Below are 185915 nucleotides of genomic sequence, written 5' to 3'. Positions count from 1 at the left end.
GCCCCGTGTACTCGCGCCAGTGCGTGGCGAGCAGTTCGTCGTCGATGAGGGTGTTCTTGCCGGCGCGCACGCCGAGCACACCCATCAGCAGGGCGATGACCACCAGGGCCACGAGGATTCCCGTCCAGTCGCCGGTGTGCCCGTGCACCAGGCCGATCACGAACGGGCCGATGCCGGCGATGAAGTAACCCATCGGCTGCACGAACCCGGACAGCCTGGCGGTGACCAGAGAGGACCGGCTGCGCGCCGTGATCAGCGCGATCGCCGTCGGGAAGCAGAACCCGCCCAGACCCAGCAGCCCGGCCCACAGCAGCGGCGCGGCCGTCGGCGCGAGCAGCACGCCCAGGTACCCGCCGGCGGAGAGCAGGGCGAACACCAGCGGGAACGGTGCGAGGCTACGGGCCCGGTCGATGACGGTGGGCATCACGATGCCACCGAGGATGTTGAAGGCGCCGATCATCGCCAGCGCCACACTGCCCACGTCACGCGACACCCCGGAGTCCACGTAGATCTGCGGCAGCCAACCCATCTGCAGGTAGGCGTTCATCGCCTGTACGCCGAAGAACAGGGTGAGGAACACCGCCGTCGGCGACCGCCACAGCGAGGTGCGCGTCAGGCGCTCGACCTCCTCCTCCGTCGGCTGCGGCAGCGCCGAGGGGATCGTGTCGGACGGCGCGGACGCCGCGTCCGGTGCGTCCTGCTTCTTCGTCGCGCCGGGGAAGTCCGAGCCGGTGCGCAGGGCGACGACCACCCACACCAGCACCTGCGCCATGCACAGGAAAGCCCACACGAACAGCGCCCAACGCCAGGCGTCGTCCCCGTCGAACCACAGCGCCGACAGCGGCCCCACCGCGCCGGACACCCCGAGCAGGGCACTGTAGACGGTCATCAACGCCACCGTGCGGCGTCCGCCGTAGTTCTTCGCCCACGCCGGGATCAGCACGTTGCCCAGCGCGATGCCCGCCACGACCAGGCCGGTCAGGGTGATGAACACGGCCATGGAGCCGACCCACGGGCGTGCCACCAGGCCGACCAGGGAGACGACCATGCCGACGAGGATGGTGCGGCTCAGGCCCATGCGTCGGGCCAACGGGACGGCGCACAGGCCCATCACGCCGAAGAGCACCCCGGGCAGGGCGGTGATCAGCCCGGCGTACGAGCTGGAGGTGCCGTAGGCGTCGAGCACGTCGGAGAGCACCGGGCCGAGCGAGGCGATGCCGGCACGCAGGTTCACCGCGGCGACGGCCACGGCGACGAACGCCAGCACCACCGGGATCACCGGCCCGCCGGGCAGCCTGCCGCGCCTCTGCGTCCGGTCACCACCCTGCCTGTCGTCCGCCACCGTCGAAAACCTCCTGCTCAAGAACTGCGCGCTGATACCCGACGAACCATAAGCGCCCGTCAGAACCCCTGCAAACCTACTCCCCACCCGCCGCGCGCAGGACACCGGGCACGTGTAGACGCACCTGCCCTGCCTTCTACCGTGCCGCGTCGTCCCCGGTCAAGGGTTCGCCACGCATCGTGGCGAAGGGTGTCGGACCCCGCGGGCGGCACCCTACGGTTCCGGGGCATGACAAGCACACACGACACCAACAGCACCCCATCCATCGCGATCATCGGCGCGGGCCTCGCCGGCGTCAACGCCGCCCTGGCCTTCCACCGCGAGGGCTGGGCGGTGGACCTCTACAGCAACCGCACCCGCTCCGAGCTGCGCGACGAGGTGCCGGCCACCGGTACCGCGATCCTCTTCGGCGCTTCGCGCACCCCCGACCGCACCATCACGACCGACCGCTACGCCGGTACCGCCGGCGATCCCGCCACCGATGCCGCCGCCCACTTCAGCGCGAGTTCCGTCGGCATCGCCGGGGCGCCGCCCGAGGCGTCCTTCACCGCCGGGTTCACCTACGAGGCGCAGTCGGTAGACCCCCGCCTGCGCGCCGACGACCGGCTCGGCGAATTCCTCGCCGAGGCGAACGAACGCAGCCGCTTCATCGTCGAGGACGTCACCGCCGACTCGTTGGACGCCGTGGCCGCCGACCACGACCTCACGTTCGTGGCCACGGGCAAGGCCGGGCTCGCCGATATCTTCGACACCGACGCCGACCGCACCCCCTACGACTCCGCCCAGCGCTACCTGCTCACCGTCGCCGCCCTGGGCCTGCCGGCCGACCACGTCTTCGCCGGACGCGGCAGCACGGTGCCCGGCGGTCTGCTCTCGCTGCACGAGGAGGGCGAGGTGTTCGTGGGCCCGCAACTGCACAAGGACGGGGAACCAGACACCTGGGTCATCCTCGCCTGGGCGCGCCCCGGCACCGCCACCGAGGAGGCGTTCCGCTCGGCGGTGGACGCGGACACGGCCCTGGACGTCCTGCAGGACCTGCACCACCGCGTGTTCCCGGACGTCGCCGACGACCTCGACTCCCTGCGTCCGCTGGACTCCGACCCGCACTCCTGGCTGAAGGGCGCGGTGACCCCGCGGGTGCGTCGCCCCACCGCCCACACGTCCGGCGGCCACCTGGTGGCGACCCTCGGCGACACCTCCGTGGCCGTGGACCCCATCGCCGGGCAGGGCGCGCAGCTGGGCACCTACCAGGTCGCCGCCCTGCGCGACGGGCTGCGCGAGGCGCTCAACAGAAACGAGGCCTGGGACGAGGCCCTGCTCACCGACCTCTTCGAGGCGCACTGGGACAACCACGCCGCGGCCGGTGTGGCGGTGACCTCGCTGTTCCTCGGAGACCCGGAGTACGCCGAGGTCGCCCAGGAGTTCTTCACCTCCTCCCCCGGCGACCCGGCGGCGGCGAGCGCCCTGTTCAGCCTCTTCTCCGACCCGTCGCCGGCGCTGCGCCTGCGCACCGCCGGTGACGTGCGCGAGCTCGTGGCGTCCTTCCGCGAGGTGGCGGCATGAGCGGCGGGCGCATCCGGTTCAACGCCTTCGACATGAGCTGCGTGGTGCACCAGTCGCCGGGGCTGTGGCGGCACCCGGACGACGAGTCGCACCGCTACACCGACCTGAGCTACTGGACCGACCTGGCCCGCACGCTGGAGGACGGCCTGTTCGACGGCGTCTTCCTCGCCGACGTGCTCGGCGTGTACGACCTCTACGGGGCGTCGCCGGACGCGGCGCTGCGCGCCGGCGCGCAGGTGCCCGTCACCGACCCGCTGCCGCTCGTCGCCGCGATGGCGACGGTGACGACGCACCTCGGCTTCGGGCTGACCACCGGCACCGCCTTCGAGCACCCCGTGCCCTTCGCCCGTCGGGCCAGCACCCTCGACCACCTCACCAACGGACGCCTGGGCTGGAACGTGGTGACCGGCTACCTGCCCTCGGCGGCGCAGAACACCCAGTCGCACGGCCAGCTCGACACCTTCGAGCACGACGCCCGCTACGACCACGCCGACGAGTACCTGGAGGTGCTCTACACGCTCTGGGAGGGTTCCTGGGAGGACGACGCGGTGCGCGCCGACCCGCTGACCGGTGTCTACACCGACCCTGCCAAGGTGCACCCGATCAACCACCACGGTGAGCACTACACCGTGCCGGGCGTGCACGTCTCCGCGCCGTCGCCGCAGCGCACGCCGGTGGTCTTCCAGGCCGGGGCGTCCGACCGCGGCAGCACCTTCGCCGCCACCCAAGCCGAGGCCGTGTTCGTCGCCGCGCCGACGAAGGAGACGCTCGCCGCGGTGGTCGACAACCTCACCGCCAAGCTTCAGGCCGCCGGACGCTCCCGGCAGGACGTGGTCATCTACGCGCTGCTCACGGTGATCACCGACGAGACCGACGAGCTGGCGCAGGCCAAAGCCACCGAGTACCGCAACTACGTGGACCCGGAGGGGTCCCTGGTGCTGATGTCCGGGTGGATGGGCGTGGACTTCGCCGAGGTGGGGTTGGACGCACCACTGACCGACCTGGGCCCGGCGGCCTCCTCGAACGCGATCCAGTCCGCGGTCGCCGCATTCCAGCAGGCCAGCGGGAGCAGTACCGGGAGCGGTACCGGCGGCTGGACGGTGCGCGACCTCGCGGAGTTCGGCGGCATCGCCGGGCTCGGTCCCGTCGTCGTGGGATCCGGGGAGAGCGTCGCCGACGAGCTGGAGGACTGGGTCACCGCCACCGGGGTGGACGGTTTCAACCTCGCCTACGCCGTCACCCCGGGCACCTTCCGCGACGTCATCGAGCACGTGGTTCCCGTCCTGCAGGACCGCGGACGCTACCCGCGCGAGCACCCCACCACCCCGACCACCCTGCGCGACACCCTCTTCCGCCGCGGCGACCGCGTCCCCGACAACCACCCCGCCCACGCCGCACGAACCAGCCACCTCCCCCGCACCGAAGGAGTCCGATCATGACCATCTCCCCTGTCTCCCCCACCGCCCCGAGCAGTTCCCCGAGCAGTTCGGCACCCAGCGACGAGCAGCTCGCCGAGGTCTTCCGTCCGGCCTTCGAGCGCATCGCCGAGGGCGCCGCCGACCGCGACGCCCGGCGCGAACTGCCCACCGAGGGCATCCGTCTGCTGCGCGACTCCGGCTTCGGGACGCTGCGTGTGCCCGTCGACCGCGGCGGCTTCGGCGCCTCACTGCCCCAGACGTTCTCCCTGCTCATCGACCTCGCCGCCGCCGACCCCAACCTCACCCAGGCGCTGCGGGTGCACTTCTTTTCCGTGGAGGGGTTCCTCGCCGCGCTGGGCGGCCCTGATGCGTCTGCCGCCTCCGCCGCCGAGAAGAACCTCAGCGACGTGGTGGACGGTGTCCTGTTCGGCAACGCGATCTCCGAGCGCGGCGTCGGTGCCGCCGAGCGTTACCAGACCAGGCTGACCAGGCAGGACGGCACCGGCGACTACCTGCTCAACGGCACGAAGTACTACAGCACCGGCAGCCTGTTCGCCGACCGGATCGTGGTCGCCGCCGACCTGGACGGTGAGCGGTTCACCGCCACGGTGCCCGTCACCGCCGCCGGGGTGCACCAGATCGACGACTGGGACGGCTTCGGTCAACGCCTGACCGGCTCGGGCACCACCATCTTCGACAACGTCACCGTGGACCCCGACGACGTCGCGCCGCGCGGCTACGGCACCGGTGGCAGGACGCCCGACACGTCCTACCTGCAGCTGTTCCACCTCGCCGCGCTGGCGGGCATCGCCCGGCGCGCCGCCGACGACGCCCGCGACCGCGTCCTGGCCCGCGACCGCACCTACACCCACGCACCGGCCGACGTCCCGCGTGAGGATCCGCTGGTGCAGGCGGTGCTGGGCCGGGTGGACGCCGCGGCGTTCACCGCCCGCGCCACCACCCTGGCCGTCGCCGAGGCGGTGGCGGTGGCCTTCAACGGCCCCGACGCGCAGATCGACGCCGCCGAACGCGCCGCCGCCCGGGCGCAGGTGTCGTTGATCCCGCTGGTGCTGGACGCGGTGACCGAGATCTTCGAGACCGGCGGGGCGTCCCTGGCGTCCGACACGTTGAACCTCGACAGGCACTGGCGCAACGCGCGCACCCTGGCCGTGCACAACCCGGCGGTGTACAAGCAGCAGGCCCTCGGACGCTACGCCCTGACCGGCGACGGCACCACGCTGCCCTACGCCTGGAGCGCCGGGGTGCGCGGTGTGAACCACGGCGGATAGTCCAGACCGGCCGCGCTGCGGACCTCGGCGGGAACCCCTGCAGAGACGAACCCCGCGCGCCGTGCCGGTTTCGGCCTTCCCGTGCCACGAGCACGGCGAATCCGGCACGCGGCGCGGGGTCGTCACGCCACAGACCTTCCATTCACCCCTTTGGCGAATCATGGCCCCGAGAACAGACCACATGGTCTACTCGGGGTCGTCGCACGTTGAGACCATCCCCCACACACCATCCCCCGTCAGGAGAACCACCGTGACGTCCTCGCTCAGCACCCACACCGCCACCCACACCGCAGCGGCCGACCCCACCGCGCTGCGCAGTGCGTGGGCGTCGATCCCCACACCCATCACCACCGTCGCCGCCGTCGTAGACGGCCACCCCGTCGGCCTGATCGTCGGCTCCTACGTGGGGCTCTCGCTGGACCCCGCACTCGTGGCGGTCAGCGTGCAGAAGAGCTCCCGGACCTGGCCGCTGCTGCGCAACGCCGAGCACCTCGGCATCTCCGTGCTCACCCGCGCCCACCAGGCCCATGTCCGCCAGCTCGCCGGCCCCGTCGAGAAGCGTTTCGACAGCGTCGGCTGGAGCACCGACCGCGACGCCGTGCTCGTCGACGACGCCGTCGTCCACCTCACCGGCCACATCGTCAACGAGTACGACACCGGCGACCACGTCACCGCCGTGCTGCAGATCGACCGCGTCAGCGAGGAGGCCCCCTCCGAGGTACCGCTGGTGTTCCACGGCTCCCAGGTCACCGTCGTCGGCGAACTCTGAGCAACCCGAGATAAGGAGACGCACCCATGTCCACCGCCACCACTCCTGCACCCCAGGACCTCCAGTTCGCCTACTGGACACCGAACGTCTCCGGCGGCCTGGTGGTCTCCGAGGTCGAGCAACGCACCGACTGGGGCATCGACTACAACCGCACCCTCGCGCGCACCGCCGAGCAGGTCGGCTTCGACTACGCCCTCACCCAGGTCCGCTACCTCGGCTCCTACGGCGCGGAGTCCCAGCACGAGTCCGTCAGTTTCTCCCTGGCACTGCTCGAGGCCACCGAACGGCTCAAGGTCATCGCCGCGGTCCACCCCGGCTTCTGGCAGCCCGCGGTGCTGGCCAACCTCGCCACCACCGCCAGCGAGATCCACGGCGGACGCTTCGCGCTCAACGTCGTCTCCGGCTGGCTGAAGGACGAGTTCCAGAAGTTCGGCGAACCCTGGCTGGAGCACGATGAACGCTACCGCCGCTCCGCGGAGTTCCTGCAGGTCCTGCGTGCGATCTTCACCGAGTCCCCGGCGGACTTCCAGGGCGACTTCTACCGCCTGCACGACTACGCCATCAGCCCACGGCCGCAGGTCGCCCCCGAACTGTTCCAGGGCGGCAACTCCACCGCCGCGCAGGCCAACGGCGGACGCCACGCCGACTGGTACTTCATCAACGGCGCCCCCGTCGACGAACTCGCCGCCCAGATCGACAAGGTCCGCCACCACGCCGAGGCCGCCGGCCGCGAGACGAAGATCGGCGTCAACGCCTTCGTCATCCTGGAGGACACCGAGAAGCAGGCGCACGACAAGCTGCGTCACATCGTCGACAACGCCAGCCGTCCCGCCGTGGAGGGCTTCCGCCAGTCGGTGAAGCAGGCCGGCCAGTCCACCGCCGACGGCCAGGGCATGTGGGCCAACTCCACCGTGGAGGACCTGGTGCAGTACAACGACGGTTTCCGCACCGGCCTGATCGGCACCCACGAGCAGATCGAGGAACGCATCGACGGGCTGCGCCGCATCGGCGTGGACCTCGTACTCACCGGTTACCTGCACTTCCAGGAGGAGGTCGAGCGTTTCGGCACCGAGATCATCCAGCCGTTGCGTGCCGCCCACCCCGCAGATGTCCCCGCGTAGCAGCGGGACGCGTCAGCCGCAGCAGCCGCGTCAGGCGCTCGTTGCCGACGCGGTCGAGCGGCTGCGGGCGTCCGGCCTGCTCGCCGCCACGGTGCCCGCCCGCCTGGGCGGGCCCGAGCTGCCGGCCTCGGTGATCGCCGAGGTCCTGCGCATCCTCGCCTCCGGCGACGGCTCGCTCGGGCAGATCCCGCAGAGCCACGTCGTCTTCACCCGCTGGCTGTTCACCGGCACCCACCCGCACGCCGAACGCCGCTGGGCCGACCTCCTGCTCGACGGTACGCTGGTCGCCAACGCCCAGGCCGAACGCGCACCCACCGTCCTGCAGGACGGACGCCTCACCGGGGAGAAGATCTTCTGCACCGGCTCCGCCTACGCCGACGTGCTCGCCGTCACCGCCCGACGTCCCGGCGAGGACCACCAGTCCCTGGTCGTCTTCCTGCCCGCCGACACGGCCGGCATCCGCGTCCTCGACGACTGGGGCGAGCACTCACCGCTCGGCCAGGAGTTCACCGCCTCGGGCACCGTGGTCCTCGACAATGTCGCCGTCCCGCCGGAGGCCGTGCGTGCCTTCGACACGGCATCGGGCCCGCCCGCCTACGGTGCCTTCGCCCAGCTGCTGCACACCGCCATCGACGTCGGCATCTCCGGTGCCGCGCTGGACGCCGCCCTCGCGCTCAGCCGCGACGGCGCTGCTGGCGCGTCCGGCCCCGACCCCGTGACCGCCCACCTGGCCGGCGACCTCGTCGCCGCCCAGTTCGCCGCCGAAGCCGTCCTGGAGAAGGCCGGACGCGCCGTCGACGACGCCTGGGCGCAGGGCGCCGCGGGCGATGTGTCCGCCGCCGCGTCGCTCGCGGTCGCCGCGGCGAAGACGACGACCGGACGGCTCACCGTCGACCTGGCGTCCCGCCTCTTCGAACTCACCGGCACCCGCGGGGTGACCGGCCCCGGTGTGGGCGACGGCGGGGACCTGGCGCGGCACTGGCGCGACCTACGCACCCACACCCTGCACGAACGACGCCGCGACAAACTCGTCGTCCTCGGCCGTGCCGCGCTCACCGGCGAGGACCCCACACCCGGGCCCCGGCTGTGAGCGGGGGCGACCGGTAACCTGCGGGGCATGACTTTCAGCGTCCCGCCGGTACCGCCCTCCGCCGTCTACTGGACGACGCTCGACACCGACGGGGGCGGTGGGGGTTCCGAAGGCATTGAGGACGCCGACCTGCGCTTCCTCGTCGCCGGGCTGATGGACACCCACGGGGCGCTGCGCGCGGTCGTGGCGCCGGACGGGACGTGCACCGTACCCGAACAGGCCTCCTTCGCCCCGGGCGACGTGATCGCCGAGGAGCGCACGGGCCCCGGCGCGCTCGCCGCGTCCCTCGACCCGGCGTCCGGGCAGGTGTGGCGGGTCAGTCTGCTCTCGCCGGCGCGGCTGCTGCTGTGCGTGTACCGCGGGATCGTGGACGCGGAGTCCTGGGCCACCCTCGTCGCCGACGCCCGGTCCCTGCTGGGAGGTCACGCGGTCGCCCCGGCGGGCGACTGGGGTCCGCAGGCGCAGATGGACCCGCCTGCACCGTTCGACGGGGGCGGGCCGTCGACGTACAAGACCTTCGACGTCAGCGACGCCGACGCCCTGCTCGAACTGCTCCCCGCCCAACTCGGGGTGAGCCACGACGAGATCATGCTCGCCGCGGTCCTGCTGGCCCGCGCGTCCGCCGGGATGCCGGACGCCCCGGTGGCGCTGCGTGCCCGCGGGCGGACCTCGCCGTTGACGCCCGGCGTGGGTCGTACCGTCGGACGCCTTGACCGCCAGTACGGGGTCGCCGCGCCGCCCGGGCTGGACGGTGCATCACTGCTCACCGGCGGCCCGGCCGTGCTGGCCACGCTGACGCACGTGCGCGACGCGCTGCGCGGCGGCGCAACGACCGATGCAGCGTCCGGCGCTGTACCGGCGGCGACGGTGGAGGTCAGCGCGGCGAAGGTGTCGGTGTCCGGGCCGGTGCGTCCGGTCGACGGGGTGCCGCACGTGATCCTGGGGACCCAGCGTCTGGCGCGGGTGACGGTGGTCGACGAACATGGCGGTGCCGGTGGCGAACTCATCTGGCCGCACCTGGAGCAGGCGCTGATCAGCCTGTCCGCCCTGGCACGGCTCATCGAGGCCGGGGTCACGGAAACCGCGACACCCGTTCCGGCGACCTCGATCAACCTCTTCGGCCGGGGGTCGCTCACCGCCGACCGCACCGTGGACCTGTCCCGGCTGCCCGAGGTCAACGGTTTCGAGGTGGTCAAACGGCTGCAGTCCACCCACCCCGGCGGCACCACGCTGGTGCGTCTGCCCGGGGTCACCGACCCGAAGGCCACGGGCGGACGCTCCGGGCGGGTCGGTAGCGGCGTGACCGGCCGGCTGATCACCGGCTGACCAGCCACCAGCGGGCGTGCCTACGCCAGGTCGCCGTCCTGAGGGTCGCCGAGCAGGCGGGACCGCGGGTCCACGCCGGCACCCGGCCAGAAGAACAGGCGCACCCGACGGTCCGCACGCTGCTGCCACTGCCCGGCGTCCACCCCGCCGCCCCGGCTCATCACCCGGTGCACCCGGTGGTTGGAGACGTCCGGCTCGGCCATCACCAGCCGGCACTCCGGGTCGGACTGCAGCAGCCGGTCGGCGAACGCCCCGACGAAGGGGCCGAAGATGCCCTTGCCCGTCAACGTCGCCTCGCCGACGGCCACGTGGAAGCCCAGGTCGTGGGGTTCGGAGGCGTAGGCCATGCCGATCTCGTCGCGGCGCGGCCGGTAGATCTCCATGTAGCCGACGTCCGTCGGACCGTCCGGCCCCTCGTAGGACAGGATCAGGGGGACGGCGTAGGTGGTGGAGAGCTTCGCTGTCCAGTCCGCCGCCCACTGCTGCGCCGGCCAGGCCTGGTCCCAGGTCTCCACGAGGTGGGGGCGGTTCATCCACTCAGAGACCATCTGCGCGTCCGTGTCCGGGTCCGCCACGCGCAGGGTGATGCCGTCGGTGCCCGATCCGGCGCCTCCGGTGCGGTACTCGACCGGGATCTGCGGTGCGGAGTCCAGGTACTCGCTGTCGGGGAGGTCGGTGCGCAGCCGGTGCAGCACGCTGAGGTCCGTTCCTGTGTCTCGATCATCGGTGAGGTTCTTCTCGGTCACAGTTCCTGCCTTCTCCTGCTGGTCATGCCGCAGATATGATACTTAGGGATTCCTACCCTTTGATAAGGGCTGCCGTGACAGAGTAGCGTGCCACAGGAACAGTCTGACATCCATCGTCGCCCAACGACAGGAGCACCCCTCACAGTGTCGAACCCTTCACTCGTCATCCTCGGCGCCGGGCCCAAGGCGGTCGCCGTCCAGGCCAAGGCTCACGCCCTGCGAAGCCTCGGCCTGCCGGCACCGACGATCACCGTCGTCGACCACCAGGGGGTGGGTGGCAACTGGCGCGCCGGCGGCGGATGGACGGACGGACGCCACCAGCTTGGCACGTCCCCCACCAAGGACGTCGGATTCCCCTACCGCACCCGCATCGCAGGGCAGGGTCCAGGAAATGGCACAGGACAGGAGGCGAACCGCGCGGTCGACCGCGCACTGCTCGACGTCAGCTGGACGAGTTTCCTGGTCGCCACCGACCGTTACGCCTGGTGGGTCGACCACGGCCACCCCAACCCCCGGCACTACCTGTGGGCCGACTACCTGCGCTGGGTCGCCGCACGATCCCACATGACGCTGGTCAACGGCCAGGTCACCCGCCTGGGCCTGCGGGACGGCTCGGGCAGCTCGGGCTGGTCACTGTCGGTCGACCGGATCGACGGCACGACCTCACGACTGGAGGCCGACGCCCTGATGCTCACCGGCCCGGGACGTTCCGACCGACGCATCGCCCCGCTGCCCACGGTGTACTCCGTGGCAGGGTTCTGGCAGGCGGTGTCGTCGGCCCAGCTGCCCCCGGCCTCCCGGGTGGCGGTGATCGGCGGCGGGGAGACCGCGGCCAGCGTCGTGGAGGAACTCATCGGCCACGACGTGGTCGACATCGCCGTCATCTCCCCCACGCCCACGATCTTCACCCGCGCCGAGGGCTCCTTCGAGAACGAGCTCTACACCGACCCGCGCCTGTGGTCGAGCCTGGACGAGTCCGACCGCGCCGACGTGATCAACCGGTGCGACCGCGGCGTGTTCTCCGCCCAGGTGCAGGAGAAGCTCATGGCCGAGGACCGGGTCAACCACGTCCGCGGGCGCGTCACCGGCGTGTACGGCAGGGACGGCGGGGGCGGCGGGGGCGGCGGGGGCGGCGGCAACGGGATGGCCGAGGTGCAGATCGGTGACCGTACCGAGCTCGTCGACCTCGTCGTCGACGCCCGCGGCAACTCGCCGTTGTGGTTCACCCGCATGATGAACGACCAGGTCGTCGCCCGGCTCATCGGTGCCTGCGGCGGGGCGGTCACCCCGTCCGGCGTGATGGACCGCATCGGCGCCGACCTCTCCCTGACCGGTATGGACCCCACCCTGTTCCTGCCCACGGTCTCCGGCTGGCACCAGGGCCCCGGCCTGGCCAACCTGAGCTGCCTCGGCGAACTCTCCGACCGTGTCCTGGCCGGCCTCGGCGCCGGCTGCGCCCCGGACCCGGAGTCCCTGCGACACGCCCCCTCCCGTCCCGAAAGGACCACTCTGTGACCGCACCCGACACCGTGCGCCCGTACACCGGCCGTGACGGCGACCTGCGCTTCGGCCCCGCCGCCCCCATCGAACCGTCCACCCTGGACGCGCTGCTGCACGACACGCTCACCACCGGTGGCGACGCCACCGCCGTGATCGGCGACGGCGGGACGCTGACCTACGCCGAGCTGGACCGCAGGTCCAGCGCCGTGGCCCGCCACCTGCGCGCCAACGGCATCGGCACCGGCGACCGGGTCGTGGTGCTCGCCCACCGCTGCGGGTGGCTGCCCGTCGTCGCCGCCGGCGTGATCCGCGCCGGCGCGGTCTACGTCCCCGTCGACGCGTCCTACCCGCACGAACGCGTCGCCTTCATCCTCGAGGACTGCGCCCCCGCCGCCGCCTTCGCCCTCGGCGGGGCGTCGCTGCCCCGGCAGGACGGCACGCAGGACGTGGCGCTGCCGGGCGGGACCGTCACCGACGACTCCGCTCTGGGACGACGGTTCCTCAGCGACGCCACTGATGCCGCGGACGCCGCTGCGTCCGGCGCGTCCTTCGACCCCTCCGAGCAGTCGCGTCCGGTGACCCCCACCGACCACTGCTACCTGATCTACACCTCCGGAACGACCGGCACACCCAAGGGCGCGTTGAACACGCACATCGGCGTGGCCGCGCACTTCCAGTGGATGGGGCGGGTCATGGGCGCAGGTGCCGGCTACGGCGCCGGGACCCCGATCCGGATGCTGCAGAAGGCGCCCGTCGGCTTCGACGTCGGCGTGGCCGAGCTGCTCGGCCCGCTGGCCACCGGCGGCACCGTGGCCGTGCCCGGTCCCGAGTGGTGGCCCGGTGACGTGGACACGATGGTGCAGATGATCTCCGTGCACGAGGTCACCGTGCTGTCGATGGTGCCGTCGCTGATGCGGGTGCTGCTCGACGTCCTCGACGACTTCGGCACCCCCCTGTCGTCGCTGTCGAACATCCGTCACCTGCTGCTCGGCGGCGAGGCGGTACCGGCCGACGTGGTGCGGCGCGCCCGCGACGGCATCGGCTGCCGCGTGCACGGGCTCTACGGTCCCACCGAGGCGGCGATGGACGTGACGTGGGTGGAGTACACCGACGAGCTCGTGGCCGCCGCGGACTTCGACGACCGTGCCAGCCTGCTGGGCCTGCCCGAGGACAACGTGGGCGTCTACGTCATCGACGAGGACGGTGTCGAGGTCGACCCGTCCGGGAACGGTGGGGCCAACGGGAACGGAGAAAACAGCTGGTCGCGTCCCGGAGAGCTGTGCATCTCCGGGCCGCAGGTCGGTGGCGGCTACTTCGGACGCGCCGAGCTGAGCTCGCAGGTCTTCGTGGAGTCGCTGGAGCCGCAGGTCGACGGCGGGCGGATGTACCGCACCGGCGACGTGGTCTCCTGGACCGAGGTCGACGGCAGCCGCATGCTGCAGTTCCTGGGGCGCATCGGCGACCAGGTGAAGATCCGCGGCAACCGTGTGGAGCTCGGCGAGGTCGAGTCGCGTCTGCGTGAGCTCGACGGGGTGCGCCAGGCCGGTGCCGTGGCCGTGAACCGGGCCGGGGCGGACACCCTGCTGGCCTTCGTCGTGCTCGACGGTTCGGATGCCGAGGCAGGCGCTGACCTGTCGGCGCAGCTGGCGCAGCACGTGCCCGAGTACATGGTGCCCACCCGGATCACCGTGCTCGACGCCCTGCCGGTCAGCCCCAACGGCAAGCTGGACCGCACGGCACTGCGCGGGCTCGCCGACCGGCGCTAGAGCTGGTCTAGCGCTGCTCTAGACCTGGTCGGTGAGCAGCTCGCGCCAGGCGTCCACCGAGCTGTCCTCGGCGAGGTCGGCGAAGTCGGCCTCGAACCCCTCCCTGCGCAGGAAGGTCACGATCTCCACCAGACGCACCGAGTCCAGCCCCTGGTCCATGAGCTCCTCGTCGGTGTCGATCTGGGACACCTCGATGTTCAGCAACTCCGCCACGCGGGCGAGCAGCCGGCCCATCGTCGCCTCGACCCTGTCGTCGACCTTGCCGTCAGCACCGTCAGCCATCCTGCACCTCTTGATTCCTTGTAGTTCGGTGTCACCTGTCCGGTGACGCGCAGACTGTACCACCACCCCACGAAGTGAAGTAAGCCTCTCCAACTTCTGACCCTGAAAGGACCACCGGTGCCCCACCCGTCGTCCCCCGGCTCCACCGCCGGCCTCCTCCCGCTCACGGCCGCGCAGCACGGGATCTGGAACGCCCAGCAGCTCGACCCCACCTCCCCCTACTACGTGGTCGGCGAGGTGCTGGAGCTGAGACCAGAAGCTGATGCCGGACGCATCGACACCGGCCTGCTCGCCGAGGCCGTCCGGCTCACCGTCGACGAGGCGGAGACCCTGCGGCTGCGTTTCACCGACACCGACGACGGTCCCCGCCAGTACGTCGACGACACCGCCGCGGTGCTGCCCGAGATCCTGGACCTCTCCGGCGCGCCGGATCCCCGGCTCACCGCCACCGCGGTGATCGACGCGGAGAAGACCGCCTGCGGGGAGCGCTGGCGCACCATGACCGACGGTCCGCTGTTCCGCTACCTCATCCTCGACCTCGGGGAGAACGGCACAGGCGTCAACGAGGTGTGGTGCATACAGCTGTACCACCACATCATCGTCGACGGGTACAGTGCGGCCCTGCTGACCAGGCGCACCGCCGCCCACTACACCGCACTGAGTGGTGGATGTGCCGCACGTCGCACCAGGTTCGCCCCCATCGCCGAGGTCGTCGCCGCCGACACCGACTACCGTGCCGGCGAGGACTACCGCGCCGACCGCGACTTCTGGGCCGACACCATGACCCCCACCCCGGCCACCGCCGGACGCGAGGACCTCGTCCACGGTGCAGGCACCGCCAGCATCACCACCACCCTGCGTCTGCCCGCCGGCGAGGTCGAGGCGTTGAAGGCCCGCGCCGAGGACCTCGGACTGGCCTGGTCCGACCTGGTCACCGCCGCCTACGCCGCCTGGCTGCGCAAACTCGGCCACACCTCCCCTGCTCCCGACGGCCCCGACGGCTCCTGTGAGGCGCTCATCGCGATGCCGCTGATGGCGCGCACCTCCGGACCGCTGCGCCGGACCCCGGCGATGCTGGTCAACATGCTCCCGCTGCGCCTGCCGGTCGACCCGACCGGAAGTGTCACCGACCTGGCCGCCACCGTGCGCGACACCCTGGACGCCCTGCGCACCCACCAGCGCTACCCCGGCAGCGAGCTCTCCCGCGACCTCGGCAGCCCGGCGGTGCTGCACGGGGTGGGGCTGAACCTGAAGACCTTCGACTTCACCCTCGACTTCCACGGCACCACCGGTGTGCTGCGCAACGTCGCCGGCGGCCCTCCGGAGGACCTCGTGCTCGTGGTCACCCCGGCCGCCGACGGCGGCGTCGACCTCGCCTTCGAGACCGACCCTGCGAGCGTGGACGCAGACACCGCACGCCAGCGCCTGCAGGACGTCCGGGCGTTGCTCACCGCCGAGGGTCCCCTGCAGGACGTCCGGCTGCGCAGCCGGGAGTTCACCGACGCCGCCGCACGGCGGCGCGCGGGCGATCCGCTGCCGGACGCCCGGGACGTCCTGCCTCTCGACGATCTCGTCGACGCCCTGGCGTCCGGCGCAGGACGCCTCGTCGACGCGCACACCGCCCTCGACGCCGCGTCCCTCCACACCCGTATCACCGAGCTCGCCGCCGAGATCAGCCAGCTCACCGGGGATAACGGGGAGTTCGGGGTGGTCGCCGTGGACCTGCCCAAGGGCGTGGACCTGGCCGTCGCCCTGCTGGCGGTGTGGCGGGCCCACCGGGCCGTGGTCGTGCTCGACCGGGAGCACCCGCAGGCCCGGCGCAAGGCGATCCTCGCCGACTCCGGTGCCGTCGCCGTCATCGACGGGTCCGGCGTCCGCACTGCTGGCTGTGCGTCCGGCGACGTCACACCCGACCTGGCGTACCTGCTCTACACCTCGGGAACGACCGGGACGCCGAAGGGCGTGCAGGTCACCCGCACCGCCGTGGAGGCCCTGCTGGCCGGGCACCGCACCGGTCTCTACCCCGACGCCTGGTCGCGTGCGCGCTCGGCGCAGCCCGCACGGGAACTGCACATCGCCCACACCGCGTCGTTCTCCTTCGACGCCGCGATCGACCAGCTGTCCTGGATCTTCACCGGCGCGACCGTGCACCTCTACCCCACCGACGTCGTCGGTGACCCCGCGTCAATGCGCACCGCCCTGGCCGACGACGGCATCGACGTGCTCGACGCCACGCCCTCACTCGCCGGCGCCCTCATCGACTCCGGCGCATTGGACGACGCCGAGGTCTCCACGGTCATCCTCGGTGGCGAGGCCGTCCCGCAGTCGCTGTGGGACCGACTCGCCACCCCGGCGCGCACCCGCGACTTCCAGGCGTGGAACGTCTACGGCCCCACCGAGACCACCGTGGACGCACTGGCCGCCCGCGTCACCGACGGCCCGGTGACCATCGGACGCCCCGTGCCCGGCATGACCGCGCAGATCCTCGACACCGACGGGGAGATCGTCCCCGACCACGAGACCGGCGAACTCTTCCTCGCCGGCCCGCAGGTGGCCCTGGGCTACCGGGGCCTGCAGGAGCAGAGCGCCGCCGCCTTCGACACGGTGGACGGTCAGCGCCGCTACCGCGCCGGCGACCTGGTGCGGTGGGTGCCGGACGCCGGCGGTGCACACCACTTCCTCGGCCGCGTCGACAACCAGCTGGAGATCCGCGGCCACCGTGTGGAACCCGGCGAGGTCGAGGCCGCCCTCCTGGCGCTGCCGCAGGTCACCGGCGCCGCCGTGGGCACGTTCGGGCAGCCCGGTGCGCTCAAGCTCATCGCGCACGTCACCACCGAGGGCACGACATCACCCTCCCAGGTCCGCGCGGACATGGCGGCCACCGTCCCCGGTCACCTGGTGCCCACCCGGGTACTGGTGCACGACCGGCTGCCGCTGACCGTCGGCGGCAAGGTCGACCGGCGTGCCCTTCAGGACGCCACCGGCGCCGAACAGGCCGGGAACGCCGGGGAGGACGGACCGGCATCGGCGCGTCCTGCCCGCACCGACGCCGAGCGCCTCCTCGCCGAGGTCGTCGCCGAGACCCTCGGCACCCCCGACACCGGTGCAGACACCACCGTCGACCTCGACCGGGACTTCATCAGCCTCGGCGGGGACAGCATCGGCGCGCTCACCGTCGCCGGACGGCTGCGCCAACGCGGCCTGGTGGTCCAGGCGAAGGACCTTCTCACCGGAGTCGAGCTGGCCGACGTCGCCGCCGGGGCCGGACGGGTCGCCGCGGTCACCGGCGCCGCCGGCGCCGCCGGCGCCGCCGGCGCCGCCCGGGAGGAATCGGCCCGTGGCGTCCGGCAGGAGTCGTCGAACGACGACACCGTGGCGGACACCGCGGTGCGCTACGACACCGGGGCCGTGCCCACCACCGTGGTCAACGGCACCCGTCCGATCCTGTTCGGCCACCTCGATGTCGCTCACCTACCGGCCGTGGACCTACCGACCGCAACCCTGCACGACCGACTCGTCGACGCGGTGACCACGATGATGACCACCCACGGTGCGCTGCGCGTCGTGCTCGACACCTCGACCGCCGGTGCGCCTCGCTTCGTGGTGCCCCGCGTGCCTCTGGTGCCCGCCGACACGATCATCGCCCCGGCGGGACTCGGCAGTGAGCAACTCGCCGGCTCGGTCTCACCGACCTCCGGGATCGTCTGGCGGATCGCCCCACCCGCCGCCGACTCGACCATGCTGCGCGTCGCCGTCGACGCCGCGGTGGCAGACCCGGCGTCCGTCGGTGTCCTGCTGGACGACCTCGCCGCCGCACTGTCCGGTCGCGCGCTCCCCGCGCCGACGGGTTCCTGGCGGGCCACGGGGCTTGCTGCCACAGCCGTGACAGTCACCCCGGTGACCACGCACCGCACCACCCTGGCAGACGCCCCGGGGGTCTTCGACCGGCTCGCCGGGCTGTACCGGACCCGGCGGGAGGACGTGGCGGTCGCCGCGGCGCTCCTGGCCACCGGCGGGCCCGTCGACGTGCTGAGCCGCGCCGCCGACGCCTCCGACTCCTCCCGGGTGATCGGGTCACTGAGCACCGTGCGCCGCGTCCCCGCCCTTCCTGCCCTGCCCGGCCACGAGCGGGCAGCACAGCAGGCGACGCCGCGGGCGGCACTGCTGCACGCCAAGGAACACCGTGGTCACACGGCATCAACGGACCCGGCCGCCATCACCGTGACCTGCGGTGACACCCGCATGGCCCCGGTCGGGCACAGTGCGCACGCACCGCTGCTGATCGTCGGCGACACCGACACGGTGCTCGCCGGCGACGACGCACTGGCGCACCGGGCGTCCCGCGCCTTCACCGACCTGGCCGTCCACGCCCGCACGAGCGACGGCGGTGCGTCCCGGGGCGACGTCACCCTCGCCCGGCACGGCGGAGTCAGCCAGGACACGATCGACACCTGGGAGCAGGACCACGGCCCGTTGGCCGACGTCAGGCCCCTCTCCGCACTGCAGGAGGGGCTGCTCTACCACGCCGTGAGCGGCGGCGACGGCTACGTGCTCGCCGCCGGTGTGGACCTGCGCGGCACGGTCGACCCAGACCGTCTGCACCGCGCGTTTACCGGCGTGCTGCACCGTCACGACCAGCTGCGCGCCCGGTTCGACACCACCACGCACCACAGCCCGGTGCAGCTCGTCCCGCGTGCGGCCGAGCTGCCGTGGCGCACCGTCGACCTGCGCGGATTCTCCCGCGAGGACGCGCTGCACGCCGCCGACGAGCTGCTGCGCTCCACCGCGCACCGCCGCGTGGACACCGCCCGCGGGCCGCTGGTCACCGCGACGCTGGTCCTGCTGCCGGACGGTGACAACGGCACAGACAGAGATGCCCCCACCGCGCGCCTGGTGCTGGGAAACCACCACCTGCTCACCGACGGGTGGTCGACCCCGGTGATGCTGCGCGACCTGCTGGCGATCTACCACGACGAGCCGCTGCCGCACGCCGCGTCCTACGCCACCTACCTCGACTGGCTCGCCGAGCAGGATCCGCGCGACGCCGACGACGCCTGGCGCGCCCACCTCGACGGCCTCGACCGCGGCACCCTGGTGCGGGAGCTGGCGCCCGGGACCAACGCCGAGGCTCCCCGCGAAAAGGTGCGGGAGATCACCGGAGCGTCCGACGCACTCACCGATGGCCTCACCGCCGCGGCCCGACGGGCCGGCGTGACCCCCAATACACTGCTGCAGGCCGCGTGGGCACTCACCCTGGCTGGGCTGTCCGGACGCGAGGACGTGGTCTTCGGCACCACCGTGTCGGGTCGTCCGACCGAGCTCGAGGGAGTGGAGCACACGGTCGGGTTGTTCATCAACACCCTGCCGGCGCGCGTCGCGCTGCGCCGGACGGACCGGCTGGCCGAGCTGCTCACCGCCGTCGGCCACGGCCAGGCGGGGATGACCGACCACGCCTCGACCCCGTTGGTGCACGTCGAGCAGCTCGCCGGGGCGGGCCCGCTCTTCGACACGCTGGTGGTCTACGACAACTTCCCGTCGCTGCAGGACGCATCGGGCGCTTCGGACGCGCAGGACCGGGTGACGGTCGCCGCGGTGCACGCCGACGGGATGACGGACTTCCCGTTGTCGCTGGTGGTGCCGCCCGGCGACGTCCCGCGGGTGGTGCTGGCGCACCGCCCCGACCTGATCGACGAGGCCTTCGTCGAGCAGGCGGCGGGGACGCTGCGGTCGGTGCTCGAGGTGCTGACCGACGGCGCGGAGCACACCGTCGGCGACGTCCTCGACACTCTGCCCGCCGCCTGGGTCGCCCGTACCACGGGCGAGGCACCGGAGGCTGCGGTCGAGGTGTCCTCGGCCTCTACCAGTGAGAAGGACAGCGACGGAAGCGGCTCTGCGGACTCTGCCGACTCTGCCGACTCTGCCGTTGCTGCGACGGCGGCCGCGTTGATGGCCGACCTGCTCGGGGTGGACACCGTGGACGTCCACGACAACTTCTTCGACATCGGCGGGCACTCCCTGCTGGCCATGCGGTTGCTCGGGCGCCTGCGCCGCGACGGCACCGGCGGGCTCGCCACAGTGACGATCCAGGACATCGTGGAGACCGGGTCGCCGGCCGCCCTCGCCGCGCGCCTCGCCGGGACGTCCGACGCCGACACCGAGGTCGAGACCGACACCGGCCGCAGCGTCCTGCCCCTGAGCGCGGGTTCTGGAACGCCGCTGTTCTGCGTCCACCCCGCCGGCGGTCTGGCACTTCCCTTCCGGGGCCTGACCACGCGGCTCACCGGCGAAAATGCTTCAGACGGTACAGACGTTCCGGTAACGGGGCTGCAGCTGCCCGACCCCCACCCCGACGTCGACGACGTGCAGGCACTCGCCGCCGGCTACGTCGACACCGTGCAGTCGGTCCAGACCCACGGGCCCTACCGTCTGCTGGGCTACTCCTTCGGAGGGCTCGTCGCCCAGTCGATGGTCGCCGAGCTCCTGCGCCGCGGCGGGGAGGTCAGCTACCTCGGCATCCTCGACGCCTACCCGGCCGGAACGGCACCCGCCATGCCCGACATTCCCGCGACGTCCGGCTACAGCGACGACCAACTGCGGGCGCTGACCGGTACCGGGACCGACGCGACAACCGGCACGGACACACTGCTGGACAACCTCACCTACTGTGACCGGCTGATGCGTTCTGCCACACCGGTGGACCTCAGCGCCTTCACCGGGCGGGCGCAGGTCGTCGTCGCCACCCGCGCCGACGAGCGACTGACGGAGCACGATCATCCCGACGTCGTCTGGAACCCCGCGCCGGCCTGGCGCGACGCACTGCCCCACGAGCCGGACGTCCTGCCCCTGGACACGACCCACGCCGGACTCGTCACGGAGGACGGGTGGGACGCCATCGCCCCCGCCGTCGCCGCCGCACTCACCGCCGAGAAGGAGACACTGGCATGAACGAGACACTCGCCAACGGATTCACCGCCGACGCCGCGGAGTACTACCGCGAACTCGGCGTCTGGACCGGCGACGCCCACTGGGACCTCTTCCGTCGCACCGTGGAGGCGCGGCCGGACGCCACCGCCGCCGTCGACGCGACACGCTCACTGACATGGTCCGAACTGGACGACGGCGTGGCCCGCGCCGCCAGCGTGCTCGCCGACGCCGGCGTGGGCCCCGGCGACGGGGTGGTCGTCCAGCTGCCGAACAGCGTCGTCTACCTGGAGACCGTCTTCGCGCTGTGGCGCCTCGGCGCAGTCCCCGTCTTCGCCCTACCGGCCCACGGGTCCTCCGAGGTCCGCCACTTCGCCACCCACGCCCCCGCCGGGCACTACGTGGGCACCTCGCGTCCCAACAGGCACCTCTCCCGCGTGCAGGACGACCTGGCCCGCCCGCTCGACGACGGACGCACCGTCGCCACCGTGCTCGTCGACGAGCGCGCCGCGGACCCCTGGGCCACTGCGGGGAACGCTTCAGGCGCCGTGGGGGACGCCGCCGACGCCGCGCCGATCACCCTCGCCAGCGCGCCGCTTACGCCGGCATCCCCGGAGTCGCTGGCGTTCCTGCAGCTCTCCGGCGGTACGACCGGCGTACCCAAGCAGATCCCGCGTACCCACGACGACTACCTCTACTCGGTCCGTGCCTCCATCGACGTCTGCGACCTGAGCGGCGACGACGTCCTGCTCGTCGCGCTGCCGGCATCCCACAACTTCACCATGAGCTCCCCGGGGATCCTCGGGGCCGTGCAGGTCGGAGCCACCATCGTCTTCGCCGACGGCCCCCTGCCCACCGAGGTCCTGCCCTTGATCGAACGTCACCGCGTGACCCACCTCGCACTCGTGCCCCCGGCGCTGATCAGCCTGCTCAACTACCCCGACCGCGACGACCAGGACATCTCCAGTGTGCGCACCGTGTGGGTCGGCGGTGCGAAACTCTCCGAGGCCGCCGCCAGGCGGGTTCGCCCCGAACTCGGCTGGAACCTCCAGCAGGTCTTCGGCATGGCCGAGGGCCTGGTCAACTACACCCCGCTGGACGCCGGCATCGAGGAGATCGTGGCGACCCAGGGACGTCCGATCAGCCCGTACGACGAGATCCTCGTCGTCGACGACGAGGACCGGGAGGTGCCCGCCGGCACGCCCGGCAACCTGCTGACCCGTGGGCCGTACACGATCCGCCAGTACCACCGTGCCCCCGAGGTCAACGCCCGTTCCTTCACAGAGGAGGGCTACTACCGCACCGGCGACGTCGTGGTCTTCGTCGACGGCACACTGACCGTGGTCGGACGGGCCAAAGACCAGATCAACCGCGGTGGCGAGAAGATCGCCCCGGAGGCCGTCGAGAACGTGCTGCTCACCCACCCGGGCGTGCACGACGTCTCGGTCGTGGGTGTGCCGGACGAGGTGCTCGGCGAGAAGATCCGGGCCCTGGTGATCCCCCGCTCGGAGGCCACGGAGCCTCTGAAGGCCGGTGCACTCAAGAGGTACGTACGCGAGCAGGGCCTGGCGAGCTTCGCGGTGCCCGACGTCATCGACGTCGTCGACGAGTTCCCCGTCACCGGCGTCGGCAAGGTGAGCAAGAAAGCCCAGCAAGCCGGGTAACGCCCGGCGGGCTGGAACAGAACCCCGCGTCGCGTGCCGGATCCAGTCCTCGCTCGGCACGAGAAGACCGAATCCTGCACGCCACGCGGGGTCGGGATACACCAAACGCACCAGACCCCGCACGCACGAAACCCCCGCCACCCGGAGTGATCCGGGGTACGGGGGTTTAACGCGTCAAGAAGAGTGTGATCCCTGGGAAGGGACTACTTGGCCTTCTCGATGATCTCCAGGAGACGGAAGTGCTTGTCCTTGGACAGCGGCCGGGTCTCCTCGATGCGGACGAGGTCGCCGATACCGGCGGTCTCGTTCTCGTCGTGCGCCTTCACCTTGGAGTTCGCGCGCATGATCTTGCCGTAGAGGGCGTGCTTCTTACGGTCCTCGAGCTCGACCACGATGGTCTTGCTCATCTTGTCGGACACGACGTATCCGGAGCGGACCTTGCGTGCGCCCTTGGTGTTCTCGTTGCTCACAGTAGCCTCGCTCATTATGCGTCCTCACCACCGGGGACGGTGGACAGTCCGAGCTCGCGCTCGCGCAGGACGGTGTAGATCCGGGCGATGTCGCGCTTCACGGTGCCCAGTCGACGGTTGTTGGACAGCTGACCGGTGGCGGACTGGAAGCGCAGGTTGAACAGCTCTTCCTTCGCCTCCGTGAGACGGGTGGTCAGTTCTTCGTTGTTGAGCTCGCGGAATTCGTGAGCCGGGGTTCCGGTAGCCATCAGAACTGATCCTCCTTCTTCACGATGCGCACCTTGCAGGGCAGCTTGTTGCCGGCACGACGGAGCGCCTCGAGGGCGACCTCCTCGTTGGGGTAGTCCATCTCGAAGAGAATGCGGCCGGGCTTGACGTTTGCCACCCACTTCTCCACGGGGCCCTTACCGGAACCCATACGCACGCCGAGCGGCTTCTGGGTCAGGGGGCGGTCCGGGAAGATGTTGATCCACACCTTGCCACCACGCTTGACGTGGCGGTTGATGGCGATACGGGCAGCTTCGATCTGACGGTTGGTGATGTAGGTCGGCTCCAGGGCCTGCAGGCCGTATTCGCCGAACGTCACCCGGTTACCGCCCTTGGACACACCGGAACGGTGCGGACGGTGCTGGCGACGGTACTTCGTGCGCTTGGGGATAAGCACGGGTTAACCCTCCTGCTTCTGCTCTGCGCGCTGGCGCCGGGCACCACCGCGGCGCGGACGCTCGCGGTTGTTGCGGCGCGGACGCTCGTCGCGTGCGTTCTGCAGGGACTCCCGGCGACCGCCGACGACGTCACCCTTGTAGATCCACACCTTGACGCCGATGCGTCCGAAGGTGGTGTGGGCCTCGTAGGTGCCGTAGTCGATCTCGGCGCGCAGGGTGTGCAGCGGAACGCGACCTTCGTGGTAACGCTCGGTGCGGCCCATCTCGGCGCCGCCGAGACGACCCGAGCACACGACCTTGATTCCCTTGACCTCGGGCTGACGCATCGCGGACTGGATGGCCTTGCGCATCGCGCGGCGGAATGCCACGCGGTTGCTCAGCTGCTCGGCGATGGACTGTGCCACCAGCTGAGCGTTCGCGTCGATGTTCTTGACCTCGAGGATGTTGAGCTGCACCTGCTTGCCGGTGAGCTTCTCCAGCTGACCGCGGATGCGGTCGGCCTCGGAGCCGCGGCGGCCGATGACGATACCCGGACGAGCGGTGTGGATGTCCACACGGACCCGGTCGCGGGTGCGCTCGATGACGACGTCGGCGATGCCGGCGCGGTCGAGGCCCTTCGACAGGAACTCGCGGATCTTGATGTCCTCGGCGAGGTAGTCAGCGTACTGCTTGTCGGCGTACCAGCGGGAGCGCCACTCGGAAGTGATACCCAGCCGGAGGCCGTGGGGTTGGATCTTCTGGCCCACTACTGAGCACTTCCCTTCTGGCTCTCGACAACCACGGTGATGTGGCTGGTGCGCTTGCGGATCTGGAAGGCCCGACCCTGGGCGCGCGGCTGGAACCGCTTGAGCGTCGGACCCTCGTCGGCGAAAGCCTCGGAGACGACGAGCGTACGGGGATCCAGGCCGAAGTTGTTCTCGGCGTTGGCCGCGGCGGAGGCGACGACCTTGGCGATCGGCTCGGAAGCCGACTGCGGCGCGAAGCGCAGCAGTGCCAGGGCGTCCTCCACGGACTTGCCGCGGATGGTGTCGATGACGCGGCGTGCCTTCATCGGGGTGACCCGGACGAACTTGGCCGTTGCGCGTGCGTTGTTGACAGCGGTGTCAGACATGTCTATCGCCGACCCTTCTTGTCATCCTTGATGTGACCCTTGAAGGTCTTGGTCGGGGCGAACTCGCCCAGCTTGTGACCGACCATCGAATCATCGATGAACACCGGGACGTGCTTCCGACCGTCGTGGACGGCGAAAGTGTGACCGATGAAATCGGGAAGGATGGTTGACCGGCGGGACCAGGTCTTGATGACCTTCTTGGTGCCGGCGTCGTTCTGAACGTCCACCTTCGCGAGGAGGTGTTCGTCGACGAACGGGCCCTTCTTGAGGCTGCGTGGCATTCTCAACTACCTCCTTTAGCGCTTCTTGTTCTTGTTGCTGCGGCGACGGCGGACGATCAGCTTGTCGCTCGGACGATTGGGCTTGCGGGTACGGCCCTCAGGCTGGCCCCACGGGGAGACCGGGTGGCGACCACCGGAGGTCTTACCCTCACCACCACCGTGCGGGTGGTCGACCGGGTTCATCACGACACCACGGACGGTCGGGCGGACGCCCTTCCAGCGCATACGGCCGGCCTTGCCCCACCGGATGTTGATCTGGTCGACGTTGCCGACCTGACCGACGGTGGCGCGGCAACGGATGTCGACGCGGCGGATCTCGGAGGACGGCATACGCAGGATGGCGTACTTGCCCTCCTTACCCAGCAGCTGCACCGAGGCACCGGCGGAGCGGGCCATCTTGGCACCGCCACCGGGCTTGAGCTCCACGGCGTGGATGGTCGTACCGGTGGGGATGTTGCGCAGGGGCAGGTTGTTGCCGGCCTTGATGTCGGCCGTCGAACCGGACTCGATCACGGTGCCCTGCGTCAGACCGCGGGGAGCGATGATGTACCGCTTCTCGCCGTCGGCGTAGTTCAGCAGCGCGATGTTCGCGGTGCGGTTCGGGTCGTACTCGATGTGCGCGACCTTGGCGGTGATGCCGTCCTTGTCATTGCGACGGAAGTCGATGACACGGTAGCGACGCTTGTGGCCGCCACCCTTGTGACGGGTGGTGATGTGGCCGTGGACGTTGCGGCCGCCGGTCTTCGACAGCGGGCGCAGCAGAGACTTCTCCGGGGTCGAACGAGTGATCTCGTCGAATTCGGAAACGGAGCTCTGGCGGCGACCCGGCGTAGTCGGCTTGTACTTGCGAATAGCCATACTTCTGCTCTCTCTTTACCTGTCGGTGTGCACGGCCGCTACGCGGTCGCACCACCGAAGATGTCGATGGGATCGCTGCCGGCGACCAGGGTCACCATGGCGCGCTTGGTGGCCTTGCGCTGACCGTAACCGGTGCGGGAGCGCTTCCGCTTGCCCGCGCGGTTCAGGGTGTTGACGCTGGCGACCTTCACACCGAAGATCTGCTCGACGGCAATCTTGATCTGGGTCTTGTTGGAGTCCGGGTTCACCAGGAACGTGTAGACGTTCTGCTCCATGAGTCCGTAGGACTTCTCGGAGACGACGGGTGCGACGATGATGTCCCGGGGGTCGGCGATGGTGCTCACTTTGCCTCCTCCTTGGCGGCGGCCTTGGCGGTGTCAGCCACGGCGATGAAGCCGTTGAGCGCCTCGACGGAGAACACGATGTCGTCTGCGTTCAGCACGTCGTAGGTGTTGAGCTGATCGAAGGCCAGGGTGTGGACGTTCGGCAGGTTGTTGGCCGACTTCCACGCCGTGACGTCCTCGCGGCCGAGGACGACCAGGACGGACTTCCGGTCGGTGAGACGCTCGATGAACGTCCGCGCGGCCTTGGTCGACGGGGTCTGGCCAGCGACGAGCTCGTCCACCAGGTGGATGCGCTCGTTGCGGACACGGTCGGTGAGGGCACCGCGCAGGGCGGCGGCCTTCATCTTCTTGGGGGTCCGCTGGTCGTAGTCACGCGGCTGCGGGCCGTGGACCGTGCCACCACCGGTGTAATGCGGGGCGCGGATCGAACCCTGACGGGCGCGACCGGTTCCCTTCTGGCGGAAGGGCTTACGACCACCGCCGCGGACCTCGCCGCGGGTCTTGGTGGCGTGGGTGCCCTGGCGCTTCGCGGCCAGCTGGGCCACGACGACCTGGTGCATCAGCGGAACGGACGGCTCCACGTCGAAGATGGACGCGGGCAGCTCGACCGAGCCGTTGGTGGCACCGTCGGCGGTCTGGACGTTGAGAGTCAGGTTGCTCATGCGTGTGCACCGCCCTTCACTGCGGTCTTGACGGTCACGATGCCGCCGTTAACTCCGGGGATGGCACCCTTGATGAGGAGCAGGTTGGACTCGACGTCCAGCTTTGCAACCTTCAGGTTCTGCAGGGTGACGCGCTCGTTGCCCATGCGGCCTGCCATCCGGGTGCCCTTGAAGACACGGCCCGGGGTGGCGCAGGCGCCGATGCCACCGACGCGGCGGTGAGCGGCCTGGTTACCGTGGGAGGCGCCCTGACCGGCGAAGCCGTGACGCTTCATGGCGCCGGCGTAGCCCTTGCCCTTGGAGGTGCCGGTGACGTCAACGAACGTGACGTCGCCGAACAGTTCTGCGGTGATGTCCTGGCCGACCTCGTAGGAGGACGCGTCGTCGACGCGAATCTCCGTGGAGTGGCGGCGCGGGGTCACACCGGCCTTCTTGAAGTGACCGGCCTGCGGCTTGTTGACCTTACGCGGGTCAATGTCGCCGTAGGCGATCTGGACGGCGTCGTAGCCGTCGATGTCCTTGGTGCGCACCTGGGTGACGACGCACGGCCCAGCCTCGACGACGGTGACCGGAACGACCCGGTTGTCCTCGTCGAAGATCTGGGTCATGCCGAGCTTCTTGCCCAGGATGCCCTTGATCTCGTTTTCACTCATAATTCAGTCTCCGCTGCCTCAGTTCAGACTCAAGTCCAGGTTCTCTGACGAGATCACTGGATGTTGACGTCGACGCTCGCCGGCAGATCGATGCGCATCAGGGCGTCAACGGTCTTCGGCGTCGGGTCGAGAATGTCGATCAGGCGCTTGTGGGTGCGCATCTCGAAGTGCTCGCGCGAGTCCTTGTACTTGTGCGGCGAGCGGATGACGCAGTACACGTTCTTCTCAGTGGGCAGAGGCACAGGGCCGACCACACGAGCACCGGTACGGGTGACCGTCTCGACAATCTTCTTTGCAGAAGCGTCGATTGCCTCGTGATCGTAGGCCTTGAGCCTGATGCGGATCTTCTGTCCCGCCACGCTAGTCCTCTTCCTCGTGTCCCCCTCGCCCGGAGCCCGGGTCCGAGGGAACTTCTTTTCAATGTCAACGCTGTCCGGCCGTGGGCCTGGCACAGACGCCAGTCATGATTTCGGTTGGTCTCACGGTTTCCCTGAGTGCCGTCGTGGAAAGACGATGGCAAACACGGTGACCGTCCGGCCCGCCACGGGGGTGTGCACCCCGGTGGCCGCCGAAATCTATGTGAGGAAGAGCCCCTCCAACGTGGTGGCCGGGATCTTCACTTACTGCCGCTGTTTATTTGCCATGCCCCACCTCCGGCCCCCGCGGTCGGGCGTGTCGGCCCGGTCCACCTGGGTTACCGCACGACAGTCCGACCCCGTCCGGGCAATGCCCAGGCGAAGGTGATCCGTCGATGATGGTTCATGCTCACTTCACCATCTGCGCCGTCTCACGTCTCGGGCTCCCCCACCACCGGTTCCGATCCGGCCTGATGACGAGGTGTAAAGCGAAGACGCTCAGACGCAATGTCAAAGCAACGTCCGCTATTTAACCACGGCGCGGCGCTTCCTTCAAATCCGGTCTTCCCGCAGGCCCCGGTGCCCGCCGGGTGCGTTCGGGAGGGGTCGCTACAACATCTTCCTCCGCCCCGCCGTCACACCCGGGAAAAATGAGTATTCTGGGCGCCAGTACCGACACCGACGTCGGCACGCCCCGTGAGAGACACCATCCAGACTCATCCAGAACAGTGAGGCCACCCATGAGTGAGAACGACTCCCAGAAGAACTCCGGAAGCAGCTCGGTCCCGGCGGTGCAGGACGGCGAGAACACCGACTCGGACCTGTTCACCGAGCACGGCCGCACCTCCGTGGCCGACGTCGTCGTATCGAAGATCGCGGGCATGGCGGCCCGTGAGGTCTCCGGCGTCCACGGCCTCGGCGGTGGCGCCTCGCGCACCATCGGTGCCATCCGCGAGCGCATCCCGGGTGGCCGCGTCAACGTCCAGCAGGGTATCTCGGTGGAGGTCGGCGACCGCCAGGCCGCCGTCGACATCGCCATCGTCGCCGAGTACGGCGTCGCGATCCACGAACTGGCCGAGGCGATCCGCCGCAACATCATCCTCTCCGTCGAGGAGATGACCGGCCTGCAGGTCACCGAGGTCAACGTCGTCGTGCACGACGTCCACCTGCCCGAGGACAACGAGGACGAGGACGTCGAGCCCGAGCAGGCCCCGCGGGTCCAGTAGTCCCCACCGTCCACCGACACCGGAGATCTTGGAGCAACCATGAGTAGTCCCGGAGCATCCGGACCTTCCCCGGACTTCCGCAAGGATCCGGAGTACGTGCGTCTGCGTCGCCAGGTCATCCGCGAGCACCACCCCGACCGCGGTGGTACCGACGACCAGCTCATCGCCGCGCTCCGCGACCTCGACGCCCAGTGGGAACGCCGCAGTTCGCTGCGCCGGAGCGTCGAGAGCGTCAAGCTCCCCGATTTCATTCCCGACGACGTCGCGCGCCAGGCGACCGACTTCGCCGAGCGGACGTCCGACGAGGTGCTGCGGCGCGCGGAGGATCTTCGCGCCCGCAGCTCCGTCATCGCCCACTCGCCGAAGACCCGACGCATGATGCGTGCCGCCGGGAAGTTCGTCAGGGACGCCGACCGGACCGTGCGGTCCCGGCTTCCCACCAGTTTCCCCGGTTCCCGGAGGTTCACCGAGACCGGCCCAGACGACAAGTCCGACAGAGAATGAGGTCATCATGAAGTACGCGACAATCATCGGGGTACTGCTGGGATTCCTGCTGGCCGTCGGTGCCCTGTGGCACGGCGTGGTCGGGTTCCTGGTGGTGCTCGTCCTGTGCGGGGTCGGCGGCCTCGTCGGCGCCCACCTGGAGGGCCTGATCGACCTCCGCCGCGCCTTCAACACCAGTGGCCGGGGACGGGGCTGATCCCCCGTGTCCACCCAGACAACACAGTCGGGGCCCACGGCCCCCGAGGGTGAGGTGCCGGACGCGGCGACCGCGGTCGACCTTCCGCGCAGTGCCGCCTACCGCGAACAGCGCACCCACACGTCCATCGAGCTGAAGGTGCTGGAGAAGATCGCGACACGGGCGGCACTGTCCGTGCCCGGCGTGCTGCGCCACTCCTCCGGGATCGGCCAGCTCACCGGCCGGCGTCTGCCCCGGGTCTCCGTCCAGATGGACCCCGGCGGACGCGCGGCGGTCGTCGACGTCCAGATCGCCACCGCCTGGCCCGCGCCCACCGTGGCCGTGGCACAGGTGACCCGCGAGACCGTCGGTGAATGGGTCGAACACACCACCGGTGTGCCCGTGCTGGCGGTCAACGTGGACGTCACGGCGGTCGTGCCAGGTTCCGGCGATGAGGAGTCCGGTGACAGCTCCGGTGACAGCTCCAGGGCCTCCGGGGTCACCCTCGACGAGTTGGTGCGCGCACCGCGCACGCCCGAACTCACCCGCGTGACCACGGACCGACTGGACGTCACCTCCCCCACCGTCGAGCGCGCGGTGACCGACGTCCTGTCCCCCACCGCACTGGAGGAGGTGACGGTCGAGCATCCGACGGCACCGGAGTCAGTGAGCATCACCCAGGTCATCCTGAACCTGCCGCCGGTACCGCGGCACGTCTCCGCCCCGCCCCGGACCCCGGTGCGTCGTCCGACCACTCCCGCCCCGGTACAGCTCACCCCCGTCCATCTCCCGCCGCCGCCGGAGGTCGCCCATCCGGTCACCCCGCCCGTCGAACCGGTGCGCCACCCGCGCGCACCGTTCGACGCCACCCGTCCGCGTCCCCTGGAACCGGTACTCGTGGACCACGCCGACGTCGTCGTGCCCCCGCGGGCGCAGGGACTTCCTCTGCTGCGGGACGTCCCCACACCGGCGGGGCCGCGGCTGCGCGACATCCCGACCCCACGCGGCCTGGCCACCCGGGCGGTGCCGACGCCCCAGGGACTGGAGGTGACCGTCTTTCCCACCGTGCGGCGCCGTCGCACGGTCCCCGTCACGGTCGACACCTCCCGCCGCTGGCGGCCGGCCGGCGCGGAAGACACCTCAACACCCGACAGGAGGAGCCCGCGGTGACGACGACACACAACGCACCCCAGCACCCCGAGCACTACCGTCCGGAACCCTCCGGCCGGTTCGCCGTCGACCTCACCACGCTGGACGACGAGACCCGGGACGGCGGGAAGAAGAACGGCAAGGACGCGTCGCGTCCTGCGCCGCCTGAGCCCAAGGCCGCGCCGCATGCGCGCGGCTGGACCGTCCTGCTCGGGCTCGTCCTGCTCGGCGTCACCGCCGTCATCGTCCGTGACATCCTCATCGTCACCGACACCGTCGGCGGGACGCAGCTCCTGCCGCCCGTGTTCGACTGGTTCGCCACCGTCCAGCAGGAGACGTGGATGCTGTGGGCCGGCATCGGCTGCGCCGTCGTCGCGCTCATCTTCCTCATCGTCACGCTGCGCCCCCGCAGCCGGACGCACCTCGCGTTCGACGACGACACCGCACTGTTCGCCCGCCCCGTCGACGTGGCCCGGTTGTCCACCGCCGCCGCACGTCGGGTGCCCGGGGTGCTCACCGCCCGGAGCGTGGCGACGCGCAAGAAGATCTCCGTGACCGTGGAAACCGCGGTCACCCCGGACTCCGCCGGAGCCATCCGGGACACCGTGGCCGCCCAGGTCAACGAGCTCGCCGGGCACCTGACGTCGACCCCGACGGTCGACGTGAGCGTCTCCGCAGGAGGTGAAGGCAAGTGAACCGTGGCAGAGCAACCTTCGACCGGCTCGTGACCTTCCTGCTGTTCCTCCTGTTCGGAGGGCTCGCCTTCTGGGCAGTCGGAGTGCACTTCGAGTTCGGCCCCGCCGAGCGCATCGGCGAGGCCGTGGACCGCGACTTCTGGTCCGGGCTGACCGGGCAGGACAACTACACCGCCATCCTCATCGTCGCCGCCGTGGTCACCGGACTGGTGGGACTGTTCCTCATCGGCATCAACATCGAACGGCGACGCCTCGGCCGGGGCGCCTCACCGACGTCCGCGGCGACCGGCACGATCCGCACGTCCCCCGGGGACCTCGCGTCCGCCGTCGCCCAGTCCTTCGAGAAGCGCGACGACGTACGTTCGACGTCCTACCGTGCGACCACCGACCGCGGTACCGACATCATCGAGATCCGGTTGCGGATCCCGGCAGAGGCCGACGTAGCCGAGCTCGGTGCCGACTGCGCCCGCGCGGCCCGGGACATCACCACCGCACTCCCGGGCCAGGAGATCCTCCCCCGATTCCTGCTGCAGGTCGAGCAGCCCGCCCGGCCCCGGTAGGAGTTCGCGAGGCGGCACAGGCGGCGTGCCGGACACGCTGGACCGCAGGTCAGGGGAATATCAATCCCTTGACAGTGAGGTTAGCCTACTGATAGTGCTCCCCGGGCAAGCGAACCCTTATACGTGGTCCGCTCCACGCCGACTACGAGGAGGAAGAACGGGGTTCCCGGCTGTCCCGGGACCGCTCACGCACCAATGACACACACCCTGGACACCTCGCAGGCTCCACCCTCCGATGACAGCGACGACGGCCACAAGGACACCGTAGCGGCCTCCACGACCACCGGACTGTACGCGAAACGGGCCATCGGCCTGGTCGTCCTGCTCGTCGTCCTCTTCCTGGCCTTCATCGCCAGCCTCGCCCACGGCGCCAACCCCATCCCCTACGCGGAGGTCTGGGACGCGATCTGGAACCGCGGGGAGAACGAGGCGTCCTACATCGTGTGGGACCAGCGCTTCCCACGGACGGTGATCGGCATCCTCACCGGTGCCGCCTTCGCCCTGTCCGGTGCACTGATCCAGGCACTCACCCGTAACCCCCTGGCGGACGCCGGCATCCTCGGCGTCAACGCCGGCGCGGGACTGGCCGTCACCGTGGGCGTGGGCATCTTCGGCATCGCAGGCATCACCCAGTACATCTGGTTCGCCTTCCTCGGCGCCGCGGCCACCACCGTGCTGGTCTACGTCATCGGCGTGGCCGGCGGCTCCCGCGGGGCGAACCCGGCGACGCTCGTCCTCGCCGGTGTCGCACTGGCCGCCGTGTTCGGAGGTGTGACCAGCTTCCTGCAGCTCATCGACCCCGACACCTTCGAGGCCATCCGCAACTGGAACCTCGGTTCCGTGGCCCGGACCTCCATCGTCGACGCGCAGGCCGTGATCCCCTTCCTCCTGCTCGGATTCGTGCTGGCGGTCCTGGTGTCCACCGACCTGAACTCCATCGCCCTGGGCGACGACCTCGCCGCATCCCTGGGCACCAAGGTCGTGCGCGCCCGGATCGTGACGATCCTGGCCGTCACCGTGCTCGCCGGCGGGGCGACCGCGCTGACCGGCGGCATCGGCTTCGTGGGGCTGATGGTGCCCCACGTGGTGCGCTGGATCGTCGGTCCGGACCAGCGTTGGATCTTCTTCTACTGCCTGCTCGGCGGACCGATCATGGTCATGCTGGCCGACACCCTGGGCCGTGTCATCGCCCGTCCCGGTGAAATCGAGGTGGGCATCCTCACCGCCGTCATCGGTGCCCCGGTGCTCATCGCCCTGGTCCGTCGGAAGAATGCGAGCGGCCTGTGAAGACTCCTGACAGCACGATCGACTTCGGCTACGCCACCCGCACCGTCCGGACCCCGTTCACCCACCACCGATTCCACATCCGCTCGGGCGTGGTCGCCTGCCTCTTCATCGGCTCGGCCGCACTGCTCGCCCTGGTGGCCATCGGCATCGGCCAGTACCCGCTCAACCCGCTGGAGGTGTTCAACGCCATCATCGGCAACGGCGAACGCTTCCACCGGATCGTGGTCGTGGAGTGGCGCATGCCCGTGGCGATCTCCGCGGTGTTCTTCGGCGCCCTGCTCGGCATCGGTGGCGCGGTGTTCGAGTCCATGACCCGCAACCCGCTGGGCTCCCCGGACATCATCGGCTTCGACGCCGGCTCCTTCACCGCCGTGACCCTGACCATGCTGGTCATCGGTTCCACCGCCTACTGGAACATCGCCTTCGCCGCGATCATCGGCGGCGTGCTGACCGCCTTCGTGGTCTTCCTGCTGGCCCGCAAGAACAAGTCGGTGCAGAGCTTCCGCCTGATCATCGTGGGCATCGGCGTCTCCGCCACCCTCGGCTCGCTCAACGCCTACCTGATCACCCGCGCCGACGTGGAGGACGCCATGATGGTCGGCTTCTGGTCCGCCGGGTCGATCAACCGGGTCACCTGGCAGTCGCTGCTGCCCGTCCTGGCCATCGGCATCCTGGTCATCGTCCTGATCGCCCTGCTGGCCCCGGCGCTCAAGCAGATGGAACTCGGCGACGACGCCGCCACCACCCAGGGCGTGAACGTGGAACGTACCCGCCTGGCCCTGATGATCACCGGTGTGGCCACGACCGCGCTGGTCACCGCCGCCGCCGGGCCCATCGGCTTCATCGCCCTGGTCGCCCCGCAGCTCGCCCGGCGCATCGCCGGCACCCCGGGGGTCACCGTGCTCGGTGCCGCCGCGGTGGGTGCCGCCCTGCTCACCTTCGCCCACTTCCTCTCGCTGGTGATATCCCAGTTCTACCGTTCGATCCCCGTCGGTCTGCTGACCGTGAGCGTGGGCGGCGTGTACATGATCTGGCTGCTCGTCCGCGAGGCCCGCAAGCAGTACGGCGCACCGAAACAGACCAACTAACGGGAACATGGAATGACTGACTCAACGCACGGCCCCTCGACCCGCCTGAAGGCCGTCGACGCCACCATCGGTTACGACCAGCGGATCATCTCCACCGACCTCTCGGTGGATATCCCGCACGAGTCGTTCACCGCCATCATCGGTCCCAACGGCTGCGGCAAGTCCACCCTGCTGCGCGCACTCGCCCGCGTCCTGACCCCGGCGAAGGGCGAGGTCCTGCTGGACGACAAGAAGATCTCGTCCTACGGGGCGAAGGACGTCGCCCGCCAGCTCGGACTGCTCCCGCAGACCTCCCTGGCACCCGAGGGCATCCGCGTCGCCGACCTCGTCGCCCCCGGGCGCGCCCCCTACCAGTCGCTGTTCCACCAGTGGTCGCGTGAGGACGAGCAGGCGGTGAAGGAGGCCCTGGAGGCCACCCGCACCGACGTGCTGTCAGGCCGTCTCGTCTCCGAACTCTCCGGCGGTCAGCGCCAGCGCGTGTGGGTGGCGATGCTGCTGGCCCAGCAGACCCCGATCATGCTGCTCGACGAGCCGACGACATTCCTGGACATCGCCCACCAGTACGAGCTGATGGAGCTGCTGCGCACCTTCCACGACGACGGCAAGACCGTGGTCACCGTGCTGCACGACCTCAACCAGGCCTGCCGTTACGCCGGGCACCTCATCGTGATGCGCGACGGGCGGATCGTGACGACCGGCGCCCCGCAGGACGTGATGACCCCCGAGCTCGTCGAGGAGGTCTTCGGACTGCGCGCCCTGGTGGTCCCCGACCCGGTCACCGGGACGCCGAACATCGTGCCCCTGGACCCGCGGGCGGAGAAGAACGTGGTCTCCGCGGTGAACCCGGAACACGAGAACGCTACCGCCGGGGGTCGCTGACCACCTCCCAGTCCTCGACCTCCCCCGCCACGACCCGCAACAGCGGGTGGGCGGGGATCTCGTCGTCCGGGAGGCTCGCGTCCGGCAGGTTGTCCAGCCACTCCGGCGCACGCTCGGTCACCTTACGACGCAGGTGCTCGAGCTCGTAGGCGAGCTGCCCGCCGGTGACGGGGACCGGTGTGAGGTCGTCCGGCGTCGCCGTGCCGTGGATCCGGGTGCCGTCGAAGCGGTAGCCCCGTGCCGTGGCCTCCTCGCGCAGGGCCCACAGGTAGGCGGCGATAGCCTCGGTCGGGGCGTCCTGCGCGCGGAACCTCCTGAGCTGCGGGTGCGCGGTGTAACCCCGCGTCCCGCCTTCCAGCACCTTCTGCGCCAGCAACGCCTCGCGCCAGCAGGCCACGAGTGCGGCACGGTCGAGGATCGAGGGGTCAAGGCTCCACAGTCGCATGGACGGCCAGCATACCCCTCCCGGGTCAGTTGGCGGAGGAGTCCTCGACGGCGTCCTCGAGGTTGTCGAGGACGTCGAAGGCGTCGGTGAATCCGGCGATGGTCCCCTTGCCGAGCGGGTGGACCTCCCCCTGCCGGGAGGCCTCGAGGTCACGGAAGGCGGTCGACTCCATCAGTGTGTCGAGGGAGTCGGTCGTCGAGCCGTCGAACCCCGTCGCGTAGAAGACGAGGTCCGCGTCGCCGAGCACCGAGCTGAGGTTCTCCGCCGACATCTCCTGCTCCCAACCGTCGGCGTCGCGGGTGGCGTCGTCGATGCCGTCGGCGAACCGGGCACCCGCCGGCGTGATGATCTCGCCGGCCATGCTGCCGGAGCCCATCGCGGTGATCTCCTGGTCGTCGTAGGAGGCGAAGAAGGCCACCCGCCGGTCGGCCAGCTCATCACCGTAGGCATCGGCGACGTCCTCCTGACGGGCTCGCAGATCCTCCTCGAGCTCCTCGTAGCGGTCGGTGCGGTTGACCGCGTCGGCGATCTGCGCCACCCGGCCGGACCAGTCCGCCCGCTCGGGCCCGGCGTGCGTGTAGATGTAGGACGGAGCGAGTTCCCGCAGCTTCTCCACGATCTCCTCGTCCACCATGTTCGGCACGAGGATCAGGTCAGGCTCCAGCGCCGCGACGGCCTCGAGGTCCGCCTGGCCGTCCCGGCCGATGTCCGGAACGTCCTTCATCCGCTCGAACTGCTCCTCGGTCAGCAGGGACCTGGTGGCCGTGCCGTTCTGGCCGGCGGGTTCGGTCCCCAGGTCCAGGAGTGCCTGCACGGCGGCGAAGTGCAGGGTGACGATGGTCTGCGGGTCCGCCGGGACCTCCACCTCGTTGCCCTCGGAATCCGTCACCGTGCGCACGTCCCCGTCGGCCACGTCGGTGACCGAGTCGGAGTTGGAGCCGTCCTCCCCGTCGGTGCTGCATGCGGGCACCGCGAGGAGCAGGGCCGCGGCGAGGACGCCGGACGCCGCGCGTCGGCGGGCGTGGCGGTTGGGAACGGTGGCTGAGGGGTGCGGGAAGGACGTCATGAGGGGATCATGACACATTCCGACCCCTTAGGCCAGGCTTTCCTATTGTCTAGACACTGACGGCGCGACGCTGCTGGTTCTGCAGGACGCGCGCGAAGGTGGCGAACTTCGTCGCCGTCTCCCGGTGTTCCTCCTCCGGCACGGAACCGGCGACGATGCCGGCCCCGGCGAAGAGCTGCGCCCGGGGGCCGTCGACGACGCCGCCGCGCAACGACAACGCCCACTCGGCGTTGCCGTTGGCGTCCACCCAGCCGACCAGACCGGAGTACATACCGCGGTCGAAGTCCTCCAGCTCCCCGATGAGCTCACGGGCGGTCGCCGTGGGCCAGCCGCAGACGGCGGGTGTGGGGTGCAGGTCGTAGAGCATCTTCATCACCGACGCCGGCGAACCGACCCCCGGCAACCGGCCGGTGATCCGACTGCCCAGGTGCAGGATCACCGGGGTGGACACCACACTCGGCGCCTCCGGCACCACCACGTTGTTCGCGTGACGGTGGAACACCTCCCCCACCTGGTTGACCACGTGGCCGTGCTCGGCGCGGTCCTTCGGCGAGGTCAGGAGGTTGCGGGTCAGGTCCCGGTCACGCTCCGGGTGCTGACGGTCCCGCGGCACCGAACCCGCCAGCGGGAAACTCGTGACCGCACCGCGCCGGCTGCGCAGGACGAGCTCCGGGCTCGCCCCCACCAGCGAACCCTGCGACTCACCGAGGGCGGCTCGGTAGATGTAGGCGTGCGGGTTCGCCGCACCGAGGTCGGCGACGAGCCGGTCGAGGTCGAAGTCCTGCTCCGCCTCCAGCGACGCCGTCCGGGCGAGGACGACCTTCTTGAGCTCCTCGGCCTCGATCCGCTCCACGGCGCTGGCCACCGCGCGACGGTAGCCGGGCGAATCCGGCAGCGACAGGGGTTCTGCGGCGGCGTTCGCCGCCGTCGCAGCGTCCTGCGCCGCGTCCTGGGCCGTCTCCTGGGCCGTGTCACCGACGGAACCCTCCCGCCAGGTGACCTCCTCGGGCACGTAGAGGACCGCGGGACGTCCGGTGTCGAAGGGGATGCACCCGACGACCGGCCCCTCGTTGCCCAGGTGCACGAGCAGGGACTCGACGGCGTCGGCGACACTGTCGCCGTCCCACACCGACGGGTCCACGACCTGCTTCACGCCCCGGGCCGACAGCCGGTACTCCGGCGTGGAGAAGTCGAACAACATGTCATCGGTACGCGGGTCAACGCTGGCTGGCACCACCATCGACGACCACCTCCTGGAGGGTCATGTGACGGGAACCGTCACCGGTGAGAAAGACGACGACCGAGGCGATGTCCGACGGATCGGCGATTCGCCCCAGCGGAATGCCCGACTTGAACAACTCGGGCTGACCGGCGACCAACGACTCCTCCGAGCCGAGACCGTCGATCATCGACGTGCGGGTGGTGCCCGGGCAGACAACGTTACACCGCACGCCACGGGGCCCCAGCTCAAGGCCGAAGGACCTCGTCACGCTGCTGGCCGCCGCCTTGGACGCCGCATAGGCGACCATCCTGGAGCGCGGCACCGAGCCGGCGTTGGACCCGATGGTGACGATCGAGCCGCCGCCGCGCTCCGCCATCCGCGGGCCCAGCGTGCGGCACAGGGCGAAGACGCCGAAGGCGTTGACGGCGAACTGGCGGTCCCAGTCCTCGTCGCTGGTCTCCTCACCCGGTCCGCCGGCGATCACGCCGGCACCGTTGACGAGGGCGTCCACCGGGCCGACCGAGGACCACACGTCCTCGACGATCGTCGCGACCTGGTCGGAGTCCGAGACGTCCAACCCCACCTGGTGGAGGACGCCCGGCAGTTGCGTCCGCACACGGATGACACCCGCGTCGTGGGACACGTCGGCCGCGGAAACCGTGTGACCGGCCTCCAGAAGTCGGGTCACGACGGCGTTACCGATACCGCCCGCCGCGCCCGTGACAAAGACATGGGACAACTCAACCACGCGCCCCGACCGCAGCCGCCGGACGTGCGAACTGGGTGAGCCCGTCGACGACCGACGCCGTGTCCGTGACGAGGCCGCACCGCGACGCGGCGAAGTCCAGGGTGTGCCGGTGGTCCTCCGGGGTGAAGTCCGCCATCGCGTCGGCGACCAGGAAAGGCTTGACGTCTCGCATGAACGCGGAGGTCGCCGTTGTCAGGCAACCGATGTGGGCGTACACGCCGACGATGATGAGCTGGTCGCGGCCGTCGCCGGCGAGCATGTCCTCGAAGTCCGAGCGGGAGAAGGCGTCGTAGCGCCACTTGGTGAGCACCGTGTCCGCCTCACGCGGGGCGAGGTCGCCCACGATCGCCTGGCGGCCGTCGTCGGTGAGGCCGGGGCCCCAGAAGTCACCGAGGAGCCCGCGGTCGGAGGGGTCCTGGTTCGGCGGCTGAGCGGTGTAGAACACCGGGACACCGGCGGCGTCCGCGGCCTCGCGGAGCCGACGGATGTTGTCGATGACGGTGGCGACCATCGGCGAGTCCTCGCCGAACGCGTCGATGAAATACTCCTGCATGTCATGGATCAGCAGAGCTGCGTGAGGGGCATCAAGCTGCCAGTCCGCGCGATTCCGCGGCAGGGAATCGGCGGCGGGCAACGGGTAAGGTGCAATCGCGGGTAGCACGACGTCCTCCTAAAAGGGTGTGAGGGTATACCGCCATAAGCGACGGCGGCAACAGCATACCCTACCCTTGCTTCACGTATACCAGACCTATCTATGTCATTTGCCACATGCGCGCAGTATTGACACAACTGTCCCGCCACGGACACCGGGACGACATCTGCGCAGCGTATCAGCGGACAATGGCGTTCACCGCTGGCTTGGGGGGTTGCGGGTTGCCAGGATATTGGCAGCGGGCCGTGGGGCGGGGAGGTCCTGCGGGGCGCGGTGGGGCCGTGCGGAATAACCACCCTTCCAGGCAGCCAATCGGCCCGTTTCCCTGTTTGGAAGGGTGATCGCACTGCATGGCCACTCCCCTACGCCTGACGGGGGAACGCGGAGGAGGACCGGGCATGCAAAAAGGACTGCCCCCTCCCGTGCGAACACGGGTGGGGGCAGTCCTCAGTGCCGTCCATCGCGCCGGAGCGCGGGGACGGACCCTGTCAGGTCAGATCAAACTACTTGTTGATCTTGGTGACACGGCCGGCGCCGACGGTGCGGCCACCCTCACGGATGGCGAACCGCAGGCCCTCGTCCATGGCGACCGGCTGGATCAGGGTGACGCTCATGTCGACGTTGTCGCCGGGCATGACCATCTCGGTGCCCTCCGGCAGCTTCACGACGCCGGTGACGTCGGTGGTGCGGAAGTAGAACTGCGGGCGGTAGTTGTCGAAGAACGGGGTGTGGCGGCCGCCCTCATCCTTGGACAGGATGTAGACGGAGCCCTCGAACTCGGTGTGCGGGGTGTAGGCACCGGGCTTGGCGATGACCTGACCGCGCTCGACGTCCTCGCGCTTCAGACCGCGGAGCAGCAGGGCGGCGTTGTCGCCGGCCTCAGCCGAATCCAGCAGCTTGTTGAACATCTCGATGGAAGTCACCGTGGTCTTGGTGGACTTCTCGCGGATGCCGATGATCTCGATCTCGTCGTTCAGGTTCAGCTCGCCACGCTCGACACGACCGGTAACCACGGTGCCGCGGCCGGTGATCGTGAAGATGTCCTCGACGGGCATCAAGAACGGCTTGTCGGTCTCGCGCTCCGGATCCGGGATGGAGTCGTCGCAGGCCTGCATGAGGTCGACGATCGCCTGGGTCCACTTCGGGTCGCCCTCGAGCGCCTTCAGAGCGGAGATCTGGACGATCGGGGCCTCTTCGTCGTAGTCCTGCTCGCCCAGGAGCTCACGGACCTCCATCTCGACGAGCTCGATGAGGTCCTCATCGTCAACCATGTCGCACTTGTTCAGCGCAACGAGGATGTAGGGAACGCCAACCTGGCGAGCCAGCAGAACGTGCTCGCGGGTCTGCGGCATCGGGCCGTCAGTGGCGGCGACGACGAGGATCGCACCGTCCATCTGAGCAGCACCGGTGATCATGTTCTTGATGTAGTCGGCGTGACCCGGCGCATCCACGTGTGCGTAGTGGCGCTTCTCGGTCTGGTACTCCACGTGGGAGATGTTGATCGTGATGCCACGCTCACGCTCCTCCGGCGCCTTGTCGATGGCGTCGAATGCGAAGGCCTGGTTGAGCTCCGGGTAGGTGTCAGCCAGAACCTTCGTGATAGCGGCAGTCGTCGTGGTCTTGCCGTGGTCGACGTGACCGATGGTGCCGATGTTAACGTGCGGCTTAGTACGCTCGAACTTAGCCTTCGCCACTGTGGTGTCCTCCTGGACTCTTCGGTGACTACGACTCTCGCAGCCACGGGGATTATGTACTCCGGTACCGGGTCCACTGCTGGTGCAGCAGCCGGAACACCGGGTCTTTCATTGTGCCGATTACAGCATCGTACAGCGCGTTGGCGGCCGTGACATCCCCGCACCGGAACGGCGGGATTGAAAGGGCTTCCTGCCTACACGCAGGTGCTGGGTAACGGCCAGCACTCTGCATCCTACTGCAACCTGCGCCGCAGCGAAAACCGCGTGGTGACGGCAGGTTACGAGGATACCGGGTGCTGACCCCTACCCTCCCCCGAGGATGGCCGGTGTCACCAGCCGGAGGCTGGGCCGCCGTCCGCGGGGAGGACGAGGTCGCGTCCTTCGGCCGGGGCCGAGGGAGGCGGCGGAGAACTAGGCGTTGCCCGTGCGCTCCGCGATGATCTCGGTCGCCACGGAGGAGGGAACCTCACCGTAGGAGTCGAAGATCATGGTGTAGTTCGCACGACCCTGGGTCTTGGACCGCAGGTCGCCGACGTAGCCGAACATCTCGGACAGCGGGACCTTGCCCTTGACGACCTTGGCGCCGGAGCGGTCCTCCATGGCCGAGACCTGGCCACGACGGGAGTTGATGTCGCCGATGACCTCACCCATGAACTCCTCAGGGGTGGTGACCTCGACAGCCATCAGGGGCTCGAGCAGGACCGGCTTCGCCTTGGCGACGCCTTCCTTCAGGGCCTGGGAACCGGCGATCTTGAACGCCATCTCCGAGGAGTCGACGTCGTGGTACTGACCGTCGATCAGGGTGGCCTTGATGTCGACCAGCGGGAAGCCCGCCAGGTAGCCGTACTGCATGGCGTCCTGGATGCCGGCGTCCACCGAGGGGATGTACTCACGGGGGATGCGGCCACCGGTGACGGCGTTGACGAACTTGTAGTTCGCGTCCTCGCCCTCCTCCAGCTCCTCGGGATCCGGGTTGTACGGCTCGAGGGCGATGATCACCTTAGCGAACTGACCGGAACCACCGGTCTGCTTCTTGTGGGTGAACTCGATCTTCTCGACGGGCTTGCGGATGGTCTCGCGGTACGCGACCTGCGGGGCACCCACGTTGGCCTCGACCTTGAACTCGCGCTTCATGCGGTCGACGAAGACGTCGAGGTGCAGCTCGCCCATACCACCGATGATGGTCTGGCCGGTCTCGTCGTCGAGGTTGACGGTGAAGGTCGGGTCCTCTTCGGTCAGGCGCTGGATGGCGACACCCAGCTTCTCCTGGTCCGACTTGGTCTTCGGCTCGATGGAGACCTTGATGACCGGGTCCGGGAAGTCCATGGACTCCAGGAGGATCGGGTCGTTGATGTCGCAGAGCGTGTCACCGGTGGTGGTCTCCTTGAGACCGATCATCGCGTAGATGTTACCGGCGTGGGCCTTGTCGACCGGGTTCTCCTTGTTGGCGTGCATCTGGAAGAGCTTGCCAACGCGCTCCTTCTTACCGGTGACGGCGTTGAGGACCTGCTGGCCCGGCTCGACGTTGCCCGAGTAGACGCGCACGAAGGTGAGCTTGCCGAAGAACGGGTGAGCGGCGATCTTGAAGGCGAGAGCGGAGAAGGGCTCGTCGTCGTTGGGCTTGCGGGACATCTCGACGTCGTCGTGGCCCGGCTTGTGGCCCTGGATGTTCTCGACGTCCAGCGGGGACGGGAGGTAGTCGATGACCGCGTCCAGCACCGGCTGGATGCCCTTGTTGTGGTACGCGGTACCACAGAGCACGGGGTAGATCTCGGAGTTGATCGTCAGCTTGCGGATGGCAGCCTTGATCTCCTCGAGGGAGAGCTCCTCGCCCGCGAAGTACTTCTCCATGAGTGCCTCGTCGGACTCGGCGACGGACTCGAGGAGCTTCTCGCGGTACTCGGCGGCCTTGTCGGCGAGATCGGCGGGGATCTCCTCGTAGGTCGGCTCAGCGCCGACCTCGACGCGGCCGCGCCAGGTGATGGCCTTCATGGTCAGCAGGTCGACGACGCCGTCGAAGTCGTCCTCGACGCCGATCGGGAGCTGCATGACCAACGGCTTCGCACCGAGGCGGTCGATGATGGTCTGAACGGTGAAGTCGAAGTCCGCGCCCAGCTTGTCCATCTTGTTGACGAAGCAGATGCGGGGGACGTCGTACTTGTCGGCCTGACGCCAGACCTGCTCCGACTGGGGCTCGACGCCCTCCTTGCCGTCGAAGACGGCGACGGCGCCGTCGAGGACGCGCAGGGAGCGCTCGACCTCGACGGTGAAGTCGACGTGGCCGGGCGTGTCGATGATGTTGACCTGGTTCTCATCCCAAAAACAGGTGACGGCGGCGGAGGTGATCGTGATGCCACGCTCCTTCTCCTGCTCCATCCAGTCAGTGGTGGAGGCACCGTCGTGCGTCTCGCCAACCTTGCGGTTGATGCCGGTGTAGTAGAGGATGCGCTCGGTCGTCGTGGTCTTACCAGCATCGATGTGCGCCATGATGCCGATGTTGCGGACCTTCTTCAGGTCCTTCTGCACTTCTTGTGCCACAGTCTATTCCCTCGGTGTTGTTGGAATGTCGTAGATGATTGTGCCATCGACCGGGCGACCACGCAGGTTCCACGCCGGCCGGGAGGAGTCACCCGGGGGTGACTCCTCTCAGATCACCAGCGGTAGTGGGCGAAGGCGCGGTTGGCCTCGGCCATCTTGTGGGTGTCCTCGCGACGCTTGACCGAGGCGCCGAGACCGTTGGACGCATCCAGGATCTCGTTGGCGAGACGCTCGGTCATCGTGTTCTCGCGGCGCTGACGGGTGAAGGTGACGAGCCAGCGCAGGGCCAGGGTGGTGGAGCGACCGGGACGGACCTCGACCGGGACCTGGTAGGTGGCGCCACCGACGCGACGGGAGCGGACCTCGAGGGCCGGCTTCACGTTGTCGAGGGCCTTCATCAGCGTGAGGACCGGGTCGGTACCGGTCTTGTCGCGGCAGGCCTCGAGGGCACCGTAGACGATGCGCTCGGCGGTGGACTTCTTGCCGTCCAGCAGAACCTTGTTCACGAGCTGGGAGACGATGACGTCGTCGTAGACCGGATCCTTGACGACGGGACGTGCGGGTGCGGGACCTTTACGCGGCATTCTACTTCTCCTTCTTGGCGCCGTAGCGGGAACGGGCCTGCTTGCGGTCCTTGACACCCTGGGTATCGAGGGAGCCGCGGACGATCTTGTAGCGGACACCCGGGAGGTCCTTCACACGACCACCACGGACGAGCACCATGGAGTGCTCCTGGAGGTTGTGGCCCTCACCGGGGATGTAGGCGGAGACCTCGATGCCGGAGGTCAGTCGCACACGGGCGACCTTACGAAGAGCCGAGTTCGGCTTCTTCGGGGTGGTGGTGTACACGCGGGTGCACACGCCACGACGCTGGGGCGAGCCCTTCAGCGCAGCCGTGGCAGTCTTGACAGACTTGTCGTGGCGGCCCTTTCGGACCAGCTGCTGGATAGTAGGCATAAACCGACTTTCTGCTTGTTCGTGTCCTGCCGTGCCCCGGGCTCTCCCGGTGCTGATGCCGGTGGACGCTCGTGGTCGGACGAGACCTTCTTCGAGATCATTTCCCTGCTGTGTCAGTCGCGTCTTTGTTTTGAACGTGCCGAAACCCCTCAGCCGCTCTCGCTGGCCTACGGGGTAGAAGTTCATATCCGACCGGAAGAACCGGCAGACGCGTCCTGATAACTGGGACTGTGGCCTGACACTACCCGACACGCCACATACCACCAAATCCCCGCCCCCGCCGCACCCGGGCCCCCGCCGAGATCCGTACTATACAGCCGTACCAGACATCGTTCCCGGCCACAGGCCCGCGAGCGCCTCCCCGCCGCTTCAATTCATCGCCCCTGGACGCGCACTGGTACGTACGTATCAGGTATGGACCCCGCGACCGCCCCTCCCCCACGAACGACGAAGACCCGGCCCCCTTTGAAAGGGGACCGGGCTTTGCTCTGCTTCGCGGGTGGGCCGGCGGCGTTAGGCCACCGGGCACCTGCTAGTTCAGGTCGATGTCGTCCAGCGGGACGGCAGCGCCGGTGAACTCACCGTAGGAGTCGTCACCGTAGAAACCGTCACCGAATGTGGACGGCAGCTGGTAGGCGGCCGCGCGGGCCTCCTCGGTCGGCTCCACCGCGATGTTGCGGTACTTGGAGATACCGGTACCGGCCGGGATCAGCTTACCGATGATCACGTTCTCCTTGAGGCCGATGAGCTTGTCCGAACGCTTGTTGATCGCAGCGTCCGTCAGCACACGGGTCGTCTCCTGGAAGGAGGCGGCCGACAGCCAGGAGTCGGTGGCCAGCGAGGCCTTGGTGATACCCATGATCTCGGCACGCACCTCCACCGGACGTCCACCGGTCTGCACCGCAGCCTTGGAGGCGGACACGGCGTCGGCGTGGTCGACGAGAGAACCGGGCAGGTACTCGGTCGAGCCGGAGTCGATGACCGTCACGCGGCGCAGCATCTGACGCACGATGATCTCGATGTGCTTGTCGTGGATGGCCACACCCTGGTCACGGTAGACCTTCTGGACCTCGTTGATCAGGTGCTGCTGGACGCCACGGCGACCCATCACGCGGAGCACCTCGTGCGGGTCAGCGGAACCCTTGAGCAGCTGCTGACCGCGGGAGACCGAGTCGCCCTGCTTGATCTGGCGCTCGAAGTCGCCGACCTTGATGACGGCCAGACCCTGACGCTTGGACAGCTTCTCGTACACGACCTCGTCCGAGCCGTCGGCCGGGATGATGGTCAGGGTGTAGAAGTTGTCGTCGTCCTCGATCCGCACCTTGCCGTCGACCGAGGCGATGGGCGCCTTGGCCTTCGGGACGCGGGCCTCGAACAGCTCCTGGACACGGGGCAGACCGCCGGTGATGTCTCCACCGACACCACCCTGGTGGAACGTACGCATGGTCAGCTGGGTACCCGGCTCACCGATGGACTGCGCGGCGACGATACCCACGGCCTCACCGATGTCAACCTTCTTACCGGTTGCCATGGAACGTCCGTAGCAGGTCGCGCAGACACCGGTGGCGGTGTCACAGGTCATCACGGAGCGGACCTTAAGGGTAGCGACACCGGCGTCGACGAGCTGCTGGATCTCCGGGTCGCCCAGGTCCTGGCCGGCCGGGATGACGACGTTGCCCTCGGGGTCCACGGCGTCGGCGGCGAGGAAACGGCCGGTGGCCGCGGTCTCGACGAACTCCGCACGACGGAACTTCCCGGTCGGGTTGCCCTCGGCGTCCGGCACAGCCTCCGCCAGCGGGATGGTGACGCCCTTGGACGTGGTGCAGTCGTCCTCGCGGACGATGACGTCCTGCGCGACATCCACCAGACGACGGGTCAGGTAACCCGAGTCGGCGGTACGCAGCGCGGTATCGGCCAGGCCCTTACGCGAACCGTGGGAGTTGTTGAAGTACTCCAGCACCGACAGGCCCTCACGGAAGGAGGTCTTGATCGGACGCGTGATGTAGTCACCACGCGAGTTCGTGACCATGCCCTTCATACCGGCCAGCGTCCAGATCTGACGCATGTTGCCGGCCGCGCCGGACTTCACGATCATCGGGATCGGGTTGTCGTCCGGGTAGAGCTGCTCGACGGACTCACCGACGAAGTCGGTGGCTTCCTTCCACAGGTCGACTAGGGAGTTGTACCGCTCCGTCGCGTTGATCTTGCCGCGAGCCATCTTCTTCTCGATGACGCGGGCACGCTCCTCGTAACGGTCGAGGATCTCCTTCTTGTTCGGCAGTACCAGCACGTCGTGCATGGTGATGGTCACGCCGGAACGGGTCGCCCAGTAGAAACCGGCGTCCTTGAGCTTGTCCACGGTCTGGGCGACCGTGATCATCGGGTACTTCGCGGCGAGGTCGTTGATGACCGCGGCCTGCGGCTTCTTGGCCATGACGTCGTCGACGAAGGGGTAGTTCCACGGCAGCAGGTCGTTGAAGAGCACGCGGCCGAGGGTGGTGTGGGCGAGCCACACCTCCCCCTTCTGCCAACCGTCGGGGAAACGCTCGGCCTCGACATCCGCCGGCGGACGCAGGTGGTCGATGCGGACCTTGATCGGGGCCTGCAGACCCAGGACGCCACGGTCGCGGGCCATGATGGCCTCGGCGAGGGTGGAGTACACGCCCCGCTCGGGACCGTTCTCGTCGGCCGGGGTGTAGGCACCCTGGCCGCCGATCTCGTCCACGGACTTCTGCAGCGTCAGGAAGTACAGGCCGGTGACCATGTCCAGACGCGGCATGGCCAGGGGCTTACCGGACGCCGGGGACAGGATGTTGTTCGAGGCGAGCATCAGGATGCGGGCCTCGGCCTGGGCCTCGTCGGACAGCGGCAGGTGCACAGCCATCTGGTCGCCGTCGAAGTCGGCGTTGAAGGCCTCACAGGCCAGCGGGTGCAGCTGGATGGCCTTACCCTCGACGAGCACCGGCTCGAAGGCCTGGATACCCAGGCGGTGCAGGGTGGGCGCACGGTTCAGCATCACCGGGTGCTCGGCGATGGCGTCCTCGAGCACGTCCCACACCTCGGGACGCTGACGCTCGACCATCCGCTTGGCGGACTTGATGTTCTGCGCGTAGGACTTCTCGACCAGGCGCTTCATCACGAACGGCTTGAAGAGCTCCAGGGCCATCTGCTTGGGCAGACCACACTGGTGCAGCTTCAGCTGCGGACCGACGATGATCACCGAACGACCGGAGTAGTCGACACGCTTACCGAGCAGGTTCTGACGGAAGCGGCCCTGCTTGCCCTTGAGCAGGTCGGACAGCGACTTCAGCGGACGGTTGCCGGGGCCCGTGACCGGGCGGCCGCGGCGGCCGTTGTCGAAGAGCGCGTCGACGGACTCCTGCAGCATGCGCTTCTCGTTGTTCACGATGATCTCGGGTGCACCGAGGTCCAGCATGCGCTTCAGGCGGTTGTTGCGGTTGATCACACGACGGTAGAGGTCGTTGAGGTCGGAGGTCGCGAAGCGGCCACCGTCGAGCTGCACCATCGGGCGCAGCTCCGGCGGGATCACCGGGACAGCGTCCAGGACCATGCCGGCCGGGTCGTTGCCGGAACGCAGGAACGCGGCGACGACCTTCAGGCGCTTGAGGGCGCGCAGCTTCTTCTGGCCCTTGCCGTCGCGGATGATCTCGCGCAGCTTCTCGGCCTCGGCCTCGAGGTCGAAGGAGCGGATGAGGGTCTGGATGGACTCCGCGCCCATGCCGCCGGTGAAGTAGTCCTCGTAGCGGTCGACGAGCTCGGTGTAGATGCCCTCGTCCACGATCATCTGCTTCGGGGCGAGCTTGACGAAGGTGTTCCAGATCTCGTCGAGACGCTCGACCTCGCGCTCGGCGCGCTCACGGATGTGGCGCATCTCGCGCTCGGCGGAGGTCTGGACCTTGCGCTTGGCGTCGGCCTTGGCACCGGCGGCCTCGAGCTCGGCCAGGTCGGCCTCGAGCTTCTCGGAACGCTCGGCCAGATCGGCGTCGCGCTCGTTCTCGACCTCCTTCTTCTCCACCAGCATCTCGGCCTCGAGGGTGGTCTGGTCGTTGTGGCGACCTTCCTCATCCACGGAGGTGATGATGTTGGCCGCGAAGTAGATGATCTTCTCGAGATCCTTCGGAGCCAGGTCCAGCAGGTAGCCCAGACGGGAGGGCACACCCTTGAAGTACCAGATGTGCGTGACCGGGGCGGCGAGCTCGACGTGGCCCATGCGCTCACGGCGCACCTTGGACTTCGTCACCTCGACACCACAGCGCTCACAGATGATGCCCTTGTAACGGACTCGCTTGTACTTGCCGCAGGCACACTCCCAGTCACGGGTGGGCCCGAAGATCCGCTCGCAGAACAGACCGTCCTTCTCGGGCTTCAGGGTGCGGTAGTTGATGGTCTCCGGCTTCTTGACCTCGCCGTGGGACCAACGACGAATGTCGTCGGCGGTCGCGAGACCGATACGCAGTTCGTCAAAGAAGTTGACGTCCAGCACGTGGACTCCCTTTCCCCTCCGTCTTCATACGGAGGGCGGTAGTACGGGTGGTGCAGTGAAAAAAGGTCGTTGTCTGGTGGTGGGGGCTAGCCCACGTCGCTGTCGGCGTCCGGACGCTCGTCGCGGGACAGGTTGATGCCCAGGGCGGCGTTGGCGTGGTCGAGCTCGTCGTCGTCCGTGGAGCTGAGCTCCATCGGGGAACCGTCGGCCGCGAGCACCTCGACGTTGAGGCACAGCGACTGCAGCTCCTTGAGCAGAACCTTGAAGGACTCCGGGATACCCGGGTCCGGGATGTTCTCGCCCTTGACGATGGCCTCGTACACCTTCACACGGCCCACGACGTCGTCCGACTTGATGGTGAGCAGCTCCTGCAGGGTGTAGGCCGCGCCGTACGCCTGCATGGCCCACACCTCCATCTCACCGAAGCGCTGGCCACCGAACTGCGCCTTACCACCGAGCGGCTGCTGGGTGATCATGGAGTACGGACCGGTGGAACGCGCGTGGATCTTCTCGTCCACGAGGTGGTGCAGCTTGAGCATGTACATGTAGCCCACGGAGACCGGGTACGGGAACGGCTCGCCGGAGCGACCGTCGATGAGCTCGGCCTTGCCGTCGCCGTCCGTGAGGCGGATGCCGTCACGGTTCGGACGCACCGACTTCATCAGGCCGGAGAGCTCCTCGTTGGAGGCACCGTCGAACACCGGGGTGGCGGTCAACGAGTCGGCCGGCACGTCGTAGAGATCCTCCGGGAGGGTCTCCAGCATGGCCTTGACGGTCTCGTCCTCGGAGTCGATGTCGACCGCCCAGCCGTTCTTGGCTAGCCAGCCGAGGTGGGTCTCCAGGACCTGACCGATGTTCATACGACGGGGAACACCGTGGGTGTTCAGCATGATGTCGACCGGGGTGCCGTCCGGCAGGAACGGCATGTCCTCGGCGGGCAGGATCTTACCGACGACACCCTTGTTGCCGTGGCGGCCGGCGAGCTTGTCGCCGTCCTGGATCTTGCGCTTCTGCGCCACGTACACGCGGACCATCTCGTTGACACCGGGCGACAGGTCGTCGTCGTCCTCGCGGGAGAAGACGCGCACGCCGATGACCTTGCCGGTCTCGCCGTGGGGCACCTTCATGGAGGTGTCGCGGACCTCGCGGGCCTTCTCACCGAAGATGGCGCGCAGCAGGCGCTCCTCCGGGGTCAGCTCGGTCTCGCCTTTGGGCGTGACCTTACCGACGAGGATGTCGCCGTCGCGGACGTCCGCACCGATGCGCACGATGCCGCGCTCGTCCAGGTCGGCGAGCACGTCCTCACCCACGTTGGGGATGTCGCGGGTGATCTCCTCCGGCCCGAGCTTGGTGTCGCGGGCGTCGATCTCGTGCTCCTCGATGTGGATCGAGGTGAGGATGTCCTGCTCAACCATGCGCTGGTTGAGGATGATGGCGTCCTCGTAGTTGTGACCCTCCCACGGCATGATGGCGACCAGCAGGTTGCGGCCCAGCGCCATCTCACCGTTGTCGGTGCCGGGGCCGTCGGCGATGGCCTGGCCGGCCTCGACGCGGTCGCCCTGGCTGACCAGCGGCTTCTGGTTGTAGCAGGTGCCCTGGTTGGTGCGCTCGAACTTGCGCAGCATGTAGGTGTCGCGCACGCCGTCGTCGTCCATGATGGTGACGTAGTCGGCGGAGACGAACTCCACGGCGCCGGCCTTCGGGGAGACGATGACGTCGCCGGCGTCGTAGGCGGCGCGCTGCTCCATACCGGTACCCACGAAGGGGGCCTCGGCACGCAGGAGCGGCACGGCCTGACGCTGCATGTTCGCACCCATGAGGGCACGGTTGGCGTCGTCGTGCTCCAGGAACGGAATCATGGCGGTGGCCACGGAGACCATCTGACGCGGCGAGACGTCCATGTAGTCGACCTTGTCGACCGGGACGACCTCGACGTCGCCGCCACGCAGACGGACCTCGATCTGCTCCTCGGTGAACTGCTTGTCCGCGTTGTACGGGGTGTTCGCCTGGGCGATGATGTGGCGGTCCTCCTCATCGGCGGTGAGGTAGTCGACCACGTCCGTGATCTGACCGTTCTCGACACGACGGTAAGGAGTCTCGATGAAGCCGAAGGGGTTCACGCGGGCGTAGGACGCCAGGGAACCGATCAGACCGATGTTCGGACCCTCAGGGGTCTCGATCGGGCACATGCGGCCGTAGTGGGACGGGTGCACGTCTCGCACCTCGAGGCCGGCGCGCTCACGCGACAGACCACCGGGGCCCAGGGCGGACAGACGACGCTTGTTCGTCAGACCCGACAGGGAGTTGTTCTGGTCCATGAACTGCGACATCTGGGAGGTGCCGAAGAACTCGCGGATCGCGGCGGAGACCGGACGCACGTTGATCAGCGAGGTCGGGGTGATCGACTCCGCGTCCTGCGTGGTCATGCGCTCGCGCACGACGCGCTCCATGCGGGACAGGCCCACGCGGATCTGGTTCTGGATCAGCTCGCCGACGGTACGCACACGACGGTTGCCGAAGTGGTCGATGTCGTCGGTGCCCAGCGGGATCTCCACGGAGTCCGGGGAGGTCATGTCGCGCTCGCCGGAGTGCAGACGCACCAGGTACTCGATGGTGGTCAGGATGTCCTGCTCGGTGAGGGTCATGGGACCCTCGCCGCCGGTGCCCAGGCCCAGCTTGCGGTTGACCTTGTAGCGGCCCACCTTCGCCAGGTCGTAGCGACGGGAGTTGAAGAAGCTGTTCTCCAGCAGTGCCTGCGCGGAGTCGCGCGTGGGCGACTCACCGGGACGCTGCTTGCGGTAGATCTCCAGCAGGGCCTCGTCGGTGTTTGCGACGCCGTCCTTCTCGAGGGTGGACATCATGATCTCGGAGAAACCGAAACGCTCGGTGATCTCCTCGGCGCTGAGACCCAGGGCCTTCAGCAGCACGGTGACCGGCTGACGACGCTTGCGGTCGATGCGCACACCGATGGTGTCGCGCTTGTCGACGTCGAACTCCAGCCATGCACCACGCGAGGGGATGACCTTCACGGAGTGCAGCGGACGCTCGGTACCGGGATCGATGGACTCGTCGAAGTACACGCCCGGGGAGCGGACGAGCTGCGAGACCACGACACGCTCGGTGCCGTTGATGATGAAGGTGCCCTTGTCCGTCATCATCGGGAAATCGCCGATGAAGACGGTCTGGCTCTTGATCTCACCGGAGGTGGCGTTGGTGAACTCCGCGGTGACGTACAGCGGAGCCGAGTAGTTGATGTCCTTGTCCTTGCACTCGTCGACGGTGTTCTTCACGTCGTCGAAGCGCGGCTCGGACAGGACCAGGGACATGTTCTCGGAGTAGTCCTCGACAGGGGACAGCTCTTCGAGGATGTCCTCGAGACCGGAGGTGATGCGAACGCCCTCCCCGGCCTCAGCCTGCTTGCGGGCGCGCCACTGCGGCGTGCCGACGAGCCAGGCGAAAGAGTCCCTCTGGATGTCGAGAAGACCGGGAACCTCGATCGGGGCGTCGATCTTCGCGAACGAGTGACGTTGCGAAGCTCCGGGAATTCCCGGGGTGGAACTGGTCAGGCGGGAGACTGCCAAGATGGGGTCCTTCCAGCACCTCACGTGCCTGCCGGTCGCCTGGATCCGAGGGGACGGGTTCCTGGGCGGTGGCCGACACGGTTGCTATGAGCGTACGGTCTGCGGTGGTCTGTGGAAATCTGTGGGGTTCTGTGGGGATTGGCGGTGACCGGGTCAGTTGCGAACCTTGGTCCGGAAACAGTTGATGGACCTTGTCAAGTCACCGGTCCGGACCGGACCGGCGCGGTCTGGCACCCTGGCGTTCCGCCGTGCCGTGACCATGTCGATCCCCTCCATGCCTTCACTCATCAAGGTCGTGTCCTGCTGTTGTCGCAACATCACCGGACGTCAATCCAGCGCAACGATCGATCGTATATCACCCGTAGGCGTATGTCCACCCCTGCGACACACCCGGTTCACCCACCCGCGGCCGGTCGGTCGTCTCCGACGACGACCCGGCTACTCCGACGACCCTGACGTCCCAGACCGCTGGGCGCGCTGTGGCCGCAAGGCCACCACCGCCGAACCGAGTGCCACGATAGCACCCGTGACGGTCAGCACAATACCCCAACCGCGCGTGGGACGGTCCTGCCCCAGATCCGCCGCCTGTCGCAGCAGGTCGTCGCGCTCCGCGCCCGGGGTCGACCCGTTGAAGGAACTCAGCAGTTCCGGGGCTGCAGCCTCGCCAGCCTCGCCTGCGGCAGCCTCCCCCTCACCGTCCTGCGCCGGCGCGTCCGGCACGTAGACGTCCTGGATGTCCTCGGTGACCGAGACGATCATGCCGCTGCCCGGCTCCACGCGGAACTCCTTGTAGCCGTTGCGGTACAGCGAGGAGGACGCCCCGTCCGGCGTCGTCGACGTCGACCGGTAGTAGCCCGGGTTCGCCTGACGCACCGGCTCGGCGTCGAAGTCCTGCCGGAAGACGTAGACCTCCAAGCCGTCGACGTCCTCGGTCTGGACGAACTGGGCGGGCACCTCGCGACGCAGCAGGTTGTCGAAGACCGGGTACTCCTCCTGCGCCGTGTCGCGCGGGAACGTCAGCCACTGGCCGGTGACCTCGCTCGCCACCGCAGGCGTCCCCGGCGTGTCCGCGACCTTCGCGTCCCCCAGCGACGCGCCACTCATGCGGTCGATCCGGTAGCTCCAGACCTCGGCGTCCAGCAGGGCGTCGCCGCCCTCGAGGTCGTCGCGCACGGAGGTGACGCCGACGGTCGTCGCGGCCGCGTCGTCGTCCGCCGGCTCCCCCAGCGTCACGGCGTAGGTCTTCGTCACCGGCGCGGTGACCGGCTCGTCGCCGTCACCGAGATAGGACGTCCCGACGCGTGCCTCGTCGTCCTGCAGCGTCAGCTGCGTCTCGCTGAGTTCCAGGGGCACGGGACGCTCCGGCGGCACGAGGACCGGCAGCGCGAGGCCGAGGACGAGGAGGAGACACCCCAGTCCCAGGACGAGGACTGCGGTGACACGTGATCTCGGAAGCATGCGGACCATCGTAGTGGTCGACGTGTCCGGGAGTACACATGACACAACCCCCGCCGGGAACGTCTCGTGGACGTCCCTGACGGGGGTCGTGGTGAAAGCGGCGTGAGCCGGGTTTCTCCTACTTGAGGGAAACCTTGGCGCCGGCCTCCTCGAGCTTGGTCTTGGCAGCCTCGGCGTCATCCTTGGATGCACCCTCGAGCAGAGCCTTCGGTGCGCCCTCGACGAGCTCCTTGGCCTCCTTCAGGCCCAGGCCGGAGACGAGCTCGCGGACAACCTTGATCACGCCGATCTTCTTGGCGCCGGCATCCTCGAGAACGACGTCGAACTCGTCCTTCTCCTCCTCCTCGGCAGCAGCAGCGGCCGGAGCGGCAGCAGCGGCGACCGGGGCGGCAGCGGTGACGTCGAAGGTGTCCTCGAAGAGCTTGACGAACTCGGAGAGCTCGATCAGGGTCATCTCCTTGAAGGCCTCGAGCAGTTCGTCGTTGGTGAACTTAGCCATGTCGGCTTCCTTTCTTCGTCCCGACCGGACGTGGCCGGGAACAGGTTTTGTTACGTATGGGGGTTAAGCAGCCTGAAAGATCAGGCAGCTTCCTTCTTCTCCTGGAGCGCGGCGGTGAGCCGTGCAACCTGGGAAGCCGGGGCGTTGAACAGCCCGGCAGCCTTGCTGAGGGAGCCCTGCAGGGCGCCGGCCAGCTTGGCCAGGGTGGTCTCGCGGTTGTCCAGCTCGGCGATTGCCTCAACCTGGGCAGCGGACAGCGGAGTGCCGTCCATGTTGCCGCCCTTGATCACGAGGGCGCTGTGATCCGCACCGAACTTCTTGAACGCCTTGGCGGCGTCAACCGCCTCGCCCTGGATGAAGGCGACGGCAGTAGGTCCGGTGAGCAGTTCATCAGCGATCTCGACGCCGGCCTGCTTGGCAGCCAGCTTGATCATGGTGTTCTTGGCGACGGAGTAGGTGACCTCGGAACCCAGGGCCTTGCGCAGCTCCGTCGTCTGAGCGACGGTCAGGCCACGGTACTCGGTAAGCACGGTGGCACTGGCGTTCTCGAAACGTGCGGTGAGCTCCGCGACCGATGCGGTGTTCTTTGCGTTTGCCATACTCTCGCCTCCTTCCTGATGTCTGTCGGTGGTGCGACCAGACGGTGTCCTGAACGACCCTCCGTGACAAACAGTGACGCCCCGTGCCACAGGGCACGGGGCGCTTGGAGCGATTCTCGCGGACCCGTGGGTCCGCCGACGCTCGGCGTGTTCCGTGTTTCCCTGCGTGGGTCGCCATCGCCTTGACGGTGATGGTCCTTCGTCCGACTCCCCCGGTGCTGCCCGGGTGAGACGTCGACCGACGGTCTCCGGTGAAACTTGAACGTTCGCGGGGGTACCCGCGATCAAACTTCTCGTGTCACTATAGACCGGCACACACGAACCGCAAAATCCCGGCCGCGGAGCGCCCCGGGATGTAGTTTCGTGGACATGACTTCCCCTGCCGCCTCCCCCGCCGGAGCAGCCCGGTCCGCCGGCGTCCCCGACCACCGGTTCTTCCTCTCCGCCTTCCTCCGCTCGTGGGGACGACACGACCCACTCCCCTCCCGGGTGAACGACTGGGAGACACCGATGTCCGAGGAACACCCGGTGCCCGTCGTGCTGCTCCACGGCACGTGGATGAACGCCTACGGCACCTGGTCGTACATCGCACCGAAGCTCGTGGCACGGGGCTACCGTGTCTTCGCGCTCAACTACGGCGGCGACGACGAGAGCCTGCTGGGCCGTCGCCGCTGCTGTTTCGCCAGCGGACCGTTGCTCGACGCCACCGAGGACATCGGCCGTTTCATCGACCGGGTGCTGGAGGCGACCGGCGCCGAGAAGGTGGACGTGGTCGGCCATTCACAGGGTTCCGCGCAGGCCCGCATGCTCGTCACCGAGCACGAGGGCCGGTTCGCCGGCGGCGAACCCAAGATCCGCAACATCATCGGGCTCGCCGGCTCCGGCAACGGCACCACGCTGATGGGCCTCGGCACGCTCACCGCGAAGCTCCGCGAGGCCCTCCACGGCCGGGTGGACGTCTCCCGGATCGTTCGCAGCGTCCTGGGTGGCTGCGCCGAGGACCAGATCGTGGACTCCGACGTCATCAACCACATCAACCGCGACGGGCACACAGTCCCGGGCGTGGACTACACCATGATCGGGACGCGCTACGACGAGGTCGTCACCCCGTGGCGCACCCAGTTCCTCACCCCCGGCGAGGGGGCGAGCGTACGCAACCACTGCGTGCAGTCCGACGGCAACTCCGGCGACTGGAGCGACCACCTGTCGATCTGCTACTCGCCGCGTTCCTTCGACCTCATCCTCGAGCGTCTGTCGGACTCCGACTCCGGGGAGGACGGCGCCTACCGCCGTGCGCACCCGCACGTCGTCGCCCGCGTCGTGCCCGTCCTCGGGCAACTCCTGCAACGCGGGTACTGACATGAAGAACGCCCCGTCCTCCCCGGTGTACGGGGAGGACGGGGCGGCGTCCTACGCGGGACGGAAAGAGGAGTCTGAGACTTAGGCCTCTTCGCCGGCGAAGTTCTTCACGACGGTCGGGTCAACCTGGATGCCCGGGCTGTTGGTCGTCGCGACGGAGGCCTTCTTGATGTAACGGCCCTTGGCGGCGGACGGCTTCACGCGGAGGAGCTCCTCGACCAGCGCGCCGTAGTTCTCGGCGAGCGCCTTCTCGTCGAAGGAGGCCTTGCCGATCATGGCGTGCAGGTTCGCGGCCTTGTCGACGCGGAAGGAGATCTTACCGCCCTTGATCTCGGTGACGGCCTTGGCCACGTCGGTGGTCACGGTACCGGTCTTCGGGTTCGGCATCAGACCACGCGGGCCCAGGACGCGGGCGACGCGACCGACCTTGGCCATCTGGTCCGGGGTGGCGATCGCGGCATCGAAGTCGGTCCAACCACCCTGGATGCGCTCGATGAGCTCGGCGGTTCCGACGGCCTCGGCACCGGCCTCCTCGGCGGCGGTGGCGTTGGGGCCCTCGGCGAAGACGATGACGCGGACGTTCTTACCCGTGCCGTTGGGCAGGGAGACGGTGCCGCGGACGAGCTGGTCGGCCTTGCGCGGGTCGACACCCAGGCGGAAGGCGACGTCGACGGTGGCGTCGTGCGTCTTGGAGGAGGTCTCCTTGGCCAGCTTCAGGGCCTCGATCGGGGAGTAGAGACGATCGGCGTCGATCTTCTCTGCTGCGGCGCGGTACGCCTTGGAGTTCTTGCTCATGGTACTGGTCCAATCAGTGGTTGTTGGATTGTGGTCGACGGGCCGCAAGTGGCCCTGCCACGGGTGGAACCGGCAGTCGGCTGACTACTTGGCCGGCTGGTCGATGACGTCGATACCCATCGACCGGGCGGTGCCGGCGATGACGCGTGCACCGTTCTCCAGGTCGTTGGAGTTCATGTCCTCGAACTTGGTCTGGGCGATCTCGCGGCACTGGGCCCAGCTGACCTGGCCGACCTTCTCCGTGTGCGGGACACCGGAGCCCTTCTGGATGCCGGCGGCCTTCAGCAGCAGTTTCGCTGCCGGCGGGGTCTTCAGCTTGAAGTCGAAGGAGCGGTCCTCGTAGACCGTGATCTCGACCGGGATGACGTTGCCGCGCTGCGACTCGGTCGCGGCGTTGTACGCCTTGCAGAACTCCATGATGTTGACGCCGTGCGCACCGAGCGCCGGGCCCACGGGCGGAGCCGGGTTGGCGGCGCCAGCCTGGATCTGCAGCTTGATCAGGCCTGAGACCTTTTTCTTCTTCTTAGCCATGGTTCACCTCTTCACGTGGTACCAGGTGTGCCGCTTCCCCCTCGGGGAGCGGCGCCGCCGGCCCTATGGCGGGGGCCGGACGCACCTGTCCGGATGCCGGACTGTGTACCGGCCACCGGGTGGAATGTTGTCGTGCTCACGAAGAGCAACGGTCAAACTCTAGTTGAGCTTCTCGACCTGGTCAAACGCCAGGTCAACCGGGGTCTCGCGACCGAAGATCGAGACCAGGGCCTTGAGCTTGCTGTTGGCGGCGTCGATCTCGGAGATCGTCGCGGACACCGAGGCGAAGGGACCGGACAGCACGGTGACGGACTCCCCGACCTCGAAGTCGACCTCGACCTGCTCGCCGAGCGGCGTCGGGGCCATGGCGACACCGGTGTCGCTGACGTCGACGTTGCTGGCGGAGTCGGTCTCCTCCTCGTTGGTCGGTGCGGTGGCCGCCTCCGGCGGGAGGAGGAACTTGGCGACCTCACGGATCTTCACCGGGGTGGGCTTGCCCTCGTTGCCGACGAAGGACGTCACGCCCGGGGTATCGCGGATGACGGACCAGGACGCGTCGTCCAGCTCGATGCGCACCAGGACGTAGCCCGGCAGCAGCTTGCGCTTGACGCGCTTACGCTTGCCGTCCTTGAGCTCGGTGATCTCCTCGATCGGGACGACGACCTCGTGGATCTGCTCGTCGACACCCAGGGTCTGCGCACGCATCTCCAGGTTGGTCTTCACCTTGTTCTCGTAGCCCGAGTAGCACTGGATGATGTACCAGTCGCCGTCGAGCTTCTTGAGCGCGCGCATGAATTCGCGCAGGCGGGTGCGGTACGCGGCCATGGCCGCGTCCTCGGGCGCCTGCTCGGCGGGCGCGTCGGCGGAGGACGCTGCGGCGGCCGAGCCGTCCTCCCCGTCGATCTCCGCGCCGGCGGCGGGCGCGGTATCGCCGAGCTCGCTGACGGCCTGCTGCACGTCGTTGTGCGCGGCCGCAGCGAGGCCCTCGGCGGTGCTGCTGTCGTGGATGTTCTCGTCACTCATGGGTTGATCATCTCCCGGATGGTACTGACGCCTGGCGGACGGGCACGTTGCCGTCCCCCGCATGAAAAATCCGCCTCGCCGGAAGGCGGAGGCGGTGGTTACAACGAAGATTCTAGCACGCTCAGAGGCCGAACATGAACTCCAGACCCTCACCGGTGAGCAGGTCGACGACCGTGCAGATCGCGGTGATCACGATGAGGAAGACGATCGTGACGATGGAGTAGGTGACCATCTCGCGGCCCGTGGGCCAGATGACCTTCTTGACCTCGGAACCCACCGACCGCGGGAACGCCAGGATCCGGCTGCCGCCGGACTTGGACCCCTCGACGTCCGCGATCTTGGCGGAGACGCCGTTGTCGTGGTCGTGGGCGGCGCCGTATCCGCTGACCTGACGCTTACCTGACGGGCGCAACGGACCACCGGCGGAACCGACCTCATCGTTCTTCTCGTCACTCACGTGATCTACAGCTCCTCGGAATATGGAAGACCCCGGTGACCCCGGGTCGGTGGCGAACCACCGGCCCGGCATCCCGGGGCATGTGCAGGGGCGACAGGACTTGAACCTGCAACCTGCGGTTTTGGAGACCGCTGCTCTGCCAATTGAGCCACGCCCCTTCGCGATGGATCTCAGCCTACCACTCGGGCAGACGTCGACGTCTCACGGACGGTACCGCAACAACGGCACCGCAGCAGTGTATCAGTAGCCCGTCCCCGGCAACAACTGGGCCGGGCGCGTCCGGGGTGAGCCCGGGGCGCGTCCGGGGTGAGCCCGGGGCGCGTCCGGGTTGCGTCCTGGTTCGGGCTGGACGCAACCCCGCGTGCCGTGCCGGATCCGGCCTTTCCGTGCCGGCGCCGGGACGGATCCGGCACGCGGCCGTGGGTGGACGCCCGGCGGGAGAGCGCGGAGAGACCGCGAGCACGGAGCGTGCACAGCGAAACACCCCGCGGCCCGATCTCTCGGTGCCGCGGGGTGTCCAGTTGTAGCGATGCCGGGGATCGAACCCGGGACCTCACGATTATGAGTCGTGCGCTCTAACCATCTGAGCTACACCGCCAGGGCCATTCATCCGGCTGTGACCGGCAAGCCGGATATCGCCTAGAAATGACTTGAGCCCCCTGACAGAATCGAACTGTCGACCTTTTCCTTACCATGGAAACGCTCTACCGACTGAGCTAAGGGGGCGTACTTCACGCAGCAGGACCGGAGCACAACCTTGGTTGTTCCCGCTCCATCGCTCGAAGCCTGAAGTAGAATAACCAGAGCGACCCTACTTGCACAAATCTGCAGGTCAGTGAGAATAAATAGCACTCCGGGGAACACCACCGCCGCATCCTCGGGCTTCGTACGGCCTCCCCTCCCCCGCTCGCCGCGTCCGACGGCCCTCCTCGGTACCGGGCGACCGGGCAACCCCGGAGGTTGGTTCCACCGTCCTCCGGGGTTGCTGCCTCAACCTTACCCGGGCAGCCCCACCCCAAGCGGCAGATGCGGATTAAACGACAGAATGTGTGTCCGGGACCGGCGCTCCTCGGCAGGTCAAGACAGAGGAATGGGGCTCGAATAGCTCATCGGGGGCTATTGAGCCGCGGAGCCGCCATGGCCCGTGCCATGCCGGCCCATGGAGGCCGCTCCCGCTGACTCCGGGTAGCCCGAAGCAGCTCGTCCCCACACCACGGCGCAATCCCTGCATTTCGGTCCGATCACTGCCAGTCACCGGACCGAAATGCAGGGATTGCGCCGGGCAGCAGAGTCGCTAGGCCACCGCTTCCCGGGACTTGACCCGTACGACCCGGTCGCCTGCAGGTCGGGACGGGCTGAGCCTTCGTCATGACGCGCCCGAGGCAGACACACATCCTGACCATTACCCCCATCAACCCGATGCTGAGGCCTCGACCCCACGCACGCGAAAACCGCCCGGGGAGTGTCTCCACTCCACGGGCGGTTCGCGGTACTCGACGTACCATGTTGTGCCAGGTAAAGGATTCGAACCTTTGAAGGCAATGCCGGCGGATTTACAGTCCGCTCCCTTTGGCCGCTCGGGCAACCTGGCGTGCACCTCACGGTGCGATGGATACCCTACTACGACCTCACACGGTTCAGGCAAATCAGCTGGTCAGCGAGGCTATCCCAGACGTTCCAGCGAGTAGTCCATGAGGTTGCGCAGCGCGCCCGTCGCCGGGAGCGCCGGCAGCTGCGCCAGCTCGTCCTCGCCCAGCCCGCGGTAGCGCCGCACGTCCTCCAGGGCGCGCTCACGCCCGTTGGACGCCCGGATCAGGGTCAGGGCCTCGTCGACCAAGGCATCGTCGGTCACGGGCCCGGTGAGCAGTTCACGCAGGCGCGCCCCACCCTCGGTCTGTTCACGCATGGCGTAGAGCACCGGCAGGGTGAACACGCCCTCGCGCAGGTCCGTGCCGGGGGTCTTGCCGGACTCCTCGGGGTCGGACCAGATGTCGATGATGTCGTCCACGATCTGGAACACCTGGCCCAGGTGGCGGCCGAACCGGAACAGCGCGTCGCGGTGCTCGGCGGACGCCCCGGAGTGCAGCGCCCCCAGGTAGCCGGCCGAGGCGATGAGCACACCGGTCTTCTCCTGGATGACCTGCATGTAGTGCTCGATCTCGTCCTCTTCACCGTCCGGCCCGATGGTCTCGCGCATCTGGCCGGTGACGAGCTCACCGAAGGTGTCGGCGAAGTGCCGGACGGTGTCGGTGCCGAGGTCCGCCATCAGTCCGGAGGCGACGGCGAAGATGTAGTCGCCGGCGAGGATGGCCACGGAGTTCGACCAGCGGGCGTTGGCGCTCGGTGCGCCGCGACGGCGCTCGGCCTCGTCCATCACGTCATCGTGGTACAGCGTGGCGAGGTGGGTGAGCTCGACGACCACAGCGGCGTCGGTCACCGTGTCGGTGAGTTCCCGGTCCTGCCCGTACTGTCCCGCCAGCAGGGCGAACATCGGACGGAAGCGCTTTCCACCGGAGACCGCGAGGTGACTGATCTTGTCGGTGAGGAAGCTCTCCCCGGACGACAGGACCTCGCGGAGCCTGGCCTCCACACGCGCCAGGCCGTCCGGGACAGCGGTGTTCAGGTACTCGTCACCGAGGTCGAGCCCCACCCGCACATCCGAGTTAGTGCTTGCCATGAATTACGTAGCCTCTGTCCGTCAAACGTCTTCTCTGGGTAATCTTGCTCCACGCTACTGTAGACCAGCACCTCGGCACGGACCCAGACGGACACCTGCGCCGCCACCCGTGCCGACACCTGTGCCAATGACCTCCACCCACGACACCGTGCCAGAATAGTCGACGATGAATGACATACAGTGCGAAGTTCTCGTCGTCGGTGCGGGCCCGGCAGGATCCGCCGCCGCACACCGCGCCGCCGTCGCCGGCCGCGACGTCCTGCTGCTCGACATGCAGGACTTCCCCCGCGACAAGACCTGCGGCGACGGACTCACCCCGCGCGCCGTCCACGCCCTGGAGGCGCTCGGCGCCGGTGACCTCGTCGCCCCCGCGGCAGGACGCCCCGAGATCCGCGGCCTGAAACTGCACGGCTTCGGCGGATCGGTCACCGCCCCCTGGCCCGACCACCCGGAGTTCCCCGCCCGCGGCACCGCCGTGGCCCGCACCGACCTGGACAACGCACTGGTGGACCTCGCCGTGGCGTCCGGCGCGCGTCGACTGACCGCGAAGGCGGTGGACGTGGAGACCGACCTGGTGGCCGGCGCCCGCCGGGTACGCGCCGTGCGTCTCGCCGACGGCTCCGCCGTGCACTGCCGCTACCTCGTCCTCGCCGAGGGCGTGCGCAGCGGACTGGCCAGGACGCTGGGCCTGCAGTGGCTGCGCGGGCTCGTCCACGGTGTGGCGGCACGGTCCTACTGTCCCTCCCCCTACAGCGACGAACCGTGGATCCACTCGCACCTGGAGCTACGCGACGCCGACGGCGTGGCGCAGCCCGGCTACGGCTGGATCTTCCCGCTCGGCGCCGACGGCGAGCACGGCCCGGCGGTGAACCTGGGGTGCGGGGCACTGTCGACCTCACGGCGTCCGGCGAAGGTGAACGTGCGCAAGCTGCTGGCGTCCTACGCCGCGCAGTGTGAAGAGGAGTGGGGCCTCGGCGCACCGACGCACGTCGCCAGCGCACTGCTGCCGATGGGCGGGGCGGTCACCCGGGTCTCCGGGGTGAACTGGGCCGCCGTCGGTGACACCGCCGCGCTGGTCAACCCGCTCAACGGGGAGGGCATCGACTACTCCCTGGAGTCGGGCGTGGACCTCGTCGACATGCTCGCGGCGGCCGACGGGACGTCCGACGGTCTGCGCTACATCTGGCCCGAGCACCTGCGCGCCCGCTACGGCGACGCCTTCTCCCTGGCCCGACGCGCCGCGACCCTGCTGACCATGCCCGGCCTGCTCTCCGCGGTGGGGCCGTTGGGGATGCGCGGGCCGGTCGCCGACCGGCTCATGGGCTCGGCCGCACGCCTGATGGGAAACCTCGTGACCCCCGAGGACCGCGACCTCACCGCCCGGCTCTGGCTCGGTGCCGGACGCCTCAGCAGCGCCCACGACCGCTTCTGGCACGCGGAGTCACGTCCCCTGTTCGGGGCGTGAGCGCCGCGCCAGCGCTCAGTTCGGCTTGGTGGCGCTGTGCATCGCGGTGATGCCGAAGGTGAGGTTCTGCCAGCCGCAACCCTGCCAGCCGGAGTCGTTGACCAGCGCGGCCAGGGCCTCCTGGTCCGGCCAGGCGCGGATGGACTCCGCGAGGTACACGTAGGCCTCCGCGTTGGAGGACACCGCACGGGCCACCGCCGGCAGCGCACGCATCAGGTACTCCATGTACACGGTGCGGAACACCGGGACCACCGGGGTGGAGAACTCGCACACCGTGAGACGCCCACCGGGCTTCGTCACCCGCGCCATCTCCCGCAGCCCGGCGGCAGGGTCGACGATGTTGCGCAGCCCGAAGCTGATGGTGACCGCGTCGAAGGTGTTGTCCGGGAACGGCAGGTTCATGCCGTCGCCGCAGACCTTCGGCACGTCGCGGTCCGCCCCGGCGGCCAACATGCCGTGCGAGAAGTCGCAGGCCACGCACCATGCGCCGGACTCGGAGAGCTCCACGGTGGACACCGCCGTGCCCGCCGCCAGGTCCAGCACCTTGTCGCCCGGCGCCAGGTCGAGGCGGCGACGCGTGCGCTTACGCCACAGACGGTCCTGCCCGAAGGAGAGCACCGTGTTGGTCAGGTCGTAGTTCTTTCCGACGGCGTCGAACATGCGGGCGACGTCGGACGGGTTCTTCTCCAGGCTGGCTCGTGACACGCTGACCAAGCCTAGTCGATCGCCGCGTCCCGCCCGTTCTTCCCCCGCCGCCACCACAGCCGTTCCACGCCGAACAGCAGCCCGACCACGACCATCGACACCAGCCACACCGACAGGGCGGGCACAATCGACAGCGTCCACCCGCGGCCCTGGACCTTCACGTTGTCGGGGTCGGAGCGCTGGTAGTCCACGTACACCCGGTCGCCCTGCGACAGGCCGGTCGGGTACTTCAGCCCCCGGTCCGGCTGGTGGTAGACCCCGGCGTCGTCGCGGTAGCGCACCACGGTGGTGTTCCCGCCGCCGAGGACGTCGGCCACGGCCACACCGCGGTCGCGGGCGATCTTCGCGTCGCCGATCGCGGCGTTGACGACCAGCATACCGCTGACCGCGGTGGCCAGCACCGCCAGCGCGAGGATCGTCTGCACCAGGCGGCGGTGCACGGTCGCCCGCGAGGGGCGCAGCGCCTCCACGGAGCTCAGGAACGACGGGCGGGAAACCACGGCGTCACCCCTCCTGTGCCGGCGTCGCCGGGGTGACAGTGGTCTTCTCCGTGAGCTGACGGTGCATGCGCTCGCGCGGGGCGCGTGTCACCGCGGCCTCGACGACGAGCATGCCACCGGCGCCCTCGGCGTGGTCCTCCAGCGCCAGGGCCAGTTCGTTGATGTTCGTCACGCGCCGGTGCGCCACGTTGTAGCCGTCGCACAGCGCCTCCAGGTCCGCGCCGGTGGGCGTGCCCACCACCCGGTCGAAGGCGGACACGCCGTCCTCGAACTCGCGCAGCCCCGGTACGCCGACCTCGAGGGTCTCGAAGATCGCGCCGCCGTCGTCGTTGGACACCACGATCACCAGGTTCTCCGGGCGCGGTTCGCCCGGGCCCACCGACAGGCCGTTGACGTCGTGCAGGAACGTCAGGTCACCCATCAGAGCCACGGTGCGCGGTGCACGCATCAGGTCCGGTTCCGCCGAGGCGTGCGCCAGGGCCACACCCACGGCCGTGGACACGGTGCCGTCGATGCCGGCGGCACCGCGGTTGGTCACCACGTGCACGCCGGGGAACGGCAGGCCGGTCAGTGAGGCGTCGCGCACGGCGGAGGACGCCCCGAGCACCACTGCGTCCCCGTCCGACAGGCTGTCCGTCACCGCGGCGGCGACGTGCAGGCCGGTGAACTCACCGGCGGCGATCTCCTCACGCACCGCCGTGGCGGCGACCTCGCCGGCGGCGGCGCAGGTGCGCAGCCAGCCGCGCGGGTGCTCACCGGTGACGCGCACCCCACGGAACGGTGCGGCGGTGTCGACGTCGGAACGTCCCACACTCGGGGCGGTGGGACGGTCGGAGACCGGCACGACCCGGATCGCCGGGTCCGCCAGCAGCCGGGCGGTGCCGCGGTGCAGCGTGGGACGTCCGACGAGGACGATCTGCTCCGGACGCATCTGCGCCCGGTAGTCGCCGTCGCCGACGCCCGCGCCGATCTCGGCGGCGAACAGGCCCGCGGCGGCCGGGTGCACCGGGGTGTCCGGGGCGGGGCTGCCGGGCTCGGCGATGGTCGGCACACCCGCGAGCTCGTCGAGGACCTCCTGCGCCCAGACGCGGTCACGCACATCACCGGTGACCACCAGGGTGCGCAGCGACAGGTCCACCGTCGCCGCCGGGTCGTGCGGGGTGCGCAGCCGGTCCGGGACGCTCCGCTCGCTGCCGGCGAGCGTCGCGGCGAGGGTCACGTCCGCCGTGGTGGCGGGGACCAGGGGCTCGGCGAAGGGGACGTCGACCTGCACGCCGCCGGCCCCGACCGGGCCCATGGCGTGCAAGACGGCGTGGGCCACCCGGTCGCGCACGGTGGCGTCGGCGGATGCGGCGTCCTGCGCGTCCCCCTCAGAGCCACGGACGGCGGCGTCGATGCCGACGGCCTCCACGGCGTGGCTGCCGAAGATGCCGAACTGGTCGATGGTCTGGTTCGCCCCCGAGCCCAGCATCTCCCACGGCCGGTTCGCCGACAAAACGATCAACGGCACCCCGGCGGCGGTGGCCTCCACCATCGCCGGCATGCAGTTCGCCACCGCCGACCCGGAGGTCATCACCACCGGCACCGCCCGTCCCGAGCGCTTGGCCAGGCCCAACGCCAGGAAGGACGCCGACCGCTCGTCCGTGCGCACGTGCAGGCGCAGCCGGTGACGCCGGTCCGCCTCGGCGAAGGCCAACGCCAACGGCGCCGACCTGGACCCCGGGCAGACCACCGCCTCGCGCACCCCGTTGGCGATGAGGGCGTCCACGACGACCGCCGCGACGCGGGTCGCCGGGGCCAGATGCGCGGCGCCCGTGTGGTCGCTACCGTTGTCGCCGCTGTGGTTGGGGGTGTCGATCAGGTCAGTCACACCCTCTGACGCTACCTGTCGACCTCGCCGCGACCACAGCCGGACCTACCTGCCCACCGCGCGGGCGAGGTGGCGTCCGGTGAGGGTCGTCGCATCCACCAGCTCCGCCGGCGTGCCGGTGAACACCACCTGCCCACCCTCGTGGCCAGCCCCGGGGCCGACGTCGATGATGTGGTCGGCCTGCGCCATCACCGCCATGTTGTGCTCGATGACGACGAGGCTGTAGCCGTCGTCGACCAGCGACTGCATCATCGTGACCAGCGTGCCGGTGTCCGCCAGGTGCAGGCCCGAGGTCGGCTCGTCGAGCACGATGACGTGTCTCCGTCCACACCCTTGAGCCCCTCACCGATCTTCGCCGCGAGCTTCAGACGCTGCCGCTCGCCGCCGGACAGGGTGTTCAACGGCTGACCGAGGCGCAGGTACCCCAGCCCCACCTGGGCCAGGCGCTCCAGCACCGCCACCACGTTGCGCGAACCCGCACTGGCCTTCACCTCCCCGGCGAAGAACTCGCGGGCGGCCCGCACCGTCATGTCCAGTACGTCGCTGATGGTGCGTCCGGCCAGGGTGAACTCCAGGACCTCCGGTCGGAAGCGGCGTCCCCCGCACTCCTCGCACGGGGTGGACACCCCCGCCATGATCGCCAGGTCGGTGTAGACCACGCCGAGGCCGTTGCACACCGGGCACGCGCCCTCGGAGTTCGGACTGAAGTGCGCCGGTGTCGCCCCGGCGGCCTTGTTCGCCCGGGCGAAGAGCTTGCGCACGTCGTCGAGCAGACCGGTGTAGGTCGCCGGGGTGGAGCGGCGCGAGCCGCGGATCCCGGACTGGTCCACCACCGTGACCCCGTCCCTGCCGGTCAGCCCGCCGTGCACCAGCGAGGACTTGCCCGACCCCGCCACGCCGGTGACCACGGTGAGCACGCCGAGGGGCACGTCGACCGAGACGTCCTTCAGGTTGTTGTCGTTGACGTGCTGCAGCGCGATCGTGCCGGTGGCCTCGCGCACGTGTCCGCGCAGGCTCACGCCGCGCTCCAGGGAGCGCGCGGTGACGGTGTCCGCCCCGCGCAGACCCTCGTAGGTGCCGGCGAACACGATCTCGCCGCCGGCGTCGCCGGAGCCCGGACCGACGTCGACCACGTGGTCGGCGGCGGCGATGACCTCGGGTTTGTGCTCGACGACGAGCACGGTGTTGCCCTTGTCGCGGATGCGGCGCAGCAGGTCGATCATCCGGTCGATGTCGTGCGGGTGCAGCCCGATGGTCGGCTCGTCGAAGACGTACGTGACGTCCGACAAGGACGACCCGAGGTGGCGGATCATCTTCACCCGCTGCGCCTCACCGCCGGACAGGGTGCCCGCCGGGCGGTCGAGGCTGAGGTAGCCCAGGCCCACGTCCACCAGGTTGTCGAGCATGCCGAGCAGGTTGGTGCGCACGGGTGCCACCGAGGGTTCGGCGTCCAGCGCCAGCACGAGCTCGCGGAGCTCTGTGACCTGCGTGGAGTTCCACTCGCCGATGGTGCATCCGGCGACGGTGGCCGTGCGCGACGCCTCCTTGAGGCGGGTGCCGTGGCAGTCCGGACACGGGCCGGTGGTGCTGATGCGCTCCACGAAGTTCACGATCTGCTTCTGCTTCGGCGGGGTGTCGCGGTCGATCCACAGGCGGCGGATGCGGGTGACCAGCCCGTCGTAGCTCAGGGTGGAGAATCCGCCGTTGGCGTCCTTGTCTTCCTTCGGGACCTTGATCTTCTGCGCCGGGGCGTACAGGAAGAACTCGCGCTGCTCCTCGGTGAAGTCGGCGACCGGGACGTCCGGGTCCAGGCGCGGGTTCTTCGCGTAGGACGACCAGTACCAGTCCCCCACGCCGAAGCCCGGCGCGTCGATCGCGCCCTCGTTCAGCGACTTCGACTCGTCGAGGAATGCCGACAGGTCCAGCGTGGCGCCCACGCCGGTGCCCTCACAAGTCGGGCACCAGCCCTCGGGCAGGTTGAAGGAGAAGTGGCCGGACGCGCCGACGTACGGCTGCGACAGGCGGCTGAACAGCAGCCGCACCAGGGAGGACGCGTCGGTGGCGGTGCCGACGGTGGAGCGTGAGTTCGCGCCCATGCGTTCCTGGTCGATGATGATCGCCGGCGAGAGGTTCTCCAGGACGTCCACGTCCGGTCGCGGCAGGCTGGGCATGAAGCCCTGGATGAACGCGCTGTAGGTCTCGTCGATCAGCCGGCGCGACTCCGCGGCGACGGTACCGAACACCAGCGAGGACTTACCGGACCCGGAGACGCCGGTGACCACGGTGAGCTTGCGCTTGGGCAGGTCGACGTCGATGTTCTTGAGGTTGTTCGCCCGGGCACCCCGGACGTGGATGGTGTCGTGGCTGTCGCTCATTGGCCCCTTTATAGCCGAAGGCGCGGGGTGGGCCGACCTCGCTACGGCTCACCCCAGGTGCCGGTAGGACGCCGCGAGGCGCTCGAACCACCAGTCGCGGCGCTCGGCGGAGGACGCCAGGGCGTCGAGCCGGTCGGCGTCGGGCGTCAGCGGTTCCACGGCGAGGCGTCCGTCCACGATCTGGCGCGGCGCGCAGATGTCCTCGGCGTACAGCGAGCCAGTGGCCAGGCCCGCGGCCTGCGGGACGACAGTCATCTCGTCGTCGTCGGTGTAGCCCGGCAGCGTCGCCGCCGCGAGGATGCCGGCGTACATGCCCACCCCGGACTCCAGGGCGGAGGACACGGTGACGGCCACGCCGAAGCATCCGACCTCCTCGGCGATCGCGCGGACCTGCGACACCCCGCCCAGCGGCGCGGCCTTGAGCACGGCCACGTCGCAGGCCCCGGCCTGCACCGCGGCCATCGAGTCGGTGGACTTGCGGATGAGTTCGTCGGCGGCGACGCGCACCATCATGCCGCGCGAGCCGAGGCGCTTGCGCAGTTCGGCGAGCTCGGCGACGGTGGCGCACGGCTGCTCCACGTAGTCCAGGGGCCCGCCGCCGCGCGAGGGGTCGGTCAGCGCGGTCGCGGCCTCGAAGGCCTCGTCCACGGTCCAGCCGGCGTTGGCGTCGACCCGCACGGCGATGCCGGGACGCGCCTCACGCACGGCGCGGACCCGCGCCAGGTCGTCCTCCAGCGTCTGTCCCTTCTCGGCGACCTTCACCTTCACGGTGGTGCACCCGGGGTAACGCTCCAGCAAGCGCGGCACGGCCTCCGGGTCGACCGAGACGTCCACCGCGGGGATCGTGGCGTTGACCTCCACTGACCCCGTGGTGGGCGCGGCCACCTCACCCCAGCCGAGCTCCACGGCGCTGCGCAGCCAGCGGGAGGCCTCCGGGGCCCCGTACTCCAGGAACGGCGACCACTCGACCCAGCCGGACGGTGCCTCGAGGAGCATCAGCTCGCGCTCGGTGACGCCGCGGAAGGGCACACGCAGCGGGCAGGTGACCACGCGGGCCCGGTCGCTGAGCTCGGAAAGGGACGGAAGGGCGTGAGGCAGCATGACCACACCCTACGATGGTCCCATGAGCGACAATCCTTTTGACCCTTCCCAGTGGCGCGAGGTCCCCGGCTTCGACTTCGACGACATCACCTACCACCGGCACGCCGGTGAAGGACGCGAGAACGGCATCGTGCGCATCGCCTTCGACCGTCCCGAGGTGCGCAACGCCTTCCGACCGCACACCGTCGACGAGCTCTACCGCGCGCTCGACCACGCACGGCGCTCCCCCGACGTGGGCACGATCCTGCTGACCGGCAACGGGCCGAGCCCGAAGGACGGTGGCTGGGCGTTCTGCTCCGGCGGCGACCAGCGCATCCGCGGCCGTTCCGGCTACCAGTACGCCACCGAGCACGACGGTGACGTCACCGAGGCCACCGCGGACAAGGTCGACGAGGCCCGCGTCAAGGCCGAGGGCGGACGCCTGCACATCCTCGAGGTGCAGCGGTTGATCCGCACGATGCCGAAGGTCGTCATCGCCGTGGTCAACGGCTGGGCCGCCGGCGGCGGACACAGCCTGCACGTGGTGTGCGACCTGACCATCGCCTCGCGCGAGCACGGCATGTTCAAGCAGACCGACGCCGACGTGGGATCCTTCGACGCCGGCTACGGCTCGGCCTACCTGGCCAAGCAGGTCGGTCAGAAGAACGCCCGCGAGATCTTCTTCCTGGGACGCTCCTACTCCGCCGAGCGCATGATGCAGATGGGCGCGGTCAACGAGGTCGCCGACCACATCGAGCTGGAGGACACCGCGGTGCAGTGGGCGCGCGAGATCAACGGCAAGTCCCCGACGGCGCAGCGCATGCTGAAGTTCGCCTTCAACCTGCCCGACGACGGACTCATGGGCCAGCAGGTCTTCGCCGGGGAGGCCACCCGCCTGGCGTACATGACCGACGAGGCCGTGGAAGGCCGCGACTCCTTCCTGAAGAAGCGGGCGCCGCGGTGGGACGAGTTCCCCTACTACTACTGACGGGGCGCCGGGCCCGCCGGGGGACGGCACAGCCCGGCACCGGTACCTGAGTGCCACATGTGAATCCGGGGAGCCGGAGGTCAGCGTCCTGCGAGAACAGGGGCGATGATGGGCGGGGTCAACGATCAGTCCAGCCCCGGATTCATTCCGCAGGTCACTCCGGTAGCACACTTTCCGATTTTCCCTTGAATTCACCCACTGTTTACCTGTTCCGTCATTCGCGGTGAATACGACCACTTCCACGACCTGCGGTTATGCCGCCTGTCCGACCCGCTTAAGTGAATACGATATACCCCCATTTAATACCCCCGTCGACGTCCGGGGAGTAGACGTTTGCGCCGATAAGCGGGATATTTCTAGGTGTGACTGAGCTTCTCATCCTCGTGCTCGTGATCGGGACCGCCCTGGCGTTCGACTTCACCAACGGTTTCCACGACACCGCCAACGCGATGGCCACCTCCATCGCCACCAAAGCCCTGAAGCCGAAGACGGCCGTCGCCCTCGCGGGCCTGCTGAACCTCGTCGGAGCGTTCCTCTCCGTGGAGGTCGCCAAGACCGTCGCCAACGGCATCGTGAACCTGGAGGACTTCGACCTCAGCGTCGTCGCGGAGGCCGACAAGCTTCTGCTCGTGGTCTTCGCCGGTCTCATCGGCGGCATCCTCTGGAACCTGTTCACCTGGCTCTTCGGGCTCCCCTCCAGCTCCTCCCACGCCCTGTTCGGCGGCCTGATCGGCGCGGCGATCGCCGCCCTCGGCGTCTCCGGCGTGGTGTGGGACGGCGTCCTGCAGAAGATCATCGTGCCGGCGCTGGCCGCCCCGGTGATCGCCGGGCTGGTCGCCGCCGTCGGCACCGCCGGGGTCTTCAAGCTCACCCGTCGCACCCGTGAAGGCGAGCGCGACAACCTCTTCCGCCTCGGCCAGATCGGCTCCGCCTCCCTGGTCGCCCTGGCGCACGGTACCTCCGACGCGCAGAAGACGATGGGCGTCATCTTCCTCGCCCTCGTCGCCAGCGGGAACCTGGACGCCGCCGCGGACATGCCCTTCTGGGTCACCGCGAGCTGTGCCATCGCCATCGCCGCGGGCACCTACGCCGGCGGCTGGCGCGTGATCCGCACCCTGGGCAAGGGCCTGGTGGAGATCACCTCCCCGCAGGGCATGGCCGCCGAGACCTCCTCGGCCGCGATCATCCTGACCTCCGCGCACATGGGTATGGCGCTGTCCACCACCCACGTGGCCACCGGCTCGATCCTGGGCTCCGGTGTCGGCAAGCCCGGTGCGAAGGTCCGCTGGAGCGTCGCCGGACGCATGGCCATCGCCTGGGTCACCACCCTGCCGCTCGCCGCCGCCGCGTCCTGGCTGGTGTGGTCGGCGTCCAACCTGGTCGCCGAGGCCACCTCGATGGCCGTCGGTTCGCTGTTCTCCTTCCTGATCCTGGCCATCGGTGTGGGCCTGATCGTGTACAAGGCGCGTAAGCAGCCGGTGCACGCCGACAACGTCAACGAGGACTGGGACGAGCACGGCCTGTCCCCCGAGGACGCCGCCACCGCCGCGGACGCTACCGCCGCCACCAACGCCGCCAGCGCCGCTGACGCTGCCGAGCCCGGGGCCCCCGCAGCCACCGACAACGACACCCTCGTCCACGCCCTGGCCGGCTCCGGCGCAAGCTCCGCCGACGCCGCCGCGGCCCCCACCGACGCTGCCGGGGACCCGGGGATCGGACGCGGCGACCCCGCCTCCGTGCTCGACACCTCCGCCGGACACCCGACCAGCCAGGAGAACTAGATCATGACCATCCTCGAGTCACTGCTCCAGGTCACCATCGCCGGACTCGTGCTGGGCGCCGGTCTGCCGATCCTCTTCGGCGTGGGAATCCGCCTCTGGGTGCCCGCCGCCGACGGCGCCGACAGCACCGTCACCCACAACACCGGGTGGCGCCGCTCCGCCGCCATGGTGATTTTCGCCCTCATCGCCCTGGCGATCCTGGTCGGACTGATGTGGGTCACCCAGGGCCGCATCTACTCCACCTTCGGCTGGGACGTCTTCGGGACGGCGACCACCGGCGGCGGGCACTGACGGCAGGCACTGCCACAGTCACATTCTGGACGGGCAACATCCCCTTCACGCAGGAGAAACAGAGATAATACTTGACGTCTCCCATTGTTTGCATCTACCATCTTGGGTAGATCGACGAACGTCGTCCTCTGTTCCCCCGCCACAACGGCGGTTACCTGCCTGAAGGAAGTGAATCCCGTGCCGTCCACGACATCCATCACCCGGCGACTGGTCAGCCTCTTCGACTGGTACCGCCGCCCCAGTTCCGGAGACCAGGCCTTCATCGACAACACCGTGCTCGGCGTCCTGCCCGGATCCTGCACCATGACGTTGCCGCGCACCGTGCGCCGCGAGGACACCGGCCCCAACACCCGCGTGTTCTCCCCGTCCGACCTGGGCGTGGGCACCGGTTCGACCGACGTCCTCGCCCTGCTCATTGACGAGGGACGCACCCCGGCAACCCCGCGCGAGGTACGCTACACCTTCCGCGCCCTGGAGGGCCGCCACCCGACCGACGCCGAGGCGTCCGCCGCCTGCTCCTACGTCGCCTCCTTCGGCCTGCTCGCCTGAGCGGGCACCACGGCGGCGTAGCGTTGGAGCAGTGAAGCTCGAAGCACTGCCCGTCGCCCTGAACACCGCCAGCGTCGCCGCCGCACTGCCTGTCCTGCAGGACGTGCTCGCCGGACGCCGCGCCGTCCTCCCCGTCCCGCCCGACGCCCGCGCGGCGACGGACCTGCAGGACGCCATGCGCGTCACGGACGTCACGCTCGACGAGGCCCCGGGCACGCTGATCGCCTGCACCTCCGGCTCGACCGGACTGCCGAAAGGCGCGCGCCTGCGCGCGGCCAACCTCCTGGCCTCCGCCGACGCCACGGCGTCCTACCTGCGTGCACGCTTCGGCACCGCACCCGGACCCTGGCTCCTGGCCCTGCCGCCGCACCACATCGCCGGTCTCCAGGTGATCCTGCGCAGCCAGCACGCCGGCCACTCCCCCACCGTGATGGACGACGACGGGCGGTTCACCGCGGCCGGCTTCGTGCGCGCCACCGCCGACCTGCGCGACCGCCATCCCGGGGAGAACCTGCACACATCCCTGGTGCCGACGCAGCTGCACCGTCTGCTCGACGGCACCGACGACACCGACGGCACCGACACTTCCCGCGCTCTCGCCGCGCTGCGCGAGTACGCCGCGATCCTCGTCGGAGGGGCGGCGACCTCGCCGGAGCTCGTGGCACGGTGCAGGCAGGAAGGCGTGCCGATCGTGCTGACCTACGGCTCCTCAGAGACCGCCGGCGGCGTGGTCTACGACGGTGAACCGATCCCCGGCACCGTCGCCACCATCGAGGAGGCCTCCGGGCGCATCCTGCTGAGCGGGCCGACCGTCGCCGACGGCTACCGCAACGTCGACGGTGCGGCGGAGCAGGACGCCTTCCCCGCCACCGGCACTTTCCGCACCAGTGACCTCGGCGCGGTGGAGGACGGGGTGCTCACCGTGCGCGGACGCGCCGACGGGGCACTCAACAGCGGCGGACTGAAGATCCTCCCCGAAGAGGTCGAGGCCGTGCTCTCCGCCATCGGGTACCGCTCGTGCGTGGTCGGCCTGGCTGACGACGACCTCGGCGAGGCCGTCGTCGCACTCGTGGAGTCCGAGGCCACCGCGGCCGAACTCACCGACGAGGTACGCGCCGCGCTGAAGGCGTCCGGCACCGCGGGCCACCTCATCCCCCGTCGCGTCCTCACCACGTCCGCCCTGCCGGCCACCGGACCAGGCAAGGTCGACCGGCGGGCCGTGCACGCGCAGATGCGGACTAGGCTGAGGAGCTGAGAGACACCGGGAGCAACCGGTGACGCACGCGCCCGTCAGGAGATCGACTTGTCCCACAACACCGCCACCGCCGGCGACTGGCTGACCGGAGCCCGCCCGCACACCTGGGCCAACGCCGTCGCCCCCGTGCTCGCCGGCACCGCCGCCGCCGTGTACGACGGACAGGCCTCCTGGATCCGCGCGGTACTCGCCAGCGTGGTCGCCATGGCACTGATCATCGGTGTGAACTACGCCAACGACTACTCCGACGGTATCCGCGGCACCGACGACGACCGCACCGGCCCACTGCGGCTCACCGGGTCAGGCCTGGTGCCGCCGGAGCGGGTGAAGTACGCCGCCTTCCTCAGCTTCGCCGTGGCCGGGGTCGCCGGTATCGTCCTGTCGCTGATGTCGGCCTGGTGGCTGATCCTCATCGGCGCACTGTGCATCCTCGGCGCCTGGTTCTACACCGGCGGCAAGAACCCCTACGGCTACCGGGGGCTGGGCGAGGTCGCCGTGTTCGTATTCTTCGGCCTGGTGGCGGTGACCGGCACGGAGTTCACCCAGTCCGGCACGGTCAGCTGGGTGGGACTGCTGCTGGCGGTCGGCGTCGGCAGCCTGTCGGCCTCGGTGAACCTGGTCAACAACCTGCGTGACATCCCCACCGACAGGGAGGCCGGCAAGACGACGCTGGCGGTGATCCTCGGCGACCGTGCGACCCGGGTGCTCTACGTGGTGCTCGTCGCGGTGTCGGTGGTGGTGACCGTGGCGGTGTCCGCCGCAGGCATCGCCGCCCTCATCGCGCTCGTCGCCGTGCCGTTGCTGTTCGTCGCCGCCCTACCGGTGGTCAAGGGTGCACAGGGCAAGGACCTGATCCCGGTGCTGGGGCTGACCGGCCGCGGGATGCTCGTGTGGTCGGCGGCGATGTTCATCGCGATGCTGCTGAGCTGACGCCCCGGGCGGGTCCGGGACCGTTCCTGGGCGGGCCCCAGAGACAGCAATCCCGGAGGTTGGTCGTACCCAACCTCCGGGGTTGCTGTCTGCCCGGGCCTTTCACGGCGCGGCACGCTCAGTCGAGGCGCTCCTCGAGCTGGGCACGCATCTGCTCCTTGTGGGCCCGACGACCCGCGTCGCGCACCGCGATCTGCTCGTTCACACGCAGCCGCAGCTTGCGGAACAGGAACATCGACAGCGGCAGGGCCACGATCAGGGCCAGCAGCGCGCTCATCAGCAGCGGGAACGACTGCCCCATCCCCATCAGGATCGCCACCGACTGGATGACCACCGTCAGCACCACGAACACCAGCACCCGGGCCAGGCCGTACAGGGCGATGTCGCGCCAGGCGCCGGCGGGCAGCTTGCCGGGGTTCAGGTCGGCGTCGGCGGTACCGGAGGCACCGGTGTTCTCGGCGCTGTCGGCGTCGACCGTGTCGTCGGTGTCCCTGGTGTCCCTGATATCCCTGTCTTCCACGTCCCCCACCTTACGACCCCGTGCAGCACGCCCCCAAAACCCTGCGGACCCCGCACCGCCGGACCGGGATGAATGTGATTCACACCCGCCGATCGACTCTGTGTCCCCAGGTGGTTAGCATGGAGGGACGTGTCGGTCCGGCGACCGACCACCCCTACGCCGACAGGAGGTCGACAACAATGGGACGTGTAATACTCGTGGTGCTCGTGATCGTCACGGTCATCGTGCTGTGGAAGGCATTCGGTCCGAAGACCTGGAACAACGCAGCCGGGGGATCGCAGAAGAGCCAGTTCCCGCCGCTGGGAATCCAGAAGAACCGGGGCGGCAAGGGTTCCGGAGGCGCGGGCGCGAAGGGCCCGGACGACGACCCCGACTTCCTCTGGAACATCAAGAAGGAACGCTTCAAGGCCCAGCGTGAGGCGGAGAAGCGTGAGCAGGAGGCGGTGGAACGCGCCCGGCGCGGGGAGCACTGGGACGCCGGCGAGACCGGGAAGGCTCCGGAGAAGCAGACGGAGAACCCGCCCGCCCAGGACCCCTCCACGGAGAAGCCCGAGAACAAGCCAGAGAACAAACCCGAGCACAAGCCCGGCTCCAACGGCTCCCAGGAGAAGAAGGACGGCGAGGCTGGCGCCTAATTGGGCCTGACCAGCCCGCACCTGCCAGCCCCCGTCAGTTCTCCTTGCCCCGCTTCAGCAGCGTGAACAGGTACGAGGCGTACGCCGAGGCCCCGTGGGCCCCCGCGCGCTCGGCGAGGTCGTCGTCGCTGAGGTACCCCATCCGCCAGGCGACCTCCTCCGGGCACCCGATCTTCAAGCCCTGACGTTCCTCGATGGTGCGCACGAAGTCCCCGGCGGCCATGAGGTTGTCCACGGTGCCGGTGTCCAGCCAGGCGGTCCCCCGCGGCAGGATCTCCACCTGCAGGTCGCCGCGCTCCAGGTACGCACGGTTGAGGTCGGTGATCTCCAGCTCGCCTCGGGCGGACGGCTCCAGCGACCGGGCCACGTCCACCACGTCCGGGGCGTAGAAGTACAGCCCCGGCACCGCGAAGTTCGACCGTGGGTCGGTCGGCTTCTCCTCCAGGGACGTCGCCGTACCGTCGGCGTCGAAGTCCACCACACCGTAGGCGGTCGGGTCGGCGACCCAGTAGGCGAAGATCGCCCCGCCGGCCACGTCGTGGAAGCGGCGCAGCTGGGATCCCAGGCCCGCGCCGTAGAAGATGTTGTCGCCGAGCACCAGGGCGACCGGTTCATCGCCGATGAAGTCGGCGCCGAGGATGAACGCCTCGGCCAGCCCGTTCGGGGCGTCCTGCACGGCGTAGGTGATCTCCACGCCGAACTGGGATCCGTCGCCGAGCAGGCGGCGGAACTGGTCGTTGTCCTCCGGGGTGGTGATCACCAAGATCTCCCGGACGCCGGCGAGCATCAGGGTGCTCAGCGGGTAGTAGATCATCGGCTTGTCGTACACCGGGACGAGCTGCTTGGAGACCCCCAGGGTGATGGGACGCAGCCGGGACCCGGTGCCGCCGGCGAGGATGATGCCGCGCATCACTCGCCCTCCCAGTTCTCCGCGTCCTGCTGGGCCTGCTCCCACGCCAGACGCAGCTCCTTCTCCCAGCCGCGGCACTCGTTCCAGGACGGCAGGACGACCCCGTCAACGCCGCCGCGTTCCACGTCGGCGACCGTCGGGGCCTCACGGTCCTTGTCGGACAGGACGATCTCCTGCACGCCGAGGGACGCCCAGTCGATGCCGATCCCGGCGTCCAGCGGGCTGACCGCGTGCTCGGCGCCCGGGTCGTAGCCCTCGGAGACCAGGTAGCTCATGGTGGCCTGGCCGGCACCGGCGGGCACGCCGAAGGCGTGGCCCACGCCGATCGGCACGTAGACCCCGCGTCGGTTCTCCGCGGAGAGTTCCACGGCCACGTGCTGCAGGAACGTCGGCGATCCGCGGCGCAGGTCCACGAGCACGTCGACGACGCGTCCTGCCACGCAGGTCACGTACTTGGCCTGTCCGGGGGGCACGTCGGCGAAGTGCACGCCGCGCACCACGCCCTCCCGCGACGTCGAGAGGTTTGCCTGGGGGATGTCGAAGGGGTGGCCGAGCTTGTCGGCGACGACGTCGGCGCGGAACCACTCGTGGAAGGTTCCGCGGTCGTCGCCGAAGATGCGGGGTTCGGCGACCCAGGCACCGGGGATCTCGAGGTCGGAGATGTCAGTCATGCCCACCACTGTAACGGCCCCCGCCGGCGGCGCCGCGTCGCCGACAGGGGTACACCAGGATATTCACATCTCCTTTATCTTGGAACATATATCTTTCTGTCTGTAATATCGCTGTGATGAACAAAGCGCGACTCGGGAAGGTCGTGGCCCGCGCCACGAAACCGCTCACGCCTGCCCTCCGCAAACTGACGACCCCGCTGACCCCCACCGACTACGCCGGTCTCTTCGACCCGCTGCGTGGCCGGGAGATCCGCGGACGGATCCTCGGGGTGACCCGCCACGGCGGCTACACCACCCTGACCATCTCCCCGGGCCCGGGCATGGGCGGCGCCTTCCACGCCGGGCAGTTCATCGGCCTCGGCCTCCAGATCGACGGACGGTGGCGGTGGCGCTGCTACTCGCTGACCAATGCACCGGTGCGTTCCGGGCACGGGCGCGGCCGCACCCTGACCGTCAGCGTGAAGCCGGTGCCCGGCGGCATGGTCTCCGTCCACCTCGCCGAGCACGCCGACGTGGGCCAGATCATCCGCCTGTCCGCCCCCGGCGGCGACTTCCACCTCCCGTCGCCGCTGCCGGAGCGGTTGCTCTTCGTCACCGCCGGCGCCGGCATCACCCCGGTGATGTCGATGCTGCGCTGGCTGCGCGAGGAGTGCACGCCGCAGACCTGGCCGGACGTCGTGCACGTGCACAGCGAACGCGGTGCGCGTCCGCCGTCGCCCTTCGCCGACGAGCTCGAGGCGCTGGACGCCCTGGACGCCCTGGACGCCGACGAGGCGTCCTACCGTCTCATCGGCTGGGACTCCTCGCGGCGTGGCCGCCTGAGTGCGCAGGACGTCACGACGGCCGTGCCCGACTGGGCGGCGCGCGAGACCTTCGCCTGCGGTCCCGGCCCGCTGCTGGAGTCCCTCACCGAGGCGATGCCCGGCACCCGCACCGAGACCTTCCACGCCCAGGGCGCCGCCTCCGGCAGCGCCGGCACCGGACCGGACGCCGCCGACCTCGGCGGCACCATCGAGTTCGGTGACTCCGGCGTGACCACCGAGTCCACCGGTTCCACGACGATCCTCGACGCCGCGGAGAACTGCGGGGTCAACCTCGTCCACGGCTGCCGGATGGGCATCTGCCGCACCTGCGTCGCCCCGATCACCGACGGCACCGCCGTGGACCTGCGCGACGGCGCCACCTACGGCCCAGGCGAACAGGTGCGCACCTGCTGCAGCGTCCCCTCCGGATACCTCCACATCGCCAGCAGCTGACCGGCACAACCCCGCCCGAACCCCCTGCACGACCCCTTGCCGACCCACCCCTGAGGAGCACCCATGGCAGTCCAGGACATCACCGCCTACGCCCACCTGTCCGACGACGACGTCCGCGACATCGGCCGCCGCCTCGCCGCGATCGAGAAAGCCCACCGCGATTCCCTGGGCACCAAGGACTCCGACTACATCAAGAGCCTCATCCGCGCCCAGCGCGCCCTCGACCTGATCGCACGCATCGCCACGTCCACCTCCTCCAACGTGGCCGTGCCCGCCGGGCTGATGCTGGGGCTGGCGAAGATCCTCGAGAACCTCGAGATCGGCCACAACGTGATGCACGGCCAGTGGGACTGGATGAACGATCCGGAGATCCACTCCTCCACCTGGGAGTGGGACAACACCGGCCCCTCCTCCGGCTGGAAGCACTCCCACAACGTGGTGCACCACACCTACACCAACATCATCGGCATGGACAACGACGTGGGATACGGCATCCTGCGCGTGACCCGCGACCGCAAGTGGACCCCGCAGGCACTGTTCCAGCCGCTGATCAACGTCGTGCTCGCCAGCCTCTTCGAGGTGGCCGTGGGCTTCTACGACGTGGAACTGGGCCGCTACTTCACCGGACGCCAGAGCTGGGAGGAGACCAAGCCCCGGCTGATCGCCGCGGTCGCCAAGACCGGACGCCAGTTCGGCAAGGACTACGTCGGATTCCCCGCCATCGCCGCGGCCACCGGCTTCCTGTTCCCCGGGTCGAAGGACGGGGTGAAGCTGTCGCGCGCCGCCGGGGCGAAACGCCGCGCGGCGGCGGCGCTGAAGACCGCCGTCATGGCCAACCTCACCCGCAACGTGTGGGCGTACGCCGTGATCTTCTGCGGCCACTTCCCCGACGACGTGGAGACCTTCACCCGCCGCACCCTCGCCGAGGAGACACAGGACGAGTGGTACCTGCGTCAGATGCTCGGCTCCGCGAACTTCCGTGGCGGCCCGGTGCTCTCGGTGCTGTCCGGGAACCTGAACTACCAGATCGAGCACCACCTCTTCCCCGACATGCCGTCCAACCACCTCGCCGAGATCAGCAAGGAGGTGGAGACCATCGCCAACGAGTACGGGCTGCCCTACAACACCGACAGCTTCCCCAAGCAGCTCCTGCAGGTGCAGCGCACGCTGATGAAGCTCTCCCTGCCGAACTCCATGCTGCGTGCGGACGCCTCCAACGCCCCGGAGGTCCGGTCGGACGCCGCATTCAGCTCCAACCCGGACATCGCCGAGCAGACCGGACACAAGGAACTGAGCAAGGGCCTCAAACTGCTGAAGAAGGCCCGCCCGAAGTTCCTGGCGTAGGTCGCCCTCCCGGACCGTCACGGACGGTCCCGGTGGTCAGCTCCAGCGGATCGGCTCGGTGCCGTCGAGGTCCTCGACGTCGGTGACCGCAGAGCTCCCGGTGGTCTCGGTGTTCTCGGTATTCGCAGTGTTCTCGTTGCCGCCGACGGTCTCCGCGGTCTCGCCGAGGTCGTAGGCGAACGCCATCCCGGTCGGGTTGATGCCGCGGGTGCGCTCCTTGTCGACGTAGCTCAGGCCGAACCCCGAGTAGGTGGTGCCGACCTCGACGTCGTTCATGTCGCCGGGCAGCATATCCTCCTCGTCGACACCGCACACCGACGGCTCAGCGCGTTCGACGAGGTTGGCCGCGGTCCCCGCGTCATCGGAGGGGTACGGCACCGGGGCGACGAGGTCGGCGCCCTCCCCTGCCCCGAGGAACTCCACCTCGTAGGGCAGGCACAGGAAATGGTCGACGTCGTCTGCCCCGTCGCCCACCGCGACCTCGTCGGCGTCCAGCACACTGGACCTCAGCGCGGTGACCTTCCAGAACTGCAGCGGTGCGTCCGACGCGACGTCCGTCTCACCACCACCGTCGCCAGCGGCCTGGCGGGTGACCACGTAGGCCGGCTCGTCGAGATCGAGCTCCGTGCCCGGCTCCGTCGGACGGAAGCCCTTCGGTGCGTCCCCGAGATCCAGGCCCGCTATGAGTTCGCTCTCGTCGGTGTCCTCCTCGACGACGTCGGAGGTCGCCGCCTCGTCGCTGTCGCCGCCGTCCTCACCGATGGAGCATCCGGTGACGGCAAGAACAGGGACGGTGAGCGCGGTGACCAGCACTCTTTTCCAGGTCGACGGCACCATCGGTGGCAGCGAAACAGTCATACTCCCGAGGATAGTGCAGGGGGTACCCACCGAGACGGCGGCGTCGCCTAGCCTGAGGTGACCCCCTCGTAGCCCCTGCGACCTCGACCCACCTCTCATCCGACGGAGCACGCACCCCCATGACCGAGACCCCGCCTACCAGCACCCGACCCCGGAAACGTGGCCGTCCGCGGAAGTCGGAGAGCGCACGTCAGGACACCCGCGAGCTCCTGTGCCGTACAGGTGTCGCCGCCCTGACCGAGAAAGGCTACTGCGCGACCGGCATCGAGGAGATCCTCACCTCCGCCGGGGTACCGAAGGGTTCCTTCTACGCCTACTTCGACAGCAAGGAAGCCTTCGGGGCGGCGGTCATCGTCGAATACGACCGCTACTTCACCCGCAAGCTCGACCGCCACCTGGGTGACGGGTCCGTCCCCGCCCTCGACCGCATCGACGCCTTCTGCGCGGATGCCGAGGCAGGCATGCAACGCCACTCCTACCGGCGCGGCTGCGTGATCGGCAACCTCGGCCAGGAGATGAACGCACTTCCCGAGGCCTACCGCGCGCAGATCGTCGATGTCCTCGCCGGATGGCAGGCCCGGGTCGCCGCATGTCTGACGTCCGCCAAGGACAACGGTGAGATCCCCGACGGGGTCGACTGCCGTCAGGCGGCGGAGGCCTTCTGGATCGGCTGGGAGGGCGCGGTACTGCACGCCAAGCTCCACCGTAGTGCGGAGCCGTTGAGGATCTTCCGGCGCTTCTACCTCGCTGGCCTGCGCGTACCGCCGGAGGATGCATAGGTTTCGCACCAACCGTCGAATTTCATAGACGATCGGTCTAATATTGGCGGGCGAACCCTTCCCCGCCCAGCAAGGAGCACCCGCCATGTTCACAGGTGTACTGATCGAGAACGACGACGCCGGCTACCGCGCACGACTGGCCGAACTCGACGAACAGCAGTTGCCCGACGGCGACGTCACGGTCCGCGTGAGCCACTCGGGCATGAACTACAAGGACGCCCTGGCGATCACCGGAAACGGCAAGATCGTGCGCGACTTCCCGATGGTGCCCGGCATCGACTTCGTCGGCCAGGTCGAGCACACTGACGGCGGTGCCGACTACGCGGAGGGCGACTGGGTCGTCCTCAACGGTTGGGGCGTCGGGGAACGCCGGTGGGGCGGACTGGCCCAGAAGGCCCGGGTCAACGGCGACTGGCTCGTGCCCCTCCCCGACAACTTCACTCCCGCCCAGGCCATGTCCATCGGCACCGCCGGCTACACCGCCATGCTGTGCGTGATGGCCCTGGAGCGCCACGGTGTCACGCCCGACCAGGGCGAGATCGCCGTGACCGGGGCCTCCGGCGGTGTCGGCAGCGTCGCTGTCGCCGTGTTGGCGAAGTTGGGGTACACCGTGGTGGCGATCACCGGCCGACCCGACGAGAACCGGTACCTTAAGGACCTCGGCGCATCGGAGATCCTCGACCGGTCGGACTTCTCCGGGGCCGGAAAGCCGCTGCAGAAGGCACGCTGGGCCGGCGCCGTCGACGTGGCCGGGAGCCACACCTTGGCGAACGTGCTGGCGGGGACGAAGTACCGCGGCGTCGTCACCGCCTGCGGCCTGGCCGCGGGCATGGACCTGCCCGCATCGGTGGCACCGTTCATCCTGCGCGGCGTGACCTTGGCCGGCATCGACAGCGTGATGTGCCCGATCGAGGACCGGCTGGAGGCCTGGCGCCGGTTGGGCGAGGACCTGGACCCGGAGAAGCTGGCGATGATCACCGAGGACGTCGGCCTGGACGAGGCCGTCCCCGCCGCCGAGCGGCTCCTGGAGGGCAAGGTGCGCGGACGCGTGGTCGTGGACGTCGACAAGTTCTGACGGCCCGGCGGCACCGCGGGAGGACGGCGCCGCCTCAGCGCCAGACGACGCGCCTGCCGTGCAGGGGGTCCAGGTCGGAGCCCTCGGCCTGGAACAGGAAGCGCACGCCGACAGGCTTGCGCGCGGCGCCGGAACCGTCCTTGCGCACGCAACCCAGCACCGCACCACGGTACGTCCTACCCTCGACCAGCTCGTCGAGGACGCCGGGGACCATGCCGGACGGTTCGACACCGCAGTGCAGCTCCGCCGAGTAGAGCAGCGGCTCCACAGCGTTGCCGTCGGCGTCGGTGGCGATCAGCACCGGAACGGCGACGGCGGGCTGGACGACCGGGTTGCCGTCTCCTCCGTCACCGAGGAAGGTGATCTCGTAGGGGGTCAGGATGTAGTGGTCGACCTCCTCCGGCGCGGGGTTCACCCCGACGGCGAAACTGCGGCCGAGGTCGAGGTCCTCCGGCGGGACGGTGCGGGAGCAGCCGGTGGCGATCTCCCAGTAGAGCGTGGGGCCGTGGGGCAGCCGGGTGAGCACCTCGGCGGTCTGACCGTGGGTCAGCGTGGAGTCCGGCAGGGTGAGTTCGAAGTCGGCCGGCGGGCCCGGCAGGACGACCGCCTCGTCGCCGACCTGGTAGCCGTCGCAGGGCTTGGCGCAGGCCAGACGGGGCACCGTAGCGCCGGTGTTGAGCATCGTGCGCCAGGTACGGCGGGCGGAGGGGACGGTGACGACTCGTGACGTGGTCATGCTGGTGGTCCTTTCCCCGGTGTGGCGCCGGGTGGGGGCATGTGGAGGCTTACATCGGTCAACCTACCCTTATTTGTTTTCACGAAAGGACACTCTGGAGCAATTGCTCCGGAACAATCCCCCACCACAAGAGTGTCCCAGCTCACAGCACACTTCCGATCCCCCCGGACGCCACCCCCGTACCGCCGACTGTCGGCAGATCAGTCGAGGATCTCCTCGGCCTCCCGGTAGGTGACCTCGGCGTCCTTGCGGCTGACCTCCCACCACGACCGGTTGTCCCGGTACCACTGCACGGTGGCCGCCAGTCCCGCCGAGAAGTCGGTGTAGCGAGGCTCCCAGCCCAGTGACCTCATCGACGAGGGGTCGATCGCGTAGCGGCGGTCGTGCCCGGGACGGTCGGTCACGTGGACCACGTCCCCGGCGTCCCGCCCGAAGAGTTCGAGCAACGCCTCGACACACTGCCGGTTCGAGCGTTCCCCGTCCGCACCGATCAGGTAGGTCTCCCCCGACACCCCACGGTCCAGGATCGCCCACACCGCATGGTTGTGGTCGTCGACGTGGATCCAGTCGCGCACGTTGTCGCCGGCGCCGTACAGGCGCGGGGTCTCCCCCTCGATCAGCCCGGTGATCTGCCTCGGCAGGAACTTCTCCGGGTGCTGGCGCGGACCGTAGTTGTTCGAGCAGTTCGAGATCGTCGCGCTCAGGCCGTGACTGCGCACGAAGGCGCGGACCAGGTGGTCGGCGGACGCCTTGGACGCCGAGTATACCGACGACGGTGCGTACGGGGTGTCCACGGTGAAGCGGTCGTCGCCGTCCAACGGCAGGTCGCCGAACACCTCGTCGGTGGAGATGTGGTGCAGGTGCACACCGTGGCGCACGCACGACTCGGCGAGCACACCGGTGCCCTCGGTGTTGGTGCGCACGAAACGCAGCGGGTCCCGCAGGGCGTTGTCGTTGTGGCTCTCCGCGGCGAAGTGCACCACCGCGGCCCCGCCCGCCTCCTGACCGGGAATGGCCAGTCCGGCGACCAGCTCGTCGACCAGGGCGGCGTCGCACACGTCACCCTCGACGAGGCGCACACCGTCCAGGCCGGCGAGGTTGGCCGGTTTCGCCGCGTAGGTCATCGAGTCCAGGACGGTGACCTGCACGTCCGGCCGGGTGAGGCGGGTGAGCCGGACGAAGTTGGAGCCGATGAAACCGGCACCGCCGGTCACCAGCAGTCTGGTGATCCGGCGGTCGGGGGTTCGCGTCATGTCAGTTCAGTCCGGCGTAGGAGTGCAGACCCGAGATGACGATGTTGATGAAGAACAGGTTGAACACCATCGTGGCGAACGCCAGGACGTTGATCCACGCCGCGGGCTTGCCGCGCATGCCCGGCGTCGCGCGGGCGTGCAGGTAGGCGGCGTAGAGCAGCCAGGTGATCAGCGAGACGGTCTCCTTGGGGTCCCAGCCCCAGAAGCGGCCCCAGGCGAAGTGTGCCCATGTGGCGCCGAAGATGACACCGAGGCCGAACACCGGCAGCGTCCAGATCGCCGCCCGGTAGGCCAGGGCGTCCAGCTTGGAGGCGTCCGGCAGCGGGGTCGCGATGGCGCCGAAGAACCCCTTCTCCTGGCCCTTCGGCTGAGCACGACGCAGCAGGTAGAGCAGCGAGGCCATACCGGAGACCAGACCGATGCCGCCACCGATCGACACCGTGGACACGTGGATGACGAACCAGTAGGAGTTCAGCGACGGAACCAGCGGCGCGACGTCGGCGTAGAGCTCGGTGCCCGCGTAGAACATCAGGACCAGGATCGGGGTGAGGATCCACGGCCACAGCACACGCATCGCCTTGCGGCGAAGGACGTAGCAGGCGATGACCATCGAGACACCCGAGACCACGGAGACGTACTCGAAGAGGTTGCCCCACGGGAAGCGTTCCGCGGCAAGCCCGCGCATCACGAGGAAGAGAATGTGCATCGCCACACCGAGCCAGATGACGGCCTGGGCCATGCCACCCCAACGGTCCGCACGGCGGAACCCTGCCCGGATGGACTCGACCTGGAACCGCGGCGGCAGCTCGTCCTCCGACAGAGAACCCGTCGCGATTCCGGAGACGTCGTGGGATCCGCCGTCAGCGGCGTCCTTGTCGGTGCCCGCGCCCGCCTCGTCGCTGGCGCTACCGGCCCCGGCGGAGACGGCGACCTTCTGCTTCTCCGCCTTGCCCTCGCCCAGGATCCGCGCCCGCTCACGCCTGGCTTCGGTGGCGGAACGGAGCATCCCGTAGAAGATGAGGGAGATGGCGAGACCGACCAGGTACAGCCCTGCCGTCGTGGCATAGGCCAGGTCGGAAAAATTCGCCAAGCCCTCGTTGACGTCATGGATGTCCATCCGTCGTTTCCTCCGTCGATAGTCACTGGACCGTATCTCGGCCCACGTTACTGCGCTCTACTAGCCAAAACCAAAAGTGAACTGGGGTTTAGCGTTCCTCAGGACGGTCTTCTGTGTCCCCGGTCTCAGTGGGCTCGGCCGGGTCGGCGAGCTCACCCTCGGCCTTCTCGCGGGCGAGTTCGCGATCGAGCTCGTCCTCCCAGTCCTCCCACTCGCTGTCCGTCTGGTCGAACTCCTCGTCCAGCTCCTCGTCCTCGAGGTGCAGCAGCTCCTCGGCGACACGGTTGAACTCACGGCCCCAGCCGGCGGAGTCCGTACGGGCCAGCCCGGCGATCTGCAGCGACGTGGTGCCGTCCTGGTTGTCGGTGACCCGCACCCAGAAGCGGCGGCGCTTGATCGTGAGTGAACCGACCAGGCTGATCAGCATCAGCAGGGCGAAGCCCAGAACAAACGGGGTCGTGGGATCGCGACTGACCTGGAGGTTCACGAACTCCTGGGCACCGTCGAAGCTGATCTCCGTGCCGTCGTCCAGGGTGACCGACTCGCCCTCCATGAGGTTGACGCGGTCCAGCTTCTGCAGGGCACCGCTGTGCATCTGCGTGGAGTCGAGCGAGAAGATGTCCTGGCCGGTACCGGCGTCCAGCCCCGTGTCGCCACGGTAGATGTCGATGGCGACCGCCGGATCGTTCATGGCCGGGAAGCTGGAGGTCAGCAGGGCGTCGTTCTCACCGGAGAACTCTGCGGTCGGGGCGAACAGACCCTGGATCGCCAACTGGTTCTGGCGGCGGTCGTAGAGGTCGTCGTACATCCCGGCCGGCGGGTCCATCTTGATCGCACCGGAGGACAGGAAGTACGTCAGGTCGTCCGGACGGAACTGGATGGTCTCGGTACGGGTCTCACCGTTCGGCCACTTCACGGTGAACGTCGGCGCGTAGCCGTGTCCCTGGAGGTAGACCAGGTCGCCGTCCACGTTGAGCGGGTGGTTGACCCGCAACTGCTCCTTGTCCCACTCGTCGGTGGGCAGCATCGCGTCCTCGCCCTCGGCGAAGTCGATGTCCGAGGAGAAGCTGGTGGCCTGTCCGGTGGCCTCGTACTCCGCCTCGAAGTTCTTCACGTTCACGCAGAACGGGGTCAGCGTGGTGCCGTCGAACAGGGGGCCGTAACGCATCGAGTCGAAGTTCGCGACCGCGGAGTTGCAGAACTCCGAGCTCGGCGAGTCGGTGCCGGCGATCACGATGACCTGGCCCTCGTAGTAGACCATGCGCCCCAGCAGCACGGTGATGAGGATCCCGACCAGGGAGAGGTGGAAGACGAGGTTCGAGGCCTCGCGCATGTAACCACGCTCGGCGGCGAAGGACCACTTCCCCGCCCGGTCCTCGGAGGCCTCGGTCGCCCCGCCACGCCATTTCGCGAAACGACGGGACACCTGCTTCTCCACGTCCTCCGCCGGGGCGTCGACCGTACCCTCCACGAAGTTGGGCATCCGGGTCAGCCGCTTCGGCGCCGACGGCGGGCGCGTCTTCAGCGCCTTGTAGTGGTCCCACGTGCGCGGCAGGATGCAGCCGATCAGCGACAGGAACAGCAGGACGTAGATGGCGGCGAACCACGGCGAGCTGAAGACGTCGAACAGTCCCAGCTTGTCGTAGATCTCGCCGACCCGACCGTTGTTCTCGATGTACTCCGTGACGTTGCCCTCGTTCAGCGACCGCTGCGGAAGTATGGCACCGGGAAGGGCGCCGAGGGCGAGCAGGAACAGCAGGACCAGTGCCGTCCGCATACGGGTCAGCCATTGCCAGGCCCGTTTCGGCAGACGCAGGAGCCAGCGGATCATGGAAACCTTTCGGGAGGGGAACTCGGGTGAAACCTAGAACGGCCTAGATCGGCTGAGTGGTGTCGGAGACCAGGCCCTGTCGGAGCCAGTCGACGAACACCGCCCACTGGCCGGTGACCAGCAGGATGCCGACGATGATCAGCAACGCGCCGCCGATGATCTGGATGGTGCGGGAGTGCTTCCGCAGCCATCCGACGCCGCGCAGTGCCCTGGCGGAACCCAGGGCGACCAGAATGAACGGTAGTCCCAGGCCCAGGCAGTACGAAATGATGAGGATGACGCCGCGCGCCGCGGTCATGCCTCCGGTGCCCGCGGACACCGAGATGATCGCGCCCAGCGTCGGCCCCAGGCACGGCGTCCAGCCCAGGGCGAAGACGCCGCCGAGCAGCGGCGCGCCGGCGAGGGTGGACCAGCGCTTCGGGGCCATGCGGGTGTCGTTCTGCAGCGGGCGGATGAAGCCCATGAAGACGACACCCATGAGGATCGTCACCACACCGCCGACGCGCATCAGCGTCTCCTGATTGATCTTCAGCGCACTGATCGCGCCGAAGACCGTGGCGGTGGCCAGGACGAAGACGACGGTGAAACCGGCGACGAAGAGCAGCGCCGCGCCACCGGCGCGGCCCCGCCTGCCCGTGACGACCGTGCCGTCCTTCGTGTACTCGGTGTCCGCGCCGACGACACCGGCGAGGTAGGAGACGTAGCCCGGCACCAGCGGGATCACGCACGGGGAGGCGAAGGACACCAGACCGGCGACGGCGGCGGCGAGCAACGCGAGCAGGATCGGCCCGGTCGTCACCGCCTCCGAGAACGCGGTACCGAGGTCACTCATCGTTCAGCAGCGGCTCCACGGCCGCCCACAGCTCGTCGTCGTTGACCTCCCGCAGGAAGACCTTCGCCGGACGGTGCTGCTTGTCCAGCACGATCGTCGTCGGGATGACCGAGGCGGGCAGGCCACCCAGGGCCAACGCCGACTTGAACGGCGGATCGTAGATCGACGGGTAGCTGATCCCGTTGTCCGTGACGAAGTCGCGGGCCTTGTCCGCCACCGAGTCACGCACGTTGATGCCCAGGATGGTGCCACGCCCGTCGTCCTCGAGCTTCTCCTGGACGCGCTGCAGATCGTCCGCCTCGCTGCGGCAGGGTCCACACCACTGGCCCCAGGAGTTCAGGACCACGACCTGGTCCTCGAAGTCGTCGAGCTCGATCGTCTCGCCCGGCTCCATGAGCGACTCGCCCTGGAGGTTGCCGACCGGGTCGCGGTCGTCCTCGTCGTAGCTGATCTCCGTCTGCCCGCCCGGGGAGACGAACTCGAAGGTGCCACCACTGGCCACGGCATCGGTGCCGGCGGTGTTGCTCTCGCCGCACGCGGCCACGGTGAGCGCCAGCGACGCGGTGACCAGCGCCGCCGCGATCCGTCGTCCCTGCTGTCCCACGTTGCCCATCAGATCAGATCTCCTGTGCCGGCTCCGAGTAGACCATGTCCACGAGGTCGTCGCCCTCGAAGACCAGCGAGGTCACCGAGGCCAGCTCACACCGGCGTGCCGCCGGGTTGTGGCTCAGCGGCAGCCCCTGCACGTCGCGCTGCACGCAGACGATGGGCAGCTGGTGCGTCACGCACACCGCTTCCCCGCCCTCGGCACCCTTGCGGGCGCGGTCGACGGCCCGCCACATGCGGTCGAGGATCTCGGAGTAGGGCTCGCCCCAGCTCGGGACCGTCGGGTTCTTCAGCATGGGCCAGCGCTTCGGGTTCCACAGCGCCGAGCGCACACCCTTGATGTGCAGACCCTGCAGGTCATTACCGGCCTCCAGCAGGTCCTCGTCCACACCCGGGGCCACGTCGAGCGACTCCGCCAGCGGCGCGACGGTCTCGCGCGCGCGCTCCAGCGGGGAGGAGACGACGTACCGGATATCGTGGTCGGCGAGGTCCGCGGCCACCGCGGCGGCCATCTGCCGACCGCGGACACTGAGGTGCCAGTCGGGCAGACGACCGTAGAGGATGCGGTCGGGGTTGTGGACCTCCCCGTGACGGACGAGGTGGACGATCGTTGTCATGGGTCCCGACACTACCTCGCATGGTGCTCAGGTCATAAGCGAACCACGCCAAGCAGACCACTCGGTGAACGACGATCACCCGCTGGTGTCATGCTAGCCTGCCCTCATGCATTCTATCCCCCGGAAAACCTCTGGACGCGGCCTGCGCCGCGTCGTCGCCACCATGGCGGCAACCCTCCTGACCTCGGCCACCCTGGTCGCCTGCACCTCAGAGTCCACCGACGGATCCTCCGACGGCTCCGGGTCAGGGGACTTCGAGCCCGTGACCATCACCCACGCGCTCGGTGAAGCCGAGATCACCTCGAAGCCCGAGAGGATCGTCACACTCGGCCAGGGTTCCGCCGAGACCGCCATCGCCCTGGGCGTGACCCCGGTGGCCACCGAGAGCTACGAGTGGGGCGCGGACGACTCCGGCCAGCTCCCCTGGGTCCGCGAGGCCGTCGAGGAGCAGGACGGCGACCTGCCCGAACTCATCACCGGTGGTGACGACGTCAGCGCCGAGGAGATCGCCGCCCTGGACCCCGACCTCGTCCTGGCACCGTGGTCCGGACTCACCCAGGACCAGTACGACCAGATCTCCGAGGTGGCCCCCACCGTGGCCTACCCCGAGAGCCCGTGGACGATCGACTGGAAGGACCAGATCACCACCATCGCCACCGCGCTGGGTGAGTCCGACCAGGCCGAGGACCTCATCACCGGTATCGAGGACGACTTCGCCGCCGTGCGTGAGGAGCACCCCGAGTTCTCCGAGCACGACTTCGCCTTCATCTACAACCAGGGCCCCGCGGAGAACATGGGCGTCTTCCTGCCCACCGAGCAGCGCGCCGCGATGGTCGCGAACATGGGCCTGAAGGTCGCACCGGTCGTGGAGGAGATGAAGGAGGACGAGGTCGTGGGCACCGACTCCGCCCAGTTCAGCCTCGAGGACGCCGACCGGCTCAACGACGTGGACCTGATCTTCACCTTCTACTCCGACGAGACCAACCGCGAGGAGATGCACGACAACCCGGTCTACGGCAACATCAGCGCCATCCGGGACGGCCGGGAGGTCGCCCCCACCGACCAGTCCTTCGTGACCGGGTCCTCGATGATCAACCCCCTGACCGTCCCCTGGGCCCTGGAGCGCTACGTCCCGATGATCACCGAGGCGCTCGACGCAGAGTAACGGGTCAGGGTGACGGGTCAGTCGGACGCCGGGCGCGCGGCAGCCGCCGCCTTCGCCGCGGGCACCAGCGCCGACTCGATCCGCTCGAAGTCGGCGTCCGTCAACGCGGTGGAGACGAACCAGGTCTCGAAGACGCTCGGCGGGGCGAAGACCCCGTTGTCCAGCAGCGAGTGGAAGAACGGCGCGTAGCGGAAGGTGTCCGCCGCCTGCATCTCGCCGAAGTTGTGGCCCTGCCCCTCGGCGAAACGCACGGACAGCATCGTCGTGGCCCGCTGCATGTGGTGCGCCACTCCCTCCCGCGACAGCGCCTCGCTGACCAGGTCGGACAACCGGTCGGCGTTGGCCTGCAGGGTGGTGTAGGTCGACTCGTCGGCCAGACGCAGCGACGCCAGCCCCGAGGCCGTGGCCACCGGGTTCCCCGACAGCGTGCCCGCCTGGTAGACGGGCCCCTCCGGGGCGAGCATGCCCATGATGTCGGCGCGTCCGCCGAAGGCCGCGGCCGGCATACCGCCGGAGACGACCTTGCCGAAGGTCGTCAGGTCGCCCGCCACGCCGTCCACCCCGAACCAGCCGGAGCGCGAGGTACGGAAACCCGTCATGACCTCGTCGAGGATCAGCAGCGCGCCGTCGGCGTGGGTGATCTCCTTGAGTGCGGCGTTGAAGCCGTCCTGCGGGTGCACGGTACCCATGTTGCCCGCGCTGGCCTCGGCGATGACCGCGGCGATCTGGCCGGGGTTCTCGGCGAAGGCCGCGCGCACGGCGTCGAGGTCGTTGTAGTCCACCACGATGGTCTCCGCCGCGGCGGAGGCGGTGATCCCCGGGGAGTCCGGCAGGCCCAGGGTCGCCACACCGGAACCGGCGGCGACCAGCAGCGAGTCCACGTGGCCGTGGTAGCAGCCGTTGAACTTCAGGATCTTGTCGCGTCCGGTGAAACCACGCGCCAGGCGCACGGCCGACATCGTCGCCTCCGTCCCGGAGTTGACCAGGCGCACCTGCTCCACGCTGGTGCGGTCGATGATCTCCTGGGCCAGATCGATCTCGGCCAACGTCGGCGCGCCGAAGGACAGTCCCTTGCCCGCGGCCTCACGGACCGCCTCGACGACCGCCGGGTGGGCGTTGCCGTGCAGCATCGGGCCCCAGGAGCAGATGAGGTCGACGTAGTCGTTGCCGTCGATGTCGGTCAGACGCGAACCGGCCGCCGAGGCGATGAAGGGGGCGGTGCCGCCGACCGAGCCGAAGGCCCGCACCGGGGAGTTCACCCCACCCGGGGTGACCGCCCTGGCCTGGTCCATCGCCTGCGAACTGTTCGTCCGTCCACTCATCTGCCGCTCCTTCGTCGTCCTGCTGGTTCGCGTGTCTTACTGACGTGCCCCAGCATAATGAGTGGGCTGCGGTCCCGGGTGCGCGGGGGAAGCGCTCAGCGCGACTGCCAGGGGCTCAGGTTCTCCCCCGCCCAGGCGCGCAGCCGGGCCAGGCGCGAGTCGCCGTTGCTGCCCGGCACCTCCGCACCGTCCCTGCCCAGCGGGTCGCCGATGCTGAAGTCACGGTGGCTGATGCGCGCCGACCGCCACTCGATGAGCAGCGAGGACCCCAGCATCAGGGCCGTGGCCAGCAGCGGGTTCAGCAGGCCGGAGACCGCCAGCACCAGGGCGAGGATGTTGTAGCCCCAGGCCAGCCACAGGTTCCAGTCCACGGTGGCACGCACGTGCCGGGCGAGGTTCACCGACTCCGCCACCACGGACACGTCGTCGCGGATGATCACCACGTCGCTGCCCGCGGAGTCCAGCCCACGGACCTCCCCGTGCTCCCCGCCGATGTTGTCGAGCCGGTCGGCCGACCCCATGAGGATGCCCACGTCGGCGACCTCGAGGCAGTCGAGCACGTCCTGGTCGCCGACCATGGCCACGGTGGCACCGTGGGCGTGCACGTTGCGCACCGCCGGGGCCTTCTGGGAGGGGATGATGCCGGCGAGCACCTTGGAGATGCCGATGGAGTCCGCCATCCTCCGTGCCACCGGGTAGGTGTCGCGGGAGAGCATGTAGGTCTCGACCCCGGCGTCCTCGAGCCAGTGGACGGAGGACTCGGCGTCCGGCTTCACCGCGTCGGCCACGTTGATCACCCCGCGCGTCCTGCCCCGCCAGCTGACCACCAGCGGGGTCCCGCCGCTGAGCACGGCGTTGGCCAGGGTGGGGTCGGTGAGTTCGGAGAGGTCGCGTGGACGCCACAGCTGGGCCTGGACCGGGCGCAGCGCCTTCTCCCCGGTCTGGGGGTCGGCGACGGGCAGGTCGACGGTGGCGGTGAACACGCCCTTGCCGTCGACCTCCACCGGGCCGGCCTCCAGCCAGTGCGGCACGTCCGCTCCCCCGGCGCCGCTGTCACGCGATTCCCGGTCGGCGCGCACGATCGCGCGCGAGACCCCGTGGGGGCTCTCCAGGCTCAGCACGCCGGCGACGCGCAGCACCAGTTCACCGACCTCGCCCTTGGCCGGGGTCACGCCGACGACGTTCATCGGACCCTTCGTCAGCGTGCCGGCGCGGTTGAAGATGATCGTGTCCACTGCGGCGAGTCGGTGGACGGTGCCGGTGTCACGCAGCAGCATCCCGTCGGACGCCGCGCGCGCCAGCCCCAGGCGCAGCGCCAGGGTGGTCGACAGGGCCAGGGCGACGGGGGCGACGGCGACGAGCACGGTCAGCGTGGTGGAGACCGCCGCGGTCATGCTGGACGAGGCCGTCCACCAGGCGATCCCGGCGATCACCGCGATCACCGCGGCCCAGGGCACCAGCAGCGAGGCGGTGCGCGTGGCGAGTTGCTCCAGGCGGTTCTCCTCGCGCTCGGCGGCGGCGATCCAGCGACGCACGGCCGCGACCCTGGTCCGTGACCCGGTGCGGTTCACCCGCACCTTCAACGGGTCGCCGGAGTTGGTGGACCCGGCGAAGACCGTGGCGCCGACCTCGACGGGCACGTCGCCGCGTCCGCCACTGAAGGGGCCGACGTCGACGACGGAGCGTCCTCCCACGACCTCACCGTCGCACGGGATGACCTGGCCGGTGCCGACGAGCACGTCGTCACCGACGCGGATCTCGGTGGCGGGGATGACCGACTTGGTGGGTTGGCCGCCGCGGGACTTGCGCACCACGGTCACGTCGCCGCCGCGCTCCACCGACAGCATGTTCAGCGCCAGCAGGGAGCGCAGCCGGGTACGGCGCGAGGCGAGCCTGCCGAACAGCAGCAGGATCGTGCAGCCGCAGGCGACGTCGAAGAACAGCGCGTCGGTCTGGTAGCCCCAGGAGATCAGGATGTTGCCGGCCCGCCAGCCCGGGTCACCGGCGGGGCCGGTGAGCAGTTCCACCAGGGAGTACAGGTAGGCCAGCAGGATGGCGGCGGAGGACGCCGCGTCGAGGGCGGGCATGCCACGGCGCAGCCCGCCGAGCATCGCGCGGTGGAACGGCCACGCGCTCCACAGCACCACGGGCGTGGCCAAGCCCAGGCACAGCCACTGCCAGTGGTCGAACTGCCACGACGGCACGAGCTGCAGCACCACCACGGGCAGGCCGAAGAGCAGCGCGACGAGCAGGCGCGCCCCGGTGATCAGGTTGCGGGCGGTGTAGAGCACCTCGGTGCCGACCTGGTGGCGTCGACGGCCCTGGCCGAGCTGGTGGAAGGACTCCCCCTCCAACGCCATGCGGGCACGGTTCTCCCTGTGCCGGTGCGCGTAGAAACTCGCCGGACGGGGCCGGGCCAGGCGTTCGGCGCGGCGTCGCAGCGAGGCGACGGTCAACCAGGACTCCACGCCCGCGTCGGTCATGACGTTGCGCAGCACGTCCGGTTTCAGCGACTCCGGCGCCGTCACCCACGCCATGGATGTGGAGTACACGACGCGGGCCTGCACGCCGGGCAGCACGTTGAGCGCGCCCTCGACGCGTCCTGCATGCGCGGCGGACTCCAGCCCCTCCAGGTGGAAGGTGAAGGACGTGAGCCGCATCCCGCCGCGACCCTGCCGACCCTGCCGGCCCTGCCGTAAGGAGTGCTCGAACGCCTCGGCGTCCTCGGGGTCATCGGGGTCGTCGGGGGCGAGTCCGGCCGCGCGGGCGGCCTTGCGTGCCTCGGCGATGGCCCGCGACACCGCGTCGGACACCTCGTCCGATACCTCCGGTTCCACGGCTCAGCCCTCCCGGTCCTGCAGTTCGCCCGGGGACCCGCCGAAGTAGGTCCGCACCGCCGGGCGGTACATCGCCAGGCAGGCCACCGCGAGGAACAGGGCCACGAGCGGCTGCTCCAGGCCGCCGACGTTGAAGACCCAGCCGACCAGGGTGAAGCCCATGGCCACCGCGGCGGCGATCATCAGCCGTCGGCGCCGACGGGCGTCGCCCTTCAGCAGCCCCGGCACCAGCACCCCCACCGCCACGGCGGCGATGACCTGGACCGTACCGACCCAGCGCATATTCGCCGAGAGGGTCTCGACGTAGGCCATCTGCTCGGCGTCGTCGACGACCGGGCGCTCGACCACCCACATCATCACCCCGCTGAGCAGCAGGCCGATGCCGGCTGCCACGAACAGCACCACGGCGACCTTCACCGAGCCGGGGATTCCGTCACCCGGGGTCCAGTAGCGGATCGCACGGTTGCGGTCACCGGGGTCGGAGTTGTGGGAGACCGGGAACATGCTGGGCACGGTTCAGCGTCCCCTGTTCTTCTTCTCGGCCTTACGCTTCTTCTTCTCGGCGCGTTCCTTGTCGAGTTCCTCGTTGCGCCTGGCCATCTTGTCGGCGTACTCCTCGACCTCCTGCTTGTCCGGCAGGCCGAACCAGTCGGCGTTGTCCGGGCGGGTGATCAGCCAGATGCCGACGGCGGCGACGACACCGGAGATGATCGTGCCCGCTCCGACGAGCAGCACCAGCGGCGTCGCGCCCGTGTCCGGCGGGGACGAGAACACCTGCAGCAGCGCCATGAGCGCCAGGTACACCGAACCGACGCAGAGGAACAGCCGGCTGCGCACCCCACCCCGGGCGACCCGGGAGGTCAGGTACACGCAGACCGCCACCGCCACGAGGTTGAACAGCAGGTTCAGGATGGCGGTGCCGGTGACCAGCGTGGTCTCCGACACCCCGTCGGGGATCGAGCCGGAGCTGACCTGCTCACGGACCTGACTGGTCAGCTGGCGGGGGTCCTGCAAGGTCATGACCAGCTGCAGGACCGCGGTGAGAGCCTGCACGGCACCGACGATGTACCAGGCACGCGCACCGTCGCGGACGTTCTCCGGTGCATCCTTCGACGAGGACGCGAGCCCGCCCGGGCGTCCGACCTTCGGCGGTTGCGGCCTGTCGGACCTGCCGGGGTCCTTCGGGCCGTCCGGCATGCCCGGCAGTCCCTGCTGCTTGTTCGGGGGTGTCTGCTGTGTCATATCGACGCCCAGCTTAGCCAACGGGCAGTCAGCCGCGCAGGAGGTGGGCCGCCTCGGTGGCCCAGTAGGTCAGGATGATGTCGGCGCCGGCGCGGCGGATGCCGGTCAGCGAGTCCATGATGGCGGCCTCGCGGTCGATCCAGCCCTTCTGCGCGGCGGCGGTGATCATCGAGTACTCCCCCGACACCTGGTAGGCGGCCACCGGCACGGTGGAGAAGTCGGCGACCTGGCGCAGGATGTCCAGGTGCGGCATGGCGGGCTTGACCATCACCATGTCCGCGCCCTCGGCGATGTCGAGCTCGACCTCCATCAGTGACTCGCGGGCGTTGCGGGGGTCCTGCTGGTAGGTCTTGCGGTCGCCCTGCAGCGAGGAGCCGACGGCCTCACGGAAGGGACCGTAGAAGGCGCCGGCGTACTTCGCGGAGTAGGCGAGGATGGAGACGTCCTGGAAGCCGGCGTCGTCCAGCGCCTCGCGGATGACGGCGATCTGGCCGTCCATCATGCCCGACGGGCTCACGACGTGCGCCCCGGCCTCGGCCTGGGCCACGGCCATGCGCGCGTAGAGCGGGAGGGTGGCGTCGTTGTCCACGACGGTGGCCCCGAAACGGTCCACGGTGAGCACGCCGCAGTGGCCGTGGTCGGTGAACTCGTCGAGGCAGGTGTCCGCCATGACGATGAGGTCGTCGCCGAACTCGCGGCGCAGGGCGGCCAGGCCCCGGTTCAGGGCGCCGTCGCGGGCCCAGGCCTGCGAGCCCTCGGCGTCCTTCGCCTCCGGGAGGGGGACGCCGAACAGGTCGACGGAGCCGACCCCGGCGTTCAGCGCCTCCTCGGCGGCGCGCAGCAGCGAGGAGTCGGTGTGCTGGTACACCCCGGGCATCGCGGAGATCTCGCGTGCCTCGTCCAGCCCGTCGGCGATGAACATCGGCAGGACCAGCTGGTTGGGTTCCAGGTGGGTCTCGGCGACGAAGTTTCGCATCGCCGGGGTGGTGCGCAGGCGGCGGGGACGGCGGACGGGGTGAGCGTGATCAGTCATGGTGCTGATCGTACGCCGGGCGCCGCGCGGGTTACTGCCCGGTGGTCGGACGACGCCGGCGACGGCGCTTGCGCGGCGGCGGGAGCTGGCCGGCGGTGCGCAGCTCGGCGACGTGGTGCGCCAGGGCGTCGATGAGCTCGGGGACCCCGGCGACCTCCGGCATCACGTCCACACGCAGGCCGTGCTCGCGGGCGGTCTGCGCGGCCATCGGGCCGATGCAGGCGATGATGGTGCGGGTGTGCGGCTTGCCGGCGATGCCGACCAGGTTCTTCACCGTCGACGAGGAGGTGAAGCACACCGCGTCGAAGCCGCCCGACTTGATCATGTCGCGCACCTCCTGGCTGGGCGGGGCGGCGCGCACCGTGCGGTAGGCCACCACGTCCTCCACGGACCAGCCGAGCTCCACCAGGCCGTCGACGAGGGTGTCGGTGGCGATGTCGGCTCGCGGCAGCAGGACCCGGTCCACCGGGTCGAGGTCGGCGTCGTACGCCGGGAAGACGTCCACCAGGCCCGAGGCGTTGCGCGCATTGGACTTCGGCAGCAGCTCCGGAGTGATGCCGAGGTCGCGGACCGCCTGGGCGGTCTTCGCGCCGACGGCGGCGACGCGCACGCCGGCGAGTGCCCGGGCGTCCAGACCGAACTCGGCCAGCTTCTCCCACACGGCCTTCACGGCGTTGACGGAGGTGAACACGATCCAGTGGTAGCGGCCGTCCACCAGCCCCTTGATCGCACGTTCCATCTGGGCGGGGCTGCGCGGCGGCTCCACGGAGATCGTGGGCACCTCGATGGGGATCGCACCGTGGGAGGCCAGGCGCGCGCTCATCGGACCGGCCTGGTCCTTGGCGCGCGGCACCAGCACGGTCCACCCGTACAGCGAGCGGTTCTCCCACCAGGAGTACTTGCTGCGCCGGCTGGCCTGGGTGCCCACCGTGACGACGAGCTCCTGGGGCATCTCCCCCTCCTTCGCCAGCGGCCCGGAGGCGGCGACGACGGACTTGAGGGTGTCCAGGGTGACGTCGTAGGAACGCTGACGCCGGGTGGTGGCGTGGGTGGTCACGGTGACCTGGGTGCTGCCCACCACGTCGCGCTTCTTGAGTTCGCTGGTGATCACCGGCAGGTCGGACGGTGCGGCGGTGAGGATCAGCGGCTTGGGTGCCGCGGCGATGCCGTCCCAGTCGGGCCCGGAGCCGGTGTCGGTGGTCAGGTCCACCGCCGTGTAGCCGTCGCCGGTGGCGATGCCGGTGTAGGCGGGCAGTGCCGAGGCCCCGGTCATACCGGGGACGACCTCGAACTCCACGCCGAGGGCGGCGACCTCCTGCAGCTCCATGAGCACCGCGGGGTTGCTCACCGGGTTGCCGGCGACCAGGCGGACCACGCTGTGGCCGTGGTGCACGTGATCGACCATGGAGTGGGCGACCTCGGCGGCCTCGACGGGACGGATCTCGTCCGGGTCCGGGCTGTCGGGGTAGGCGGCGTAGCCGGACGCCTCGGCGTCGCGGGCGGCCTCCTCGGCGGCGGCGTGCACGGCCACCGCCTCGGCGGTGTGGGGCGCGGCGAAGACGATCTCGGCGGCGGTGACCTCGGCGGGACGGCGCGGGCGGCGGCGGGCGCCGGCGGCCTTCGCCGCCTCCAGCTCGGCCTCCCACTCCCTCTCCGCGGCGGCGCGCTTGTCCTCGGGGACGGGCAGCCGGTCGGCGATGATGCCGCGCACGGCGGCGGTGACGGCGGGGTCGACCCACACCCTCGAGGTGTTCTCGAGGATCTCGCGGGCACGGACAGTCAGCAGCTCCGGGTTTCCGGGGCCGGCGCCGACGAACAGGACGCGTCCGCGGCCAGTCAGGGGACTGTTCGTGGGTCCCGTCTGGGGGATTCCGGCATTCGTCATGGAGGTGACTTTCTCAGGTAGGTCAGGCTGTGCTGTGTGGACGTGGTGCGACGGACCGGTCAATACCAGGTCAACGTGCACCGACGATGTCGGTGATGATCTCGGCGGCCCCGCCGTCGATGAGCTCGCGTCCCACGGCATGGCCGAGGTCGGCGGCGGTGGACAGCCACGGGCCCTGCGGTATCTCCAGGTCGACGGACCGCTCCCGGAGCAGCTGTCTTGACCCGTCGAGGGCGAAGACGCCTCCACGCAGGGTCAGGGTGCCGTCGACGTAGGTCGACCAGGCACCGACCGGGGCGGTGCACCCGGCCTGGAGTTCCGCCAGCACGGCACGTTCGGCGACGGCGGTGGCGTGGGCGACCGGGTCGTCCAGCCCGAGCACGGCGGCGACGGCCTCCTCGTCGTCGGCGCGGACCTCCACACACAACGCACCCTGGGCGGGTGCGGGCAGGATGTCGTCCACCGACACCGTCTCCGAGGCCCGGTCGAGCACGCCGACGCGCTCCAGCCCGGCACGGGCGAGGACGACGGCGGCGAGGTCGTCGTCGCTGACGCGTCCCATGCGGGTGTCGATGTTGCCGCGCAGCGGGCAGACCTCGAGGTCCGGGCGCAGGGCGCGGATCTGGGAGACCCGTCGCGGTGCACCGGTGCCGACCTTGGCACCCTCGGGCAGCTCGCGCAGGGACAGTCCGTCGACGCTGACGAGAACCTCACGCGGGTCCACCCGCGGCGGCACGACGGCGATGAACCGGTCGTCCGGCGCGGTAGGCAGGTCCTTGAAGGAGTGCACCGCGACATCGCACTCGCCGTCGGCCAGCGCATTGCGCAGGGTCTCGGTGAACACACCGACGCCGATCCGGTTCACCGGCGTCTGCGCCTTCTGCGAGGCGTCGCCCGGGGTGTGCACGAAATGCAGTTCGGCGACACCGGCGGCGTCCCCGAGCATGTCCTTCAGGACGCCGGTGAGGGCGTCGCGTACGGTGCCGGCCTGGGTGCGTGCCAGGTTGCTGGCCCGCGTCCCGACGAGGAGGTCGCGCGCCTCAGCGGACTGACTGCTCACGAAGCCTCCTCGATGTTCTGTCCGTTCTCCGACTCATCCCCTGCTGGCGCTGGTGTGGTGGCGTCCTGCGCCGGGGGTTGCAGCACGTTGCCGATGCGGGCCTTGCCCGCGTCACCCGGCTCGATGGCCTGGGACACCGAGGACGTGGAGCCGGCCGGCAGGTTGAACAGTGTGGCCAGCGCCTCGGCGTAGTTCACCGTCCCGTCCTGCGAACTCAGCTTCTTGACCTGCACCGTCGGGGTGTGGAGCAGCTTGTCCACCACGCGGCGCACGGTGCGGGCGACCTCGGCACGGTCCTCGTCGGCCATGCCCGGGGTCCGTCGGACCAGCTGGCCCAGCTCGTCGTCGACGACGTCGGCGGCACGGCGGCGCAGCGCCTTCACCGTCGGCACCACCGACTGCACGCGCACCTGCTCCAGGTACTCCGAGAGCTCCGTGGCCACGATGTTGCGGGCCGCGGACTCGTCACGGGCCCCGTCACCGGCCAGGGCGGTGAGCTCCTCGATGTTGAGCAGCCGCACGTCGGCGACGTCCGTCACCGCGTCGTCGATGTCACGCGGCATCGACAGGTCGACCAGCACCATGCGGTGCGGGCTGTTGCGCTGTGCCTGCGCCAGGTCGTCCGGCCCCAGCACCGTGCCCACGGCACCGGTGGCGGAGACGACGACCGCCGCGCCGTCCAGCGCGTCCTGCAGTCCGTCGAAGCCGCTCGCCGCGGCGTCCACCCCGGCCTCCCGGGCGTGGGCGGCGAGGTTCTCCGCACGCGCCACCGTGCGGTTGACCACGGTGACGTGGCGGACGCCGGAGCGTCCGAGGTAGGTCGACGCCAGCGAGGCCATTGCCCCGGCGCCGATGACCACCGCGTCGCGTCCCTCCATGTCCGCCACGCCGAGCTCGGCGAGCGCGTGGTCCAGCGCGAAGCTGACCATCGAGGAGCCGGCCTCGTCGACGGCGGTCTCGGTGTGCACCCGCTTGCCCGTGCGCAGTGCGCGCTGGGTGAGGTCGTGCAGCGTGGTGCCCACCGCGCCGTTGTCCGAGGCGGAGGTGTAGGCGTTGCGCAGCTGACCGATGACCTGCTGCTCCCCCACCACCATCGAGTCCAGACCGGCGGCCACGGTGAGCATGTGCTCCGCGGCGGCGTCGGCGTAGCGGACGTAGAGGTAGGGCTCCAGCTCCACGGCCTCCATGTCGGCGTGGGCGGCGATCGTCTCCACGACGTGGTCGAGTGCGGGGTGGAAGGCGGAGGTCGCGACGTAGAACTCCATGCGGTTGCACGTCGAGAGGATCAAGGCCTCGGTGACGCAGTCGCCGGCGACCAGGTCGCGCTCCAACCGGTTGAGTTCCGCCGGGGAGACCGACGCCTTCTCGAGAACCGGCACAGGTGCCGACCGGAAGGACAAGCCGACCAGGAGGACGGCCGCCGGTCCGGTGATCCCGAGTCCTGCCATGGCTGCACAGCCTCCCGCGAAATCGTCAGTGGTTACTCTTTCGCTGCGACGGTCCCACCCACCGACGCGCGGCGGGCGACGCCGTCCAGCGTTACCGGGTACCTACGGTATCCCCTTATGGTCCCCAATAACAAAAGCACCGGAGAGCACTCCTACCGACCCCCGGTTAACGGGAGCGGGCTGAGGGAGCGGCCGGGGGCGCCTCCGGACGGGCCGTGGAGAGGGCCTCCAGCAGCTCGTCGTCGTCGATCTCCCAGCACGCCACCTCCTCGTCGTCGACGAGGACGACCGGCACCCGGTCGCCGAACTCCACGGCGAGAGCGCGGTCGGTGTCGACGTCGACGACCTGCAGGACGACGCCCTGCCCGGCGCACACCGGCTCGATCTGCCGGCGGACACGTCCGCAGGACCCGCAGGTCTCGCGGACCATGATCGTCACCGTCGGGCTGTACCCACTGCTCTGGTCCATGTCCCCCACCCTAGAACAGCCTCCCGGCGGACACGACGGGCCATGCCGGGACACAACGAAGGCGCGGCCCCGTTCCCCGAAGAAGGGGAGGCGGAGCCGCGCCTTGGCTGGCATCGGCCTATTTACCGAGCTTCCGTCGCTGAACGCGGGTACGGCGGAGCATCTTGCGGTGCTTCTTCTTCGACATGCGCTTGCGACGCTTCTTGATGACAGAACCCATGGGTCCTCCCTCGTGGTAGGTCTTCGGTTAAGGATCATGCTGCTGGTCGGTTCCCGCACGGTACGCGACGGCACCGCAGGCGGACGGCAAACGGCAGGATAACCTCACCGATCGGGACCGATCCGACACGAATGCGGTCCAGTTTAACTGGCGGAGCGTTGCAACGGCAAAAGACCCCTCCCTCACACCGACTCAGGGTCGACGCGAGGGAGGGGTCTGGAGTCCCGGCTAGCCGGTCTGGCCCGCCTCGTAGATCGAGGCACCCAGGTATTCCTGCACCGCCTGCTCATGCACGCGGAAGGAACGTCCGACACGCACCGCCGGCAGTTCACCGGAGTGAACCAGGCGGTAGACGGTCATCTTGGACACCCGCATCAGCTCGGCGACCTCTGCGACCGTCAGGAACGTACCACTGTCATTGTTTGCCATAATTTCCAATCCTTACGACGCACGCACGCGCTGCAGGCTTCCCCTCCTGCAGAACTTCGACACGTCGGGCGCTCGCCCCATCCTATCGTTAATCTTGTGAATATTGCGACGAGAATGACAAAAGTTGACGGCTGGAGACCGGGGAGACGGGAGGCACTGGTGACACGGCTGTGACGAGAGTGACGCAGGGGGTGTTGCACCGTTACCCCCACCCCCGGACGGGGGAAGCGGGGGGTTGAAGCCTACTTCTCGTCGGCCGGGCGGCCGAGCTCCACGGAGCGGTCCACACAGGCCTGCATCGCCCGGAAGAACGCGGTCCGCAGACCGTTCTCCTCGAGACCGCGGGTCGCCGCGGCGGTCGTCCCGCCGGGGCTCGTGACGTTGGCGCGGAGATCCACGGGGTTCTTGTCCCCCTGGGCCATCATCGTGGCCGCACCCTCGACCGTGGCGATCGCGAGCTGCTGGGCGACGGGACGGGCCAGGCCGAGCTGCACGCCGGCGTCCGTCATGGCCTCGGCGACCATGAAGATGTAGGCGGGCCCGGAGCCGGAGACGGCGGTGACGGCGTCGATGTCCTTCTCTGCCACGGCGACGGCCTGGCCGACGGTGGCGAAGAGGTCCTTCACTGCCTCGACCTGATCGGCGGAGGTGAACCGTCCACCGGCGACGGCGCTCATGCCCTTGCCGACGAGCATCGGAGTGTTCGGCATGACCCGCACGGCCGGCACACCGGCGGCAAGGGCGGATTCCATGGTGCCCAGGCTCACGCCTGCGGCGACGGAGACGACGACGGTCTCGGCGTCGTTGTTGTCCAGCGTCGAGGAGATGTCCTCCAGGACGGAGACGACGATGTGGGGCTTCACGGCGATGACCACGAAGTCGGCCTCCGCGGCCGCGGTGGCGGCGTCGTCGGCGCCGGTGATCCCGTACTTCTCGTGGAGGAAGTCGAGGCGGTCGGAACTCGGGTCGAAGACGACGACGTCGGGCTTGTCGGCCGACCCCCCGTCAGCCACGAGACCCGAGATCAGGGCCTCACCGATGTTTCCTCCGCCGATAAATGCAATACGTGTCATACCCACCAGCGTGCCAGGCGAGGGTGAAGCACGCCACTTGCGGGGTGTCAGACGGACATGATCAGGCGTGGTCCGAGTGTGATGACCAGGCCGACGATGAACGCCAGGATCAGCACGAGCGTGTGCCGGTGGCGCAGCAGGGCGTGGACGACGCCGACGCACACCAGCGTGACCACGCCGGCCATGGCCAGGACCAGCGCGGTGGGCAGCTTGTCCCACAGCAGGGTGAAGCCGAAGAAGATGACGACACCGACCACCAGGGCGATCGCGGTCTGGCCCAGCAGTGCGGGCCAGGAGATGGCGTCGTCCTCGTACTCGACGATCTTGTCGGGGTCGTGCTCCTCGGCCTCGGCGGCGGGCTCGTGGGCCTGCTCCGGTGCGACGGCGGCCTCGTCGGCGCTCTCGTCAACGCTCTCGTCGACGTGCTCATCGTCCTGCGCCACCTCGTCGGTGGAGTTCTCAACCGAGTCCTCGGCAGAGTCCTCGGCAGGTTCCTCAGCCGCATCACCGGCGGACGGGTCGACGCGGGGAATGACCGTGGTCTCGCCGGCGCTGAACAGGCCACCACGTGCCGGCTCGGCGGCCGGTTCAGCGGCAGGCTCCTCCACCGGCTCGTCGTGGAGCTCCTCGTCGACGACCTCCCCGTCGACGACGTCTACCTCGTCGACCTTCTCCTCGGTGACGTCCCCGGCCGGGTCGTCCTCGAGTTCGTGGCCACCGCGGTGGGGGTGCTCGTCGGCGACCGGCGCGGCATCGGCGCGGTCGGCCCGGGCAGTGCTGTCACTGCCGTCGCCGGCGGCGTCGAGGTCCTCATCGTTGACGACGGGAATGGAACCGGTCAGCTCGGAGACGGAGACTCCACCGTCATCGAGGTTGCGTCGACGCCGAGGACGGTCTGCTCTGCGAGCACCGTCCTTGGCGTTGCGGGCCATAAGCTCCGCAACAGTCAGCTTCTCACTCATCCGTCGTTCCCATCATCGGTCATCACCTGCCGGACCGGTCGGCAGGCCCGAGACACCTTCGTGACCGCCGAACTTACCCGACGACCGTCACCCATGTCTCAATTATCAGGTGACAGTTTACAGTTATCACGTGTACAGCCCACATCGGCGCAACGACGGGCCCACGAAATCCGCGTGAACCGTGCGTCCACCTGTGGTTTCATCGGGCCCCGCTACCCCACCGGCGTAGCCCCCTCCCCGGGGAACACCGGTGTCCGGGGCGGACGTCCCGCCGGTCAGCTGCTCTTGTCGACCTCGACGTTCGGGTCGAAGTCCGCCGCGTCGGCGGCGTCCGCCCGACGCAGGATCACACCCTCACGCAACGCCCACGGGCACAGCTGCAGCTGCTCGATACCCAGGTGGCGCATCGTGGCCTCAGCCACTAGGGCGCCTGCCACGACCTGCGCCGAGCGGTCCACCGACACACCCTCCAACTCCGCACGGTCCGCCGCGGTCATCCTGGAGATGAACGAGGTCAACTGCCGCACACCGGGGCGGGTCAGCACCCGGCGCACCCGTGGGCCCGCCGAGGACGGTGCCGCACCGGTGAGGCGCGCGAGCATCCGGAACGTCTTCGACGTACCCACCGCCAGGTCGACCGGACCCGCCTCCTTGAGCTGCTTGACCGGTTCCTCGAGCGTTTCGTCGATGTGGGCGGCCAGCGCCTTGATCTCCTTACGGCTGGGCGGATCCGTCCGGAACCAGTCGTGGGTCAGGCGCCCTGCACCCAGGTTCACCGACAGCGCCACGTCCGGCAGCTCGTTGACCCCCACCGACATCTCCAACGACCCACCGCCGATGTCCAGGTCGCAGATACGTCCGGCAGACCAGCCGAACCAGCGGCGCACCGCCAGGAAGGTCAGCTCCGCCTCGGCCGTGCCGGACAGGATGCGCAGCTGCACACCGGTCTGCTCCTCGACCTCGGCCAGCACGGCCTCGGAGTTCGTCGCCGAGCGCAACGCCGAGGTCGCGAACGGCAGCATCTCGTCGCAGTGGAACTGATCCGACATCTCCGCGGCGAGCCCGACCCCCTTGATCAGCTTGCGGACGCCCTTCGCGGTGATGGCGCCGTCCTCGTCGAGGTACTCGACGAGCCGCATCGGCGTCTTCCAGTTGCTCATGGGGGTCGGCGGACCACCCGGGGCCATGTCCACCACCACGAGGTGGACCGTGTTGCTCCCCACATCCAAGACACCTAGTCGCACGGTTTCAACCCTATCCGGTCTACGGTGTTGACCGTGACCCATTCTGTTCTTTCCAACATCACCAGCGGCTACCCGGACGGGACCCCGGCCGACCTCGCGGTGCGTTCAGGACAGGAGACTCCCGCCGACCATCAGCGCGAGTACCTGGAGTTCACCGACCCGGCGGATTCCGAACACATCGTCTCGGTCGATCTTACGTGGCTCCTGTCGACCTACCGGTGCCGCTTCGGCACGGACGCCTGCCACGGAATCGACGCGGAGCACCCTGACGTGGGTTGTTGCGTCCACGGCGCCTTCCTCACCGACGATGACGACCGTGGTGCCCTCGCCGAGATCGTGCCCCACCTGACCGACGAGGACTGGCAGTTCCGGTCGATGGTGATGGACGGTGCCCGGAACACCGACGGTAACGCGGACGGGGACGCCGACGGCATCGAGCCGTGGCTGGTCTGGGACGAGCTCGACGGCGACGACACCGACTCCGGGGAACCGGAGCCAGCCCTCAAGACCCGGGTGCACGAGGGTGCCTGCGTGTTCGCCAACCGTGCCGACCACCCCGCCGGCGCCGGCTGCGCCCTGCACGGGTGGGCGCTGAAGAACGACGTCGCCCTCACCGTGGCCAAGCCGGAGGTCTGCTGGCAGCTGCCGTTGCGCCGCCTGGAGGACTGGGAGACCAGGTCGGACGGCGCGGAGGTGCTGCGCACGACGGTGACCGAGTACACGCGGCGCGGATGGGGCGCCGGCGGGGAGGACTTCGACTGGTACTGCACCTCGGACCCGGGCTGCCACACCGGCGACGACGCCCTGTGGTCCACCCACGCCGATGAACTGTGTGAACTCATCGGCGCCGAGGCCTACGAGGTGGTGGCCGAACACTGCCGGCAGCGCGAGGAGATGGCGCGCCTGGCGCCGTCCGGCTTCCCCCTGCTCTCGATCCACCCGGCGACCGCCGCGGCGCACCGCTGACGGCGCCCGGACACAGCGGCCACTACCCCTCGAACTTGTAGCCCAGCCCCCGCACGGTGACCAGGATCGACGGGGAGGACGGGGTCTCCTCGATCTTGGAACGCAGCCGCTTGACGTGCACGTCGAGGGTCTTGGTGTCACCGACGTAGTCGATGCCCCACACCCGGTCGATCAGCTGGCCGCGGGTGAGCACGCGCCCCTCGTTGCGCATCAGGTACTCGAGCAGGTCGAACTCCTTGAGCGGCAGGGCCACCGGGTCGCCGTCCACCGCGACGGTGTGGCGTTCCACGTCGAGCACCACCCGAGGGCTGCGCAGCACCAGGCTGTCGTCGCCCTCCCCCTCGTCCAGCGCGTTCTCGCCCCCGCGGCGCAGCACCGCGCGGATGCGGGCGATGAGTTCGCGGGCGGAGTAGGGCTTGGTGACGTAGTCGTCGGCCCCGATCTCCAGTCCCACGACCTTGTCGATCTCACTGTCGCGGGCGGTGACCATGATCACCGGCACCGAGGACACCGCGCGCAACTGCGTGCAGACCTCCGTGCCGGACATGCCCGGCAGCATCACGTCCAGCAGGACGAGGTCGATGCCGTGCGCGTCGAAGAGCTTCAGTGCGGTCGGCCCGTCGGCGGCGGTGTAGACCCCGAACCCCTCCTTCTGGAGGAGGAAGGCCAACGGTTCGGCGAGTGATTCCTCGTCCTCGACGAGCAGGACGGTGGGACGGTCACTGGACATAGGGTGAAAAGGTCCTCACACATGTGCGACGGCCGTTGTACGGCCGGATGGGACGGAACTTCGGACGGAACTGACGATTCCCGGCGAGGTTGCTGGGAGACGACGTCATTGTAAACTCCGCACGTCGATCCTGCCGGGTGAACGGCGTCATTCACCACCGGCGAGCAGTTGCTCGGCGGTGAAACGCTCCTGGTCCGGCACGTGCTCCTCGGGGACGGCGGAACGGTCCAGCACCGGGAACTCCAGGGAGAAGGTCGACCCCGTGCCCGGCTGCGACCACAGCGAGACGTTGCCGCCGTGGTTGATCACGGTGTGCTTGACCACCGCGAGTCCCAGACCGGTACCGCCGGTTGCCCGGGACCGGGCCTTGTCCACGCGGAAGAAGCGTTCGAACACCCGCTTCTGCTGGTCCGGGGCGATGCCGATGCCCCGGTCGGTCACCCGGATGACCACCGAGGATCCACGGACCGCACGGCTGATGCTGACCGGGGTGTCGTCCGGCGAGTAGTTGATGGCGTTGGCGATCAGGTTCGTCACGGCGGTGACGAGGAGTTCCTCGTCGCCGGTGAGCCAGGCGTCTCCCGGGGAGTCCGTGATCAGGTCGATGTTCTCCACCTCCGCGGCGACGCGGGAGCGTTCCACGGCCTTGTCGATGACCCGGTCCACGCTCACGGGGCGCACGTCCGGCAGCGACTCGGCCCCCTGCAGCTTCGACAGTCCGATCAACTCGGAGATCATCGTGGAGACCCGTCGGGTCTCCATCTGGAGCTTGTCACCGAAGTACTCGACCATGTCCGGGTCGTCGCTGGCCTCCAGCATGGTCTCCACCAGCAGGGAGATCGCCCCGACCGGGGTCTTCAACTCGTGGGAGACGTTGGCCACGAAGTCGCGGCGCGCGGCCTCCATACGCACGTTCTCGGAGTCGTCGTTGGCGTAGACCACCACGAAACGGCTGTCGACCGAGGTCAGCTGCCGTACGGTCACCGCCACGGAGAACACCGGGCCGACCGCCCCGGTGCCGGGGTGCAGCACGCCGTCGCGCGGCTCCCCGTCGTCGAAGACCCGCTGGGCCAGGCGGTGGACCTCCGGGACGAGATGGCGGCCCTCCACCACCCCGAGGTCCTGCACGCTGCGGTTCGAGAACACGAGGTCCTCGCGCAGGTCGACCACCGCGACCCCCAGCGGGGACGACTCCAGGGCGAAGTGCATCACCTGGGCGATGGTCGACACACGGTTGTGCTGGGTCTCCCGGCGGATCCGTTCCTTCTCACGCCGTTCCGCCCGGCGGCGGAGCACCGTCACCACCAGGGTGACGGCGACCCCCACGACGAGCCCCAGCAGGACTCCCCCGGCCAACGGCAGGACGATCTCTGATTCCACGTCCGTTGCGTCCTACCCGTCCCGTCCTGCTCCGAGGCCTACTTGCCGCCCTGGGCGGCGACCGCGGCGGCCCCCGCCTCGGCGGCCTCCGGGTCGAGGTACTCGCCGCCCGGGTTGAGCACCGAACCCTTCTCGTCGAGGCGGTAGACCAGCGGGATGCCGGTCGGGATGTTCAGCCCGGCGATGTCCTCGTCGGAGATCTTGTCGAGGTGCTTGACCAGCGCACGCAGCGAGTTGCCGTGCGCGGCGACGACCACGGTCTCCCCCGCCTCCAGGCGGGGCAGGATGGAGGTCTCGTAGTAGGGGATGAAGCGCTTGACCACGTCGAGCAGGCACTCGGTCTTCGGGACCTCGGCGAGGTTGGCGTAGCGGGGGTCGTCCGACTGGGAGTACTCGGTGCCGTCCTCCAGCTCCGGCGGCGGGGTGTCGTAGCTGCGACGCCAGGCCATGAACTGGTCCTCGCCGTACTTCTCCTTGGTCTCGGCCTTGTTCAGGCCCTGCAGCGCACCGTAGTGGCGCTCGTTCAGGCGCCAGTCACGCACCACGGGGATCCAGTGGCGGTCGGCGGCGTCCAGCGCCAGGTTGGCGGTGGTGATCGCCCGGCGCAGCAGGGAGGTGTACAGGACGGTGGGCTCCAGGCCGGCCTCGGCGATCATCTTGCCGCCGCGCACGGCCTCCTCCCGTCCCTGGTCGGTGAGGTCGACGTCGACCCAGCCGGTGAACTGGTTGGAAGCGTTCCACTCGCTCTGCCCGTGGCGGAGGAGGATCAGCGTGCCATGGTTGTTTTCACTCATGGTCCTCATTGTGCCACGCATCGGCGCACCGCACAGGGGGACGCGACAGGACGTTACGGCGTCGGCGGCGCCGACGGGGTGCGTCCTGCGCGTTCTGCACGGTCCTTGCGCTCGGCGGCGCGTTCGTCCTCGTAGCCGGGACGCAGCCGCTGGAACGCCTCCAGGTTGTGGGTCGACTCCCCGCGGTCCAGACGCCACTCCCATTCACGCCTGATCGACGTCTCGAAGCCCAGCTCCAGGATGTGGTTGAAGTCCCCGTCGGCGAGCTCCAGGACCTGGCCGAGGATGCGCTGCACGTCCTCGGCGGTGGTGGTGTCGGGGAACTGGCCGGCGAGGTAGATGTCGTTGTTGTTGTCCAGCGTGTAGTGCACGCCGTAGGCCTTGCGGTTGTGCTGCAGCAGCAGGCGGTAGACCTCGGCGTGGGCCTCCTCGACGGCGCGGCACACGAACGCCTCGACGCGCAGCATGCCGTCCTGCGGGATGAACAGGGCGTTGGTCTTCAGCCGGCGCTCACCGGGCAGCACGACCACGGCCACGTCGTTGGAGACCTCGAAGTCGACCTCCGCGGCGTGAAGAAGCTCTTGCAGCTGCTGTAGTTCCATGGGACCGAACCTACCCGCCCGTGGTACCGCTGGGGTCACGGGAGGCCAGGGAACTCAGCGCCACACCGGGTTCCGAGCATCCGTGGGAACGCCAGCGCTCCACGAGCGAGGAGTACTCGGCGACCATCCGGTCCACGGTCACGTCCCAGGAGTACTCGGCGGCGTGGGACGGGGCGAGGTCGGACATGGAGTTACGCAGGTCGTCGTCCATGATCAGGTTCTCCAGCGCACTGGCCCAGTCGGCGGGGTCGTGCCCGTCGACGAGCACGCCGCTCTCCCCCTCCGTCACGGTCAGCGGCAGACCGCCGACGCGGGCGGCGACCACCGGGGTGCCGGATGCCTGCGCCTCCAGCGCCACCAGGCCGAAGGACTCGTTGTAGCTGGGCACGGCGATGATGTCGGCGGCCTGGTACACGCTGACCAGTTCCTCCGGCGGACGCGGCGACAGGAAGCGGACGTAGCCGGACACCCCGAGCTCGGCGGCGAGTTCGTGCAGTTCATCGGGTCGTTCCATACCCGTGCCGGACGGCCCGCCGCAGATCACCACGCGGATGTTCTGCTCCGGGTGCCGCCGGATCAGGTCGGCGGCGGCGCGCAGCAGGATGTGCGGCCCCTTGAGCACCTGCAGGCGTCCGATGAAGGCGATGACCTTGGCGCGCAGCGGGATGCCGAGCTCGCGGCGGGCCCGCTCGGTGGCCCGGTCGGAGCCGGGGGTGAACCGGTCGACGTCCACGCCCGGCGAGACGACCGTGAGGTCGGCGGTGTCGGCGTCGTAGGCGGTCACCAGGGCGTCCGCCTCGTCCTGCGTGTTGACGATGATGCGGTCGGCGTTGTCGATGATCTGCTGCTCGCAGATCCGGCGGGACTCCGGCTCCGGGGTGTCGCCCTCGGCCAGCCCGAGGTTCTTCACCGCAGCCCAGGTGTGCGCGGTGTGCACCAGCGGCACCCCCCACAGGTCGCGCAGCAGCCAGCCGACCTGGCCGGACAGCCAGTAGTGCGAGTGGATCAGGTCGTAACGTCCCGCACCGGTGCGGTCGCCGGCCCCGGAGGTGCCGGCCGCACCCGCCTCGCGACGCACGAAGGACAGCACCGAGCCGGTGAATGCGGCGAGCTGCGTGGGCAGCGACTCCTTGGGCAGCCCCTCGAACGGCCCGGCCACGCAGTTGATCACCCGCAACCCCGGCGCGACCTGAACGACCTCCCCCTGGGAGGCACGCGTGGCGCGGGTGAAGACGTCGACCTCCACGCCGTGGCCGGCGAGATGCTCGGCGACGTTACGGACGTAGACGTTCATCCCGCCGGCGTCCCCGATCCCGGGTTGTTCCAGCGGCGATGTGTGCATGGAGATCATGGCGACGCGCATAACGTCCCAGAATATGCCGGGCTGCGACCGCGTGCTACTCGGGGTCGAGCGTCACGCCGATCCACACCGGCTCGGGCACCAGCGTCACCCCGAAGGTGTCACGCACCCCGTCACGCACCGCACGGGCGAGCTCCACGACGTCCGCCGAGGACGCCTGCCCCCGGTTCGTCAGCGCCAGGGTGTGCTTGCCCGAGAGGCCCGCACGGGCGTGACCGGGGACGTGCCAGCCCCGGTCGAAACCGGCGCGCTCGATCAGCCAGGCCGCCGAGAGCTTCTCCGTGTTCTCACCGGCGGCGTCACCGGCCGGGAACCGCGGCATCGCCGCGGCGTCCTGTTCCCCACGCGACGACGCCACCAGGCGCTGCACCTCGTCGGCCGTCGCCGTGTCGACGACGGGGTTGGTGAAGAACGACCCGGCCGACCACGTGTCGTGGTCGGCGGCGTCGAGCACCATGCCCTTGCCGCGACGCAGCTCGAGCACCATGTCACGGACCTCGGCGGCAGGACGACGCGACGTCCCGTCCTGCGCGGTCACGCCGAGTCGGCGTGCCAGCTCCCCGAAACGCAGCGGGGCGCTGAGCCCGTCGGTGGACAGGGCGAACTCCACGGCGGTGACCACCGCACGCGAGGTGAACTTCAGGTTGGAGTAGCGGTAGCCCAGTTCCAGGGACTCCGGCGACACCCACGAGGTCTCCCCCGTGGAGCGGTCGAACAGCTGCACGCGGTGCAGGGTCTGGGAGACCTCCGCACCGTAGGCGCCGACGTTCTGCACCGGGGTCGCACCGACGGAGCCGGGGATGCCGGACAGGCACTCCAGGCCACCGAGGCCGGCGTCGACCGTGGCGGCGACGAGGTCGTCCCACACCACCCCGGCGAAGGCCCTGACCACGCCGGACGCCGCGTCGATCGCGACGTCCGCCGCGTCCTTGCCGTCCTCGCCCTCACTCTCGAGCACGACGGCGACCAGGCCCGCGACGTCCTCGCCGACGACGAGGTTGGAGCCGCCACCGACGACGAGCAGGGGGACGCCGGCCTCGTCGAGGCTGCGTACGACCTCGGCGACGGCGTCCGCCGAACGACAGCACAGGGTGTGGGCGGGGGCACCGCCGACCCGCAGGGTGGTCAGGTCAGCGAAGCTGCGCGACGACGTTTCGACGTCATTCCTCCTGGTCAGACGCTGTAACGTTGCGGAGGGAACGGAAACTGTTCTCGGCTGGAACGTAAAATCAGGACGTGGCACACTTATGATGTTAGCCTTTCTGCATGACAACACACATCGAGTCCTCCACGACCGTCAACCACCCGCTGGACAAGGTCATCAAGGCCCTGAGCTCCAAGGAGTACTGGGAGTACGAGGCCCAGAACCTCTCCGAGGTCCCCGGCGAAGTCAACTCCTTCACCGCCGAGCCCATCGAGGTCGTCCTCTTCGAGGTCCTGCCCACCGACGCACTGCCCGAGGCCGTGCGCTCCATGGTCTCCCAGAACCTGAAGCTCAAGCGCACCGTCACCTTCGGCGACGAGAAGGACGGCGTCGTCAACGGCGACATGGCCGCCGAGGTCAAGGGCGCCCCGGTGAAGTTCGGCGCCGAGCTCACCCTCACCGGTGAGGGCGACTCCACCACCCTGTCCGCCGAGGCCGACATCGACGTCACCATCCCCATGGTCGGCCCGGTCATCGAGCCCAAGGTCGCCGACGCCGTCCGCGACATCATCAACAACGAGAACACCCTCATCGACACCTGGATCAAGGAGAACCTCTGATCCACCCCGTGAACCTGCGGATCACCGCACAATCCACCGGGTAATCGCCGTATACCTGGCGCCGGTGGGTGGTCATGGTTCACACTGGTCCGGTGAGCACTTCAAACAGCACCGGACCATCCGCCACCGGCCCGCAGGGCTGGGGGGCCCAATCACCGCAGGACGGCGGCAACGCCGGCAAGAAGCGGTCGGGCCGGTGGTGGAAGATTCTCCTCGTCGTCGTCATCGTCCTCGCCGTCCTGGCGGCGGTGGCCGAGTTCGGACTGCGTGCCTACGCGAAGAACACGGTCGTCGACGAGATCCGTTCCTCGGCCGAGGAACGCGGCACCGCGCTCACCGAGGACCCCTCGGTGAGCTTCGGCACGTCTCCCCTCCTGCTCGGGCTGCTGCAGGGCAAGATCCCCTCCTTCGAGGCGGACCTGCCCTCCAGCCTGGACGTGTCCTACGAGGACTCCGACCAGTCGCGCCCGGTCGTCTCCGGCCAGCCGGCGATGACGATCAACGCCAAGGACATGTCCACCGACACCGACAACCCCACCGCCGGTGAGATCACCGTGGACACCACCCTGCCGCCGGACCTGCTTCTCTCGGAGATCCAGAAGTCGCAGGCGGAGGGTTCCGGTGACGACGCCGAGGGCGCCGGCGGCCTGCTCGAGGGCCTCATCGAGGTCACCGGTGTGCAGATGAACACCGCCGACAACACCATGGACCTGGAGATCACCGGCGGCCTGGCGACGCTGAGCATGACCCCGGTCGTCGAGGACGGCGCACTGAACTTCGAGGTGCAGAACCTCCAGATCCTGGGCATGGACCTGCCGGAGTCGATGGTGCAGTCACTGACCGACTCCCTGCAGGAGACCGTCAACGACGTGGAGGGCCTGCAGATCCAGGACGCGACGATCACCGAGGACGGCCTGAAGGTCCAACTGCACGGCACCGACGTGAGCCTCGACGACGTCTCTTCGTCCACCTCCAGCTTCTCGGAGGACTCGGGGCAGGACTCGGGGCAGACCACCCAGGAGGGCTGATCCCCTCCCCGACCTCCCCGCCGCGCGCGGGCATCCCGAAAGAGCAACCCCACAGGTTGGTGCGACCGACCCGTGGGGTTGCTCTCTGCGTCGGGGAGGGTGCGCCGCGGCAGGATCGACATCCCCCTCCCCCACATGGGGGTGTGATGTAGCGCACATGACACGAATGTTCCAATCGGTCACGCGTGATTGTTTCCGGGTGCTACAACTGGCAGCATGATTTCCGTAGGCGAACCACAGTATTAGCCGTCGGAAGCATTCCACTGCACAGACAACACTCGGAGGCTTTCCGTGAGTGACACCCCACCCGTGAGAATCGCCAACTTCTCCGGCTTCTACGGTGACCGCGACAGCGCGATGAAAGAGATGCTCGACGGCGGTGAGATCGACTACCTCACCGGCGACTACCTCGCAGAACTCACCATGCTCATCCTCGCCAAGGGGATGATGAAGGACCCCACCCTCGGCTACGCCAGGCGGTTCATCGACCACCTGGACTCCTGCCTGGACAGCATCGCCGAGCGCGGCGTGAAGGTCGTGACCAACGCCGGCGGACTCAACCCGTCCGGCCTGGCGGACGCACTGCGCAAGAAGGTCGAGGAGCGTGGACTGGACCTCACCGTCGCCTACGTCGACGGCGACGACGTCCGGGAACCATTACGACCGACTGTTCCTGACGCCCTGTGCGCGAACGCCTACCTCGGGGCGTTCGGCATCGTCGAGTGCCTCGCCGCCGGCGCCGACATCGTGGTCACCGGACGCGTCACCGACGCCTCGGTGGTCGTGGGCCCCGCCGCCCACCACTTCGGCTGGGGCCCCGGCGACCACGACCAGATCGCCGGCGCCATGGCCGCCGGGCACGTCATCGAGTGCGGCACCCAGGCCACCGGCGGCAACTACTCCGGCTTCAACCGCGGCGTCCTCGACGGCCGCCCCGTGATGCCCGGCTTCCCCCTCGCCGAGGTCCACGCCGACGGCTCCTCGGTGATCACCAAGCACGAGGGCACCGGTGGTGCGGTCACCGCCGGCACCGTGACCGCCCAGCTGCTCTACGAGGTCACCGGTGCCCGCTACGCCGGGCCGGACGCCGTCCTGCGTCTCGACCACCTCCGTGTGGAGGACCTCGGCGACGACCGGGTGCGCATCAGCGGCGCCACCGGTGAGGCTCCCCCGCCCACCACCAAGGTCAGCGTGAACAAGCTCGGCGGGTTCCGCAACGAGGTCCAGGTCCTGTTCTCCGGGCTCGACGTGGAGGACAAGGCGGACCTGTTCACCCGCCAGCTCGACACCCTCGAGCCGCGCCCGCGCACCGTGGAGTACCGCCTGGAGCGTACCGACCACCCGGACGCGGACACCCAGGCCGCGGCGTCCGCCCGTCTGGTGTGCGTGGTGTGGGACCCCAACCAGGACCTCATCGCCGAGTGGGGCCGCGGCGTGGTCGGCACCGCCCTGGCGTCCCCGCCGGGAACCTTCTTCGACGGGGTTCCGCCGAAGCCCGGCATGTACGGCACCTTCTCGCCCGCCTACGTCGACAACGACGTGCCGGTGCACACCGCCAACCTCGCCGACGGCTCCACCGTGACCGTCGCACCGCCGCAGGTGACCGCCGAGCTCGGGTCGTCCTACACCGACGAGCCCGTCCCGGGCCCGGATGCGTCCGGAGAGACCCGGCGCGCACCGATCGGCCTGCTCGCCGACGCGCGCAGCGGCGACAAGGGCGGCAGCGCCAACATCGGACTGTGGACCCGCGACGACGCCGCCTACCCGTGGCTCGTCGAGACCGTCACCCCCGAGTCGGTCCGGCGGCTGCTGCCGGAGACCGCGGAACTCGACGTGGAGGTCTTCGCCCTGCCGCACCTCAACGCGGTGAACGTGGTGGTCCAGGACATCCTCGGCCAGGGCGTGGCCCACGGTGCCCGCTTCGACCCGCAGGGCAAGGGGCTCGGTGAATGGCTGCGTTCGCGCCACGTCGACGTGCCCGTCTCCCTGCTCAACACCAGCAACGACAGTGAGGACGCATCATGACCGCATCGACAGCGGTGGTCCCGGGCTCCGAGGAGTACCAGGCCAACCGGCAGTCCATGGAGGACAAGCTCGGCGAGATCCGGGAGGCCTACGAGTCCGCCTTCTCTGGCGGCGGCGAGAAGTCCCTGGAGAGGCTCCGTAGCCGAGACAAGATGACCCCGCGCGAGCGCATCGACTCCCTGCTCGACCAGGGGTCGCCCTTCCTCGAGCTGTGCACCATGGCGGGCTTCGGCACCGACTTCGCCGTCGGCGGTTCGGTCGTCGGCGGCATCGGCACCGTCGAGGGCGTGGACTGCCTCATCGTGGCCAACGACCCCACGGTCAAGGGCGGCGCCTCCAACGAGTGGACGCTGCGCAAGTGCAACCGTCTGCAGGAGATCGCCCGCAAGAACCGTCTGCCCGTGCTCACCCTGGTGGAGTCCGGCGGTGCGGACCTGCGCAGCCAGAAGGAGGTGTTCGTCCCCGGCGGCGCCATGTTCCGCGACATCACCCAGCTGTCGAAGGAGGGCATCCCCACCATCGCCATCGTGTACGGCAACTGCACCGCCGGCGGTGCCTACATCCCCGGCATGTCCGACCACGTGGTGATGATCAAGGAGCGTTCCAAGGTCTTCCTCGCCGGCCCGCCGCTGGTGAAGGCGGCCACCGGTGAGGTCACCGACGACGAGAGCCTCGGTGGTGCGCAGATGCACACCGACGTCTCCGGTCTCGGCGACTACCTCGCCGTCGACGAGCTGGACGCCGCACGCATCGGACGCTCCATCGTCCGGCGCCTGAACTGGCGCCGCAAGGGCCAGACCCCGTCGCCGGACGTCGCCGCCCCGGTGCTCGACGAGGAGGACCTGCTCAGCATCGTCCCCGACGGGCTCAAGGTCCCCTACGACCCCTACGAGATCATCGGACGCTTCGTCGACGCCAGCGAGTTCGACGAGTTCAAGCCCCGCTACGGCTCCGGTCTGGTCACCGGCTGGGCGCAGGTCCACGGCTACCCGGTGGGCATCCTCGCCAACTCCCGCGGCGTGCTGTTCAGCGAGGAGGCGCAGAAGGCCACCCAGTTCATCCAGCTGGCGAACCAGACCGACACCCCGCTGATCTTCATGCACAACACCACCGGCTACATGGTCGGCAAGGAGTACGAGCAGCAGGGCATCATCAAGCACGGCGCGATGATGATCAACGCGGTGTCCAACTCCACGGTCCCCCACATCTCCCTGATCACCGCGGCCAGCTACGGCGCCGGCCACTACGGGATGTGCGGACGCGCCTTCGACCCGCGCTTCGTGTTCGCCTGGCCGTCGGCCCGCTCGGCGGTGATGGGTTCCGAGCAGCTCGCCTCCGTGATCAGCAGCATCAGCGCCCAGTCGGCCCGTGGCCGTGGCCTGGACTACTCCGAGGACGCCGAGAAGCAGCTCTACGACATGCTCAAGACCCAGGCCGACGCCGAGTCCGCCCCGCTGAAGATGTCCGGGATGCTCTACGACGACGGTGTCATCGACCCCCGCGACACCCGTGCCGTGGTGGGTACGGCACTGTCCGCCATCCACTCCGGACCGGTGGAGGGCGCCGACGGCTTCGGCGTCTTCCGGATGTGACGGGCGACAACCAGATGAAGGAAGAAATGACACACTCTGCACCGACGACCATCCTCGTCGCCAACCGCGGCGAGATCGCCCGACGCGTGTTCACCACCGCACGCAACCGCGGCCTGTCCACCGTCGCCGTCTACTCCGACGCCGACGCCAACGAACCCTTCGCCCTGGAGGCCGACGCCGCCGTCCGGCTGCCCGGCAACGCTCCGGCGGAGACCTACCTCAACGCCGAGGCCGTGCTGGACGCCGAGAAGCGCACCGGCGCCGACGCCGTCCACCCCGGTTACGGTTTCCTGTCGGAGAACGCCGGCTTCGCCCGCGCCGTCATCGACGCCGGGCTGACCTGGATCGGCCCCTCCCCCGCCGCCATCGACGCGATGGGTTCCAAGACCGAGGCCAAGAAGCTCATGGAGGCCGCCGGCGTGCCGGTGCTCACCAACCTGGAGACCTCCGAGATCACCGAGGACATGCTCCCGGTGCTGGTCAAGGCCTCCGCCGGTGGTGGTGGCCGCGGTATGCGCGTGGTGCGCACCATGGACGAGCTGGAGTCCGAGACCGCCGCCGCCGTCCGCGAGGCCGAGAGCGCCTTCGGCGACGGCACGGTGTTCATCGAGCGCTACATCGAGTCCGGCCGCCACATCGAGGTCCAGCTCATGGCCGACAACCACGGTGGCGTGTGGGCGGTGGGCGAGCGCGAGTGCTCGATCCAGCGCCGTCACCAGAAGGTCATCGAGGAGGCGCCGTCACCGCTGGTCGAGCGGGTCGACGGGATGCGCGAGCGGCTGTTCGAGGCGGCCCGCGCCGCCGCCCACGCCATCGACTACAGCGGTGCGGGCACCGTGGAGTTCCTGGCCAACGACAAGGGCGAGTTCTTCTTCCTGGAGGTCAACACCCGCCTGCAGGTCGAGCACCCCGTCACCGAGGCCACCACCGGGCTGGACCTGGTGGGCCTGCAGTTCGACGTCGCCGCCGGACTGCCCCTGCCGGCGGAGAACCCGCCGGAGCTGAACGGTTGGGCCGTGGAGGCCCGCGTCTACGCCGAGGATCCCCGCCACGACTACCGGCCGATGTCCGGCGAGGTCCTGCGCTTCGACTTCGACGACGTGGTCTCGTCCTTCGCCGGGCCGCACGTGCCCGGCATCCGGCTGGACGCCGGCCCGGAGGCCCGCCCGGGGCGTCCTGCCGTGGTCGGCGTGAACTACGACGCCATGCTCGCCAAGGTCATCTCCTGGGCACCGACGCGTGCCGAGGCGGTGGGACGGCTCAGCGGCACGTTGCGCCGCGCGCGCATCCACGGCCTGGGCACCAACCGTGACCAGCTGGTCTCCATCCTGGACGACGCGGACTTCCGCGCCGGCGACATCAACACCGCCTTCCTGGAGAAGACCCACCCCGAGGTCTCGGCCATCACGCTCGCCGACGGCGCGGCGGTGGCGGTCTCCGCCTTCGCCGCCGCCGCCGTCGTCGAGGCGGCCACCGCCGCCACGCGCCCCACCAGGCACGTGCGCAGTGGTTTCCGCCTCTTCGGCGACGCCCGCACCACCCACCGCTTCCTCAGCGACCAGGCGCAGAACGAGGACGGTGGCCAGGACGACGACGCGGTGCAGGTCGAGATCGTGCGGTCCTCGCGCTCCACCGGCGCAGAGACCGTCACGCTCGGCGGCGAGCCGGACGTCCGGCTGGTGGAGGTCACCCCGGGCGACGGCGTCACCCGCGACACGGGCACCCCGGCGACCGTCGTCGTCGAGGTGGACGGCATCCGCCGCACCCTCACCGTGCACCGCTACCCCGGTGGCGGTGTCGGCGTGGACTCCGCCCTGGGCCCGGTCACCCTCACCGAGCGGCCCCGTTACGACGACCCGGCCGACATCGTCGCCGAGGGCGCGCTGGTCGCCCCCATGCCCGGGACGGTCACCAGCGTGTCCGTCGCCGTGGGCGACACGGTCACCACCGGCCAGAAACTCATGACGATCGAGGCCATGAAGATGGAGCACACCATCTCGGCCACCTCCGACGGCACCGTGGCCGAACTCGCCGCGGCCGCCGGCGACCACATCGAGACCGGCACCCTGCTGGCGGTCATCGACACCCCCGAATCAGACGACTAACCACCACTTTCCAAGGAGAAAACCCATGTCACAGCCCCAGGTCAGCATGCCCCTCAACGACACCCCCGAGCAGGAGGAGCTGCGCAAGACCGTGCGCGCCCTCGCCAAGAAGTACGGCTACGAGTACATGGTCAAGAAGGCCGACGCCGACGAGTACCCCACCGAACTGTGGAAGGAGGCCGGCGAGCTCGGCTTCGTCGGTGTCAGCCTGCCGGAGGAGTTCGGCGGCGGCGGAGCCGGCCTGCTCGAGCTGTCCATCGTCCAGGAGGAGCTCTCCTCCGAGGGCTGCGGACTGCTGATGCTCGTCGTCTCCCCCGCGATCTGCGGGTCGATCATCGCCGCCTTCGGCACCCCCGACCAGAAGCAGCGGTGGCTGCCGGGCATCGCCTCCGGCGAGTTCATCAGCGCCTTCGGCATCACCGAGGCCGACGCCGGCACCAACAGCCACAACATCACCACCACCGCCAAGAAGGACGGTGACGAGTGGGTGCTCAACGGGTCGAAGACCTTCATCTCCGGTGTGGACCAGGCCGACGCCGTGCTCATCGTCGCCCGCGCCCACGACGAGCGCACCGGCAAGCTCAAGCCCGCCCTGTTCATGGTGCCCACCGACGCCGAGGGCTTCTCCAAGTCCCACATCCCCACCGAGGTGATGCTGCCGGAGTCGCAGTACACCCTGTTCATGGACGACGTCCGACTCAAGGACGAGGACCTCGTCGGCGACAGCGACGCCGGCATCTTCCAGCTCTTCGTCGGCCTTAACCCGGAACGCATCATCGCCACCGCGATGGCCACCGGCATGGCCCGCTACGCCCTGGACACCGCCGTGAAGTACGCCAACGAGCGCGTCATCTGGAAGACCCCCATCGGTGCCCACCAGGGTCTGTCCCACCCGCTGGCCCAGTGCCGCATCGAGCTGGAGCAGGCACGCCTGATGTGCCGCAACGCCGCCGCCCGCTTCGACCAGGGCGACCTCGACGGTGCGGCCACCGCGGCGAACATGGCCAAGTACGCCGCCGGCGAGGTCTCCGCGCGCTCCATCGACCAGGCCGTGCAGACCCTCGGCGGCAACGGCCTCACCTCGGAGTACGGCCTGGCCCGCATGTACGCCGCCTCCCGCCTGCCGCGCATCGCACCGGTCAGCCGCGAGATGCTGCTGAACTACGTCGCGCAGACCGTCATGGGCCTGCCGAAGAGCTACTGACCGCCCCACGTCCACCCCGAAAGGAGGCCGACCATGGCCATCACCACCAGCACGGAGAACAACACCGCGCGCATCACCATCGACGCGCCGGACCGTCGTAACGCACTGTCACCACAGCTCATCAGCGACCTCGCCGAGGCACTGGGGGCCGCGGCGCGGGACGACGCGGTGCGCAGCGTGATCCTGGACCACACCGGGACCACGTTCTGCTCCGGCGCGGACCTCGCCGCCGTCGGCGACACCCCGCCGGAGCAGGTCACCGCCAACTTCATCGCGCTGCTGCGCACCATCGTGGAGTTGCCGAAGCCGGTCACCGCGGTGGTGGACGGCAACGTCCGGGCCGGTGGCGTGGGCCTGGCCGCCGCCTGCGACATGGTGTTCGCCTCGCCCGGGTCGTCCTTCGCGACGACCGAGACGCGCATCGGCGTCGCGCCGGCGATGATCGCCCTGACCGTCCTGCCCCGCCTGGCGTCCCGCGCCGCGTCGCGCTACCTGCTCACCGGGGAGCGCTTCGACGCCGAGACCGCCGAACACCACGGATTCATCACCGCGGTGGTCGACGACCCGCACCAGCAGGCCCGCGACACCGCGGAGAACCTGGTGCGCTGCTCGCCGCAGGGGCTGAGGGAGACCAAGGCGATCATCAACCGGGATGTCGTCGACGGGTTCGACACCGGTGCCGCGGCGCTGGCGGAGAAGTCCGCCGAGCTCTTCGCCACGCCGGAGGCGCTCGAGGGGATCACCGCGTTCCTGCAGAAGCGCCCGCCGAACTGGGCCGCGTGAGGTCCGACCGCCGTGACGACGGTGTTAGAGTGACTGACCAATGACCGAGGAGAGTGGGAGACCGGTGCCGAGCAGGGTGGCCCAGCAGGAGCGCAGCAGGGTGACGCGACGTCGCCTGCTCGAGGCTGCGCTGGACACCCTGTCGGACGACGGTTTCCCCGCGACGACGGTGAGCGCCGTCGCCGCCCGGGCCGGGGTCTCCCGTGGTGCCGCACAGCACCACTTCCCCACCCGCGACTCCCTCGTCGAGGCCGCACTCGAGGAGTTCTTCTCCGAGCGCACCCAGCAGTTGCGTCGCAGCGTCGCCGACCTGTCGACCGGCAGCAACGGCGCCCCCGTCACGGAGGTCCTGGAGCTGGTCTTCGGGTTCTTCAGCAACCGCCCGTTCCACGCCGCCCTGCACATCTGGGCAGCGGCGAGCACGGATGCCAGCCTGCGGGAACTCATCATCCCCGCGGAGGCACGCTACGGCCGTGAGGTCTACCAGCTCACCGGCCTGGCCCTGAACGCCGACCTGTCCGACCAGCGCACCCGGCGTCTGCTGGGACTGACCCTGGACGTGGCCCGCGGACTGGGGCTCGGCTCGGTGCTGGTGGACACCCGCTCGCACCAGCGCAGCGCACTGGAGACCTGGTCGGCGATCCTCGCCGACATCAAGCGCAACGACTGACGCTCCTCCCCTCCCCCCTTTTCCCGTCGCACCGGCACCACGGGACACGTCCGTCCCGACGTACTTAGGTTTTACAACAATAGGTCTACCGGAGGACCACCCATGACCACGAGCACGGAGGACGACACCGTCGGACGCATGCTGCGCCGACGAATCGCCGACACCCCGCACCGCCGCGCCTTCACCCACCCTACGACCACCACCACCGGTGCCACCGGCACCGACCTCGGCTGGACCTCCGTGACCTGGTCGCAGGTCGGCCGGCACACCGACGAACTCGCCGCCGGGCTCATCACCCTGGGCGTCGACGCCGGCGACCGCGTCGCCATCGCCAGCACCACCCGCTACGACTGGGTGGTGGCCACCTACGCCACGATGTGCGCCGGCGCGGCCACGGTGGCGGTCTACCCCACCACCGTGGCCCGCGACGTCCGGCACATCATCGGCGACTCCGGGAGCTGCGTCGTCTTCGCCGAGGACGCCTGCCAACTGGCCAAGCTCACCGCCCTGCGCGACGAGCTGCCGGACGTCCACACCGTGGTCGTCTTCGACAACGACATCCCGGACCGTCCCGACGACTGGGTGGTGACGCTCGACGAACTCGCCCGCCGCGGGCGCGGGCACCTGCGGGAGCACCCGGACGCCGTCGCCGCACGTACCGACGCCACCGGCCCGGACGACCTGGCCACGCTGATCTACACCTCCGGCACCACCGGCACGCCCAAGGGCGTGCTCCTACCCCACCGGGTGTGGACGGGGCAGGTCCGCAGCATCGACAGGACCGTGAACAGCGGGGACACGCTGTTGGGCATCGACGACAAGCAGTTCCTCTGGCTTCCCCTGGCCCACGTCATGGGCAAGCTGATGATCCTGCTGCCGGTGCACATCGGCTTCGAGACCACGGTGGACGGGCGCATCGACCGCATCGTGGACAACATCGGGGCGAGCCGTCCGACGTTCATGGCCTCCGTGCCGAGGATCTTCGAGAACGCCTACACCGGCATCACCACGATGACCGCGGAGGCCCCCGGACCGTGGCGGGTCAGGGAGCGGCTGTTCCAGTGGGCGTCCCGGGTGGCGGTCGAGGTCCACGCCGCCGGCGGGGACGGGGCCGGGGACGGGAACGCCGCCTCGACCACACGGTGGCAGCGGCTTCAGGCCCGGCTCGCCGACCGCCTGGTCTTCGCCAAGGTCCGGGCCCGGTTCGGCGGGCGGATCCGCTACTTCATCTCCGGCTCGGCGGCGCTGAACTCCGACGTCGCCCGCTGGTTCGGTGCCGCCGGACTGTCGATCCTGGAGGGCTACGGGATGACCGAGACCAACGTGGCCACCCTCGGTCTGCCGCACACCAACCGGCCCGGCACCGTCGGCGCCGCATTGGACGGCTTCGAGGTGGACATCGCCGACGACGGCGAGATCCTGGTGCGCGGCCCCGGGGTCATGGCCGGTTACCACGACAACCCGACGCAGACCGCCGAGACACTCACCGACGACGGCTGGCTGCACACCGGGGACATCGGCACCCTCGACCCACACGGCCGGCTGCAGGTCACCGACCGCAAGAAGGAGCTGTTCAAGACGTCCAACGGCAAGTACGTCGCCCCGGCCCCCACGGAGGCCCGGTTCAAGGGCCTGTGCCCGGTGGCCTCGCAGATCGTGGTCGTCGGCGAGTCCCGTCCCTACGTGACCGCCCTGATCGCCCTGGACGAGGCCGCACTCGCCGCCTGGGCACAGCGCACCGGCGTGCCGGGCGACTACGCGGGCGTCACCGCCGACCCGCGGACCCACGCGATGGTGCAGGACTACGTCGACAAACTGAACACCACCCTCAACCCCTGGGAGCAGGTCAAGCGCTTCCGGATCCTGGACCGCGAGCTCTCGGTGGACGACCAGGAGCTCACCCCGTCACTGAAGCTGCGGCGCCGCCCCGTGATGGAGCACTTCGCCGCCGACATCACCGCCCTCTACCCCACCACGTGAAGGAGTCCGACCGTGACCACCACCGACCTCACCACCTTCGACCCCGCGATCCGTTCCACCGGCCACCTGCTGCGCGACCGCGTGGCCGCGACGCCCGAGCGTCGCGCCTTCTCATTCCCCGACCCCGCCAATCCTGATACGACCGACCCAGACAAGTGGGTGACCCTGACCTGGGGCGAGGTCGGCCGACAGGCGGTCGAGGTGGCCGCCGGACTGATCTCCCTGGGCGTGCAGCCCGAGGACCGCGTCGCGATCGCCTGCACCACCCGCTACGAGTGGGCGCTCGCCGACTACGGCATCGTCTACGCCGCCGCCGCGACCGTCACCGTCTACCCCACCACCCTGGCCGACGACGTCTGCTTCATCCTCGACGACTCCGACAGCGAGATCGTCTTCGTGGAGGACGCCGCACAGCTCGCCAAACTCACGGGCCTGCGCGACCGCCTGCCGAAGATACGCACGGTGGTCCTGCTGGAGGGCGAGGTGCCCGGGAATCTGCCCGGGGAACTGTCCGGCGACGAATCCTGGGTGATCACCATGGACGACCTGCGCGCCCGCGGACGTGACCGGCTCGTCACCGATCCCGGCGAGATCGACGGGCGCATCGACTCCACCGACCTCCACAACCTCGCCACCCTGATCTACACCTCCGGGACCACCGGCCGCCCCAAGGGCGTGCTGCTGCCGCACCGGGTGCTGGTCTTCGAGGTCCTGGCGATGGCGGGCACACTGGAACGCACCTCCCCGGGCACGAACCTCACCATCGACGACAAGCAGTTCCTGTGGTTGCCGCTGTCGCACGTGATGGGCAAGCTGCTGCTCACCATGCCGCTCTACATCGGGTTCGAGTCGGCCATCGACGGCCGCGTCGACTGGATCGTGCAGAACCTCCCCGTGGTGCAGCCCACGTTCATGGGCTCGGCACCGCGCATCTTCGAGAAGGCCTACAACGGCATCGTCACCATGATGGCCGACGACCCGGGCCCGCTGCGCATCAGGGAGCGCCTCTTCCACTGGGCCAGCCGTGTGGGCTCGAAGGTCTTCGAGGCCGACCACGGCGACGGTTCCACGACCGCCTCCCGCCTCGACCGGATCCAGGCCAGGATCGCCGACCGTCTGGTGTTCTCCACCATCCGCGAACGCTTCGGCGGACGCGTCCGCTACTTCATCTCCGGGTCCGCCGCGTTGAACACCGACATCTCCCGGTGGTTCGGGGCGACCGGGATGATGATCCTCGAGGCCTACGGCATGACCGAGTCCGGCGGCGGCTCCTGCCTGGGCATGCCGGAGGCCTACCGCACCGGACGCATCGGGCGTCCGCTGGACGGCGTGGAGCTGTGCATCGCCGACGACGGCGAGATCCTCTTCCGCTGCGCCGGGGTGATGGACGGCTACCACAACAACCCGGAGGCCACCGCCGAGGCGCTCGACGACGACGGGTGGATGCACACCGGCGACATCGGTGACCTCGACGCCGACGGCTACATCCGCATCACCGACCGCAAGAAGGAGCTGTTCAAGACCTCCAACGGCAAATACGCCGCACCGGCGTTGATGGAGGCCACGTTCAAGGGGCTGTGCCCCGTGGCGTCGAACCTCGTGGTCATCGGCGAGGGACGCCCCTACGTGAGTGCCCTGGTGGCGTTGGACGAGGACCCGCTGCTGGCCTGGGCACAGCGCGAGGGGGTACCCGGCGGCTACGCGCAGGTCGCCGCCGACCCCCGCACCCACGAGATGGTGCAGGACTACGTGGACGAGCTGAATTCCTCGTTGAACAGGTGGGAGCAGGTCAAACGCTTCCAGATCCTGCCGCGTGACCTCACCGTGGAGGACGCCGAACTCACCCCGTCGTTGAAGCTTCGCCGCAAGCCCGTGGAGCGCAACTTCCCGGAGCAGGTGGCGGCGAACTACGCCTGAGGGGTCTCCCCGAGCACGTCACCGAGCGCGTCGGACGCCACGGCGACCCGTCGGGCTCCGGCGCCCAGCGCGCAGGCCGCGTCGGCGGCGGTGCGCACGCCGGTGGCCTTCACGGGCACAGCACCCTGTGCCGCCGCGGCCGTCCATCCGTGGGGCACGGCTACCATGTCCGCCCCGGCGGTGGCTGCGGCGCGGCAGAAGGCCAGGATCCTGTCGTCGTCCAGGGCCAGGTCGGTGTCCGGTCCCCCCACCGCGACCTGGAGCGTGGCCGGGTACGGCACGGCCTCACGCAGGGTGACGATCTCGCTGATCAGTGCGTTCACGTCTGCGGCGACCACGTTCGCGGCGTCCACGACGGCGTGGACCTCGTGGGCGCCGTTGACGATCGACATGTGCGCTTCACTGCCCTTGACCAACGGGTGGTGTTTGCCGCTGGGGTACCCGGCGACGGCGACCAGGCGCAGGTCCTCCGGGACGTCGCGCAGCGGGAACAACGTCGGCGGCAGGCACACGGCCGCACAGCCGTGGGCCGTGGCCTGCCCGGTGACCCGGGCGGCGTCCTGCCGGGTGGACGCGGGGTCGAGCATCACCAGCTCGACCCGGGAGGGGTCGACGTGGGAGGCCTCGAAACCGTCGGTCACTGTGCGTTACCGAGCACGTCGCGGATCGACGGGCGGATGTCCTGCCAGTAGATGCCCACGATCACCGCGCCAGCGATCCAGATGAAGCTGATGAACGGCCCGAGCACCAGCACGCCCACGGCGGTCCCGCCGAGCAGCAGGAGCCAGTTCTGCTTCGACCGGTCGATCACGGTGAAGGCGTCGTCCCGGGTCATGGCGACCTGGATCGCACCCCAGACCGCCCCGACGACCACGAGGACCAGGAAGCCGACCTGGAGATAGGCCAGGCCCTTGAACGCCATGTTCACAAGTTCAATCATGGCTACCGAGTCTATCCGACCTCACATGACCGTGAACAGCAGCTCGGAGACCGTGTAGATCGTCAGACCCGCCAGGGACCCCACCACGGTGCCGTTGACCCGGATGAACTGGAGATCCTTGCCCACCATCAGCTCGATACGGTCACTGGCCTCGTCGGCGTCCCAGCGTTCCACGGTCTCGCCGATGATGCCGGTGACCTCGCCGGCGTAGTTCTCCGCCAGGTAGGACGCCGCGCGCACGATGCGCGTCTCCAGGGAGTCCCGCAGCTCCTGCTCGGTGCGCACCCGGGTGGCGAAGTCGGTGACCCAGGTGACGATCTTCGTGCGTAGCAGCGAGTCCTCGTCGCGGGCCATGGTCGTCAGGGTGGAGCGCACCGACTCCCACAGGGTGCCCGGCAGGGCCTGCACGGTCGGCGAGTTCATGATGTCGCCCTTGAGGTTCTCCACCCGGGTGATCATCGCCGGGTCGTGCTGCAGGTCCTGGGCGAGCTGGCCGATGAACCGGCGGATGGCGTGGCGGGCCTCGTGCTCGGGGTTCTCGCGCACGTCGCCGGTGAACTGCACGACCTCGCGGTACACCCGGTCACCGACGAGGTCGCGGACGAACCGGGGCGCCCAGCTCGGTGTCCTCTCGTCCAGCAGACGGACGATGAGGTCCTCGCTGTCGCGGGCCTTGTCGTCCAGCCACACCACCACCGCGTCAACGACGGGTTCGGTGCGTCCCTCGCTGATGAGCTGTTCAAGCCCACGGCCCAGCGGCGGGCCCCAGGTCGGTTCGGAGACCTTGTCGATCACCAGGGTGCGGATCAGCTGTTCGGCCTCCGCCGGGTCCACCCCGTTGACCACCAGGTCCACGAGGCGGCATGCCTCGGCACCGGTACGTTCGGCACCTCCCCCGTCCAGCACCCAGTCCGCCGCCCGCTCGGGGATGCGCGCCTGTCCGAGTTTCTCGGTGATCAGCGCGGCATTGAGGAAGTTCTCGCCCACGAAGGAGCTCAGGGCGTGGCCGACCTGGTCCTTCTTGCGTTTGATGATCGCGGTGTGCGGGATCGGGATGCCCAGCGGGTGGCGGAACAGGGCGGTCACGGCGAACCAGTCCGCCAGGGCGCCGACCATGCCGGCCTCGCTGGCGGCGCGGACGTAGCCGGTCCAGCCGCCGTCGCGTCCGGTCGCCTCCAGCCAGCGGCACACGAGGTAGATCAGCGTGGCGATGACCAGCAGGCTGGTGGCGAAGGCCTTGTGCCGTCGCAGGTCGCGGCGCCGTTCGGCCTCGGACTCGGGGGACGGGCCGGGGACGGCGAGTCGTCCGTCGGCGGTGCTGGTGTTCTCAGGTGTCGTCACCCGCCCCATTATTCCACCCGTGACGGACATGGCTCGGAGACGGCTCAGAGACGGCTCGGAGACGGTACGGACATGGCTCGACCCCCGTCCCGCCGGCACTGTCTGGCAGCTGGCGGAAAACGGGGGTCGGAGGCCCGCTGGAGGTGCGGGAGGAGGCTGGTGCGTCAGAAGACGCGGCCGGTCTCCTTGCGGTAGTTGCGGGTACCGGTACGGCCGATGTGAATGCCGATGAAGGAGGCGATGAGCAGGACGAAACCGACGGCCCAGCCGACGATGCCGATGGTCACGCCGTTCTCCTGCGCGTCCACGCTGGCCGCGGCGAAACCGAAGATGCCGACGCCCATCAGGGAGACAGCCAGCATCAGCAGTGCCATGGACAGCCAGGTCGTGGCACGCTGCAGCGAGGAGTGCGGTGCATCCCAGCTGGACGGCACGTAGCCGTCGAGGTAGTCCGGCGAGGCCGAGAACTTGCCCTTGGTGTCGAGATCTGCGGACATCGTCATCCTCTTTCGTCTTTCGGTGTGCCCGGCGCCCTTTTCTGCCCGGGTGACGTGATGATTCTAGCGCACGGGTGTCGGCGGGTGCCTACTCCCGATGCCCGGGGGGAATCCCCCGGGGTGCTAGTCGGCCTTGCCGCGGATGGCGGCGCGGGCACGCTCCTTGGTGATCGCTGCGACGGCGGTCAGCGGGATACCCGCCGGGCACACGTCGGCGCACTCGCCGTAGAGCGAGCACGGGCCGAAGGTTCCCTCGGCCTCGTCGACCATGTTCTTGGCACGACGGCCACGCTCGGTGCGACCCAGCGGGGACAGCGTCATGTGCACCAGCTTCGCGCCGGTGAACAGGTGCGAGGCACCGTTCGGGCAGGCTGCCACGCAGGCACCGCAGCCGATGCAGGCGGCGTGGTCGAGGGCGAGCTCGGCGTCCTCGTGGTTGACCAGGAGGCTGTCGGCGTCCGGTGCGGTACCGGCGGCCATCGAGACGAAGCCGCCCTTCTCCATGACGCGGTCCAGGGCGGACCGGTCGACGACCATGTCCTTGATCACCGGGTACGCCGCGGAGCGCAGGGGCTCCAGCTTGAGGGTGTCACCGTCGGTGAAGCTGTTCAGCCGCTGCTGGCAGGCCGGCTTGTTCTTGTCGGGGCCGTGGGGACGACCGTTGACCTGCAGGCCGCAGGTGCCGCAGATACCCTCACGGCAGTCGGAGGCGAAGGCGAAGGGCTCCTTGCCGGCCTCGACGTACTTGGAGTTCACGTGGTCGAGCAACTCCAGGATGGACATTGCCTGTTCGGCATCGGGGACCTCCACCGACTCGAAGTGTCCCTCCGAGGTGTGGTCCGCCTGACGCCAGATCTCAAGATGCAGTTTCATTACTTGTAGTTCCTTGTCATCAGCGGGATGCGGTCGAAGTACAGGGGCTCCGCGTGACGCACGAAGGTCTCCGGCTTCTCGCCCGGCTCCCAGGCGGAGACGAAGCACCATTCGTCGTCGTTACGCTCGGCCTCGCCGTCCTCGTCGAGGTGGTCCTCGCGGTAGTGGGCGCCACAGGACTCGTCACGGTCCAGGGCGTCGACGCACATGAGCTCACCGAGGTCCAGGTAGTCGGCGACACGCAGGGCGTTCTCCAACTGCTGGTTCATCTCGTCGCGACCACCGGGGACGAAGACGTTCTCCCAGAAGTCGGCGCGGACCTTGCGGATCTCCTCGATGCCGGACTGCATGCCCTCGACGGTGCGGGCCACGCCGCAGCAGCGGTAGAGGATCTCACCGAGCTGGCGGTGGTAGTACTCCGCGCCGTGCGGGTCGGAGCCACGGATGTTGAGGATCTTGTCGATACGCTCGTCGGCGCGCTTGAGCGCGTCCTTCGCTGCGTCCGACTCGGCGTCCGGCACGTCCTGGCCCAGCAGCGGGGCGATGTAGTTCGGGACGGTGAACGGCAGGGTGAACCAGCCCTCCACCGACGACGACAGCAGCGAGTTCGCACCCAGGCGGTTCGCGCCGTGGTACATCCAGGACGACTCACCGGAGCAGAACAGCCCCGGGATCGAGGTCATCTCGTGGAAGTCCGTCCACAGGCCACCCATGGTGTAGTGGCAGGTCGGGGCGATGCGCATCGGCTCCTTGTAGGCGTCGTCACCGATCGCCTCCTCGTACATCTGGATGAGGTTGGAGTAGCGCTCGCGGATGGTGTCCTCGCCCAGCTTCTTGATGGCGTGGGTGAGGTCCAGGTACACCGAGTTCTTCTTCGGGCCCACACCGTAACCGCCGTTGATCTGCTGCGCGTTCGCACGCGAGGCGATGTCACGGGGCACCAGGTTGCCGAACGCGGGGTAACGGCGCTCGAGGAAGTAGTCGCGCTCGTCCTCGGGGATGTCGTTGGGGTGGCGCTCGTCGCCCTTGGTGGTGGGGGTCCAGATGCGGCCGTCGTTACGCAGCGACTCCGACATCAGGATCGTCTTCGACTGCCAGTCCGAGTTGACCGGCAGGCCGGTCGGGTGGAACTGCACGAAGGACGGGGACGCCATGTAGGCGCCCTGGTCGTAGGCACGCATGATCGCGCTGGCGTTGGAGTTCTTGGCCAGCGTGGACATGTGGTACACGTTGCCGTAACCGCCGGTGGCCAGCACCGTGGCGTGCCCGGTGTGGGTGGACAGCTCGCCGGTGATGATGTTTCGGGTCACGATGCCCTTGCACACGCCGTCGTCGACGATGATGTCCTGGACGTCGGAGTGGGTGAAGATCTCCACGTTGCCGGCACCGATCTGACGGTACAGCGCGGCGGTGGTCGCCAGCTGCAGCTGCTGACCGGTCTGTCCACGGGTGTAGTAGGTGCGGGACACCTGCACACCACCGAAGGAACGGGTGGCCAGGGTTCCGCCGTACTCGCGGGAGAACGGGGCACCGATGGCGTTCATGTGGTCGATGACCTTGCCGGACTCCATGGCCAGGCGCCAGCAGTCGTTCTCGCGGCACCGGTAGTCACCGCCCTTGACGGTGTCCTTGGTGTGGTTGTACGTGGAGTCGTTGTCCAGCTTCTTGGACCGCGAGGAGTTCACGCCACCCTGCGCGGCGATGGAGTGCGCGCGGCGGGGGCTGTCGTGGTAGGTGAACACCTTCACGTCGTAGCCGAGCTCACCGAGGGCGGCTGCGGCGGCGCCACCGGCCAGGCCGGTGCCGACGATCAGGATGCGGAACTTCGCACGGTTCAGCGGCGAGACGAGCTTGAAGTGCTCCTTGTCGAACTGCCACTGCTGCTGCTGGCCGACCTCGTGCGGCGCGTTGTCGCCGATGGTCTTGCCGACGGCCACACCGTCGACCGAGGACTTCGGCGAGGTGAAGGCCTGCAGGGCCTCGTCGTAGTCGAAGTCCGGGGTCTGGTTGTGGGGGTGGGGCTTACTGGTTCCCATAGTCTCTTCTCTCTTCCTAGTTCCCGGACTAACTCACGACGCCGAACATCACCATCAGCGGGATGGAGATGTTGCCGATCATCACGACGGCGGGGAGCAGGTAGGCGATCCACAGCATGACCTGACGCGTGCGGTGGCCGGTGATCCCCAGGTCGGAGGACGCGGTCCAGATACCGTGGCTCAGGTGCAGGAAGAGGACGAGCATGCACAGGATGTAGAAGATCGCGACGACGGGACGCTCGAACGAGGCCACCAGGTTCGCGTAGGCCTCACCGTGCTCGAAGACGTTCGACGCCGCCGGTTCCGCCCCGATGGTCAGGTCGAGGATGTGGAAGATGATGAACAGCAGCAGCACCATACCGGTACCCAGCATGGAGCTGGCGGTGAAGGTGTTCAGGCCACCGACCTTGCCGGTGCGCTTGAAGGCGCCGCGGGACTCCCGCGAGCGCTTCTTCAGCGCGAAAGCACACCACACGTGCAGGACCAGGGCGACCAGCAGGACCACGCGGGCGATCCAGAGGAGACCCTCGCGCGGGATGAGCGGCTCGCCGACCTCACGCAGGAAGTGGGCGTACTCGTTGAAGTGGTCGGCACCCGTGTAGACCTTCAGGTTTCCGACCATGTGGACGAGGACGAAGAGGCCGAAGATGATGCCAGTCACGGCCATCGTCAGCTTCATCGCCCAGGAGGGGAAGCCCGGCTTCTCCCTCAGCGGTTTGATGGAAATTTTCCCGTGCTCGATTGCCGCGGGATCGTCGTATTTAACAGTCATGGCACCTCCAGTGTCATAGACACTGTACGACCCTCATAGTGGCAAGTACCAACCGACCCCCGCCCTCGTGAAGAAGATCACAGTTGACCTCCTCATCCTCCCCCGAGAAGCCCCCGTGAGCGGGCCTCGGCCACCGCGGCGGTCCGATTCTCGACACCCAACTTCTGATAAATATGTATCAGATGCGTCTTCACCGTGGCCAATGAGATCACGAAGCGCGAGGACAGCTCCCGGTTGCTCGCCCCCGTCGCCAACCCCGCCAGGATCTCCAGCTCCCGCTGCGACAACGCCTCCCCCGACCCGCCGGACGTGGTGGCCCGGCTGACCTGCTCGGCCAGACGGGCGGCGATCTCCGGGGGAAGCGTCCGGCGTCCGGCGGCGGTGTCGAGGACGGCCCGGTGCAGGACCTCCTCCGGGGCGTCCTTGAGCAGGTAGCCCAACGCCCCGGCCTGCAAGGCGTCCATGATGTGGTGTCCGGTGTCATAGGTGGTGAGCACCAGGACCGGCGGGCCGCCGGCGGCGGTGTTGCGCCGGGTGGCCTCGATACCGTCCACCCCGGGCATCTGGATGTCGACGACCAGGACGTCCGGGACGGGGTCGAGCTCACCCACCTGCGCGACGTCGGCACCGTCGGACCCCTCGGCGATGACGCGGACGTCATCGAAGGCGTCCAGGATCGCGCGCAGCCCGGCGCGCACCACCGGGTGGTCGTCGACGAGCATCACTGTGACGTTTCCGCTCACCGGCCCGCCTCCACGTCTGGCAGGTCGGCGGGCAGGTCGCCGGCCAGGTCGGCGGGCAGGTCGACACACACCCGGGTGCCCTCCCCCGGCGCGGCGGTCACCTGGAGACGACCGCCCAGGTCGGCGGCACGGAGACGCATGCCCACCAGGCCGAAGCCACCGTCCTGCGGTGGGTGCGTCGCGTCCTCCGACTCCGGGGCGTCCGGCGCCTCGGCCCAGCCACGCCCGTCGTCCTGCACGCTCAGGGTGAGCCGGTCACCGGCGCGGCCCAACTCGACGCGCGCCCGCGTGGCGTCGGCGTGACGGACCACGTTGGTCAGCGACTCGCGCACGATGTGCACCACCGCGTCCTGCACCGCAGAGGGCAGCCCCGCGGCCGACCCGAACTCCTCGGGCACCACGAGATCGACGTCGAGGAGATCGCCGAGGGCGCGTTGACGTGCGACGACGTCGTCGACGATGCGGCGCAGCACCGTGGAGGTGTCGCGTACCCGCCCGCCTGCGGCGAGGTCGCGGATCAGGTTGCGCGCCTCCCCGAGGTTGTCGGCGGCGGTGTCCTCGATCAGCGACAACTGCCCGAGCGCGTCCTGCGTCCGGTCCTGACGCACCGCCGTCGACGCCGCGCGCGAGAGCAGCACCACCGCGTTGAAGCCCTGGGCGAGCGTGTCGTGGATGTCCCGGGAGATCCGCTCGCGCTCCTCCAGGCGTCCGGCGTTCTTCTCCGTGGCCATCAGACGGTCGCGGGTGGCGTGCAGTTCCCGCACCGTGGCCAGCTGCCGCTCCGCCTCCGCCGCCAGCAACCGGTAGGTGCGGTAGGCGCCGGCGGCGAACAGCACGCCGATGCCCGGACCGACCGCGGCGGGCACTCCCCCGCCCTGCCCGGTCAGCATCGGCACGAACGCACCGACCGCCCACGCCGCCGTCAGCACCGCCACCTGCACAGTTACCTGCACCGTGCGGTGGCCTGCGGGGCGCCCGTCGAGCACGGCGAGGATCAGGAACGCCAACGGGAACAGCAGCCACACCGCATGGTGGCTCAGCGCCGTCGCCGCCGTCCACGCCACCAGCAGGACCGCCAGCCACCACGGTGACCACCAGCGCGGAAGCGCCGTCACCGTGCCCGCCGCGTACACCGCCACGAGCAGCAGGATCACCACCACCGCCGCACAGCCGCGCAACGTCGGCGCGCCGGAGACCACGTCGACGACCACGCGCACCAGCGCGAACAACGCCAGGGCGACGAAGACCACGTGAAGCGTCACACGCAGGGTGCCGAGGATCTGCGGCAGGGAGGTTCGGGGGTTCACGTGTCCCGAGCCTAGGCGAGGCGCCACGGCGGGGACATCGACCGATCGGTTGATCCGAAGTTCAGTTCTCCGGTCGATGTCCCGCACCCCGCCGCCCGGCGACGATGAGCACATCGACTCCACCCCACAACCACAGGAGGACACCCATGTACCTGGGCCTCAGAGACATCGCCGCGGCACGGGGCCGCTTCTCGTTGATCACCTCGGTCGTCGCCCTGATCACGCTGCTGCTGGTCATGCTCACCGGGCTGACCGGAGGGCTGGCCGACCAGAACACCTCCGCGCTCAAGGCCCTGGGCCCGGACCGGTTCGTGTTCGGCGGCGAGGTGTCGTTCACCTCCTCCAGCATCACCCCACAGGACGAGAAGGCCTGGCAGGACGCCCTCGGCGCCTCCTCGGTGGTGCCCTTGGGTGTGGCCTCCACCCGCCTGCAGGTCCCCGGCGACGGGCAGGACGCCCTGGCGTCCGTCACGCTGATGGGGCTGCCGTCCGGCACGGCCGTGCCCGGCGGCGAGGTGCCCGCCCGCGGCGTCCTGCTGCCCGACGAGCTCGGCGGCACGGCCGACACCGTGCACCTGAACCACCAGCCCGTCGCCTGGGCCGACATGGACACCTGGGCGCGGATGACCGGGGCGGACGGGCCGTCCTCCCCCACCGTCCTGATGGTCAGCGGTGACGGACCGGGCGGTGCAGTGGACGATGACCGGTTCGACGCCGTCGCCGAGGCCACCGGCACCACCGCCGTCGGCGTGGAGGACTCCTTCGCCGGACTGCCCGCCTACCAGTCCGAACGCGGCTCCCTGCTCGCCATCCAGGGGCTGCTCTACGGCATCTCCGCGCTGGTCGTCGTCGCCTTCCTCAGCGTGTGGACGATCCAGCGCACCCGCGACATCGCCGTGCTGCGCGCCCTCGGGGCGTCCACCGGCTACGTGGTCGCCGATGCCGCGGTGCAGGCCGCGGTGATCCTCGCCGTCGGCGTGGTCGGCGGCGCCGCACTCGGCGGGGTCCTCGGCGCCCTCGCCGCCGGGACGGTGCCCTTCGCCGTGTCGGCCGCGACCTTCCTCCTCCCACCCGTCGGCGTGTTCGTGCTCGGCATGGGCGGCGCCCTCGTCGCCATGCGCCGGGTGTCCACCGTCGACCCCCACCTCGCACTAGGAGCATCAGCATGACAACCAGCACCAGCAGCACCAGCAGCACCGAAACGATCACCGACACCTTCCGCATGCAGGACATCTGCCTGACCTACCCGGACGGCGGGTCCACCGTGACCGCCCTGGACCACGTGAGCCTCGACGTGCACCCCGGCGAACTCGTCGCCGTGGTCGGCGAGTCCGGCTCCGGCAAGTCCACGCTGCTCTCCGTCGCCGCCGGGCTGACCACCCCGGACTCCGGGACGGTGTCCACGACCGGCACCACCTCCGTGGTCTTCCAGTCCCCCAACCTGCTGGACGCCCTGGACGTGCGCGAGCAGCTGCTGGTCACCGACCACATCGCCGGACGCCGCATCACCGCCGCACGTCGGCGCCGTGCCGACGAGCTGCTGGCCCGCGTGGGGCTGGACGGTTTCGGCGCACGCCGCGTCGCCCAGCTCTCCGGCGGCCAGCGCCAGCGGGTGAACATCGCCCGGGCGCTGATGCCCGGGCCCGGCCTGCTGCTCGCCGACGAGCCGACGTCCGCCCTGGACGAGCGGCTGTCGCTCCAGGTCGTGGACCTGCTGCGCGAACTGACCGACGAGCACTCGCTGGCCACCGTGCTGGTCACCCACGACCGCAACCAGCTTGACCGGGCCGACCGGGTGGCGCAGATGCACGACGGACGGCTGTCGCAGGAGGGACGGCGGTAGCATCGGGGTTCCTGCGCGCACCCCCTGCGACACGAGAGAAGGTCCACCATGAGGCCCCTTCGGTACGCGATCAACGTGACCCTCGACGGCTGCTGCCACCATGAGGCCGGGACGCCCCCGGACGAGGAGACCATGGCCTTCTGGGCCCGCGAGACCGCCCGCGCGGACGCCATGCTCCTCGGACGCACGACCTACCGGATGATGGAGGACGCCTGGCGCAGGCCGCCGGACGGCACCTGGCCACAGTGGATGGACACCTGGGAGATCCCCTTCGCCGAAGCGATCGACCAGGCCAGGAAATACGTGGTGTCCGCCACGCTGGACCACGTGGACTGGAACGCCGAACTGCTGCACGGCGACCCGGTGGCGGCGGTACGCAGGCTCAAGGAACAGCCCGGTGACGGGATCCTCCTCGGCGGCGTGACCCTGCCCACCGCGCTCGTGGCGGCGGGGCTGGTCGACGAGTACGTGTTCGTGGTGCAGCCCGTCCTCGCCGGGCACGGGCCGAGGTTGCTCGACGGTCTACCCGGGCACCTGAGGCTCACCCCGGTGGCGCGCGAGGAGTTCGCCTCCGGCGCCGTCGCCGCGCACTACCGTCCTGCCTGAACTGCGCAGACTACGCGCAACTCACGCGCGGCTCACGCGCGCAGCAGCGTCTCCCCGGTGACCGTGACCGGCTCGGGGCCGACCATGGTCTCCTGGCCGCACACCGTGATCGGGCCCACGACCTCGGGATCCTCGTCGGTGGTGTGCAGGGTGACCTCCCCGTCGGCGACCGTCACCTGGATGATCCGCCCACGCAGGGTGATGCGGTACTCCAGGGCGCCCCACTCCTCGGGTACACGCGGGTCGATGCTGTACTGCCCGTAGTTGTCGCGGAAACCGCCGAAGCCGTAGACCAGGCAGCTCCACACCCCGCCGCACGAGGCGATGTGCACGCCGTCGGGGGTGTTGCCGTGCAGGTTGTTGAGGTCGATGAACAGGCCGCGGTGGAAGAAGTCCATCGCCTTGTCGTGCAGGCCCAGCTCGGCGGCCATGATCGACTGCACCACCGCCGACAACGAGGAGTCGCCCGTGGTCAGCCGGTCGTAGTAGTCGTAGTCGCGCAGCTTGGTCTCCGCATCGAACTGGGAGCCCTGCAGGAACAGGGCCAGCACCACGTCCGCCTGCTTGAGGATCTGGTACCGGTAGATCGTCAGCGGGTGGTAGTGCAGCAGCAGCGGACGCTTCGGCCCGACCTCCGGATCGTCCAGGCTCCACAGCTGGCGCTGCATGAACTGGTCGTCCTGCGGGTTCACCCCGGTGGTCTCGTTGAAGGGGATGTACATGGCGTTGGCCGCCTGGTCCCACAGGTCCAGCTCGTCCTCGCTGAGTCCGGTGCGCCGTAGCATGTCACGGTAGGCACCGGGCCGGTCGGAGCGCATCTGGCGCACCACCTCGGCGGCCACACGCAGGTTGTACTGCGCCATGACGTTCGTATACAGGTTGTTGTTCACCACGGTGGTGTACTCGTCGGGGCCGGTCACCGAGTGGATCTCGAAGCGGGTACCGGAGTTGTTGAAGAACCCCAGCGACATGAAGAACCGGGCCGTGCCGACCAGGATGTGGATGCCCTCGTCCAGCAGGAAGTCGGTGTCGCCGCTGGCGTAGATGTACTTCATCAGCGCGTAGCTCACGTCGGCGTCGATGTGGTACTGCGCGGTGCCGGCGGCGTAGTAGGCGCTGGACTCGTGGCCGTTGATCGTGCGCCACGGGAACAGGACGCCGTCGTGCGAGAGCTCCAGCGCACGCGCACGCGCGGCGGGGAGCATCTTGTAGCGGAAGCGCATCGCGTTCCGCGCGAACTGCGGGTTGGTGTAGGTCAGGAACGGCATCACGTAGATCTCCGTGTCCCAGAAGTAGTGCCCGCCGTAGCCCGAACCGGTCAGCCCCTTGGCCGGCACACCCTGGGTCTCCGCCCGCGCCGAGGCCTGGATGAGCTGGTAGATGTTCCAGCGCACCGCCTGCTGGAGCTCCGGCTGACCGGGGATGCGCACGTCCGACCGCTCCCAGAAGTCGGCGAGCCAGTTCTTCTGGTCCTCCTGCAAACGCTCCAGCCCCACCGCCTTGGCCCGGTTGATCGTGCGCGCACAACGGAACGCCAGTTCATCGGCGGCGACGTGGCGCGAGGAGTGGTAGGAGATGAACTTCTCCAGCCGCAGCTTCATGCCCTTGCGTCCGGCCATGTGGTAGACGACCCGGGCGACGTCCTCGCGCAGTTCGGTCTGCACCTCCACCCCGTCGACCGGGTGGTCGCCGGCGTCGTCGGTACCGCTGAGCTGCATCTTGTGGTCCATGCTGACCGCCACGGTCATGCCGGAGTGGTTGATGCGGTAGCCCAGCGTGACCCGCTCGTCCTCCGGCTGCGCCTGGTAGGTCGGGATGAAGACCCGCTCCTTGAACTGCTCTGCCTTGCGCGGGTCCGCACCGTCGCCGACTGCCCCGCCACCGTTACCGACCGGCCCGTCGGCGGTGGTGCCGGTGTGGTCGATGACGGTGGAGTACTCGTCCTCCCCGTCCTGCCGGTTGAGGATCTGCGACGACACCACGACGGCCGCCGGGGCGTCCAGCAGCTCGATCTCGGTGCTGGTCACCATGAGGTGACGCTCGGTGAAGCTCACCATGCGCTCGTTGGTGACCCGCACCCGCTTGCCGGACGGCGTGCGCCACACGAAGCTGCGGCGCAGCACGCCGTCGCGGAAGTCCAGGCCGCGCGAGTAGTCCTCGATCTCGTTCTGCGACAGGCGCAACGGCTCGTCGTCGACGTAGATGCGCACCGTCTTGGCGTCCGGCACCTGCACGATCGCCTGGCCCTCTCGGGCCAGTCCGTAGGCGTCCTCCGCATGGGAGATCGGCCAGGTCTCGTGCACCCCGTTGATGAACGTGCCGTGTTCGTCGGAGTCCCGGCCCTCCGGCGGGGTGCCGCGCACGCCGAGGTAACCGTTGCTCAGCGCGAAGTGGCTCTCCGTGAGCCCCAGGGACGTGCGCTCGGGACGCTTCTCGTACCAGCCCCACTCGTCGACGGGGTTGTTCTCGCGGTCGAGCCCGGTGGTGGGGTCGGTGTCGTGGTGGTGCTGGTCGGCGCGGTAGCCCGACGGGAACAGGCCCTCACCGTCGATCTCACCGACTGCGCTCGCCGCGCTGGCGCTGTCCGCGGTGTCGATCGGACGGTTGACGACGGATGCCACCCGTCGGCGTTGGTCGAAGAACCGCTCGAGGGCCGTGTCCGTGCCCCCGTTGGTTCCGCTGCCGTCGGTCGCGTCGTTTCCGCTCATCGTTGCTTGTCTCCGGTTTCCTTGCATGTCAGGTGGTCAGGTGTTCAGCGTGGGGTCAGCGTGGGGTCAGCGCAGGATTAACGCGGGACGAGTTCGGCGAGGTCGGACACGACGGTGTCCGCGCCAGCGTCGAGCAGCGCGGCGCGTCCGGCACCACGGTCGACGCCCACGACGAGGCCGAAGTCCCCGGCGCGTCCCGAGGCTACGCCGGACGTGGCGTCCTCCACGACGACGGCGCGCGACGGGTCCACGCCCAGGGAGGACGCGGCGAAGGCGTAGGTGTCGGGCGCGGGCTTGCCGGCCAGGCCCTCCTCCGCGGCGACGTTGCCGTCGACGATGAGCCCGAAGCGGTCGATCAGCCCGGCGGCGGTGAGGACCTGGCGGGCGTTCTTCGACGAGCTGACGATGGCGATCTGCGGGGCCTCCGGCGCCGCCAGGGCGTCCAGCAGTGAGACGGACCCGGGGTAGGCGTCGATGCCGCGGTCGAGGGCGCGCAGGAAGTCCTCGTTCTTGCGCAGGCCCAGGCCGGTGACGCTCTCGTCCGAGGCGGTGGCGGTGTCGTCGTCGCCGAGGGGAAGTTCGATGTCGCGGGAGGCCAGCAGGCTCTGCACCCCCTCCACGCGGGAGCGTCCGTCCAGGTACCCGTAGTAGTCCTTCTCCGTGTACGGCTCGGCGTCCCGGGCGTCGAGGTACTCGGTGAACATCGTCCTCCACGCCGCGCGGTGGATCTCCGCGGTGGGTGTGATGACGCCGTCGAGGTCGAAGAGGACCGCGTCGTAGGTTCTCAGGTCAGGCATCCTGGGCAGACTCCTCGGTGGGTTGGTTGTGGTGCTCGGCTGGTGCACAGCGTGTACTCGGGTGGCCTATCCTAGTGCCCCCGCGGGCCCGCCGCCGGACAACGATGTGCACCACCCACGACCTGCGCAGAGGACGGGAACACCCCAGGGTGGCTCCCCCTTTCGTGAAGGGGAACCACCCTGGGGTGATCAGGTCAGGCTGTCGCGCCTGTCAGGAGTTTCAGGCCTGTCAGGCGATGCCGTTCTTCTCCTTGTACTCGCGACGACGCGCGTGCAGGATCGGCTCGGTGTAGCCGGCCGGGGACTCGGTGCCCTTGAACACCAGGTCCTTGGCGGCCTGGAAGGCGACGGAGGCCTCGAAGTCGTCGGCCATGTTGTTGTACTCCGGGTCACCGGCGTTCTGGCCGTCGACGATCTTCGCCATGCGCTGCAGGGCGTCGGTGACCTCCTGCTCGCTGACGACACCGTGCTTGAGCCAGTTCGCCAGGATCTGGGAGTTGATGCGCAGCGTGGCGCGGTCCTCCATCAGGTCGACGTCGTGGATGTCGGGGACCTTGGAGCAGCCCACACCCTGCTCGACCCAGCGGACCACGTAGCCCAGCAGCGACTGGCAGTCGTTGTCGACCTCCTGCTTGATCTGCTCCTCGGTCCAGTCGGCCGCGGGGTGGACCGGCAGGGTGAGGATGTCGCCGAGGGTGTCGCGGCGGCCGTCGGTGAGCAGCTTCTCCTGGACGGCGAAGACATCGACCAGGTGGTAGTGGGTGGCGTGCAGGCTGGCGCCGGTCGGGGACGGGACCCACGCGGTGGTGGCGCCCTCCTTCGGCTGGCCGATCTTCTCCTTGATCATGTCGGCCATCAGCTCGGTCTTGGCCCACATGCCCTTGCCGATCTGTGCCTTGCCGGGCAGGCCGTGGGCCAGTCCGGCGTCGACGTTGTTGTCCTCGTAGGCGATCTTCCAGGCGGCGGTCTGCAGCTCCGGCTTGCGGACCACGGGGCCGGCGAGCATGGAGGTGTGGATCTCGTCGCCGGTGCGGTCGAGGAAGCCGGTGTTGATGAAGGCCAGTCGCTCGGAGGACGCCGCGATGCAGGCGTCGAGGTTGGCGGTGGTGCGGCGCTCCTCGTCCATCACGCCGACCTTCAGGGTGTTGCGCGGCAGGCCGAGCAGGTCCTCGACGTCGGAGAAGAGCTCACCGGTGAAGGCGACCTCCTCCGGGCCGTGCTGCTTCGGCTTCACGATGTAGATCGAGCCCTTGCGGGAGTTGCGGCGCTGGTTGTCCAGGTCGGTGCCGGGCACGGCGCAGGCGGAGGTGATGACCGCGTCCATGATGCCCTCGAAGATCTCCTCGCCGTCGGCGTCGAGGATGGCGGGGTTCTGCATCAGGTGGCCGACGTTGCGGACGAAGAGCAGGGAGCGGCCGTGCAGGCGCAGCTCCTCGCCGTCGCGGCCGGTGTAGGTGCGGTCGTCGTTGAGGGTACGGGTGAAGGTCTTGTCGCCCTTGGCGACCTCCACGCTGAGCTCACCGGTGTTCAGGCCGAACCAGTTGGTGTAGCCGAGGGTCTTGTCGGTGGCGTCGACGGCGGCGACGGAGTCCTCGAAGTCCATGATCGTGGAGACGGCGGACTCCATGAGGATGTCCTTGACCCCGGCCTTGTCGTCCGACCCCACCGGGTGGGACGGGTCGATCTGGATCTCGAAGTAGAGGCCGTTGTGGCGCAGCAGGACGCCGGTCGGCGCGTCCTTCTCACCGGAGAAGCCCGCGTAGACCTCGGGCTCGCGCAGGTGGACGTCCTTGCCGTCGATGACGGCGACGAAACGGCCGGACGCCACGTCGTACTTCTCGACGTCGGCGTGAGAGCCGGACTCCAGGGGGACGGCCTGGTCGAGGAAGTCGCGTCCCCAGGCGATGACCTTGTCGCCGCGGACCTTGTTGTAGCCCTTGCCCTTCTCCGCGCCGTTCTCCTCGGAGATGACGTCGGTGCCGTAGAGCGCGTCGTAGAGCGAACCCCAGCGTGCGTTCGCCGCGTTGAGTGCGAAGCGGGCGTTCAGGATCGGCACGACCAGCTGCGGGCCGGCGGTCTCGGAGATCTCCGTGTCCACGTTCTGCGTGGTGATCTCGAAGTCGCCGGGCTCGTCGACGAGGTAACCGATCTCCTTGAGGAAGTCCGTGTACTGCTCGGCGTCCTGCTCCCCGGGGTGCTCGGTGTACCACTGGTCGAGCTTGGTCTGCAGCTCGTCACGCACGGCGAGCAGCTCGCGGTTGCGCGGCGTGTGCTTGGCGACGATGTCGCCGAAACCGGCCCAGAACGTCTCCGCGTCGACGCCGATGCGGGGCAGAACCGTGTCGGTCACGAAGTTGTAGAGGGTCGCGGAAACCTGGAGGCCTCCGGCCGTGACCCGTTCCGTCTGCTGGGACTGTGACGTCATTGACTGCTCCTTCGTAAAGATGGGACTCGCATGACGGACGCCGGTGGGACGCCCGTCGCTGTACGAACCACACTAGGTGAGCCACGTCACCGGCGACGAGCAACCACGGGTACCGGCGGGACCGTCACCCCCACAGGTGGGAATATCCGGAGAGGGTCGGCGGGAGCGATGACCGCTACGTAGGTACCCCTTACGTGATGAAGGTCGCACGTAACCCCTGCAAGTGGACCATGTCGCCCACATCGTGAGAAGTTTTGTCCCGCATATAGAGAACAGGGGTGAAGTGGTTTTCGCGCTACCCCCGGTGTTACCTGGAACACCCAAACCCTTTGACGTGCCCTTTTCCATCGGTATCCTCAAATGCAGCCGACCCGGGAGATCGCCAGCCGGGTGCAGCGCCGTTACCGCCAATCTCTCACCACTTAAAGGGAGTGACTACTTACATGTCGAACGTCGGACAGGCACGTACCGCCGCCGAAATCCAGAAGGACTGGGACGAGAACCCCCGCTGGAAGGGGATCACCCGCGATTACACCGCCGAGCAGGTCGCCGAGCTCCAGGGCACCGTCGTCGAGGAGCACACCCTCGCCCGCCGCGGTGCCGAGATCCTGTGGGAGGGCGTCAACCAGGGTGGCGACTCCTACATCAACGCCCTCGGTGCCCTCACCGGTAACCAGGCCGTCCAGCAGGTCCGCGCCGGCCTGAAGGCCGTCTACCTCTCCGGTTGGCAGGTCGCCGGTGACGCGAACCTCTCCGGCCACACCTACCCGGACCAGTCGCTGTACCCGGCCAACTCCGTTCCGGCCGTGGTCTCGCGCATCAACAACGCTCTGCTGCGTTCCGACGAGATCTCCCGTGTCGAGGGTGACGACTCCGTCGACAACTGGCTCGTCCCGATCGTCGCCGACGGTGAGGCCGGCTTCGGTGGCGCCCTCAACGTCTACGAGCTGCAGAAGGCCATGATCAAGGCCGGCGCCGCCGGTACCCACTGGGAGGACCAGCTGGCCTCCGAGAAGAAGTGCGGCCACCTCGGTGGCAAGGTGCTGATCCCCACCCAGCAGCACGTCCGCACCCTGAACTCGGCCCGCCTGGCTGCCGACGTCGCGGACACCCCGACCGTCGTCATCGCCCGTACCGACGCCGAGGCCGCCACGCTGCTGACCTCCGACGTCGACGAGCGCGACGCCAAGTTCCTCACCGGTGAGCGCTCCGCCGAGGGCTACTACTACGTGCAGAACGGCATCGAGCCCTGCATCGCCCGTGCGAAGTCCTACGCTCCCTACGCGGACATGATCTGGATGGAGACCGGTACCCCGGACCTCGAGCTCGCCAAGAAGTTCGCCGAGGGCGTCCGCGAAGAGCACCCGGACCAGCTGCTGAGCTACAACTGCTCCCCGTCCTTCAAGTGGTCCGCCCACCTGGACGACGACGAGATCGCCAAGTTCCAGAACGAGCTGGGCGCGATGGGCTTCAAGTTCCAGTTCATCACCCTGGCCGGCTTCCACGCCCTGAACTACTCCATGTTCGATCTGGCCCACGGCTACGCCCGCAACCAGATGAGCGCCTTCGTCGACCTGCAGAACCGCGAGTTCAAGGCAGCCGACGAGCGTGGCTTCACCGCCGTCAAGCACCAGCGCGAGGTCGGCGCCGGTTACTTCGACCGCGTCGCCACCACCGTGGACCCCAACTCCTCCACCACCGCCCTGAAGGGCTCCACCGAGGAGACCCAGTTCTAGTAACTGGTTCCCCGTCCTGACGGACGGGAACGGTAGGCCACACGACACCGGCCGGTCAGCAGAGATGCTGACCGGCCGGTGTCGTTGTGTGCGGGGAGGCTTCAGCTCTGCGCTCCCACGACCTCACGCCCCACCCTGCTGCGTCGAATACACAGACACAGAAGCGCCCCAACGCCGCAGAGCGCCGCGGCGCTGAACCATGCGCCGTCGTAGCTCCCGGTAGTATCCCGAATCATCCCGGCACCTGCTGCCGCGACTCCTGCACCGACCTGGTGACTGGCGAAGACCCAGCCAAACACCACAGGGCCAGAGTCGCCGAAGTGCTCCCGACACAGAGCCATCGTCGGTGGCACGGTCGCCACCCAGTCGAGGCCGTAGAACACGATGAATGCCCATAGCGGCGGTTCCACGACCGGCCCCATCATCATCGGCAGCAACAACAACGATATTCCGCGCAGCCCGTAGTAGGCGACGAGAAGTATCCGAGGATCAATCCTGTCGGTCAACCACCCGGAGGCCAGCGTGCCGATGATGTCGAATATCCCGACCAGGGCAAGCAGGCTGGCCGCAGTCGTGGCAGGCATGCCGTGGTCGTGGGCGGACGGGACGAAATGAGTGCCGACCAGGCCTACCGTGGTCGCCCCGCAGACCGCGAACGTCCCGGCGAGCAGCCAGAACTCCCTACTCTTGCCCGCGAGCCGCAGACTCCCCAGCGCCGTCAATGCGGGACGGGCCGCAGCGACGGCGTCTCGGGAAGAATCGGGGTTCTGGCCATAGCTGACAAGCCCCACGTCCTGCGGTCGGTCCTTGAGCAGCAGGAACACGACCGGCGCCGCCAACACTGCTGCAGCAGCGATTACCAGGGAGGCTGCCTGCCAACTGTGCCTATTCGCCAGGTGCGCCAGCAGAGGCAGGAAGACGAGTTGCCCGGTCGAGCTTGCCGCGGTGAGAACACCTGAGACCAGGCCACGACGCTGCGTGAACCACCGTCCGGATACCAACGCGGCGAAGGGCATGGACACCGCACCGGTGCCTGCCCCAATGAGAAGACCCCACAGGACCCACAGCTGCCAGGGTTCGCTGACGAACACCGACAGCGCGCTTCCGATTCCGACCACAGCCAGAGCGACAGCAGCAACACGGTGAACACCGAACCGTTCCATCAGGGACGTGGCGAAGGGCGAGAAGAGTCCGAAGAGCAGGAGATTGAGTGACACCGCACCACTGATGGTGCCGTGGGACCAGCCGAATTCGCTGTGGAGCGGATCCATGAGTACGCCGGGTGCCGAGCGAAAACCCGCGGCCGCGAGCAGCGCCACGAATGCGACCACGACGGTCAGCGGGAACCAGAAGGAGTGTCGTTGAGCCATGAGCCCATTCTTTCGATGTGAAACCCTTCTGCCTATTGGCAGGAAGGCCAATATGTGTAAGGTTTTGGCCATGACACCGCGCCACCATGTCGTAGTCCTACTTCTGCCTCCTGTCATCGGGTTCGACGCAACCATTCCCCCGCTCGTCTTCGGCAACGCCCGGAACGAGGCCGGTGAGAAGCTCTATCGGGTTTCCGTGTGCTCCGCGGACCCCGGCCCCGCCACATGCGCAGATGGATTCGCTCTGACCCCAGGATCCGAGACCGACGCGCTGAAGACCGCGGACACCGTCGTGGTTCCCGGCACGATGCGCAGCAGCGTACGCAAGGATGGACGACTTGATGCCGCTGCCCGTGCCGCATTCGACCTCATTCCGGGCGACGCGCGCGTGATCTCGCTGTGCACCGGTGCCTTCGGGCTGGCCGCCGCAGGCCTCCTGGATGGACGACGGGCAACAACACACTGGCAGACGGTGGCTCAGTTCCGTCGCCTCTACCCACAGGTCCACCTCGAGGAGTCTGCACTCTTTCTCGACGAGGGAATGGTCATGACCTCGGCGGGACTGTCCGCAGGCCTTGATCTCTGCCTTCACGTCATTCGCAGCGATGCCGGATGGAAGACTGCCAACGATGTCGCGCGTCACTGCGTCACCCCACCCCACCGCGACGGGGACCAATCTCAGTTCATCAAGTGGCCGGTTCCCCCACAAGGGAATACCGGAACGACCGCAACTCAGGAATGGGCGCGGGGTCGCCTCAGCGAACCGTTGACTGTGCAACAGCTCGCCGGGCATGCCCAGATGAGTTCCCGGACGTTCGCCCGCCGTTTCACAGAAGAAACCGGGGCCTCTCCTGCCCGGTGGCTCGCACGGGAACGGGTCCGTCGGTGCCAGGAACTGCTGGAATCCACCGACCTCACGGTCGACACGATCGCCCAACGCGTCGGGTTCGGCACCGGGGCCACCCTCCGTGCACGTCTGCGGGCAGAGACGGGGACGACGCCGAGCAGCTACAGGCGTCGCTTCGCGAGAACCTGACCCAGAGGAAGGTCACCGGCCATGCCTCGCTACCTGTTCTTCCTGCGGAATCGTGTCGGGGGCTTGTCCTCGTAGAGGCCGGTGATCTGACGTCGGATGTGCTCACGCCGGTTGTAGGTGGCCTCGCGGATTGCCTCGTCGTCATCGAAGCTGGAACCGATCGCCCCGGCCATCGTGCCCAGCGACGCCGTCAGCCAGGCCAGCTTCGCGTAGCCCCACGGGAAGGGTTCGTCGCTCACCTGGGCGCGGAAGTAGTTCGTGTCCACGATGACCACCGAGAGCACGAGCAGTGCGATGAACACGGTGGTGTAGATCATCGCCGCGGCGATGAGCACCGTGCACAACGTGGCACGGTTGTCCATGCGTGCACGCCACGCGGCCACGCTGTCCGCCTCACGGTCGGGCCACCGGTTCCAGAGGCCGTTGTGGTAGACCAGCCAGAACGTCAGCGCGCCCACCGCGAAGATGCTGATGACGAACATGCGCAGCAACGAGATCGTGTGGGACATCTGCCACATCGACCCGTAGAAGATGCCGTAGGCGCCGGTGGCGACACCGATGGCCAGGCAGCCGGTGAGCACGCGGTAGAGCACCGCCGGACGGTTGCCCGCGACCATCCCCAGCAGAAGCCGCAGGGACCTCCCCCACCCGTCGATGACGCGGGTGGAGTCCGCCTCGGCGTCACCACCCTCGATGTCGCTGGTGTCGGTGACGTCCTCGAGGATGCCGGCGCCGGCGGATTTGCCCTTGAGCAGACGGCTGAGCTCCTGCCGCAGGCCCTCCTGGGCGCGCAGCAGACCGAAGGCCGGCAGGCAGAGCATGGTGACACGGCCCCGGTTCACCGTCTGGCTGATGACCGGACGCCGCGTGGTCAGCGGCAGGTCGGTGACGTAGACCATCCGGTCCCAGCCGTGGCTCTCCATGATGCCGGTGGAGCTGTCGGCCAACCGGACGCTACCGTCCAGGCCCATGGGCAGGGTGCTGGTGCGTACCTCGACCCGCGGCAGTCCGAGCGCGGCGAGGTCGTCGTCGGTGAGATGGGTCTCGTCCGGGTCCACCCCGAGCTTCTCGAGCACCTTGCGCACGCGTTTCTCCGGCAGCCCCCGGTCGACCATCACACCGACGGTCATCACCTTGCCCATGCCCGGCCCCCTGCCTGGCTCCGTACCTGCCCCAGCACATGCTCCATGATCGGCCTGTTTCTCCTGCCTCCGAACGTCCCGACGTATTGGCGTGAATCGTACCTGTCCGCGACCGCCCGCGTGGCAGGCGTGTGCACCGACGACCCCGTGCAGCCTCGTCACCCTCCCAGGCAGGCTTCCGGGCCGAAACCCTGCCTGGAAGGGTGATGACTTCGTATCGCTCAGCCGACCCGCATGCCCGTGGCCACCCCGTCATGGAAAACACCCTCCCAGGTAGGCGTTCGCGGTGAAACGCTGCCTGGGAGGGTGAGGATCCTGCACCTGGTAGGTGCGGGAGGGGGAACTACAGGTTGATCATGTGACCCATCGTGCCCTCGGCGGCCTCCTTGATGGCCTCCGACAGCGTCGGGTGGGTGTGGACGTTGCGTCCGATCTCCTCGGCTGTGAGGTCGAAGCGCTGCGCCAGCGTCAGCTCGGGCAGCAGCTCGGAGACGTCCGGGCCGACCATGTGCCCGCCGATGAGCTCACCGTACTCGGCGTCGACGACGATCTTCACGAAGCCGACACCCTCGTTGAGTCCCATGGCCTTGCCGTTGGCGCTGTAGGGGAAGGACGCGACCTTGATCTCGCGACCGTTCTCCTCGGCCATCTTGCGGGCGGCCTCCTCCGTGTAACCGAAGGACGCGACCTGCGGGGAGCAGAACGTCGCGCGCGGCATGTTCATGTAGTCGCCCAGTTCCTGGGTCTCCACGTCCGCGATGGTCTCGGCGGCCACCACGCCCTGCGCCTCGGCCACGTGGGCGAGCTGCAGCTTGGCGGTGACGTCGCCGATGGCGTAGATGCCGTCGACGTTGGTGCGCATGCGCTCGTCGATGTCGATGGCGCCACGCTCGGTGAGCTTCACACCGGTGTTCTCCAGGCCGAAGCCCTCCACGCGGGGGGCGAAGCCGATCGAGACCATGACCCGGTCGGCCTTGATGGTCTCGGACTTGGAGCCGTCGGCGGTCTCGATGTCGACCTCGACGCCGGCGTCGCCACCGAGGTCGCGCACGGCGGTGGTCTTGTGACCGGTCTTCAGGTTCACACCGAGCTTCTTGTACTGCTTGGCGATCTCCTTGGAGACGTCCTTGTCCTCGTTGGGCAGGACGCGGTCCATGAACTCCACGACGGTGATGTCGACGCCGAAGTTGGCCAGCACGTAGGCGAACTCCATGCCGATCGCGCCGGCGCCGATGACGACCATGGACTTCGGGGCGTTCTCGTCGAGGATCTGCTCCTCGTAGGAGACGATGTTGCCGCCGATCTCGACACCCGGCAGGGACTTCACCACGGAGCCGGAGGCGATGATGGCGTTGTCGAAGGTGATGGTCTTGCCGGCGTCGTCGCCGTCGGTGACCTCCACGGTGTGCTCGTCGGTGAACGAGCCGAGACCGTTGATCTCGGTGATCTTGTTCTTCTTCATCAGGTAGTGGACACCCTTGACGATGCCCGCGGACACCTTCCGCGAGCGCTGGTGCGCCACGGAGTAGTCCATGCTGATGTTGTCACCGGAGATGCCGAAGGTCTTGGCGTCGTGGGTGAGGATGTGCGAGATGTCCGCGTTACGGATCAGCGCCTTGGAGGGGATGCAGCCGACGTTCAGACAGACGCCGCCCCAGTACTGCTTCTCGATCACTGCGGTCTTCAGGCCCAGCTGTGCCGCACGGATGGCGGAGACATATCCGCCGGGGCCCGCACCGATTACTACTACGTCATAATGTTCAGCCACGTGGTCAAGGATACGACTTTTCGGGCGGGACGTGCAGACCAGGGGCACCGAAGGGACTGTTCCCCGACGAAACAACAGGTCAGGGAGGTCACCGGACCTACAGGAAGCGGACGACGAAGTCGGTGACCATGGACAGGAAGTTGTTGATGTTTCCGCCGAGGACCTCGTTGGAGCTGACGATGAACTGGTCGATGGGGGCGAGATTCACGGTGGTTCCTCTTTCACGTGGGGACGCCCCGGGCCGGTGCCCGGGGACGGTTTCGGACACCAGCATAAACGGTGGGAGGTCCGGTTGCGCTACGTCCGACGGGGATCCGGTCACCGGAACGGGTAACGGTACCCCCGCCCGGCGCGTTTTCGTTTGGGAAATCAGGCTTCAGGGTTACACGGTGCACGTCCACCGGCTAAGCTGTCGAGGTCTGACCCCACTGACTTCTTGAGGACCGAATGAACAAGCGCGCCATCGCACGCGTGACGGCTGCTGCCGTCGCGACAGCCCTGCCCCTGTCCGTCATGAGCGTGCTCGGCGCGGGTCCGGCGTTCGCCGGTATCGCCCAGCCGGACGTGGCCTCCGCCTCCGATAGCAGCGGCGACGGCCGCCCCGCCTCCGAGTTCCGGAACACCGCCACGGTCAACAACCCCTTCCCCACCCGCGAGGCGGCCGAGGGTGAGAACTACGTCGAGGAGTCAAAGGCCGCCTGGCGCGACTACGTCTACCACGCGGAGGCGGGCGTCAGCGAGACCGACCCGGACGACACCTGGGAAGCCGGCGAGCGCTACGGCCGCATGGAGGAGCGCATGGTGCACTCCGAGGCGATGAACCGCGACATCCCCGTCGTCACCATCCGCGCCAAGGAGGATCCCCAGAACGCTCCCACGATCTACCTGCTCAACGGTGCCGACGGCGGCGAGGGTGCAGCGAACTGGCTGCGCCAGACCAACGCCGTGGACTTCTACGGCAACCAGATCGGCAACGTCAACGTGGTCATCCCCATGGAGGGCGCGTTCTCGTACTACACCGACTGGCAGGAGCCGAACGCGACTCTCGACAAGGGCGGCAACAAGCAGGCCTGGGAGACCTTCCTGGTCCAGGAGCTGCCCGGCCCGATGGAGACCGCACTGGGAACCTACAACCCGAACCGCTCGATCATCGGCATGTCGATGACCGGATCGACCACCCTGGTCTACGGCGAGAAGTACTCCGGTTTCTACGACTCCATCGGCGCCTACTCCGGCTGCGCGGCGACCTCCGGCGAGGCCGCCCCCACCGTGGAGATCGTCCTGGGCCGCGGCAACGCCACCTACGAGCAGATGTGGGGTGACCGCAACGGCCAGGTGGCCCGCGACAACGACGCCCTGGTCAACGCCGCGGACCTCAAGGACCAGCACAACGTCTACGTCTCCACCTCGACCGGCCTGATGGGCGAGCACGACGTCTCCTCCGGCGACCGCCTCAACGGCATGGTCATCGGTTCCATCGTCCCGGCGACCGAGGGCGGTGTGATCGAGGCGGCCACGAACGCCTGCACCCACCTGCTGAAGTCCACCACGGACGCCGCGGGCATCACCCAGGAGTCCAACAACCTGGTCTACAACTTCCGCAACACCGGCACGCACCAGTGGGGCTACTGGCAGGACGACATGTTCGACGCCTGGCCCACGATCTCCGAGGGCCTGTTCCCCGGCGGCGGCGCCAACGCCGTCGCACAGCGTGACGCGGCCAAGGCCGCCTACCTCGAGGACAACCCGGGTGCCGGTGCCGCCGGTTCCACCCCGGTCTCCTCCCTCCCCACCTGGGACGAGGTCACGGCGAACGCCGAGGAAGCCGACGACGAGTAGTCGACGCCGTCCCACAGGTGCCGTGAGAGCACTGTCCGCCGCCACCCTCGTGGTGGCGGTTTCCGGTTATGCGGTCATCGTCGTCGCCGGCCGCGCGCTCGACACGGTCGGCTACGAGGCCTTCGCCGTCTTCTGGGGGCTCTTCTTCGCCCTCGCCGGCCTCATCGACGGTCTCCTGCAGGAGACCACCCGCTCCGTCGCCGCCCGCACCACCGCCGCAGGACGCACCGGGCAGGCGCCACGCGCCGCCGCAGCGTCCTCCGTCCGCCCGGTGGCGGTCGCGGCGGGCCTCGCCGTCGTCGTCGCCACGGTCGTCGCGGCGTCCGGCCCGCTGTGGGCGGGACGTATCCTGCCGGACGGTTCGGGCCTGGCGGGCGCCGGCGTGGTGCTGATGGCCGTCGGGTTGGCGTCCTACACGTTCCAGGCCGCGGTCTGCGGCCTGCTGTCGGCGGCGATGCGCTGGACCACGTTCGCCTGGCTGATCAGCGTGGACAGTGCGGTGCGCATCGTGCTGGCGCTGATCGCGTGGGCGGCGGGCTGGCAGCTGCTGGCCTTCCTGCTCGTCACGGTCGTCGGCGCGGCGACGTGGCTGGGGCTGCTGCTCGTGTCCCCGTCGAGCCGGCGTCTGCTGCACGAGGTCGGGGACGTGGGCACCGCGGAGTTCCTGCGGCGCACGTGCAAGGCGATGCTGGCGTCCGGCGCGAACGCGGTGCTGATCACCGGTTTCCCCGTGCTGATCACGTTCACCTCGGGGGCGGACGTCTCCCCCGGCGCCTTGGCCGCGGTGATCACCGCGGTGACGCTGACCCGTGCGCCGCTGCTCGTGCCGCTGCAACGTTTCCAGCCGGCGCTGATCGTGCACCTGACCGCGCACCGCGACCGGGTGCTGCGCGCCTGCGTCCTGCCGGCGACGGTGATCGTGGCGACGGCCGCGGTCGGCGGCGTGGCGGCCTACTGGCTGGCGCGTCCGCTGATGCTGCTGTTCTTCGACGAGGAGCTGGTCAGTTCGCCGGTGGTGCTGGCGGCGTTGACCGTGGCATCGGCCTCGACGGCGCTGCTGATGGTGACCGGCTCGGCAGCCCACGCCGCCGAACGCCACTCCCTGTACCTCGCGGGGTGGGCCGTGGCGACCGTCGCGGCCGTGGCGCTGCTGTCGGTGGACGCCTCACCGGAGGTGCGGGCCGTACTGACCCTGGGACTCGCCCCGCTGACCGGCATGGTCGTGCACGTCGTCGCGCTGACGCTCAGTCGGCCTGCGCGGGAATGTTCTTCCGCGAGAACACGGTGACGATGACCAGGAAGACCACGGCCACGACCACACCGGCACCCAGCATCACCGGGTAGCTCAGGTTCGCCGAGAGGCGGGTGAGGATCATCGGGAAGAAGAAGCCGATGTACGTCAGCGTGTAGTAGGCGGCGGTCAGCCCGGCCAGGTCGTCCGGCCCGGCGATGCGCTGGACCTCGGTGAGGCCGCTGATCAGGCACAGGCCGTAGGCCGCGCCCAGGATGATCGCCACGACGATCGCGCTCCACACGGCGATGTCGCGGGACGCCACCGCGGCCACCGCCATACCGACGATCACGAGCACCAGCGCCAAGATCGGGCCGCGTGCGTTGTAGCTGGTGTTGATGCGCGGGCCGAACTGCTGGATCGTGAAGCCGGACGCCAGGGCGATCACGGTGAGCAGCCCGGAGAACGCCACCGGGCTGCCGACCTGGTCCTGGACCAGGCGGGGCGTGATCGCGTAGGCCACGCCGGCGGCGCCGAAGACCCAGGGGGCGATCGGTGCGACCACGGTGAGGAAACGCGGGTGGCGGATGGTGGGCACCAGGATGTCGGACCAGAACGAACCCTTCACCTTCAGGTGCGCCGACTGGCGGGTCTCGGGCACGGTCATCAGCCCGGCGAGGGCGACCACCGAGATCAGGCAGTGCACGATATAAGGCAGCTGGCCGGGGATCGGGCCCCACTCCGCCAGGACACCCGCCAGGCCGGCGCCGAGGCCGAAGCCGGCGGTCAGCGACATCGTGGCGCGTTTCGCACCGGCCGACGGTGCCACGCCGGGCTCGAAGGTGGGGGTGGAGAGTTCCTTGATCCACGAGCCGCCGACGGACATCGCGATGCCCACGGCGAGCCCGGCGAGGATGCGTCCGATGAACATCACCGACTCGGTGGTCTCCCCCAGCGCGATGAAGACGCTGCCGAGCAGGGCGACGGCCGGGGACGGCAGCATCACGACCTTGCGTCCGAAACGGTCGGACAGCGGCCCGCAGATCAGCAGCCCGGCGACGATGCCCACGGCGTAGGAGACGAGCAGTGAGTCGACGAAGACGTCGCTGAACACCGCCTCCTGGCGGTAGAACACGAGCATCGGGGTGGCTTCGTTGCCACCCCACGCCACGCTGAAGACGGCGAAGGCGACGAAGAGCCATGCCCGGGAGTAGGCGGGTGAGGTCCGCGTGGTGTGCTCGTTCTCGGTCATGGTGTCTCATCGTAGGAGGTGACCGGTCGCGTCCGCTCACTGAGGACCCGGTTCCCGCTAATATGTAGTGGTATGGCACACACTGAGAAGGCCCTCGACACCACTGAAATCGCCGCGAGCCTCACCCGCCGTGGCAACGAACGTCCCGCCAAGTTGCGTGACCGGGCGGACCGCGCCGTGCGTGAGGCCGTCGCCGCCGAGCTCCAGGAGGTCCTGGACGGCCGCTGGGCGGACGTGAAGAACGAGACCCGCGCCCTGATCGTGGAGAAGGACCTGCACCCGGACGACACCCTGGGTCTGGACGAGGCCCGCGAGCGGACCCTGTCGCAGATGCACGACATGCTCTCGACCGGCGCCCCGCGCGGGACGTTCCGCACCGACCACGGCGGTACCGGCGACATCGGCGCGACGCTATCGGCGATCGAGTCGGTGGGTGGCGCCGACCTCTCGCTGATGGTGAAGGCCGGCGTGCAGTGGGGCCTGTGGGGTGGTGCGGTGGAGAACCTCGGCACGGAACGCCACATCCCCCTGATCAAGGACATCATGGAGCTGCGGACGTTGGGGTCGTTCGCGATGACCGAGCGTGGGCACGGCTCGGACGTGCAGTCGGTGGAGACCACCGCGGTGTACGACCGGGAGACCGGGGAGTTCGTGATCGACACACCCACGGCCTCGGCGGAGAAGTGGTACATCGGCAACGCCGCCAAGCACGCCCGCATGGCCGCGGTGTTCTGCCAGCTCTACACCCCGGACGCCGACGGCGAGCTGGGCGAGTCCCACGGCGTGCACTGCATCGTCGTGGAGGTCCGCGACGAGGACGGCAAGGCGAAGCCCGGCGTGGGCATCGGCGACCACCTGTACAAGGGCGGTCTGAAGGGTGTCGACAACGGCACCTTCACCTTCGACCAGGTGCGCGTGCCGCGGGAGAACCTGCTGAACCGGTTCGCCGACGTTTCCGAGGACGGCGAGTACTCCTCCCCCATCGAATCCGTGGGAGCCCGCTTCTTCACGATGCTCGGGACGCTGATCCGTGGACGCATCACGGTGGGTGCGGCGTCCGGCGCGGCGGCGCGCTCCGGGTTGGCGATCGCCACCGGGTACGCGAACCTGCGGCGTCAGTTCGCCCCGGACGACGAACTGCCGGAGAAGAAGCTCATCGAGCACCGCAAGCACCGTCTGCGTCTGATCCCGCTGATCGCGCGGACCTACGGTCTGCAGCTGACCTCGAACCAGCTGATCGCCCGCCTGCACGACCTGGAGGGCGCGGGCATCGACCGGACGGACATGACCAAGGAGCAGCGGTGGGACCAGCGTGAGCTGGAGGCCCATGCCGCTGCCGTGAAGGCTGCGAACACCGACCATGCGATGCGGGTGCTGCAGGAGTGCCGTGAGGCGTGCGGCGGTGCCGGCTACATGGCGGAGAACCTGCTGACCACGTTCACGGCGGACGCGGACGTGTTCACCACGTTCGAGGGCGACAACGTGGTGATGATGCAGCTGGCGGCGAAGGAGCTGCTGACCGGCTTCTCCCGCGAGGTCGGGGACCTGAAGCCCCTGGAACTGGTGCGTTTCGGCCTGGACAACTTCGGCACCCTGCTGAAGCGCCGGACGGCGGCGGACACGCTGATCCAGAACCTGGTCGACTCGTTCACGGACAAGGAGGAGACGTCCCTGTTCGACCCCGCCTACCAGGTGGAGTTGTTGACGGAGCGCGAGGACCGTCTGCTGATGTCGCTGATCCGGCGGATCAAGCCGGCGCAGAAGATGAGCACGGAGGACGCCGCCGACCTGGTGGACAAGGCCCAGGACCACCTCCTGGAGTGTGCGTGGGCGCACGTGGACCGGATCATCCTGGAGGCGATGCTGGAGGGCGAGGCACAGCTGGCGGACGGCCAGGCCAAGGAGGTGATGGAGCAGGTGCGTGACGTGTTCGTGTTGAGCATCATCCACGAGCACAGCGGCTGGTACCAGGAGCAGAACCTGTTGACCGGTACGCGCACCAAGGCTGCCCGGGCCGCGCTGAACGACCTGGTGGACTCACTGGGGCCGTGGTCGCAGACGCTGGTGGACGCCTTCGCGGTCCCGGAGAACATCATGGGCGTGCCGTTGATGACGGACTACGACGACATGGTCCCCCGGGCGAAGACGCATCCGGCCGCGGAGTCCTGACGGCGACGTCCGGCCCGGCACCGGGCCGGACGATAACGATGGGGTAACGACGTTCACTACACCGAACGTAACCACCCCCGTGGTGAACAAGATTTATGCACCTGATGGGGTTCCACTCACCCCCGATCGAAGCCCCGCAAGATCGTTATCTCTTCGTGACGTAACACCCGGCAATGGGTGTCCGTTACTGTTAATAGTGCGCCACAGAGCCTCATCAGCTCGCTTCGGCGCATGACCATACACGTTCCTTCGAAAGGTAACTATCATGCTGGATATCATCGGAACCATCGTCAACGCCGTCGGCACCTTCTTCACCGACGCCATCGAGCTGGTCACCGGCTCCATCGCCGGTAACTAATCAAGCATCCGGCCCCCGCAAGGGGGCTGTGAGCTTTTCCCCGCCCAACCTCACGGTTGGGCGGGGTTTTGGCGTTTCGCCGGCCACTCCAGCAGCGTCACGCAACTCAAGTCTGACGGGCTTTCCACCCTTTCACCAGACCCCACAAGTAGGGGCCTATATTTGACTACAAAGATGTTCCCCGGGCAATACCGGAGCGTTATAGTTCTCCCTGTGCCCCACGGACTGTACGGTCCCGCACGGCGCGCATCGTATACGTCCTATCGAAAGGTATCCCATCATGCTTGAGATCCTCACCACCATCGTTACCACCATCAGCGGCTTCTTCACCGCCGCCATCAACCTGATCACCAGCTCCATCACCACCGGCCCGGCGGCCGGCTAAGGTCCCCAGCCTGCAGCCTCGGCAGCAGCGACGCGGCCCCCGCCCCCCGGCATCGCCGGAGCGGGGGCCGCTCAGTATCTGCGGCCCCTTCGGAACATTTTTGTTTCGTGGTGTAACAGATGTCGCCGACGGTCGATGTACCTACCGAGAGCGCAACGGAGCCACTCCGGCACCACGGCGCACCACCACTTCAACCGAGAGGTAACCACCATGCTTGACATTGTCGGCCAGATTGTTAACGCCATCGGCGCGTTCTTCACCAGCGTGATCGGACTCGTTACCGGCTCCATCACCGGTAACTGACATTCGGTAGCCTTCGGCAATGGAGGCGCGGAAGCGAAAGCCCACCCAGCAGGCGCTGGGTGGGCTTTCGTGGTTTCCCGGGCAATCGACCAAAGCAAATACCCCGCGCCCTACATCCCCGAATTCCTGGCCGGAAGCCCCCATTAATTGTGTCCTTTTGCCCGGTAACGTACTTGTCCGATTGGCGATATCCTAGGTAAGCGGACAGAAGCCCCCAAAGCCGACACCGCGAGCACCACCCACCACATTCACCTTGCCTGAAAGGCCAGTGTCATGCTTGCAATCATCGGCTCCATCGTCACCCTCGTCGGCACCGTCCTGATCGGCGCGATCATGCTGGTCGGCGGCTCCATCGTCGGCTTCTGATCCGCCCCGGACGCGACAAGCGCGAACCAACAGAAGGACCCTGCCCTCTGGGGCAGGGTCCTTCAGCTGTAGCTACCGGAGACCGGATGCCCCCAATAATCAGGGCCTCCGCCGACCGCTCCGCGGTCTATGTTTTAGACATGAACATTCTTCGTCGCACGATCACCAGGACCGCAGCCGCCACCCTCATCGCCGCCCTCGCCACCACAAGCGTCGGCACCGCCACCGCCGCACCACAGCCTGCCGAACTCACCGTGGAGGGCCTTGCACTGTTCAACCCCGCGAATGACGAGCCCTACTCCCGTGGCATCTCCCCAGGAACGACGTTCTACGTCGCCTACTCGGTGACAAACAGTTCCGATGCCCCGATCACCGTCACCGGATACTCCTCCAGCATCACGACCAGGGTCGAAGACAAGTGGATCACCCAGGGCTATCAGCCCGACTACTGCGACCAGTACATCGTGGAACGCGGCAGCACCGAACGCCAGGCCTTCCCCCAGGTCGTGACCCCTGGCGACACGATCCAGCCCCTGTTCGACAACGTGAACTACGAGTTCCTGTACGCCGCCGACAACCCGTGCCAACGCATGGAGATCAACATCGGCACCGTCACCGTCACAGACGAGGATGACGACGGAGACGGAGACCTCCCTCCTGCCAGCTCCTCGTCCAGCTCCTCGCTCGTCGGCAGCCTCGGGTCGCTCGCATCCAGCTGATCGACAACGCCCCGGACAACGGCCCTCGGACAACAACCCACTGACCGCCTGGACCGACAAAGCCTGACAGCCCCCTGACTGGAAAGTTTGCCAAAGAATGTTTATGGTAGAAGTTTTCGCTGTGACGAACTGAAGTCCTTCAGGCTCTCCCGCCCCGCAGCGGTCCACCAGTACACCTTTCGAAAGGACCTCACCATGGGTATCGTCAGCGCACTTCTCACCGTCGTCACCGGCCTCGTCGGCGGCCTGGTCGCCGGACTCGGCGGCGTCGTCGCGGGTCTCGGCTCGCTCCTCTAAGGTCTCTTACCTCAGAGACGCTTGCCGCTCGGACCCCCGGCTCACATGTGTGAGTCGGGGCTCCGGCGCACCAGAGACCACACAGCATCATGTCCCGCCGTAAACCCCCGGCCACCGCCATCGAGACAGCCATCCTGCGCAACGCCACCCTGGCGATCGCGCTGACCTGGCCACTCTGGCAGGCCGGAGCTCTCACCGCGCACTTCACCGTGGAATCGTTCTTCAGCCACTGGTACCCGGTGGCCACGGCCACACTCTTCGCACTGGCGAACGCCCTGCTCGCCACCGCAGCGGTGATCGGACGCCGCGACCTCCTCGTCTTCTCGCTCCGTCTGTCCGCCGCCTCACTCCCCGCCGCCCTGGCCCTGTTCATCATCCAGACGGTCACCGACGGCGCTCCCGTGGCGTCCGGAATGTGGTTCACGGTCTTCAGCGCTCTTCCGGCGATCGCCTTCGCCCTCACCGTCCCACTCGCACCCGGCATTGCGGGGTTCTTCCTGCTGGTCGGCGGGACGACCCTGGCAGCGGCGGTCCTGGAGCATCGTTCCGACCCCCTGAGTGTGGCCACGGAGGTCAGCCTGGCGCTGGTCTACTCACTGCCCCTGGTCGTCATCGTCTGTGCGACCCTGCAGCTCGCCCGGTTCATCGACGCCGCCGGCAACAAGTCGCATGCGGAGAACATCGCCGCCACCAGGGCCCGCGCCAGGGCGGAGGAGACCACGAAATTCACCGCGCTGGTGCACGACAACGTCCTGTCCACCCTCAGCGGGATCACCCAGGGCATCTTCCCCACCGAACCCGTCGGCCTGCGTCTGACCCCTGTCTTCGACGAAGCCGGGGACATGTCCACCGACCAGTTCATCGAGGCGGTGACCACCACCATCCGCCAACACACACCCGACTGCACCATCACAGCCGACGAGGGCACCTCCCTCACGCTGCCCGGGGTCGCCGGGGCGAACATCACCATGGCCGTCGCCGAGATGGCGAAGAACTCCCGGCAGCACGCCGGGCCACACGTCCGCCGGCACTGCCACGTCAGCCTGACCGACTCCACCCTCCACCTGCGCTACACCGACGAGGGGCCCGGCTTCTTCACCGGGGACGTCCGCCCCACCGCCGCGGGCATCCGCATCTCCATCCTGGGGCGTATGGAGGCCACGGACGGAGGTACCGCCACCGTCACCTCGGCCCCCGGGAACGGCACGACCGTGGAGCTCACCTGGCGCGACGCCCGGCGCACGGAATCCGCCGGCGGACATCCGCCACCCGGCCGAACACCCCACCCCAACATCCGGGCGTCCCGGTTCAACTCGGCCGGCATGCGGAACTACGACCTCATGCACCTCAGCTACGTTTTCGGCGTTCCCTACGGTGCGGCGGTCGCCGTGATCTTCACACTGCTCAACATCATCAACGGCCACCCGACGTCCACCGCGAACCTCGTGACCACCGTCCTCGCGGTGGCCCTGGTCGCGGTGATCGTCAGTGGACACGCCTACCGGGTCGCGGCGTCCCGCGCCTGGATCGTCGGCGTCGGTGTCGTCCTGCTGATGGAGGCGGGGCGATGGCAGGACCTCTCGTCCGCACCGGAATGGAGCCACGACTGGCACATCACCGCCGCCTCACTGATCTGCGCCCTGCTGGCACTGCGGGGACGACCAGTCGCAGCCCTGCTCGCGCTCCTCGCCGGTGCCGTGGCCATCGAGGTCATGTCGGCGCTGCCCGGCACCCCCGACCGCAGTCTCGAGGCGGTGCAGGTCCTCCTGTCCAGCCTCCTGGTCGTGGCCTGCGCACTGCTCACCCTGGGAACCCGCTACACGCTCGCCCGACTCCCCGGGGCACGCCAGAAACTCCGCGAGTCCGAACTCCGCGTCATCGCGGCAGAGGAGGCGACCACCTACCGGCAGGACCGTCTCCAGCTTCTCCGTGAGGAGCTGGCGCCTCTCGTCGAGGCGACGACGGGTCTCACCACCATCGACGACGGGCTCAAGGAGCTCGCCCGCCTGACCGAACTCCGGATGCGGGACGCCATGCGCTCGCCGCTCCTGGACCTGCCGGACGTCCGGACCGCCGCATGGGACGCGCGTGGACGCGGTGTCGCGGTCCAGCTCATCGACGACCGTTCGTCGGCGCAGGCCCCCGCCGGCCCCGTCGACGCCGCGACGGTGTCACCGATCGTGCCCCGCCCCATCGAGGCGCTCCACGACGGGATGGTCCGACGCATCCTCGATGCCCTGTCACGCGCCGACACGGGGACGGTCACCGTACGGCTCCTCCCCCGGGGCAGGTCGACGTTCGCCACGATCTCGGACGACGACGGTATCCGCCGGTACCACTGTGACGGATCCTCACTGCAATCTCAGGATGAACCGGTCGCAGGCCGGTGAAGCACTGTATGGTACTTCCATGAGCGAAACTGCCCTGAACGTCGCCGCCATCGACGACCACGAGCTGTCCCTGCGGGGCCTCTCGTCCCTCATCGACTCGGCCGCCGATCTCGAGCTGGCGGGCATGTTCACCTCGGTGAGCGACCTCATCTACGGCCTGGAAAACCCCACGGGCCTGGACCTGGTCATCCTCGACCTGCGTCTCGCCGACGACTCGAACCCCGAGGAGAACGTCCACCGGCTGCAGTCCCTCACCCACAACATCCTCGTACTCTCCTCCATGGAGAGCCCGTACCTGGTACGCAGCGCACTGAAGGCGGGTGTCCTGGGTATCGTCCAGAAGTCCGAGCTTCCCGAGGTGATCCTGCGAGCCGTACGCGCCGCGGCACACGGTTACGCCGTGCCGTCCACGGAATGGGCGGCGGCGATCGACTCCGACCCGCAGATCAACGGGATCAACCTGTCCGAACGCCAACGCGAGGTGCTCGAGCTGTACGCCTCCGGGGAGCCCGCCAAACGGGTCGCCCGCCTGACCGGGATCTCCCAGGAGACGGTCAACGACTACCTGGGGCGCATCCGGGTGAAGTACCAGAACGCCGGACGCCCCGCCCCGACGAAGACGGACCTCTTCCGTCGCGCGCAGGAGGACGGCTACCTGCCCGGCCCCAGCGACCCCCGCCTCGGCGAGGGCTGAGCTCAGTCCAGACCGAAGTTCGGGTCGCGGCCCACGTAGGCCATCAGGCGGATGGTGGACGTCGCGTCCGCCGAGGTCTCCTGCGGCGGGCCGAACCCGCCGCGTGCCTGCAACTGCTCACCCAGGGAGCGCAGACCGCCGAGGTTGCGCTCGGCGAAGTCCTCGTCCAGCTCCACGTCCCGGCCCTGCGACCGGGCGAGGTCCCAGGTGTGCATGAACACGTCCGGGATGAAGAACCCCTTCGCATTGGTCTCCAGCGACTGCCCAGGGATGGGGCCTCGGGTGACCAGCGCCTCCGCCTTGACGTCGTCCTCCAGGGTGTCCTGGACGAGTTCGGCGAACTGCTCCCACGCGGCCGCCGGGTCGGAGTTCTTGTCCTCGGTGATGTTCACCGTGATTCCGACGTCCTCCAGGGCGGGGGCGAACCAGCTGATCAGGTGGCCGACGATGTCGCGGGCCGTCCACTCCGCGCACGGGGTCTGCGCGTCCCAGTCGTTGTCCCGTGTCTGGGCGGTGAAACCGTCGGCGATGACGCGGAACCGTTCAACGGTGTCCTTGGGTACAGACATGGTCTTTCCTCCTGTTCGCGGACCGGGCCGTAGTCGGGGCCCGGTTACTGTCCCTGACGAGAATACCCGCGCGGGTTCACCCCACGATCAAGCCGTGGTTCCACCCCAGCGCACAGGCGCCCACCAACACGGCGGTGAACACGGCCATCGCCACGGTGTCGCCGAATCCGGCGGCACGGATCCTCAACGGCCCCGGAAGCAGGTGCACCGACCCCCAGCGGTCCCCGCCCACGGGCACGAACGGCGCGAACAACGGAACCCCGGAGCGCGTCACCGCGTCCCCGACGCAGTGCACCACACAGCCCAGCCCGACCGCGGTGGACATCACCGCCGGTGTGAGCATCTCCGGCCGGTCGCGCATCACCAGCAGGGTCAGGCCGACTGCGATGACCACCGCCCCCAGCGAACCCCACCGTTGGGCGACCGGACGCACCAGCGAATGCAGTGCCAGCAGGACCAGGGCGGCGAAGATGGCGATGGTCACCCTGCTGTCACCCAGGTCGACCGCACACCAGGTCGCGGCGGCCAGCAGCACGGCGAACAGGAGCGTGTGGGTGAGCGTCCTGTGCCCGCCGACGCGCCTGCCCCGCGCCCCGGTGGCCTCGGCGACCATCGAGGACAGGCGGTTGACGAACACGGACAGCAGTTTGCTGACCGGCCCCAACGTCCTGGCCGCGGTCCCGGACGGATGGTCCAGGTCCGGCAGGATCGCCGCACCGGCGGTGACTCCGGCCAGTACCACCACCGCCCCGACGTCCGCCGGCACACCCGTGGCCTGCGCCGTCGTGACGGCGAGCACGACACCTGCCGCCGCGCCCGACATCGCGTGCGTGGGCCCCATGACCATGGCGCTCTCACCTTCCTCTCGGTGCCTGTTCCTCGCGAACCTTCCGCAACAGTTGTACAGGGCGGGACGGACATGAAATGAGCGGGGAGAGAGAACCCCCGGAAAATGGTTTGCCCAACTAACTGGTTGTGCGTTAACTTTCACCCAGGCGAACCTTAACGTCCCCTCCCGCAACGTGGCGCCCACACCACCACATCACCCACGAACCACCCGTCAGGAGTCCCCCGTGTGCGACCGGAACGCTCTCGGCACACTTGTCGTCGCCGCGGCCCTGACCTTGTCCGAGGCCGGTAGCGGCGCCGAATCCGAGGACGCCACGGCCTCGTCCTAGCCGTGGTCCCCGACCGTTCCGCACACCGACACGAGGAGACACCGTCCATGTTCGAGTTCCTGGGAAACCTGTTCAACCAGCTCATCGATATCGCGCAGCTGGTCATCAGCTACATCACCCAGGGCCTCCCGGGTGTGCCCCCGACCTGCCCGGAGATGCCGTCGGAGGCTATCGCGGACACCGGCGTGACCTGCGGCGAAGAAACCTGGCCGGAAGCGGACTGACGATCCGCGCCACGCCCAACCGCGGAGCACCCCCGGGGCTAGCCCGTTACTTTTCCTAATGAATGTGCATACAGTTTAATATTCCTCGGTCGCGCCGATGACGGGCGCGAAACTTTACGAGGAGAACCCCAATGAAGATCCGCACTTTTGCGGCAGCGGTAGCCACCGCAGCACTCACACTCGGACTCGTCACCGCCTGCGGCGGGGACACTGAAGCCGAGGAAGTCACCACCAGCGCCACCAGCACCACGTCGCGCACCACGACGACGAGCGCATCCAGCACCTCCAGCGCCACCAGCACGACGAGTGCCACGAGCACCACCGAGGCCCCGACCAGCACCGAGGTGGAGCCGGAGCCGGAGATCGAGCCCGACGTGGACATCGATCCCGACACCGACCCCGACGTCAACGTCGCCGGGAACCCCGCTCCTGCGCAGGATCCGGCCCCCGTCTACACCCCGGACCCGGCACCGGAGTACACCCCGGTGCCCGACTACACGCCCGAGGTCCAAGAACCGGCCGTCTCCTACGCGAACTGCACGGCGGTCCGTGCCGCCGGCGCCGCGCCCATCTACCGCGGAACACCCGGCTACGCCTCACACCTCGACCGTGACGGCGACGGGGTCGGCTGCGAGAACTGACGCAGCCCAGCCACGCCTACGGCAATGAAGGACCCCGGGACGACAACCGTCCCGGGGTCCTTCATCATGAGGGCCACCACGGGAACGTGTCCCGCACAAGGCAGCCCGCGCGCTACTCCTCCGGAGCCACGTCCACGATCGGTGCAATCGCGTCGCTGATCCCGGTGAGGATGCCGCCGGATCCACCGACGCTCGTGGCGGAACCACCGACGGACTCGGCCGAGCCGGCGATGACGTCCGAGCTACCGGTGATGGAGTCCGCCGACCCGGTGAGGGACTCACCCGCGGCGCCGATGAACGGGAGGGCCTCGCCAGCGGCCTGGATAGCAGCGACGATGGAAGCAATGTCCATGATGAACCTTTCAAGCAACTCTGGCGGAGACCACGCGGCCTCCGGGCAACCAGTGCACACACCCTAGACATGTACCCCCGGCGGTATCTACCCCTCCCGCGACAAATTCACACGACGGCAATCTCGCCCCGACGTGACACACGGCAACGGGCCGGGCCACCAACCGTGGAGGTTGGTGGCCCGGCCCGTTCTAAAGAATGGAGCCGCCTGCGAGAATCGAACTCGCGACCTTTTCATTACGAGTGAAGCGCTCTACCGACTGAGCTAAGGCGGCGCACAGGCACCGTCAGGGACGGTGCTGCATACGAGCGGTAATCCTAGCCGACGGTGCAACCCTCCACAAAAACAGCCCCTCACTCCGCCGTCATGCCAGCTCACACCTGCCGGCAGCACTCCCGCAGCCGCCCCACCATCGAGGTCAACGCGACCTCCGGCTTCACGTTGTACGTCAGCGTCTCCCGGCACGCCGACACCGCGTCGATGCACTGCACCAGGCTCTCCGGGGCGTTGCGCCGAGCCAGTTCACGCGAGACCTTCGCCTGGTCGGGGTGCAGGAACCCACCCACCGGCTCCTCCCCGTCCACCGCTCCCGCGGCGACCATCATCGCGTCACGGTACATGCCCGCGATGTCGATCAGCGCCAGGTCCAGCGAGTCGCGCAGCATCCGGGTCCGACGGTTCTTCTGTTCCTTCTCCAGCTCCTTGATCTGGCCCGCGGAACCCGCCTGCGCCTTGGCCACCCCCCGGCCCTTGACGCCCATCCCCAGTGAGCTCTGCAGGTCCGCCAACTCCTTCTCCTCACGCTCGGCCACCGACGAGGTGGCCTCGTCCTTCGCCGAGGTCACCAGGTCCGTGACGAAGCGGTACGCCTCCCCCGGCTCGTAGACCAACGCCGGCAACTTCAGCGCACTGGCCCGCTTGGCCCGCGCCTTCTCCTCGGACGCCAGGTGGCGGGCGCGCCCGATGTGGCCGCCGGCGACCTCCGCCGCCCACGCCGCCTGCTCCGGCGACAGCCCCAGGCGCTCGTCGGCCAGCAGTACCGCCTCGACCTCGTCGCGTGAGGGCGTGGGGACGTAGAGGTGACGGCACCGGGAGCGCAGCGTCACCGCGATGTCCTCAGGGTCCGTGCTCGGCGCGCACAGGATGAAGACGGTGCGCTCCGGCGGCTCCTCGATGCTCTTCAGCAGCGCGTTCGCACTACTGTCGTTGAACCGGTCGGCGTCCTCGAACACCACGATCCGCCACGGGGCGACGGTGGGCATCGCCGCGGCGGTCTTGATCACTTCTCTGGCCTCGGACACCTGGATCACCACACCGTCGGTGTGCACCCAGGTGATGTCCGGGTGCGACCCCGCCGCCGCCGAGCGGCACCCGTCGCACCGACGGCACCCCGGCACGTCCGGATCCTCGCAGACCAACGCCGTGGCGAAGGCCTTCGCCGCGACGGAACGTCCTGACCCCGGAGGCCCCGTGAACAACCACGAGTGCGTCATCGCGGCCGACGCCCCCTCTCCCCTGCCCGCACTTCTGGCGGCCTCCACCGCGGCGACCAACGGGACGGTCACGTGAGGACTGAGGACAGCGGCAGTGAACACGGACTCTGAGGCGGAAGACACAGGCGCCAAGTGTAGTCGCCCTCCCGGACATGACCGGGACGGGGACAAGCCGGTGCTGCTCCGATAGTCTGGGACGCATGCAGAAACTGGGGCAGTACATCAAGTGGGCGTGGGGCACCACCTGGCCGCTGTACGCCCTGACCGTCTTCCTGGTCAACGTGGTCGGTGCGCTCGGAGTGGCGTCCTTCCTGCGTTTCCTCGTCCCCCTCGGCGGCGCCGCGGAACTGACGACGCTGAACACCACCACCGCCACGCTCTACACGGTGTACTTCATCTTCGCGCTGGTGGTCGGCATCGGTGCCACCCTGTTCTTCTTCACCCCGGTGCTGCGGTGGCAGCGCAACCCGGACCCGGTCGACCCGGTGATGATCCGGCGCCTCGTGCTGCGCATCCCGGCGCTCCAGGCACTGCTCGGCGCCGTGTTGTGGCTGGTCGGAGTGGTGATCTTCACCATCGTGGCCTCCCAGTTCTCCGGTAAGTGGGCCTTGTCCGTCGCGGTCACCGCCCTGCTGGGCGGGGCCATGGTGGTGCTGATGACGTTCATGGTCGCCGAGCGCCTGGTGCGTCCCGTCGCCGCCCGGGCGCTGCGGCGCACCGGGGCACCGCAGGAACGAATCTCCCCGCTGTCCCTGCAGATCACCGGGGTCTGGATCCTCACGTCCGCCGTCCCGGTGATCGGTGTGGTGCTGATGGTCGCCGCCCAGGCCACGACCTTCTTCCCCGGCGACGCCCGCGAGATCCTCCCCGGCGTGCTGGCACTGAGCCTCACCGCACTGTTCACGGGTTTCTCCGGGACCCGGCTGATCACCATGACCGTGGTCGACCCGATCCGCGAGCTGCAGTACGCGATGAACCGCGTGCGCCGCGGCGACTCCCACGCGCAGGTGCGCATCTACGACGCCACCGAGATCGGCGTACTGCAGGCCGGCTTCAACGAGATGATGCAGGGCCTGCGCGAACGCGAGCAGGTCCGCACCCTGTTCGGACGCTACGTGGGCACCGAGGTGGCCCGCCGCGCCATCGAGGAGAAGCCGGAGCTCGGCGGGGCGAACCGCTTCGTGGGCGTGCTGTTCGTGGACGTCATCGGCTCCACCGGCTTCGCCGTCTCCTCCTCCCCGCAGCACGTGGTGAAGGCGCTGAACAGCTTCTTCGACAAGGTCGTGGAGGTCGTGCACCGCAACAAGGGCATCATCAACAAGTTCGAGGGCGATGCCGCACTGGCCGTCTTCGGTGCCCCGATCCCGCTGGACGACATGGCCGGCCACACACTCGCCGCCGCGCGTGAACTCAACCAGGAGCTCGCCGAGCATGAGCTGGCCGCCGGTATCGGCGCCGCCGTGGGAGAGGTCGTGGCCGGGCACATCGGCGCCAGCGACCGCTTCGAGTACACCGTGATCGGCGACGCGGTGAACGCCGCCGCACGGCTGACGGAACTGGCCAAGGACACCCCGGGCCGCGTGCTGACCAATGCGTCCACGCTGCGCAAGGCCAACGACGCCGAGCAGGAGCGCTGGACGCTGATGAAGTCGGTGGAGCTGCGCGGCCGCAAGGAGATGACGCAGCTCGCCCGCCCGATCCGCTCCACCCTCGCCGAGCGCGGGTAGGAGCCCGGGGCATTGCCCCCTCTACGCCTACGCCTGCCCGGTCAGCGTCAGCCAGATCAGCAGCACGTTGAGTGCGATGATGACCGCGCAGATCACGACGGCGACGAGCGTCAGCGCCCGCGGGTTCGCCCAGCGTCCCATCACGGTGTGCCGTGAGGTCGCGGCGACCAACGGGACCAGGGCGAAGGGGATGCCCACGCTGAGGACCACCTGGCTCATCACCAACGCCCAGGTGGGCTCCACACCCATGCCCAGGATGACCAGGGCCGGGAGCATCGTGAGGAAGCGACGCAGCAGCAGCGGGATGCGCACCTTCAGCAGGTCACGCATCACCATGTCACCGGCGTAGCAGCCCACCGAGGTCGAGGCCAGCCCCGAGGCCAGCAGCCCGACGGCGAAGAGCACGCCGATCACCGGCCCCAAGGCGTTCTCCACGGCACCGTGGGCACCCTCGATGGTGTCGGTGCCGTCCACCCCGCGCAGCGCCTGGGCGGCCAGGCACAGCATGGCGATGTTCACCGTGCCGGCCACGACCAGCGCGGTACCGACGTCCCACTTGGTGGCCTTGAGGTGGCGGCGCATCCCGTCATCGCCCTGGGGCGTGAACCGGCGGTCGCGGACCAAACCGGAGTGCAGGTACACCGCGTGCGGCATCACCGTGGCGCCCAGCATGCTCGCCGCCAGGACCACCGAGTGCGTGCCCTGGAAGCGCGGGACGATGCCCTCGACCATCTCCCCCACCGACAGTCCGGTGACGAACAGGCCGGACAGGAAACCGACCGTGATGACCAGGAGGAACCCCATGATCACGAACTCGAAGCGGCGTTGCGTGGGGCCTCCCTGCAGCACGAGCATGCCGAGCGAGACCACACCGACGATCACGCCGCCGAGCACCAGTGGGGTCCCGAAGAGCAGGTTCAGGGCGATGGCACCGCCGATGACCTCGGCGACGTCGGTCGCCGCGGCGATGATCTCGGCCTGCCCCCAGAACGCCAGGCGCCCCGCCCGCCCGCGGCGGCGTCCTGCGGCGGTGCCGTTGTTCTCGCGGGCGTCGAACCAGTCGGCGAGGGTGGCGGACAGCGACTTCGAGGTCACCAGCCCGAGTTTCGCCGAGAGGTACTGGACGACCGCGGCCATGAGGTTGGCGACGATGAGCACCCAGAGCAGCAGGTAGCCGTACTCCGCACCGGCGGAGAGGTTCGCCGCGACGTTGCCGGGGTCGACGTAGGCGATGGCGGCGACGAACGCCGGGCCGAGCAGACTGGTCAGGCGCGGTTGTTTCCCGCCCGCCGCCGGCGCGTCCTGCGTCACCCCGTCCTGCGTCACCCCGTCCTTACCGAGGTTTACCTCGGAGGCGTCAACCGACATTCTTCGTCACCCGTCGTCAGAGAGTTCAATACGTTGAACATCATGCTACGACCGGGTGAAGTTACGGTCAAACAGGCGCGGGGCCGTCGCCCCTCCTCGCCCCCTGGGTGACGTGGGACCCCACCTTGGCCACGACCGCCACGACAAGTCCGGCCGCGGCGAACAGGGAGCAGCAGATCGCGCCTGCCAGCACGTCCATGTACACCACGTCCACGGTCACGCTGCTCCAGCCCGAGCCACTCGTCTCCGTGCCGCCGGAGTTGGCGAAGCAGACGATCGCCGCGATCACCCCGACGATGAACAGCGCCAGCCCGAACAGGGACCAGCCGGCGAAGGGGTCCTTCGGCGGGATCTCCGTGCGCGGCGCCAACCGCCCACGCAACTGCTGGGGCTGTTCAGTAGACTGCGGCGCCCCCTGTGGCGTCCCGGGCGCCCCAGCCGCCGCCGACACGAGCTGTTCCTGCGTCCCCTTGTCGTAGTCCGCCCAGCGCCCGCCCGGGCCCGCCGAATCAGTCATCACTCTTCTCCTCCGTATCTGATATTCCCGTCAGGAAATCAACAGTACGCCCCGTGAGGAGTAGAAGACCGGTCCGGTCAGTTCTTCTTCGCGGCCGCCTTCTTCGCCGCCGCCGACGAACCCTTCTTCACCGTGCGCTTCGTCGTGGACTTCACGGCCTTCTTGGTCGTCTTCTTCGCTGTCGACTTCTTCGTCGTCTTGCGCGTCGACTTGGCGGACTTCTTCGCCGGGGCACCGCCGTCGGCCGCCTCCTTGGCACGCCGCTCACTGAGCAGCTCGTTGCCGCGGGCGTCCGTCATCGTCTCCGGCGAGTCACCACGGCGCAACGACGCATTCGTCGTCCCGTCGGTCACGTACGGGCCGAACCGGCCGTCCTTCACCGTCATCGGCTTGCCCGAGACGTCGTTGTCACCCAGCTCCTTCAGCGGCGGCTTCGCCGCGGCACGACCCCGGCGCTTCGGCTCGGCGTAGATCCGCCGTGCCTCGTCCAGGGTCACCGTGAAGATCTGCTCCTCGTTCTGCAGGGAACGCGAGTCCGAGCCCTTCTTCAGGTACGCGCCGTAACGGCCGTTCTGCGCGGTGATCATCTCACCGTCCGACGGGTCCACACCCACCTCACGCGGCAGGCTCATCAGCTTCAGCGCCTCCTCGAGGGTCACCGACGCCGGGTCCATCGACTCGAACAACGACGCCGTCTTCGGCTTCAGCGTCTCCTGCAGGATCTCCTTGATCCGCTTGTCCTTCTTGTTCGCCGCCGTCTTCGTCTCACGGCTCAGCGGCTTCTTGCCCTCCGCGGCACGCTCGGCGTCCTCCTGGTCGCGCTCGGCCTCCACGGTCTTCTCCGCCTCGGCGGAGACCCGCGCCTCCTCGTCGTCCTTGACCTGCTCGGTGACGTAGGGGCCGTAGCGACCCTCACGGGCCATGATCATGCGGCCGTTCGCCGGGTTCACCCCGACCTCACGTCCGCCCTGCGGGGTGGCGAAGAGCTTCTCGGCGACCTCGCGGGTCAGCTCGTCCGGGGTGATGGTCTCGGGCAGGTTCGCCCGCTGGACCTCCGGCTCGGTGCCTTCCGGCGCGCCCTCGGGAACCGGCTTCGTGCGCTCCAGGTACGGGCCGTAGCGGCCCACACGCACGATGATCGGCACACCCTCGGAGTCGTCGAACAGGTGCAGGGAGTTCACCTTGCGCGCGTCGATCTGCTCGAGGTTGTCACCCACCATCGTCTTGAGCCCGCCGAGGCGGGCGATCGTCTCCGCCGTCGCGTCCGACGCCTTGTCGTCGCCGAAGTAGAAGCCGCGCAGCCAGTGCGAGCGGTTCTCCTCGCCGCGTGCGATGCGGTCCAGCTCGTCCTCCATCGAGGAGGTGAACTCGTAGTCCACCAGCGAGCCGAAGTTCTGCTCCATCAGGCCGACCACGGCGAAGGCCACCCAGCTGGGCACCAGCGCCGAACCGCGCGAGACCACGTAGCCGCGGGCCTTGATCGTGTTGATGATCGAGGCGTACGTCGACGGACGCCCGATGCCGAGCTCCTCCATCGTCTTGACCAGCGAGGCCTCGGTGAAACGCGCCGGCGGGTTCGTGGAGTGCCCGTCGGCGGTGACCGTGCGCGTGTCCAGCCCGTCGCCCTCGGTGAGCACGGGCAGCGCCTTCTCGGCGTTGTCGGCGACGTTGCGTCCGTCCGCCGTCTGACTGGTCTCCACGTAGGCCTTCAGGAAGCCCGGGAAGGTGATCGTGCGGCCGTTGGCCTGGAAGTCCGTCTTCTCGCCGCTGGTGGCGGTCCCGGAGACGGTGACCTTCATCGAGGTGCCGCGGGCGTCGGCCATCTGGCTGGCCACGGTGCGCTGCCAGATCAGCTCGTAGAGCTTGAACTCCTCGGCGTCGAGCTGACCGGAGAGGTTGCCCGGGGTGGCGAAGGTCTCGCCGGCCGGACGGATCGCCTCGTGGGCCTCCTGCGAGTTCTTCACCTTGCGGTTGTACTGGCGCGGCGCGTCCGCCACGAAGCTGGGGCCGTAGAGCTCGCGGGCCTGCTGGCGCGCGGCGTCGATACCGGACTTCGACAGGGTCGTGGAGTCGGTACGCATGTAGGTGATGTGGCCGTTCTCGTAGAGACGCTGCGCGATACGCATCGTGCGCTCCGAGGTGTAGTGCAGCTTGCGGCCGGCCTCCTGCTGCAGCGTGGAGGTCATGAACGGCGGGTAGGGACGCCGCGTGTACGGCTTCTCCTCCACCTTCGACACCGACATCGCCGCGCCGGTGAGGTTCTCCGCCAGCTGCTCGGCGCCCTGCCGGTCGATGACGGTGACGTTGGCCTGCGCCTTGCCGGTCTTCAGCTTGCCGTCGTCGCCGAAGTCACGGCCCTGTGCCACGCGGGCACCGTCGACGGCCACGAGTGAGGCGTCGAAGGACGTGGGGTTAGCGGTGTCCCCGGCCGACGCACCGGTCTCCAGCGTGGCGGTGAGGTCCCAGTACTCCGCGGACACGAACGCCATGCGCTCGCGTTCGCGCTCCACGATGACCCGGGTGGCAACGGACTGCACGCGTCCGGCCGACAGGCGCGGCATGACCTTGCGCCACAGCACCGGGGAGACCTCGTAGCCGTAGAGACGGTCGAGCACACGACGGGTCTCCTGCGCGTCGACCAGGTCCAGGTCCAGGTCGCGGGTGTTCTCCGCGGCCTCCTTGATGGCGGACTCGGTGATCTCGTGGAAGACCATGCGGCGCACCGGCACCTTGGGCTTGAGCACCTGCAGCAGGTGCCAGGCGATGGCCTCGCCCTCACGGTCGGGGTCTGTCGCGAGGTAGACCTCGTCGACCTGCTTGAGCTTGCTCTTGAGCTCGGAGACCTTCTTCTTCTTGTCCGGGCTGACCACGTACAGGGCCTCGAAGTCGTCGTCGACGTTCACACCGAGACGTGCCCACGGTTCCTTCTTGTACTTGGCGGGCACGTCCGCGGCACCGCGCGGCAGGTCACGGATGTGACCGACGGAGGCGTCGACAATGTAGTTGTCGCCGAGGTAGCGCTGGATCTTCTTCGCCTTCGTGGCGGACTCCACGATGACGAGTTTCTTCCCGCCGCCGCCCTCGGTCTCCTGCGCTGCCATCGGTGTCGCTCCCACCTTCGTCCTGTCGTTCCCATGCATCCCTGTTCACCCGAATGAATCAACAGGGGGTTCGAGGTGAGACCCTACACGCTGCACCGACAACCGTGCGGATACCCCGTGTTCCCGGGGGGTTCAGCTCAGGCTCAGGCGTCCGCGACGGTGAAGCGGGCCCGACGGTGCGCCGGACGCTCGATCTCGTCGAGCGCCGCACGGGCGAACGTGCCGGTCGTGACGCTGCCACCGGCCGGGTGGTCGTCTCCCAGGACGTAGGACGCGGCGGGTGCGCCGGGGCCGATCTCCGGTGCCGGGGCGAGCATCGTCCAGTCCAGTTGCGCGGGGGCAGCGCGGTAGAGGTCGAGGACCTCGGCGAAGGAGCGGGCCTCCGCGGCATAGGCCTCCGGGAAGTCCGGGGTGTCGACCAGCATGGTGCCGTCGGCGGTGAGCGTGGCGCCGGCACCGCCGACGACGAAGAGACGCACGTCGGACGCTGCGTCGGATGCTGCGTCGGACGTACCGGCGACCGCGCCGATGAGCGCGGCGTGGGCGTCGACGATGGGCTGGACGGAACTGCCGTCGCGCGGGCCGGGGACGGAGAGGACGACGATGTCGGCGTCCTGCGCCTTGGCGGCGACGTCCGCGGGGTCGTGGATGTCGCCGGTGACGTAGGTGACGCCGTCGACCGGGTTGGAGGGGTTGTCCTGACGGGTGACGCCGGTGACCCGGTGGCCGCGTGAGACTGCTTCGTGTGCGATGTCGGTGCCGACCATGCCGGTCGACCCGTAGATGGTGATGTTAGCCATGTCCGGCATTCTAAACTCGTTGCTTCCTTTTGTACAGTGCCTGCCTGAAATAGTGTCGTGATAGAATTCCCACCATGGACGACTCCTGGAACCCCGCCGCCCGCGACTGCCCCAGCCGCGACCTGTTCAGCACGGTCGGCGACCGGTGGAACATGCTGATCCTGCTCAGCCTCGAGCACGGCCCGCTGCGCAACGGGCAGATCCAGACCGCGGTGGACGGCATCTCCGTGCGGGTCCTCTCCCAGCGACTCTCCGCACTGGCCGCCGACGGGCTGGTCACACGCACCGCCTTCCCCGAGATCCCCCCTCGGGTCGTCTACGAACTCACCGACCTGGGGCGCTCCGCCCTGCCGGCGGTGCACGCCCTGTTCGACTGGACGGTGGGGCACATGTCGCAGGTCATGGAGCACCGCACGGCAGAGGGGTCCACATTTCGCACCCAATAAGGTCCCTCTACACAGAAAAGCCCAGGTCATATTTCCTGAAGCAGTTTATGGGGTGCGATATCTGCCACACACCCCAGCACGCCCCGACACACCCCGGCCAGATCACGCCCCCGCACGCAGCAACGCCGCCCGGCGTCCCACGGATCTCTCCGCGGACGCCGGGCGGCGCTGTGATGAAGCTACCGTCCCGGGAAGATCAGACCTCCCGGTGCGACGGTGGGTTCAGTCGGTGCTCTTAGAGAGCGGTGACAGCCTGAGCCTGGGGGCCCTTGGCGCCGTCGCCGATCTCGAACTCGACCTGCTGGTTCTCCTCGAGGGTACGGAAGCCGTTGCCCTGGATCTCGGAGTAGTGGACGAAGACGTCAGCGCCACCATCGTTCGGTGCGATGAAGCCGTAGCCCTTTTCAGCGTTGAACCACTTGACGGTTCCCTGTGCCATGTTCTTTCCCTTACTTACATCTCGGTGATCGGTGCCCCGCCAACTTTTCGCGAGGCCACCGGGCCGATGCTAGAACCACCGTGAACGTTGGTCCGTCCGCATGCAAACAACTCCCGCGAACGTTTTACCTACTGACTGCGGGTCTAACCGGTGATACAGCGAGCAAAGCGACGCACAGAAACTGTGACCGCCCACCAGTGTTCCATGTTTTCCCGCGCAGCACCATACCCACGGCACTATTTTCTCACCCGAAACCCCCCTCTTCCCCACCACCCCCGGCAGACGGTTATGGCTGACACCACAGCAAACACCGCTGACCTGCACGTATCGGCGCGACGAACCGTCGAAGGTGGAGCCGTCGCCCGTCCCCCTAGACTGTTCACCATGAGCGAATTCCCCGGATCCTACGGTTCCGAACTCCTCGCGACGCTGCGGGAGGCCTCCGGTACGGGGTCGGGTACGGGGTCGGGCAACGGCCGCCAGGACCCGCTCACCCACGTGCGCGCCGAGCCCGCGCGCCCCTCGGAGCCGGTCGACTGGCCGGACTGGGTGCTGCCGGCGTTGCGCGACCACCTCGTCGACAACGGCATCACCGCCCCCTGGTCGCACCAGGTCGCCACCGCGCAGCACGCGTGGGAGGGCCGCGACGTGGTCGTGGCCACGGGCACGGCGTCCGGCAAGTCCCTGGGCTACCAGCTGCCGGTGCTCTCCCGGCTCGCCGCCGAGCCCACGGCGTCCTGCCTGTACCTGTCGCCGACCAAGGCGCTGGCGCAGGACCAGCGCGCCGGCCTGGCGCGGCTGTGTTCGCAGGTCCCGGAGTTGCGCGGGGTGATGGTGGCGTCCTACGACGGCGACACCCCCACCGAGGCACGGCGCACCATCCGCGACGACGCGCGCATCCTGGTCTCCAACCCGGACATGGTGCACGCCTCGATGCTGGGCCAGTCGCAGCGCTGGTCACGGCTGCTGCGCACCCTGCGTTTCATCGTCGTCGACGAGTGCCACGTCTACCGCGGCGTCTTCGGTGCGCACGTCTCCCTCGTGCTGCGCCGGTTGCTGCGCCTGGCCGCCCGGGCGGGTGCCGAACCCACGATCGTGCTGGCCAGTGCGACGACGGCGGAGCCGGAGCGTCACGCCGCACGGTTGACGGGGCGTCCCACCGTCGCGGTGACCGAGGACGGTTCGCCGCAGGGCGAGCGCACCGTCGCACTGTGGGAGCCGGGGTTCCGCGAGGACGTCGTCGGCGAGCACGGGGCACCGGTGCGTCGCGCGGCGACCACGGAGTCCGCCGGGATCATGGCCCGGCTCATCGCCGAGGGCGCGCGCACGCTCACCTTCGTGCGCTCGCGGCGCGGCGCCGAGATCACCGCCCTGGCCTGCGCCGAGGACCTCTCCGCGGCAGGACGCCCGGGCGACGCCGCGCGCATCGCGTCCTACCGCGCCGGCTACACCCCGGAGGCCCGCCGCGAGCTGGAACGACGACTCGACGACGGCGAGCTGCTCGGCCTCGCCGCGACCAGCGCCCTGGAACTCGGCATCGACGTCGGCGGGCTGGACGCCGTGGTGTCCTGCGGGTTCCCCGGCACCGTGGCCAGCTTCCGGCAGCAGGCCGGACGCGCCGGACGCCGCGGGCAGGGCTGCCTGGTCGTCATGGTCGCCGGCGACAACCCGCTGGACACCTACCTGGTGCACCACCCGGAGGCGCTGCTGGACAAGCCGGTGGAGGCCAGCGTCTTCGACCCGTCGAACCCCTACATCCTGGCCGGCCACCTGCTGTGCGCCGCCGCCGAGGCGCCGCTGAGCGATGCGGATATCGGCGATTTCGGTGAGAGCGCAGGACGCGTCGTCGACGCGCTGGTCGCCGAGGGCTCGTTGCGTCGGCGTCCGCGCGGGGTGTTCTGCGACCTGGAGATCTCCGGGGAGGTCCACGGGCGGGTGAGCATCCGTGGCGGGGCGGGCGAGGAGGTGGTCATCGTCGACCAGGCCTCCGGACGGGTGCTCGGAACCGTCGACGCCGCCCGCGCGGTCAGCGAGGTGCACGACGGCGCCGTCTACGTCCACCAGGGCGAGACCTACCTCGTCGACGGCCTGTCCCTGGCCGACTCGGTCTGCCTGGTCCACCCCGAGACCCCGGAGTGGACCACGCGGGCGGAGGAGACCGTGGACATCCGCGTGGAACGCGTGCGACGCACCCGCGAGATCGGCGGCACCGACTCCGCGCCCTCCGGGGTGTGGACCGCGGACGTGGACGTGGAGGTGTCCCACCAGGTCACCGGCTACCAGCGCCGCACCCTCGACGGCGAGGTGCTCACCACCGTGCCGCTGGACTACCCGGCCCAACGGCTGCACACCCGCGCGGTGGCCTACACCGTGGACCCCGGCGTGCTGTTCGACCTGGGCATCGAGGAACCGTTGTGGCCCGGCGCGCTGCACGCCGCCGAGCATGCGGCGATCGGGCTGCTGCCGCTGCTGGCAACCTGCGACCGGTGGGACATCGGCGGGGTGTCCACGGTGCTGCACGTGGACACCGGCTTCCCCACCGTCTACGTCTACGACGGCTACGAGGGCGGGGCGGGCTTCGCCGAGGCCGGGTTCGAGAGGTTCGCCCGCTGGATGGCGATGACCGCGGACACCGTGGAGTCCTGCGCCTGCGAGTCGGGCTGCCCCTCGTGCGTGCAGTCGCCGAAGTGCGGCAACGGCAACGACCCGTTGTTCAAGCACGGGGCGGCGGTGCTGCTGCGCGCTCTGGCGGATGCCGCAGGGTCTGCTGAATCGGCTGAATCAGCCGGATCGGCTGGCCCGGCGAACTAGTATCGGGGCGGAAAGCCTTCTCCTGACGTTGCCCCGCCGCTTCCCGCCGCTTCCCGCCGCTTCCCACAAGGACGTTCCCCGTGCGCCGTTCCTCCCTGTCGACCATCACCGCCGGTGTGCTGTGCACCGTGCTCACCGCGGCGTTGTGCGTCCCGAGCGCGGGCGCCGAGCCCGCCGGTACTGCTGACCCTGCCGGCACCGCCGCGCCCGGTTGGTCGGGGCTGGACGTCACGGACGGCGTGCCGCTGCCCGACGAGGCGGGCGTCGCCGTCGACGAGGTGCCGCTCGACCCCGCACTCGGTCTGTCCTCGGCCGGCACCCAGCAACGCTTCGTCTACTCCACCGTCGACCAGCACGGCCAGCCCGCCGCGTCCACCGCCGCGCTGTTCCTGCCGCCCGGCGACGCACCCGACGGCGGCTGGCCCGTGCTCGCCTGGGCGCACGGCACCGTCGGACTCGGCGACACGTGCACCCCCTCGGCGCAGCCACGCTCCGACCGCGACGCCGGCTACCTCAACCACTGGCTGGAGCAGGGTTACGCCGTGGTCGCCTCGGACTACGTGGGAATGGGCACGCCGGGGCTGATGTCCTACCTCAACGGGTCGGTCAGCGCGCTCAACGTGATCGACTCCGTCGCCGCCGCACGCACCCTGGATTCCGTGGACGCTTCAGCACCCGGCGCGTCGGACGCGGGTTCGCTGCTGTCTCCGTCGTGGGCGGTGATCGGTCAGTCCCAGGGTGGCGGCGCCGCACTGCACGTCGCCCACGCCGCCACCCGGCGCAGCGCCGAGATCGACCCCGAGCTGGACTACCGGGGCGCGGTCGCCACCGGCGCACCCGCCTACATCGAGGAACTGGTGCTCGCCGCGTCGCCGTCCTTCCCGCCGGTGGTGCTGCCCACCGGGCTGAACGTGTACGCCGCCTACATCCTCGCCGGCTTCCGCGAGGCGCACCCGGAGGTCGACCTCGACGCCGCCCTGTCCGACGAGGGGCGGCGCATCGCCGACCTGGCAGAGACCGCCTGCTACCCGGAGATGTCGCAGGCCATGGACGGGGTGGACCTGTCGGACTCCTTCTCCACCGCGTTGCGCTCGGTGCCGGGGATGCAGGACGCACTGCGCGGCTACATGGCCACCCCCACCGACGGCTACGACAAACCCGTGTTCGTGGGCCACGGCCTGCTGGACATCGACGTGCCCAGCCCGATCGGCGTGGCGCTGAACTCGCAGCTGTGGTTGAACCAGTTCGCCGGCTCCAACGAGCAGGTCGACGTGCACTGGTACCCCGAGGACCACAGTGGGGCGATGGTCGCCTCGATGGCGGACTCCACCCCCTACCTGGCCTCCCTGTTCAGCTGAGCCTGATCAGCTCATCCGGGTCTCCCCGGCCGCCCTGCCCTCACCGTTGACCGCGACGAAGGCACGGTGGTCCATCAGACCAGGTTCGACGGTGAGCACACCCTCGCCGGCGGTATCGGCCGGGACGGTGAGCAGCACGTTGCCGGTGGTGGACCCGCCCGGGTAGAGGTCGGTGATCGTGTCCAGCTCGTCCGGGGTCACCGCGTAGTGCTCACCGTCGTAGGGGGTGACGGTCTCCCCGTCGACGGTGACGTACTCGATCGTCGTCCACGGCATATCCCCGTCCTCGTCGTCACCGACGTAGGTGATCGTGGCGTTGACCAGGATGTACGTCGATCCCTTCGGCGCAGGGTCGCTGTACTCGTTTTCCGCCCTGACCACCGCGTTGGCGTCGAGGTCCACGTTGTTGATCGTGACTTCCCACTCCCCGTCCGAGACGGTGGTCCCCCACGGGAGCGGGTCGGTGCGCGTGCCACGCTCGGCGTCGGGGGTCGGCGTGCCACTGTGCGGCAGCGCACCCTCGGAGGAGTCTTGCGCGTCGGAGATCTCGTCCATGACGTCGCTGAACACGGTGCTGATCACGACGACGAACATGACGACGGCCAGGAGCGCACCGACCACGGAGACCACCAGACCGGTGATCCCGAAGCCCTGCTTCCTTCCCCGCAGGCACACCGCCACGATCGACACGATGAACGCGATCGGCAGAAGCACCCACCCCACGACCATGATCCCGGGGATGCAGGCCAGAACGGTGCCGACCACCGCGAGGATGAATCCGACCAGTCCGAGAGGGTTGGACTCCAGCTCCGGGGCGGGCGGGTACGGAGGGTACTGCGAGTACTGCGAGTACTGCGAGTACTGCGAATACGAGGCAGGGGCAAACCTCAGGTCCTGCGGACCCGTGGGCTGCCAGGCCCCCGGCTGCGCCCCGGACGGGCCGCCGTAACCGAACTCGTTCTGGTACTCACCCTGGGGCTCGTTCTGGGGCCCGTTCTGGGCCTCGTTCCGGGGCTCTTCATCGGGTCCCGGACCGGTGGGATTACTCATGTTTCACACGCATGCCGTCAACGCGGACGGCATGCTCCTTTCCCTATGCGATTGTCCACTGCACACCGCTCGGAGGCAGCCGGACAGGGCCAACAGCTGGCGACTACAGGGTACTTCGCACGGGGTCTAACCAGGTAAAACCCAACTCACCCGGCCGGTCCCCCCGACGCCTGCGCCACCGACCGTGACACCGCGACCTCCACCCTCACCCCCTGCAGGCCGGCGGTGCCGTAGGGCGTCGCCGCCCCGTCGCCGCCCCGTCGACGACCGTGCACGCACGCACCTCGGCACCGTTGCCTCGCGCCACCGTCCGGGCGACGGAGCACGCCTCGTCGATCCCGGCGCGCTGCAGCACCGTCGCCGCCGACAGTGCGGTCAGGTCCGCCGCCGCCGACGCCCGGTGACCTTGGACCAGGCCCGTCACCCCGTGCACGATCAGCAGGGACAGGGTCACGACTCCGAGGATCAGGGCGGCACCGACCACCGTCGCCGAGCCCTCGTCGTCACCTGCCCTGCGGTTCACCGACGATCACCGCCGACGCCGAGATGTCGAACAACCGGCCGGGGACGGTCACCGTCACGGTGATCAGCCGGGCGCCGTCCCCTGAGGTGCCGGACGCACCGGCCGCACCGCCGGGGTCGACGACCAGCCTCGCGTCCGGTTCTCCCTGCGTCACGACGGCCCGGGCCGCGGCCTCGTCGCCGAGTGCCGCCGCCCGGGCCGCGTCGCGGGCCATCCCCACCGCCCCGAGATACGTCGCCAGGGTCAGGACGCCGGCGACGACCAGTCCGACCACGGCGGTCAGGGCGGTGAAGACGATCGCCGCCTCCACCGTCACGTAGCCGTCGTCGTGGCTGTGGCCTCCATCCGTCACGTCCACACCCCGTGTCCGCTACTGGGTGTCGAGTGCGCGCTGGAAGATCGCGGTCAACGCACCCTCCACCGCATTGGAGGTGACAACGAGGTAGAGCAGCGCCCCCAGCGCCGCGGCGGCGACGCATCCCAGGGCGTATTGGCGACTACTAGTAGGGGTGTACCTAAAACAAACGGCCTCAACCGGGAGTTCGTAGCTCGCCGGGAGGCCTCAACAGAACGGACCAACTTCCGCAATGTCTACGCCCAACCTTACTGCGACCCTGCCGGGGTCCGCAACGCCCGCCGAGGCCTCGCTGATTGCGCTGACCCTCCACGCTGACCGCACACGCACCATCCGCGCCCACGGTGACGCTGAGTTCACGCGCACCGCTGAGGCCCTGTGCCGTGTCTTGGGCCGTCGAGCTGTCCGCTCCGGTGCTGACGCGCTGACGGTCGCCCTCGTGCTGGATTACGCGGGTGTTGAAGCGCCCGTGCCGTATGTCCTGACGGACGCGGCCTAGACCCTCCCCCACTGGCGATCTTTCGCCACCTGGGGCACATGTCCCACCTGGGCAACATTGCCCACCTGCGACATATGCCGCACCTCATCCCTGCGCCCGTGGATTCATACGGGTGGGCCGGTTCACCACCGGTGCCGTCCCCGGTCAGAGCGGGATCACTAACCCATATCCAAACCCCGACCTACAGAAGGCGTAGGCGGGCTGAGGGGCACCCGGTCAAGGCAGACGATGGCGGGAACAGCGGTGGTACCTGTAGTCCCCTCGTGGAGTATCCCCGTCCTGACGCAACCGAGTAATGCCCGGAGCGTGTGCAGTGTCACGGCTTTTCCGTGGCCTCTTGATGTGACCGACGTCTGACCGACCGAAGCGCCCCCCTGCATCCATTCAGGTCAGGGGTACCTCTGTCCGCTCCCTCAATCCTCCCTCCCAAAGTGCCCGCAACGCCCCGGTTCTGGGGGGTCAGAATTGACCCCCCTGTTCAGGTGTCCCATTTGGGACACCTGCCGCCTGACTTCTCACGGTCAACCGTGAACAAATCGCAGAAGGGAACGCACGCGGAGTTTTCGACCCCAAGGTCAAGATCCCTGGAGCACGGATACAAGGCGAGCCGGTGGCCCCTCACTAAACCGGTGGCAGAATAGATGGGTAAGCGTTCCGGGGAACCCTCCACTGTTTCCGCAGGTCAGAAATGGTTGTCACCCGATGTGCTACTAATGGTAGTAGCAGGTTTTCAGGAGACGACACGGAAGACCCTTGGACAGATCGCGGTAGACTTGACGGGTAAGAGTTCCGGGGAAACTTTGGAATCGCTGGTATACTGGATGTAGCAGGTTTTCAGGAAAGCTCCGGCACCAAACGGTAACCTCGCGGTATAATTGAGGGGTGAGAGTTCCGGGGAACCCTCACTAAACCGCTGGTATACTGGATGTAGGACACAACGCGGGGAACCCTCCACTGTTTCCGCAGGTCGCAAAGGAAACGCAACCCATCTGCTACTACTGGAAGTAGCGGAAAACACGGGTTGACCTGGGTTGATATAACGGGGCCTTACAATGGACGTAGGCGGGGATTGACCCGGTGAACGACTCTGCCACGCGTGGAAGAATAAACTGCCATCGGTGGTATACTGGAAGTAGCAAGTTTTCAGGAGAACGTCTCATCCCAGGCCCGTGAGAATGGCACGGTAAGATGGAGATAGGCGAAAAACACCACCTGACCTGCGTGGCGCACAACGGGGTTATGATGTTCGTAAGCAAGTTTTAGGGATCGACCTTCGGGCCGGTCCCCTTTTTCATATCCCTTCACGCTGACACTCGCGCACGACCGGCGCACCGGGAAGGGGGATACCGTGACACGCCCCCCGCCCTGACCCGCACCACCACAACACACAGCCCCCACCGGCACCCGCCCGGTCGGGGCCTTTTCTATGCCCACACACGGAAGGCCCAGCACTGGACACCACTAGCTACGTCTCCGAGATCCTCACCACCGCCCCCGTCCTCACCGACGAGCAGAAGGCCCGCCTGGCCGGACTGTTCACCATCAACTGAAAGGAGGTGACCAAATGATCCACATCGATAACGAGCGTTACCTGTCCCACCGGGACGTGGCCGACCGCTTCGGCGTGAACCGTCGAACGGTCCGCCGCTGGTGGTACGACGGCACGTTACCGTCCCCCGTCTACCAGGGCCGTACCCCGTACTGGCCCGAGCGCGAACTGAACGCGCACCTCATAAGCAAGTTCCGCAACATCAACGCCTAGAGAAAGACAATCTCATGACCATCATCTCAGCCCTGATCCTCACAGCCCTGACCGCCTACGCCCTGGGCCGTGCCGA

The 185915-nt window shown here is 68.8% G+C and carries 160 protein-coding genes, 5 tRNA genes and 1 pseudogene; 63 read left to right on the top strand and 103 right to left on the bottom strand.

Annotation, left to right across the window (positions count from 1 at the left end):
* Positions 1-1342 (bottom strand): MFS transporter (locus ACT3S3_RS04920; RefSeq protein ID WP_444626372.1); only part of this gene is annotated, 1342 nt, incomplete at its 3' end.
* Positions 1343-1570: 228 nt separating this feature from the next.
* Here ACT3S3_RS04920 and ACT3S3_RS04915 point away from each other — a divergent pair.
* The 7 genes from ACT3S3_RS04915 to ACT3S3_RS04885 all read left to right on the top strand — a co-directional run bounded on the left by ACT3S3_RS04915 (position 1571) and on the right by ACT3S3_RS04885 (position 9918).
* Positions 1571-2905, top strand: a complete 1335-nt coding sequence (locus tag ACT3S3_RS04915) for a styrene monooxygenase/indole monooxygenase family protein (protein ID WP_441579929.1) — start codon at positions 1571-1573, stop codon at positions 2903-2905.
* Entirely contained in the window at positions 2902-4344 is a 1443-nt protein-coding gene (locus tag ACT3S3_RS04910) for an LLM class flavin-dependent oxidoreductase (protein WP_444614767.1), read from the top strand. Before ACT3S3_RS04915 ends, ACT3S3_RS04910 begins: the two co-directional genes overlap by 4 nt.
* A complete protein-coding gene (locus ACT3S3_RS04905) occupies positions 4341-5612 on the top strand; it encodes an acyl-CoA dehydrogenase (protein WP_444614768.1) in 1272 nt (423 codons plus the stop codon). The genes ACT3S3_RS04910 and ACT3S3_RS04905 overlap by 4 nt, the downstream gene beginning before the upstream one ends.
* Before the next feature lie 250 nt (positions 5613-5862).
* A complete protein-coding gene (locus ACT3S3_RS04900; protein ID WP_444614769.1) occupies positions 5863-6381 on the top strand; it encodes a flavin reductase family protein in 519 nt (172 codons plus the stop codon).
* 26 nt (positions 6382-6407) lie between these two features.
* On the top strand, positions 6408-7502 hold the full coding sequence (gene sfnG / locus ACT3S3_RS04895) for a dimethylsulfone monooxygenase SfnG (RefSeq protein ID WP_444614770.1): 1095 nt from the start codon (positions 6408-6410) through the stop codon (positions 7500-7502).
* On the top strand, positions 7471-8592 hold the full coding sequence (locus ACT3S3_RS04890; protein WP_444614771.1) for an acyl-CoA dehydrogenase family protein: 1122 nt from the start codon (positions 7471-7473) through the stop codon (positions 8590-8592). Before sfnG ends, ACT3S3_RS04890 begins: the two co-directional genes overlap by 32 nt.
* 27 nt (positions 8593-8619) lie before the next feature.
* Positions 8620-9918, top strand: a complete 1299-nt coding sequence (locus ACT3S3_RS04885) for a hypothetical protein (protein ID WP_444614772.1) — start codon at positions 8620-8622, stop codon at positions 9916-9918.
* Between the two features lie 20 nt (positions 9919-9938).
* Here ACT3S3_RS04885 and ACT3S3_RS04880 read toward each other — a convergent pair whose 3' ends face one another.
* Positions 9939-10664: a GNAT family N-acetyltransferase gene (locus tag ACT3S3_RS04880; protein WP_444626370.1), complete on the bottom strand. Its 726-nt coding sequence runs from the start codon at positions 10662-10664 to the stop codon at positions 9939-9941.
* A 144-nt stretch (positions 10665-10808) separates the two neighbouring features.
* Between ACT3S3_RS04880 and ACT3S3_RS04875 the strand changes: the two genes are divergently transcribed.
* Positions 10809-12179 carry a SidA/IucD/PvdA family monooxygenase gene (locus ACT3S3_RS04875; RefSeq protein ID WP_444626368.1) on the top strand — a complete coding sequence of 457 codons (1371 nt, stop codon included), beginning with the start codon at positions 10809-10811 and terminating at the stop codon, positions 12177-12179.
* A complete protein-coding gene (locus ACT3S3_RS04870) occupies positions 12176-13930 on the top strand; it encodes an amino acid adenylation domain-containing protein (RefSeq protein WP_444626366.1) in 1755 nt (584 codons plus the stop codon). The genes ACT3S3_RS04875 and ACT3S3_RS04870 overlap by 4 nt, the downstream gene beginning before the upstream one ends.
* Before the next feature lie 18 nt (positions 13931-13948).
* Here ACT3S3_RS04870 and ACT3S3_RS04865 read toward each other — a convergent pair whose 3' ends face one another.
* On the bottom strand, positions 13949-14212 hold the full coding sequence (locus ACT3S3_RS04865) for a phosphopantetheine-binding protein (protein WP_441579917.1): 264 nt from the start codon (positions 14210-14212) through the stop codon (positions 13949-13951).
* Positions 14213-14329: 117 nt separating this feature from the next.
* On the opposite strand from ACT3S3_RS04865, the gene ACT3S3_RS04860 reads away from it, so the two are divergent.
* Together ACT3S3_RS04860 and ACT3S3_RS04855 are read left to right on the top strand one after the other, a co-directional pair.
* Positions 14330-21157, top strand: coding sequence for a condensation domain-containing protein (locus ACT3S3_RS04860; RefSeq protein WP_444626364.1), 6828 nt, complete (start codon positions 14330-14332; stop codon positions 21155-21157).
* Complete coding sequence (locus ACT3S3_RS04855) at positions 21154-22797, top strand: (2,3-dihydroxybenzoyl)adenylate synthase (protein WP_444626362.1); 1644 nt, start codon at positions 21154-21156, stop codon at positions 22795-22797. The genes ACT3S3_RS04860 and ACT3S3_RS04855 overlap by 4 nt, the downstream gene beginning before the upstream one ends.
* 203 nt (positions 22798-23000) lie before the next feature.
* Here ACT3S3_RS04855 and rpsQ read toward each other — a convergent pair whose 3' ends face one another.
* From rpsQ to rpsJ, 11 genes are read right to left on the bottom strand one after another with little or no spacing between them, the layout of a single operon-like run.
* Positions 23001-23282 (bottom strand): 30S ribosomal protein S17, encoded by a 282-nt coding sequence (gene rpsQ / locus ACT3S3_RS04850; RefSeq protein WP_444614779.1) that lies wholly within the window; start codon positions 23280-23282, stop codon positions 23001-23003.
* Positions 23282-23515: a 50S ribosomal protein L29 gene (gene rpmC, locus ACT3S3_RS04845; RefSeq protein ID WP_441582747.1), complete on the bottom strand. Its 234-nt coding sequence runs from the start codon at positions 23513-23515 to the stop codon at positions 23282-23284. The genes rpsQ and rpmC overlap by 1 nt, the downstream gene beginning before the upstream one ends.
* The gene (gene rplP, locus ACT3S3_RS04840; protein WP_145941229.1) at positions 23515-23931 is read right to left on the bottom strand and encodes a 50S ribosomal protein L16; all 417 of its coding nucleotides are present in this window, start codon (positions 23929-23931) and stop codon (positions 23515-23517) included. The genes rpmC and rplP overlap by 1 nt, the downstream gene beginning before the upstream one ends.
* A gap of 3 nt (positions 23932-23934) precedes the next feature.
* Entirely contained in the window at positions 23935-24678 is a 744-nt protein-coding gene (gene rpsC, locus ACT3S3_RS04835; protein ID WP_038546290.1) for a 30S ribosomal protein S3, read from the bottom strand.
* Positions 24678-25043 (bottom strand): 50S ribosomal protein L22, encoded by a 366-nt coding sequence (gene rplV / locus ACT3S3_RS04830; RefSeq protein WP_038546287.1) that lies wholly within the window; start codon positions 25041-25043, stop codon positions 24678-24680. The genes rpsC and rplV overlap by 1 nt, the downstream gene beginning before the upstream one ends.
* Positions 25044-25045: 2 nt before the next feature.
* Positions 25046-25324: a 30S ribosomal protein S19 gene (gene rpsS, locus ACT3S3_RS04825; RefSeq protein ID WP_014010890.1), complete on the bottom strand. Its 279-nt coding sequence runs from the start codon at positions 25322-25324 to the stop codon at positions 25046-25048.
* 15 nt (positions 25325-25339) lie between these two features.
* Positions 25340-26182, bottom strand: a complete 843-nt coding sequence (gene rplB, locus ACT3S3_RS04820; protein WP_444614781.1) for a 50S ribosomal protein L2 — start codon at positions 26180-26182, stop codon at positions 25340-25342.
* A 38-nt stretch (positions 26183-26220) separates the two neighbouring features.
* Positions 26221-26526, bottom strand: a complete 306-nt coding sequence (rplW, locus tag ACT3S3_RS04815; RefSeq protein WP_444614782.1) for a 50S ribosomal protein L23 — start codon at positions 26524-26526, stop codon at positions 26221-26223.
* Positions 26523-27188: a 50S ribosomal protein L4 gene (rplD, locus tag ACT3S3_RS04810; RefSeq protein WP_441583040.1), complete on the bottom strand. Its 666-nt coding sequence runs from the start codon at positions 27186-27188 to the stop codon at positions 26523-26525. Before rplD ends, rplW begins: the two co-directional genes overlap by 4 nt.
* Positions 27185-27841 carry a 50S ribosomal protein L3 gene (gene rplC / locus ACT3S3_RS04805; RefSeq protein ID WP_441583039.1) on the bottom strand — a complete coding sequence of 219 codons (657 nt, stop codon included), beginning with the start codon at positions 27839-27841 and terminating at the stop codon, positions 27185-27187. Before rplC ends, rplD begins: the two co-directional genes overlap by 4 nt.
* A gap of 53 nt (positions 27842-27894) precedes the next feature.
* Positions 27895-28200 (bottom strand): 30S ribosomal protein S10, encoded by a 306-nt coding sequence (rpsJ, locus tag ACT3S3_RS04800; protein WP_010120790.1) that lies wholly within the window; start codon positions 28198-28200, stop codon positions 27895-27897.
* Positions 28201-28937: 737 nt separating this feature from the next.
* Between rpsJ and ACT3S3_RS04795 the strand changes: the two genes are divergently transcribed.
* The 9 genes from ACT3S3_RS04795 (at position 28938) to ACT3S3_RS04755 (ending at position 35760) form a co-directional block, all read left to right on the top strand.
* The gene (locus tag ACT3S3_RS04795; RefSeq protein ID WP_301444148.1) at positions 28938-29423 is read left to right on the top strand and encodes an Asp23/Gls24 family envelope stress response protein; all 486 of its coding nucleotides are present in this window, start codon (positions 28938-28940) and stop codon (positions 29421-29423) included.
* Between the two features lie 39 nt (positions 29424-29462).
* Positions 29463-29927: a hypothetical protein gene (locus ACT3S3_RS04790; protein ID WP_444614783.1), complete on the top strand. Its 465-nt coding sequence runs from the start codon at positions 29463-29465 to the stop codon at positions 29925-29927.
* Between the two features lie 7 nt (positions 29928-29934).
* Positions 29935-30123, top strand: a complete 189-nt coding sequence (locus tag ACT3S3_RS04785) for a hypothetical protein (RefSeq protein ID WP_301444146.1) — start codon at positions 29935-29937, stop codon at positions 30121-30123.
* Between the two features lie 6 nt (positions 30124-30129).
* Positions 30130-31272: an Asp23/Gls24 family envelope stress response protein gene (locus tag ACT3S3_RS04780; protein WP_444614784.1), complete on the top strand. Its 1143-nt coding sequence runs from the start codon at positions 30130-30132 to the stop codon at positions 31270-31272.
* Entirely contained in the window at positions 31269-31946 is a 678-nt protein-coding gene (locus ACT3S3_RS04775) for a hypothetical protein (RefSeq protein ID WP_441579571.1), read from the top strand. The genes ACT3S3_RS04780 and ACT3S3_RS04775 overlap by 4 nt, the downstream gene beginning before the upstream one ends.
* Positions 31943-32506 carry a hypothetical protein gene (locus ACT3S3_RS04770; protein WP_444614785.1) on the top strand — a complete coding sequence of 188 codons (564 nt, stop codon included), beginning with the start codon at positions 31943-31945 and terminating at the stop codon, positions 32504-32506. Before ACT3S3_RS04775 ends, ACT3S3_RS04770 begins: the two co-directional genes overlap by 4 nt.
* Before the next feature lie 195 nt (positions 32507-32701).
* Positions 32702-33793: a FecCD family ABC transporter permease gene (locus ACT3S3_RS04765; protein WP_444626360.1), complete on the top strand. Its 1092-nt coding sequence runs from the start codon at positions 32702-32704 to the stop codon at positions 33791-33793.
* Positions 33790-34881, top strand: a complete 1092-nt coding sequence (locus ACT3S3_RS04760) for a FecCD family ABC transporter permease (protein ID WP_444626358.1) — start codon at positions 33790-33792, stop codon at positions 34879-34881. The genes ACT3S3_RS04765 and ACT3S3_RS04760 overlap by 4 nt, the downstream gene beginning before the upstream one ends.
* 12 nt (positions 34882-34893) lie before the next feature.
* On the top strand, positions 34894-35760 hold the full coding sequence (locus tag ACT3S3_RS04755) for an ABC transporter ATP-binding protein (RefSeq protein WP_301443996.1): 867 nt from the start codon (positions 34894-34896) through the stop codon (positions 35758-35760).
* Here ACT3S3_RS04755 and ACT3S3_RS04750 read toward each other — a convergent pair.
* From ACT3S3_RS04750 to rplJ, 14 genes are all read right to left on the bottom strand, one after another.
* Positions 35741-36205 (bottom strand): pyrimidine dimer DNA glycosylase/endonuclease V, encoded by a 465-nt coding sequence (locus ACT3S3_RS04750; RefSeq protein WP_301443995.1) that lies wholly within the window; start codon positions 36203-36205, stop codon positions 35741-35743. The genes ACT3S3_RS04755 and ACT3S3_RS04750 overlap by 20 nt on opposite strands.
* A gap of 25 nt (positions 36206-36230) precedes the next feature.
* Complete coding sequence (locus tag ACT3S3_RS04745) at positions 36231-37271, bottom strand: ABC transporter substrate-binding protein (protein ID WP_441579567.1); 1041 nt, start codon at positions 37269-37271, stop codon at positions 36231-36233.
* Positions 37272-37320: 49 nt separating this feature from the next.
* Entirely contained in the window at positions 37321-38511 is a 1191-nt protein-coding gene (locus ACT3S3_RS04740) for an isochorismate synthase (protein WP_441579566.1), read from the bottom strand.
* A complete protein-coding gene (locus ACT3S3_RS04735) occupies positions 38489-39241 on the bottom strand; it encodes an SDR family oxidoreductase (RefSeq protein ID WP_301444271.1) in 753 nt (250 codons plus the stop codon). The genes ACT3S3_RS04740 and ACT3S3_RS04735 overlap by 23 nt, the downstream gene beginning before the upstream one ends.
* Positions 39234-39902 (bottom strand): isochorismatase family protein, encoded by a 669-nt coding sequence (locus tag ACT3S3_RS04730; RefSeq protein WP_301444270.1) that lies wholly within the window; start codon positions 39900-39902, stop codon positions 39234-39236. Before ACT3S3_RS04730 ends, ACT3S3_RS04735 begins: the two co-directional genes overlap by 8 nt.
* A 494-nt stretch (positions 39903-40396) precedes the next feature.
* Positions 40397-41587 carry an elongation factor Tu gene (gene tuf, locus ACT3S3_RS04725; protein WP_444614786.1) on the bottom strand — a complete coding sequence of 397 codons (1191 nt, stop codon included), beginning with the start codon at positions 41585-41587 and terminating at the stop codon, positions 40397-40399.
* A gap of 411 nt (positions 41588-41998) precedes the next feature.
* Complete coding sequence (gene fusA, locus ACT3S3_RS04720) at positions 41999-44125, bottom strand: elongation factor G (RefSeq protein ID WP_444614787.1); 2127 nt, start codon at positions 44123-44125, stop codon at positions 41999-42001.
* A 113-nt stretch (positions 44126-44238) separates the two neighbouring features.
* Positions 44239-44709 carry a 30S ribosomal protein S7 gene (rpsG, locus tag ACT3S3_RS04715; RefSeq protein WP_444614788.1) on the bottom strand — a complete coding sequence of 157 codons (471 nt, stop codon included), beginning with the start codon at positions 44707-44709 and terminating at the stop codon, positions 44239-44241.
* A 1-nt stretch (position 44710) separates the two neighbouring features.
* Entirely contained in the window at positions 44711-45082 is a 372-nt protein-coding gene (gene rpsL, locus ACT3S3_RS04710) for a 30S ribosomal protein S12 (RefSeq protein WP_444614789.1), read from the bottom strand.
* Between the two features lie 532 nt (positions 45083-45614).
* Positions 45615-49586: a DNA-directed RNA polymerase subunit beta' gene (locus ACT3S3_RS04705; protein WP_444614790.1), complete on the bottom strand. Its 3972-nt coding sequence runs from the start codon at positions 49584-49586 to the stop codon at positions 45615-45617.
* 86 nt (positions 49587-49672) lie between these two features.
* Entirely contained in the window at positions 49673-53191 is a 3519-nt protein-coding gene (gene rpoB, locus ACT3S3_RS04700; protein WP_444626355.1) for a DNA-directed RNA polymerase subunit beta, read from the bottom strand.
* Between the two features lie 414 nt (positions 53192-53605).
* Positions 53606-54625, bottom strand: a complete 1020-nt coding sequence (locus ACT3S3_RS04695) for a DUF3068 domain-containing protein (RefSeq protein ID WP_441578934.1) — start codon at positions 54623-54625, stop codon at positions 53606-53608.
* A gap of 118 nt (positions 54626-54743) precedes the next feature.
* Positions 54744-55124, bottom strand: a complete 381-nt coding sequence (rplL, locus tag ACT3S3_RS04690) for a 50S ribosomal protein L7/L12 (RefSeq protein WP_301443000.1) — start codon at positions 55122-55124, stop codon at positions 54744-54746.
* Positions 55125-55204: 80 nt separating this feature from the next.
* Complete coding sequence (gene rplJ / locus ACT3S3_RS04685) at positions 55205-55723, bottom strand: 50S ribosomal protein L10 (protein ID WP_301442999.1); 519 nt, start codon at positions 55721-55723, stop codon at positions 55205-55207.
* Between the two features lie 369 nt (positions 55724-56092).
* Between rplJ and ACT3S3_RS04680 the strand changes: the two genes are divergently transcribed.
* On the top strand, positions 56093-57082 hold the full coding sequence (locus ACT3S3_RS04680; RefSeq protein ID WP_301442998.1) for an esterase/lipase family protein: 990 nt from the start codon (positions 56093-56095) through the stop codon (positions 57080-57082).
* Positions 57083-57163: 81 nt separating this feature from the next.
* Here ACT3S3_RS04680 and rplA read toward each other — a convergent pair whose 3' ends face one another.
* From rplA to ACT3S3_RS04635, 9 genes are all read right to left on the bottom strand, one after another.
* Positions 57164-57877, bottom strand: coding sequence for a 50S ribosomal protein L1 (rplA, locus tag ACT3S3_RS04675; protein ID WP_301442997.1), 714 nt, complete (start codon positions 57875-57877; stop codon positions 57164-57166).
* A gap of 84 nt (positions 57878-57961) precedes the next feature.
* Positions 57962-58408: a 50S ribosomal protein L11 gene (rplK, locus tag ACT3S3_RS04670; RefSeq protein ID WP_301442996.1), complete on the bottom strand. Its 447-nt coding sequence runs from the start codon at positions 58406-58408 to the stop codon at positions 57962-57964.
* Between the two features lie 159 nt (positions 58409-58567).
* The gene (gene nusG / locus ACT3S3_RS04665) at positions 58568-59431 is read right to left on the bottom strand and encodes a transcription termination/antitermination protein NusG (RefSeq protein ID WP_301442995.1); all 864 of its coding nucleotides are present in this window, start codon (positions 59429-59431) and stop codon (positions 58568-58570) included.
* Between the two features lie 121 nt (positions 59432-59552).
* Positions 59553-59888, bottom strand: a complete 336-nt coding sequence (secE, locus tag ACT3S3_RS04660; protein ID WP_301442994.1) for a preprotein translocase subunit SecE — start codon at positions 59886-59888, stop codon at positions 59553-59555.
* Positions 59889-59973: 85 nt separating this feature from the next.
* A tRNA-Trp gene (locus ACT3S3_RS04655) sits at positions 59974-60046 on the bottom strand.
* A 366-nt stretch (positions 60047-60412) separates the two neighbouring features.
* A tRNA-Met gene (locus ACT3S3_RS04650) sits at positions 60413-60486 on the bottom strand.
* Between the two features lie 55 nt (positions 60487-60541).
* Positions 60542-60614 (bottom strand) — tRNA-Thr (locus ACT3S3_RS04645).
* Between the two features lie 783 nt (positions 60615-61397).
* Positions 61398-61479 (bottom strand) — tRNA-Tyr (locus ACT3S3_RS04640).
* Between the two features lie 72 nt (positions 61480-61551).
* Positions 61552-62565: a polyprenyl synthetase family protein gene (locus ACT3S3_RS04635; RefSeq protein WP_301442296.1), complete on the bottom strand. Its 1014-nt coding sequence runs from the start codon at positions 62563-62565 to the stop codon at positions 61552-61554.
* Between the two features lie 166 nt (positions 62566-62731).
* Between ACT3S3_RS04635 and ACT3S3_RS04630 the strand changes: the two genes are divergently transcribed.
* Entirely contained in the window at positions 62732-64030 is a 1299-nt protein-coding gene (locus ACT3S3_RS04630) for a geranylgeranyl reductase family protein (protein ID WP_441578932.1), read from the top strand.
* Between the two features lie 15 nt (positions 64031-64045).
* On the opposite strand, the gene ACT3S3_RS04625 is transcribed toward ACT3S3_RS04630, so the two are convergent.
* The 5 genes and pseudogenes from ACT3S3_RS04625 to ACT3S3_RS04605 all read right to left on the bottom strand — a co-directional run bounded on the left by ACT3S3_RS04625 (position 64046) and on the right by ACT3S3_RS04605 (position 70581).
* The gene (locus tag ACT3S3_RS04625) at positions 64046-64735 is read right to left on the bottom strand and encodes a demethylmenaquinone methyltransferase (RefSeq protein ID WP_441578931.1); all 690 of its coding nucleotides are present in this window, start codon (positions 64733-64735) and stop codon (positions 64046-64048) included.
* 11 nt (positions 64736-64746) lie between these two features.
* Positions 64747-65235 carry a DUF3592 domain-containing protein gene (locus ACT3S3_RS04620; RefSeq protein WP_441578930.1) on the bottom strand — a complete coding sequence of 163 codons (489 nt, stop codon included), beginning with the start codon at positions 65233-65235 and terminating at the stop codon, positions 64747-64749.
* Positions 65236-65239: 4 nt separating this feature from the next.
* Positions 65240-67105 carry a 2-succinyl-5-enolpyruvyl-6-hydroxy-3-cyclohexene-1-carboxylic-acid synthase gene (gene menD / locus ACT3S3_RS04615; protein ID WP_441578929.1) on the bottom strand — a complete coding sequence of 622 codons (1866 nt, stop codon included), beginning with the start codon at positions 67103-67105 and terminating at the stop codon, positions 65240-65242.
* Between the two features lie 45 nt (positions 67106-67150).
* Positions 67151-69480: pseudogene (locus ACT3S3_RS04610) on the bottom strand (excinuclease ABC subunit UvrA).
* 48 nt (positions 69481-69528) lie between these two features.
* Entirely contained in the window at positions 69529-70581 is a 1053-nt protein-coding gene (locus ACT3S3_RS04605; RefSeq protein WP_441578928.1) for an o-succinylbenzoate synthase, read from the bottom strand.
* 22 nt (positions 70582-70603) lie between these two features.
* Between ACT3S3_RS04605 and ACT3S3_RS04600 the strand changes: the two genes are divergently transcribed.
* From ACT3S3_RS04600 to ACT3S3_RS04575, 6 genes are all read left to right on the top strand, one after another.
* Positions 70604-71548 (top strand): 1,4-dihydroxy-2-naphthoyl-CoA synthase, encoded by a 945-nt coding sequence (locus ACT3S3_RS04600; RefSeq protein WP_301442302.1) that lies wholly within the window; start codon positions 70604-70606, stop codon positions 71546-71548.
* Positions 71549-71910: 362 nt separating this feature from the next.
* Entirely contained in the window at positions 71911-73329 is a 1419-nt protein-coding gene (locus ACT3S3_RS04595; protein ID WP_301442303.1) for an inorganic phosphate transporter, read from the top strand.
* A gap of 3 nt (positions 73330-73332) precedes the next feature.
* Positions 73333-73620, top strand: coding sequence for a hypothetical protein (locus ACT3S3_RS04590; protein ID WP_301442304.1), 288 nt, complete (start codon positions 73333-73335; stop codon positions 73618-73620).
* Positions 73621-73797: 177 nt separating this feature from the next.
* Positions 73798-74169: a hypothetical protein gene (locus ACT3S3_RS04585; protein ID WP_301442305.1), complete on the top strand. Its 372-nt coding sequence runs from the start codon at positions 73798-73800 to the stop codon at positions 74167-74169.
* A gap of 31 nt (positions 74170-74200) precedes the next feature.
* The gene (locus tag ACT3S3_RS04580; protein ID WP_441578927.1) at positions 74201-75424 is read left to right on the top strand and encodes an AMP-binding protein; all 1224 of its coding nucleotides are present in this window, start codon (positions 74201-74203) and stop codon (positions 75422-75424) included.
* Between the two features lie 48 nt (positions 75425-75472).
* Complete coding sequence (locus ACT3S3_RS04575; RefSeq protein ID WP_441578926.1) at positions 75473-76354, top strand: 1,4-dihydroxy-2-naphthoate polyprenyltransferase; 882 nt, start codon at positions 75473-75475, stop codon at positions 76352-76354.
* A gap of 118 nt (positions 76355-76472) precedes the next feature.
* Here the strand turns inward: ACT3S3_RS04575 and ACT3S3_RS04570 are convergent, their stop codons facing one another.
* A complete protein-coding gene (locus ACT3S3_RS04570) occupies positions 76473-76874 on the bottom strand; it encodes a DUF4229 domain-containing protein (RefSeq protein WP_441578925.1) in 402 nt (133 codons plus the stop codon).
* A 119-nt stretch (positions 76875-76993) separates the two neighbouring features.
* On the opposite strand from ACT3S3_RS04570, the gene ACT3S3_RS04565 reads away from it, so the two are divergent.
* On the top strand, positions 76994-77509 hold the full coding sequence (locus ACT3S3_RS04565) for a hypothetical protein (RefSeq protein ID WP_441578924.1): 516 nt from the start codon (positions 76994-76996) through the stop codon (positions 77507-77509).
* A 34-nt stretch (positions 77510-77543) separates the two neighbouring features.
* Here the strand turns inward: ACT3S3_RS04565 and rfbA are convergent, their stop codons facing one another.
* Together rfbA and ACT3S3_RS04555 are read right to left on the bottom strand one after the other, a co-directional pair.
* On the bottom strand, positions 77544-78419 hold the full coding sequence (rfbA, locus tag ACT3S3_RS04560; RefSeq protein ID WP_301442308.1) for a glucose-1-phosphate thymidylyltransferase RfbA: 876 nt from the start codon (positions 78417-78419) through the stop codon (positions 77544-77546).
* Positions 78419-79090 carry a dTDP-4-dehydrorhamnose 3,5-epimerase family protein gene (locus ACT3S3_RS04555; protein ID WP_441578923.1) on the bottom strand — a complete coding sequence of 224 codons (672 nt, stop codon included), beginning with the start codon at positions 79088-79090 and terminating at the stop codon, positions 78419-78421. Before ACT3S3_RS04555 ends, rfbA begins: the two co-directional genes overlap by 1 nt.
* Positions 79091-79206: 116 nt before the next feature.
* Here ACT3S3_RS04555 and ACT3S3_RS04550 point away from each other — a divergent pair, with 116 nt between their 5' ends.
* Entirely contained in the window at positions 79207-80346 is a 1140-nt protein-coding gene (locus ACT3S3_RS04550; RefSeq protein ID WP_444626353.1) for a flavin reductase family protein, read from the top strand.
* A 63-nt stretch (positions 80347-80409) separates the two neighbouring features.
* Positions 80410-81690 (top strand): fatty acid desaturase family protein, encoded by a 1281-nt coding sequence (locus ACT3S3_RS04545; protein WP_441578921.1) that lies wholly within the window; start codon positions 80410-80412, stop codon positions 81688-81690.
* Positions 81691-81726: 36 nt separating this feature from the next.
* Here the strand turns inward: ACT3S3_RS04545 and ACT3S3_RS04540 are convergent, their stop codons facing one another.
* Positions 81727-82548, bottom strand: coding sequence for a hypothetical protein (locus tag ACT3S3_RS04540; protein ID WP_444626351.1), 822 nt, complete (start codon positions 82546-82548; stop codon positions 81727-81729).
* Between the two features lie 119 nt (positions 82549-82667).
* On the opposite strand from ACT3S3_RS04540, the gene acuR reads away from it, so the two are divergent.
* Positions 82668-83327 (top strand): acrylate utilization transcriptional regulator AcuR, encoded by a 660-nt coding sequence (gene acuR, locus ACT3S3_RS04535; protein WP_301443981.1) that lies wholly within the window; start codon positions 82668-82670, stop codon positions 83325-83327.
* A gap of 85 nt (positions 83328-83412) precedes the next feature.
* Positions 83413-84402, top strand: coding sequence for an acrylyl-CoA reductase (NADPH) (gene acuI, locus ACT3S3_RS04530; protein WP_441578919.1), 990 nt, complete (start codon positions 83413-83415; stop codon positions 84400-84402).
* Positions 84403-84436: 34 nt separating this feature from the next.
* Here the strand turns inward: acuI and ACT3S3_RS04525 are convergent, their stop codons facing one another.
* From ACT3S3_RS04525 to ACT3S3_RS04495, 7 genes are all read right to left on the bottom strand, one after another.
* Positions 84437-85138: a hypothetical protein gene (locus ACT3S3_RS04525; RefSeq protein ID WP_441578918.1), complete on the bottom strand. Its 702-nt coding sequence runs from the start codon at positions 85136-85138 to the stop codon at positions 84437-84439.
* A 200-nt stretch (positions 85139-85338) separates the two neighbouring features.
* On the bottom strand, positions 85339-86391 hold the full coding sequence (gene rfbB / locus ACT3S3_RS04520) for a dTDP-glucose 4,6-dehydratase (protein WP_301443317.1): 1053 nt from the start codon (positions 86389-86391) through the stop codon (positions 85339-85341).
* A 1-nt stretch (position 86392) separates the two neighbouring features.
* The gene (gene ccsB / locus ACT3S3_RS04515) at positions 86393-87508 is read right to left on the bottom strand and encodes a c-type cytochrome biogenesis protein CcsB (RefSeq protein WP_301443316.1); all 1116 of its coding nucleotides are present in this window, start codon (positions 87506-87508) and stop codon (positions 86393-86395) included.
* An 88-nt stretch (positions 87509-87596) separates the two neighbouring features.
* Complete coding sequence (locus ACT3S3_RS04510; RefSeq protein WP_301443315.1) at positions 87597-89339, bottom strand: cytochrome c biogenesis protein ResB; 1743 nt, start codon at positions 89337-89339, stop codon at positions 87597-87599.
* Positions 89340-89382: 43 nt separating this feature from the next.
* Positions 89383-90171, bottom strand: coding sequence for a cytochrome c biogenesis CcdA family protein (locus tag ACT3S3_RS04505; RefSeq protein WP_444626349.1), 789 nt, complete (start codon positions 90169-90171; stop codon positions 89383-89385).
* A complete protein-coding gene (locus ACT3S3_RS04500) occupies positions 90164-90784 on the bottom strand; it encodes a TlpA family protein disulfide reductase (RefSeq protein ID WP_301443313.1) in 621 nt (206 codons plus the stop codon). Before ACT3S3_RS04500 ends, ACT3S3_RS04505 begins: the two co-directional genes overlap by 8 nt.
* A 4-nt stretch (positions 90785-90788) precedes the next feature.
* Positions 90789-91394 (bottom strand): histidine phosphatase family protein, encoded by a 606-nt coding sequence (locus tag ACT3S3_RS04495; RefSeq protein ID WP_301443312.1) that lies wholly within the window; start codon positions 91392-91394, stop codon positions 90789-90791.
* A gap of 106 nt (positions 91395-91500) precedes the next feature.
* Here ACT3S3_RS04495 and ACT3S3_RS04490 point away from each other — a divergent pair, with 106 nt between their 5' ends.
* Positions 91501-92559, top strand: coding sequence for an iron-siderophore ABC transporter substrate-binding protein (locus ACT3S3_RS04490; protein ID WP_441578916.1), 1059 nt, complete (start codon positions 91501-91503; stop codon positions 92557-92559).
* 17 nt (positions 92560-92576) lie between these two features.
* Here ACT3S3_RS04490 and hemL read toward each other — a convergent pair whose 3' ends face one another.
* The 14 genes from hemL to ACT3S3_RS04420 all read right to left on the bottom strand — a co-directional run bounded on the left by hemL (position 92577) and on the right by ACT3S3_RS04420 (position 107783).
* Positions 92577-93881, bottom strand: coding sequence for a glutamate-1-semialdehyde 2,1-aminomutase (gene hemL, locus ACT3S3_RS04485; RefSeq protein WP_441578915.1), 1305 nt, complete (start codon positions 93879-93881; stop codon positions 92577-92579).
* 95 nt (positions 93882-93976) lie between these two features.
* Positions 93977-96718: a heavy metal translocating P-type ATPase gene (locus ACT3S3_RS04480; protein WP_441588151.1), complete on the bottom strand. Its 2742-nt coding sequence runs from the start codon at positions 96716-96718 to the stop codon at positions 93977-93979.
* A gap of 3 nt (positions 96719-96721) precedes the next feature.
* Positions 96722-97222 (bottom strand): hypothetical protein, encoded by a 501-nt coding sequence (locus tag ACT3S3_RS04475; RefSeq protein WP_301442159.1) that lies wholly within the window; start codon positions 97220-97222, stop codon positions 96722-96724.
* A gap of 12 nt (positions 97223-97234) precedes the next feature.
* Positions 97235-97960, bottom strand: a complete 726-nt coding sequence (locus tag ACT3S3_RS04470; RefSeq protein ID WP_441579051.1) for a hypothetical protein — start codon at positions 97958-97960, stop codon at positions 97235-97237.
* A gap of 28 nt (positions 97961-97988) precedes the next feature.
* Complete coding sequence (gene hemB, locus ACT3S3_RS04465) at positions 97989-98993, bottom strand: porphobilinogen synthase (RefSeq protein WP_441579052.1); 1005 nt, start codon at positions 98991-98993, stop codon at positions 97989-97991.
* 31 nt (positions 98994-99024) lie between these two features.
* A complete protein-coding gene (locus tag ACT3S3_RS04460; RefSeq protein WP_444626346.1) occupies positions 99025-100878 on the bottom strand; it encodes a uroporphyrinogen-III synthase in 1854 nt (617 codons plus the stop codon).
* Between the two features lie 70 nt (positions 100879-100948).
* A complete protein-coding gene (gene hemC, locus ACT3S3_RS04455) occupies positions 100949-101938 on the bottom strand; it encodes a hydroxymethylbilane synthase (protein ID WP_441579053.1) in 990 nt (329 codons plus the stop codon).
* Positions 101935-103386 (bottom strand): glutamyl-tRNA reductase, encoded by a 1452-nt coding sequence (locus tag ACT3S3_RS04450; RefSeq protein ID WP_441579054.1) that lies wholly within the window; start codon positions 103384-103386, stop codon positions 101935-101937. The genes hemC and ACT3S3_RS04450 overlap by 4 nt, the downstream gene beginning before the upstream one ends.
* A gap of 166 nt (positions 103387-103552) precedes the next feature.
* Positions 103553-103855, bottom strand: a complete 303-nt coding sequence (locus tag ACT3S3_RS04445) for a glutaredoxin family protein (RefSeq protein WP_441579055.1) — start codon at positions 103853-103855, stop codon at positions 103553-103555.
* Positions 103856-103973: 118 nt separating this feature from the next.
* Positions 103974-104075 (bottom strand): 30S ribosomal protein bS22, encoded by a 102-nt coding sequence (locus ACT3S3_RS04440; RefSeq protein WP_003855542.1) that lies wholly within the window; start codon positions 104073-104075, stop codon positions 103974-103976.
* Positions 104076-104303: 228 nt separating this feature from the next.
* The gene (locus ACT3S3_RS04435) at positions 104304-104504 is read right to left on the bottom strand and encodes a helix-turn-helix domain-containing protein (RefSeq protein WP_301442153.1); all 201 of its coding nucleotides are present in this window, start codon (positions 104502-104504) and stop codon (positions 104304-104306) included.
* Between the two features lie 242 nt (positions 104505-104746).
* Positions 104747-105577, bottom strand: coding sequence for a pyrroline-5-carboxylate reductase (proC, locus tag ACT3S3_RS04430; protein ID WP_301442152.1), 831 nt, complete (start codon positions 105575-105577; stop codon positions 104747-104749).
* A 47-nt stretch (positions 105578-105624) separates the two neighbouring features.
* Positions 105625-106539: a hypothetical protein gene (locus tag ACT3S3_RS04425; RefSeq protein WP_441579056.1), complete on the bottom strand. Its 915-nt coding sequence runs from the start codon at positions 106537-106539 to the stop codon at positions 105625-105627.
* Positions 106540-106814: 275 nt separating this feature from the next.
* Positions 106815-107783, bottom strand: a complete 969-nt coding sequence (locus tag ACT3S3_RS04420) for a Ppx/GppA phosphatase family protein (RefSeq protein ID WP_301442150.1) — start codon at positions 107781-107783, stop codon at positions 106815-106817.
* Between the two features lie 33 nt (positions 107784-107816).
* On the opposite strand from ACT3S3_RS04420, the gene ACT3S3_RS04415 reads away from it, so the two are divergent.
* A complete protein-coding gene (locus ACT3S3_RS04415; RefSeq protein WP_301442149.1) occupies positions 107817-108749 on the top strand; it encodes a hypothetical protein in 933 nt (310 codons plus the stop codon).
* 22 nt (positions 108750-108771) lie between these two features.
* On the opposite strand, the gene ACT3S3_RS04410 is transcribed toward ACT3S3_RS04415, so the two are convergent.
* The 6 genes from ACT3S3_RS04410 to ACT3S3_RS04385 form a co-directional block, all read right to left on the bottom strand.
* A complete protein-coding gene (locus tag ACT3S3_RS04410; RefSeq protein ID WP_301442148.1) occupies positions 108772-109479 on the bottom strand; it encodes a response regulator transcription factor in 708 nt (235 codons plus the stop codon).
* Positions 109480-109626: 147 nt separating this feature from the next.
* Positions 109627-110859, bottom strand: a complete 1233-nt coding sequence (locus ACT3S3_RS04405) for a sensor histidine kinase (protein ID WP_441579058.1) — start codon at positions 110857-110859, stop codon at positions 109627-109629.
* Positions 110860-110897: 38 nt separating this feature from the next.
* Positions 110898-111653 (bottom strand): phosphoglyceromutase, encoded by a 756-nt coding sequence (locus ACT3S3_RS04400; protein WP_301442146.1) that lies wholly within the window; start codon positions 111651-111653, stop codon positions 110898-110900.
* A gap of 53 nt (positions 111654-111706) precedes the next feature.
* Positions 111707-112255: a YbjN domain-containing protein gene (locus ACT3S3_RS04395; protein WP_441579059.1), complete on the bottom strand. Its 549-nt coding sequence runs from the start codon at positions 112253-112255 to the stop codon at positions 111707-111709.
* A 10-nt stretch (positions 112256-112265) separates the two neighbouring features.
* Positions 112266-113618 carry a D-inositol-3-phosphate glycosyltransferase gene (mshA, locus tag ACT3S3_RS04390; RefSeq protein ID WP_301442144.1) on the bottom strand — a complete coding sequence of 451 codons (1353 nt, stop codon included), beginning with the start codon at positions 113616-113618 and terminating at the stop codon, positions 112266-112268.
* Between the two features lie 34 nt (positions 113619-113652).
* Positions 113653-114792, bottom strand: coding sequence for a UDP-N-acetylmuramate dehydrogenase (locus ACT3S3_RS04385; protein WP_441579066.1), 1140 nt, complete (start codon positions 114790-114792; stop codon positions 113653-113655).
* 89 nt (positions 114793-114881) lie between these two features.
* Between ACT3S3_RS04385 and ACT3S3_RS04380 the strand changes: the two genes are divergently transcribed.
* The 10 genes from ACT3S3_RS04380 to ACT3S3_RS04335 all read left to right on the top strand — a co-directional run bounded on the left by ACT3S3_RS04380 (position 114882) and on the right by ACT3S3_RS04335 (position 128683).
* On the top strand, positions 114882-115379 hold the full coding sequence (locus ACT3S3_RS04380; protein ID WP_301442737.1) for a DUF2505 domain-containing protein: 498 nt from the start codon (positions 114882-114884) through the stop codon (positions 115377-115379).
* Positions 115380-115471: 92 nt separating this feature from the next.
* A complete protein-coding gene (locus tag ACT3S3_RS04375) occupies positions 115472-116407 on the top strand; it encodes an LmeA family phospholipid-binding protein (RefSeq protein ID WP_301442736.1) in 936 nt (311 codons plus the stop codon).
* Between the two features lie 291 nt (positions 116408-116698).
* On the top strand, positions 116699-118432 hold the full coding sequence (locus tag ACT3S3_RS04370; RefSeq protein WP_441582112.1) for an acyclic terpene utilization AtuA family protein: 1734 nt from the start codon (positions 116699-116701) through the stop codon (positions 118430-118432).
* On the top strand, positions 118426-120024 hold the full coding sequence (locus ACT3S3_RS04365; protein ID WP_441582140.1) for an acyl-CoA carboxylase subunit beta: 1599 nt from the start codon (positions 118426-118428) through the stop codon (positions 120022-120024). Before ACT3S3_RS04370 ends, ACT3S3_RS04365 begins: the two co-directional genes overlap by 7 nt.
* Before the next feature lie 26 nt (positions 120025-120050).
* Positions 120051-122129, top strand: coding sequence for an ATP-binding protein (locus ACT3S3_RS04360; RefSeq protein WP_444626344.1), 2079 nt, complete (start codon positions 120051-120053; stop codon positions 122127-122129).
* 46 nt (positions 122130-122175) lie between these two features.
* Positions 122176-123333: an acyl-CoA dehydrogenase family protein gene (locus ACT3S3_RS04355; RefSeq protein WP_301442738.1), complete on the top strand. Its 1158-nt coding sequence runs from the start codon at positions 122176-122178 to the stop codon at positions 123331-123333.
* A gap of 33 nt (positions 123334-123366) precedes the next feature.
* On the top strand, positions 123367-124116 hold the full coding sequence (locus ACT3S3_RS04350; RefSeq protein ID WP_301442732.1) for an enoyl-CoA hydratase family protein: 750 nt from the start codon (positions 123367-123369) through the stop codon (positions 124114-124116).
* 40 nt (positions 124117-124156) lie between these two features.
* A complete protein-coding gene (locus tag ACT3S3_RS04345) occupies positions 124157-124786 on the top strand; it encodes a TetR/AcrR family transcriptional regulator (protein ID WP_301442731.1) in 630 nt (209 codons plus the stop codon).
* 102 nt (positions 124787-124888) lie between these two features.
* Positions 124889-126766: an AMP-dependent synthetase/ligase gene (locus ACT3S3_RS04340; protein ID WP_444626342.1), complete on the top strand. Its 1878-nt coding sequence runs from the start codon at positions 124889-124891 to the stop codon at positions 126764-126766.
* 12 nt (positions 126767-126778) lie between these two features.
* On the top strand, positions 126779-128683 hold the full coding sequence (locus ACT3S3_RS04335) for an AMP-dependent synthetase/ligase (RefSeq protein ID WP_444626340.1): 1905 nt from the start codon (positions 126779-126781) through the stop codon (positions 128681-128683).
* Here the strand turns inward: ACT3S3_RS04335 and ACT3S3_RS04330 are convergent.
* The 9 genes from ACT3S3_RS04330 to ACT3S3_RS04290 form a co-directional block, all read right to left on the bottom strand.
* The gene (locus tag ACT3S3_RS04330) at positions 128674-129324 is read right to left on the bottom strand and encodes a 2-deoxyribose-5-phosphate aldolase (protein ID WP_441582108.1); all 651 of its coding nucleotides are present in this window, start codon (positions 129322-129324) and stop codon (positions 128674-128676) included. The two genes, ACT3S3_RS04335 and ACT3S3_RS04330, sit on opposite strands and share 10 nt — an antisense overlap.
* Complete coding sequence (locus ACT3S3_RS04325) at positions 129321-129623, bottom strand: DUF2516 family protein (RefSeq protein WP_301443330.1); 303 nt, start codon at positions 129621-129623, stop codon at positions 129321-129323. The genes ACT3S3_RS04330 and ACT3S3_RS04325 overlap by 4 nt, the downstream gene beginning before the upstream one ends.
* Before the next feature lie 21 nt (positions 129624-129644).
* Positions 129645-130973 (bottom strand): DUF445 domain-containing protein, encoded by a 1329-nt coding sequence (locus ACT3S3_RS04320; protein ID WP_301443333.1) that lies wholly within the window; start codon positions 130971-130973, stop codon positions 129645-129647.
* A gap of 155 nt (positions 130974-131128) precedes the next feature.
* Positions 131129-131461, bottom strand: a complete 333-nt coding sequence (locus tag ACT3S3_RS04315) for a hypothetical protein (RefSeq protein WP_301443329.1) — start codon at positions 131459-131461, stop codon at positions 131129-131131.
* Positions 131462-131584: 123 nt separating this feature from the next.
* A complete protein-coding gene (locus ACT3S3_RS04310; RefSeq protein ID WP_301443328.1) occupies positions 131585-132334 on the bottom strand; it encodes a succinate dehydrogenase/fumarate reductase iron-sulfur subunit in 750 nt (249 codons plus the stop codon).
* The gene (locus ACT3S3_RS04305; protein WP_301443327.1) at positions 132334-134370 is read right to left on the bottom strand and encodes a fumarate reductase/succinate dehydrogenase flavoprotein subunit; all 2037 of its coding nucleotides are present in this window, start codon (positions 134368-134370) and stop codon (positions 132334-132336) included. Before ACT3S3_RS04305 ends, ACT3S3_RS04310 begins: the two co-directional genes overlap by 1 nt.
* A gap of 28 nt (positions 134371-134398) precedes the next feature.
* A complete protein-coding gene (locus ACT3S3_RS04300; protein WP_301443326.1) occupies positions 134399-135142 on the bottom strand; it encodes a succinate dehydrogenase cytochrome b subunit in 744 nt (247 codons plus the stop codon).
* Between the two features lie 92 nt (positions 135143-135234).
* Complete coding sequence (locus tag ACT3S3_RS04295) at positions 135235-135864, bottom strand: response regulator (protein WP_441579862.1); 630 nt, start codon at positions 135862-135864, stop codon at positions 135235-135237.
* 17 nt (positions 135865-135881) lie between these two features.
* Positions 135882-137192 (bottom strand): sensor histidine kinase, encoded by a 1311-nt coding sequence (locus ACT3S3_RS04290; RefSeq protein WP_441582107.1) that lies wholly within the window; start codon positions 137190-137192, stop codon positions 135882-135884.
* Positions 137193-137338: 146 nt separating this feature from the next.
* On the opposite strand from ACT3S3_RS04290, the gene ACT3S3_RS04285 reads away from it, so the two are divergent.
* Genes ACT3S3_RS04285 through ACT3S3_RS04275 form a run of 3 tightly spaced genes read left to right on the top strand, consistent with a single transcriptional unit; the run spans position 137339 to position 139641 of the window.
* Positions 137339-138361: an FtsX-like permease family protein gene (locus tag ACT3S3_RS04285; protein ID WP_441582106.1), complete on the top strand. Its 1023-nt coding sequence runs from the start codon at positions 137339-137341 to the stop codon at positions 138359-138361.
* 53 nt (positions 138362-138414) lie between these two features.
* Positions 138415-139035, top strand: coding sequence for an ABC transporter ATP-binding protein (locus ACT3S3_RS04280; RefSeq protein ID WP_301443184.1), 621 nt, complete (start codon positions 138415-138417; stop codon positions 139033-139035).
* Positions 139036-139083: 48 nt separating this feature from the next.
* Positions 139084-139641: a dihydrofolate reductase family protein gene (locus tag ACT3S3_RS04275; protein WP_441582105.1), complete on the top strand. Its 558-nt coding sequence runs from the start codon at positions 139084-139086 to the stop codon at positions 139639-139641.
* A gap of 32 nt (positions 139642-139673) precedes the next feature.
* Here ACT3S3_RS04275 and ACT3S3_RS04270 read toward each other — a convergent pair whose 3' ends face one another.
* The 3 genes from ACT3S3_RS04270 to ACT3S3_RS04260 form a co-directional block, all read right to left on the bottom strand.
* Entirely contained in the window at positions 139674-142349 is a 2676-nt protein-coding gene (locus ACT3S3_RS04270) for a glycoside hydrolase family 65 protein (RefSeq protein ID WP_301443182.1), read from the bottom strand.
* A 77-nt stretch (positions 142350-142426) separates the two neighbouring features.
* A complete protein-coding gene (locus ACT3S3_RS04265) occupies positions 142427-143146 on the bottom strand; it encodes an HAD family hydrolase (protein ID WP_301443181.1) in 720 nt (239 codons plus the stop codon).
* 229 nt (positions 143147-143375) lie between these two features.
* Positions 143376-145571, bottom strand: coding sequence for a malate synthase G (locus ACT3S3_RS04260; RefSeq protein ID WP_444626337.1), 2196 nt, complete (start codon positions 145569-145571; stop codon positions 143376-143378).
* Positions 145572-146014: 443 nt separating this feature from the next.
* Here ACT3S3_RS04260 and aceA point away from each other — a divergent pair, with 443 nt between their 5' ends.
* Positions 146015-147307: an isocitrate lyase gene (gene aceA, locus ACT3S3_RS04255; RefSeq protein ID WP_301443179.1), complete on the top strand. Its 1293-nt coding sequence runs from the start codon at positions 146015-146017 to the stop codon at positions 147305-147307.
* Positions 147308-147408: 101 nt separating this feature from the next.
* On the opposite strand, the gene ACT3S3_RS04250 is transcribed toward aceA, so the two are convergent.
* Positions 147409-148677 carry an MFS transporter gene (locus tag ACT3S3_RS04250; protein ID WP_444626335.1) on the bottom strand — a complete coding sequence of 423 codons (1269 nt, stop codon included), beginning with the start codon at positions 148675-148677 and terminating at the stop codon, positions 147409-147411.
* 70 nt (positions 148678-148747) lie between these two features.
* Here ACT3S3_RS04250 and ACT3S3_RS04245 point away from each other — a divergent pair, with 70 nt between their 5' ends.
* Positions 148748-149713, top strand: coding sequence for a GlxA family transcriptional regulator (locus ACT3S3_RS04245; protein ID WP_444626333.1), 966 nt, complete (start codon positions 148748-148750; stop codon positions 149711-149713).
* A 29-nt stretch (positions 149714-149742) separates the two neighbouring features.
* On the opposite strand, the gene ACT3S3_RS04240 is transcribed toward ACT3S3_RS04245, so the two are convergent.
* Both ACT3S3_RS04240 and lpdA read right to left on the bottom strand, forming a co-directional pair.
* Positions 149743-150855: a hypothetical protein gene (locus tag ACT3S3_RS04240; RefSeq protein ID WP_444626331.1), complete on the bottom strand. Its 1113-nt coding sequence runs from the start codon at positions 150853-150855 to the stop codon at positions 149743-149745.
* 343 nt (positions 150856-151198) lie between these two features.
* A complete protein-coding gene (gene lpdA, locus ACT3S3_RS04235) occupies positions 151199-152623 on the bottom strand; it encodes a dihydrolipoyl dehydrogenase (RefSeq protein ID WP_301443212.1) in 1425 nt (474 codons plus the stop codon).
* 447 nt (positions 152624-153070) lie between these two features.
* On the opposite strand from lpdA, the gene ACT3S3_RS04230 reads away from it, so the two are divergent.
* On the top strand, positions 153071-154462 hold the full coding sequence (locus ACT3S3_RS04230) for an alpha/beta hydrolase (protein WP_441582508.1): 1392 nt from the start codon (positions 153071-153073) through the stop codon (positions 154460-154462).
* Between the two features lie 22 nt (positions 154463-154484).
* Positions 154485-155750, top strand: a complete 1266-nt coding sequence (locus ACT3S3_RS04225) for a hypothetical protein (RefSeq protein ID WP_441582509.1) — start codon at positions 154485-154487, stop codon at positions 155748-155750.
* On the opposite strand, the gene ACT3S3_RS04220 is transcribed toward ACT3S3_RS04225, so the two are convergent.
* The gene (locus tag ACT3S3_RS04220) at positions 155707-156945 is read right to left on the bottom strand and encodes an MFS transporter (RefSeq protein WP_444626329.1); all 1239 of its coding nucleotides are present in this window, start codon (positions 156943-156945) and stop codon (positions 155707-155709) included. The genes ACT3S3_RS04225 and ACT3S3_RS04220 overlap by 44 nt on opposite strands.
* A 72-nt stretch (positions 156946-157017) precedes the next feature.
* Between ACT3S3_RS04220 and ACT3S3_RS04215 the strand changes: the two genes are divergently transcribed.
* The 4 genes from ACT3S3_RS04215 to ACT3S3_RS04200 all read left to right on the top strand — a co-directional run bounded on the left by ACT3S3_RS04215 (position 157018) and on the right by ACT3S3_RS04200 (position 164626).
* The gene (locus ACT3S3_RS04215) at positions 157018-159114 is read left to right on the top strand and encodes an acyl-CoA dehydrogenase family protein (RefSeq protein ID WP_301443208.1); all 2097 of its coding nucleotides are present in this window, start codon (positions 157018-157020) and stop codon (positions 159112-159114) included.
* 1552 nt (positions 159115-160666) lie between these two features.
* A complete protein-coding gene (locus ACT3S3_RS04210) occupies positions 160667-161245 on the top strand; it encodes a hypothetical protein (RefSeq protein WP_444626327.1) in 579 nt (192 codons plus the stop codon).
* A gap of 386 nt (positions 161246-161631) precedes the next feature.
* Positions 161632-163932 carry a hypothetical protein gene (locus tag ACT3S3_RS04205; RefSeq protein ID WP_301443340.1) on the top strand — a complete coding sequence of 767 codons (2301 nt, stop codon included), beginning with the start codon at positions 161632-161634 and terminating at the stop codon, positions 163930-163932.
* A gap of 19 nt (positions 163933-163951) precedes the next feature.
* Complete coding sequence (locus ACT3S3_RS04200) at positions 163952-164626, top strand: response regulator transcription factor (RefSeq protein ID WP_301443339.1); 675 nt, start codon at positions 163952-163954, stop codon at positions 164624-164626.
* A 2-nt stretch (positions 164627-164628) separates the two neighbouring features.
* Here the strand turns inward: ACT3S3_RS04200 and ACT3S3_RS04195 are convergent, their stop codons facing one another.
* Both ACT3S3_RS04195 and ACT3S3_RS04190 read right to left on the bottom strand, forming a co-directional pair.
* Positions 164629-165195, bottom strand: a complete 567-nt coding sequence (locus tag ACT3S3_RS04195; protein ID WP_301443338.1) for a TIGR03086 family metal-binding protein — start codon at positions 165193-165195, stop codon at positions 164629-164631.
* A 76-nt stretch (positions 165196-165271) separates the two neighbouring features.
* Positions 165272-166036 carry a metal-dependent hydrolase gene (locus tag ACT3S3_RS04190; protein ID WP_301443337.1) on the bottom strand — a complete coding sequence of 255 codons (765 nt, stop codon included), beginning with the start codon at positions 166034-166036 and terminating at the stop codon, positions 165272-165274.
* Between the two features lie 384 nt (positions 166037-166420).
* On the opposite strand from ACT3S3_RS04190, the gene ACT3S3_RS04185 reads away from it, so the two are divergent.
* Together ACT3S3_RS04185 and ACT3S3_RS04180 are read left to right on the top strand one after the other, a co-directional pair.
* Entirely contained in the window at positions 166421-166597 is a 177-nt protein-coding gene (locus ACT3S3_RS04185; protein ID WP_301443336.1) for a hypothetical protein, read from the top strand.
* Between the two features lie 131 nt (positions 166598-166728).
* Complete coding sequence (locus tag ACT3S3_RS04180) at positions 166729-167238, top strand: excalibur calcium-binding domain-containing protein (RefSeq protein ID WP_441582510.1); 510 nt, start codon at positions 166729-166731, stop codon at positions 167236-167238.
* A 112-nt stretch (positions 167239-167350) separates the two neighbouring features.
* On the opposite strand, the gene ACT3S3_RS04175 is transcribed toward ACT3S3_RS04180, so the two are convergent.
* From ACT3S3_RS04175 to ACT3S3_RS04165, 3 genes are all read right to left on the bottom strand, one after another.
* On the bottom strand, positions 167351-167590 hold the full coding sequence (locus ACT3S3_RS04175; RefSeq protein WP_301443334.1) for a hypothetical protein: 240 nt from the start codon (positions 167588-167590) through the stop codon (positions 167351-167353).
* 198 nt (positions 167591-167788) lie between these two features.
* A tRNA-Thr gene (locus ACT3S3_RS04170) sits at positions 167789-167864 on the bottom strand.
* 100 nt (positions 167865-167964) lie between these two features.
* Entirely contained in the window at positions 167965-169215 is a 1251-nt protein-coding gene (locus ACT3S3_RS04165; protein WP_444626324.1) for a DNA polymerase III subunit delta', read from the bottom strand.
* A 68-nt stretch (positions 169216-169283) separates the two neighbouring features.
* On the opposite strand from ACT3S3_RS04165, the gene ACT3S3_RS04160 reads away from it, so the two are divergent.
* Positions 169284-170810: an adenylate/guanylate cyclase domain-containing protein gene (locus tag ACT3S3_RS04160; protein WP_301442452.1), complete on the top strand. Its 1527-nt coding sequence runs from the start codon at positions 169284-169286 to the stop codon at positions 170808-170810.
* 27 nt (positions 170811-170837) lie between these two features.
* On the opposite strand, the gene ACT3S3_RS04155 is transcribed toward ACT3S3_RS04160, so the two are convergent.
* From ACT3S3_RS04155 to ACT3S3_RS04140, 4 genes are all read right to left on the bottom strand, one after another.
* Positions 170838-172178, bottom strand: coding sequence for an Nramp family divalent metal transporter (locus ACT3S3_RS04155; RefSeq protein WP_301442451.1), 1341 nt, complete (start codon positions 172176-172178; stop codon positions 170838-170840).
* Positions 172179-172245: 67 nt separating this feature from the next.
* Positions 172246-172695 (bottom strand): hypothetical protein, encoded by a 450-nt coding sequence (locus tag ACT3S3_RS04150; protein WP_444626322.1) that lies wholly within the window; start codon positions 172693-172695, stop codon positions 172246-172248.
* 77 nt (positions 172696-172772) lie between these two features.
* Entirely contained in the window at positions 172773-175796 is a 3024-nt protein-coding gene (topA, locus tag ACT3S3_RS04145) for a type I DNA topoisomerase (RefSeq protein ID WP_441582511.1), read from the bottom strand.
* Positions 175797-175939: 143 nt separating this feature from the next.
* A complete protein-coding gene (locus tag ACT3S3_RS04140; RefSeq protein ID WP_444626321.1) occupies positions 175940-176596 on the bottom strand; it encodes an NAD(P)-dependent oxidoreductase in 657 nt (218 codons plus the stop codon).
* A gap of 74 nt (positions 176597-176670) precedes the next feature.
* On the opposite strand from ACT3S3_RS04140, the gene ACT3S3_RS04135 reads away from it, so the two are divergent.
* A complete protein-coding gene (locus ACT3S3_RS04135; RefSeq protein WP_301442447.1) occupies positions 176671-177042 on the top strand; it encodes a winged helix-turn-helix transcriptional regulator in 372 nt (123 codons plus the stop codon).
* A 235-nt stretch (positions 177043-177277) separates the two neighbouring features.
* Here the strand turns inward: ACT3S3_RS04135 and ACT3S3_RS04130 are convergent, their stop codons facing one another.
* Complete coding sequence (locus ACT3S3_RS04130) at positions 177278-177481, bottom strand: cold-shock protein (protein WP_038546005.1); 204 nt, start codon at positions 177479-177481, stop codon at positions 177278-177280.
* A gap of 384 nt (positions 177482-177865) precedes the next feature.
* On the opposite strand from ACT3S3_RS04130, the gene ACT3S3_RS04125 reads away from it, so the two are divergent.
* Together ACT3S3_RS04125 and ACT3S3_RS04120 are read left to right on the top strand one after the other, a co-directional pair.
* On the top strand, positions 177866-180292 hold the full coding sequence (locus ACT3S3_RS04125) for a DEAD/DEAH box helicase (RefSeq protein ID WP_444626319.1): 2427 nt from the start codon (positions 177866-177868) through the stop codon (positions 180290-180292).
* Positions 180293-180372: 80 nt separating this feature from the next.
* Positions 180373-181650 (top strand): lipase family protein, encoded by a 1278-nt coding sequence (locus ACT3S3_RS04120; RefSeq protein WP_301442445.1) that lies wholly within the window; start codon positions 180373-180375, stop codon positions 181648-181650.
* A 6-nt stretch (positions 181651-181656) separates the two neighbouring features.
* Here ACT3S3_RS04120 and ACT3S3_RS04115 read toward each other — a convergent pair whose 3' ends face one another.
* From ACT3S3_RS04115 to ACT3S3_RS04100, 4 genes are all read right to left on the bottom strand, one after another.
* Positions 181657-182700: a hypothetical protein gene (locus ACT3S3_RS04115; RefSeq protein WP_441582514.1), complete on the bottom strand. Its 1044-nt coding sequence runs from the start codon at positions 182698-182700 to the stop codon at positions 181657-181659.
* 205 nt (positions 182701-182905) lie between these two features.
* Positions 182906-183223 (bottom strand): Rv3654c family TadE-like protein, encoded by a 318-nt coding sequence (locus ACT3S3_RS04110; RefSeq protein WP_441582515.1) that lies wholly within the window; start codon positions 183221-183223, stop codon positions 182906-182908.
* Complete coding sequence (locus tag ACT3S3_RS04105) at positions 183204-183575, bottom strand: hypothetical protein (protein WP_301442442.1); 372 nt, start codon at positions 183573-183575, stop codon at positions 183204-183206. The genes ACT3S3_RS04110 and ACT3S3_RS04105 overlap by 20 nt, the downstream gene beginning before the upstream one ends.
* An 18-nt stretch (positions 183576-183593) precedes the next feature.
* Positions 183594-183707 carry a DUF4244 domain-containing protein gene (locus ACT3S3_RS04100; RefSeq protein ID WP_444626374.1) on the bottom strand — a complete coding sequence of 38 codons (114 nt, stop codon included), beginning with the start codon at positions 183705-183707 and terminating at the stop codon, positions 183594-183596.
* A gap of 1934 nt (positions 183708-185641) precedes the next feature.
* Between ACT3S3_RS04100 and ACT3S3_RS04095 the strand changes: the two genes are divergently transcribed.
* Positions 185642-185839 (top strand): helix-turn-helix transcriptional regulator, encoded by a 198-nt coding sequence (locus ACT3S3_RS04095; RefSeq protein ID WP_444626316.1) that lies wholly within the window; start codon positions 185642-185644, stop codon positions 185837-185839.
* The last annotated feature ends 76 nt before the right edge of the window (positions 185840-185915 follow it).

It is taken from the genome of Corynebacterium sp. AOP40-4SA-5 (genome assembly GCF_052377355.1).
Lineage (GTDB): Bacteria > Actinomycetota > Actinomycetes > Mycobacteriales > Mycobacteriaceae > Corynebacterium.
The sequence above is the reverse complement of the archived record's forward strand: the minus strand, read 5'-3'. Positions and strand labels throughout refer to the sequence as shown.

Bases quoted from the DNA above. Each gene is read 5' to 3' on its own strand.
- ACT3S3_RS04915 (WP_441579929.1), top strand. From the start codon at position 1,571: ATGACAAGCACACACGACACCAACAGCACCCCATCCATCGCGATCATC.
- ACT3S3_RS04910 (WP_444614767.1), top strand. From the start codon at position 2,902: ATGAGCGGCGGGCGCATCCGGTTCAACGCCTTCGACATGAGCTGCGTG.
- ACT3S3_RS04905 (WP_444614768.1), top strand. From the start codon at position 4,341: ATGACCATCTCCCCTGTCTCCCCCACCGCCCCGAGCAGTTCCCCGAGC.
- sfnG (WP_444614770.1), top strand. From the start codon at position 6,408: ATGTCCACCGCCACCACTCCTGCACCCCAGGACCTCCAGTTCGCCTAC.
- ACT3S3_RS04885 (WP_444614772.1), top strand. From the start codon at position 8,620: ATGACTTTCAGCGTCCCGCCGGTACCGCCCTCCGCCGTCTACTGGACG.
- ACT3S3_RS04865 (WP_441579917.1), bottom strand. From the start codon at position 14,212: ATGGCTGACGGTGCTGACGGCAAGGTCGACGACAGGGTCGAGGCGACG.
- ACT3S3_RS04855 (WP_444626362.1), top strand. From the start codon at position 21,154: ATGAACGAGACACTCGCCAACGGATTCACCGCCGACGCCGCGGAGTAC.
- rpsQ (WP_444614779.1), bottom strand. From the start codon at position 23,282: ATGAGCGAGGCTACTGTGAGCAACGAGAACACCAAGGGCGCACGCAAG.
- rpmC (WP_441582747.1), bottom strand. From the start codon at position 23,515: ATGGCTACCGGAACCCCGGCTCACGAATTCCGCGAGCTCAACAACGAA.
- rplV (WP_038546287.1), bottom strand. From the start codon at position 25,043: ATGTCTGACACCGCTGTCAACAACGCACGCGCAACGGCCAAGTTCGTC.
- rpsS (WP_014010890.1), bottom strand. From the start codon at position 25,324: ATGCCACGCAGCCTCAAGAAGGGCCCGTTCGTCGACGAACACCTCCTC.
- rplB (WP_444614781.1), bottom strand. From the start codon at position 26,182: ATGGCTATTCGCAAGTACAAGCCGACTACGCCGGGTCGCCGCCAGAGC.
- rplD (WP_441583040.1), bottom strand. From the start codon at position 27,188: ATGAGCAACCTGACTCTCAACGTCCAGACCGCCGACGGTGCCACCAAC.
- rplC (WP_441583039.1), bottom strand. From the start codon at position 27,841: ATGAGTGAAAACGAGATCAAGGGCATCCTGGGCAAGAAGCTCGGCATG.
- ACT3S3_RS04795 (WP_301444148.1), top strand. From the start codon at position 28,938: ATGAGTGAGAACGACTCCCAGAAGAACTCCGGAAGCAGCTCGGTCCCG.
- ACT3S3_RS04790 (WP_444614783.1), top strand. From the start codon at position 29,463: ATGAGTAGTCCCGGAGCATCCGGACCTTCCCCGGACTTCCGCAAGGAT.
- ACT3S3_RS04785 (WP_301444146.1), top strand. From the start codon at position 29,935: ATGAAGTACGCGACAATCATCGGGGTACTGCTGGGATTCCTGCTGGCC.
- ACT3S3_RS04765 (WP_444626360.1), top strand. From the start codon at position 32,702: ATGACACACACCCTGGACACCTCGCAGGCTCCACCCTCCGATGACAGC.
- ACT3S3_RS04755 (WP_301443996.1), top strand. From the start codon at position 34,894: ATGACTGACTCAACGCACGGCCCCTCGACCCGCCTGAAGGCCGTCGAC.
- ACT3S3_RS04750 (WP_301443995.1), bottom strand. From the start codon at position 36,205: ATGCGACTGTGGAGCCTTGACCCCTCGATCCTCGACCGTGCCGCACTC.
- ACT3S3_RS04745 (WP_441579567.1), bottom strand. From the start codon at position 37,271: ATGACGTCCTTCCCGCACCCCTCAGCCACCGTTCCCAACCGCCACGCC.
- ACT3S3_RS04740 (WP_441579566.1), bottom strand. From the start codon at position 38,511: ATGGTGGTGCCAGCCAGCGTTGACCCGCGTACCGATGACATGTTGTTC.
- rpsG (WP_444614788.1), bottom strand. From the start codon at position 44,709: ATGCCGCGTAAAGGTCCCGCACCCGCACGTCCCGTCGTCAAGGATCCG.
- rpsL (WP_444614789.1), bottom strand. From the start codon at position 45,082: ATGCCTACTATCCAGCAGCTGGTCCGAAAGGGCCGCCACGACAAGTCT.
- ACT3S3_RS04695 (WP_441578934.1), bottom strand. From the start codon at position 54,625: ATGCTTCCGAGATCACGTGTCACCGCAGTCCTCGTCCTGGGACTGGGG.
- rplL (WP_301443000.1), bottom strand. From the start codon at position 55,124: ATGGCTAAGTTCACCAACGACGAACTGCTCGAGGCCTTCAAGGAGATG.
- rplJ (WP_301442999.1), bottom strand. From the start codon at position 55,723: ATGGCAAACGCAAAGAACACCGCATCGGTCGCGGAGCTCACCGCACGT.
- ACT3S3_RS04680 (WP_301442998.1), top strand. From the start codon at position 56,093: ATGACTTCCCCTGCCGCCTCCCCCGCCGGAGCAGCCCGGTCCGCCGGC.
- rplA (WP_301442997.1), bottom strand. From the start codon at position 57,877: ATGAGCAAGAACTCCAAGGCGTACCGCGCCGCAGCAGAGAAGATCGAC.
- rplK (WP_301442996.1), bottom strand. From the start codon at position 58,408: ATGGCTAAGAAGAAGAAAAAGGTCTCAGGCCTGATCAAGCTGCAGATC.
- nusG (WP_301442995.1), bottom strand. From the start codon at position 59,431: ATGAGTGACGAGAACATCCACGACAGCAGCACCGCCGAGGGCCTCGCT.
- ACT3S3_RS04635 (WP_301442296.1), bottom strand. From the start codon at position 62,565: ATGGCAAGCACTAACTCGGATGTGCGGGTGGGGCTCGACCTCGGTGAC.
- ACT3S3_RS04630 (WP_441578932.1), top strand. From the start codon at position 62,732: ATGAATGACATACAGTGCGAAGTTCTCGTCGTCGGTGCGGGCCCGGCA.
- ACT3S3_RS04605 (WP_441578928.1), bottom strand. From the start codon at position 70,581: ATGCTGCCTCACGCCCTTCCGTCCCTTTCCGAGCTCAGCGACCGGGCC.
- ACT3S3_RS04600 (WP_301442302.1), top strand. From the start codon at position 70,604: ATGAGCGACAATCCTTTTGACCCTTCCCAGTGGCGCGAGGTCCCCGGC.
- ACT3S3_RS04590 (WP_301442304.1), top strand. From the start codon at position 73,333: ATGACCATCCTCGAGTCACTGCTCCAGGTCACCATCGCCGGACTCGTG.
- ACT3S3_RS04565 (WP_441578924.1), top strand. From the start codon at position 76,994: ATGGAGGGACGTGTCGGTCCGGCGACCGACCACCCCTACGCCGACAGG.
- rfbA (WP_301442308.1), bottom strand. From the start codon at position 78,419: ATGCGCGGCATCATCCTCGCCGGCGGCACCGGGTCCCGGCTGCGTCCC.
- ACT3S3_RS04555 (WP_441578923.1), bottom strand. From the start codon at position 79,090: ATGACTGACATCTCCGACCTCGAGATCCCCGGTGCCTGGGTCGCCGAA.
- ACT3S3_RS04550 (WP_444626353.1), top strand. From the start codon at position 79,207: ATGAACAAAGCGCGACTCGGGAAGGTCGTGGCCCGCGCCACGAAACCG.
- ACT3S3_RS04545 (WP_441578921.1), top strand. From the start codon at position 80,410: ATGGCAGTCCAGGACATCACCGCCTACGCCCACCTGTCCGACGACGAC.
- ACT3S3_RS04540 (WP_444626351.1), bottom strand. From the start codon at position 82,548: ATGACTGTTTCGCTGCCACCGATGGTGCCGTCGACCTGGAAAAGAGTG.
- acuR (WP_301443981.1), top strand. From the start codon at position 82,668: ATGACCGAGACCCCGCCTACCAGCACCCGACCCCGGAAACGTGGCCGT.
- acuI (WP_441578919.1), top strand. From the start codon at position 83,413: ATGTTCACAGGTGTACTGATCGAGAACGACGACGCCGGCTACCGCGCA.
- ACT3S3_RS04525 (WP_441578918.1), bottom strand. From the start codon at position 85,138: ATGACCACGTCACGAGTCGTCACCGTCCCCTCCGCCCGCCGTACCTGG.
- rfbB (WP_301443317.1), bottom strand. From the start codon at position 86,391: ATGACGCGAACCCCCGACCGCCGGATCACCAGACTGCTGGTGACCGGC.
- ccsB (WP_301443316.1), bottom strand. From the start codon at position 87,508: ATGGACATCCATGACGTCAACGAGGGCTTGGCGAATTTTTCCGACCTG.
- ACT3S3_RS04510 (WP_301443315.1), bottom strand. From the start codon at position 89,339: ATGATCCGCTGGCTCCTGCGTCTGCCGAAACGGGCCTGGCAATGGCTG.
- ACT3S3_RS04505 (WP_444626349.1), bottom strand. From the start codon at position 90,171: ATGAGTGACCTCGGTACCGCGTTCTCGGAGGCGGTGACGACCGGGCCG.
- ACT3S3_RS04500 (WP_301443313.1), bottom strand. From the start codon at position 90,784: ATGGGCAACGTGGGACAGCAGGGACGACGGATCGCGGCGGCGCTGGTC.
- ACT3S3_RS04495 (WP_301443312.1), bottom strand. From the start codon at position 91,394: ATGACAACGATCGTCCACCTCGTCCGTCACGGGGAGGTCCACAACCCC.
- ACT3S3_RS04490 (WP_441578916.1), top strand. From the start codon at position 91,501: ATGCATTCTATCCCCCGGAAAACCTCTGGACGCGGCCTGCGCCGCGTC.
- hemL (WP_441578915.1), bottom strand. From the start codon at position 93,881: ATGAGTGGACGGACGAACAGTTCGCAGGCGATGGACCAGGCCAGGGCG.
- ACT3S3_RS04475 (WP_301442159.1), bottom strand. From the start codon at position 97,222: ATGTTCCCGGTCTCCCACAACTCCGACCCCGGTGACCGCAACCGTGCG.
- ACT3S3_RS04470 (WP_441579051.1), bottom strand. From the start codon at position 97,960: ATGACACAGCAGACACCCCCGAACAAGCAGCAGGGACTGCCGGGCATG.
- hemB (WP_441579052.1), bottom strand. From the start codon at position 98,993: ATGACTGATCACGCTCACCCCGTCCGCCGTCCCCGCCGCCTGCGCACC.
- ACT3S3_RS04460 (WP_444626346.1), bottom strand. From the start codon at position 100,878: ATGACGAATGCCGGAATCCCCCAGACGGGACCCACGAACAGTCCCCTG.
- ACT3S3_RS04450 (WP_441579054.1), bottom strand. From the start codon at position 103,386: ATGGCAGGACTCGGGATCACCGGACCGGCGGCCGTCCTCCTGGTCGGC.
- ACT3S3_RS04445 (WP_441579055.1), bottom strand. From the start codon at position 103,855: ATGGACCAGAGCAGTGGGTACAGCCCGACGGTGACGATCATGGTCCGC.
- ACT3S3_RS04440 (WP_003855542.1), bottom strand. From the start codon at position 104,075: ATGGGTTCTGTCATCAAGAAGCGTCGCAAGCGCATGTCGAAGAAGAAG.
- ACT3S3_RS04435 (WP_301442153.1), bottom strand. From the start codon at position 104,504: ATGGCAAACAATGACAGTGGTACGTTCCTGACGGTCGCAGAGGTCGCC.
- proC (WP_301442152.1), bottom strand. From the start codon at position 105,577: ATGACACGTATTGCATTTATCGGCGGAGGAAACATCGGTGAGGCCCTG.
- ACT3S3_RS04425 (WP_441579056.1), bottom strand. From the start codon at position 106,539: ATGAGTGAGAAGCTGACTGTTGCGGAGCTTATGGCCCGCAACGCCAAG.
- ACT3S3_RS04410 (WP_301442148.1), bottom strand. From the start codon at position 109,479: ATGTCCAGTGACCGTCCCACCGTCCTGCTCGTCGAGGACGAGGAATCA.
- ACT3S3_RS04400 (WP_301442146.1), bottom strand. From the start codon at position 111,653: ATGAGTGAAAACAACCATGGCACGCTGATCCTCCTCCGCCACGGGCAG.
- ACT3S3_RS04395 (WP_441579059.1), bottom strand. From the start codon at position 112,255: ATGGAACTACAGCAGCTGCAAGAGCTTCTTCACGCCGCGGAGGTCGAC.
- mshA (WP_301442144.1), bottom strand. From the start codon at position 113,618: ATGCGCGTCGCCATGATCTCCATGCACACATCGCCGCTGGAACAACCC.
- ACT3S3_RS04380 (WP_301442737.1), top strand. From the start codon at position 114,882: ATGACAACACACATCGAGTCCTCCACGACCGTCAACCACCCGCTGGAC.
- ACT3S3_RS04360 (WP_444626344.1), top strand. From the start codon at position 120,051: ATGACACACTCTGCACCGACGACCATCCTCGTCGCCAACCGCGGCGAG.
- ACT3S3_RS04355 (WP_301442738.1), top strand. From the start codon at position 122,176: ATGCCCCTCAACGACACCCCCGAGCAGGAGGAGCTGCGCAAGACCGTG.
- ACT3S3_RS04350 (WP_301442732.1), top strand. From the start codon at position 123,367: ATGGCCATCACCACCAGCACGGAGAACAACACCGCGCGCATCACCATC.
- ACT3S3_RS04345 (WP_301442731.1), top strand. From the start codon at position 124,157: ATGACCGAGGAGAGTGGGAGACCGGTGCCGAGCAGGGTGGCCCAGCAG.
- ACT3S3_RS04340 (WP_444626342.1), top strand. From the start codon at position 124,889: ATGACCACGAGCACGGAGGACGACACCGTCGGACGCATGCTGCGCCGA.
- ACT3S3_RS04325 (WP_301443330.1), bottom strand. From the start codon at position 129,623: ATGATTGAACTTGTGAACATGGCGTTCAAGGGCCTGGCCTATCTCCAG.
- ACT3S3_RS04320 (WP_301443333.1), bottom strand. From the start codon at position 130,973: ATGGGGCGGGTGACGACACCTGAGAACACCAGCACCGCCGACGGACGA.
- ACT3S3_RS04315 (WP_301443329.1), bottom strand. From the start codon at position 131,461: ATGTCCGCAGATCTCGACACCAAGGGCAAGTTCTCGGCCTCGCCGGAC.
- ACT3S3_RS04310 (WP_301443328.1), bottom strand. From the start codon at position 132,334: ATGAAACTGCATCTTGAGATCTGGCGTCAGGCGGACCACACCTCGGAG.
- ACT3S3_RS04305 (WP_301443327.1), bottom strand. From the start codon at position 134,370: ATGGGAACCAGTAAGCCCCACCCCCACAACCAGACCCCGGACTTCGAC.
- ACT3S3_RS04300 (WP_301443326.1), bottom strand. From the start codon at position 135,142: ATGACTGTTAAATACGACGATCCCGCGGCAATCGAGCACGGGAAAATT.
- ACT3S3_RS04295 (WP_441579862.1), bottom strand. From the start codon at position 135,864: ATGCTCGTCGACGACCACCCGGTGGTGCGCGCCGGGCTGCGCGCGATC.
- ACT3S3_RS04285 (WP_441582106.1), top strand. From the start codon at position 137,339: ATGTACCTGGGCCTCAGAGACATCGCCGCGGCACGGGGCCGCTTCTCG.
- ACT3S3_RS04280 (WP_301443184.1), top strand. From the start codon at position 138,415: ATGCAGGACATCTGCCTGACCTACCCGGACGGCGGGTCCACCGTGACC.
- ACT3S3_RS04275 (WP_441582105.1), top strand. From the start codon at position 139,084: ATGAGGCCCCTTCGGTACGCGATCAACGTGACCCTCGACGGCTGCTGC.
- ACT3S3_RS04270 (WP_301443182.1), bottom strand. From the start codon at position 142,349: ATGAGCGGAAACGACGCGACCGACGGCAGCGGAACCAACGGGGGCACG.
- ACT3S3_RS04265 (WP_301443181.1), bottom strand. From the start codon at position 143,146: ATGCCTGACCTGAGAACCTACGACGCGGTCCTCTTCGACCTCGACGGC.
- ACT3S3_RS04260 (WP_444626337.1), bottom strand. From the start codon at position 145,571: ATGACGTCACAGTCCCAGCAGACGGAACGGGTCACGGCCGGAGGCCTC.
- aceA (WP_301443179.1), top strand. From the start codon at position 146,015: ATGTCGAACGTCGGACAGGCACGTACCGCCGCCGAAATCCAGAAGGAC.
- ACT3S3_RS04250 (WP_444626335.1), bottom strand. From the start codon at position 148,677: ATGGCTCAACGACACTCCTTCTGGTTCCCGCTGACCGTCGTGGTCGCA.
- ACT3S3_RS04245 (WP_444626333.1), top strand. From the start codon at position 148,748: ATGACACCGCGCCACCATGTCGTAGTCCTACTTCTGCCTCCTGTCATC.
- ACT3S3_RS04240 (WP_444626331.1), bottom strand. From the start codon at position 150,855: ATGGGCAAGGTGATGACCGTCGGTGTGATGGTCGACCGGGGGCTGCCG.
- ACT3S3_RS04230 (WP_441582508.1), top strand. From the start codon at position 153,071: ATGAACAAGCGCGCCATCGCACGCGTGACGGCTGCTGCCGTCGCGACA.
- ACT3S3_RS04220 (WP_444626329.1), bottom strand. From the start codon at position 156,945: ATGACCGAGAACGAGCACACCACGCGGACCTCACCCGCCTACTCCCGG.
- ACT3S3_RS04215 (WP_301443208.1), top strand. From the start codon at position 157,018: ATGGCACACACTGAGAAGGCCCTCGACACCACTGAAATCGCCGCGAGC.
- ACT3S3_RS04210 (WP_444626327.1), top strand. From the start codon at position 160,667: ATGAACATTCTTCGTCGCACGATCACCAGGACCGCAGCCGCCACCCTC.
- ACT3S3_RS04205 (WP_301443340.1), top strand. From the start codon at position 161,632: ATGTCCCGCCGTAAACCCCCGGCCACCGCCATCGAGACAGCCATCCTG.
- ACT3S3_RS04200 (WP_301443339.1), top strand. From the start codon at position 163,952: ATGAGCGAAACTGCCCTGAACGTCGCCGCCATCGACGACCACGAGCTG.
- ACT3S3_RS04195 (WP_301443338.1), bottom strand. From the start codon at position 165,195: ATGTCTGTACCCAAGGACACCGTTGAACGGTTCCGCGTCATCGCCGAC.
- ACT3S3_RS04190 (WP_301443337.1), bottom strand. From the start codon at position 166,036: ATGGGGCCCACGCACGCGATGTCGGGCGCGGCGGCAGGTGTCGTGCTC.
- ACT3S3_RS04185 (WP_301443336.1), top strand. From the start codon at position 166,421: ATGTTCGAGTTCCTGGGAAACCTGTTCAACCAGCTCATCGATATCGCG.
- ACT3S3_RS04180 (WP_441582510.1), top strand. From the start codon at position 166,729: ATGAAGATCCGCACTTTTGCGGCAGCGGTAGCCACCGCAGCACTCACA.
- ACT3S3_RS04175 (WP_301443334.1), bottom strand. From the start codon at position 167,590: ATGGACATTGCTTCCATCGTCGCTGCTATCCAGGCCGCTGGCGAGGCC.
- ACT3S3_RS04160 (WP_301442452.1), top strand. From the start codon at position 169,284: ATGCAGAAACTGGGGCAGTACATCAAGTGGGCGTGGGGCACCACCTGG.
- ACT3S3_RS04155 (WP_301442451.1), bottom strand. From the start codon at position 172,178: ATGTCGGTTGACGCCTCCGAGGTAAACCTCGGTAAGGACGGGGTGACG.
- ACT3S3_RS04150 (WP_444626322.1), bottom strand. From the start codon at position 172,695: ATGACTGATTCGGCGGGCCCGGGCGGGCGCTGGGCGGACTACGACAAG.
- topA (WP_441582511.1), bottom strand. From the start codon at position 175,796: ATGGCAGCGCAGGAGACCGAGGGCGGCGGCGGGAAGAAACTCGTCATC.
- ACT3S3_RS04140 (WP_444626321.1), bottom strand. From the start codon at position 176,596: ATGGCTAACATCACCATCTACGGGTCGACCGGCATGGTCGGCACCGAC.
- ACT3S3_RS04135 (WP_301442447.1), top strand. From the start codon at position 176,671: ATGGACGACTCCTGGAACCCCGCCGCCCGCGACTGCCCCAGCCGCGAC.
- ACT3S3_RS04130 (WP_038546005.1), bottom strand. From the start codon at position 177,481: ATGGCACAGGGAACCGTCAAGTGGTTCAACGCTGAAAAGGGCTACGGC.
- ACT3S3_RS04125 (WP_444626319.1), top strand. From the start codon at position 177,866: ATGAGCGAATTCCCCGGATCCTACGGTTCCGAACTCCTCGCGACGCTG.
- ACT3S3_RS04115 (WP_441582514.1), bottom strand. From the start codon at position 182,700: ATGAGTAATCCCACCGGTCCGGGACCCGATGAAGAGCCCCGGAACGAG.
- ACT3S3_RS04095 (WP_444626316.1), top strand. From the start codon at position 185,642: ATGATCCACATCGATAACGAGCGTTACCTGTCCCACCGGGACGTGGCC.